The sequence below is a fragment of the Treponema pedis genome, assembly GCF_017161325.1.
In the GTDB taxonomy this organism is placed as follows: domain Bacteria; phylum Spirochaetota; class Spirochaetia; order Treponematales; family Treponemataceae; genus Treponema_B; species Treponema_B pedis.
The window spans coordinates 1,672,472-1,903,157 of the sequence record NZ_CP045670.1; the positions used below are offsets into that span (position 1 = coordinate 1,672,472).

Consider the following 230,686-nt stretch of genomic DNA (forward strand, 5'->3'; position numbering starts at 1 on the left):
ATTGGTAAAAAAAATACAGGCGGAACAAAACAGGCAGGAGTATGGATTGGGGTTAAACTTAAAAATGCGTGGAATAGTATTTTTGATAAATTATTTTTTTTATTATCTATTTTCGTTTTAGTGAGGTAATATGTAATAAAAGATATTTTTTTGATTATAAAGTCGATAAAAATATCGGAAAGCTATCTACATATATAGCCAATAAAAATATGAGCCTTGATGATTTTATTAATAAATATTTGATAAAAAATGATGATAACGGTTTTTCAAGCATTTTGACTGTAAGAAAGCATTGAGATTATTAAGGATAAGGTTCCTGTACCGCTCTTTAAAAATCACTATGCAAATAACTACAATGTTTCAGAGTATGATATTAAAAATATTTTAGGGGTATATATGGAAAAGAACCGAAAAGGATTTCTGTTTTGGGTAGAAACCGAATTTTCTTGGGGACCCGGTATTACAGATACATTTAGAATTCCTATTCAAATTGATGTTTATGATGACGAATATTTATATGTACTGGATATGATTGATAAGTACAAAGTATTTGAAATGGAACGGTAACGGTTTTTAAAAATAGATATGTCTGATGAAAGAAAAATTCTGCTACTACCACAGTGCCCATTTAGGAACTGCACGGTTCGCAGGTCTGATAGAAGAGACTGCACCGGGGATAGACAATCTACCGTTCAGGTTTACGGGGAAAGAGCTTGATGAAACAAACATGGTCGTGGATTGGAGAGAAAGTTAAAAATGCTTTGGATAATATTTTTAATATTAAAGCAAAAGATAGGAGACGAGAGCAATAAGATAAGTCTACGAAAGAAAAAGGTGCTCCTGATAGGACAAAGAAGGAATTAAATGAAAATTGAGAAGTCTGATAGTAGATTACTTGGGTGTAATCATGAACAAATTGAATTAATGCAAAAAGCTATTGATGCGGATGAGAATAATGACTTATCTAAAGCTATTATTCTATTAAAGAAAGTAATAGCTATTCGTCCTTCAGTCCCTTATGCTTTTGGATTATTAGCTTCGATATACATAGATGAAGCAAAACTTCTGGATAAAAAATTTAATTATGAAGAAAAAAATAAATGTTATATTAGGAGACGCCGTAAATTATATAGAACTGCTATATTTCTATTGGAAAAAGCATTAGATTTAAAACCGGATTGGATGGGCGCTGTCTTAGTGTCAGCACGTGCCTGTGAACAATTAGGGTTTTTAAATAGAGCGTTGCGGTATTATGGTTTATATTTAGCTGCTAATCCAAAAAGAGCCGATATATATTATGATGTTGGATTGATTTATGAATATAGAAAAAATTATCATACTGCTAAAGTTTTATATAAAAAAGCTTTATTGTTTGATAATGAAAATGAAGTTTACAGAAAACGATTAAAAAAAATGGAGGTTCTGTCAGAGCGTGACACATGTAAAAACCAAAAAAAATAACGAGGAGAAAAAGGTAAAGCACTACTACCGCCAATCAGCCCATTTAGGAAGCGCACAAATTAAAAACATTCGTAATTTTTATGATAGAAAAAGTATATACATAAGTTCAGAAATTAATTATGAGGAAATGTTTTTATTGCCGGGAGGAGCAAGTTCAAAATGAGATTAAATTCAGTATTCTTTTTAACCTGTTTTTTAATTTTATCATGTTCTGCTGAAAATCATAACAATGGTATTCCAGAAAAATGTTTTGATTTTTCAAATGAAAAAGATAGAACATACATTGAGGATGAAGGTAATTTTTGGGAATTATACAAAATAGAAAATTTAAAACAACATTCTGTTTATGTATTTGAAAATATCGTTAACTTTAATTTTTATTTTTCAAAAGATGTAAGTGTGAGCAGTATTAAAAATACACAAACATATTTTTCTCATGTTATAACTAAAACATCAAAGAAATATCCTTCCGCTTATGAAGATATTGATAAGTTTATTAAAAACGATACTATTGTTAAGCTGCGTATTTTTATAAATGACAAGCTCTTATTATATACTTCTTTTGACTTTAAAATAAATGAATTCGACTATTATGAAAATATTGATATTGATATAGATAGAACTATAGGAAATGTTGATGTAGAAAATTTTGTAAAAGATTTAAAATCTCTAAACAAGAATATTGAAAGTGTGAAAATATTTAAATCTTTGAAAGGGCCTGTTGTTTGTATTGTGATAGATACAAAATCTAAAATTGATAAAATTCAAGAAGCCGAAATTTGTAAATATGTGGAGAGTAAAATAGCTTCTGAGCTTGAAAAGATATCAAAGGATTTATATGGCATGAATATGGATGCCTTAGGGCTGTATTTGGAAATCAAATTCGGTAATATGAAAACTTTTAAGGGTATTTACCTTAACGGAGATAAAAAAATATGGACTGATATTGATTGGAATAATTTTGATTTTTTTAATTTAGAAGGTGAAATATGAAAAAAATTGGAATATGTATTGTAATATTTACTATAATATTTGTAGTTTTTGCTAAAACAGATAAGTATTATACCAGCGGAAAATTAATTTTTAATACAACAGATATTATTAATGGTAATTATTATTTAACTACTAAAAAAGATATGAAAGATGTTCAGGGACCAGCTTTACAGTGGTATTATACAAATTTTATAGTTTCTATTTTACTGATATTATGGATTTTAACGATGCTGTTGTTCTTATATGTGATGGGGAGCCATGTATTGCCTTATTTCTGGTATAAAAATATAATCATATATTTGATGAACTGTGATTTTTATTCGTTGTTAGAATAAATAGTTTGGAGTATGAAACCAAAACTTTACATTTATTCACATTCTAATTATCTCATTCGGACAGCGATTGAATTTGATAATCAGTTTTGCATACGCAAAATTTATACGTTTAAAACCGCCTCCATCTATGGCGGGGGAGAGAGAAAAATTACCCGCAGGCGTAGCGGGTATACGTCGAGGACGCTTTTTTGCCGTGCGACGCAAGGAAATGCCCGCCGTTTCAAAAGAGCTTGACGAAGAGACAGACCTGTACTATTATGGAGCTGGATACTCAGACTCGAAGTATTCAAGGTTACCATTATAAATATTGATAGGATTGATTATTTCAAATTTCAACCAAAGGGAATTCAAGAATGAAAAAAAATATTGTAAGTTTTTTCTTTATAATCATTACTGTTTTTTTTATACATTGTGAAGAATTATCATATAAAGAAAATGCTTCCTATTATAATGTATCGCAAGATGATATAAAAAAAATTTTAGGTGTATACATAAATTCTGAAATATATGATTATACTAAAAGCACTGGGGATATGATATGGAGTGAAGATACATTTTCATGGGGAAAAGGAATTAATAATAATTTTTCATTTACTGAAATAGATAATAAACCTATCGGGAAAAAATCAAGAAAAATTTATGTATGGTCGTATGATATTGGGATTATTTGTACAATAGAAAAAATAAAAAAAGAAAGCATTACCTCATATTATTTATATGGTTCTTATCGTATCGGACAAACTGATGAAGCCATAACTATTCAAATAGTATTTAAAGATGATAGCATGGTTGTAATGGAGTATAATAGCTCTCATATTAAAGAAAAATTCTTATTAATTAAAGTTGCAGGCATATTTATTCCTTATAAGCCCTTGCCCGGAAAGTATGTTGTAGGACGAAATCCGTATTCAAAGCAATCACGCGCTTATAATTCATGGGAAGAATTAGACCAAGGGGAAAAAACATTGAGAAAAAATATAAAACCTAAGGTAAAATAATAAAAAACATGAAAACAAAACTTTGCATTTATTCACCGCCTAACTATCTTCCATTATAGTAGTATTTATGACGGTAATTTTTTTGATTTATTGGTTTTAGAGAATAGTATAAATTTATTGGAGGTTTAATCTGCTCAATAAGTTTATTGCCGTTTCTCATTGCATTACGAAACGACGAAAATTCATCAATGCTTGATTTTTGATAAAATTTGCGCTTGATGAATTTATAGGGAGGCTTAAATTAAGCTCCTGAAATAGCGTCGCTTAATTTAAACTCGTGAGTTTGCTTTGCAAACTCCTTATTGTATGCCGTTTCTCATTTTATTGCGAAACTGCGAAAATTCATCAATGCTTGATTTTTGAAAATGTCTTGCGCTTGATGAATTTATAGGGAGGATTTTCAAACCGGGCCGGAAATGTCCCGACTTAAGTGAGTTTTTTATAGATGTACAAACAGATAAAAAAGATTTTCCGCTTCCGTGATATCTTTACCGACAATAATTTTCTCTAAATTTTCTTTTACTTCCTGTTTCGTTTCGGCGGCGGTAACCTCATCGTAGAATTCTTTTTCCGCTTTTAAATAAAGAGCGTCCGCATTATCGCCGATTATTGAGCTTTTGGTTAATACGGTATTGACATTTCCCGCATTTTCGCCGATAATATTACTGGAAGGGTTGAGCTTGGAGAATGCCCTTAAGGGGAATGATACCCCGGTAGTTGCGCTCCATTCATCAGCCCTTTTATCGTCTACATACAACAAGTTTCCGCTATCTATCCAACCTTGTAAAACATTCCAACCGCTTTTTGCCGTTATATCTCTTTCGTAAACACTGCGTATTGAATTAACTATTGCGTGGTCTGTTTCGTAATTCATTTCAAGAGCAGCAAGAACCGGCTTACCGTTTACAAAGTGTTCGGTAAATATTAAACGGCTGTTAGACTGCTCTTTATTTTGCGACTTAAATACCGCTACGGGGTTAAGCAATTGTTCAGGTAAGCTGCTTAATATATCCTGTGTTATATCCTTATGTTTATCGGTTATATGTTTAAGCGTTGCCCCGGATACGGTTATAGGTTTATCTTCAAAACCTGCCGCCCGCAATATTGTAGGAGTTGTTTTACAGACCGTTACCGTTTCATTGCTTTTCATTTCACCTGCAAAATAGCGGTTAATATCTTTGCGGTACTGTGCGGCAGCTTCTTTAAAGGCTTTTTCTTCTTCCGTAAGCGGTGCGGTTTGAAAAAGAATACTGTAATTATCGGGGTCGAAACTTCCCGTATTATCCGTTGCCGATTTTATTTGATTGCCGCCTTTTACTACGTATGTATGCCCTACGTCTATCATTCTTATACAGCCGTAGCTTATATTCGGTAATATATCGTTTTGGTACTTTTGATAAAGCTCATTTGTCCTGTATGTTTTATTGCTGCCTCGCCCGAAATCGAACCCGTAATCATTCATAAGTTCGCAAAACTCTTTTGAAGTGCAGCGGGCTCCTAGAGGCAATAAATCGATAATCTTATTTGTCTTTAAAAATACCGCTTTTACGTCTCCGTAATTGCCGGTTTCTCTGTTAAAAGCGTAATCACGTGCCGCAGTTTCAACGGTTGTAAACCAGTGCCCTAAATTTCCGCCGTAAAAACTGTGGCCCTGCTCAAACACGTCTCCTAAAATTTCAGGGGAGCCGTGATACACTACTAACGGCTCGCCGTTATCGTCCAATACTTTATTTTCACTGTCGCTTTCCCAATCTCCGAACCACTTTTTAAAACTGTCCGTTCTAACCTGTAGCCATTGTTTTTCATTTAAATTGCTGTTGCTTCCGTCCGGAGCTTTTAACCATTGTTCCGTCCCTTCATATTTTTTACGTACATCTTCAATTTCGTTTAATTCTTCTTTTGTAACTTCCGTTTGAAAAAGAATATCGCCGCTGTCTTTTTTATCCGCTTCCGCCTGTTTTATGCTTTCTTCATTCGCAAGGCGGGCGGCTTCGGCTGCCTTATCGTACGCCTCATCTATTTTGCTTTTTTGCTGTTTTTCGCTATTGACGGTTTCGGCATTTTCGGATATATTTGTATTAGAGCCGTGCAATAATGGAGCGTTCACTTCTTTTGAACTGGCGCGAGTCCTGAGTGCGGCTTCTTTTTTTATCCGGTCTATTAAAATATCTTCAAGTGTTACATCGTCTAAATAATAATGATATGCTTTGTTATCGGTATCTTGTACCTCCTTAACCGTAAGATGAGCCTTATATGTTTTATCGTTTACGTTTAAGCCCGTTTCAAAATATTTTATGCTTTCAATATAGGGTAAGTGTGCGTTACCGCATAAGGTAAGTGTGCGTTACCGCATAGGGTAAGTGTGCGTTACCGCATAAGGTAAGTGCACGTTACCGCATAAGGGCAGGAGGTCTATGCACATAATGATTGATTATACTTTGACGGACAAACCGGAACGATAAAGCGTTTTTTTGCCTTTTTTGAGTTTGAAACATTCATATCGAAATATGTAAAGTTCTCATATCCGTATTTGTTTAAGTATTTTTTAAGTGCAGCTTAAAATGAGCCGGCTGTAAAAAATTTCTTTACGGAATTGAAGAATTGAATGCGGTGCGGTAAGACACTGCTTAAATTTTTATTTTCGGTATTTTAAACTTTTAAATATAAAAACCGCTTAGTTAAAAGGCCGTTTTTGTAATTTCCGCCGCAAGCGTATTACCCCAAAAAAATCCCTTATCGGTAAATTTAAAATTACAGGAATTTTCGGCTTGGACTATTAGATTTTCTTTTTTAAGGTTTTCCAAAACGGGAAGAATTTTTTGAAGTTTTTTTTCTTTTAAAAGGGATAAATCTATGATTCCTTCTTGAAGCTGTCCGGAAAAATATTTTACGGGTTTATATGATTTTCTTAAATTCATTCCGATAACTTTGTGAAAGTTATTTACGTTTTTTGCATAACTTAATTTTTCGATAGGATTCATAAAGGCCGCGGAATTTACAAACCCGCCGGCTCCCGCTCCTACAGGAAAAATATCTCCGCCCGAATGAGAAGTCCTTATGTATTCATAATTATCGCGGCCGGGTTTTACAAGTTTTGTTATTTCCAAAAAGTCATAACCTGCATTTCGGGATTCGTTTAATACGGTAGTAAAAAAAAGAGCGTCCCGCTTTAGTGTTTTTTCTGTAAACTCTTTTTTGTCCATATTTTTACCGATTCCGGACTTACCCATTATTATCAGAGAATAAAATGAAAAGCCTGCGATATCTAAGGCAAAGGCCTTTTTTAAATCGCTTTTAAGTATTTCTTCAGTTTCTTCAGGGTAATTATAAATAATATCAATATTTACATTTTTAAAACCTGCGTTAAAGGCGGCCTGTATTCTTTCCTCCGCAGCTTCTCCCGTTCCTATTCTGCCTAATGTTTTTCTTCCTTCATTATTAAAAGTTTGAATACCTATACTCAAACGGTTCAGTCCGTTTTCAAAAAGAGTTTTCAGTTTTGAATCATCAAGTTCCGAAACTGTAGTTTCCATAGAAATTTCAGCATTTTTTGCAAGATGAAAATTTTTATTTATTGCCCGTAAAATTTCCGCAAGTTGATTTTCGGGCAGGGCGGTAGGTGTACCGCCGCCGAAATAAACCGAATTTATTTCCGAAGTATTAACGTATTCCGTTTTGCCGTAGTTTTTTATTTGCTCTATTACGATAGACGAATAATCTTCAGGTACGGGATTTATAGTGCGCCGCATATTGCAAAAACTGCAAATCTTTTTACAATACGGCACATGAATATAAACCGATTTTTTCCCGCTTTCGGTATTCGGAGAGGACAGGGCTTTTTCCATAGTGGTAATTCCCTTTGCATATTTTGCAAATGCCATTCCCGCCTCGTGATGCGATTTTTTTCTTTCTTTATATGAACAATTCAAAATTTCTTCAACTTGCATACTCATCTCCATATTTTTATTTTGGAGCTTTTAAAGATGTATTTTAAATTTTTATATGCAGCTAACCTTGCATACTTATTGCATAAATTCTTTAAAAGCGTCTTCAGCTTTTTTTAAATCTTCTTCGTCAGGATGTTTTGCAGCTTCTTCATGCCTCTTTCTTCTTTCTTCGTCCATGTAATGGGGGTGGCCTTTCGGAAACGACATAAACATTTGCGTAAGGGCAGGGTCTATTTTCCCTTGGCAGCAAAAACCTCGTAAAACCGTATTACCGTTTTCCGTTAACAGTTTTTCAATATTTTTATGACATTCTTTTGCATGCTCGGAATTCGTGTATGCTCCGAGGGTGAAAAAGTAGCCCGTTTTTTTATTGCGAATTGTTTTGATAAATTCCAAAGCTTCTTTATTCGGCAAGGCTTTATCAATCCAAAAACCTACTACTATCGAGTCGTAGATGTCTGCATTTTTAACTTGCGTAACTTCAAAAAAATCGGTTCCCTCAGGAAGAGATTTTAAAATCGCTTCCGCAACTTTTTTTGTGTTTCCCGTTTTGCTTGAATAAGCTAATAATGTTTTCATAATTTTTTTTCTCCTTAGACTGTTTTATAATTTATGCCGATTTCCTTTTGGGTAATATTATAGGAAACCCCATTTCTTCATCATATATTATTTTGCAATTTATGTCATATATTTCTTTAATTAAATTTTCGGTAAAAATTTCTTTAGGCGTACCTTTTTTAAAAAGCAATCCGTCTTTTAAAACCAAAACCGAATCGCTGTATTGCGCCGCTTGATTTAAGTCGTGCAGAACCATAATTATTGAAAGATTTATAGCTTTATTTAATCCGTAAATCAGTTCCAAAAGTTCAAACTGGTATCCTATATCCAAGTAAGTGGTAGGCTCGTCAAGGAGTAAGACTTTAGGTTGTTGTGCAAGGGCCATTGCAAGCCAAACTCTTTGTCTTTCTCCGCCTGAAAGTTCACACACCTTTTTTATCGGTAAGTTCGGTTAAACGGGTTTGAGTTAAAACTTCGTTTAATATTTTTTCATCATCTTTTTTTAAAGGTTCATACCATTTTTTATGCGGTGCTCTTCCGAAAAGCACAAGTCTTTTTACGGTTACGTCTTCCGGCGCAATATTATATTGCAGTAAGATGGAAAGGCGGCAGGCAAATTCTTTTTTTGAAAGCGAAGCTATATCCGTATCGAAAAGGGAAATCTTTCCGTTTGCAGTTTTTAAAAGACGGGCAAAACTTCTTAAAAGCGTCGATTTTCCCGAGCCGTTAGGCCCTATTATCGAAATAATTTTACCCGCTTCAAAGCTGCTTGAAAAATTTTTTATAATTTCTTTTTTGTCGTACCGCAAGTAAATATTTTTTGCGGATAATGCAGATATCATATTTACCTCTAATATTTTTTACTTGAGTTCCGTAATAAGTACAGGAAAAAAGGAGAGCCCAATACCGCCATTACAATTCCTACGGGTAATTCAATCGGAGCGGCTATTGTGCGTGCAAAGGTATCGGCGCCCAAAAGTAAAACCGCTCCTGCAAACATAGAAAACGGTAATAGACTTTTATAATCGGAGCCTACAAGCATTCTAAGTATGTGCGGAATTACAAGTCCTACAAACCCGATAATACCTACCGTCGATGTGGATACTCCGGCTAAAAAGGCCGCTATGACCGAAAGAAAAAATCTTGAACGGTTTACGTTCGAGCCGAGGCTTGCAGCTTTTTCATCTCCCAAAAGTAAAATATTTGCGGGACGTATGCAAAATAATGCGAGTATTAAAGCCGGAATGCTGTAAATTAAAAGCACCTTCAAATGCGGCCAGCTTTTTGAAGCAAGGCTTCCGTTAAGCCACATTAAGGCTCCTTGAAGTCTGTCGCTGAATAGTATAGAAATTAGACCTGCAAGGCTTCCCAAAAGGGCATTTACGGCTACGCCCGCCAAAATAATGCGAACGGGAGTAAATCCGTCCTTCCATGCCAATATGTAAATTAAAAAAGCTGCAAACATACTTCCGCAAAAAGCCGCGGGCGGTACTAAATAGGCGTAGCGGGGCAGGGCCAGCATAAGAACAATACCGCTCACGCTTGCGCCTGCGGAAACGCCTATAATTCCAGGGTCCGCAAGAGGATTTTGCATTACGGCCTGCAATAAGGCTCCTGAAACCGCAAGATTCATTCCTACGATTAAAGCTGTAAAAATACGAGGTAAACGTAAATCGAAAATAATATCGGTTACAAGACTTTCGCCTCTTCCTATTAAGGCTTCCGTTATTTGCCTAAAAGAAAATTTTATAGACCCGAAAGCAACGGACGAAAAGAATAAAAGCGCCAAAATCAATGTTAAAACCGTAAATACGAATATTTTTTTCATCCGTTATACTCTTTAAAAAGTTTTTAAGAAAAATTTATTTTCCGTAAATCATATTTTCCAACATATCTAAGGCTTCCTTTATATGAATATTTCCGGAAACTGCAAAATAGGTATTATCCAAATCGTAAACTTTTCCGTTTTTTACGGCAGCGAGTTTTGACCAAAATTCGTTTTCAAATTCTTTTTTAAACATTTTTGAAGACTCTTCAGGTTTTACATGAGTTAAGCGTAAAATAACATCGGGATTTTCAGCTTTTATAAGTTCCAAATTCATAGGAGCATACGGACCTTTTATCTTTGTATCGGTCCAAATATTTTTGCCTCCTATTACTTTTACCAAACTTCCGGTAAATGAATTTTCTCCGGCAATTGACATTGAGCTTGGCGTTCCGAATATAATTAAAACCTTGGGAGATTTTTTTTGATTTTTATTTAACACTTCATCGATTTTCTTTTTTATAGAATCAACATATTCCGAAGCCTTTTTTTCTTTACCGTAAACCTTTCCCAAGTATTCCATAGCCTTTAAATAATTTGAATAAGTATCGGTTTTTAAAAAAACCGTTTCAATTCCCGCCGTTTTTACTTGAGGTTCAAGACTTGTTTTTAAACTGTTTACCGTTATAAAAAAATCAGGCTTTGCGGCCTTTAATCTTTCCATATCGGGTGTCATAGGCATTCCTATGCGCTGTTTGCTTTCGTATTTAGGATTGATAGGATTATTCGTATTGGGAATCGCAACTACATCTACTTCCAAATAATCAAGCATATCCAAAACCGCAAGCGTACCTGCAACCGTTCTTTTCGGCATTGAAGACGGCATCATATATTCTTCAGTCATTGTAGAAGCGGCGGCCTTTTTTTTCTTTGAAGCGGAACCTTGCGCATCGGCAACCAAATTATCATCTTTTCCGCCTGAAGCGAATAATGCGGCAGTCGAAAAAACCAAAATAAAAAATAATAATAATTTATTTTTCATATAAGACTCCTGTTTTAAGCGGTAAAACCCGCCGATTTTAAAGTTTGCCAACTATGACATTTTTTTTACTTTATGTCAATAGGTGTTAATTTTAAGACCGAACCCGTATCTTTACTTAAATGGGAAAAGTTAGTATACTCTGCTATGTATAACTTAACGGGATTTTAAATTATCGGTTTTAAATTCCGTTATTATTTGGGAGCGATTATGAATGTACCAGAGAGAATTGCCGCTTTAAGGCAAAAAATGGAAGCGCTTTCGTTAAGCGCTTATTTGGTTCCTTCTTCCGACCCGCATCAAAGCGAGTACTTGCCGGAAAATTACAAAACCCGAGCCTTTATTTCAGGGTTTACAGGTTCTGCGGGAACTGTAGTTGTAACGAAGGATAAGGCTATTTTATGGACTGACGGACGCTATTTTTTACAGGCGGAAAAACAGCTTGAAGGTTCCGGTGTGGAACTTTATAAAATGGCTGAACCTAATGTTCCTACGGTAAATGAATTTTTACGCTCCGTTTTAAAAGACGGAGAAAAGCTCGGAATGGACGGAAAGGTTATTGCTCTTAGAACTTACGAAGCAATGCAGGCGGAACTTGCGGGAATAGAGTTTGTTACTACCGTTGATTTAATCGGAGATATTTGGAGCGACAGACCTTCTCAAATTTTAAGCAAGGCATTTATTCAAGATGTAAAATATGCAGGCAAAAGCCCTAAAGAAAAGCTTGAGCAGCTGCGTAAGGAGCTTTGTTCAAAGAATTGCAGCTCTACAGTAATAGGAGCCTTGGAAGATGTCTGTTACTTATTCAATATACGCGGAAGCGATATTACCTGTAATCCGGTGGTTACCGCTTATGCAATCGTAGAAACGGAAAAAGCAACTCTTTTTATTTCGGAAAAGCAGCTTACCTCCGAAGTAAAAGATTTTTTAAGCTCACAGGGTGTACAAATAAAAGATTATGAAGCCGTGTTCGAAGAAGCTTCAAAGCTTGGCGGTACCGTTTATTTGGACCCTTCAAGGACTAACGTATTTCTTTTCGAAAAAATTAAGGCTAAAATTGAAAAGGGACTTAACATAACCTCAACTATGAAGGCCGTTAAAAACGAGATTGAGCTTAAAAATTTCGATAAGGCTATGGAAAAAGACGGCGCTGCAATGATAAAAATTTTAAAATGGGTTGAAGAAAATGCAGATAAAGGCGTTACCGAATGGGACGTAAGCGAACAGCTTTTAAAATTCCGTGCCGAAGGAGAGGGTTTTATCGAAGCCAGTTTTGAAACAATTTCAGGATACGGCCCTAACGGAGCGGTAATTCATTATTCTCCCGAAAAAAAAGACCTGTGCAGCCTTACAACCTAAGAGCTTCCTCCTTTTGGACAGCGGCGGACATTATTTTGACGGCACAACCGATATTACAAGAACAATACCTTTAGGCCCACTTACGGAAGAAGAAAAAGAAAACTATACCTTGGTTTTAAAAGCTCATATAAATTTGGCGCGGGCAAAATTTAAGGCTGGAACTACAGGCTTTGCTCTCGATACCCTTGCACGGGCTCCTCTTTGGGCTTTCGGAAAAGATTATAAACACGGTACGGGTCATGGAGTAGGCTTTGTTTTAAGCGTTCACGAAGGTCCTCAATCTATTTCCGGTAAATACATAGATGTTCCTATGCAATTGGGAATGGTTACTTCCAATGAACCGGGCTTATACATTGCAGGAAGCCACGGCATAAGAATTGAAAGCCTTGTAGTAACCGTACCGTTTATGAAAACGGGCGACGGGGATTTTTATCGGTTTAAAACTATAACGCTTTGTCCTATTGATACACGTCCGATTATAAAAAATCTTCTGTCTTCTGAAGAAATTGAATGGCTTAACGAATACCACAAAGAAGTTTTTGAGCGCCTTTCTCCTTATGTGGACGGAGTATATAAAGAATTCTTAAAGAAAAAAACCGAAGCAATTTAAGATTAAGGATTTTAAAAAAACACCTTGTATAAGTTAAAAACGTACAAGGTGTTTTTTATTGGTATAAATTAAATACTATCGATATTTGCAAAGGATACGGATTAAAATCTTATGACTTTTCCTGTCTTTTAAGACCCTTTGCCGCAATATCGGTTCTATACTGTGCATTTTTAAAATGAATCGATTTTACTTTTTTATACGCCTTATCGATGGCTTTTTGTAAACCGTTTCGTATATCTTCATCATGTGCGGTAATACATAAAACTCTTCCGCCGTGTGTAAAAAGCTCTCCGTTTTTTATAACCGTTCCTGCATGAATGACATTTACGTCTTTTTCATTCTTTAATTCGTCTTTATTAAGTTTTTCATCGGAAGAAGAGTTTATAGGATAGCCGCCGCTTGCCATAACAATTGTAACGGCAAAGCCGCTCTTCCATTTAGGTAATGCTTCGTTAAGTCTGCCTTCGGCACAAGCAAGCATGGTTTCGGCTAAATCACCGTCGAAAAGCTGCATTAAAACTTGGGTTTCAGGGTCTCCGAAACGGCAATTATATTCTAAAACACGTATACCTTTTTTTGTAAGCATAAGCCCTGCATATAAAACACCGATATACGGTGTTCCGTTTTGAGCCATTTTTTTTATAACCGGCAAAATTGTTTTTTCGGCATATTCTTCCGCTTTTTCCGTATTGCAAACGGGAGCCGGTGAATATGCTCCCATTCCTCCCGTATTAGGTCCCTTATCCCCGTCCTTTAATCTTTTGTGGTCTTGAGAGGACGGCATTACTGCAATATTTTTTCCGTCCGAAAAAGCTAAAATCGAAACCTCTTCACCTTGAAGCCTTTCTTCTATAACAACCTTATTTCCGGAAGAGCCGAAGCGGTTTTCCCGCATTATGGCGTTCAGCTCCGTAAAGGCTTCTTCTTTTGTTTCGGGTAAAATTACACCCTTACCTGCGGCAAGTCCGTCCGCCTTAATGACAAAATCGTAATCCAAGGTCTTTATATATTCTTTTGCTTTTTTAAAGTCGGTAAAGGTTTTATATTCGGCCGTCGGAATATTTAAGTTCATCATAATTTGTTTGGAATAATCTTTTGAGCCTTCAAGCAAAGCGCAGGCTTTTGAAGGGCCGAAAAACGCAATATGTTTACCGCATTCTTTACTTTTTTTCAAAACCGAATCTGCAAAACCCATACAAAGCGGAACTTCAGGGCCTGCAACTATTAAATCTATTGAATTTGTAAAGGCGAACTCAGTAAGTCTCTCTATTTCTTCCGCCTTAATCGGTACGTTTTCTCCCAATAAGGCCGTGCCTCCGTTTCCTGGAGCTATAAAAAGTTTTTCGCAGGAAGGCGATTCTCTAAGTTTTATCGCAATCGCATGTTCTCTTCCTCCCGAACCTACAAGCAGGATATTCATTTTCTTCTCCTAAACTGATTTTAAACAGTTTATTCTATAGAATTATATCAAAACCTGACGGATAGGGCAAGAGTGTTGATTTTTTCCCGTAATACTGATAAAATAACTTTGCTATTCAAAGAAGGAGATGCTTATGAATATAGCAATTATTTACGGCGGCAAATCGAGCGAGCATGAAGTTTCACTTATTTCCGCCGCTTCAATAGTAAGAACGATTGATAAAAAACATAACCTTTATTTAATCGGAATTACGAAAAAAGGTGAATGGTTTTTTCACGGAAATGAAGAGAGAGAGCGTATTTTAAAAAATCCTAAAGCGGTTTTAAAAATAAAAAAAGATGAATCAAAACGGGTTTCAATAATTCCCGGGGGCGGAACGAAAAAGGGCATTAAGGCGGGGAGCGTTTTTTTACAAACAGATGCGGTTTTTGCAGTTTTGCACGGACGTTTCGGAGAAGACGGAACTATCCAAGGTCTGTTTGAAATGGCCGATATTCCCTATGTAGGCGGAGATGTTATGTCTACAAGTATTGCAATGGATAAAGAAAAAACTAAAATGATTTGGGATTATTCAGGTCTTCCCGTCGTTCCGTATATTGCAATAAAAAAACGGGAATGGGACAATTTTGAAATAAGGAATGTTATTTTAAATAAGGCTGAAAAGGATTTTGATTATCCGCTTTTTGTAAAACCGTGCAGGGCTGGAAGTTCCGTCGGAGCGGGCCTTGTACATAAACGTGAAGAGCTTATTGCACAGGCTGAAGAAGCCTTTTTATGGGATAATAAAATTTTAATTGAAAGCTGTATTGAAGCCAGAGAAGTGGAATGTTCCGTTACGGGAAATACTGAAACGACGGCTTATATCCCCGGTGAAATAATTCCGTCTCATAAATTTTATGATTACGATGCAAAGTATACGGACCCGGACGGTGCGGAATTAAAAATCCCCGCCGATATAGATGAAAACACCCGCAAAACAATCAGGGAGCTTGCAATAAAGGCTTATCAGGCCTTGGATTTATCCGGGCTTTCCCGTGTGGATTTTTTTATAGATAAGAGGAACAATAAAATTTATTTAAACGAAGTAAACACGATTCCGGGCTTTACTTCAATTTCGATGTTCCCGAAAATGTGCGCCGCTTCAGGTTTACCTTATGAAAAACTTATAATGTATTTAATTGATTTGGCAATAGAGCGGTTTAAAAGTGACCGTAAGTTAAAAACTTCACACAATAATTGATTTTTTAATCTTGAATTTTATGGCTGTATTAAATTTTAAAGGCAACGGAGAAAAATTACGCTGTTATATCTCGGTTAATTTATTTTTTCTTTTTTTATGTGCGGTTTCGACTTTGATAATACGTATTTTGCCTAAAAATATTTATGCAGCCGTAATATTTAAAATAACCGTCTTTACGTTTTTTCAATTATTCGAGTTTGTTCTTTGCTCGGCATTTTATAATGAAACTAAAAATCTTTATGGCCTGCTGAAAACTTTTTTTAAAAAGTTTTTTTTTAAAACATTGATATTTTCACAAATTAAACTTATTGTTTTTACTTGTTTGTTATTTTTATTGCGCATATTTTTACAAAAAGAGAGCATAACGGGAAATATTTTTGCTTTAATTATTTTAACGCTTTTCTTTTTTTTATTTTTTTCCTGCTTTTGGTTTTTTGCGGAAGCCCAAATTAAAGATAAAACTTTTTTTTGTAATTTAAAAAATTCTTTTTATTTATTTTTTAATAATCCTTTTTTTACATTTAGAGTTTTTTTTGTAAATCTGTTTTATGCAATTATTTCAGGACTTCTTTTTTTTATTTTCCCGGGCATTGCAGGTATGTGTTTTAATTATTGTAAATCTTATAAAAAAATAAAAGGAGCATAATATTTATGGAAAAAGTTTTTTATTCTTTACGAGTTCTTGACAGGCGTGCGGAAAAAGAATTTAAGGCGGGTAACGGAATTTTAATGGAAAATGCGGCGCGCGGTTCCGCCGAAAAATTAAAATCTCTTTTTTTACAAAATGAAAGATTAAATAAAGGTAAAAAGATTTTACAAATTGTCTGCGGGTCAGGCGACAACGGAGGAGACGGCTTGGCTCTGGCAAGAATGTGTGCGGATTTTTTTAATGTAATTGCGGTGTGCATAAAAGAACCCAAATCCGAATTATGCCGTCTTCAAAAAGAAAGACTTGAAGCCTTAGGCATAACCGTAAAAAAAACAATTGAAACGAAGTGCGATATTTTATTTGACGCATTTTTAGGAACGGGATTAAAAGGGGTTTTAAATAACGAAGATAAAAAAATTATCGAAAGGCTGAATAAATTAAACTGCATAAAAATTGCCTGCGATATTCCGAGCGGTCTTAATGCGGAAGGGATAGCTTCACCCGTTGCCGTAAACTGCGATTATACTTTTTCTATGGGAGCTTTAAAAACCGCTTTTTTTTCGGATTTTGCAAAAGACGTAACGGGTAAAATTGAAGTTATAGACTTGGGTATTCCCCGCTCAAAATACGAAACGGAAACGGAAGTCTTTTTGCTTAATAAAAGTGATATGATTTTACCTGTCCGTAAAAGGCAAAACACTCATAAACGAAGTTTCGGTCATGCGGCGGTTATCTTGGGAGAAAAACCCGGTGCTTGTATTTTGGCGGCTTCGGCGGCTTTAAAATTCGGGGCGGGACTTTTAACCGTTTCAGGCGGTTTTAAGGACGGCTGTCCGTCGGTTTCCTCATTTAAAAAACTTCAAGGCTTACCTGCCGATTTTATGTATAGTGAAAATTTTAACTGTAAAGAATTCAGCGCCGTTGCGATAGGCTGCGGTTTAGGTAAAAGCGAAAATAAAAATACTTGCGGCTTTTCCGTTTTGTTGGATAAAAAAACTCAAAAAATGCCCCTTGTATTGGACGCAGATATTTTTTATTATGAAAAGCTGAAAGATGTTTTACCTAATTTAAAGAAGGCTGTATTAACCCCTCATCCGAAAGAATTTTCTTTTTTACTTAAAATATGCGGTTTCGGAAATTATAGCGTAAATGAAATTCAGCAAAACCGTTTTAAACTTTTAAATGAATTTTGTAAACGGTATCCTGATCTTACGGTTTTGCTTAAGGGTGCAAATGTCCTAATCGGTTCAAACGGTAAAATTTTTATCAATTCTTTGGGGTCATCTTCGCTTTCAAAGGCCGGTACCGGCGACGTCCTTGCAGGAATTATTACCGCCTTGCTTGCACAAGGGTATAGCCCGGAAGAAGCGGCAATAAGCGGGAGCCTTGCACATACTCTTGCAGGCGGATATTCAAAAAGCAGTTACGGCTTAACTGCAAGCGGCTTGATTGCCGGTTTGGAAAAACTGGAATCTTTTTTTTAAAAAGCGGTCAATCCTCTTTATTTTAAATTTGCTTCGTATAGGTTTTTCTTTTTTAATTCTTCTATAATTATCTTTACAATTTTTTCAGGCGTATTTTTTTCTGTATCTATTATTAAATCGGCAAAACCGTAATCCGTATTATCGATATTATAAAGGCTCTTATACCTTCTTGTATCGTCCTTATCGCGCAGTTCTGTAATTCTTTTTACTTCGTTTATATCTCCGCCTTCCCGGTTGTGAATTCTGTTTACACGTACGTCAAATGAGGCGGTTAAATAAATTTTTAAATCCGCATCTTTTAAAAGCCAAATTGCCAAACGGGAACCTAAAACGCATGAAGATTTTGAGGCAAGTTCGACTTGTTTTGTGTCTACCGTTTTATCAAAACTGAAATCGGTTTTCGCCTTTTCTAAAAGTTCCGTAAACGGGATATTTAATTCCGCGGCAACATTTTTAAAAGTATAATTTATACAAGGTAAATTCAATTTTTGTGCAAGCAAGTTTGAAACGGTTGTATTTCCGCAGCCCGAAGACCCGGATATTGCAATTCTAAGCTGTTTTTTCATTTTCACTTCCTGTTTATTCTACATTGCGGCTTTGTTCGCGTATGTTTTCCAATGCGTCTTTTACTTCAATAATTGATTGAGACATTTCAAGCATTTGATTTTTTGAGCCTATCGTGTTTATTTCTCTGTTTATTTCCTGACAAATAAAATCAAGTTTTTTACCTATAGGGCATTTTTGTTTTAGCTCGTTGCTTAATGTATTACAGTGAGCTTCAAGTCTTACAATTTCTTCATTGATTGTATATTTAACAAGCATCACCGCAACTTCCTGCATTATGCGCTGTTCGTTTATTTCATTTCCTATAAGCTCTTTAAATCTGTCTTTTATGGTTTGACAAAATAATTCTTCCATTTGCGGAGCATATTTTTTTATGATTTTTATTGCGGAAAGAATTCTTTCCATATTTGCCGTAATGTCTTTTTTTAAAATTTCACCTTCCGCAATTTTTGTAAGTTCGTAATTTTGAAAAGTTTCTTCAAAAACCGGAAGAAGAAGCTCTTCCCATGAATGTAAATCTATGTTCCGCTCAACGGTTAAAACTCCTTCTTTTTCGGAAAAAGCATTTATATCAATTTCGGAAGAAATACAGGCCGCTTCGGCAATTTCCCGTAAAGCCTTTGCATAAGCTTTTGCAATAGATGTATTTGTAATTATGTTTATATCCAGATTTAAGTCTTTAACCCGTAAACAAACTTCTACCTTACCGCGTGCAATTCTGGAAGAAAAAAAACTTTTAAAAACAGGTTCCAATCCTGAAAGCCAAAAGGGCAGATTTAAATTTAATTCCAAATATCTTGAATTATAACTTTTAATTTCCAAACTTACCGAAGCATCTTTTATATGCTTTTCGGTTAGGGCATAACCGGTCATACTTTTCATAAGTTATTTTCCTTTTTTAAAATTTCTTTACTTAAAATATAATTTTCTCCCGCTCCTATTGTTATAAATAAATCTCCGTTGCGCAATTTTCCGAGCAAAAAATCTTTTGCGTCCAAAACTTCATTAAAGAAAAAAACGTTTTTATGATGTTTTTTCGTTTTATTAAAAAGAAGTTCCGCATCAACTTGTCCCGAATATTTTTCCCGTGCTGAAGAAAATATTTTATGTAAAATAACAATATCCGCATCGGTAAAGCATGAGGCAAACTCATCTATCAGGGCTTCGGTACGTGAATAAGTATGAGCCATAAAATCTGCAATTATTCTTCTGTCCGGATAAAATTCTTTTAAACCCTTTAATAAGGTTTTTATAGCTGTAGGGTGATGAGCATAATCGTCATAAACCAAAATATCTTTATTTTTTGCTTTACCTATAAATTCGGTACGGCGGCTCGCTCCTCGATAAGAAGAAACCGCCTTCCTTATTGCGGACATATCCGCAATTTTCAGCTCTCCGTGTTCTTCTTTTAGTAAAGAAATTGCAAGAGCAATTGCCGCAGCCGCATTAAGCACGTTATGTTTACCCGGTATTTGTAAAGAAAACTCGCCCGCAAAACCTGCAAGCGAAAAAGAAAGTTTTTCGTTTTTTACTCCGTGTACCGTAATTTTATAATCTCCGATTGCTTTTTCTCCGTACGGAATATAAGATAAATCGGGGCGGGAAGCGAACATAAGTTTTGCAGCTTCGCAGGCTCCTTCATCATCGGCACAATAAAATAATTCTCCGAATTGAGGCAGTTTATCCGCATATTGTAAAAAAGCCGTTAAGATGGATTCATAAGTAGGATAATAATCCTGATGGTCGGGTTCTACACTTGTTAAAATTATTTTACGCGGGTGAAAATTTAAAAAATGACGCTTATATTCACAAGTTTCGGCAACAAAATATTTTGAACCGTTTAGCATTGTACAGGAATTATTAAAATTTGCAATTACACTTCCCGCTAAAACCGACACGGGCAGTTTAAGTTCTTTTAAAATTGTTCCGGTCATTCCCGTAGTAGTGGTTTTCCCGTGGACGCCTGAAATCCCGGCGGAAAACGAATACTTCGATAAGGCTCCCAAGGCTTCGGGATAGGACAGCGCTGGAACATTTTTTTGCTGAACTGCATACATTTCCTCATTATTGTCGGGGGAGTAAGCTGCTGAAAAAATTATAAGCTGAGCATCTTGCGGGATATTTTCCTCATTAAACGGAGAAAAAATTTTTATATTCAATTTTTTTAAAGATTTTGCCGTATAAAAATCTTCGGGCACGTCGCTTCCTGAAACCTCTGCACCGCGGGAAACTAAAATTTCCGCAAGGGCTGCCATTCCCGTCCCCTTAATACCTATCATATAAATTTTAAACCCGTTTAAATTTTCAGGTAGAATAATTTTACTCATCTGAGTATAATATGCGATATTTTTAATTTTAGCAATAGGTGCTAATCGGGAGAAAAATGATAACTACTGACGAATTTACGGTTTGGCTTGAAGGTTTTATCGATTACGGCAGAAATGCAAATAAGAGTATCGACAATCTTAAAAAGATGGAAAAATTTGCAAGGTACTTCGGTAATCCGCAAAAAGAATTTAAGGCAATTCATATTGCAGGTTCTAAGGGAAAGGGCTCTGTTTCGATAATGATTGCTTCCATACTGGCGGAAGCGGCTGTTTTTGCAGGGCTTTATACTTCGCCTCATGTAATGGATTTTCGTGAGCGTATTTCCAATTCGGGTATTTTTTTCCAAGATAAAGAATATTCCGATGCTTACGAAAAAATTATTGCAGGCTTTAATGAAATAATAAAAAAAGAACCCCTGATAGACCCGGGCTGGTTTGAAATTGTTACAATGACCGCATTTTTACTTTTCGCTTTGCAAAAAACCGAATGGGCCGTAATTGAAACGGGTTTGGGCGGAAGACTGGATATGACTAATATTTTAAATCCTGAAATTTCAGTGTTAACCCCTATTGAACTTGAGCATTGTAATTATCTCGGAAACACAATCGAAGAAATCGCCTTTGAAAAAGCGGGGATTATAAAACATAAAACTCCGGTTTTTTGCTCCCGGCAGGAAGATGAGGCTTTAAAGGTTTTTAAAAAGAAGGCCTTTGAAACGGACTCCCCTTTTTTTTATTTGCCTGAAATAATTAAAACTCCGATAGCATTTTCGGTATCGGAGAAAAGTTTAAAAATTAATATTGAATTTAACAATGAAAATAAAATAGGGAAACTTTTTTCCCGTACCATAAATACGGAGTTAAAATTACTTGATGAGGTACAGGCTGAAAATGCGGCTCTTGCAGCATGTACCGTAAAATATCTTTTTCCTCAAATAAAAGAGGACATTATCGAGCGGGGATTATCCAAGGCGTGGCTTCCGGCACGTTTTGAAATTCTTTCAAAAATTCCTCCCGTTATAATTGACGGTGCTCATACAAAAAACAGCATTGCTCTTTGTATAAAAACTTATTCAAAATTAAAATTGATAGATAAACAAGGTGTTTTAATTTTTGCCTGTGCCGAAGATAAAGATGTAAAAAGCATGGCGGAAATTTTTAAAGATAAATTTAAAAAAATTATAATTACAATTCCGGGCGAATCCAAAAAAAGCAATATCGAAAAAACTTTTGCCGAATTTAAAGATATTTTTCAAAATAACGTTCAAAAAACGGTAATTGAAAAAAATGCGGATTATAAAAGCGTTATTAAAAATACCGTTGCTGAATGCCGTTTAAAAAATCTTCCCCTTTTGATTACGGGGTCGTTTTATTTGGCGGCGGAAGCAAAAACGATATATAATCATTTACACGATTAGCTTTAGGAAAGGAAGCGGAAGATTTTAATTTAGGAAAACAAATACCTGCCGCATAAAGCTGTAAGGGATATTCATGGTTTTCCGCTTCCTTTTCACCGCAATTATAATTTGAATTGTAAAGGGCGTCTCCGCAAATAGGTAAACCGCAATAAGATAAATGAGAGCGTACTTGATGGCGGAATCCTTGAGTAAGAGTACAGGTTATAAAAAATTTTCCGTTAAATTTTTTTGTAACGGAAGTTATTGTTGTAGTATACATTTTTCCTTTATCTTTAAACCGCCTGCTTTTTTCAAATACGGGAATAACTTTTTTACGCCTTGGACCGAATGGTGAAAATTGACTTGTAATTTTATAAGGAAGTTTTAAATTATCTATAAAATTTTTATCGCAATTTTTTTCAATATCGGAAAAAGTAAAATAAGTTTTTGTAATCAGGTTTTGTAGTTGCAATGTATTTAATTCATCGTATGTATCTTGAGTTTTTGCAAATAAAACCGAGCCGCAAGTTGCGGTATCGAGGCGGTGAATAAGCCCCGCTTCAATTTGTTTTTTGCCGATTATCTTTGCTCCTTCAGGATAATGATTTAAAAAAAAATTTACCAATGTGTTTTTATCTTCTTTTTTAATAGGTGCTGTAGGAACCCCTCGAGGCTTATATAAAACCGCAAGTTCGTTATTTTCAAAAAGTATTTTTATTTTATTTCCGTAAAAAAAATCTTTTTCCATAATTTTACTCGTTAAAAAAAAATTGCATTGCTTTTTTAAAATAGTACGGAAGAGGTGCTTTAAATTCTTTTTTTGAATTATTTAAGTTAAGAACCAATTTATAAGAGTGAAGAAATAATTTATCGCCGAAATCGGCCGTGTTTTTCTTACCGTATATTTTATCTCCCAATACGGGACAGCCTAAAAATTTTGAATGAAGTCTGATTTGATGCGTGCGGCCGGTAAAAATTCTAAATACTGCAAGAGAATACTCTCCGTTTGTTTTTAAAATTTTATATGCCGAAAGAGCGGGTTTACCGCAGGATAAATCAGCCGATGTTTTAAATTTTTTTCTGTCCGCTTTGGAGCGGAAAACGGAAGTTTTAACTTTTCCGGATTTGTTTTTAGGACAGCCTTTAATAATTGCAAGATAATATTTTTTTACAAGCCGTTTTTTAAAGCATTCTTTTAAAAACACTTCCGTTTTAAAATTGCGCGCTGTAATTATTATCCCTGACGTTTTTTTATCAAGCCTGTGCACAATTCCTATACGGTATAAATCTTTTTCGGAAACCGTATCATTGTAATTTATACCGAGAGATTTTTTTTCGCTTAAACGGTTTAATACGGTTTTAAACTCGTCGTTATAAGAAGAGTTAAAGGTGCGGTAGTAATTTAAGGCGTTTACAAGCGTACCTTTCCAATTGCCCCCGGCAGGATGCGTAACCATTCCTTCATTTTTATTTACGGCAATTATATTTTCATCTTCATAAATTATTTTTAGCGGAATATTTTCAGGTTCCGCATACATGGGAACGGGATTTTGCCAGTTAATTTCAATAAGGTCTCCGTTATTTACGGCTCGTGAAAGTTTTGCTTTTTGAGAATTTACCGATAAACTTTTTAATCCGCTTTTTAATTGTGAGCGCGTAAGCTCTGAAATCTTTTCCGCACAATAAATATCCAAACGTACAGGAGCGGAAAGATTTTCAACTTTTATTTTGCGGATAAATGATACGGGCAAAGAGTTATTGTTCTGGCGTTTCATTTTCTTTAGACGTTTTATCTTCGTTTGAAGATTTTTCTTGCGGTTTTTCGTCTTTTTCGTTAGAAGGACTTGCTCCGTCAATAATAGGAATAAGAATAATCGGTTCTTCCGAATTAAGTTTTTCCTCTTTTAATTTTTTCTTTTTTATTTCGCGTTTAATTGCACGGTAAGAAAAATCTATCAGAGCTATACCTACGGAAATTCCCACAGCTGCAAAAAATACTTTTTTTTGTTCATCATCGGTAAGAGGAACGGCAATTTCGGGATTTTTTAACGGCCAAGGTTTGTAAGCCGGGTCTCCTTTATGCTTTACCGAGCGGATAATATCATAGGTCCAAAACGACAGTAAAGAAACAAAGGGCAGGGCGCCGAAAGAAATAATTTCAAACCGGCGTAAATCTTTTTGCCATGTGTTAAATTCTTCTATTCCGTAAGGGTCGGGAGTCCTATCTATTTTTTCGTCTTCCGCATAAACTGGCATAACCGAAAAAAGAGAGACAAAAAAAATTAAACTTGCAATAATTTTATTTTTTTTCATTTTATGTTTTCTTAATACTCGGCTTTTGCAAAGCCTTCCGTCCGCGTTTTTGCTATTATATTCGATAACGATAAAAAATCATAGAGGGAAAGATTTTCCGCCCGCAGATTTTCGTTTAAACCGCAAGTTTTTAAAACCTCTTCGGCAGTACAGGTAAAACCGTTTGATTTAAGCCATGCGCTTAAATTATTTTTTACGGTTTTTCGTCTTGAAGAAAAAAGGGCTTTTACCGTTTTTACAAAAAAAATAAAATCCCTGCCTGCGGGAAATTCTTTTTTCGGAGTAAATAATACCGCCGCTGATTCGACATTGGGTTTAGGCCAAAAGGATGAGGCCGGAATCGTTTTTACTATTTTACATTCATAAAATATGCTGCATAAAACCGAAAGTACCGTATAATTTTTATTACCGGGTTTTGCAATAATTCTTTCGGCCGCTTCTTTTTGAACGGTAATCAGCATAGAATCAAAAATAACTTCTTGTTCTATTATTGATGAAATAAGGTCTAAGGCGATGTTATAAGGAAGATTACCGAAAAAAATTTCAGGTTTACCTTTTTCCTTAATTTCAAGTTTCCATGTTTTCTGTACATCGCCTTCTACAAGTCTGAATTTATTTTGCCCTGTAAAAAAAAATTTTAATAACTTTGAAAAGCCTTTATCTATTTCAAAGGCCGTAAGATTAGCTCCTCTTTGCAAAAGAAGCTCCGTCATCGCTCCCAGTCCGGCTCCGACTTCCCATACTCTCGTTCCTTCTTTAATTTTGAGGAAGGATAGAAGAGCGTTGCGAGTATTTCTGTCCGTTAAAAAATTTTGACCGAATTTTTTTTGCATTCCCAAACCGGAAAAATCCAAAAAACTTTTTAATTCGGACGGAGAATCATAATTAGGCAGCTTCGGTTTACGGCTTTCGCACATAAAGTTAACCGCTATTTACAAAGAAGCGAATAAATTTCCATCGTATCTTTGGAATTTATAACGGCATTCTTTATTTCTTCGTTTCTTAATTTATTGCTGAAATACGAAATAGTCTGCAAATAGTGGGCATGCTGACTGTTTGCCGCGGCAATCATAAATACTATACGGACGGGTTTGCCGTCTATTGCGTCAAAATCCAAAATGTCCTTTTGAGAAACTCCCACCGCCATAACCAAATCGGTAACGGAAGCAAGGCGTACGTGAGGGACCGCAATGCCTCGTCCTATTGCCGTGGACATAATCGCTTCGCGCTTTAAAATCGAATTTAATAAATCTTCCCGGTTCTTTACTTGCGGAGCGGAAGCAAGAACTTCCGACATTTTTACCAATACGTCATTTTTAGCGGAATAATCTAAAAGAACGACCCTATCGGGCGATAAAAAAGCTTCCGGTTTCAACTCCCTGTTTTTCGGAGCCGCTTTTTTTGACGAAGCAAGTCTTTCGTCCACCCAGTTTTCAATTTCGTCCCGTTTAAAACGCCAGACGGTGCCTATCTTTCCTGCCGGTATTTCGCCTTTTTGAGCCCATTCGTAAACCGTACGGTCCGAAACTCTCAAATATTTGGCTACTTCTTCAATGGTTAAAATTTCATCGGTCAAATCAATTTACCTCACAATAACTTGTAGAAGCATTTTGCACTAAATGTAAGAATATGTCAAGATATGGGGAAAAAGATATTTGTGTATAAAAACTTAGTATAAAACTGTAAAAGATACCGACAGTTCTTTTTTTGTATCCGTGAAAAAAAACGGCTTTTTATAATTTTTCAAGCGGTTTTTGAAAAGTTTTATATGAAGCATATAAAAGATTAAAAAGTGTTCCCAGTAAAAGGATAAACGCCCATGTTCTTGCGTGAATAAAAGGATTTTTTATAGGTAAAAACAAATCGGAAAGCACTTGCGATAAATTTGTAAGTAAGTCCCATGAATTCCAACGTAAAAATCTTCCAAGATAAATTCCGAAAGCCGAAAGATAAATAACAAGGGCTGAAACAATTTGAGGATATTTTATTTTAAACAGAATTTTAATTTTTGTTTCCATAAAATCCAAACTTACAAAACCGTAAAAAAGCCCTGCGAAGCTGTAAGAAAAAAGAAGAATTAAATCATACCATCTTACGGTAGGAGAAGCGGTTTTTAAGTGGATAATATCCGTTACGATATAAAGCGCATTAGGAAAAAAAATAAGCCAAATAAACGCCGCTGCGGCAAAGATTATTTTTTTTAAGGATTTGGAAAGATATAAAACGGAGGAAATACACCACGGAATAAATGCTAAAAATAAATTCCAAATTAAAAAAAGCAAAAATTTATTTTCCGCAATGAATATACGGCAAACCGATAAAAATAAACAAAATACGGAAAGGAAAAGTAAAATAAGAGTACTTTTTATTCGGAAAATATTTTTAAAATAATTGTGCATAAAATCCCTTATAAAGTTTAAAGTTCTACATTTAAAAATGCCTGTAAAATCTCCGGTCTTGTAAAGTGCGGACCGGAGATTTAAAATAATTATTTAAGATTTTCGTAAATTTTCTTTAAATTTAACGCCATTCTTTCAAGGTAAGACATATTATCTTCCGCAATTTCAATGGTATATATTTTTTCCACTTTTACGCCCAATTCTTTTGCAAGCGTTTTGGAAATTTCAGGACTTGCAGCTTCTTCGGAAAAAATTACTTTTACCTTATTTTTTTTGCAGTATTCTACAAGTTCGGCAAGCTCTTTTGCATTGGGCTCGCCTTCGGCAAATACGCCCATTACGGCATTTTGCTCCAATTTAAAGTCTCTGCACAAGTATGCGAAAGCGGCATGGCCGGTTACAAAGTGTTTGTTTGTAATAGACTCGAATTTTGCCGTGTAATCTTTTAAAAGCATATCCAATTCCGCAATATATTTATCCGCATTTTCTTTATAAAATTGCGCATTTTCCGGGTCTGCCTTGCTTAAGCCTTTTTCAATATTTTGTACCATGATTTTTGCTGAAGTAAGGCTGAGCCATGCGTGGGGGTCGAATTCTCCGTGGTGATGGTCATGTTCTTCACCTTCCTCATGGCCGTGAACTTTTCCGCAAATAGGACAAACTCCTTCCCCATGGTAATGATGTTCCGCCTTTATAGGGGTAATCCCTTCTACGGCTTCAATTTTTACAAGTTTATCGTTTTTTACGGCATCTAAGGCCTTTTCAAGCCAAAATTCCATATCAAGTCCGTTATAAACAAGTACATCGGCTTTTGACAAAAAAGCAAGGTCTTTTGCCTTGGGCTCAAAGCCGTGAGCCTCCATTCCCGGAGGAATTATAGGCATGATATTAACTTTATCCTTGGCTACCGCTCCGGTAAGTTCTTTGATTGCATCAAAGGTTACCGCAACGTTTTTCTTTCCGTTGTCGGGAACATCTTTAGCACCCATTGCGGTTAAATTTACTGCAAGAAGTGCAAAAATAACGGAAACCGACACTGTTTTTAACATAGATTTCATAAAAACTCCTTAAATCTGATTTAAAGTACGGTAGAATATAATAAGGCATATTTTATTAGTCAAGAGGGTGACGTTTTTTAAAAAACTCGTATAAATCTTATAAAAATTGTTAGATACGGTTATAGTCCTCCTTGTCTATTTAAAAAAAATATGTTATTTTGCTTGCACTAAAAAATACAAGGAAGCGCTTATGATTGCATTGATTGCAGCACGGTCAAAAAATAACGTTATCGGAAAAAACGGCCGTCTTCCGTGGAATATTCCTGAAGACTTAAAGCGGTTTAAAAAATTAACTGACGGGAATACCGTTATTATGGGGAGAAAAACCTTTGAAGATATAGGAGCGCCCCTAGTAAACCGCTTTAATATTGTTTTATCGCGTACAAAAAAAATAAAAACGGAAAACTGCATTACGGCGGAAAATTTCAGCGAAGCTTTGAAAAAAGCCGCAAGCTCCGATGTGTTCATTATAGGAGGCGAAGAGGTGTTCCGCGAAGCCCTCCCGATAGTCGATATAATGTATATTACGGAAATAGATGCGGAATATTCAGGCGATACTTATTTTCCGCAATTCGAGCTTACGGAATTTGAGCGTACGGAAGGACATAAAATAGATACCCCCGTTCCTTATCGCTATGTAACATATATTAAGAAAATAAAAATTTTATAAAATTAAAATATTCGGAGTAATTTATGGAAAACTTGAAGTTTAAATGTAAAAATAAAGAATTATTCGGTAACGGTGAAACGATTTTATGCGGAATTCTTAACGTAACGCCTGATTCTTTTTCGGACGGCGGAAAGTATTTTTCAAAAGAAACGGCTGTAAGCCATGCGAAAAAGCTAATTAAAGACGGGGCGGCTATTTTGGATATAGGCGGGGAATCTACAAGGCCCGGAAGTACTCCCGTTTCGGCGGAAGATGAAATTGCAAGAATAGTACCTGTAATTAAAGCAATTAAAAAAGAATCTGATATTATTATTTCGGTGGATACTTGGAAATCGGAGGTTGCAAGGGCTTCACTTGAAGCGGGTGCGGATATTATTAATGATATAACCGGGTTTGCGGGAGATAAAAAAATGCCCGAGGTGATAGGAGCCTCCGATGCCGGAGTAATTCTTATGTTTAATCCCGTTATTGCCCGTCCCGATAACGAAGGTTCCAAGATTTTTCCCGTATTCGGAAAAAACGAAATATTTACGGCGGAAGACTTGGAAGCATTAAATAAACTGCCTATTGAAAAAATGATGGCTGCATATTTTCAAAAAATACTTACGGTTGCGGAAAATAATCATATTCCCAAAGAAAGGATTATGCTTGACCTGGGAATAGGCTTCGGATTGACAAAACGGGAAAATTTAAAACTGATTTCATGTATAGAAGATATTCATAAAATGGGCTGCTTTTCTTTTTTGGGTGTTTCAAGAAAACGCTTTATAGTAAATATTTTACAGGAAAACGGAGTTGACGCGGATATAAAAAACTCCGGAAGGCTTGGAAAATATAGATTACGGCTCGGCCTTTTTAACCGCCGCAGCTTCTTATATAGGTGTAAACGTTCTTCGCGTTCATAATGTCCGAAAGCATTTACAGGCTAAAATTATCGGAGACGCAATCCGCCTTGCCGATAACAGTGAAGATATTCATTTTAAAGTATACGGAAAAAATTAAAACATAAGAGGCGGAAATGGAAAAAAATGTTTGGATAGCTCTGGGCGGAAATATCGGCGATAGGGAAGGGTATCTTAAAAAAGCCTTGGGGCTTATGGAAAAAAGAGGTATAAAACCGGTTTTAATTTCTTCATTTATAGAAACAAAGGCTTACGGTAAAACCGACCAGGCGGATTTTATTAACGCAGTATGTAAGGCAAAAACAAATTTATCCCCCTTAGAGCTTTTGCATACATTATTGGATATAGAAAAAACTCTTAAAAGAGTGAGGATAATTAAATGGGGCCCTCGCACTATAGATTTGGATATTCTTTTTTATGAAGATGAGGTATTAAAAACCGAAGAGTTAACCGTTCCTCATCCCGAAATGGAAAAACGAAGTTTTGTTTTAAAACCTCTTTCGGAAATAAGTCCCGAAAAACTTCACCCCGTATGTAAAAAAAACGTAAAAACCTTACTGGATAATCTTGAGCTGTCGGAAGAAACTGCTTGGCTTAATGCAAGAATGCAATTGGGCATTAAGCCCGGACTTGAAAATATAAGAGCTTTGTTATCCCGTTTGGGAAATCCTCATAAAGAATATCCCTGTCTTCATATCGCTGGAACAAACGGAAAAGGCTCTCTTTGCGCATATCTTTCATGTGTACTTGAAAATGCCGGTTATAAAACAGGTTTATTTACTTCTCCTGCAATTGAAACCCTTACGGAACAGTTCCGAATTAACCGTAAAAATATACCGGATTCGGAACTTTTATCGGTTTTAAAACACATACATTCCGTTGTTGACGATATGGAAAAGCATAATATGTTTCCGACATATTTTGAAATTATAACTGCAATAGGGTTTGAATATTTTAAACGCCGAAATGCGGATATCGCAGTTATAGAAACCGGAATGGGAGGCCTTTATGATTCTACAAATGTTATAGAAAAACCTCTTGCGTCCTTTATTACAACAATTGATTACGACCATACGGATTATTTGGGAGATACTTTAGAAAAAATAGCGGAACATAAGGCCGGAATTATAAAAAAAGATTCCTATGTTTTTTGCTATCCTAACGGAAGCAATATAACGGATATTTTTAAAAAAGCGGCAAAAAATGCGGGCTCGCAAATTTATGTTTTAAACGAAAGCGAAATAAACTCCTGTTCAGTGAGTTTAACTGAAACGGTCTTTTCTTACGGAAAATTTAAAGATATACATTTATCTATGCGCGGAAAACATCAGGTAAATAATGCCGCTTTGGCAATTTTGGGGCTTACCGTTTTACGGACGGAACAAAAATTGCATTTTACCGATGAACAGTTATACTGCGGTTTAAACGAGGCCTTTCTTACGGCGCGTATTGAAGTGCTTCAAAAAAAGCCCTTATTTATACTTGACGGTTCCCATAACACGGAAGGAATTAAAGCCTTAACCGAAACTCTTTTACACCTTAATTATAAGCGTTTGATTTTGGGTATAGGGATTTTAAAAGACAAAAATTACGGCGATATGCTTAAAATGCTAATACCCGAGGCTTCGGAAATTGTAGTTACGGAAGTTCCGGTTGCAAGGGCCTTAAAAGCGGAAGAATTGTTTAAAGAAGCCTCTTTATTGCACTCAAATGTATATTGTGAAAAAAATATCTTTGCCGCATTGAAAAAAACATTTTCGGCAGCCGAAGAAGAAGACTTGATATTGTGGTGCGGCTCATTATATTTGGCGGGAGAAATAAAAAAAGCATATTATTTTTTACGACAAGAACACGAAAAATAGGGAAACCGTATTCCCAATCGGGATACAATTTGCCGTGTTTCGGAAAAAAATATTTATTTAAAACTAAAGTGCCGTGAGCTTAAACCCGTCAGGTAATTCAAGCTGCAAGTTAAATATTAAAACTTGATTTTTCGGGTAAAACTAATTTCTTCACTTGATTTTTTTCTTTTATTTTTGTATAATACAAAATAACGGATTTATTATTTTATCATTTTTTGCCGATAAATATCTTAGGTTTAAACCGAACGGCTGCAATTAAATATTATTTTTGCTTGCAAGTTTTTATAAAATGAAAAAGTCTTATTGTCTTATAACAGCAGTTTTTGGTGTTCTCTTTTTGGCGGTTGTTGCCTCCGCGGTTTTTAACGGATTACAGTTAAAAGCTCCGGTTGTTTATCATTCGGAAACGGGAATGGGCGGGGGCGACTCGAGGCTTCCTACATTTAGACCGGATGAAGAAATTTCGGAAATTACCGTTCCGCCTTTAGACTATCGGGTTTATTCGGTAAAGCGCGGAGATATGGTAGGTGAAATAGCGGCAAAATACGGAGTAAGTCAAGATTCCATTATAAGCGTAAACAAACTTAAAAATACGCGTTCTCTTCAAATAGGACAGCTTTTAAAAATCCCTTCAATGGACGGAATAGTATATACGGTAAAAAAAGGCGATACGCCTGAAAAACTTGCAGATTCATATAAAATTTCTTTGGAAAAACTTGCCTTGGTTAATAATATTTCGGATAATAACATGCTTAAAGCCGGTGCCGTAGTCTTTTTACCAGATGCAAAATTGGATTGGATTACCTTACAGGAAATTAACGGCGACCTTTTTAAAATACCGATTCACGGAAGATATAGAATTTCTTCCCGTTACGGTTGGAGAAGAGACCCTTTTACGGGACTGCGCAGTTTTCATAACGGTATAGATTTGGCGACATATAAGGGAGCTCCCATTTATGCGGCTCTTGCCGGCACGGTAGTTGCTACCGGATACAGCAATATTTACGGAAATTATGTAATAGTAAGACATCATTCTGGGTACCAAACCCTTTACGGACACCTGAATACGATTTTAACGAAACGCGGTCAATATGTAACCAATCAAACGAGAATAGGTTCCGTAGGTACTACAGGAAGAAGTACCGGGCCGCATCTTCATTTTACGGTTTATAAAAACGGGGCAACAATTAATCCTGCGGCCGTATGGAATTAGTTTTTTAATTACCGTCTTTTAAATCGAATTTTTTAACGAAAAAATCCAAGTTCCTTCCTACAAAAAGAGCCGAAAAAATGCTTACAAACGAAGCGAATACCAGAGCAAAAGGAATTACGAATTTCAGCTGAAAATTTTCGGAAGCCCATCTGCCTATTTCCGTAAAAGGAACCGAACCCAGTCCTATTATCATTGTAATTCCGATTATAACCCATGGAAGAATATGGACATTAGGTGCGCTGCTTTCGGAGCGTAGGCTTACTAAATCGGGAAGCGTTTTATTGATTTTGTCCATGGTTTTTTGCACAAGTTTATCGTCTGAATCGGCGGTATCGGAAAGAGCTCTGGAATACATACAAGCTGCAGTAGTCATAGCACGTACAATGTTTCGGCATCGTTTACATCGTAAAAGATGCACGGTAACCGTAAAAGGTACGGGGTCGTGTTTGTCGAGAGCCATATATCTGTTAAGCGCTTCATTACATGTCATAAGCCAAATTTAATTTAAAAAGGACCGGATATGTATTTTTTTCCTGTGTTCCGCTGATTCCCATATTTTCCAGCTCTATTTTTAATATTTTCTTTGCTCTGAATATATGAGATTTTATCGTATTTATAGGGATTCCTGTAACAGACTCTATGTCCGAATAGGGCATATCGTAAAAAAAGTATAAATCCACACAAATTCTATACTTTTCAGGCAATTCGTTTACCGCTCTTCTAATTGAATTTTTTACACAATGTTGAATGTGGCTTTCTTCAGGTGTAAGCCCCGCGGAGCTTATTTCGAAATCTTCAAATGCGGACACGAATTCTTTTTTCCGGTTTACCGAATTTACGGCGGTATTATATCCTATTCTCATAAGCCATGTGGAAAATGAAGATTCTCCTCGAAATTTAGGCAGGGCCGAAAAGACCTTCATCATTACATCCTGAACAAAATCTTCGGCATCATCATGGTTTTTAAAAAAACTCATTCCAAGCGAATATATGCGCTTTTGGTACTTTGCAACGATTGCTCCGAAAGAATCCTTATTGCCTGAAAGTGCCGATTTGCATAAAAATTTGTCTTCAATTGCGGAAGGAGTTTCTTTTTTTAAAAAATTTTTCAGTTTAATCATAAACTCTGTTTTTCTTCCCGTTTTCGATTTTTGAAAAAACCGCATAGTAAATTAAAAGCCCCGTACCGCAGCTAAGCGGAACAAGCCCTCCCAGTAATATATAGCCTAAACCGTCGATTACGGCAAATAAAACGGTAAGAACGAAACCTATTATAGTTAACAATATGCCTAAAATAAGGCAAAAACTTAAAAGATTAAATTTTATGGGGATATATGTTTTTGTTTGAATTTGGCATATAATCTGCTTGTGCCGCCAAAGAAGATAGAAAAAAATTAAAACCCCTGCCATTATAATACCGACTATGGGTATTATCGAAATAATAATTTGAGCTGCGGGAACAGGATTGTTATTCATAATTATAAACTCCGTTATTCCAAAATTATAAATTCCTTAAAATATATCCGCTGTATTTTCGATAAATTCAATATCGAGTTGACCGCCTCAAGAAGTTCTTTTTTTACCGTTTGTTCAGGCATAGTATAAAGTTCAACCGCATCTTTTTGCGAAAACCAGTTTAATATTACGGTTCTAAGCTGTTCTTTTTTTTGTACAAGTTCTTCCCGAAACTGCGTATCTTCGGTATTATACTCCAAAACGGGAAAAATTACAACAGTTGCGGCTTGCTTTTCCGAAGTAACGGCGCGAAGCCTTCCTAAATCGGTGTAAAGAGACTTATTTCCTCTGATTAAAGAAGGCTCTTTATCTTGCTTTTCGGTTTTTTTTTCTTTTTTTAAAAACGAAAAAAGCGTCCCTGCCGCAATTACCGTAATTAAGATAAAAACTGTTTTTACCAAAACGGAATAAAGAACATATTTTCTTTTTTTTTGCATAATCGGCCGGTATTAAAATATTCTTGCACAGCCTGTAGGCCTTGCTTTGTACAATAACGGTTTAAAACCGAATATTCTTTCGTAATCGTCCAGTTTTTCCGTATAGGTAAGAGCGTCTTTTTCACTTATTATAGTATAAGTGCAGCCGCCGAAACCCTTTCCGGTCATTCTGGCGCATACTACATTTGTGGAAGAAGGCTCTATAAATTCAAGCGAACGTTTTACAATCCAATCCAATTCGGGACAGGAAATTTCAAATCTGTCGCGCAATCCTTCATGCGAGCGGTTTAATATTCTTGAAAGCATAACGTTATCGTTGCGTTTAAGAGAGTCTACCGCGTCATCTACACTAAGCGATTCGCGTATAATATATGTTACGCGCCGCCTTACCGATTCGGGGATATCCAGTTCTTCAAGCATTTTTTCGGTTAATTGAGACATATCCTTAGGCATATCCGGTTGTTTTTTTACAAGTTCATAAGCGTCTATACATTCGTCAAGCCTTGCTCCCAATTCTTCTCTTGCGATGATACGCGGAACCCTTGAATCCGTAAGAATAATTGAATGACCTTCAATAGGAAACGGATAAATTTCCGCAGTTTTTTTTCTGTGGTCCGTTCGTACGCAATGATTCGCCTTTGCAAATAAAGCGCATAGAATATCCGCTCTGTGAGGATATGTGTTTAAGTGTTGAGTGTTCGCATGTTCAAGGATATCTACAAGGTCGTTTTTTGAAAGTTTAGGTGCAAATAGTTTTCGTAAAATCAATGCAACGGCCGTTTTTAAAGCATTGGGAGTGCCTAAGCCCGCATCGGAAGGTATTTCGGAAAGGATTGTAAAGTTTAACCCCGAAATGGGGTAACCTGAATCTATAAAAGCCGCAATTACCGCCTTTACCGAATTGGCCCACCTGTCTTCCTTTTTGTACCTTAAGCCGGAAGAAGAAATCTTTTTCCGCTCATTTAACGAAATGGAAAACAATCTGAAATTGTTATCCGAACGCCTTGAAGCGCACACGTACAAATAATGGTTTATTGCCATAGAAAGTGTATTTCCCTGTGCAAACCATGTATGCTCACCTAATAAATGGAACCTGCCCGGCGCTGCGGCGCAGGCTTCAGGTTCGTCTCCGTACTCGTCAATATGAAAAGTTACTATTTTTTGCATACTTATATAATACTCGTTATCTTGATTTTTTTCAAGAAAAATGTTTAAATAGATTGAAAATTTATGCATTTTTTTTTGTTTTTTTCGGCAATTTTGTGCTCAAGTTTATTATTTTCCCTCGGAATTCCGAATGAATTCTTTAATTTCGGTTCGGCGGCGGCCGGATTTTCCGCATTGGCCTTAGTGTATTATGTTTTTTTAAATTGCGGTTCATATAAAAGGGCTGCAATATTATACGGAATTTTTGCCGCCTGCGTACAGCTTTTTGCAAGCTATTGGCTTGCTTTTTTTGAAGACTTTGCAATTTTTACTTTGGGAGCTTCTACGGCGGCTTACTTTTTTTTAGCGCTGCCGTTCGGTATTTCCTTGCATTATGTACTTAAACAAAATAAAATTACAAGAATGTTCGGGTTTGCCGCAGTTTGGCTTATGTGGGAGTATTTTAAATCAAACGATTTTTTAGCTTACCCCTGGGGGACTTCTCCGATGGTTTGTTTTAATTTAAAACATTTTATTCAATTTGCGGATACTACGGGAGTTTGGGGGCTTTCTTTTGCGGTACCCCTTATTTCGGCTTGCTTCGGAGAATTTATTAACGCATATTCTTTTTCCGTATGTAAAAAACAATTCTTTAAAAATCTTGCTGAATTCCGAAAACCCTTTTTCTTTGTTGCAGGTCTAGTTTTTCTTTTTAACATTTATGGAATTATAGTACTTAATAAGGACATCAGGCCTTTAAAAACTTTAAACACCGTAATAGTTCAGCAAAACGGAGACCCTTGGGATATGTCCAATTTTGAAGAATATCTTAGAACTTCGCAAAATCTTACAAAAGAAGCTGTAAGCAAAGCTCCTAAACAAACGAATTTGGTTATATGGAGTGAAAACTCTCTTGCAATACCGTATTCCGAGGGCTTTTATTATTATGATATGTCTCCCGAAAGCGACCCGTTTTCTTCTTTTTTAAAGAATTTAAATGTTCCGCTTTTTACGGGTTCTCCTTATGAAAATAACGGTAAATCTTATAATTCCGCCTGTTTGATTTCTCCTGACGGAAAAGTTTCCGATATTTATTCTAAAATTCAGCTTGTAGCCTTTGCGGAATATATTCCGTTTATAGATAATCCCCTTGTTGTCAAATTATTTGATAAACTTGTGGGCTTTTCATCGGGCTGGACTCCCGGTTCCGAGTTTAAACTTTTTTCGGTAAAAAATTCTGCGGGTGAAAATATAAAATTTGCGGCACCGATTTGTTTTGAAGACGCTTTTCCGAATGTTTGTGTCGGCTTGCATAATTTAGGAAGCGAGCTTTTGGTTAATATGAGTAATGATTCATGGTCGAAAACCGCGAGCGCCGAATATCAGCATTTTGTAGTTTCTTATTACAGGGCTATAGAACTTAGAACAACTCTTGTCCGCTCTACAAATTCGGGGTTTTCCGCTGTCGTTGACCCTTACGGACGGGTTTTATATACTATGCCTCTTTTTAAAGCTGTTTCAGGTTTTGTTGAAATCCCCATATACGGACATACAAAAACACCCTTTGCAATTTTTAAAGACTGGTTTCCGGCGCTTATTTTTACGATTTTAATGTTGTTAATGGCGGTTCAATGGATTACTTCCGTAAAAAAGAAAGTTTCTGCACCTCTTCCTTCCTCTCATTGGAAAGAACATAAAAAAAACATAAAATTTATACGCAGGTACAAACCTTTATTTTCGGTTAAACGTTATAAACGACAAAATAAATAAAGGCTTTTTCAAACGTTTTTTTAATATTCTTCAATTTTTCTTAAAAAACATATAAAAAAAATTTAAGTTTTTCGCAATATTGCCGATAATAATAATACATACCGAATAAAGACGGTGTGTCTTTTGACATCCGGACACCGTTTTAATATAGTCGGAAAAATTACGTTTTGAATTTATTTCAAGGACGGTAAAGTGCCTGTTAAAGGTTAGAGCCTTTTATACGGGTTTAGAGATTGGCAAAATATTGCCAATCTCTTTTTTTTGCTTTTGCTTTTTAAGCCGGATATTAAAAATAACCGGCTTAAAAAATTTAATTGGTTTCCCGTTTTTTTCGTATTGCAAAAATAAATACCGCTAAACAGATGATTGCAAAAGCTATTCCTATCGGATAAGAAATGTGTGTAGGCAGTCGGAAGCCTTCCGGAGCCATTAAAATATATGTCATTGAAACCGCACTCATAAATACGGCAGGGATTACAGCTATTATGTAAGATTTTTTATTTAAGAATAGGTACATAGCTCCCGCCCACAAAGCTATCATAGCCAGAGTTTGGTTGGACCATGCAAAATAACGCCAAATAATAGTAAAGTTTATTTGAGATAAAAAGCCTCCTATTCCCAAAAGCGGGACTGCAAGAATTAAACGTTTTTTTATATCTTTTTGTTCAATGTTAAGCCAATCGGATAAGGTTAAACGTGCACTTCTGAAAGCCGTATCTCCTGAAGTTATGGGGCATGCAACTACGCCTAAAAAGGCTAAAATACCTCCTATTATGCCTAAAAGTTCAAAGGAAATATTGTGAACTACTCCGGCAGGGCCTCCGAGTTTTCCGAGAGCTTCCGCAAGTCCGCCCGTACCGTTGTAAAATGCTACACCGGCAGCCGCCCAAATAAGAGCTATAATTCCTTCTCCTACCATAGCTCCGTAAAAAACTTTACGGCCGTCAGCTTCCGTTTTGATACATCTTGCCATTAGAGGTGATTGTGTTGCATGGAACCCTGAAATTGCGCCGCAGGCGATTGTAATGAATAAGAGAGGCCATCTCGGAAGGTCTTGCGGGTGTACGTTTGCAAAAGAGAATTCCTGCATTGTCATTTTACCGGAAAATACTCCCCAAAAGATACCTCCGCATATTCCCAATGCCATTATAATTAAAACAATGCCGAATACGGGATAAATCTTTGAAATAATCTTATCTATCGGAAGCATAGTTGCCAAAAAGTAATAGATAAGGATTATAATAAGCCAGAAATTCGAGGTAAGATGTTCGGGGGTGAGTTTTGCCAGTAAGTCCGCAGGTCCTTTCATAAAAACGGTTCCTACCAATACAAGCAGTACTACCGCAAAAATGCGCATAACGAATTTCATTATATTTCCGAGATAAATACCGGAAATTTCGGAAATACTCGTACCGTTATGCCTTTCGGAAATCATACCGCTTAAATAATCGTGTACGCCTCCCGCAAAAATAGTTCCCAAGGCAATCCATAAAAATGCCGAAGGTCCCCATAAGGCTCCCGAAATAGCACCGAATATGGGTCCCAAACCGGCTATGTTTAAAAGCTGAATTAAAAAGACCTTTCCCGTGCTTAAGGGTACATAGTCCACACCGTCTTCTTTACTGATTGCCGGTGTAGGATTTTGGGTAATACCGAATGAGTTTTCGACTATCTTGCCGTAAACAAAATATCCGACGATTAAAATTGTCAGACACAAAACAAATGTAATCATACGCTACTCCTATACTTTGAATTATACGTTCATCTTATAAAAAATGCAAGCCTCTTTTAACAAAGTTTTTCTTCTTTTTTTGCTTTTTGCCAAAATTCTTCCATTTTTTCCCAATTTTCTTTGCAAAGTTTTAACCCCGCCTTTTTCATTTCCTTTTCTATAAACCTGAAACGGTGTTCGAACTTGCTGTTTGCGTGTAAAAGAGCGATTTCCGGGTCCGTTTTTATAAACCTTGCTGCATTCATTAAAATAAAAAGCACGTCTCCCAATTCGTCTTCTATGCGCTCTGGTATTTTAGAATTAACCGCTTCATAAAACTCTTCTATTTCTTCTTCAAGTTTATTTTTTATTCCTTCAAAGCTGTCCCAATCAAAACCGCATTTTGATACTTTTTTTGTAATCTTTAAGGAGCGGAGTATGGGAGGAAAATTTTTCGGAATACCGTCCAATAATGAAGATGACGGTTTATTTTTTGAATTCTCTACGGTTTCCTTTATATTTTCCCACTGTTTTAAAACGGAATCGGGCGTCGATACTTTTTTTTCGCTTTCAGGTCCTTCATAGCCCTCGGTTTCACCGAATACGTGAGGGTGCCTTCTAATCAATTTTTCGGTAACGTCCGCGATTACCTCCGCCGTAGAAAATTTGCCTTCCTGCTCGTACATGTACGAAATCATAAGCGTATTTAATAATACATCTCCCAATTCTTCGCGTATGTGGGAAAAAGAAGTTTCTCCGTTTTTACATACCGTTTCTTCGATTGCGTCGGCGGCCTCGTAGGCTTCTTCCAAAAGAGGTCTGCGCATGGAGCTTGGAGTTTGTGCAATATCCCAAGGACAGCCGCCTTTTCCCCGTAATCTTTTTATTACCCCGAACAGTATGTCAAAATTATTTAATAAATTATTTGTTGTCATCATTTTACACCCTTATTTCTAAAAAGCCTATAAAAAAGTAAAAGAATATTGTACCAAAAGTATCTGAATATGTTAAAAATTTTAAAAGGATTTTTTAAAACTTGAATAAGATAGTCGTAGCCTTTTTCAAAAGGAATTTCGGACGGGCGGTTTTTAAATTTGGAAAAAATATCTATTACCGAGGCGTCGCGGATAAAAATGCCCGATTTAAATTTTTCTCTGTTTCTGTAAATCCATTTTCTTCCGCCGGGGATTCCCGAGCTTATTATTACTATGGAAGGCTCCGCCTTTGTCATTGCGGAAATGATTTGCGGCTCAAGGGATTTATGGTAATGCCCTGCAAAGCGTCCTACAATTCTTATATTGGGAAAGGTGCTTTTTACGTTTTTTTCCGCGGCGAGAAGGCTTTCTTTTCTTCCTCCGAATAAGTAAAGGCTTTTATAGTGGGCATCTATTACATTTAAAAATTTAATAATTACGGAAAACTGCTGACGTCTTACGGGAATTTCTTTTTTTAAAAATTTCGCTCCCCGTATTAAACTTTTTGAAAGAGGAAGACATAAGGCCGCATTTTGTACCATATTTCCGAATTCGTTGTTGCGTCTTGCTTTTAAAACGTCCCAAAGCGTCATAAATATAACCTGTTGCGGACCCGGTTTTTCCAATAAACTCATTACGGTTTCTTCAATATCTTCTTCGTTCAGAACATCGAGCGGAACGTTTAAAAAGTTAATTCTTGTTAGAGCCATAATTTATCCTTAAAAATTAATTTAAAATTGTTTGAACTGCCGCGGTTGCATAAATAGCTGCCGTTTCCGCACGCAGGACATTTGTTTTAAAATGCACTTGCTTAAATCCGTTTTGAATCAAAAATTCGGTTTCTTTCGGGCTTATTCCTCCCTCGCAGCCTATAGCTAAAATCACGGCTTCAGGGCTTTCTTTTAAGCAAGTTTGAAGGGAGTTTTCCTCTTCATCTTTTTCCGTCATCAAAAGCTTTGTCGTTTTTTTTCCGTTTAAGTATTCAAAAACGGAAGCCAAGCTCTTATTAAGAGTGGCCGCCTGAAAAATTTCCGTTTCTACGGGAGAGCCTGATTGTTGTCTTGCTTCGCGTATAATACGTTTGCGTCTTTCCGTTTGGTTTTTGTTTTCTTCCCGTATTACGGAAAATTCCCCCAAAATCGGAAAGACGGCCTTAACTCCCGCTTCGGTACATTGGCGGATTGCCGTATCCATTCTTTGTCCCTTTATAAGCCATTGCATTAAAACAATGGCGGGGCGGGGCTCCACGGTTTTTACGGCGGAATGTATTTTTTTTAGTTTAAGTTTTATATACCTTTTTTCGGTATTTATATTAAAAACTTCCGCTTCCGAAGGGGTGTTTCCGTTTACCGAAACCTTTAGGTCTTGCCCTTCTTTTATTCTTCTTACGGCTACAAGATAACGATAATCTTTCCCTGAAAGTTTTATTATTCCTTCGGAGTCAGGAATTTCGGAAACAATAAATTGTTTCATTTTATTCCTTTTTTTTATCTTTACCGTTTGCCGCAGTTTTTTCTTCATCGGCTTTTTGCATTTCCAAAAGAGTTTTGGAATTTTCGCAAAGAGCTTTTACATTTTCCGTATTTAAAACCTTTACGGCGGCTTTAAGCTGAATATCATCTTCGATGTCTATTACAGGAGCTTTATGAGAGCGGTGATATTCGGTTTTTATAAACGGTAAAATTAAATTTGAAGGTATGTTATATTTTTTTTCAAGTTTTTTTGCAAATTCGAGCATTTCATCGCGTGAAAGTTCTTTTTTGCTTCTTGTAAAATCCGCTATTTCGGAGGTGCTTAAAAGATTAATAGCGCTTTTTTCCTGCTCCGGTGTAAATTGAGGGCGGCTTACTTCCAAGTCGGGCAGGATTCCCAGCTTGTCGATATTGGCACCGCTCGGCGAATAATAGCGTGCAACGGTAATTTTTACCGATTCGTTTTGAGTAAGCGGAATGATATTTTGTACAAGTCCCTTACCGTAGGACCTGGTACCTATAAGGTAAGCGCGTTTATGGTCTTTTAAAGCTCCGGAAACTATTTCGGAAGCGCTTGCGGAACCCTTGTTAATAAGAATTACCACGGGCATTTCCTTCGGAGCCTTTGTGCCGAAGCGTTTTACGCTGTAAGTGGAACTTGTTCCGGCTGCACGTCCCTTTGTGGAAACTACCGTACCGGATTCCAAAAAAATACTTGAAACTTCTATGGAACTTGTAATAAGGCCTCCGGGGTTATCCCGCAAATCCAAAATCAGTTTCGTGCAGTCTTCTTCTTTAAGCTTATCCAAAGCTTCGATTATACGCTTTGCGGAGTTGGGATTAAATTCGATTAAGCGTATATATGCTATATCTTTTCCTATTTTTGTGAATTTGACGGTCGGCACTTCTATAACGGCTCTTTTTATTTTAACTTCAAATTCCATAGATTTTCCGCGTAGGATTTTTAAGGTTACTTCCGTTCCTTCTTTTCCCCGAAGCATATTTAAAACGCCTTCTTGAGTAATTTCTTCGGTGGGAGTGCCGTCTATTTCGGTTATATAATCTCCCGATTGCAGACCCGCTTTCCAGCCGGGGGTATCTTCTATAGGGCTTGCAATTTCAACATAGGCCGGACGCTCGGGGGTTGAAACAACCGCCTTTGTAATATGAACACCTATCCCGCAAAAAGAGCCGCTTGTGGTATCTTCCAAATCGTGACCGATGGTTGTATCTTTATAAATATATGAGGTGTACGGGTCTTTTAAAGAATTAAGCATTCCTTCCATAGCGCCTTGATAAAGGAGCTCGGTATCTACTTCATCTACATAATTTGCTTTTATCAACTCGTAAACCGACTCCAAAAACTTCATATTTACATCGGAGGAATTCTCCGTTTCGCTGTTCGGAGCTGCCGGAGCCTTTTGCGGCATAAAGAATACCGCAATCAGTAAAAGAGTTGAAAAGATAATTGTGTTTATCCAAGTGATTTTTTTGTTCATTCTTATATTTTGAACTATATTAAGAATTTGTCAATAGCCCCGCAAAATCCGAAAAAGCGATGGAGGTATATAATTTTAAAAAAAATATTTGCGGTTTTTCCCGTATCAAAGGGTTAAGTTTTTTACCCATCTTTCTTTTTTTAATTGAATACCGGCCAACACGGTCTTTATTATGCTTGTCAGTTTTGCGATGCCGTATATAGTAGGCGAGTCCAAATCGGTAAATTTATACATTATGAACATAAGGGGCGTAAATAAAAGCATGTTTACCGTAGTGTCAACCCATGCACCCATAACGGCATCGCCTCCCGCACGGGCAACGGCATATTGAGAATTTTGATATGTCCATACCGGCATATAAAGAGCTACAAAAAGTAAGAGCTTTTTTGTTACGATTTGAGAAGAAGGAGTAAGTCTTCCGAATACTATCGGAATTAAAAAAATCGCCGCCGCTTCGCAAAGCCCCGTTGCAAATCCTGCGGCTGCGGCTCCCGTTTTCATCCATCGGGCTTGTACTCTCGCTTCTTCTAAAGAATTGCGGCCGAGAGTTCCGCCTATTATGACGCCTATAGATGTATTTACCGCAGGAAAAACCAAAAAGAATAATTCCGCAATTGTCCAGCCTGCGGACATTCCGGAAACTACTTCGGCGCCGCCCCTGCTGTTGTAAATTGCCGTGGCAACGGTTTCGCTTATTACCCACGACATATCCGCAATAAAAATAAGAGCCGACTTTTTTAATATTTCGCGGAACAAATCTATACGTACTTTTAATATATGTTTTATTTTTACATAAAAGAGAGGCTTTATTTTTTTTATATACAAAATAAAAATAACAAGTTCGCAAAGTCTTGCAATTACGGTTGCATAGGCGGCTCCCGCAACCTCAAGACGCGGAGCACCCAAATTCCCGTAAATTAAAAGATAATTTCCTATCGTATTTATAAGTGTGGAAAACATTGCAATGTACATAGGAATTTTTACATTTCCCGTTTCTCGCAGCGAAGAAGAAATGCTTGAAGAAAATGCCATAGGTATAAACGTAAAAATAATTACGCTCATATAGATTTTTCCTTCAGCCGTTATTTCCGCTTTAGCGGTATTTCCTCTTACCAAAAGTCCCAATAAAAGTTCAGGAATCATAGCGGAAACCGTTAGAAAAAGAGCTGCAAATATACCGCAGGTAATCAGTTTAAAACGGTAAGACTGCCGCATTCCGCTTGCGTCCTTTGTACCGTTATACTGCGACATAAAAATTCCGCCGGCGCTGCAAATTATGTTTAACCCGGTTATATAAACAAAGATTAACTGATTGGAAACATTTACACCGCTCATTTTTAAGTCGCCCAGACCCGCAACCATAAAATTGTCTATTAGAGAAACTAAGGATTGAATAAAAAGCTGGACCATTATTGGCAAAGCAAGAGCAAATGCCTTTTTGTAAAAATTAAGAGGACCGAAATATCCGTATTGTGTTTTTATCATATTTTAAGTGTAGTGTTTAAATAAACGATATCCTTACCGTTACGGTAAGCATTTATAATACCTTTTTGGGAATATTTGTCAAGGTCATAAGTAAATTTTTGATAATTTTTTCAAGACCTTTCTTTTTACAATATCTTATTTATTGCCTTACCTTATATCCGTTTTCTTTTTGTAAATATTTGCATAATATTATCTATGACATAATTTTATTAATAAAAGCGGTATAAGCTAAAATCAATAAAGTATTTCCCGTAAGAATTACGGCAAGTATACACTTTTTTTTTGCGGAAACATTGGGGAAATCATATTGAAAATAATAGGGTATAATTGAAAATGAAGGAAAGATGAAAATTATCATTACTATATATACCGAAAAAGAGGAATGTAAAAAACGTGTATTTATAAGCCATTTTCCCCATTTAAAAAATAAAAATCGGCTGACTGTAAAAAATATACAGGCACAGTGTAAAAAAATAAGATACACGAGATATTTTATTTCCTTTATTTTCATCTTTGTTTTTCTATACTAATTGTAATAATATTTACATAAATTCCGATTTATCGATATAAATATTTGTAACAGGTAAATTCAAATACGGATAAAAAGCGGTATATTACCGGAATTAACTTAAACGGTTGCCGGCAGTTACTTTAGTGTACTGCCGGCTAAAATATTTTAAGCCTTAATAATCGTACCGGATTTTCCGTTAATGGCGTCCTTTGCTTTTTCCAAAAGAGTGATTAAAGCATAGCCGTCTTTTTTCGATTCGGCAAACTGTATTGCGGCTTGTACCTTAGGCAGCATTGAACCGGGAGCAAAGTGTCCTTCTTCAATGTATTTTTTTGCATCGGCAATCGAAATTTCGGAAAGCCATTTTTGGTCGGGTTTGTTAAAGTTAACGGCAACTTTTTCTACGGCCGTTAAAATAATAAGGCAGTCCGCATTCAGCAATTGAGCCAGTTTCGCGCTTGCAAAGTCCTTATCGATTACTGCGGGAACTCCTCGCATATAGTTTCCTTCTTTAACTACAGGTATTCCGCCGCCGCCGCAGGTAATAACTATTTGTCCCGCATTGCTTAAGGCTTTTACGCTTTCAATTTCGGCAATATCTACCGGTTTCGGAGAAGCCACAACCCTTCTGTATCCGCGTCCCGCATCTTCTACAACATTTTCACCGCGTGCAATTAAAACATCGGCTTCTTCTTTTGTCATAAAGCTGCCTATGGGTTTTGTCGGTTTTGAAAAAGCGGGGTCTTTAGAATCTACAACAACTTGAGTAATCAAAGTTGCAACCGGTTTATCGATACCGCGGTTTAAAAGCTCTTCACGCAAAGCAGCTTCCAAATCATTGCCGATATATCCCTGACTCATTGCAACCGAAACCGCCAGTTCAGGCTCGGAAGTTTTTTTGTCGATTTTGTGATACTCGGACATTGCCAAATGAATCATACCTACTTGAGGTCCGTTACCGTGCGAAACGATAACGGAATGTCCTTCCTGAACCAAATCGGCAATGGCTTTTGCGGTAATTTTAACCGCTTTACGCTGTTCTTCCAAATTGTTTCCCAATGCGTTTCCGCCCAAAGCTATAACAATTTTTTTTGCCATAAAATCTCCTATTATGTTAGAAAATATTATTATACGAAAATACCGTGATTGTTTCAAGTAGAATTATATCGAGTAAATTATAAATCATTGACGGGCTTAAATGCGACATTATTATAGATGAATTAAAGCCGTGTAATATTATACCGATACTAATAGTAAAGAATTTAGGTTTCGGTCAGGAGGCTTGTTATTTATGATTTCCAATAATTCATCGCTTCAAGCTGTTTCTTATATGGCTATGCCCAAAATATCGGCGGGCGGAAGAGCTTATTTTCCCGTTTCCCCGAACCAACTTTTATATTCTCATTTTAAATATGTTTCGGGCTTTGCCGAAAAGCGTAATAACGGCGGCGTAAGCATAGATAAACTCAGAATTTTAAATTCCATAATAGATCAGTTGGTATCTATGAAAACGAACGAAGCCGAAAAAGCGGCTATTGCAAAATCGGGTGCCGAAAAGCTGGAAATTAAAATGAACGATGCACAGCTTGATTCTTTGTTAAATTACTATCATAATGAAATAAAAAATGCCGTTGCCCAAACTGAAAATATAGGATATGGAGGAAATCCTTTACCCGCCGCAGTTTTGGACTTGACAGCATAAAGCTTTTTTTGCATACTGCTATTATTATGAAAATTAATTTTAGTAAACTGTTTTTTGCCGCCGCTTTTTCTGCGGCTGCCGCATCTGACGGCCAATTGCTTGTGCATAAAACCGAATACTTTGATATTATTTATGCAAAAAAGTCGGAATCGGCCGCCGCTTTGATTGCGGAGTATGCGGATTCTTATGCGGAAGAGATTTCTTCCCGTCTTAATCGTGAAAAACCTCCCAAGCGTATGCCCGTATATATAATTTCCGATAAAGAAGATTTAAACGGATATTTTACCTCTTCCCCGTACAGTAGGATTGTTCTTTACGATACCTTGCCCGGCGAGGGACAGCTGTCCAATTTTAATGACGTTATTCTTAAAGTCTTTTATCACGAGCTTACACATGCAATTTCTCTTAAATACCTCTTTCCTCTTTTACCTCTTTCGTTTAAAGAAGGCGTTGCGGTGCTTTTTGAAAGTTCGGACGGAACGCAGGGCAGATTGCACGACCCGTTAATTTATCACCACTTAATGCAGGGAAGGATTGACGGTGTAAGCCCTTCATGGCAGCAGGCCGCTGACAGAAGAGATATATATCCCGGAGCTTTTTGGGGTTACTTGTACGGGGCGGTCTTTGCGGATTATCTTCAGAAAATTTACGGAATGGAAACTTATGCAAAGTACTGGCACAGCTCTTTTAATCTTTTTCCTATGGATAAGACAAAAAAGATATTTAATAAAAAACTGACGGTTCTTTGGGATAATTTTATAGATTCCATTTATTTTCCTCAGGAAGTGCAAGTACCTATGCCGTCGATTAAAGGAAAAAATAAGTCCGGCTTTAATGTTACAGCGGCAAATAAAAACGGATTTGCCTGTTTTGACTTTGCTCAAAAGGAAGTTCTTTTTTATAATGCTGAAGATGTTTCGGGAAAACTTAAAAAACTTTTTAACGCCAATTCCTCTCTTTCAAATTTAAGTTTTTCTCAAGACGGGAACTATCTTTTAGTAACGGACCTTATCCGAACCGTAAAGGGAGAAAAACACAGAGCCGTAATTTTCGATATGAAAGCGGGAAAGTTTTTGGATAAAAAATATTTTTCTATTCGTGATGCGGCTTTTTGCGGAAACAATAAAATATGCGGAGTGGAAGTTGGAGGACAATTTTCGCAGCTGATTGTATTGGATTATTCTACCGGCAATAAAGATATTCTTTTTTCCGCAGGCCCCGGTAAATCTTATTCCGTAATTTGTAATCCGGTTTTTGCAGGAGAAAATAAAATCGCTTTTATAGCAGGAAACGGTCTTAAGCGCGATATTTTAATATTGGATACGGTTTCAGGAGAAATTAAAAAACTTGAATTTGAACAGCCTCTTCATGCAATCCGTTATTTGCAGACAAATAACTCTTCGGAAGAGCCCGTACTTACTTTTTCGTGGGCTGAGAAAAATATGCTTTACCGTTCGGCTTTTTATAATGTAAAAACGAACACTCTTAAAGTTTTGCAAAAAGATATTTCAGGAGGAACTTTTTTCCCCGTTGTGCTTTCAAAACCCGGCTTTGAAGAGATTTTTTATGTAGGTATGCATGCAAAATATAATTCTCTTTATAAAATAAAGGAAAAGGAATTTAAAGAAAGGGCTTCCGCTTTAAAGCCTTTTACTGCGGAAAATGCCGCTCCTTTGAGCAAGGCTCCCGATGTCGGAATATTGAAGCAAAAAAAATATAATTATTTTTCATGGCTTTGGAAGGTTTCTCCGAGTCCCGTAATAAAAATGCCTCCTAATTTTAAAAAACTCGGACAGTCGGGGCTCGGCATAAAGTTATCGGGTCTTGATGCTTCCGAACTTTTGAGTTTTTCATTTTCTTCCGTTTTTTATTTTAAACCGTTTTTTTATCAACCGGAATTTGAGTTTAAGGTAAATTCCAAACCTGCAAATTTTAAAGTTAATGTTTATGATATAAACAACGGGTTTAGATACAGAAGAACGGGAATTACTTTAGGAACGGAAGCGGTTATTCCTACCGAATCCGTTTACGGTAATTTTCTTTTAAATGCCGGAGCTTCTTTTGAAACTTTTGCATTTTATCCCGAAGATTTCGGAACTGAAAAAACGCTTTATAAATATAAATTGGGGCAGCCTGTCATATCCGAAGAATTTGCCGCAGGTTATTCATATAAAAAGATAAAACAAAGACTTGCAACGGATTTTTTTGCACAGGATATTTCCGCCGCCGAAGTTATTTTAGGTGTAAAACACGGTATTCATCTTAATTCAAAAACCAATGCTGTTGTCGTTCAAGCTCTTGCAAATTTTAACACGCCAGTTGTACCGCTAAATTTAAAGTTAAGTTCTTATGCGGGATTTAATGCATATTTAAATCCTAAACAAAACCGATATGCGTTTTTCGGAAACAGCGCTTTTGTAGGAATGAATTGTTTCCTGCCCGGAATGCCCGAATATGAAAAAGCCTCCAAAAAAGAGGGAAATAAAAACGGTAAAATTGCTTACGGTTTCGGCTTTGACGGAGAACTTACTCTTTTCAGTTATGAAATACAAACGGGAAGTTTTTGGCTTCCTATATTTTATAACCGTCTTAATTTAAGTGCCGGATACAGAAATGTCGTTAATTTTTTAAGCGCTTCTTCGAAGACAAAACCGGATTTTTATCAGTCTTTGTACGGAAGACTTACGCTTAGAATAAGCGGAGCGGCTACTATAGGAATTGAGTATGCCCATCCTATTGAAAAGGGTGTTAAATTCGGCAGATTCGATGCGGTATTTAATGTAAGGTTTTAAAATTTAAGGCAGGGTAGAGCCCTGCCTTTTTTATTTTGTCGATGAAATATTGTTTATTTTCCGCGCCATTTATCCAATTGTTCTTGAATTAAGGCTTTGCCCTCTTCAAGAATCTTAAGCTGTTCTTCTTTTGTTTTGGGGGCCTCATAGATTTTTAAAAGTTTTATTTTATATTCACCGTCTTTCAGATTTTGCGCAATACGCCTAATTGACGAGATTTTCCAGCCGCCGTCTAAGGCAAAAACAGCCACAGGCATGGGAGAGGCATTTAATAAACGCCTGAACCCGGCAGCGTGAAAAGTTCCCAAATTTCCGTCTTTGGAGCGGGAGCCTTCCGGGAATATGACTGGGATTAAGTTATTCTTTCTTACATGCTCTGCAAATTTATCTACGGCTTTCATCGCCTGCGTAGGGCTCCCCGTGCGTTGAACCAAACAATGTTTTCCGCTTTTTAACATTGCCGAAACCAAAGGAACATGATTTCCCAATTCTTTTTTTGCGACAAATCTAAGGCGCGGCCCGTTATAATAGCGCATATGAACTACGATATCTAAAAGACTTTGATGATTTGAAATTGCAAGATATTGTTCCGGAAGCTGCCCTGTTAAACCGTAGTCTCCTTTAAACCTAAAATTGACAAATTGTTTTAATACCGCAAATACTAATCTCGGAGCGGGTTTTACGATAACCTCGCTGTTTACCCAATCGCATGCCTTCCTATAAACGGAATAACAAAAGCCTATTACAACGGCCCTCCATGCGAGCATAACAAAACAGCACAAAATAGCAAGAATTGCCTTCATAAATTCTCCTAATAATTTTCTAAAATAAACAATGGCAGCAGACCTGCTTACCTTAAATCCTATAAAACCTTTTATTTATAATGAATAGGAATTATCCGTTATTATACAAAAAATCTTCTATTTTGTTCAATATGTCTTTTGTGGGAGCAAAGCATTGAATTGTTTTGGGGATACTTTTAATAAAAATTTCACCGTAACGTTTTACTAAAATCCGCTTGTCCAAAACGGTAACAATGCCTCTGTCGGTATTGGAACGCATTAAGCGCCCGAACCCCTGCCTGAATTGTACAACCGCTTCGGGCACGCTTAGCTGCATAAAGGAATTTCCGCCTGATTTTTCTATTAAGGCGGAACGTGCATGAAAAATAGGCTCCGTCGGAACGGAGAAGGGGAGTTTTACTAAAATGACATGCGAAAGAGATTCTCCCGGAACATCAACGCCCGCCCAAAAAGAAGTTGTTGCAAAAAGGCAGCTTGAAATATCTTCTTTAAATTTATTTAAAAGTCTCATTCTGTCATCTTCACCCTGTTGCAAAATACAAATATTGTCCGTAATGTTCATGCGGACATATTCGCAAGTTTTTTTTAAGGATTCGTAAGATGTAAACAGGACAAGGGTTTTTCCTTGCGTTATTTCCAAAAGAGATAAAACCTTTTTGTTTATGTTTTCCTGAAATTCCGCTTCATCGGGCATGGGCATATCTGCCGGAATATTAAAGACTACGTTGCTTTCATAAGGAAAGGGTGATTGAAAATAATCCGTAAAGACTTTTTTGTCGTGAAAGTCTTTTAAACCGTTTCTGCCGAGCCAAAAATCGAAGCTGTCGCCTATTTTTAATGTTGCCGAAACGCAAATAACCGAAGACATAGGCATAAATACCGAGCGTCTCATAATGGGTGCAAGAACAAGAGGGGTTTGAATAAAGCGTATTGCTTCGCCTTGACTAAGCTTTATTTTTTCAAACCAAAAGACCTCATTGGGAAAATTTTGGCGGTTTAAAAAGTGTTCCATTAAAGCCGCCATGCTTTTTAAACGGCGTAAAATAACGAAGGCATCGCGGCAGGCGGTGTCCAAGTCTTCGTCTTTTTTTTCTTCATCAATATTGCTTATAATTGCTTCAAGTTTGATATTTAAGGTGCATATATTTTTATAAAAAACTTCTATCGAATTTAAAAGTTCGGCAACTTCATCGGAAGTAATTTGCATTAAGCTTTTTGCAATTGATGATTGTAAAATATTTGCAGCTTTTTCTTCAAGCAGGTTAAAGGATACGGCCGTTTGTTCAAGTAAATTAATTATTTCGGTAAATAACTTCGCTTCATTTGAAACTGCTGCGATTGTGTTTAATAAGCCTGTCTGTTTTCCGCGCCGTGAGCGATATAAAATATTTATTTGTTTATGTAAATTAAAGCGCGACAAGTCTTCCGAAAAAAAACTTCCTGCGGCTTCTTCTATTGTATGAGCTTCATCTATAATAAGGTTTTCGAAAGCGGGGAGTACGGCGGTGCCGGTGTAGCCGAATCCGTCCGCCCTCACCGCAAGGTCTGCAAAAAGAATATGATGATTGGCAATTAAAATTGAAGAGCTTTCCGCTTCGCGTTTCATTTTCATTACAAAGCAGCCTGTAAAATAAGGGCATTTATTTGCAAGACAATTATCCGATTCGGAACACACTAAAGACCAAACCGAATCGCCGGGTAAAAATTCCAGTTCGGAACGGCTTCCTTCTTTTGCTTCCATTGCCCATTCTTTTATCTTTTCAAGTTCTTCCGTTCCCGAAGAAAATAAGTCGTTTTCCTGTAGACTTTGAGATAAACGCCGTAAACAAAGGAAGTTATGTCTTCCCTTGACTAAAATTGATTTTAAGTTTGTAAAATTTTCACCTAAAATTTTTTTTGCTGTAGGGACGTCCTTTTCTATCAATTGCTGTTGTAAATTTATTGTACCTGTAGAAATTACTACACGCTGTTTGTTTTGCTTTGCCCAAATCATTGCAGGTAAAAGATAGGCTAAACTTTTTCCTACACCGGTACCGGCTTCAAAAACTCCTACGGCATTTTCATTAAAACAATTGGAAATTGCCTTTGTTAATTTTAATTGAGGAATACGCGGTTCGTAATTTTTAAAAAAGGAAGCGAAAGTTCCGTTTTCGTCAAGGAAGCCTGCCGTTTTATCAGGGTCTAACGGAAGTAATTCGGTATCGGTAAAAGTTTCTTCAATAAAATCATTCATAATAATTACGCTTATCGTTCCGGAAGTTTTGCCGTATAAATTCTTAAACCTTATAGTTTATTGTCTTCCCGTTTTACAATTAAAATGAATTTTTAGAAAACGGAGAGCCTATCCAAACGCCTTCGCCTCCCAAATATTCTTTTTGCCTGCCTTCAATTAAAAATCTGACGTTTTCTACAGTTGAAAATTCACAGGCGGTAAACACGATTTGAGCCAGCTGTGCATAATAAGCTTCTATTCCGTATCTGTTAAACTGAAATTCTTCGCTTAAATTTATAAAAGCGGTTCCGTTTTTTACATAAGCGGAAAGAAGTTTTGTTTCAGGAGGAATAAAGGAGCGAAGACCGTTTTTCGCTTCTTCGTTTGACGTGCCCTTTAATAAAACTTTTAATGTTTCCGTCATAGGAGAATCGGTTTTCGGGATTTGCCGTATAACCTGTTTGCGTACTATTTTTCCGTCAGCCTCTACTTGAACGAAAAAAACGGAACGGCTTTCGGTTTGACGGCTTTTATCTTCGGTTTTAGGTTTAAAATTTTGCTCTTTGACGGGGCTTTCCTGTTTTGAGGTGCTTACAGGCTTTGTTTTCACATTTTTTTCTTGTGTTTTGGTTATATTTTCCGTTTTTTTTGCAGTTTCGGTTTTTAAAATATTCCCTTGAGGATTTTTTTCAGTCTTTTTAACTTTAGACTTATCGGTTGTGTCTGCATCTGTAGAAGTATTTGAAGTTTCCGCTGTTTCAGGCTCATCTTTGTAGGCGCTGCCGTCTCCCTGTGTTTCAGCGGTTATTTTTTCTATTTCATTTTGAATTTCCATTAAGTCGGCTTCCGTATTTAACTCTTCTTTTTCGGTTTTTTGAAAAATTTTTTTAGCGTTTGTTTTTTCCAATACGGAACGTATATTGTTTTTGTTAATAAAAAACAATAAAGCGACAAGTAAAATAAATGCAACCCAAAAGAACCAGCCTAAAGAAGCCCTTTTATTATTTTTATCGGACATAGCCTTATAATAATATATTTAAGAAAAAAATACTATAGCATTTTTTAAAAAATTAAGATAAAAATTTAAAACGGCTTTAAGATATCGATACTTATTTTTGCGGTATGTAAAGAGGAGGTACTTACAGGCGGTAACTACGATTAAATTTAAATAATTTTTTCGCTAAAGCGGAAAAAATGATAAACCGTAAAGATTGGTCTTGACAGCGGCGGAAAGATATGAGAGAATTGGAGAAAGAAGGCGAGGGAATAAGTTACGGCTATACCTTGTTTGGAAAGGGAAGGAGCGGAGGGAACTGCACCGGGAATAGATAAGTTACCGTTCAGATTTACGGGGAAAGAGCTTGACGAGGAAACGGGATTATACTATTATGGAGCTAGGTATCTTGATCCGAAATATTCGAGGTGGCTGAGTGGAGACCCTGCACTAGGTGAGTACATACCCAAAGCACCGATAGATGATGAAGCTAAAAAGCATAACGAAAACCTGCCGGGAATAGGTGGGGTGTTTAATACCGTCAATCTACATGTTTATCACTATGCGGGAAATAATCCGATTAAGTATGTGGATCCGGATGGAAGAAGCGATAGTAATATTTGGACTGTCAAATACAGCCGGAGCAAGTACAGGGGCATCAAATAATACCGGTATATTTATATCAATTCCTTTAAACGGGAAAGATATTTCTATATTTTTTAAAAAATAAAGATATTGATGGATTATTAAATTATCTTAAAGAGAAAAACTTATTATCGCTGGAGGTGTAAAAATGGAAGCAGTAAAAATTATAGAAGGTCTTGTAATTATGATGTTTATATTTCCGTCATTAGCCGTAATAGTAACTATATTTCTTATGGTTTTTACACATATCTCTTTTCATCGTACCGGACTTGCTTCTTCATTTTATGAAGCGGCTACAAAAGAGAAGGTATTTTTTGCAAAAAATGCGGTCTACAATGACGGGCTTATATCGTCTTCGTGGGCGAGGGGTAGGTTTATTATAAGATGGTGTTTAAATGAAGAATATGCAAAGGAAGATTCAATAGAAACACAAGAAATAAAACGAAAATTTTTTATTTTAAATATGATGCAGCTGCTTTGTTTTCCATTATCCTTATTATGGATTTTGTTATGCTTAGTTACAATAGTTTTAACTTTTTTTCTTGTTTAAAGCGTTATATAAACATTGTGAAATTTATAGTTACAGTTTAAAAAATATATATGAAGTATAATAAACAATGAAAACTAGGTGATCGTGTTGATTTTGTAATTGCCGGTAGTATTAATCTTATTCCGTAGTAAAGGATGTGAAAAATGAAAGATGAAATAGTAAAAATAATCAATGAATTTACACTAGGAAAACAAGAATATTTTCTTACAATACAATATTTAGATAATATTTGTATGATAGAATCATATATAAAAAAAATTTCACTAACGCTGAGTGATGATGATTATTGGACTGAACCATATTTATATGGTGATTATCGGATTATTGAAGATAACGGAACTTTAGCTTGGAATGTCCAATTTAATTCAGCAGTTATAGGAGAGAGAAATTTAAGCGATCTTTTGAAAGTAATGAATGATATTTTTTTAGGAAAAAAAATTATGAAACCGGAAAATATTCTAAGACCTATGCATCCTGATGGAAATTATGGAAGAAAATTATAATTTTTTATATAATTTGAAATAATAAAATAATGTTATATAAAAACTATGAAAGCAAAACTTAGCATTTATTTAAGCAGCCTAACTATCTCACATTTCGGACAGCGATTGAAAGGGAGCAAAAGCAATTTATAAAAATTGCTTTTGCTGTACATCTTTCCGCAGTAATTTCTGCGGAAAGATACCGAAGCGATAGCGAAGCCCTGAAAAGCGCGGTGCTCAATTTTGTTTTCTTCATAATATTGAAAAACAAAATTGAGCAGTCCGAAGCTCAAAGCTGCTTACGCCCCTTTGAGCTTCGAGTTTTGCCATTCGGCAAAACATCGGGGATTAAAGTTTTAAATTTTATGAATGCCCCCTTATCGGAGGTTTTTCCGCTTCTGGAAGGAAGCGGAAAAACAATGGCTTTTGAAAATAGACATGTTGGATGCAAGGAGCGAGAAAAAATTAACCGCAGGCGTACTTTATGTACGTTGAGGATTAATTTTTTTGAAGCGACGCCGCAGACGGCGTGTATATTTTCAAAAGATGACGAACACGCACAAAGGGTGTACATACGTTACGGAAACGGAGTGGAAACAAGATACAAGTACGATGAAAAGCGGCGTTGGCTTGATACAATAGAAACTGAAAACAAACAAAGTCAAGACGTTTTTCAAAAAATAAAGTACTCATTTGACCCTGTAGGAAACGTCCTCGGTTACACGAATGATGCAAGCACTTATGAGACAACTCAAGCGTACAAATACGATAACCTATATCAACTTATAAGTGTAGAAGGAGAGAGTAAACAATACAAGGGGAAAAAATACTTCGGAATGAGTCCTGTAAACATAGCAAAGTACAAACAGGAGTTTAACTTCGACATCATAGGAAATATGATGAATAAAATGAGCACGACTAATTTATCGGGAAGTAGGGGAAATGCATATAAGAAAGCCGACCTAGATTACAACCTAGATTATGAATATGACAGTAAATATGCGCACAGGTTAATAAGAGCGGGGAACAGGTATTATCGTTATGACGGTAACGGAAACATAACGGCGGAAAAAGACGGACCCTTTAGTGAAGAGGAAGAGTTTATATTTACCTATAACTATGATAAAGAAAGCGGAGTATACTCAACCGATTACGGCTTCGGTCTTGACGCCCCTAAAGAAACGGAACAGACGAACCCGCAAGATCTTTTTTCTTACAGGCGGAACTATATGTGGAATGAGCGTAACCTGTTAACCAAATCGAGCGATAAAAACTACACGGTACACTACCGCTACGGTGAAGACAGGCAGAGAGCGTTAAAGTATACTGAAGAAGGAAGAAGTGAAACGCTATACTTTAACAATTTCTTTACGATACATATTCCGATATATGATAAAGATAACCCGCAAGGGTTAAGGGTGCATAAACATATCTTTGTCGGTAACAGCCGCCTTGTAACAGCGATGACCCACACGGATAACAGTGGAGACAATGAAGAGCAAAAGGAAAAGAGATACTACTATCACAGCGACCACTTAGGAAGTGCACAATTCGTAACGGACTGGAAAGGCAGACAGTATGAGCATATAGAGTATACACCTTACGGAGAGCTATGGATAGAAGAAGTTGCTGCGGGAATTGATAAACTGCCGTTTAGGTTTACCGGCAAGGAGATGGATGAAGAAACGGGCCTGTACTATTACGGTGCGAGATACCTTGACCCGAAGTATTCGAGGTGGTTGAGTGGGGATCCGGCGCTGGGAGAGTATATACCGCAAGCTCCCATTGACGATGAAGCGAAGAAACACAACGAGAATTTACCCGGTATGGGTGGTGTGTTTAATGTTGTAAACTTGCATGTGTACCATTATGCAGGGAATAATCCGGTTAAGTATACCGATCCGGATGGAAGGGATATAATTTTATTGAATAGGTCATATGGTGCTTATAAAGAAGGTCATAATGCTGTGTTAATTGGAAATGATAAAACTGGCGGATGGTTGTATTTTTCTAAAGATGGTAAAAATTTAACTGGATCAATTAACAAGGCAGAATATTTTCCTACACTTGAAAGTTTTATTGAGCATAATAAAAAATTAGATACAGATGAACAATATGATAGGGCTTATCAAGTAAAAACAAGTGCAATGAATGACTCAAGAATGATAGCAGAAGGTCTTGACATTTACGATAAAAAATACTCACTTGATGAAAAAAGAAATGAAATAACCTTAGAAGTAATATCTCAAAACTGTGCAGATTTATGTGCAGACATTGGTAAGAAAGGAGGTGTTAATATATCAAAACCTAAACATTCTCGTTTCCCTGTTGGGACTTTTACAAAACCTAATTTCCAATATGAAGATTTTAAAAAAAATAATAAAGGAGAGGAAATTCAAATAAAATGATAAAAATTTCAATAACGAATTTTATATACAGTAAAATAGCTTTTATGCTTATTCTAATGATTTTTTATATTATCACCTCGGTTAAGGATAATAAATATTTTTTGCAAGTTGTATTTGTTCCAATAATAGTTGTTTTATTTATATTTTTAAATATACAAAAAATTGGATTGTACTTTTTTTTAACTTTATTAATAGTATTTTTTATATCGCATTTTTTAGGCTGTTTAATTGGTTTTTTTATTGAGATAGGATATTTTTTTATTGTTGAAATGTTAAGTGTTATTTTTTATTCTATTTTTCTATTCAATGGTATAATTATATTTATAATATCATATGCTGTTACTGTATTTATTTATAAGATAATACGGTGGGTAATTTAGATTTAATTTATGAAAGTAGTAGTTAGATGTTTATTAAAAGAACCCAACTATCTTTTTCGGACAGCGATTGCAAGGGAGCAAAAGCAATTTACAAAAATTGCTTTTGCTGTACATCTTTCCGCAGTAATTCCTGCGGAAAGATACCGAAGCGATAGCGGAGCCCTGAAAAGCGCGGTGCTCAATTTTATTTTCTTCATGATAATAATAAACAAAATGCAGCAGTCCGCCGCTCAAAGCTGCTTAGGCAAAAAGCTATCACTATCTGAAATCCTCACTGACAGGGCTTTTGAAAATAGGCGGAGCAGATACAAGGAGTTAGGCAAAAAAGTACCGCAGGCGTATCGGGTATACGTCGAGGACACTTTTTTGCCGTACGACGCAGTAATTGCCCGCATATTTTCAAAAGAGGAGACAGGACTGTATTACTACGGAGCTAGATACCTTGACCCGAAATATTCGAGGTGGCTGTCAGGTGATCCGGCTTTAAATGACTACATACCAAAAGCACCTATTGACGATGATGCTAAGAAACATAATGAGAATTTGCCGGGCATGGGAGGAGTATACAACACGATAAACTTACATGTATATCATTATGCGGGCAATAATCCGATTAAGTATACCGATCCTGATGGGAGGGATATACATATAACAATTACCAATAAAAAAGTCGGTACAGGATATTTAAGAACAACGGATGACAATGGAAAAAACATCATAGTAAAAGTTCCAACTTACAGAATGACAGTTTATGATGATGCAACAGGAAAAACATTAAATTATGAAGTTACTAGACATTCAGTATTAGACGCAAATGATAGTAATATTTCTGAACCAAAAGATTTTGCTACGTATGAACCTAAAGGAAAAAGCTCATTTTTCAAAGGTTTTATTTCGAGAAAGAATTATGGATTTGCTATTGAATTAAGAAACTATAAAAATCCAAGTTTAAGAGGTGATTTATTTCGATCTGATACTGGAGAAGCAAATGATAAAACAATAGAAATTCATGTTGGTGGAAATTACGTAGGTTTAGATGGTGTAGAATATAATGTAACGTCTTGGGGATGCTTTTCCTTACAAGGAGAATATGTAAATGGTGATGGATATGAAAAATTCATTAATGATATTTGCAATAAATTAGATTATAAACAAAACAAGCATATTATTATCGAGGTACAGAAAATTGAATAAATGTTTATTATTTTTTTTATTAATTATTGTACTATGTTGTCCTATTTTTGCAGATATAAATATCTCGAATTTCGAAAAATATTTTCGTACCGTCAACAACGATGAAAAACGGAGGATTTCTAGTACAAAAGTTTGTCTCCAAAAAACTAATTACGCATATCCTAAACCGATTTATTACAAAGGAACTCAAATACCGAATGTTTTTATTGATGAATCCATTGTAAAAGATCCTGAAATACGCTATAAGATTTCGTGCTATCTTATGAACAAATTGGATTTAGGAATTCACTTTGAATTTGCTGATTATGAATTCTTTGTTATTGAAAATAAAAAAATCATTGGTGAATGTGTTTATTATTTATGTCATAGAGAATATGGACGAATTCATAAACAACTTAATGATGGCTGTGACAGATTATTAAAGGATACACTGATTCAGGATGAATTGGACTTAATAAAAGAAAGATTAAAGTCTGAACATAGTTTGTTTTTGTACTGTGAACCGATTGGTTCTTAATAGACTTGTTGCAAATGGTAGTTTATACCATTGCGCAGGGTATAATTCGGTGAACTATACTGATCTGGATGGGAAAGATATAACTTGTACAGATTTGATAGCATGTTTTGCTGACAGCAAAACGTGCTTCTGAGTAGAACTACTGATATCCGAGTGGCGGTATTGAAAGGAAAATATTTTTTAAGGTGAAAACAAAACTTTGCATTTATTCGCAGCCTAACTATCTCACTTCTCGGACAGCGATTGGAAGGGAGCAAAAGCAATTTATCAAAATTGCTTTTGCTGTACATCTTTCCGCAGTAATTTCTGCGGAAAGATACCGAAGCGACAGCGAAGCCCTGAAAAGCGCGGTGCTCAATTTTGTTTTCTTTATAATGATAAAAAACAAAATTGAGCAGTCCGCCGCTCAAAGCTGCCTAGGCACCTTTGAGCTTCGAGTTTTGCCATTCGGCAAAACATCGGGGATTAAAGTTTTAAATTTACTAAACAAGCCTACTGACAGGACTTTTGAAAATAGACATGTTGGATGCAAGGAGCTAGGAAAAATTAACCGCAGGCGTACTTTATGTACGTTGAGGATTAATTTTTTTGAAGCGACGCCGCAGACGGCGTGTATATTTTCAAAAGAGAATTATCGCTATGACGCCAATGGAAACATAACGGCGGAAAAAGACGGACCCTTTAGTGAAGAGGAAGAGTTTATATTTACCTATAACTATGATAAAGAAAGCGGAGTATACTCAACCGATTACGGCTTCGGTCTTGACGCCCCTAAAGAAACGGAACAGACGAACCCGCAAGATCTCTTTGCTTATAGAAGAAACTACACATGGAATGAGCGTAACCTGTTAACCAAATCGAGCGATAAAAACTACACGGTACACTACCGCTACGGTGAAGACGGGCAGAGAGCGTTAAAGTATACTGAAGAAGGAAGAAGTGAAACGCTATACTTTAACAATTTCTTTACGATACATATTCCGATATACGATAAAGATAACCCGCAAGGGTTAAGGGTGCATAAACACATCTTTGTAGGAAACTCAAGATTAGTAACTGCAATGACGCATACGGATAACCACGGAGACAATGATGAGCAACGCGAGAAGAGGTATTACTACCATTCAGACCATTTAGGAAGTGCACAATTCGTAACGGACTGGAGAGGGAAGCAATACGAACATATAGAATACACACCTTACGGTGAGTTATGGGTAGAAGAGACTGCACCGGGGATAGATAAGTTACCGTTCAGGTTTACAGGGAAAGAGCTTGACGAAGAAACGGGTTTGTATTATTATGGAGCCAGATATCTTGACCCGAAGTATAGTAGGTGGTTAAGCGGTGATCCGGCGTTAAATGATTATATACCCAAAGCACCGATAGATGATGAAGCTAAAAAGCATAACGAGAACCTGCCGGGTATGGGTGGGGTATTTAATACCGTCAATCTTCACGTTTATCATTATGCGGGAAATAATCCGGTCAAGTATACCGATCCGGATGGGAGAAACATGGAGGATGACTTAGCTAAGTCGTTAGGGAATACTTCAAAAAAACAAGGTGTTGATTTAAATTTATTTACAGCTAATCCAAAACAAGATTTATATGATGCACATGAACCAGAATTTGGTAATATGAGACAAGCAGCTTCAAGGGCATATAAGTATGCTGCTTTCTTTTATGTAGCAGCTCATGGTAATAGAGTCAATGCTTCATCTTGTGGTGAAGATGGTTCTTTAAACTATGAAGATAGAGCTTTTTTAGATCCTAAAGATCTTGCTGAAATGATAAAGTCTAATCCAAATTATAATGGTCAGCCTGTTGTATTATGGATTTGTAATAGCGGGCAAGACCCTCAAAATATTGATAATTCTCAAGATTGTTTTGCAAAAAAAGTTGCTGATGCTTTAGGAGAAGGGGCTATTGTTATTGCATCGACAGGATTTGTCAATTTTAAATCCGGTATTTTCATACAATCAAATACATCTGGTAATAGAAAAACCCGTATTCCATATACTTCTGTTGATAGTGGAGAACAATATAAATTTATTGGAGGAAAATAAGAATGAAAAAAATATATTTCTTTTTTTGTTTATTAAATACGTGTTTACTTTTTTCTCAAAATACTGATGATGTTTTCAGATATTTAAAAGAAAAACTGGGAAATATTGATGATGATATTCTCAGATATTTAGCAGAAGAGGTAGGAAATATTGATGATGATGATATCATATATGTAGAAGAGATAGAGCGTAATTCCAGTTGTTTTGTTATAAAAGACGATGCGGAACTCTTTGAAAAAGAAATGCTTGCATTACAAGGAGACCCTCGTGCAGTAGATGAGTTAATTGATCATTATGCCTATATTCAGGATATCGATAATGAATTAAGAATATCAAAACTGAACTATTGGCTTGAAATTTTAATTGAAAATGATATAACACCTCGTTCGCAATATAATTACTATACTATTAAGGAATGCTATAATTTTGATAATCAAAAACGAAGACTATTTTGGTTGTATACAAGTGCGGCAAGGGGTTTTGAACTGGCACTTTCGAATGTAGAGCGTAGTAGAAAAAAACAGATAGTGTTTACTATGGCAAATAATAGTGATTATCCGATAGAAGAATTAAAAGAAAAACAGGTGTTCTTTTATGAAGACGGAGCATTGAGAGGTTCTGGAACAGCAGCCTATTCGCTTGGAAAATATTATGAACGGATAAATAAAAAAAATGCGGCTTCATATTGGTGTAGAATAGGTGCTCAAAATGGAAATAATGATTGTATGTTGAAATATGCAAAAATACTAAGCAACAGTGAAGTCGAATTTGATAAACTTCGCAGCAGTTTTTGGATAAGAAAGGCTATTCAAAACGGAAATACAGAAGCAAAAAAACTACTAAAAGAAATAGCAGAAAATGAAAACTAGCTATTTATTTAAACAATCCAACTATCTCATTCGGACAGCGATTGCAGGGGAGCAAAAGCAATTTATAAAAATTGCTTTTGCTGTACATCTTTCCGCAGTAATTTCTGCGGAAAGATACCGAAGCGATAGCGGAGCCCTGAAAAGAGCGGTGCTGACACTTGTGTACTTTTACATAATTATGATAGTGCACAAGTGTCAGCAGTCCGCCAAAAGAAAGTTATTATTAAATAAAAACAGCTTATTAGAGGTTTTTCCGCTTACGATAGGAAGCGGAAAAACGATGCCTTTTGGAAATAGGTGGAGCAGATACAAGGAGTTAGACAAAAAAGTACCGCAGACGTATCGGGTATACGTCGAGGAAACTTTTTTGTCGTGCGACGCAGGAGATGCCCGCATATTTTCAAAAGAAGTAATCTACGATGGCTTAGGACGCATAAGCTACACAGCAAAAGAAGGAGAAGTGTACATTGACGGAACGAATGATCAAACCCAAACAGGCTGGAACATCTCAAGTACAATACACTACGACAAGGCAGGACGCAAGAGTGAAGAAGGAATGCCATTCTTTTACAGAGGAAACTTAGAACAAGAACTGGTAAATAAAAATTCTTATGAAGCCCTTGAAGCGTTTTATGAGCTTAACGATTTTACAACGATAAGAAACGGAACAAAATATGAGTATGATGACATAGACCGAAACATATTAACGGTTTTACCAGACGGGCACACACAAAAAAACGAATACTCGATAGACACTTCGCTTCAAATAACAAAGTCAATAGACCCCTTAGGGAACATAAGCATAAGTAAAAAAGATGCAAGAGGAAACATAAGGGAAGTACGGAGGCTGGATAAAAACGGAAGTTTATTGACCAAAGCTAAATACGAATACTCCGTATTAGGAGAAATGCTTAGAGCGTATGATGCAAAAGAAAACATAGTATCTGTAGGATATGACTTACTTGGAAGAAGGATAAGTTTGGAAAGCCTTGATGCGGGAAGAAAAGAATGGATATATGATGATAAGGGAAGATTAAAGGCGGAAACGGATTCCGTATTAAGGAGTAAAGCATCTGAGATAAGATACGAATACGACGGATTTGACAGAATAACAAAAATAGATTACCCCTTCAGTGAAGACACCGAATATAAATACGGAGAGCCCGGAGAAAAAGGTGCAGGTCAAGTAACTTATAAAAAAGATGAATCGGGAGAAACGCATTATAGTTACGGGGAACTTAATGAAGTAATAAAAGAAAGCCGAACAATAAACCGCTATGAAGCCGGGAGCGGGAAACAGTCTGCAAGTTTTGAATATGAAGCGGATTACTTAGGACGAATGCAAAAGATGAAATACCCCGACGGAGAAACCGTAAGTTACACATACGATGCAGGCGGACAATTAAGAGGAGTGAGCGGAGAAAAAACTTCGTCAAAAGGAAAAGCCGAATACTCTTATGTAGATAAAATCCTTTATGACGAACACGCACAAAGGGTGTACATACGTTACGGAAACGGAGTGGAAACAAGATACAAGTACGATGAAAAGCGGCGTTGGCTTGATACAATAGAAACTGAAAACAAACAAAGTCAAGACGTTTTTCAAAAAATAAAGTACTCATTTGACCCTGTAGGAAACGTCCTCGGTTACACGAATGATGCAAGCACTTATGAGACAACTCAAGCGTACAAATACGATAACCTATATCAACTTATAAGTGTAGAAGGAGAGAGTAAACAATACAAGGGGAAAAAATACTTCGGAATGAGTCCTGTAAACATAGCAAAGTACAAACAGGAGTTTAACTTCGACATCATAGGAAATATGATGAATAAAATGAGCACGACTAATTTATCGGGAAGTAGGGGAAATGCATATAAGAAAGCCGACCTAGATTACAACCTAGATTATGAATATGACAGTAAATATGCGCACAGGTTAATAAGAGCGGGGAACAGGTATTATCGTTATGACGGTAACGGAAACATAACGGCGGAAAAAGACGGACCCTTTAGTGAAGAGGAAGAGTTTATATTTACCTATAACTATGATAAAGAAAGCGGAGTATACTCAACCGATTACGGCTTCGGTCTTGACGCCCCTAAAGAAACGGAACAGACGAACCCGCAAGATCTTTTTTCTTACAGGCGGAACTATATGTGGACTTACAAGTCAAAAACAGCGAAGCTGTTTTTGACGACGTATAATAATTTCCTTACTCAGCAAGCCCGTAAGGGCTTGAATGAAAAAAATTTACTCACCAAATCGAGCGATAAAAACTACACGGTACACTACCGCTACGGTGAAGACGGGCAGAGAGGGTTAAAGTATACTGAAGAAGGAAGAAGCGAAACGCTATACTTTAACAATTTCTTTACGATACATATTCCGATATACGACAAAGATAACCCGCAAGGGTTAAGGGTGCATAAACACATCTTTGTAGGAAACTCAAGATTAGTAACTGCAATGACACATACGGATAACCATGGAGACAATGATGAGCAAAAGGAAAAGAGATACTACTACCACAGTGACCACTTAGGAAGCGCACAGTTTGTAACGGACTGGAGAGGGAAGCAATATGAACACATTGAATATACACCGTATGGAGAACTCTGGGTAGAAGAGACTGCACCTGGAATAGATAAATTGCCCTTTAGGTTTACAGGTAAGGAACTTGACGAAGAGACGGGATTATACTATTATGGAGCTAGATACCTTGACCCGAAGTATAGTAGGTGGTTGTCGGGAGACCCTGCGTTAAATGATTATATACCAAAAGCACCCATTAATGACGAAGCAAAGAAGCATAATGAAAACCTGCCGGGTATGGGTGGGGTATTTAACATTGTAAACTTGCATGTGTACCACTATGCAGGGAATAATCCGATTAAGTATATTGACCCGGATGGAAGGACGACCAAAGTAACAGTTACAAATATTAAAGTGAGTGAACTATCTAAGGAATTCAGAAATGCACATGGATTGCTTGGTAAGGGTGAAATACGAATTGTCGGCTCCAATGGATTGAGAATGGTCGTTGATACATATTTAATGACAGTTACTGATGATAAGACAAATAAAAAATCGTATTATGAAGTGACACGTCATGCTCCGACTGTTTCTGATAATAAAAAATTGGCTTTTAATCCTGATGAATCTGTTGGAAAATATTACGGTATGTTACGTGATGGTGGAAAAGGCGTTGGTGAAGTTTTGGAACTTTGGAATAATAAATCGGGACGAGACAGAAATATACGTGCCGATATTACAGGTGATGGTAAGGCTGATTATATACAGATTCATGTCGGAGGTGTTTATACAAATTTAGCTGATGGTTTGGAATATATTGGTGGTTCTTTAGGATGTCTCGGCTTGAATGGTAAAGACAAAGGCAATTCAGGACGGGATAAATTTATGAAAGATATTCATAATCGATTAAACAACAGTGGAGGTAGAATTGAAATATATATTCAAAAATTGGAAAAATAGACCAATAAAGTTCTTAATACTTTTGTTAATTTTTATTTTTTCTTGTGCAAACACTGTAAGTTATGAAAATATAATGAAAAAGCAAATTGAAATGTTATCTCCCGATATAATAACTCAATTGGAAAAAGAAAAAGTAATTATAATTGATCCGGATTTTGTTTTTGTAGATACAACAAAAATCGAAGACATGTATGTTTCCAACGTTATTATTTCGGATTCAGTTGTTAATGATGCAGAAAAAAGATGCATTATTTCACATCTAATCAGAAATATTCTTATTCAAGATGCAGTGATTTACAATTATGATGAAAAAGGAAATAACTTTACCATGGAACCTCATATCGTAGTGGGTGATGATTTTATATACGAAAATAGTAATGCTATTTGTGATGTTATTTATTATATTGTTCATAAAGATTATTTTAATTTTTATGGAAAACCGGGAGGCGGTTTTGATAAATTTTTTTCATCATCTTTGTTGGAAGTAATTTCAGCTGATTTGAAACATTTAAAATTAAAACTTAAAAAAGAAAATGCTTTTAGTGAAGCTCCCTTTGCTGAAATAGATATTAAACAAGTTCTAGCTAGTCTAAATACTAAAAATAAAGAAAAATATTATGGGCATCTTAATTTTACAAATGAAGATTTGTTAACACTTAAAGTAAAAGGATTAAGTGGTGATGATGTCTGTGCATATAATATTTCTGCTTATTATAAATTTTTTAAATTTGATGCTAATAACGAATCCATTTGGTCTGAAATTGGTGCTGAAAATGATTTTGATATTGCACAAAATGATTATGCTCGTATACTTGAAGCCTCAAACGACATTATAACAGAAAAAAAAATTCGTAGTTTGTACTGGTTAATTAGTGCTTCAGAAAATGGAAATTATGATGCTCATTATAAAATAGAAACTGAAAACTTGAAACTTGAAAGTTCTTATCCTAGACTTAACGAAGATATTTACAAAAAGGGAAACAACTTGCTTTCAGATTATGAAATCAAAATTTTAATCGACTATGCCTTACGGGGCGGCAAAAAAGAAGCTTACCGCTTGTATGAATATTATCAAGACTATAAAAAAGATGAAACCGAGGCATCATATTGGCTCAGGATAGGAGCACAAAATAAGGATTCAGATTGTCAATATGAATACGGTAAGTATTTGCTTGGGAAAGATGATGAGTACAGCAAAATAAGAGGTGGTTTTTGGATAAGAAAGGCTATTCAAAACGGAAATACAGAAGCAAAAAAACTACTAAAAGAAATAGCAGAAAATGAAAACTAGCTATTTATTTAAACAATCCAACTATCTCATTCGGACAGCGATTGCAGGGGAGCAAAAGCAATTTATAAAAATTGCTTTTGCTGTACATCTTTCCGCAGTAATTTCTGCGGAAAGATACCGAAGCGATAGCGGAGCCCTGAAAAGAGCGGTGCTGACACTTGTGTACTTTTACATAATTATGATAGTGCACAAGTGTCAGCAGTCCGCCAAAAGAAAGTTATTATTAAATAAAAACAGCTTATTAGAGGTTTTTCCGCTTACGATAGGAAGCGGAAAAACGATGCCTTTTGGAAATAGGTGGAGCAGATACAAGGAGTTAGACAAAAAAGTACCGCAGACGTATCGGGTATACGTCGAGGAAACTTTTTTGTCGTGCGACGCAGGAGATGCCCGCATATTTTCAAAAGAAGGCAACATGACCAATAAGCTAAGCACCACAAACATACCCGGCTCCCAAGGGAACTCATACCCCAAAGCTGAACTTGACTATAACTTGAATTACGAATACGACCCGGCTTATGCTCATCGGCTAATCCATGCAGGTACCCGATACTACCGCTATGACGGTAACGGAAACATAACGGCGGAAAAAGACGGACCCTTTAGTGAAGAGGAAGAGTTTATATTTACCTATAACTATGATAAAGAAAGCGGAGTATACTCAACCGATTACGGCTTCGGTCTTGACGCCCCTAAAGAAACGGAACAGACGAACCCGCAAGATCTTTTTTCTTACAGGCGGAACTATATGTGGAATGAGCGTAACCTGTTAACCAAATCGAGCGATAAAAACTACACGGTACACTACCGCTACGGTGAAGACAGGCAGAGAGCGTTAAAGTATACTGAAGAAGGAAGAAGTGAAACGCTATACTTTAACAATTTCTTTACGATACATATTCCGATATATGATAAAGATAACCCGCAAGGGTTAAGGGTGCATAAACATATCTTTGTCGGTAACAGCCGCCTTGTAACAGCGATGACCCACACGGATAACAGTGGAGACAATGAAGAGCAAAAGGAAAAGAGATACTACTATCACAGCGACCACTTAGGAAGTGCACAATTCGTAACGGACTGGAAAGGCAGACAGTATGAGCATATAGAGTATACACCTTACGGAGAGCTATGGATAGAAGAAGTTGCTGCGGGAATTGATAAACTGCCGTTTAGGTTTACCGGCAAGGAGATGGATGAAGAAACGGGCCTGTACTATTACGGTGCGAGATACCTTGACCCGAAGTATTCGAGGTGGTTGAGTGGGGATCCGGCGCTGGGAGAGTATATACCGCAAGCTCCCATTGACGATGAAGCGAAGAAACACAACGAGAATTTACCCGGTATGGGTGGTGTGTTTAATGTTGTAAACTTGCATGTGTACCATTATGCAGGGAATAATCCGGTTAAGTATACCGATCCGGATGGGAAATCTAGTAAAGCGTATGGAATAGTTTATATATCATATGATATATATACAACGCAAGAATATAAAAAAATAAATCATGATCCAGGTTATATTGTTCAAAACAAATATACGGAAATAGAGACTACAGTTGCCTATTATGGAAATAACGAAAAAATATTAAATAATTTCCAAACAAAAAATAAGATGCCTAAGAGATTGGTATTTAATTGTGATATAGCAGATTTACCAGCGGATATTCAGGATATTTTAAGAGAAACTAATGACAATATCATTGTTGAAACAGAAAAAATTACAACGACTTCTTATTATATAGGACAAGAAAGCACAAAGAAACAAGAAAAGTCAGCTGAGACAATTAAAGCAATTTATGTTGTAAATAATAATGGAGAAATACAAAAGGTATATAAAAATGAAGATGAATAAAATAATGATTGTTTTATATTTTAGTATATTCTGTTTCAGTTGTCAAAATATCGGAATTGTGAGAATGAAAATTTTGCCGGAGTTAGATAATAACTTTATGTGTGATTTAATAAATCTTTATGCTAAAAGCTATGACAAAGAAACAGGGAATATAGTCATTTCAAAAGAAAAACTTATTAATCTTGAACTGCAAATGAAAACTTTTATCGAAACTAACTTAGCGAATATTAAAAATTATTATGTATGTAAAAAAGAAGGACGAAACTATTTATATACATATTTTGAAATTACGAATGGAGAGCTAAATTTGAAACAAGAAGAAAGGTATTATTTAATTTGGGAGCCTCAAAATCCTAATGCAATAAAAACCGGCCAACAAGTAGGTTATGTAAAAGAGCCTGCTTTAAATGTTGAACATGAATTAGCATTATTAGTAAATAATTATTCATTTTATAAAGAATTTGGAATGGCATTGATGCAAAAAGATAAAAGTTTTTTTATTGATGTGGATAAATATAGTTTTTTGATTAACTATTATTTAAAGGTTTTTAGAATGGAATCTGAAGTTTCCGATTATTATTCTATATCGTTCCCCAATTAATGATTAACGGAATCAAAAGAGAGTAGTGTGATGATTGATAATAAATAATATTAATTATTATTTAAGGCAGATGCATAGATTTAAAACTGCTGGTATATCTAACAATTATTAAGAGAAAATGAAGAATAGTTATTTATTTAAACAGTCTAACTATCTTATTCTGACAGCGATTGCAAGGGAGCAAAAGCAATTTATAAAAATTGCTTTTGCCGTACATCTTTCCGCAGTAATTTCTGCAGGTATATGCCGAAGCGAAAGCGGAGCCCTGAAAAGCGCGGTGCTCAATTTTGTTTTCTTCATAATACTAAAAAACAAAATTGAGCAGTCCGCCGCTCAAAGATGCTTACGCACCTTTGAACTTCGAGTATTCGATAAAACATCGAGGATTAAACCTTTAAATTTACTGAATGCCCTCACTGACAGGACTTTTGAAAATAGACATGTTGGATGCAAGGAGCGAGAAAAAATTAACCGCAGGCGTACTTTATGTACGTTGAGGATTAATTTTTTTGAAGCGACGCCGCAGACGGCGTGTATATTTTCAAAAGATGACGAACACGCACAAAGGGTGTACATACGTTACGGAAACGGAGTGGAAACAAGATACAAGTACGATGAAAAGCGGCGTTGGCTTGATACAATAGAAACTGAAAACAAACAAAGTCAAGACGTTTTTCAAAAAATAAAGTACTCATTTGACCCTGTAGGAAACGTCCTCGGTTACACGAATGATGCAAGCACTTATGAGACAACTCAAGCGTACAAATACGATAACCTATATCAACTTATAAGTGTAGAAGGAGAGAGTAAACAATACAAGGGGAAAAAATACTTCGGAATGAGTCCTGTAAACATAGCAAAGTACAAACAGGAGTTTAACTTCGACATCATAGGAAATATGATGAATAAAATGAGCACGACTAATTTATCGGGAAGTAGGGGAAATGCATATAAGAAAGCCGACCTAGATTACAACCTAGATTATGAATATGACAGTAAATATGCGCACAGGTTAATAAGAGCGGGGAACAGGTATTATCGTTATGACGGTAACGGAAACATAACGGCGGAAAAAGACGGACCCTTTAGTGAAGAGGAAGAGTTTATATTTACCTATAACTATGATAAAGAAAGCGGAGTATACTCAACCGATTACGGCTTCGGTCTTGACGCCCCTAAAGAAACGGAACAGACGAACCCGCAAGATCTTTTTTCTTACAGGCGGAACTATATGTGGACTTACAAGTCAAAAACTGCCATGCTGTTTTTGACGACGTATAATAATTTCCTTACTCAGCAAGCCCGTAAGGGCTTGAATGAAAAAAACTTACTCACTAAATCGAGCGATAAAAACTACACGGTACACTACCGCTACGGTGAAGACGGGCAGAGAGCGTTAAAGTATACTGAAGAAGGAAGAAGTGAAACATTATATTTTAACAATTTCTTTACGATACATATTCCGATATACGACAAAGATAACCCGCAAGGGTTAAGGGTGCATAAACACATCTTTGTAGGGAACTCAAGATTAGTAACCGCGATGACGCATACGGATAACCATGGGGACAATGATGAGCAAAAGGAAAAGAGATACTACTACCACAGTGACCACCTTGGAAGTGCACAATTCGTAACTGACTGGAAAGGCAGACAGTACGAACACATTGAATATACACCTTACGGTGAGTTATGGGTAGAGGAGACTGCACCGGGAATAGATAAGTTACCGTTCAGATTTACGGGGAAAGAGCTTGACGAGGAAACGGGATTATACTATTATGGAGCTAGGTATCTTGATCCGAAATATTCGAGGTGGCTGAGTGGAGACCCTGCACTAGGTGAGTACATACCAAGCACCTATTGACGATGATGCTAAGAAACATAATGAGAATTTGCCGGGCATGGGAGGAGTATACAACACGATAAACTTACATGTATATCATTATGCGGGCAATAATCCGATTAAGTATACCGATCCTGATGGGGAAACATTTATTGATGATGCCATAAATTTTTTAAAAGGCTGGATTAATTATGAAGTAGATAAGGGGCAAAGCCTTTTTACAAACAATACTTCATTTGTTCCAGATCCAACATATGAGGCTTTTAATGATATACTTAGAAGTATAGATAATTTTTCTAAGGCTGCTTTTCAAGATCATAAATTTATTGATGAAAGTATTGGAAAATCAGGTACTGATGACGAGTTTCTTAAAGCCATGTATGTTGCAAGCGGTGCAGACTTGAGAATTACTCAAGGTCAATTCAATTTGAATGCTGAAATGGGTGTAGTAAATGCTGAAGGTGTCCTCAATATCCGTGGTGGCACAAAATCAAATTTTGGAATTAGTTTGTCGGGAGGAGCTAGCTCTTTTACAGGAGAAACTGCCTTAGGATTAAAAGATTCATCTTTAACTGCATCTATTGGAGCATCAATGTTAGAATATAAAGGAGCAATAAATCTAAAAATAGGAGATATGAAAGTGCGATTAAAAGGATCCTTTTTTATTGGCGGACTTGGAGCAGGGGCTTCACTTGGACCAAGGATGGAATTTAAACTTGCTGCAGGAATTGGTGGAGGGATTGGACTTGAATTTAGAAAAATTGAGGAGTAATATATGAAAAAATTTGGAATATGCATTGTAATATTGACTATAATATTCACAGTTTTGGATAGAATGAATAAATATTGGGAGTGTGAGAATTTCATTTTTAATACTACAATGATTATGAATGGTAATTATTATTTAGTTACTAAGGAAGATATGAAAATTGTTGAGGTGTCTGCTTTACAGTGGTATTATACAAATTCTATAGCTTCTATTTTATTAGTGTTATGGATTTTAACAGGCTTATTGTTTTTATATGTGATGGGACGCCATGTCTTGCCTTATTTTTGGTATAAAAAATACGATCATATGTTTGATGAAACGTAATTTTTGTGTGCTATTAGAATAAACAGTTTGGCTATATATTATTGTAAATGATGGATGGAAAAGGGAATGCACAAGTTGAAGAGAATCTTAAAGATTTCCAGTAATACCAGTAAAATAGGTGGGGTGTATGCTTAAACTTGATATTGCAATTGTAGTAAGACATCCGATACTGCCTGCTCGTGATATAACACTTATTTTTGATATTAAAGCGGCTGCTGAACACTCTGTTAATGAAGCACGAGTTTCAGCCTCCGGTAAAAAATGCGGAATTTTCAGAGAATCTTATGCTCGCTATGATGTTGTTCCTGAAATACTAAAGGGGAGTAATCATGATATTATCATTCATTATTTGAATACATATTTTAAATCGAAAGTGAAAGATAGACAAAAACTTGAATCATTTTTGCAAAGCGGCGGGAATATAACCTATGAAGTTTATCTGGATAAAATACATGATGAAAATATATTTGAATTGTCTCCACGAATTTTAGATGAATGTGCTGATTTAGGTATACAATTATGTTTGAGTATGTTGATGGCGAGTGAAAATATAGTCTCTGAAAGTACAGATTATAAGGTTCTGGATTTTATAACCGTTTCCATTGAACAGCCAATACCATCCCCTATGGCTCATACCCATATGTATGACTTTAATAATGGAGTAGTTTATTATGCACATGAGTTCCCTTTAACTGAGGATACTTATTTAGAGAATGAAATTGATATGGCTATTAGTTTTTATAAAAGACATATTGTTGATATGTGTTCATCGATAAAAGAAAAGGTACGGTGTAAAATAACATTATGTTTAAAGACTTATTATCATTACGCTTTTGAACTTTCTTCCGAAATATGTAAGATATGTGCTGAGTTGAATATTGGAGTAATGGTATGTTTTTAATTAATTTATGCAACAGGGAAAGCGGTATTAACTATTATATGAAAAAATAAAAAATTTATTGGAGGTAAAATTAAAAACTAACTGATAACAGAAAATTATTATGAAACCAAAACCTTGCATTTATTCACAACCGAACTATCTCATTCGGACAGCGATTGCAAGGGAGCAAAAGCAATTTATAAAAATTGCTTTTGCTGTACATCTTTCCGCAGTAATTTCTGCGGAAAGATACCGAAGCGACAGCGAAGCCCTGAAAAGCGCGGTGCTCAATTTTGTTTTCTTCGTAATGCTAAAAAACAAAATTGAGCAGTCTGCCGCTCAAAGCTGCTTACGCAAAAAGCTATCACTATCTGAAATCCTCACTGACAGGGCTTTTGAAAATAGGCGGAGCAGATACAAGGAGTTAGGCAAAAAAGTACCGCAGGCGTATCGGGTATACGTCGAGGACACTTTTTTGCCGTACGACGCAGTAATTGCCCGCATATTTTCAAAAGAGGAGACGGGGCTGTATTATTATGGAGCGAGGTATCTTGATCCGAAGTATAGTAGGTGGTTATCGGGAGACCCGGCGTTAAGCGACTATATACCCAAAGCGCCTATTGACGATGATGCTAAAAAGCATAACGAAAACCTGCCGGGAATGGGCGGGGTATTTAACGTTGTAAACTTACATGTGTATCATTACGCAGGCAATAACCCTGTGAAGTATATTGATCCGGATGGGAGAGATATAATCAATTTTATTAAAGGATGGTTTAATTATAATCTAAATAAAGCAATTTATTCAATGAATCGATTAGATTATCCATTAAATCCTCAATTTGAAATGGCAAATGAGGTTTTAGCTAAAATTGATCAAATGGCAAAGAGTGGATATAACATATATATTAAAACATTGAACTTTACAAGTGACATAGCTGGAAGTGCTACATTGCTTTTTCTAGCGATTGGGCAGCCTGAACTGGCGGCAATTACGGGAACCATTGGTACTGCTGCTGATATACTTCTTGGCTTTGATAATCTTTCTAATGGTAATTATATTGAGGGTGCTAAAGGTTTTGCAGTAGTAATTTTATCTTCATTAGCTAGTAGTGGCATTAAGAAAGGGTGTGAAAAGTTAGGTAGTCTAATTAGTATTTCTGTGGGCAAAAACGGCTTGTATTATATGAAAGGGCGGCGGGGTGCATTAAACACAATTGATGGACTAAGAAAGCAATTATACAAAGATTTTGTAGAAGGATATTTTGGTGAAAAAATGGCTCCAGGAGCTGCTTCACAGATGGCTGATTATGTTATGAAAGAAATATTAAAATTTGAAAGAGAGGAAAATTTGAATGAATAGACATATCGCCCGAGTTTGTTTTTATATTGCTTTAATAGCATGTTTGATTTTAATCGTATTATGTATAATTGAATATAGAGGCTCGGCTATTTTATATTATTTATTGGGTACTATTATGGGAGGCTGTATGTTTCCTAGTTTCTATTTGGATTTTCAAGATGACCGTGATAATGATAAGATATTACCTTCTACTATTAAGGGATTAGTTGCAGCTATTCTTATTTTTTTGATTTGTTTTTTTATGTTAATTAAAACATTGTTTGGATAAACCATAAAAGAGTGTTGATATATTATTTATTTAAATGACAAATTGAAGTTTAAGAAATTATTTCAATACCTGTATATAAAATTAAAACTAGGTGATAAAAACTGTTGAGGTAAATAGAAAATCTTATGAAACAAAAACTTATCATTTATTCACAAACCAACTATCTCCTCCTCCGGACAGCGATTGAAGCAGTACATGCCGTGAGGCAAAGTCGAACTTCCATGCAAATCCTTTTTGCGGTTTGCATAATCGAAAAACAAGCTCTGACCGGAGGCAAAGTCTTGCCTATGAAGACAAGTGCAGCAAAAAGATTGGAGCGGTATTGGTGCAGCAAGCCTATAGGCGCAGCTTCGAAGCAAGCGCGGTGCCACATCAAAAACCGTACATCCTTGTACAGTTTTTGATAATAAGTTTTGCATACGCAAAACTTATACGCTCAAAATCACCGCCGTCCGTGTCGGAGAGAAATTGTAAAAACAAAATTGAGCAGTCCGCCGCTCAAAGCTGCCTAGGCACCTTTGAGCTTCGAGTATTCGATAAAACATCGAGGATTAAACCTTTAAATTTACTAAACAGCCCTACTGACAGGGCTTTTGAAAATAGACATGTTGGATGCAAGGAGCGAGAAAAAATTAACCGCAGGCGTATCGGGTATACGTCGAGCATTTATTTTTACGTAGCGACGCAGGAGATGCCTGCATATTTTCAAAAGAGATGACACATACGGATAACCATGGAGATAATGATGAGCAAAAGGAAAAGAGATACTACTATCACAGTGACCACCTTGGAAGTGCACAATTCGTAACTGACTGGAAAGGCAGACAGTACGAACACATTGAATACACACCTTACGGTGAGTTATGGGTAGAGGAAACTGCACCTGGAATAGATAAACTTCCCTTTAGGTTTACAGGTAAGGAACTTGACGAAGAGACGGGGCTTTACTACTATGGGGCGAGATACCTTGACCCAAAGTACAGTAGGTGGCTGTCAGGAGACCCGGCGCTAAACGATTACATGGCTGGTTCTTCTAATGGGATGTCTGGAGGTATTTTTAATACTACTAATTTTAATCTGTACCACTATGCTGGAAATAATCCGATTAGATATACGGACCCAACGGGGTTGGAGCTTGAGGATGGAGCTAATGTTTCGAAACAACTAGAATATTTAAAAGGAATTGTAAATACGAATTATAAAACAAAACAGGATAAAGCGGATGCTGCAAAAGCACTAAGAAATGAGATGCGGAATGAGCACCCTGAGAGATTCAATTTAGATGATCTATTTTTAGGAAAAGAGGGGAATGAAAAGTTTATGAATGAAGATTTGCGGGATTTTTTAAATACATCTGATACAGGTGAAGATTATACTTTAAAGGATATGAAGGCTTCTGATGGATGGGTTGAACGAACAGGATCTGCTCGTAGCGAACATCAATATGGAGTTGGAAAAGGCCAACTAGAAAATAGAAAGTTTGTTAATGAAAGGGATGGAAGAGAAGCTGTTTTCCAAGGTGATGGACGATTAAAAGGTTCATTAATTACAAGAGGTATTAATAAGGGAACTTATAATTATGCAAAAGATACTTCAAGTTGGCATAGTGGATGGACTGCTGGTGGTGATCATGGAAGATGGGATATGAATCCGTTTTTTAGACAATGGGGTATAACTCCGATCTATCGTCTAATTTTTGGTCATAGCTATTCTCAAGATCAGTATAACAAAAATGGGAGATAAGGAGATAATATGAAAAATATACCTATTTTTTTAATTGTATTTATATGTATTTCTAATATGGGATCTTGTGGATATTCATATCCTTGGGGTGTTTCAAAAGCATTTGAGATAACTAATGATGATTTTACATATTTTTTAAAATCAGATAAAGCATTAAAAGAATTAAATGAAAAAGGATATAGTATCGGAATAGTTTTCTCACAAGTAGGAAATGAAAAAAAGCATGGTATAGATTTTGAAATAAAATCAAAAACTGAGCTGGACTATTTTGAATTGATTTCAATAAAGTTTTCATGGAAAAATAAAGTTGTGGAAAAAAAAATTAATAAGGTTTTTAAGTTGGAAAAACAAGAAAATGATGAAGACATTTATTTCTATTCTGTCGATCGAAATATAGTTAAAGAGAAAATACCTTTTGCTTCTATGTTCAAAAAGATGAAATATAATTACGGAGATGAGTTTTCTCTTTTGATAGAGATTACCTTTGCTTTTGGAGATAGTGAATCTGTAAAAATCTCAAGAAACTATAATGTAAAATGCTATGAAAGGATTAATACTGCACCCAATTGGATGTATTCATTATTTCCGCATATGTAATTAATTACTTATAGGGACGCCTCTAAAAACCTTGTTTGATTTTTAAAGGTGCCTGACAAGCAATGCTATAAACCAATTTGAGAAAAATAATTCTGATTGATAAAAATAGTAAAAAATATGCAAAAATCATTTTTGAGATATGTTTAAGTGAATGCGGTTTTTGGAGTGAAAAGTGCGGTATTGATACTTGTTTATTTTCATATTTTGTGCAATAATAAAGGTTATAAGAAAACTTCGGGATTCTTAAGGGCGGAGGCTTTAAGCAGCTATTTTGAAGATAGGAAGGGGCATAGGAAGGAAAGAAACTTTTCTCTGCAAAAGTGTCTTTCCTTCCCTAACTATCGCACTGGTAAACTGAGTAATTGGTGAATATGAGTTGCAAGATAATTATTGAACGTGATGAAATAGTAAATGGTTACTCTAAACAGTTATTAAATATTGCAAAAATAAAACACATTAATTTAGATGTTTTTTTCAAGCCTATAAAGGTATTGAGGAGATTGTAGTGGATAGAGAAAGTATTTACTCTAACTGTATTTGTGTAGATCAAAACCATAATATAAATAATAAATGTTATGGATTTGATGTAGGAATTCTTGATATTGATTATTATTCCTTTTCTTCAATATACAATGAGATAATTTTTTCCTCATATGATTTTTTTTATAAATACAAAGAGAATCTTAATAATTTTTTTCTTTTTCCGACATATTATGAGGCTTCTCAATTTTTAAACTTCCATAGGCAAATATATGAAGAAGGAAATGATGTTGAACACACGGATTTACTTAGTATTTATAGGATATTAAAATAAATTGTATAAATAGTTGAAATATGGTATTATGTGAGAAAATAAAAAACTTGAAGGAAAGAGTAACAAGTAATTGATAAAACCGTTGAGAGGAAAATAGAAAAACTATGAAAACAAAGCTTTACTTTTATTCACAACCTACCTATCTCCCCTGGACAGCGATTGCAAGGGAGCAAAAGCAATTTATAAAAATTGCTTTTGCCGTACATCTTTCCGCAGTAATTTCTGCGGAAAGATACCGAAGCGATAGCGGAGCCCTGAAAAGCGCGGTGTTCAATTTTGTTTTCTTCGTAATGCTAAAAAACAAAATTGAGCAGTCCGCCAAAACAAAACTATTATTAAACAATCCTACTGACAGGACTTTTGGAAATAGGTGGAGCAGATACAAGGAGCCTAGTAAAAATAAAGCGGAGGCGTATCTGGTATACGTCGAGGACACTTTTTTGCCGTGCGACGCAGTAATTGTCCGCCGTTTCAAAAGATGACGTATACGGTGCAGACTACGGCTTCGGTCTTGACGCCCCTAAAGAAACGGAACAGACGAACCCGCAAGACCTCTTTGCCTACAGGCGGAACTATACGTGGACTTACAAGTCAAAAACTGCCATGCTGTTTTTGGCGATGTATAATAATTTCCTTACTCAGCAAGCCCGTAAGGGCTTGAACGAAAAAAATTTACTCACTAAATCGAGCGATAAAAACTACACGGTACACTATCGCTACGGTGAAGACGGGAAGAGAGCGTTAAAGTATACTGAAGAAGGAAGAAGTGAAACGCTATACTTTAACAATTTCTTTACGATACATATTCCGATATACGACAAAGATAACCCGCAAGGGTTAAGGGTGCATAAACATATCTTTGTCGGTAACAGCCGCCTTGTAACAGCGATGACCCACACGGATAACAGTGGAGACAATGAAGAGCAAAAGGAAAAGAGATACTACTATCACAGTGACCACTTAGGAAGTGCACAGTTCGTAACAGACTGGAAAGGCAGACAGTACGAGCATATAGAGTATACGCCGTACGGAGAACTCTGGATTGAAGAAGTTGCTGCGGGATTGGACAAACTGCCGTTCAGGTTTACGGGGAAAGAGCTGGATGAGGAAACTGCACCGGGAATAGATAAGTTACCGTTTAGATTTACGGGGAAAGAGCTTGACGAAGAAACGGGGCTGTACTACTATGGGGCGAGGTACTTAGACCCGAAATACAGTAGGTGGCTGTCGGGAGATCCGGCGCTAAACGATTACATACCTAAAGCACCGATAGACGATGAGGCAAAAAAACATAACGAGAATCTACCGGGTATGGGTGGGGTATTTAACATTGTAAACTTGCATGTGTATCACTACGCGGGGAATAATCCGGTGAAATATATTGATCCGGATGGGGAAGATATAGAAGAATCACCAATTATTTCTGGTTCTTTAGCTATTTTATTAGCAGCACGCGGCAGTATTGGATTTGCAAAAGATAGTAATAATCATATTGCTTTATATATTAAAGGTGAGTTAGGACTTGGTGCAGGCACAGATATTGACTTTAAACAACAACTTTCTAATGCACTTGGTACTGCAGGCAAACTTTTAAAGTTGCTTGATAAGGGGAATACGGCTCTTAATCTTATTGTAAATGCAATAAATGTACCGGAGGATACTGGAGAAGGAAACTTCAATGGTATATTACAGTTTGTACCAGATAATTATTCAAAATGGTCTGGAAATCTTCCAACTGAAGGTGCTTTTTTTATAGGGGTACAAACCGATAAAAAAGGTAGACTTTCTTTTACTGTTGGTATAAAAGCTATTGCTGCAGCATATTTTGGGTCAGGCACATTATATATTGATTTAACAGAATTAAAAAATCAAGGAATAGATGAATTAAATGAAATGATACAATCTATTGAATATAGTATAAGTAATTTTGCATATAAAATTCTAAGAAATTTTTTTGATAAGGAGTTACGTGAGTGAAATATGGGTATACAAGTTAATCCGTTTCTTGGGCTATTAATATTTATATATTTTATATCGGGTGGGATAATGAGGTTTTATTTGCAGATAAAAGGAGCCCGGTTAATCTCTAAAAAATTGAACTGTCTGCAAATTTTAGGTATAGATAAAATTTTATTGTTCATACCCGAATTCGTACCTCTGTCGGTATTAAAACCGATATATGAAGAGCTTTCAATTTTTGATACCGAAAAATATGAATTGGAAGATTATATAAAAATGTTAAAAGTATACCGCTGCATATATATTATACCATGTGTCATAGGTGGCAGTATTATTTTGTTGTGTATTTTTATAAATACATTATTGTAAGGAGCCCTTATGAATTATGAAAAAATTAATGCGAGGGCATGTCTTATTGCTTCTGTTTTTTTTGGAATAGTTTATGTGTTGTTTTTTTATCTTTTTCCGTATGCAAAAGAAAGCATGGAATATAAGAATATTGATATTTCAGAATTAGTTGATGCTTTAAAAATTCTTTGCGTAGGTTTATTCGGCTTGGGAGTTTCTTTTTATAAGTTCGGTTTTAAATCTTTAAGAACAAAAATTGCGAATATACCTCCTAAACTTATAAAGTTTTTACTTACAGTCTTTAAAATATTGCTTTATATAGCTTCTTTTCTTTTATCAAAAACATATATTCCTGTTTTTGAACCTAAACCGAAATTTATTTTTTTTGTTATTCATATTTTATTTTTAATTGTGGGTATTGTGCAAAATATTATAACGGAAGTTGTTTTTGAATTCCATTCAGATGACTACAATCATCCATATTTGCAGTTGGTTTTAGGAAAATTTGTTTTTATATTATGCGCTTTGCCGCTTTATGTTGATTTTCTTGGAGGTGTTTATTTATTATTATCTTTATTTTAAATTATTATGAATAGTTGGAGTGCTAAAGAAAAATTATGGTAGATTATAAATATAAACAGTTGTATATTTACCTCTTTCGGACAGCGATTGAAAGGGATAGCAGAGCCCTGAAAAGCGCGGTGTTGCATTTTGTTTTCTTCATGATAATAATAAACAAAATGCAACAGTCCGCCGTTCAAAGTTGCTTAAACAAACGCTTATTACTAAACAGCCCTACTGACAGGACTTTTGAAAATAGGCGAGGTAAGTACAAGGAGACAGGCAAAAAAGTACCGCAGGCGTATCGGGTATACGTCGAGGACACTTTTTTGCCGTGCGACGCAGTAATTGCCTGCATATTTTCAAAAGAGGAGACGGGGCTGTATTATTATGGAGCTAGGTATCTTGACCCAAAGTGCAGTAGGTGGCTGTCAGGCGCCCCTGCACTGAATGATTACATACCGCAAGCGCCTATTGATGACGAAGCGAAAAAACACAACGAGAACCTGCCGGGTATGGGCGGTATATACAACACGGTAAACTTGCATGTGTATCACTATGCGGGGAATAATCCGATTAAGTATATTGACCCGGATGGAAGGGAAACTAAGCAGTCTGGTAAAGGCACTATTGATGAGCCTTTTATTCAAATAACTGTCACTAATGTAGAGACTGATGCATATAAGTATACTTCTACTATAAATTATACAACTTATATGGACAATGGAAAAATTTTTGAACAGTATTCCATCAATTCTTCTTTTTTGATTAAGGATACTGAAGCTGGTACAAAATTGGCTAATGACATGAATGTAGAAATAGATATGGGGTATACTTTAATTTCATCTTTGTTAACTGCTGTTATAGTGAAACAAATTGGTAGCAATAATATAGCGAAAAGTATAAATGCTATTTTAGCCGGTATTGGTTCATATATAGGCTCTAAATATGTGTTTAAGTATGAATCAGGAATGAAAATAGAAACAAATACAAAGTTAGAAGTTGTAAGTGATAGTTCTGGTGTAAAAAATTCTGGAAATAGAACTACTAACGTATATAAACGTGAAAGAGAAGATAGCGATAGTAAGCCAGTGATTACATGCACGGAAAATTTAGATTATTAATGAGGTGTTTATGGACATATTGTTAGTTGTAATAAATTGCAGTTTATTGGTTTTTGCTTTTCTTTTTTTAGGTAGATGGTTAATGCGTCCGTTTAATAAAAAATACTTATATATATATGGTACTGATACAAATTTTAGAGAGCGGATATATAAAATTAAAGAAATTGTTGAATTTATTTTGAGATTTATAGCAGGTTATTTAATTTTTTCTTTAGGAACCAAATTAATAACATATGCTTGTATGATAGTTTTAGGATTTATTTCTGGGCTTTTGATTGAAGAAGATAGAGGAAAAAAGAAAAAAGATAGATTTTAGAATTATGAAATTTAATTACGATTGGAAATTATCCATTAACTTCTCTCCTCGGACAGCGATTGAAAGGGAGCAAAAGCAATTTATAAAAATTGCTTTTGCTGTACATCTTTCCGCAGTAATTTCTGCGGAAAGATACCGAAGCGATAGCGAAGCCCTGAAAAGCGCGGTGCTCAATTTTGTTTTCTTCATAATATTGAAAAACAAAATTGAGCAGTCCGAAGCTCAAAGCTGCTTACGCCCCTTTGAGCTTCGAGTTTTGCCATTCGGCAAAACATCGGGGATTAAAGTTTTAAATTTACTAAACAGCCCCACTGACAGGACTTTTGAAAATAGGCGAGGTAAGTACAAGGAGTTAGGCAAAAAAGTACCACAGGCGTATCGAGTATACGTCGAGGACACTTTTTTGCCGTGCGACGCAGGAGATGTCCGTATATTTTCAAAAGAGGAAGATGTATACGGAAAACCATGGAGATAATGATGAGCAAAAGGAAAAGAGATACTACTACCACAGTGACCATTTGGGAAGTGCACAATTCGTAACGGATTGGAGAGGGAAGCAATACGAGCATATAAAGTACATACCTTACGGGGAACTATGGACTTATAAGTCAAAAACAGCAAAGCTGTTTTTGACGATGTATAATAATTTCCTTGCAAAGCAGCCCGAAGGGCTGATAGAAGAGGCTACACCGGGAATGGATAAGTTACCGTTCAGGTTTACAGGTAAGGAGCTTGATGAAGATACGGGGCTGTATTATTATGGAGCTAGGTACCTTGACCCGAAGTATTCGAGATGGTTATCAGGTGGCCCTGCACTTAATGAGTATATACCGCAAGCGCCGGTAAATGACGAAGCGAAGAAGCACAATGAAAACTTACCCGGAATAGGATGCGTGTTTAATGTTGTAAACTTGCATGTTTATCATTATGCGGGGAATAATCCTATAAAGTATGCGGACCCGGGGAAGAAGTGAAACTATACATACAGATGAAGGAAGACAAATACATAAAGCTATTTTTGGAATTTATAGAGCTGCTAATGCCCCAGATACGGTTACTGGTAATACTACTTCGAACAGCCGCTGCAGGGGCTGTGTGTCCTCCTTTAGCAGCAGTGTCTGCCGTTGCACCATAAATAATAGGAGAATGTTAAAATGAAAATACCTAGCATATTATTCGGAACATATAATGAAGTTTTAAAAAGATTAAGGCCGTTGAAAAATCACAATATAGTTTTTATGAAGAATTTTATAAAAAAAATACAAACTCCCGAGAAAATGATGGACGTTACGGAAGATACACCAATTGTGATGGTTGACGGATATTCTACACGTGGAGTACCGAATGCTTTTTTCCCATCAGTTTTAAGTGATTATATTTTACATGATGAAGTGTATACATCTGATGTAGTGTCGTGGTATATGAAAAAAGCGGTATCAAATTCATGGTTAATGCTTACAGCCTTGACAGCAGATAGCTCTGTAAGTCTTTTATATCGTCATTTTCATAATAAATTTCAAATACGATTATTAAACGGACTTGAAAAATATTGGGATGAACTTGTAAGTGTAGGATGTTGCTATTATAATGATACATTGGATTTTTGTAATAATAAAAAACGGTTGTTTTTTGAAAAAAATTTTGCATTATTAAAAATATCAAGTATGGTTATGCATATTAGCGATATGGAGCATATAATAGAAAATTGGAAGAAATTTAAAAGGAATAAGCCGGTTATTCCGCTTACAGAGAGCTCACCTTTCGAAGAAGAACAAAAAGAAATAATTATTCGAATAATTAACTCAGGTGTATTAAAACAAATGTCGAAAGAGCAGTTAAAGGCCTTTAAAAAACTATACATGGATTATTTTAAAACTCCCTTTTCTAAAGATATGTTTATGTGAGGAAATTATAATGAAAACAAACTATCATTTGTATTCACCGCCTAACCTATCTCTTTCGGACGATGTAGGTAATTATGCCGCAGGTTATATAGCAGGTAAAAAAGGTCTTTCATGGGGAGAGGCGAGGTTTGGCTTTGATGCCTTACAATCAGCTGTAGACTCACTTAGAGCCCGTTCCATAACAAGATCTACTGAAGGACCTGAATCACGGGCAGCACAATATAAAGGCTTTATTGATGGAAAAGCTAATTTTAATAATGTGTGGAAAAATTTAGATGTTATGTTTTAAGTAGGAATAACTTATGAAAAAGAAAACAATTAAAATTATTCTATTATTGTTACTATTAATATTACCTTTCTCATGTACATTTTATTTTTTAGAATATAAAATCTATCATACTATTGGAAATATTACTTTTACATTTTGGAATGTACCGAACGGTTATTGCTATATTATGCCTTATAAATATAAAGGTTTATTATTACCTAAAAAAGATTATATTAGAGTGCACATGGGAGATGATATTCGTATATTTGTAGGTGATGGTATTGTTTATGTTTTCTCGCATCGTGTCAGTATATTCCCGCATAACTACTTTAGTTCAGATGAAAGCAAATATAAAGTATTCGGCAGTAAATTTTCCGATATCGGCAGGACTGAAGCATGGGAGCATTGTAAAAAAATGAACTATCCGAATGTTTTAATAAATACATATGGTATAAATACTTCCGATATGAACTCAACTGAAAATGATTTTTAGCAGTTATGGAGTGATAAATGAAAAAGAAGAAAGTTTTTAGAATTATTGTTTTATTATTACTTTTATTACCTGTGTCATGTACTTTTTATCTTTTGGAATATAAATTTTATTATACCGTTGGAAGTACTACTTTTACATTTTGGAATACATCTAATGGTTGTTACATTATGCCGTATAAATATAAAGGTTTATTATTGCCGAAAAATAATTATATGATAGTATCTCCAGTAGATTATGTTGATATATTTGTCGGAGATGATATTATCTATTTTTTTTCAAAAGAGCCGTATATAAGAACAGATTTGTGCTTTAGTTCAGATAAAAGTAAATATAGAGTGTTTTCTGGTAGCGGGGCTGATAGTGGTAGAACCTTAGCTTTGGAACATTGCAAAAAAATGGGATATCCTAATATTAGGATATATATATTTGGAATGCATATTGAAAATAATAAACCGGCTGAATTTGATTTTAATTTTTGCATAAGTTTTTTTCAACTGCTGCTACATTTTTTTATTATAGGTATGGAACATCCCAAAGCTTTGTTTGACTGGTTTGTATATCATATATTTTTTTTAGAAAAACCTCATTATTAGGTTGCAACTTGAGTAAATAAGCTGCGGACTTAACTATGAAAACAAAACTTTGCATTTATTCACAGTCCAACTATTTCTTATTTTGGACAGCAATTGAAGCAGTACATGCAGTGAGGCAAAGCCGAACTTCAAAATAAATCCTTTGTGCGGAGTGTTTAAACAAATACGGTTTTTGGAGCGGCAGCGTAAATGCTTGCATAAAAACACCGGCTGAAAAAACCCCGAGCAACAAAAAGATTGGCGCATTATTGGTGCAGTAAGCCGATAGACGCAGCTTCAAAGTACTGTACTTGATACTTGTGTATTTTTATATTTTATGCAATGATAAAAGCTATAAGAATATTTCGGGATTCTTAAGGGCTGATAGAAGAGACTGCATTCGGAATAGATAAGTTCCCGTTCAGGTTTACGGGAAAAGAATTGGACGAAGAGGCGGGGTCTGTACTACTATGGAGCTAGATACTTAGATACGAAATATTCGATGTTGGTTATCAGGCGACCCTGCATTAGGTGAGTATACGGCAGGTTCTTCTAATGTAATGTCCGGAGGTATTTTTAATACTATTAATTTTGAGTGTTTTTTATGAAAAGAATTATTATTTTTATATTATTTATGATAGGAATATTATTTATGTATGGTTTTTCAAGTATACGAGCAGAGTTTTTATATTTTAAATTTCATCAAGATGATGGATACGCCTCATATCCTCCTTTACATGAAAATTATATTAATAAACTTATAAATGAACGAATTGTTGTAAATGTAGATTTTGAAAATATCAGTAATGAGAGAAAAACAAACTTTTCTATTTATGTCAGAACATTAGATTTGTATGATACAATACGAATTGAGAAATTTAGATTTTTATTTGATGAAAAACAAGTAGATGTTGCTGTGAAACGGAGATTTAATTTATCTAAAGAAATTGATTCATTTGAGGGGTTGCCGCCGCACTATTACAGCTATTTTTTTGAAGAAAGAACAAAGCAAAAGATTAATTTTCAAAAAATATTTTCTTCGCATTTGAAAGAAAAAGAAAAATTTCCTTTAAAGGTTGTTATATTTTATTCAATTGATGGAGGAGAAATACGGGAAGTTATGTATAATTTTGAAGTAAGATGTTTTAGACATTTTTATATATCACCGTATTTGGCATTGTGATTGATTTACATGTTTTTTCTTCGGAATACTCGATTTGTACTTGCTGTGATATACGGAGATACGCAAGATTATAATGAATGGCAGTACTGGCACATTGAATACTCTCCCTACGGTGAGATGTGTATTGAGGAAGTCGCTGCAAGATTGTATAAGTTACCGTTCAGGTTTACAGGTAAATAGCTTGACGAAGAGACGGAACTTTACTATTATGGTGCTGGATACTTAGACTCGAAGTACAGGCGATGCATTTATTATGAACAAAGAAGACTATAATTTAAAGATGACATTAGATGATGCACGTAATAAAAATTTAGGAATTAATGGTTTGAATTGACAAGAAGCTTTAGATAAATTTAATGGGAGTTTTGCGAGTTTAAAAGATAGACCTGGTTGGGATGCAATATTAACACTTGAAGAAGCCAATGATTGGTATAAAAATGGAAACGGATAAGAATTATTTGTTGATATAAATCAAATAGATTTATCTATGCTTTATTCTTTGGGTGATAAATATATTGGAAAAAAATATGTATTTAATTTGTTTACACTAGGAAGCAAAGATGGTAAAGTTTACGGCTCTTTAACCTTTCTTCGTTATCCGAATGATACTTGTAGGGCTTTTGCTGATAAATATGATTTTGATATGAAATCATGGAAAAATCCTCTAAATTGGTTTGGAAATATTGCTACTATTGCAGGGAATATCTATTGCAGGGAAAGGTGTCCCTTATACTATAAGTATTTATGGTAGCGCACAGTTAAAAAGGAAAAAGTAAAATGCGCATTTTGATGTCTTCTTATTTTTTTGTTATTATACCTATGATTATTCTTATATTAATTATTGTGTATATTATAAGACAAAAAAAATTATATAGGAGTATAAAAATATTGATTTATGGTCTTCTTCTATGTTTTATATTTCTTTTATTTTTTACATTGTTTGATGATGGTTTGTACGAACTTGGAGATGGCTTTTGTTATTATGAAGATTTAGCGGCTATTATGAGTGATAACATAGATTTAGCTGATATTCCGCCTAAAATACTTTCATATCAGTATGATGATTATTTTATTACTGCAAAACAAAAACCGTGTCAGTATAGAGAGTTCACTTATAATTATAACGATAACTATAAATATTCTAATGGGGCGGATTCGGAATATTATTGGCTAATTTTAAAGAAAAAAAAAGAGGTATTTGGTCCTTTGGAATATAATCAATTTATTAAACTGTGTGAACGATTTTTGGTGCCTGAAAATTTGCGATTAAATTGAAAGTCTTAGGGTATGATAATAAGCTTTAAATGTTGTAAGATATAGATATAGGAGAAATTGCTAAGGATAATGTATAATAATTCCCTTGCAAAGAGCCCGAAGGGCTGATAGAGGAGACTGCACCCGGAATAGATAGTTACGGTAATTGGACAATAGGATATGGTCATAAAATTACGGCAAAAGAAGCTGAAGCAATGAAAAATGGCATTGATGTTGATACGGCAGAAAAATTTTTTCAACAGGATATTGAATGGATTGAAGATAGAATTAATAAAAATTTTGATGGAATTGTTCCCCTTTCGCAAAATGAATTTGGTGCTTTGGTAAGTCTTGGATTTAATGCGGGTAGAGGTGCTTTAGTTAATTCTAAAATTTTTTGTTATGCAGAAGTAACGGATCCTTCTTATTTTAAAAATAAACATGATAGTAGTGTATATGAAAAAGCCATCACAAATAAATTTAGAGAGTACAACAACGCTAATAAAAAATATTCATTAGGTTTAGACAAACGTAGAATAGATGAAGCTGAGATTTTTTTATGGTGATTATATTCGAGATAATAAGATTATAAAGGTGCTTGCGGAGTAAATATGAAATTAAGAGTTGCTGTCTTTATTAACTTAATTATGTTATTGTTCATAATATCTGCACAGGAAAGTGTTTTAAATAATACAGTTTGGGAAATTGCTGATTTTTTAGAACTAGATGGAATTGTAAATGTCGGATATGATATTGCTAAGACTAACATAGGAAAAACTATTATCTATAAAAATAATAAAATAAATATAGATAATTTGAGTTTTAATATTACTAAAGTATCGGTTGAAATAATAAATGAGGAACTATTATGGAAAGAAACTGCAGGTTCATCTTCAAGACCATTGACATTTAAAGATTTAGGTATTAAAGAAGATGAAGTTAAAGTTATTACTATTAAAACAGAGCCAACACCACGCCCAATAGGTTCTTTTTTGTTTGTTATTAGTGATAAGGCTATGGTTTCAATGAAAGGCGGCATATATTATATTTTGAAGCGCAAGGAATAGAAATGAATGCCGCTATATTATTTTAATTTTAAATATCTTTTGCATTAAGGAAGAAAGAAATGAAGATTAGTTATTTATTCAACCAACCCAACTATCTCACTTCCCGGACAGCGATTTAAAGGGAGCAAAAGCAATTTTTATAAATTGCTTTTGTCGTACATCTTTCCGCAGTAATTTCTGTAGGCATATATCAAAGCGACAGCGAAAGCCTGAAAAGCGCTCTTCCTGCACTTGTGTACTTTTATATTTTATGCAATAATAAAAGCTATAAGAATATTGCAGGATTCTTAAGGGCAAGGTGCTTGCACCGACCCTTAAGCAGCAGTTTTGAAGATAGGAGTTAGGAGGTAAAGAAGAACAACGAAAACTTACCGGGTATGGGTGTGCATCCGGAGGTTCAAGCTCTTAATAATTATTTTGACCAAGTTGCAAGAACCAACTTTGCCAAAATTAATTAAAGATGAATAAAATTATAAATATTTATGGGAGATATATGAAAAAAAATATTATAATGATTATATTGTTTATTTTAAATGCAGCTTTATTTGCTATTGACGTTTTACTACCTGATGGTTCAATTTATCATGGTAATTTAAAAGATGGCTTATTTTCAGGTAAAGCGGTTCAGATATGCTCAAATGGAGATAAGTATGAAGGCGAATATCAAAATGGATTGTTTCATGGCTATGGCGAAATGACAACAAATTCCTATGTTTACAAAGGAGATTATTTTAATGGATTGCAAATCGGTAAAGCTTTTATTTTGTATAGTGATGGATCTTCATATGAGGGGGAAGTTAATTCCGGTATATATGAAGGAAACGGTATATTAAAAACGTCAGTAGGAAATATTTTTGAAGGTGTCTTTAAAAATGGTTTTTTAAATGGGAAAGGTAAAATAATATATAATGACGGGGCTGTGTGTTCAGGTAATTTTATAAATACAAAACTTGAAGGTCAAGGTGTTTATAAATTTTCAAATGGAGATAGTTATATTGGTAATTTTGTGAATGGTAAATTTGACGGGTTTGGAACTTTGACAAAACAAAACGGTAAAATATATCAGGGGAAATTTTCAAATGGAGAATTGCCTTATAAATATATTTGGAAAAATAAAATGTCTTCCCTATTGTTGGATATAACAACGTTTGCGCTTTTGGGTTCATTTATTTTAAATATTGTGTTTATAATAAAAATTAAAAAGAGAAACAAATAATTAATTTAAAATGAAATCGAAAAGTATGGCAGTAAAAGATAGAAAATTTTTGGAGGTAGAATTAAAAATTATTTGATAAAATTGTTATGATATTAAAAAAGCTATGAAAACAAAACTTTACTTTTATTCACAGCCCAACTATCTCACCTTTAGGACAGCGATTGAAGCAGTATATGCAGTGAGGCAAAGCCGAACTTCCAGGCAAATCCTTTTTGCGGTTTGTATAAGCAAAAAGCAAGCTCTGACCGGAGGAAAGAGCCTTGCCTGTGAAGACAAATGCAGCAAAAAGATTGGAGCGGTATTGGTGCAGCAAGCCGATAGGCGCAGCTTCGAAGCAAGCGCGATGCCGATACTTGTTTACTTTTATATTATAATGATAAACAAGTATATGCAGTCCACTGCCCAAAACATGCTTACGCACCTTTGAACTTCGAGTTTTGCCATTCGGCAAAACATCGGGGACTAAACTTTTAAATTTACTAAACAACCCCACTGACAGGCTTTTTGAAAATAGGTCGATGAAAAAGGTTCCGTCCTTGACATACAACTTGAGTTCTTAAAAAAAAGAATATGATAAACATATCCAAACTTAAATGCAAAATTTGTTAATAAAAACAGGCGGGAAGAGGTAATAAATTCAATTGGCAGCATAAGCAAAAAAAGATGTTTGCAGAAACATAAATAAATTCGCAATTTTATTTATTCATACTTTTACGTATTTCATAAAACAGAATACCTGCCGCAACCGAAACATTTAAACTGTCCAATTTGCCTTGAGTGGGAATGGAAATAATTTTATCGCAAGACTCTTCCAAAAGGCGGCTTATTCCCGACCCTTCGCTTCCCATAACCAGTACCGTTTTTTTTGGGGAAGTCCTCTTTTGAAACCGGAATGCCGCCCGCATCGGCTCCGTAAATCCAAAAGCCGTCTTTTTTTAACCTTTCTGCCGCGCGTACAAGATTCGGTACGGTTATTATTGGAATCCAAGCGGAAGCTCCGGCACTTGTTTTTGCGATAGTTTCAAACCCGCCTGCACTTTTATTTTCGGGTACTATTATTCCGTCTATATCGAACTGATCGGCACTGCGTATAATTGAACCTATGTTATGGGGGTCGGTAATGGAATCAAGAATAACCGCAATTGCCGTTTCTTTTTGAAACATCCGTGCACTGAATTCCTCCAGTGTAAGATTCATACTTTCTTTTTCCGTTTCCAAAATTAAAATAATGCCTCTATGATTTTTAAGCTGTTCAGGAAGATGTTCGGTATAAGAATTAAGACATTTTTCATCTTCCTGTCTTATCGGCACCTTTAAATTTTTTGCAAGTTCCAAAATTTTTTTTACACGCGGTCCTGTTTTTGAATAAACAATTTCAAATGAAGAAAAAGTTTTTTCATTTTTTTCACGCACAAATTTTTCAGCTTTTAAAATTTCATCTATTGAGTGAAAACCTGTAATGATTTTTTTCATAATAAATTATATCCGTTTTATAGTTTTAAAATACGTTAAATTTAAAACTTTTACAAATCGTAAGTTTCCTTGTATTTTACAATTTGTACATCTTTAAACCCGTTATCTTTTAAATAAGTTCCGAAATATTTTTGCGCTTCCGGTTCTCCGTGAACCAAAAATATCTTTTTTAAACTTGAGGTATCCAAAGATTTAAGCCATTCCGTTGCTTCAAAATAATCGGCATGGGCGCTGAAAGCGTTTATCTGTAAAATTTCCGCTCTGACTTGCCTCCATTCTCCGAAAATCTTTACCTCCTGTTCACGGTTTTGAAGTCTTCTTCCTAACGTATTTTCAGCCATAAATCCTACAAGCATTATTTTTGTAGAAGGTTTTTCAATATTATTTGCCAGATGGTGCGTAATACGGCCGAATTCGCACATTCCGTCCGCACTTATAATAATCATAGGGCCGTCAACTTCATTTAACAGTTTGGATTCCGATACGCTTGTAATGAATTTAAGCGAGTTGAACCCGAAAGGGTTTTTATGATGACTTAAAAAAGCCTTATGAGTTTCCATGTCATAGCATTCAGGATGTACTTGAAAAATACTCGTTGCATTTACCGCCATAGGAGAATCGACATAAATCGGGATATCAGGAATGATTTTTTGGTCGGTTAGAAGATGAAAATAATAAACTATTTCCTGAGTCCTTTCTACGGCAAAGGCCGGAATAATCATTTTTCCCTTTTGTAATGCAAGCTCCTTTGTTTTTTCCGCAAGAATATTTAAAGCGTTATCCGTTTCTTCATGACGGCGGTTACCGTAAGTGCTTTCCAAAACTATATAATCGGCTTGCGGAATAATATCCGGGTCGCGGATTATGGGTTTCCCTGGTCTTCCCAAGTCTCCCGTAAATGCGATTTTTACTTCTTTCCCTGTTGAATCTTTTACTGTTATAAGGGCCATAGCGGAACCTAAAATATGCCCGGCGTCAAAAAATTCAAGTTTAACGTTTTCTCCTATCCATACGGGTCTATAATATGAAACTGTTATAAATTGATTTATGGTTTTTATAACATCAGTTTCGTCAAACAAAGGCTGCCATGTAAAGGTTTCTCCGCGTTTGGCGGCTTGTTTTGCAAGGAATTCTCTGTCGCGTGCCTGTATACGCGCAGAATCCATCATAACCAAGTTTGCAATGTCGCGGGTGGCGGGAGTAGAGTAGATGTTGCCCTTAAATCCGTGTATTCCTAAAAGCGGTAAAAGTCCGCAATGGTCATAATGACCGTGAGTTAATATTACAGCTTCCAATTCGTTTGCAGGAACATTAAAATCTCTATTTTTTTTGTCCGCTTCCGCACGCTTCCCCTGAAAGGCTCCGCAATCGATTAAATACTTACGTCCGTCCGCTTCTAAAATATGTTTTGAACCTGTTACTTCTTCGGCTGCTCCAAGTGAATAAATCTTTATTGCCATATATTTATAGAATACACTATAAATGCGGAAAAATCAACAGGAAAAGAAAAAATTATTCCCAAAGGTGGTAATTATGTATATTTTTTGTATAAAAAACGGTACCGGTTAAAAACAGGGCTGCCCCTATAATTAAATTTAAGAATGAAGAAGTGTAAAGTAAAAACCAGTGTCCTACGGTAATGACTGTAAGCATAATAGATGCTTTTAAGTATTCTTTTGAATTTTTTAATATGTATACGAAAAAGTAGTTAATGCAGGCAAGTATTGCTATGGCACATATAATAAATGTATAAGAATATGAATATTTTATATCTGCAATAAAGTATTTGTTAATGGCAAAATTATTTACGGGTATGGAAATAACAATTGAAAAAGCAATAAAGGCTCCGAAAAACATTACATAAAAAATCTGCCGTGTAATTATTTTTATTGCAAATATTCCGCTTATAAAAAGGGCTATTATACCCGCCAGTCTGAAAAAATAAACCAGCCGCGAGATAAAGGCTATATTTTCCAATGCTATACCGGAAAAGTTATAAGAAGGAAAAATAAGGCGTAAACTTTCAAAGCCTATTGAAAATATAAATACAAGAAAAAAGGAAATTTCTATTGCATGTGTTTTTTTAAATGTAAAATATATATAAATCAATAAGGTTAGGGAAAAGGTTGAGCAGGCGAAAATTCCGAAACATACTGCGGCAGGACTGTATTTTACAAATTGTAAATTATATAAAAATTCCGGCAGCATAGAAGCCGGTACGGTTTCGTTTTTTAATAACCGTATTTCATTTGAATCTAATTTTCCCGTTGTTAAAATGCTTAAAATCGCCGCCGCCGCTATAAGAAAAATAAATAATATGATAAAAATTGCGGCAAGTCTTGCCTTGTTTCTTCCTGCTATCGTCATATTAAAAGCAGTATACAATTAAAGAGGAAAATTGTAAAGAGGCGAATTTATGTTATATAATTACAATAAAAAAGACCTGCAAGAGCAGGCCTTTTTTATTTCAGTACAGTTTTTCTAAAATCTTATTTATACTGTCCTTTGCATCTCCTAAAAGAAGTATGATATTCTCATTAGGCTCGTACAGAGGGTTGGGAACTCCCGCATAACCGGGCTGTAAGTCGAAGTTACAGATAACCAGTTTTTTCGCCTTATCCGCAGCTAAACGGGCATTCCGTAAATGGGAGTGCCTTCCGCCGTGTTCGCCGCAGGGTTTACAACATCGCTTGCTCCGATAATAACGGCTAAATCGGCTTTTTCAAACTCTCCGTTAATAGCTTCCATTTCGTAAAGTTTGTCGTAGGGAATGTCCACTTCGCAAAGAAGTACGTTCATGTGCCCCGGCATTCTTCCCGCGACGGGGTGAATTGCAAAGCGTACCGTTTTTCCCATTCCTTCAAGTTTATCGCTAAGCTGTTTTACAAGGCCTTGAGCTTGAGATAAAGCCATTCCGTAGCCCGGAATAATTATAATATCCTTTGCTTCGCCGAACCAAGAGCCGATTTCATTTTCGGAACCCTTAGTCCGTGTTTCGTTTATAGGCTTTTCCGTTTCGGAAGGTTTTAGCTCTTCTTTACTTGAAGAAGATTTTCCGTAAAGGCTTTTAAGTATTTTGGCAATACTGTCCTTTGCATCTCCTAAAAGAAGTATGATATTCTCATTAGGCTCGTACAGAGGGTTGGGAACTCCCGCATAACCGGGCTGTAAGTCGAAGTTACAGATAACCAGTTTTTTCGCCTTATCCGCAGCTAAAACGGGCATTCCGTAAATGGGAGTGCCTTCCGCCGTGTTCGCCGCAGGGTTTACAACATCGCTTGCTCCGATAATAACGGCTAAATCGGCTTTTTCAAACTCTCCGTTAATAGCTTCCATTTCGTAAAGTTTGTCGTAGGGAATGTCCACTTCGCAAAGAAGTACGTTCATGTGCCCCGGCATTCTTCCCGCGACGGGGTGAATTGCAAAGCGTACCGTTTTTCCCATTCCTTCAAGTTTATCGCTAAGCTGTTTTACAAGGCCTTGAGCTTGAGATAAAGCCATTCCGTAGCCCGGAATAATTATAATATCCTTTGCTTCGCCGAACCAAGAGCCGATTTCATTTTCGGAACCGGGTTTTTCGTCTTCCGTTTTTTGAGCTTCCCGTTTTGTAAGGCTTTCTGAAGAAGTTTGGCCTTGTTTTATAGGCTTTGAAGGAGATGAGGCCTTACTGAAAAGGATAGCGGCAAGACTTCTGTTCATTGCCCTGCACATAATTTGAGTTAATAAAAGTCCCGAAGCTCCTACTATGCCTCCTACCGAAACCAAAAGAATATCTCCTATTGCCATACCTGCAATTGAGGCTGCTACACCCGAGGTTGAATTTAAAAGCGAAATTGTAATGGGCATATCCGCTCCGCCTACGCGTACGGCAAAGAAAACTCCGAATAAAAAACTTACGGCAAGTCCGATAAAGGAAAGCATAATTATCGATAATCTTTCAATCTTTAACGGTAAAAATACAATAAAGGCCGTCATGCCTAAAAAGGTTAAAACCGTAAGGGCCTGATGATACGGCAAGACTATGGGTTTTTGAGGCAGGAGTTTATGTAATTTTCCTGCGGCAATTAAACTGCCTGAAAAAGTTAATGCTCCGACAGCTAAGGCTATTCCGCCCGTAATGATTGCAAATACGGTGGTTTTTCCGTCTATTGCTGCAAGTGTAAGAAGCGCTGCAACTGCCGAAGCCGCTCCGCCCAGCCCGTTAAGGAGAGCTACGGTTTGGGGCATGGTAATCATTTCCGCTTTTATTGTAAGAATAATTCCTATCAGCGTACCTAAACCCAAGCCTATCCACATAAAAGCGGAAGAAAAAATATTGTACTTATAAAGCGTTACGCAAACGGCTATAAGCATACAAACAGCGCTGAAACGGTTTCCGCTTACCGCCGTTTTTACCTTACTCATCATATTTATTCCCAAAAGAACGCCTAAGCTGAGTACGGTACAAATTATGTAATAAAGAGTATCGCTCATTATTCCGCCTCTTTTCCGGTTTTAAACATTTTAAGCATTCTGTCGGTTAAACCGAACCCCGCTACAACGTTTACGGTTGCACAAACAATACCCAAAAGTCCGAATATTTTGCTTCCCGTTGCAACTGCGGCGGCGGTAGCCGTCATAGTTGCCAAAATAGTAATACCGGAAAGAGCGTTCATTCCGGACATCAGCGGGGTATGCAAGAGACTCGGTACGTTTTTTATAAGTTTGTAACCGATAAGGGTCGTTACGATGAAGACAAGAACAAGTATCAGTTCTAAACTCATATACCCATAGCCTCCCGAGCGCCTTTGTGAACGACTTCTCCGTCAATAGTAGTAAGAATTCCTTTAACGATATCGTCATTTCTGTCAAGCTCGATTTTTCCGTTTTTAATAAGATAGCGTGCAAGATTTGCAATATTTTGTGCGAACATCCATGTTGAACTTGAGGGAAGAAGACCGGGTATGTTTTTAATACCTACAAGGTGAATATCATGCTTTTTCTCTACGGTTCCTGCAGGAGTTAAAGCGCAGTTTCCGCCCTGGTCGATTGAAATATCCACTATAACCGACCCGGGTTTCATTGTTTTTACCATTTCTTCGGTAATAATAATAGGAGCCAATTTTCCGGGAACCAAAGCTGAAAGGAAAACAATATCCATATCTTTAAGATGAGGAGCCAGCATTTCTCTTTCCTTTGCAAGAGTTTCCGGTTTAAGATGCAGAGCATATCCGCCTTCTCCTATAGCTTCGTTTTCCGGAACACCTAAGTCGATAATTTTTGCTCCCAAGGATTGAGCCTGTTCACGGGCTGCGGGACGAATATCCGCGGCATAAGTTACGGCACCCAATCGTTTTGCGGTTGCAAGGGCTTGTAAGCCTCCTACGCCCGTTCCTACAATCAACACATTCATAGGTTTAATCATACCTACGGCACAGAAAATCTGCGGAATAAAGCGCGGCAGGAGATTTGCGGCAATTAAAATACCCTTATAGCCTGCACAGGTACTCATCGAAGTAAGAGCGTCCATATTTTGAGCACGTGAAATTCTTGGAACTCCGTCCAGGGTTAAAGAAATAACGCCTTGTTTTGCCATATTCTTTACCATTTCGTGGTTTACGGGCGCTGCAGGGTGGATAAAGGTAATCAGATATTGCCCTTTATGCATCATATCAATTTCGTGGCAGCCAAGAGTATCATTATGAAGAGGCTCTTTTACCTTTAAGATAAGCTCGGAATCGGCAAAAAGTTTTTTTACGTCCGAAATAATTTCGGCGCCGGCTTTTTCGTATTCGGCATCGTGAAAATAAGAGCCTAAACCTGCTCCCTTTTCTACAAAAACCTTGTGTCCGTCTTTAACTAAAGATGCACATGTTTCAGGGGTTGCTGCAACACGGTCTTCTCCATGCATGATTTCCTTAGGAATACCAATAATCATAAAAATCCTCCTAGGAGTACGGAATAAAAGTTTATTTATGCGTACTCGCAATAAAGGCATTATACAATAATAAGGGCTTACATTCAAGTGGAAAGACTTTAAGCCGTTTCGTTTTGCAAATGTTTTGACGGGTTATTGACAGTAAGAAAAAAATTAACTATACATTTAAAATGGCTTTGGGAGTTAATTATTTTTTATTGTTCGCCGTTTACGGAATTGTAAATACATATCTTCCTGTTTTGCTTAAAAGCATAGGATACGGGACGGGAGAGGTAGGAATTCTTTTAGGTATTTTTGAAACGGCAGGAGTTATTTTGCCTCTTTTTTTAAGTACGGCGGTAGATAAAAACGGAAAATACGGAGCGGTTATGATTGTTTTGGGCGTAATAATGAGCGTCGCTTTGCTGCCTTTTACTTTTTTCCCGTCTTTTTTTATTGCAGCCGCTTCGTTAAGTCTTTTTTCTTTGGGGATAAAGGGTCTTGTTCCCATAACGGATACTTTTACATCAAAACAATTGGGTCGGGATAAAAAAAACTACGGTAAGATTAGAGCTGTAGGCTCCTTCGGGTTTGTTTGTATAACGGTATTTTTACATTTCAGTACCGTTATAAACGGTGAAAATACCGATTCCATTATTTTAAGTGTTTTTATTTCGGGTATGCTTTATGTGTTTTCCCTTTTTATTATCCCGAATATTTTTGTCCCTGTTCATAATAGCGGTTTAAACAATGACGGTAAAAAAAAATTATTTCAAACTTTATTTTCTAAAGGAAACAATGAAGAGTCTTTTTCAAAGACTTTTTGGTTCGGCTTATTTTTAATTTCTTTCGGTTTTTTCGGATTGGTTCCTTCTCAAAAGTTTTTTTCACTTTATGCAAAAGAATATCTTCACTTGAAATCGTATGCGGGTCTGTGGGCTCTTTCGGCGATGGCGGAGATTCCCGTTATGTTTTTATCCGGAAAAATTATAGGGAAATTCGGAGTGGAAAAACTTATACCCGCGGCTTTATTCAGTATAGGTATAAGAAATCTGACATACGCCGTTTTTCCGTCTTTGGGCGGGGCTGTTGCGGCTCAGCTTATGCATTGTTTAAATTACGGGCTTTTTCATCCGACGGCGGTTATTTTTTGCGCTTCACATGCACCTAAAAAGGCCGCTTCACTGGGTATGACTATGTACAGCGTTGTTGCTGCTGGTCTTTCTTATATAATCGGAAGTATTGCAGGCGGTTATATTATTCAATTTGCAGGTTATAGAGCGCTTTTTATAATATTCAGCTTTTTCCCTTTTATCGGAATGATTTTGTACTTTTTTGCGGCAAAAAATATTTTTAAGTCAGTATAGAAAATTTTATAGCGATTTAATTCTTTATAAACCGGCTGTTATTAAAAACACCTCAAATTGTATTTTAAGTAGGCCTCTAAAGACTTACGTTTTTAGAGGCTCCTTTTTAAGAGTTTATCTTTCGAGTTTTCTGTAAACACCCCGGTGCGGAGTATCGGCATCTTTCCCGTATTTTTCTTTACGCCATTCGGCATATTCGGACCAATTGCCGTCATACCAAACGACTTCGCCGTCCGCTTCAAAGGCGAGAATATGAGAGCAAACCCTGTCTAAAAACCATCGGTCGTGGCTTATAACAAGGACGGAGCCAGCAAATGTTCCTAAGGCTTCTTCTAAGGCTCTAAGAGTCGTAACGTCCAAATCGTTTGTAGGTTCGTCAAGCATTAAAACGTTTCCGCCTTCTTTAAGCATCATAGCAAGGTTAAGTCTGTTTCGTTCTCCGCCCGAAAGTACACCGACCTTGCGTGATTGGTCTTGCCCCGAAAAATTAAACCACGAACAATAAGCTCTTGAATTTATTTCGCGTACTGCGGAAGAACCGTCTGCGGCTCCCAGTTTAATTATATCCTGTCCGTCCGAAAGCTGTTCCCATACGGTTTTATTTGAATCAAGCTTTTCCCGTGTTTGGTCTACATAGCAAAGTTTTACGGAATCTCCTATTTTTATTTCCCCCTCATCGGGTTTTACTATTTGCTTTTTCTGTTCGGCTCCTTCAGGAGTTTCAAAACCTGCCGCTCCTACAATCATTTTAAAAAGAGTGGTTTTTCCCGCTCCGTTAGGACCTATAATACCTACAATTGCTCCGGCGGGAATTGAAAAATTAACCTTATCGAATAAAAGCCTGTCGCCGTAATATTTTGCCGCATTCTTTACATCTATTACTAAATTACCCAAACGCGGGCCAGGCGGAATTGTAATTTGAGAATCTTTAATTTTTTCTTTTGAGCCTTGGGCTAAAAGTTTTTCGTATTCATTTATACGGGCCTTACTTTTTGCATGTCTTCCTTTAGGGCTCATTCCAATCCATTCAAGCTCCCTTTTTAAAATCTTTTGTCTTTCGCTTTCGCCTTTTTCTTCAAGGGCTAAGCGTTTTTGTTTTTGTTCGAGCCAGCTTGAATAATTTCCCTTCCAAGGAATACCTTCTCCGCGGTCAAGCTCTAAAATCCAGCCTGCAACATTATCCAAAAAGTATCTGTCGTGAGTAACGCAGATAATTGTTCCGGCATATTGATGAAGGTGTCTTTCAAGCCAAGCGACGGTTTCGGCATCAAGGTGGTTTGTAGGCTTCATCTAATAAAAGAATATCTGGCTTTTGAAGTAAAAGGCGGCAAAGGGCCACTCTTCGTTTTTCACCTCCGGAAAGGACGTCTATAACGGTATCGGCAGGCGGACAGCGTAGGGCTTCCATTGCCAAATCAAGTCGGCTGTCCAAATTCCAAACATCTTCGGCATCAAGTCTTTCCTGAATTTTAGCCTGCTTTTCCATAAGTTTATCCATATCCGCATCGGGGTCTCCGAAGGCTTCATTTATTTTATCGAATTCCGCAAGTAAATCTACAAGTTCCTGCACACCTTCCGAAACAACCTCTTTTACGGTTTTTCCGCTTTGCAGCTGCGGTTCCTGCTCAAGATAGCCTATAGTGTAACCCGGAGAAGAGGATACTTCGCCTGTATAATCGTTGTCGAGTCCGGCCATAATTTTGAGTAAGCTCGACTTTCCCGAACCGTTTGAACCTATAACTCCTATTTTTGCTCCGTAAAAATAAGAAAGGCTTATATCTTTTAAAACCTGTTTTGTTCCGTGCGTGCGCGAAACCCTATCCATTGTGTAAATTATTTTTTTATCGTCGATTGTTTTTGCCATAAAAACAATTTAGCAAAGAATAAGGAAAAAAGCAAGAGGTTTTATTTAGCGGGACATATTAAAGTATCTTATTCAAATTGAAGTACGGTTTTCAGTTGTCCGTTTAAATCGTAAATACATACTGTTTTTTTACCGTTATTGTCAGCATATTTTCCTATAACTTCTTTATCCGATTTTATTGCGGTTTTATATGTAATTCTCAATTTTTTAAATTTTTGCATTTCGTAAATACTGTCGGGAAGCGTTTCCGAAGCATAATTAAGATATATGAGATTATGAATATGATTATTAAAATCAAAATCGCTTTTCCGTACGGCTATTCTTTTTTCTATTTCAAATTTTTCAGGCAGCTCTATTTTTTTCAGTTTTTCTTCACCGAAGACGGTTTTATTTTCCGGATTATATTTATCAAGAAGAGTTTTTTCTATTTTGCAAAGACGTTCCTTTTTTAAATCCAGTAATACCCATCTTGAACTTCCCTTTATACATATTGAATCATTTTTATAAAGCAGAAAATCTCTTATTGCAATAAGAGGAGATTTCAGCTCTTCCGACCAAGTTTCCGCTCTTATTTTATCTTTGTACATAGGAAATGAATCGACCTCAATTTGCCATTCCGTAAGAACCCATGCCGTTGAGCTTCCGTCATTTTTAAAAACGCCGTCGCCTGCGGTATCGGAATGACTGTTTCCTATATTTTCAAATATTTTTAAAACTGCAAAAAGGCTAAGCTCTCCTTCTTTTGTAAAATCTTCAATAACCGGACGGTATGTTTCTTTAAAAATCATTTTTTTCTCCCATAAAATTTTTTATTTGTGTAACCCGTTAAAATACTATTTTAATGTCTTTAATATCGAAACTTTGATTATTTTTACTTTTCCCTGCGGAAATTATTAAAGCTTCGATATCCGCCCAACGGAATTCTCCATTTCCGTTATACCATTTTTTTATTATTATCGTCCCATGCGCCGTCGTCTTTCATTTCGGATAACTTAACCGAAATTAAGTGCCATAATCCGTCGGGTTTAACATTATCCTTTATTGAGGTAAATATATGCACGCCACGGCCGGCCGTTAAGCTCCGAATTTTTAAAAAATATTTCGGCTTTAAAATCCGGTTCTTTTGTCCTTATATAAAATTGCAATTCGGCATTTTTATTTTTAAGCGGAGTAAAATCGGTAATTTTTTTAAAAATAATATTTATATGAGAATATGCGGAAGCGTTTTTTAGAGAAAGATATGTTTCATTTGAATTATTATCTTTCGCGAAAATCTTGGAGCCGTATACTGCAGTTTCAGACCATGAAGAAAGAGCCAAGCCTTTTGCAAGGCCGTTTTTGTATATTGAATAATCGTAAGTTTTATTTGCATTATCAATCCACGAATACCGTTGATGTTGTTTATTCGGAATTTTATAACCCATAGCTTTTACTAAAGGAATATTTAAATCTTTCGGAAAGTCGATTTGCGTTGTTGAAATAAATAAACCGTTGGAGCCTGTATAATCCCAGCTTAATCTTGAAATATTTCTGTCGTCCATCCATTTAATTTTTAGTTTATACCAGTTAACCCGCTCTTGCGGATTCGCATATTTCATATATACACCGAATTCTCCGCATAATAAATATGCGTTTCTTTCGTTTGCAAATTCAACGGCTTTGTTAAGAGGTTCGCATAAAACATCTTCATCGGAATCCTCTTCGTAGCTTTCATAAATCCGTTTTTCATTTTTGGTAGGATTTAAAGGAAGCGGCGGCATTTTTTCTTTTACATAAGGGAAGGGAACGTTCTGTATGCGTTGAATATAAGTCCATTCCGCTCCCTGGTGTGTAAACATAAACGGGCTGTAATCATGGAAGGTATAAATTAAGTTGTCATCGTCATATTCGGGAAGTGTAAGCATTGATTCAATCGAATTATAATCTCCTCCTCCTACAACAATTGCATGTTTTGAATCGATTGAACGGATAATCTTGATAATATTGTTTTGAATTTTTCCCCATTTTTCAGTATCCATAGCCCAAGGCTCGGTTTTAGCTTTTGACGGGTCGGGTATATGCGGTTCATTCATTATTTCATAAATAATATGATTATCTTCATTTTTATATCGGGTTGCAATTTGTTCCCATACCCTTGTTAAAATTTTTTCAATATTTGCAGGGGTTTTACTTCCGTGTCCGCAGTCATTGTGAAAATCTATTATGAGATACATTTTTAATTCTTTTGTCCATATAACGGCCTTATCCAATAAATCAAGCATATAGGGTTCAAGAATGTAATCGGGCTCTCCGAAATTCCATTTTTCAAAATGAATAGGCAATCTTACAGCTTCGACTCCCAAACTTTTTATATTGATAAAGTCCTGTTTGTCGTAAAGAAAGGTTGCATAAATATCGTCCCAATGCTCAAGCCATAAGGTTAGGTTAATTCCTTTTGAAAACGGCAGAGTTTTGTTTACTTTAGGAATTTTCTTTACGGAAAGAGGTTCCTTTGCAAAAAGCGGAAATAAAAGGACCGCTACCATTAATACGGTTAATAAAGGTTTTAATGTTGTTTTTGTTTTCATGTTATGTCCGGCCTTTAAGGAAAAAGTTTAAAACTGAACTATTGTAAAAACTTTATTGCGCTCCGTTATTTAAATCGAATCAACTGCTTTTCGGTATCCACAATTGAATCGATACCGAAAGGAATAATACATTTCGGAGCCGCATGTCCTATATTTACATTATAAACAATAGGTAAATTTACATTGCCGATTGTTTCGACAAGCAGCCGCTTATATTCATCATAATATACTTCGTCCATAGGCTTTCCGACAAGTACGCCGCCGATAACTTCAAAAATTCCGGTTTCTTTTAATTTTATAAGCATTTTTTTGTAAAGCTCCGGTTTTGTAAATTCCTCGCTGGATTCCAAAAGAAGAATTTTCCCTTTCCAATCTTCGATTTCCGGAAAAAGTTTATATTTGCCGCATAATTCTACGGTATCATTATGGCGGGAATTATCAAAAATACAGTATATGCTTTCAATACAGCCGCCCAGTATTTTTCCTGAAAAAACCGGACTCCCTTGAAGAAGCTCAAATCCTTGATTTTTATGCCGAATTCTTTTTATACCGATTTGAGATTCGTCAAAATTTTTTCGTTCCGAGTACCATACATCACTGGGACGTATTTCCTTTATTGTTCCTGTTTTAAGAAGTTCTTCAAAATATTTTTTTGTGTAAGGAAGCATTTCATTTTCAAGCTCGCAGATATCGGGCAGGAACGCCTGACCGTAAAAGGTGTTGATTCCCGCCTTGTAAAGCATAAAGTGATTTATTGTTGTATCGGAATATCCGAGAAAAATTTTTGAATTGTTCGCGGCCGCGTTTTGCAGTTCATTGTTTTCAAAAAGATACGGAAGAAGTCTGTAAGTATCATCTCCTCCTATTGCACAAAGAATCATATCGATTGATTTGTCATTAAATGCATCAAGTAAATCCTGAGCCCTAGCCTTAGGATTTTTTTCAAGAAAATCCATACCTTTAAGTGCATTTTGAGTAATAATAACATTAAGTCCGTAATCTTTTAGTCTTTTCATTCCTATTTCAAGCTCATGCTTAATGAAAGATTCTCCGAGTAAGCCTCTGGAAAGGCTTATAATTGCAATTTTTTTTTACCATTTATTTTATCTCCGAATTTTTACCGTTAGGCGGCAGATTTCATTTATAAAGGCTTTCCCTTTGTTTTAACATATGGAAGCAGTTTAAACCTTGCCTTTTATTATCTCATATTTTTTCGGATTCTTCAAGTATTTATTACCTTATTTGATTTTGATTTTATATCTTAAAACAAGGTTATAAAAAGGCTTTTCGGCGGTAAATTTAATTTCGGCTTTTACGGAATGCTCGAACCGTTTTAATTCTTTTACCGCTTCAAAAAATAAACCTCCTTCCGCTTTAAGTTTTTGCCATTCGATAAAAGATTTTTTAACTTTTATTTTATGATTTATTTTATGAGTTTTAACTGCGGAAATATTTTTTTGGCTAAGTTCTCCTTCAATTCCGGCTTTTATATCCTTACCGAAATTTATTTTAAAAGAAGAATTTACGGAATAATTTCTTATTATAAAAGGATTTTTTTCTTTATTTTCAAATGTGAATTTCGTTCCCAAAATAAATACGTCTTGCCAAAATTTAAGTTTTCTTATTTCGAATTTTGCGGTAAAATCCCATTCCGTATTTTCATAAAACATACCGGTTTTAAAAATATAATTGGAATTCCCTATTTTTAAATCGAGTCCGCCTGAATGAAAATACTCAAGTTTATGTTGCATTTTTTTCTCGTATTGTTTTGAAAAATTATATACCGCTTCCAGTTTGAAAATATCGATTATTATTTTAGGCCGGAAAAAGCCTGCGATAACTTCTTTTTGTGTTTTACCTTTTACACCCGAAAAATCTTTTTGTTTTAAACTTATCCCTGCATCGAAACCCGCATAATCTTTAAAAAAATCGAATTCGATTCTGCCCGCAATGGAAGGTTTTATTTTATTTGCGGATAAACCCTGCTTTGAATTTTTACTCGGAACGGCTAAGCTGCCCAAGCCGAGTACCGAGTATTCTCCGTAATCCGTTTCTGCAGAAAAAATAATTTCTCCGGAATAAAGTCCGTTATAGCGTTTACTTTCGGAATAAAATTTTGAATAAGCGTCCGGAAAAAATGAAGAATAAAAAGCTAAACCTAAAGAAATATTACCGTCCGTTAAATCGTCGATTTTATAAGCGGCACATAAGTGAATATCCGCTTTTTCTATTTTCGCTTCCTTTTCCGCTAAAAGAAGAAGATTAAAATTTTTTAAACTCAGTTCCGCTGCGCAGCTTGTATCTTTTTTTGAAGTTGAACAGCTTACAAAATGTTTCGGAAAAAATTTTATTCCTCGGGAAGACGGTTTTTGTACGGTAAATACCGGTGCCGAAAATAAGTTTAAAAATGCCGCCTTGTTAAGAGAGCCGAAAAAAAAGGATAGGGCAGGGATGTTCTTTTTTCTTTCTCTATATAAAATGGGAGAAAATCTTGCCGAAAAACCGTCCAAGTTAAGCTGAAATTTAGGTAAAGGATTCTCCGTTTTTAAGTGTGCGTTAATTTCAAAAAATTCCGTTTCGGCTCCGGTTATAAGGTCATAGTTTCCGGGATATTTTACCGTTTGCTCAATAAAAAACTTCGTCATTCCGTCTGTATTTTCGGTATAAGTTTTTATTCGGAAGCAAAGAAAAATTGCCGCAGTTATTGCCCGAAAGATTTTTGTAAATTTTATTTTTTTCTTCATACTTATTATATATGGAATTTTTTGATATTTGTATAAAAATTCCGAAAAAAAAATATGTACATATTTAAAAAAAAAATGTTTTGTGGTACAATGTCGGTAAAGGATTGTAACATAGATTGAAGATTATAACTTAAATAAGGAGTTTGTTTTTATGAATTCAAAATTAAATGTTGTAGTTTTAGACGGATATACGTTAAATCCCGGAGATTTGTCTTGGGATAATCTTGAAAAAATATGCAATTTAAAAGTATATGATAAAACCCTGCCTGAAGAAGTTTCGGCCAGAGCAAAAGAAGCGGATGCGGTTCTTACAAATAAGGTCGTTTTTTCAAAAGAGGTTATAGCCTCCCTTCCTAAACTTAAATACATAGGAGTTTTGGCAACAGGTTATAATGTTGTGGATATAAGTGCCGCAAGCAGCCGCGGTATTTGTGTAACGAATATCCCGTCTTACAGCACGGAAAGTGTGGCACAAGCGGTATTTGCCTTTATTTTTAATTTTTATTGGCATATACAGGAACACAGCGATGAGGTTTTAAAAGGTAAATGGACGGCTTGTGAGCATTTTTGTTATCACAGTTTTCCGCTTCATGAGCTTTCATTTAAAACTGTAGGTATTATAGGTTTCGGCAATATAGGTCAGGCGGTTGCAAAAATAGCTCTTGCAATGAATATGAATGTTGTTTATGTAAATCGTTCGGAAAAAAAGATAAAGGGATTGGAAGGCGCAAGACAGGTAAATTTGACCGAGCTTTTGGAACTTTCCGATATTATCAGTTTAAATTGTCCCTTAACCGATGAAACGAAAAATATTTTAAACGGAGAAGCATTAAAAAAAGTAAAGCCCAATGTTTATATAGTAAATACGGGCCGCGGCCCCCTGGCGGATGAAAAAGCCGTTGCGCAGGCTTTAAAAGAAAAACGCATAGCCGGTTATGCCTCGGACGTTTTAAGTATTGAACCTCCTTCTAAAGATAACCCTCTTCTTTCGGCTCCGAATTGCACTATAACACCGCATATAGCATGGCAAACCCTTGAAGCGAGAAGCCGCTTAATGGAAATTGCCGTTAATAATTTAAGCGCTTTTATTGAAGGTAAACCGGTAAATAGGGTAAACACGGGGCTTTAAGCCGATTTTAAGGATTGATTTAAAATTTATGGCAAATAAATACAGTGAGCCGGATTATTGGTCGAAAAAAGCATTTTCGGAAAATTATCCGGCACGTTCCGTTTATAAACTTGAAGAAATAAATAAAAAATTTAATTTGTTTTCCGCTTCCGATTCCGTGTTGGATTTGGGGGCGGCTCCCGGCAGTTGGACGGTTTATGTTTTACGTTTTTTAAATTCCTCAGGTTCGGTTACTTCGGTAGATTTAAAACCTCTGGATTCTTCCGTTTATGATGAACGCCTTCATTTTTTTCAAGGCGATATGTTTAATAAAAATATAGTAAAGGCGGTAAAAGAACTGGGGCCTTATAATGCCGTAATTTGCGATGCCGCTCCTGCAACTACGGGAAATAAAACGGTAGATACGGCCCGCTCTTCCGGTCTTGTTGAGCTTGCAATTTACTATGCAAAAGAGCAATTGAAAAACGGCGGAAATTTTGTTGTAAAGATTTTTCAGGGAGGAGAGCAGCAAATTCATTTAAATGAATTGAAAAAACTTTTTAAAACCGCACGTTCCTTTAAGCCTGAAGCTTGCCGGAGTTCAAGTTTTGAAACTTATTTGATAGGTTTGGGCTTTAAAGGAAATTAAACATCTTTCAATTGAGTGTTTGTACGGCCGATATTTATTTTCACTCCGCTTTAGTCCACGGTAAGTTTTTTCAGCTTCCAAATTTCTTTGGCATATTCTTCTATAGTTCTGTCGGAGCTGAATTTACTTGAGCGGGCTATATTTAAAAGGGCTTTTTTTGCCCAAGCGTATTTATCGTAATATTCCGCAATAACTTTTTCATGAATTTTTTGATATTCGGTAAAATCGGCAAGAACATAATAAACGTCCGGTCTCTGTCCCTCAACTCCGTTTATAAGCGAATCATAAATTTCCCGGAAAGTTTGTTCTCCCGGAAGAGTGTATGTTCCGTCAATAAGAGAGTTTACGGCCTTTTCAAGCTCGGGATTTTCCTCTAAATACTTTTTAGGGTTATAGGAATTTTCAGTATCCATTTTATGAATTTCCGAGGCTTTAAGACCGAAGATAAATTCGTTTTCGATTCCGGCTTCTTCGGCAATTTCTATATTTGCTCCGTCCAAAGTACCCAGTGTTATAGCTCCGTTTATCATAAATTTCATATTTCCCGTGCCTGAAGCTTCTTTTCCTGCCGTAGAAATTTGCTCCGAGATGTCGGCAGCCGGAAAAAGTTTTTCGGCAACGGATACTCTGTAATTTTCTACGAAAACCACTCGTAATTTTCCAGTAACGCGGCGGTCGTTGTTTATTCTGTCCGCAACTGCGTTTATCAGTTTTATAATATCTTTTGCACGTTTATAACCTGCCGCCGCCTTTGCTCCGAAAATAAAGGTTCGGGGGAGGGGATTGTAAGACGGTTCGTTTAGAATGCGGTTATAAACTGATATAATATGCAAGATATTTAAAAGCTGTCTTTTATATTCATGAAGACGTTTAATTTGGATATCGTATATTGAATCGGGATTAATAAAAACGTTTTGAGTTTTTTCCAAATATTCTGCAAGACGGATTTTATTTTTTCGCTTTATTTCGATAAATTCGTCCAAGGTTTTTTTATCGTTTACGAACCGTTCAAGGTTTTTAAGTTCCGATAAATTTTTTATCCAGCCTGAACCTATGTGTTTTGTTATAAATTCCGCTAAAAGAGGATTAGCCGTTAAAAGCCAGCGTCTTTGAGTTACGCCGTTTGTCTTGTTATTGAATTTTTCAGGGAATAATTCGTAAAATTCGCGCAGTTCCTGTTGTCTTTAAGATTTCGGTATGAAGAGCCGCAACTCCGTTGACCGAAAAACAGGCCGCAATTGCCAAGCGCGCCATATATACTTTCCCGTTTGCTAAAATAGCCATGCGGTTGTGCCGTTCCCAATCGCCTTGATATTTTTCTTTAAGCATTGTTAAAAATCTGCGGTTAATTTCTTCAACAATTTGATAAATTCTCGGAAGCAGTTTTTGAAAAACTTCAATGTCCCATTTTTCCAGAGCTTCCGACAGTATTGTGTGATTGGTATAAGCGAAAACTTTACTTACCGTTTCCCAAGCCTCTTCCCATTCCGAATGGTAATCGTCCATTAAAATACGCATAAGCTCCGGAATTGCGACAACCGGGTGAGTATCGTTTAACTGAATAACAATTGAATCTTTTAATTTTGAAAAATCGGTTCCTTCTCGATGAATAAAGGAGCGGATTATATCCTGAAGGCTTGCAGAAGTAAAAAAGTATTGTTGTTTTAACCGTAAGGCCTTTCCGAGAGCACCGGAATCATTGGGATATAAAATACAGGAAATACTTTCGGCATCAATTTGTTTTTGAAAGGCTCTGTTATATTCCATACCGTTAAAAAGAGATAAGTCAAAACCGTTATCGGAAGAGGCTTCCCACAAACGCAGACGGTTTACTGTATTTGTTCCGTAACCTACAATCGGCATATCGTATGGAGTGGCGATTATTTCTTCCGCACCTTGTAAATCGTAATAGAGTTTTCCGCTTTCTGAAGTTCTCGAAACCGGTGTTCCGCCGAAATAAACTTTTACTTTTAAATCGTCTTTGCGGACTTCCCAAGGGTCGCGTGCTAAAAGCCAGCGGTCGGGATATTCAACTTGTTTTCCGTTTTCTATATGTTGTTCAAACATTCCGTACTTATACCGTATACCGTATCCGTGTCCGGGATAATCCAGAGTTGCAAGAGAATCCAAAAAGCAGGCGGCAAGCCTTCCCAAACCTCCGTTTCCCAAACCTGCATCAGGCTCTTCTTCTTCAATAACGGGAAGAGGCTCCGAAAGCTCTTTTAAAATCTCTTCCATTGTTGCGGTAAGTTTCATATTGTTCATATTATTTATTAGAGCTCTTCCCATTAAAAATTCGGCGGAAAAATAATACATTTGGCGTATACCTTTTTTTTCGTGAGCTTTTGAAGTTTTTATCCAATCCGATTGAATGATTTCCATGACGGTACTTGCCGCGGCATCGTAAATTTCTCGCCTTGAAGCCTGCTCCAAGTTTTTACTGAAATTTCTTTTTAGTCTGCGAACGATGGAGTCTTTTAACTCCTGTTTTGAAATAAACATAGCTCCCCCGAATTTAAAAAAATAAGGGACATGAAGTCATGCCCCTTATAGGAAAAATTGTGCTTTGAACCGCATCGCGGATACTCACATTTCCTTAATCTATAGTGTATCACATTTTACGGATTTGTCAAGCAAAAAATTAAAAAAAATACGGGTTTTTAAGAATTTTTCCTCAATTTATAAATAAAATTCGACTTGAAAATATTAAAGGGAACCTCTAAAAAGTGAAGTTTTTAGAGGTTTATCTTTTTACAAAGGTGGATTTACCCGCACCGTTTTCTCCGATGACGGCAATGCGCTCTAATACACCTTTGAACATAGATAAGACTCCTTAATACTATTAGTATGAAATAAAATATTATTTTACTTGTTATGAAAGTATGATTGTTTTTTTATATTCTCAGCGGTAAAATTTCCTTGTCCGTTAATTACATAACCCGTATTCAGTTTTAATCCTTTGGCTGTTCCGAAACCTTTTAAAACAGCCCCGCGTAAATCAGGGTCGGCAGATGCATACGAATTTCCGTCTTCAAGAAAACAATCTTGTACCGTTATACGGCCTATTATTTGGCAGCCGGTGCCGATATAGGTTTTACCGAAAACTTGAGCGCCTATTACAACTCTGCAATAGTTTTTAATCGTAATGTTTGAATCGGGAAAATTTGCTTTTATCACAATAGGACCGTCTCCAAAATAGTTATTGCTTCCGATTGAAAGATTGCCCTTATCGGCTACGAATAAGCCCCCGCCTGCAAAGGTATTGGCGTTACCTATTTTTATTTTGCCGCCGTTTACAGCAATAAAAACGGAAGCAGGATAAAATATGTTTTCCGCACCTATTTCGATATCGGATGAAATCAGCGTAGAAAAAGGGTCGAAGATTATATTTCCGTTTTCTTGCAATTTGATAAGTTCATCTAACGAAAGGAATCCTTTTTCCGCCCTTATTCGGTTTAATGCATCAAAAAAATCAGTATTCATATTTTCTCCCGTATTTTTTGTTTTAGTATTAATTATCCGTCAATAGTTTGATAGGAATCGACCGTATCTGTATATGATTTTTTTTAAAGGAATATTTAAATTGCCGTCAAGCCGTTTACACTTTGTAACCTGTTCATCGGTTGGATCTGGAATAATATTATAACACATACTAATCTCTTAGTTGAATTGTATAATATTCCCTGTTTTCTGTCAATCCTGATGTTAATTTTATCAATGCTTTATGTTAAAACTGATGTATATTTAAGATTATTAAAAAATAATCCTGTAGAATAAGAGTAAAAATAAAAACGGCGCATAAACCCTTGTTTTTACGCCGTTTTCAATATAAGTTTAAAAGTATCGGTAAATAAAAGCTTACTCTTTTTTTCTATCTTGCGAAACATAGCTTCCTTCAAAGCCCTTTATTTCGCGTACCCTTTTAAGCCAATAGTCGGCTTCGGTTTTATTTTTAAAAGGCCCTACACGTACCCGGTGTGTAATACCGGTAGCCGTCTCTTTAGTAAAAATTTCCGCATTCATATGTTTTGCGGTAAGAGTATCGCGGGCATTTTCCGCATTTATTCTGCTTGTAAGAGAGGCCGTTTGCACCCAATAAATTGTTTCTACCGTTTTTTTAGAAAGGGTGTTTTGCGTTTTTGAAGTTTTAGTAACGGATTTGGACGGCAATTTATTTTGCGTATTTTGTTTTACCGTTTGCTTTGTTTTATCGGCGGCTTTTTTTTCCGATATTGCAAGAGTTCCTTTTTTTGCCGTAACTCCGGTTGCAGCTTTTTTTACGGTTAAATCCGCTTCTTTTTTTTCTGCAGAAGCATTGCCGGCGGCCTGGTTGATTTCTTTTGCCAGACTTTCAGGCAGAGCTGCCGTTTCCCTTTCCGGTTTTTCCGTATCGGTTAAACTGCTTACGTTTACGGAGCCGTCTTCTTTGGACGACTGGGTTTCACCGTTTACATAAGTATAATTGTTGTTTATAATATTTACCGGAGGAGAGGTTTCCGTTTCTAAAGGCGGAATGGAAGATGGGTCTCTGCTCCATTGAACCGGATCTATATCGGTTTTTTCAGAGTCCGTTTGAATCCTTCCCAAATCGGCAATTTCCGATGCATTCATTGTGCTTTTATTTCTAAAAGGGGCATATAAATAAAGAGCTGCGCCGAAAATGATTAAAATAAAAGCCGATACGAAAACTACGACCCATAAAATTTTCTTTTGTTCCATAGACTACCTCAATAAGCCTTTTGTTTTCAGTTCCTGCAAAAGTTTTTGTTCAAACCTTGCAAAACTGCCTAAGTTCTTTACTATTACTATATCGGCATTTAAACAAAAGTATTGAGAAAAGAATTCTTTTTGTTTTGAAAATCTTGCAAAAATCTCCGTTAACGGAAGCCAGTCCCGCTTTTTCGCCCTCCATATTCTTACAATTTTCGGTGCCGTTATATAAAAAATAAATTTGCACTCTTTTGCCAAACTTGTTTTATGCAAGGTGGGAGCGTTTAAGACAATCGGACGGGAAGGGCAGGCTTTAAAGGCTGTGAGTATTTTTTCCCGTATTTCTTTTTCTATTTCCGGAAGAATAAAATCTTCCTGCCTTTTTAATAATGCGGAATCGGAAAAAACCAACAATGCGAATTTTTTTTTATCGAATTTCCCTTCTTCATTTTTTAAGCTAATTCCTTTTTTTTCAGCTTCGTTTTTAAATAGATGAAAAATTTTATCTTCATTTTTTCGGAAAATTTTAGCGGAAATTTTATCGGCATCAATACAAAAAAAGCCCTGTTTTTGTAAAATTAAAGCCGCTTCATTTTTTCCCGCGCAGGATTCTCCTGAAAGACCTATTAAAACAGGCTCTTTATTTTCCTTAAATGTTTCCATAAACGGCTAGTGAAAATCTCCCCACCTTTTTCCCGATTCTATGCTCACTCTTAAAGGTACGGACAGTTTTATTACGTTTTCCATTTTTTCTTTTACAAGCCGTTTAACGATTTCCGTTTCTTTTTCAGGACATTCTAAAATAAGTTCATCATGAACTTGCAGAAGAATTTTTGCCTCAAGTTTTTGTTCCGTTATAGCCTTATCAGCTTCAATCATCGCCTTTTTTACAATATCGGCAGCGGAACCTTGAATCGAAGTGTTTACCGCAATGCGTTCGGCAGAGGCTTTTTCCACCTTGTTTTTACTGTTAATTGTAGGTAAAAATCTCCTTCTGCCCATAATTGTTTGAACACTGCCGGTTTTTTCCGCTTCTTCACAAATGCTTTGCATAAATTCCGTAACGCCTGAATAAGTTTCAAAGTAAGCTTTAATAAATTCCGCCGCCTGTCTTCGAGGAATTCGTAAGGCATTTGAAAGTCTAAAAGCGCTCATTCCGTACATAACTCCGAAATTTATTGTTTTTGCAATACGCCTCATATCGGAGTCTACCCTGTCTATTTCGGTTCCGAAAATAAGACTTGCGGTTTTTGCATGAACGTCTATACCTGAATTAAAGGCTCCGGTAAGATTTTTATCTTTTGAAAGATGGGCTAAAAGCACAAGTTCTATTTGAGAGTAATCGGCGGAAATTAAATCGTTTCCTTTTTCGGCTTGAAAGGCTTCTCTGATTCTTCTTCCCTCGTTTCCGCGTATGGGAATATTTTGTAAATTAGGTTCCCGGCTTGAAAGTCTTCCGGTTGCGGTTCCGGTTTGTATAAAGCTGGTATGAATTCTATTATTTAAATCGGCAGCCTTGGGAAGAGCGTCCGTGTAAGTGGATTTTAATTTTGTAAGTGCCCGATAATCCAGTATTTTTGCAGGAATAGGGTCTTCGGCCGCCAATTCTTCTAAAACGGAAGTATCGGTAGAATATCCCGTTTTTGTTTTTTTACCCGGTTTTAGTTTTCTTTCGGTAAACAATACTTCCTGTAATTGTTTCGGAGAAGCAATATTAAATTCATGGCCTGCAAGACGGTAGATGTCTTTTTCAGCTTCTTCTATTTCGATTCCCAACTCTTTGGAGTAAATTTCAAGTTCTTCTTTTTTTATATGGATACCTTCGATTTCCATTTTTGCAAGAAGAAGGGTTATAGGCATTTCCAACTCATAAAAAAGTTTTTCAAAGTTATTCTTTTTTAAAAGAGGTGAAAATTTTTCGTAAAATTGTAAGGTTATGTCCGCATCTTCCGCCGCATAAAAGCCGGCCTTTTCCAACGGAACGGAGGAAAAATTTTCACCTTTTTTTACAAGGTCGTTAAAGTGAAGGGTTTTTACTTTTAAAACGCTTTCCGCGAGTTTATCCATTCCGTAAGAAGAGCGGGCCGGGTCTAAAAGCCATGCCGCCACCATTGTGTCAAAAAGGGTACAGTTAAAACCCGTGCTGAGCCGGGTACAAAAGGCGGCTTCAATATCGAATTTTCCGTTGTGCATTACCAGCATTATGTTTGAAGAAAATAATTTTGAAACGGCCTTTTTTGCATCTTGAAAAGAAATAAGTTCAGGCTGTTCTTCTCCAAGTTCCGGACTTGGAGCCTTTAAAGGGAAATAAAAAGCCTCTCCCGTTTTTAAAGCAATTGAAAAGCCGCAAATTTCGGTGTCAAGCGGATTAAGGCTCGTAGTTTCGCAATCGTAAGCGGCAATTTTTTGGGTAATTGCATTATCGATTATTTTAAAAAGCTCCTTCGAGTCGTTTATACATTTGTAATTTCCGCTGTTTTGCGGAAGGTCTACGGCTTCCGTTTCCGAAAGCTCCGCCGGTAAAAGTTCCGCTTCATTTATGAACTCTTTTTTAATCTCATCTTTGCCGCCCTGTTTTTTTTCTGTCGTACTTAAAAGGTCGGTATTTTTATTTTCCGAATAAATACGTGCAATATTCGGAAGTTCTTCGCTTATAAAAAGGCGGGCGGCTTCCGTATAATTTAAATTTTCGGCGGAATAAAAATCGAGAGGTTCGTCTATGGGAACTTCCGTATTAAGTTTAATCAATTCTTTCGAAAAATATGCGCTTTTTTTTCCTTCTTCCAGCTTTTTTTTAGCGGCGCCTTTTAATTTTTCTATATTGGCAAATATTCCGTCCAAATCCCCGTATTCTTCCAAAAGGGTCGCCGCCGTTTTAGGTCCTATTCCTTTTACACCGGGTACGTTATCGGAGGAATCTCCTATCAAAGAAAGAAAATCCAGCATCAGTTCGGGTTCGACTCCCCATTGCTCTTTTACTTCATCTTTGCCGCAAGGCTCCCAAGGTTTGACCTTGCCCGGTTTTATCATAGTTACGGTGCCGCCTATAAGCTGCATTAAATCCTTATCGCCTGAAATTATAACGCTTTTTCTGTTTTCGGTTTTTGCCTTTGCGCAAACCGAGGCTATAATATCATCCGCTTCAAATCCGTTACAACGTATTATCGGCAAATTCATAGCTTTTAATATTTCTTCTATTTTGTCGATTTGATTGTGTAAATCTTCCGGAGTTTTATCCCGCGTGGCCTTGTACTCCGAATATAGTTTATGCCTGAAAGTAGGGGTTTTCGAGTCGAGGGCTGCAATAAAAAGCTTCGGATTATATTCCTTTAAAATAACATGAAGGCTTTTAAAAAATCCGTAAAGTGCGGATACATTTTCGCCGCGGCTGTTTGTAAGCGGTCTTGAAAGAAATGCAAAATACGAGCGGTAAATAAGCCCGTAAGAGTCTAAGATATAAATGGGAGATTTTTCCGTTTTATTTGCCATGTTACAAAGTATAACACAAAAGGGATAAAAAAAATAGGGCTTCGGATTTAAACGGTTAAAGTATATTTTTTAAATACTCATTTTTGCAATATACTTTACAATTTATATGCAGCAGTGTATAATAACTGCTATACGATAAAATATTTTTAAATTCGTATATATAAAAAATTTATTTTTGCAGTTTTAAATGAAACCGTTTTTTCAATATTTAACTTTTATTTTAATAATACTTTTTTGTTTTTCCTGTAATAAAAATACGAATAAAAATAGTGAAGAAAATATTCCCGTTTTTTTTACATGGGAAGCTGAAGGAATTGTACCGAATAAAACAAACTTTGTAAAACCGGAAAAAGAGCTTCCTGAAGGAGTTTTTCCATGGGCCGGAACCGTAAGTCATCATCTTTTAGCGGATTCATTAATTGACGAATGGTTTTCCCGGCTGGCCTCGGCACGTGATATAAAAATTTTTTTATATTTTAAGTCCTTCTCATTGGAAACTTTCCGTTTATGACTGGGCTTTAACTGACGGTAAATGGAAAACAAAAAACGGTTTTGTCGAATCGTCAAAAGAACATACCGAAAGTTTATCAAAGGCTTTGGACGTTCCGTATGACCACAGGGTCTTTAAGTACGAACACGGAGTTTCCGTTTTAATTCCATATATAAAAAAATATTTTCCGGAAGCAAAGGTCGCAGCATTGGCTCTTTGGGGAGAGCCTCCTGTAAATACGGTTAAAACAAAAAAACTGGCTAAGGTAATTGCGGAGCATTTTAATATACAAGATAAAGATTCTTTTTTACTTATTTCTTCGGATTTTTCACATAAAAGTAATTTGAAAAAAACGGAAAAAAAAGATGCAAAGACAAGGTTCTTCTTTGAAAATATTACGTCTTTACATTGGACTTCCTGTATTTGCGATAACCGCCCTTCAATATATGTTCTTTCAACATTTATAACCGAAAAAACGCAGTGTACCGTCCAAAGAAAGGCAACCTCATACGATTTGGACGATACGGGAAATACTGAAGATATAACGAGTTATTTTTTTACTTTTTTTTGGGAAAAAGAATAAACATATATACCTTTTACTGCCCTTGATTTTTCTATCTTATAATGATAATATCGAAAAAACTTTTTTAAAAGGAGCGGCAGGAAAATGCGTGCTGTTGATATTATAATGAAAAAACGGGGGTTTAAGGGGGCCGACCTTTTACCTCTTACACGTGAAGAAATAGAGTTTATCGTATCGGGTTATGTAAAAGGCGAAATTCCCGATTATCAAATTTCAGCTTGGCTTATGGCGGTTTACTTTAACGGAATGACCTTTGAAGAAACCGCAGCTCTTACCGAAATAATGCTTCACTCAGGTGCCGTTATGGATTTATCAGGCATAACAGGCCCCTTTGTAGATAAACATTCGACGGGAGGCGTAGGAGATAAACTTTCTCTTCCGCTTGCTCCCATTGTTGCAGCTAACGGAATAAGGGTTCCTATGATGAGCGGAAGAGCCTTGGGGCATACGGGCGGAACCTTAGATAAACTTGAAGCCATTACGGGTTATAGAACCAATCTTAATATAGAAGAATTTAGAAATTTTATTTCTAAAACGGGCTTTGCAATGACGGGGCAAACTAAAGAAATCGTTCCCGCCGACAGACTGATGTATGCAATGCGCGATGTTACGGCAACAGTTGAATCCGTCCCGCTTATTACGGCAAGTATTTTATCGAAAAAAGTTGCGGAAGGCTCCGAAGCTCTGGTTTTCGATGTAAAGTGCGGCAGCGGAGCTTTTATGAAAACCCTTGAACAGGCGGAAGCCCTTGCAGTCAGTCTTACGGGAACCGCAAAGGCTATGGGAAAAAAGGCTACCGCATTTATTACAAATATGAATGAGCCCTTAGGAAATACCGTAGGTAATTTTTTGGAAATTGAAGAAACAATAGATATTTTACAAGGCAAAGGTCCTGAAGATACGACTTCTCTTACACTAAAACTCGCTTCGGAAATGCTTATTTTAGGCGGCAAGGCGAAAACGGAAGACGACGGCTTACGGCTTGCAAAAGAAGCCGTTTCTTCCGGCAAAGCTTACGAACTTTTTATGCAAAATGTGGAATTGCAGGGCGGAAATACAAAAGCTCTCTTAGAGGAAGTAAAAAAACGCAGAAGTCCGTTTGTTGAAAGCCTTATTGCGGAACAGGACGGCTATATTGAAAGTATAGATGCCTTTAAAACCGGGCTTGCCGGCGTAAACTTGGGCGTCGGAAGAAACAAAACAACCGATTCGGTATGTCCCGATGCAGGTATGGAAATTTTAAAGCATAAAGGAGATACGGTCAAAAAAGGGGACGTAATTATGAACGTCTACGGAAAAAATTCCGAGTGTTTGACAGGTGCAATAAAGATTTTAAAGGATTCCGTAAAATATTCTTCTTCCGCTCCTTCAAAGGAAGCCCTTATTTTTAAGGTGATTACACAAAGCTGAATTTGACTGAAAAAAAGCGGTAATAATTTTTAAGTTGGAATTTAAAATAATACTTAAAAAAAATTACCGCTTTCAAATTTTTTATTCTCTTTCGGTTAAAAGCCGTTTTTAATCGATTGCCTAATTTACTTAAGGGTTGTAATTCCGTATTGCATTTAAAAGGTTTTTATCTTTTAATTTCATTAAATCCGCAATACGGTATAAGTACTTCAGGAATTTTGATTGAGCCGTCGGCTTGTTGGTAGTTTTCCAAAATTGCAATCATGGCACGCGACATTGCAATTGCCGTTCCGTTTAAGGTATGAAGGAATTTATTTTTCCCGTCATCGTCTTTATAACGGATATTTAATCTTCTGGCTTGATAGTCCGTACAGTTGGAGGTTGAAGTTACTTCTCCCCATTCGCCGCCGTTTCTACCCGGCATCCACGCTTCCAAATCCCACTTGCGGTAAGCGGGTGCCCCCAAATCTCCCGTGCAGGTATCTACGACACGGAACGGAATTCCCAGGTTTTCAAATATTTCTTCCTCTATAAGACGAAGCTCTTCATGTATTTTGTCGGATTCTTCCGGTGTACAATAAACAAACATTTCCAATTTGGAAAACTGATGAACTCGGTATAGTCCTTTTGAAAATTGGCCCGCCGCTCCGGCCTCTCTTCTGAAGCAGTGAGAAATTCCGCAGTATTTTAACGGAAGTTTTTCTTTTTTGATAATTTCGTCCGCATGGTATCCGCCCAAAGTAATTTCCGCAGTAGCTACCAAACACGTGCCTTCATCTTCAATAGTATAAACATTCGATTCTTCGCCTCTCGGATTAAATCCTATACCATATAGGATTTCTTCTTTTGCAACATCAGGCGTTATAAAAGGAATAAATCCGTGTTTACGCAAAACGGAAAGCCCGTACATTGTAAGAGCTTGTTCCAAAAAGACGGTCTCTAATTTTTTTAAAATAATAAGTAAATTTTAAACCGCCTACGTAAAACCTTTTCGGTTCCGGCTTACAAAGTCTAATTAAGTACCAACGGTCCGCCTACCCAATTGAACGTGGTCTTTAGGTTCAAAGTTAAAAGAGGGCATGGCGGCCTTTGAGCGTTTTACTTCAAGGTTATCCGTATCTTCTTTTCCTACCGGAGCTTCAGGGTGTGCCATATTGGGAATTTTGCTTACGGCTTCATGCAAAGCTTTTTCGGCTTCAGTCAATTCGGCTTCCGTTTGAGCAATTTTTTCTTTTATGTCTTTTCCGGTATCGATTAACCTCTGTCTTTCTTCGGCGGAAAGTTTTTGCTTCATCGACAGAGAATTTTCGTTTCTATCCTTTTGCAAATTCTGCAAAGACGTAACCAAACGGGTACGTTTATCGTAAAGTTCTACAGCCTTATCGGCGTCCGCCGTCATATGGCGGTTTGCGATATTCCGTTTAACTGCATCTAAATTTTCTTTAATGAATTTATAATCTAACATTGAAATATTTTACTTCTTATTGTTATACTTGTCAAGCGGAAACTTAGGGCTTTATCATATCTTCTAAAATACCTGCTGCCGTCATAATTGCATTGGGGCATACTCTTTGAATTGTGCCGTCTTCAAAGGCTTTTTTTAATACGGTATCATCGGAAATATCTACACCGAGTAAGTCGATACATTTAAGCGAATTCATTTTTTTTTATAAATTCCCTGTTGAATTCGTTTACTCTTGATTTCATCATACTGCGGTGATTTTCCGCGTCGCTTCCGAATGCCAACCCTAATACCATATAAGCGCCCAAAGCGGCACCGCAAGTGTTGCCGGTAAAAAGACCGCTTTCAAAGGCCTCCGCGATGCGTTTTGCCTGAATTTCATTTAGCCGATACTTTTCGGCGAAATAAAGAAGAACCGCCTGACTGCAATTACATCCGTTACCTAAAAACGAAAAAAGTTTTTCTTTGTCCATACTCTTATCCTCTTTATAAAAATTTATATAAGAGCTTATAAAACTTAGATTTTTATAAGCCTTACTTATTTTGTGTGCCTTTTAAATTTATATTTAAGCACATTTTTTGCGTAATTTAAAGAAACCTCTTCATGAACTTCTAAAATTTCGGATAAAAAATTTTTGATATTTTTTAATCCGTAGGTTTTAAAAATACCCGAACATGAAGAGCAATAAGTATAAATATTTTTTTCCCATGCTTTATGAAGCATTTTCTTAGTTTCTTCGATTATATCTTCTTCATATTTTTTTGCGCCTCCGCCTAAACCGCAACAGTTTATTTTTTTATACGGCTCGTTGTATCCGTCAATATAATGTAAGATAAATTGAAAAATTTCCCTGCTATATCTGTCCGAACAGGGGAAAAAAATCGAAGGAGTATCTTTTATTTTTTTGCCTATACCGTTTTCATATAAAAATTGAAATACGCTTATTACATTTACATTTAATTTCCGTTTTAAAAGATGATAACAATTGGGACAGGCACAAATAAGCGTTTTTGTATTATTGTGTTCCAACATATTTTCTATATTTGAAAATTTTGCATTGCCTCCTTGTTCATATACGGGTTTTTTACAGCAGTCTACTGAAAAATCTATTCCCATTTTTTTACAAATATCTATTAACTTTTCGGAAGTTTTCGGATAAAACCCGGGATAATTGCAACCCAAAAATAAAAGAGTATCGGTTTTTCTTTTAGGAAGATTTTTAAACTTATAATCATTTTTTAAAAATTCCGTTTTAAGTGTATTTTCAGGTTGTGACTTACGCAATTCAAAAGCAATTTCAGTACCGGATAAATCTTTAGGGCATACGGATTTGCATTTACCGCACATAAAACAACGGTAGCGTAAATCGGTTTTGTATGTAAATTCTTTTAAATTCATATTATATTTTTGAAGAAAAAGGCAATTTTTTTTGCATAAATTACAGTCTATACATTCCAGTCTTGTTTTTTTAATCATTTATTTTTCTCCCGTTCGTATATTTTCATACGAGTTATAAATATCATAAATATTTTTTCCTTTTCTGAACTGATGCTGCAATATTTGCATTTTTATAACCGTTTTTATTATTCCGTTTTTTTTAAACCGTCTTGCCGAAGTGATTATAGGCAAATTTAAAACTTTTACATTTATATTTTCTTTTTTTAAATGTAAAGATAATTTATAATCTTCCATTATCGGAACTGACGGAAATCCTCCGAGTTTTATAAAAGTGCTTTTTCGTATAAAAAAGCCCTGGTCTCCGAATATGATTTTACGTATTTTAACACGTAATGTAGAAAGAAATGCCGTTATAATCATTATTATATTTTGGGAATCGAATTTTAATTTAAAACAGCCTGCTTCCGCATCGGAATTTTCTATTGCGTAAATACTGTTTTTTATGAAGGATACTGTCCGCATGAATAAACCATAGATATTCTCCTTGAGCATATTTTACGGCGGCATTCATTTGGTTCGACCTTAATTTTGTTTCCCGTATTTTTTTATATTCAATCAAATTATATGTGTTATCGGTGCTGAAACCGTCGGAAAAAATTACTTCATAATTGCCTTGCAATTTTTTTATATTGTTTTGAACGGCAACTACGGTTTTTTCTTCATTATAAACGGGAATTATTATCGTTACCATTTGCTCTTTCTTTATCTTTTTTTAAATGTATTTTTAATAAAATTCCTGAAATTGCGGTAAGCAGCAAAAACAGAATTACCGAAACGGTAAAGCCGATGCTTTTAATGTTTAAAAGCTTATCTCCCATATTTAAAAAAATTATTGTACCGGGGATAATACCTATTATGGTGGAAATTATATAATTTCTATAATGTATTCCCGTAAGTCCTGCAAGATAATTTATAAGATTATATGATACAAGCGGTACAAGACGCATAATAAAAAAAATATATGTTAAACCTTTTTGATTTTCATTAATCAGTTTTTTTTGTAAATCTTTTTTTGTTACTTTGTAAATAAAGTTTTCGAAAAAATCTTTTGCAGTATATCTTGCACAAAAAAACATAATAGTTGAATTGATAACGGCTCCTATAAGTGTATAAATTGTGCCGTGAAGCACTCCGAATAAAATTCCCGCTGCAAGTGCAAGAGGCGGTACGGGAAACAAAAAAGCCGGCAAAACGGAAAAGAGTATAACATATACAAATGGAGAGTATATGCCGAAACTTTCTATTTTGCTTCTTATTTCCGCAGGCGGAAAATATTTTAATACATAAAATGAAGTTAAAATTATTATAAAAATAAAAATGATTTTAACTATTTGCTTTTTTTTCATGTTTTTCGTTATACAGTTTTTTCCCTACATATATAATAATGCTTAATGCAAACAGGATTAATAAGCCTACCATAAGTTTTTGAGCTCCTCCTGAAAGAGTTCCTCCCACATAAGAATATACAACGGTTGCAGGTAATTGTCCTATGCCGGTAGCAATAAAAAAAGACCGAAAACTCATAGGTGTAAGTCCGGCCGCATAACTTATAGGGTCGAAGGGTACAAACGGCAAAAGGCGGGCAACAAGAATTGTCTGTTTTCCGTATCGGTTAAAAAATTCGTCTACCGATTTTAATGCACTTTTACTTACAAGTTTTTCAGTAATATCTCTTCCTAAGATACGCGCAAGATAAAAACAAAGCGCCGCTCCAGCCATAGCCGAGCTCCATGAAAGAATCGCTCCTTTTACCCAGCCGAATATTGCCGCGTTTGAAAGCGTAATCAAAAACGCCGGTATCGGAGCAAGGACGGCTTGAAGCATCATCAAGAAAAATGAGATAACGGCGGCATATGCTCCGTAGCTTCTTATGTATTCTATAACTCCGTCTATTCGGGCGCCCGCCGTTGATAACACTTTTATTGCCTTATTTATATTTGTGTTAACCGCAGGAACAAAAAAATAAACAGCAATAAAAGATAAAAGAGAGACAATTAAAATAAATTTTGCAATATGTTTTTTAAACATCGTATACCTCGTAAAAATTATTATATATATATTTTAAGAATTCAACACCGATAAATTTTTTGATTTTTTCGAATGTTTCGCTATTTGATAAGGTTCTGTTATTTTCATATTCCACGCGGGCCATACTGCACCATGTAATTCCGCGCAGACAATTAAAAATCATATATTTATCCAATTTTTTCCTGTTAATTTTTCCGTATCGCTCATACAAAGATAAAAAATCTTTTATTTCATCTTCGGATAATATCTTTTCCGTTTTCCAGTTCGTAGTGGTGGGTACTAAAAAATGAGCAATGTCCTGTTCGCGCTCTCCTATCAAAGGTTTTTCCCAATCAATAATATAGCTTTTTTCTTTTGAGTCGCCTATTATAAAATTACGGTTGTTTAATTCAGTGTTAATAATACATTCTTTTTCAAGATTGTCATCAAGTCCTAATTTTTTTGCAATATTAAAAAATTTTTCTATAAATTCTACCGCCCGCTCTTCCCTGTTTTCCCAATTTTTATAATAAGAATACATTTCACCGCATTCTTTAAACATTGCTTTAAACGGGTTTTTTACACAGATAAGATTTTTACATGTAAAAGCGTGATTATGAATTTTAGCCAATAAAAAAGCCGCCGTTTCCATATCGGTATCGTAATTAAGCGGTCTTCCTTCCAGGTACTCCATAATTAAGCTGCCGTATGGAAGATATTTACCGCATAATGTGTAACTGTATGCTTTAGGAGTTACTCCCGTTTTTTCAAGCTCTTTTAAAGCATTAAATTCATATTCTATCTGCTTATTTCCCAAGTGGAGCTGACTTGCAATATTAATTCGGAAGACATATTTTTCATTAAACAAATAATTTATATTGTATTCGCCTTGACCTATCAGTTTTACCGAGTCCGTTTTCAGTTCTTCGGTTATTAAATCTTCTTTTGTATCCAAATCTTTTACAACCGGCAATTCGGTATATGTTAATTTTTTTTGAGCAATTGATTTTAAGGTGTCGGCATATACGTTGGAGGTACTGAATGTTATTCCGCTAAAGATATTGTAAGCGGTTTTCATTCCGATTATGCCGTAACCTCCGTCTTTTGAAGGTGCTATGACAATATCCGTCTTATCTAAAGCTTTAAAAGCGTCTTGCAGATTTTCTTTTGTAATATTTACTAAGTCTGAACCGATTAAAATTACTTTTTCCGAATGTTCAAGTTCGGCTTTTAAGGCATTAAACATCTTATCGCCCAATCCGTTTCCTTCCTGTAATTTAAATTCGGTTTTTGCTCCTGTATTTAAAAATAAAAGATTTTCTTTTTTACCCGAATAATATATGCTTACAGTTATACCCGTATCGATTGCCGTATAAAAATTTTCTTTAATCAGTTTTACGGTTAAAGCGTATATTTGCTCTTGAGACATAAATCCTTTTAAACGGCTTTTACCGAAACCGGGTTCAGGCGCCTTGGTAAAAAATATAATCTTGTTTTGCATAAAAGTAAAGCCGTTTAAAATTAAACGGCTTATTGTTTTCGTTATTTTATAAGTTTAAATTCACCGTATTCTTTTGTACCGTCCAAACTGTTAATTGCCGTGTAACCGGCGGCTGCAAGTTTTTCCGCAACATCAAAGGAGCGGTTACCTGAATAACAATATGTTATAACCGCTTTATCCGAAGGAAGTTCGGCAAATTTTGATTCTACAGTATCGGCGGAGGCATGTATTGCGCCCTGTAAATGACCTGCGGTATAATCTTTTTCGTCGCGGGCATCTACGATAGAGTACAGTCCGGTATCCGCAAGCTCCTGCAATGTTTTACCGCGGATATTTGCAACCTTTGTCAGTGTCGTATAATTGTATTCGCTGACACCACGGGCGTTATAAATTTTATTAAATCCGTGTTTTTCCAAAATTTCCGCCGCCTTTTGACTTCTTTTGCCGCTTCTGCAAATTGTAACTACATTTTTATCTTTTAAGTCCTCAATTTCCGCAATGCGGTTTTCAATTTCGTTTACGCTGATATTGACTGCATATCTTACATGTCCTTCGGCATATTCATCAGGCTCTCTTACATCGATTACGAAATATTTTTCTTTTTCTTTTTTGTCGTTCATAATCTTATCGAGAGCTTCTCCCGTCATTTGGTTGATTTTAGATTTCGAGTTATCTTCGGTACATGAAGTAACGAGGACACAGCCGAGCAGCAATGCTAAACATAATTTGAACTTGTTCATAAATTCGGTTCTCCTTAAAATATTAAGTATAATGTAGCTTATTTTTCATTTTTAGTCAATATATTATAATAAATTTATAGTTTTTTTTAATAAACGGTATTTATGAAGTTAAATACATCAACAATTCGATTACGTTTAAGGAAAGATTTCCGTTTATATGCTTAACTGAAACTGTAATTTTTATTTTTAAGCTATCTCGGCGGCGGGGTTCCACACCTTGCCGCTTCCGTTATCTTTTTCAAGAGCGGCTGAACATTCACCGCGGACAAAGGCATATTCCGTTTCTTTATTTTCATACTCTATAATTTTGTTTTGCACGAGTTCAATCATTTTATTTTTGTTTTCGGGAAGAAAACCTCTTACCCTGAATTCCAAAAAATCGTGAAATCCGTCATAAAAAACCGAATAATTTTCTTTATTGCATAAAACTTCTAAAAGTCTTTTTTCTTCTTTAAGGTTTGAAAGTTCATCCGATGCCTTATAATTGCCGTTTTTAATATCTTTATATAAAGGGACTTCGTTATGAAGAAACATAGAAAAATTTATTATGCGGATAGGCTTTGTTTTGTTTAAAAATGCCGCCGTAGCTTCGGCATTTTCTATGCTTCTGCCGCTTCCTGCAATTCCCGTCATAATATGGGCGCCGAAGGTATAACCGGCCTTGTTTATTCGTCCGGCGGCCTCTTCGGCTTCGGCAGTACCGTGGTCTTTATTCATGAATTTTAAAACATCATCTAAACCGCTTTCTATTCCGATGTATAAGCATCGTATTCCTTCGGAATAAAGTTTTTTAAGTTCCGTATCGGTTTTTTGCAAAATACTTGTAACTGTAGCGTCGGTATTTATACAGTTACAATCTGGAAAATATTTGTGAATTAAATTTAATATTTTTAATAACCTGTCCGTTTTTAAGCCGAAAGCGTTCCCGTCGCCGAGAAAGATTTTAGCGGGATTTCCTTTTATGCTTTTTATACGTAAAAGTTCTTCTTCAATTTTTTCAAGCGGAAGTTCTCTATATTTTATATTGCGGAATAAGGCACAGAATTTACATTTGTTATACGAACAGCCTGTCATTATAGGAAGTTTAAAAGAAGCCCTTTCCATAGGGGGTGTACAAATTTTACCTTCATACTCCATATATTCCTCCTGCTTAATTTAAATTATACTCCCTTTTTTAAAATATATCTATATGGGAGCTTTTAAAAACGGAAATTTTTAGAAGCTTTCTTTTATTTTACATGCAGCGGACGGTTCTTGTATATTCTTTCTTTTTATTTTATACTGAAAAAATGGACAGTATAACACACGCTTCAAATGCCGAAGTTATTTCGGTAATAAAATCTTTTTTGATTAGCCATTTTACATTTTCAACTGTTGTAAGTTATGCGCTTTTTTTTCTGCTGATTGTATTTTTACTTGTTTTTTTTAAAACGATAAATAAATTGGCTTCTAAATTTACTGCAAAAAAATGCTCGGTACAAACTCAGCATCTTATAAAAAAAGTTATACACTATATAGGTATTATAGTTATAATTTCTACCGTTTTTAAAAGACTCGGCATTAATTTAACCGCTTTATTGGGTGCTGCCGGTATTGCAGGTATTGCAATAGGTTTTGCAGCTCAAACTTCCGTTGCAAATGTTATTTCGGGTCTTTTTGTTATGGGTGAAAAAGCTTTTGAAATAGGAAATATTATTCAGATAAATGATATAATGGGTACCGTAGAAGCCATAGACTTGTTGTCCGTTACTTTAAAAACTTTCGACCATCAGGCGGTACGTATTCCGAATGAAACCGTTATAAAAGCGAATTTAATTAATTACTCAAGATACCCCTATTGGCGCGTAAAAATGGATATTTCGGTGGCATACGGCACGGATTTAAAAAAAGCTGAAGAGGTTTTACTGTGTGCTGCAAAAACAATTGAATTTACTCTTACCGACCCGCCTCCCTTTGTGCGGTGGAACGGTTTTAAAGATTCCGCAATTACTTGTACGCTGCACGCATGGGCTTTAAATGAAAATTTCGGAAAATTGCAAAATGCTCTTTATCTTGCCGTAAATGAACGGTTTAAACAAGCAGGAATTACAATCCCGTTTCCGCAGTTGGATATACATATTGATAGGGAGGGGCAAAGTACGCCTGATGAAAATATGACGGTATAATTACGGAGTATTTTTATATTTGTCAATATATTTTAATAAATTTACATCTTTTTTAATAAAAATACTTGACTATTATTATACCGATATTTATACTCTTTATGTTTTAATTATCTTAAACTGAAGAGGTTGATTATGTTTAATGCGGGCCTTTTGTTTTGGGGCTTTTTAATCGTATACGGACTGGTAATGACGGTTTTTTCCCCTAAAGCTGTAAGTTTGGGCGGTTTTTTTAGAGGAGAGGATAAAAAAGGTCGGGAAAGTTCTCCTTTTATGTTGACGGCAAGTATTTTTATAAGCTGGATATTTGCAAAATCGGTTACCAATGCGGCAAATTTAGGTGCCGCATACGGCATTGTCGGAGGTATAGCATATGCGATATATTGGCTTTGTATTCCGTTGGCGGGTTTTGCAATATACAGATTGCGTAAAAAATATGCCGCTTCCGGTTTGGTAAGTTTTTTAACGGATAACTACGGTAAAGGAGCTGCCATAGCTTTTTCCGCAGCAATTTTAATACGTTTGTTTAATGAGGTATGGAGCAACACTTCAGTAGTAGGAGGGTATTACGGTAAAACGGGAAGCGGCGAATTTATTATAGCTGCAAGTCTGTTTACTTTTATAACTCTTGTATACTCAATGCGCGGAGGCCTTAGAAGCTCTATAGTAACCGATGCAATTCAAGCGGTTATTTTCGTATTCTTCGTTGCATGGATAATAGCTATTATTCTTCCAAATCATTCAATAGGCACTTTTATAAGTTCCGGTAATTGGAAATTAGATGCAGGCGTTGATATGCTTTTAGTTTCCGTTTTGCAAATTTTCAGCTATCCGTTTCATGACCCGGTACTAACCGACAGAGGTTTTATTTCTAATGAAAAAGATATGCTTAAATCGTTTATTATCGCAGGTGCTTTAGGATTTATTGCAATTTTAGTATTCAGCTTTATAGGCATTCACTCTTCTTTAAACGGCTTGCCTTTATCCGGCAATGTTCCTGCTGATTTGGGAAAATCTTTAGGTATAACCGCATATTTTGTAATGATTGCCGTAATGATATCCGCGGCGGGTTCTACTCTTGACTCCACGTTTTCCAGTTTGGCAAAATTAACCGCATATGATTTTCCGCGTATGAACGGAAAAGATTTAGGCGCTAACGCCAGAAAAATAGGAATGGCAGTTATGGTGATAATTGCAGTTTTGGGGAATCTTCCTATGATAATGGGTACGGATATTTTAAAAGCAACCACTATAAGCGGTACTATGATAATGGGTCTGGCTCCCGTGTTTTTACTTCATGGAATTGTAAAACCCACAAAACTCGGATTTCACTTAAGTTTTTGGTGCGGAATTATTTTGGGTTTTGCTTTGACGTTTAATATGCTGCCTGAGTTTTTAGTGATGGGCACGGGGAAATATGCTTTGCTTTTAGGGGCTAATTTTTACGGTCTTATTTTGTGTACGGCAGGATATATATTGCCCGGTATATTTTGCAAAAACGCAGTTAATTGAGGTTGAAAGAATTTGCTTGGATTTCAACTTTTTAATGAATTTTATAATAAAATACTATGAATATTCCCGGAAGAACCTGTCCTATGGATTACGGTATTGATATACAAACTTTTTCCGATACGGCTGCCGACATTAAAACCGATTCCTTATATGTAGCAGGCGGATTATACGGTAATTTACAGGCTTTGGAAAAAATTTTATCTATGGCATACGAAGAAAAAGTAAAACCTATAATAGTATTTAACGGAGATATTCATTGGTTTGATAAAAATATAAACGATTTTAAAAAAATTGAAAAAATAGTTTTACGGCATCTTCCGCTGCTGGGTAATGTGGAATCCGAACTTGTAAGAAACAATGATATAAATGCTGGTTGCGGCTGTGCTTATCCTTCCTGTGTAGATGACGATACCGTACGGCGCTCCAATTTAATACATTCGGATTTAAAAAAAATACTTTCCCTTTGCCCGTCTTTAATACAAACAATAAAAAGACGAAAAAAAGCCGTTGTTGCCGCCGTAAAAAACAAAAGAGTCGCAATTACGCATGGAGATGAAACATCTCTGGCCGGCTGGAAATGTTCTGCAGAGAGTTTAAAAGACGGTGAAAGACAAAGAGAAATATGTTTAAGACTTTTAAAAAGTAATATCGATATTTTTGCATGTACTCATACATGTTCTCCGGCAGCCTTTGCAAAAAACGGAAAATGTGTAATTAACAACGGTTCTTCAGGAATGCCCAATTTTAAAAAAGGTTTATACGGTTTATTAACTTCAATCTCGGAAAATCCTCATGTTGAAGCTGTATACAGAGTTGTTATAGACGATTTATATATAGAAGCCTTACCTATATTGTATGATACGGCAGCCTTTCTTTCATGGTTCGATAATATTTGGCCTATAGGTTCTCCCGCATCAATATCCTACAGAAATAGAATAGTAAACGGTACGGAACTCTCTGTTAAAGATGCTATTATTGAAGGGTTCGATATTGTTTAAACATTGCCGATGGGTATAAATAATTAAAAAATTTAGATATTTATTTATAAATTTATTGACAATAGTTTATATATTATGATATAATGTTTTTTAATAAATATATAAAAAAATTATGCATAGAGGAAGGTTTTATGATAAAATTAAACAAAGCCAAAAAAAGATTTCAATATGGGAAAATTTTTTACTCGGTAATACTGCTTAAAGCCGTTTTTATTTTTATAAGCTGTAATTATAAAATAGTTCCTTATAAAGAGGCCGGGAAAGAAAACTCTTCTGAAATAAAGGTTGTACATTCAGATGATTTTGTTGAAATAACACCGCCCGTATCGGGGATTATCGGCAAAGGAAATCAGGGGGTATTTGTTCAAGGCAGAACGGTTATGTTAAGTGACTATGCAATGGATAAATATGAGCTTTCATATAAATTATGGTATGAAGTAAAAGAATGGGCAAAGAACAACGGGTATGAATTTGCCAATGAGGGAAGGGAAGGTATGCAAGGTACTATAGGAGCTGTTCCTACTACCGGTGTAAATGTTCCCGTAACTAATATAAACTGGAGAGATGCAATTGTGTGGTGTAACGCTTATACCGAAAAAGTTTTAGGGCAGAATTTTTGCGTATATACATATCAAGGAAAAATATTGAAAAGTGCTGAAAAGTATGATGGGGCTGCTTCTGCAATTGGAGCCTTTTGGGCTGATAAAGCGGAATGTAATTTAGAAAAAAAAAGGATATAGACTTCCTACCGAAGCCGAATGGGAATTTGCCGCACGGGGAGGTTGGCAAAATAAACCGGATTGGGATTTTAAATATGCAGGAAGCGATAGCCCCGACGATGTTGCATGGTACAAAGAAAATTCCGAATATAAGACACATGAGAGCGGTAAAAAACAGGCGAATACCTTAGGTATTTTCGATATGAGCGGAAATGTATATGAATGGTGTTTCAATAGATTGGGAGTACCTAAGGCGGAAACGGTAATAAATCCTATAGGGGATAAAACCGTAACATATAGAGCCTTTCGCGGAGGCAGCAGTAATTATGTAAAGGAACATTGTACGGTATATTGCAGACCTAATGCTTTAAGTCAAGAAACTAATCCTCAGTCTTTAAACCCGGATAAAAAAAAGCCGACTTTAGGTTTTCGACTTGTAAGGACAAAATAATAGGCAAAAAGATTGGGGCTTGGAGCGGAATAAATGAAAGTATGTATCTGTAAAAATGAAATAAAAACCGTTTATATTTGTATAATATTTTTTACATCGGCATCATTTGTTTTGTTTACCGCACTTTCTCTTATTTTTTTTAATGTTCCTGATTACATATATTTAAACATAATAGGTATTTTTATTTTTACTGTATATTTCGGCTTTTTACCGGCTGTTTTATATTTACTGTTTATACAATATTTAATGATGAAATTCGGTTTGATATCTTCATTCTGTAATTATAGTTTAACGCTCGGATTTATAAATGTACTTATTATATCTTTATGCACAAAGAAGAAAAAAATTGACTATATCGGAATTCTTGTTGCAAGCGTTATCATGGCTGTATGTTCAAACGTATTTTCGATAAAGATATACGGCAGCATATCGAATACCGAAACGATTGATTTTGCGGCAATAATGTCTTTTGGAAAGATAATACGTCAATTTAGAATATATATATTTTCGGGGTTATGTACCGCAGTATTTTTTTATATATTCAATATAAGCTGTAGGAGATTAAAATGAAAAAAAATATTATTATTCGTATCGGTTTTTTATCGGCAATGTGTTTTATATTATCATGTACACGTGAGCAGGAAAAAAATATTTTGTACAAAGAAAATAAAATTGCGGAAGTTAAATATATTTCTTCTCCGGAACTTGATAAAACCGTACAAATCATTGATACAAGAACTTCGGATTTGTATTTAGGCTGGAAAAATAATAAAGGTATAAGCGGTCATATAAAAAATGCAATAGATTTTCCTGAAAGTTGGTTTGAGTATGAAACGGATAAAACTAAAATAGATATTGAACTTAAAAGAAGGGGAATAGAAAAAGAAAAGAAAACGATAATTTACGGAGATGAAGATTTGGATGAATCTGTATACCGTAAATTTGCTGCACAAGGATTTTCCGATTTATATATACTTCAAGGCGGATTAAATGAATATTATACACATAATACGGACTTGGAACGACTTAAAGGTTATCAAAGATATGTTTCTCCTCAATGGCTTCAAGATTTAATTGACGGGAAACCAGTTGAGGCATATAACGGAGAAAAGTATGTTATTATTGAAGTTTCTGTGCCGGGAGAGCAAAACGAATATAAAAAAGGACATATAAGAGGGGCGGTAAATTTGTTTACTGACGATATTAACCATATTGCAGGTCCTCGTATGATACAGGAATATGAAAATATTCCGCTTAAAAAACAATTGACATTTTGGGCATTGCCGCCTGATGAGCAGATTAAAAATGTATTGGAAAATACAGGTATAGACAAAGATACTATGGTAATATTTTATGCAACAGCCAAGGGAACTACAGGAGCGAACCGAACAGCTCTTGTTATGGATTATGCAGGAGTAAAAAATATTAAGTTTTTAAACGGCGGTAAAACCTTGTGGAATTTGGAAAAGCGGCCGCTTTCTACCGAATCGGTAAAAATGGAAAAAATAAATTTCGGCACAGCAATTCCTCAAAATCCAGATATCATAATTGATTACGAAAAAGAGAGACGTCTTATTGATGATAAAAATGCGGTTATAGCATCGGTTAGAAGTTTTGAAGAATATTTGGGTAAAAAAAGCGGATATACATATATAGATAAAGCGGGTGATATTAAAAATGCACGTTTTGCATATGCAGGCTCCAATCCGTATGCAATGGAAGATTTCAGAAATTTGGATAACACAATGTTTAATTACAAAATCGTAGAAAAAAGGTGGAAATTGTGGGGTATAACTCCGGAAAAAACCGTCTCATTTCATTGCGGTACCGGTTGGAGAGCTTCCGAAACTTATTATATTGCTAAAGCATTGGGGTGGAAAGATGTGGGAGTCTATGTAGGCGGCTGGTATGAATGGAGTAAAAGAGATAATAGTCCTGTTATGGAAAAAGGGCTCCCTGAAGACGCTCCGGAGAAAGAGCCGCAAGAATTTTTTAACTGTGAATAAATAACTTAACATACTAAAAAATCTATCGGAGGTAAACACTTATGGATTCTTATTTCAGTAAAGAAGATTTGGCTAAATTCGGTTCAGGTATACTCGGAGAAGATGCGGGTGAATTATGGGAAAAATTTATGGGCTATTACGGAGCTGTTTTTAAGGACGGAGCTCTTACGGCCCGTGAAAAAGCTTTGATTGCACTGGCTGTAGCTCATTCCGTTAAATGCCCTTATTGTATTGACGCGTATACCAATACATGTTTAAATCAGGGCTGCGACCAGGACCAAATTATGGAAGCTATTCATGTTGCAGCTGCAATTAACGGCGGAGCGACATTGGCTTACGGGGTGCAAAGTAAAAAAATAAGCAATAAAATTACCGGAAGATAGTTTTTATTTTTTTTGGAGAAAAAATTGAATATTGAAGAATTAGAGTCGGTAAAATCCGTGCCCCGTTTTAAAGACTCCGTTACCGAATCTGAATGGCTTACTACATATAAAAACCTTCAGGTTATGCAAATAAATGTCGGAAGGCTGTGCAATCTTACGTGCAAGCATTGTCATCTTAACGCCGGTCCCGACCGTAAAGAAGTAATGTCTAAAGAGGTTTTTAATGCCTGTCTTCAAACTTTTAAAAAGCATAAATTTTCGGTAATCGATATAACAGGAGGCGCTCCCGAAATGAATCCTCATTTTGAATGGTTTATCGGAGAAGCTTCAAAAATTGCGGATAAATTGATTATTAGAACAAACCTTGTAATTTTGCTTACTGAAAAATATAAACATTTACCTGAATTTTATAAAACACATAAGGTAAACATTGTCTGCTCTCTTCCTTTTTATTCGGGTAAAAATACCGACTTGCAGCGCGGAAGCGGAACCTTTGAAAAATCCGTACGGGTAATACAATTTTTAAATGAACTCGGATACGGAAGTAACCCCGAGCTTATTTTGGATATCGTATATAATCCTCTCGGAGCATCTTTACCGCCCGCACAAAAATCTATGGAAACCTTATACAAAGATAGACTGTATTCCAATTACAAAATAGTTTTTAATAATTTATATACGATAACAAATAATCCGATAGGAAGGTTCGGTGATTTTTTAAAAGCTACGGATAATTTGGATACTTATCTTAAAACATTATACAATAGTTTTAATTTAAACACGGTAAAAAACATGATGTGCCGCAATCAAATTTCAGTTTCGTGGGACGGATATATTTACGATTGCGATTTTAATCAGGCTGCCGATATTAAAGCTGAAGGACAAGTTACAATTTTCGATTTGGCTGACGGAGAATTACGGATGAGGAATATAAAAACCGGAAAGCATTGTTATGCCTGCACGGCGGGAGCGGGCTCAAGCTGCGGAGGAACGACAGCTTGAAACCCGTTATTTATAAAAATCGGTTTATTTTAAATTGCACAAAAATACGATGTTTGAAATATATTTAAAATTATTCTTTCAGTTGAAACACCGCTTCCACTTCTGCGGTAATTTGAACTTGTCCGACAGGAGAAAATCCTTGTAAATTTTCTTCCTTATTCATCAGAACGGCGGAATTTTGCGAAGCATAACCGTAAGCTCCTGAAAATCTTTGAGGAATTTCGGAAATGCTTATAACTTTTCCGATTTTTAAACCTTTGTTTTTTCCCGTAAATGCGGAACACAATAAGGCCGCCTTTTCTTCGGCAGCTTTTACCGCAGCGATTCTGGCTTCGTCTTTATATTTTCTAATATCTTTGACGGTAAAAGAAATATTGTTAATCCGCTCTACATTTGCATTTAATATATCCGTTAAAAAAGGTTCATAATTATCGATATTTGTTATAACAACCGAAATATTTTGAACAATTTCATAATATAAAAAATTTTGTATACCGCTTTCGTTATATGAATAGCGCGGATGAATCGTAATATGCTCAATGGTAATATCTTTTTGCTCTACCTTATATTTTTCAAATAAGCCGTTTACTTTTTTTACTGTCTCATCGTTTTTTGCCTTTGCCGAAGACAGCTCTTTGTTTTTGGATACTATCGAAAAAGAAATTAAGGCTTGATTCGGCATTGCATAAACCGTAGAACTGCCTAAAACGGATACCTTGCGTTCCGCCTGCTCTATACTTATAGAGCGGGGAACATTTCCCGTACATGAAACCGTAAGCAAAAAAAAGACGGAGATTGCCGTGCTTAAAAATAAACTGCCTGATTTCCGAATCGAATTTTTCATAACTTAAAACTCCTATATTTAAAAATTGTGCAATAAATAAATTACAGCAAAATATTAAATCGTTACATAAAACTTGTTTTATTCAACCGTAACGGATTTAGCCAAGTTTCTTGGTTTATCCACATCCGTACCGCATTCCAATGCAGTGTGGTATGCCAAAAGTTGAATAGGAACTGCAAATACGGCGGGAGATAAAAACGAACATTTATTGTCAATTTTAATAACCGTGAAATTTTCTGCCGTTTCCAACCGAGCTTTTGTATCCGTAAAGACTATCAGCCTTCCTTTTCTGGCTACCGCTTCCTGCATATTCGATTTTACTTTTTCAAAAAGTTTATCCGATGGCGCTATTACGCATATAGGTATGTTTTCATCTACAAGTGCAAGCGGTCCGTGTTTTAATTCTCCTGCGGGATATCCTTCCGCATGAATGTAACTTATCTCTTTTAACTTTAAGGCCGCTTCCAAGGCAAGCGGGTATTCTACACCTCGTCCCAAGTATAAAACATTTTTAAATTTTGAAAGCATTTTTGCAATAGGTTTAATTTGGACTTCCAAATTAAGAGCGAGTGCCAAAGACGAAGGAAGGTTTTTTAATTCATCTTCAAATATTTTTAAATTTGAACTTTCTATAACGCCGCGGGTTAGACCTATGCTTACCGCTAAAGAAAAAAGAGCGGCAAGCTGTGCCGTAAAGGCCTTAGTGGAAGCAACGCCTACTTCCGTTCCCGCTTTTGTGTAAAAAACAAGGTCGCTTTCCCGCGCTAAACTGCTTTCATGTACATTACAAACTGAAAGGCTGTATTTTGCTCCTTGATTTCTTGCATGTTTTAAGGCTTCCATTGTATCGAGAGTTTCACCCGATTGAGAAACGGTTATAATAAGAGTATCTTCTTTTGTAACCGATTCCCTATAGCGGTATTCACCTGAGGTTTCCGTACTGCAATGAATTTTTGCAATTTCTTCAAACCAATATTTTGCAATAAGACCTGCATGAAAAGAAGTTCCGCATGCAAGTATTTTTATTCCCGTAATTGTTTTAAATACGGAAGCCGCAGTTTCGCCGAAAACATCGGCACTGAATTTTTTTTGTAAAATCTCATCCGTTGTGTTTTTTGCCGCGGCAGGCTGCTCATAAATTTCTTTTTGCATAAAATGATTAAATCCGTTTAATTCAAAAGAATCGGCTTTAACACCGGAAATATAAATTTTCCGCTCTACGGTATTACCGTCTTTGCCTGTTATCGTAATCAGTTTTCCGTCTTTTAAAAGTGCCGCATCTCCGTCTTCCAAAAAGATTATATTTTGTGTAAGCCCTGCAAGAGCCGATGCATCGGAAGCGATAAAGGCCTCTTCGTTTCCTATTCCTATTAAAAGAGGGCAGCCCATTCTTACCGCAATAAGTTCTCCCGGTTTACCGGAGGCTATTACACCTATGGCATAGCTGCCTCTAAAACCGGAACATGCCGTTTTTACCGCTTCAAAAAGATTCGAATTTTTTTTGTATTCAATGTATATTGATTGGGCAATAACTTCCGTATCGGTTTCCGATTCAAAAATACAGCCTAAATTTTTTAAGCGCTTTTTTTCTTCTTCGTAATTTTCGATTATTCCGTTATGTACTACAGCAATTAAATTACCGGCAATGTGAGGGTGAGCGTTTTTTTCCGTTACACCTCCGTGGGTTGCCCATCGTGTGTGTCCTATGCCCGTGCGTCCGGTTATCTTTTCGGCTTCCGCTGCGGATTTCATATTTGAAACCCGTCCTATGCGTCTTATACGTTTTAAGATATTTTCATTATCAATTACGGCTATCCCGGAAGAGTCGTATCCCCTGTATTCCAAACGTTCCAACCCTTGAGTTAAAAATTCGGTTATATTATCGGTTTTGCGTATACCGCCTACAATTCCGCACATAATTACCCTCCTAATAGAGTAAATTAGAATTTCAAAACAAATTAAATAATAATTATCAAACCGTTAAAAATAAGAAGAACTCTTCATAGATTCTTAAGTTTCCTGCCAAGTATGTAGGCAATTTTAATATATAAATAATTTTGAAACTGTCTTAATTATAATAAAAATAATCATAAATGACAAGCGGTATATTTAATAATCATTTGTTTGGTTTTAAAAGAAAAACGTTTGAATTATTATTTTAGCGGTCGGATATTTTAAGTTTTTTTTAATTGATTTATGATTAAAATAATAAAACTTAAAATAAAGAGTGAAAAACTATTGACACAATTAAAAAAAAACATTATAATAGCTTCATTGTTGCCGTTGTAGCTCAGTCGGTAGAGCAAAGGACTGAAAATCCTTGTGTCGACAGTTCGATTCTGTCCGACGGCATTTTTATAAATTGTATCTCAATATAAACTTACGAAATTCTTATTGATAAATATAAGAGCTTATTCCTTATAATAAAATAATTCTTACATTTAAGACGGTTGCAGTCGATTTAAATTTTTTCAGATAATTTGTGTGTAAATTATTGTTAATGTTTTAAAGTTGATTTAACTTAATTGACAGGGTATAATCTAAAATTTATAATACCTTTATGAAAAAAATAAACTGCACAAAAAACGTTTTAGAAGCATGGTACGGCAATCATCTTGTTTTAATTTTGGAAAGCTTAATTGTAGGTCTTTTAACGGGTATTGTAATTACCGCATTTAGAAAATCGATAGACATTGTTTCTTTATTAAGAGAAACCATATACGGCTCAATAAATTATAAAAATATTTTTACCGTTTTAATTCCTATAACGGCCGTTATTATTTTAGGTTTATTTATGGGATTCCTTATAAAAAAAATATCCTATGATAAAAGGGAGCGGAGTTTCTCAAATAAAGGGGAACTTTATGAAAAAACTTGTTTTATCCGTTTGGCCTGAATTACCTCTCAAATTTATAGGGGGTGTTTTAAGTATAAGTACGGGGCTTTCCGTAGGAAGGGAGGGGCCTTCGGTTCAAATAGGCGCATACGTGGGAAGCGCTTTTGAAAAACTCGGAAAGCGTTCGCATATTGAAAAAGTATGTCTTATAACCGGAGGAGCGGCGGCAGGACTTGCCGCAACTTTCGGAGCGCCGTTTGCAGGAGTTGTTTTTGCAATGGAAGACTTACATCAATATTTAAGCCCCCTTCTTTTAACTTGCGTAATGATAGGCTCGGCTGCGGGAGACTTTGTATCTTCGGTGTTTTTTAAACAGGGAGCGATTTTTGACTTTGAAGGAATAAAATTATTTCCGCTTAAATATTCGGGCTATCTTATATTGTTGGGAATACTTACTGCAATTATAGGAGATATTTTTAAAAAAGCGATTTATACTTCGCAAAAAATTTACGGCAAGCTGAATATTCCGCAGACTTTGCGCCCGTTAATTCCTTTTTTGCTTTCCGTTCCTGTATGTATTTTTTTGCCTCTTTCCGCAAGCGGAGGAGATAATTTAATTGAAGCTGTTGTTGAAGAAAATTTTCAAATAAAATTCATTTTAATTCTTCTTGTCGTAAAAATAATTTTTACGGGTATTTCTGCCGGTTCAGGTGCGATAGGAGGGATATTCGTTCCGCTTTTATCTTGCGGAGCATTAACGGGAATTCTCTTTTCAAAATTTTTAACGGGAGTTAATTTAATTGAACAGGAATATGCCGTTAATTTAATGATATTTTCAATGGCCGCTTTTTTTACAACGGTAATAAAAGCTCCGTTAACGGCAATCGTTTTACTGACCGAAACAAGCGGCCGTTTTTTTCATTTAGGCGGAATACTTTTAACCGTACTTTCAGCGTACATAACTGCAAACCTTATACGCTCTCCTGCAAATGATGAAGTTTTATTAAAGCAATTGCTTGCGGATAAAACCGAAAAAGAAAGCCGGAGGAAAACAGCATGTGAGGAAGGTAAACAAATGTTTGAAGTTTTTGTTTCGCATGAATCGCAGTTGGACGGAAAACTGATAAGTCAGGTGAAGTGGCCTGCGAATTGTTTAATTGTAAGTTTGGTTCACGGAGAAGATGAGTTTATTCCTGACGGAAATACAAAAATTTCTGCAGGCGACAGATTGATTGTACTTACCGATTCCGAAAAAATTCATGAATATGTTACATTACTTGGGGAAATGGGCGGTTTGAATTAAACTGCCTAAAAAAATGAATTTTAAAATATAAGAGTTTAACTTAAAAGAAGAAATCCGTTCGGTTTAACTGTTGTGAAAAACTTTTAAAGTACTAAATTGTAAACCCTGTAGTTTTTGATTTAAGCCCGTGATATTTACACGGGCTTAAAAAAGAAATTTCAGTTTTTTATCTTAGGCTTGTTTACCGTATCGTAATCTCCCATCGGAGGTTTTGTAATATCCTTCCAATATGTGGTGCTGTCATCGTAACTTATGCGGCTATCTCCTTTTATTGCCTGACCTGAGGGTTTATCCGTTACGGTAATGTTTTCGGTATAGGGCAACCCCGGCCTTGAATTTGAATTTCCGCCTCGGAGATAGGCTTCTTTTACGTCGACGGTTCCCTTACCCGTAACGGCATTACCTCCCTCTCCGGAAAAGCCGCCCTGACCCGCAACGGCTATCAGCTTACCTTCGCCCTGTATTGTACCGTTATCTAAAATAAGCGAGTTTCCGCCGTTAGTAGTCGTTATATTACGGCCTCCGCCGAATAAGCCCAGCTCGGCGTTTTCTCGAATTGTAACACTGCCGTTTGTAACGCTCATCGCAGGTTGTCCCGGATATTCTTTTCCGGTTTTAGGAGAATTTCCGGTAGGAGATTCATCGCCTCTTACATATACCTTTCCGATAATATCCGCATTTCCCGTTACCGCTATAACTGGCTCTTCGTTTCTTCTTGCAACATTTCCGTTTGCCAAATTATTTGTGTTTGAATAAATTAAAGAGTTGTCTACTTTTGCTCCGTTTTTTAATATTAACTGCCCGTTTATTTGCGCTCCGGTAGTGTATTTGTTGCCGTAATTATCGTAATTCATTTGGAAAGTTCCGCCGTCTTCCACTGTAATTGTTCCGTGTATGGAAGAGTCCTGTAAGTTAAGTTTGGCTCCGTTTTTTACGACGATATTTACGCTGCTTAAAACAATCATATTTATAAGTTTTAAATCACTTCCGCTTTCAATTATTAAAGTTTGTGTAGTTTGAGCGTCATTTGCAACGGCATATCCTAAAGAGCCGTACGTTCCGCTTGTATGAGAACCGAACCAGCGTTTTAAGTTTCCGGGTACGGTAATGCTTTCACCGTTTCCTCCGAACTTGATAATGTTCCACGGTTCCATATCCCAAGCCTCACCCGAAACCTTCGTTAAAATTTCTTCAAGGGTTGTTTTGCTCGTATCATAAATATTAAACGGTAAGGTATTGGAAACGGCAGTTCTTCCCGACTCGTCATGCAGCTCTACACTGATATTGAAATTTCCCGCCCGTTCCGGAATACCCGACAAAATCAGTGTGCTGTCCAACCTGATAAACACACCTTCCATTCCGCTGTCGGAAGGTTCGATTTTTACGGTGCTCCGTTTAAAGGAAAGTCTTGAAGTATTTATAGGGTGCCAATCGCTTTCTTCGGGATTTTCTTTTTCCGTAATTTGGACTTTAACATTGCTGTTTTTATTAAAAGAAATTGCCCCCGAAGCTCCCGCTACGGCATCGTACTTTTTTTGTCCCAGTATTGCGGATTCAAAAGAGCCCTTTAATCTTACCTTAAGCTGTCCGCGTTTATGGGAAGCGGGTTTCTTTATCTTGGATTTCTTTTTCTTATTATTTTGCTTTCCTTCTTCAACGGGATTGATTTCTTTTAGAGTCGATTTTTTTGTATTATTATCCGCATTCGGAAGTTCGTCAGTTTTTAAATTCGCATTTTGGCAGGCTGAACAAAGGAAAACCGTTATTATTGCCGCCAAAGAGATTGCTCTTATTTTTTTCATTAAAATTTCCTTAAAACCTTTATTTTTTTATTTTTTCAAATTTATATGTTGTACCTTTTCCCGTTCTTTCTTCTCTATATTTAAAAGTTCCCATGTCTTTTCCGTCTTTACTTTTAAAACCTACTTCAACGCCATCTCTCTGTCTTCTTATACGTATATTATCCTTATCTATAAAAAAGTCCGAATCCTCAACTATAAGTAATGGTAGGCTAACCTTTTTACCGTCTTTACCGTCAAAGGTCAGCATGTCGATTTCGGGGAATGTTTCAGGCGGGGTGAATGTTAATTTCAGTTCTGTACGGTCGGATTCAGCCGTTATACTTGTAATTGTATTAAGCGTATCCGTATCCGGTAAATCCTGTTCTTTATCATCTTGTTCTTCGTCCGGAGCAGCAGGGGGGGGGGGGCGGAAGAATCGGAATCCTGTTGTTTTTCTGCGGCATTTGAAGGCCTCTGATAAAATTTATCCGCGGCGTTTCGGTTTTTACATCCTGAGCAAAAAAGCAATACCGCAAATACCGTAAAAATATTAAATATTATTTTTTTCATAATAATACCTCCATGAAAATTGTTAGTAAGGGATAAACCTATCAGATATAATAAAAATTGTCAATATAGATTGACAAAATTTTTATAAAAATTTTAAAATATTTTAAGATACGTACATTTTTACTTTTTATAAAACCGTTTAAGATAACTTTCGTTATAATTTTCCGCCTCTTGACTTTTCCTTATCATACCGCTAATATTAACTTCTAAAACAATGGAGAATCACATGTATAAACCCGATATAATTAAAGCTTTAACCTTACTCTTGTTACACAAAACTTACGGAAATCTAAAATGAATTGGCAAAAGAAAGAAATAGGGCGTGAGCTTGTAAACGGAATTATAAAAAAATATGCTTGCGATTCTTTAACGGCTGCAATTTTAGTAAGGCGCGGCATCATTGAGGGAAAGGATATTTTATTTTATCTTGAAGATGATATGCGTTATTTATACAGTCCCTTTCTTTTTAAAAAATATGGAAGATGCCGTAGATAGAATCTTGGACGCAAAAGAAGAAGGCGAAAAAGTTTTGATTTTCGGCGACCGTGATGTGGACGGGATAACCAGTACAACTCTTTTATACGAAGCCTTAAAAGAATGGGGAATGGAAGTTTCTTGGCAAATTCCTACCGGAGATGAAAGCTACGGCCTTTCCGTCGAAGCCGTGGAAAAACACGCTGCAAATGACGGAACCCTTATAATTACGGTAGACTGCGGTATTTCCAATTTTAAAGAAATTGAAGCCGCCAATAAACTGGGGGTTGACGTAATAGTGGTAGACCATCACCAGCCGCAGGAAAAACTTCCCGAAGCTGCGGTTATAATAAATGCGCGGGTGGAAGGTTCGGGATATCCTCACGGTAATCTTTCAGGCTGTGCGACTGCGTGGAAACTTATTACAGCCGTCCGTTTCGGAATGCAGCCCTTTTATAAACAGCAAATTTGTTTTTTAAATGTAGTTCCCGTAAACGAGGCTTATACAATTGAGTGTATAAAACTTGTAAATACGGTTCAAACCGATAAAATAACCGAAACGGTAATTCCCGGAATGCTTTCGTTTTCCGAAACGCGTCTCGGCTCTTTTTTATCCGGACAGCAAATTTTCGTTTGGGACGCACCCTTACAAAAAAATCAACTGAAAAAAATATTCGGAAACGGAATAGAATTTAATTTTTTCGATTTCCGTACGGAAGCGGCAAAACAATTCCCTCAAACGGCGGAGCTAAGTCTTTTACGCTTAAAAGAATTTTCTACAATAGGAAAATATTCCGATGAGCCTCAGACCGAAATGGACGCTTTTATAAATATTTTTATTACCGTTCTTCAACATAAAAATAATTTTTACGGAAGCCGCTCTTCTTCCGAAATTCAGCTTGTAGCGCTTTCTACCCTTGCAGACCTTATGGAATTGACGGGTGAAAACAGAATTATCGTAAGACAGGGCTTAAAGGAAATGAATAAGGCTCCTCGTTTCGGCCTTTCGGATTTGTTTGCAAGCCAAAAACTCTTAGGGGCTCCCATAGGTACAGAGGGCATAGCGTGGAATATTTCGCCCTTAGTAAATGCAACTGGAAGAATGGGACGCCCGGAAACGGCAATTGAACTTTTTCTTGCACAAACGCCTCAAGAGCGTACGCAAAAAATTCAGGATATTTTAAAGATGAACGAAGAGCGTAAAAATCTTGTTGCCTCCGCTTGGGAGCAGGCTCTTCCTATTGCCCGCGAAAGTTTAAAAGACTATAACGAGAAACTTGCAGTAGCCGTAAGCGATAAATTTTACCGCGGTATAACAGGTATTCTTTCCGGAAAATTGGCCGAGTATTTTAACGTGCCTGCGATTGCAATGTGTTTAATGCCTGACGGAAGTGCGGTCGCTTCCATGCGTTCGGCACGCGGCATTCATCTTTTGGATATCCTTGAGCCGTACAGCGAATTTTTTTTTGGATTACGGGGGACACGATTTTGCTGCAGGTTTCGGGATAGAGCAAAAAAAACTGCCTCAATTTTTGGAAGCTCTTAAAAAGTTTTCCTGTGCTATGCAGTTTGAAAATGAAGGAGAAGAAGAAAGTATAAATATTGATGCGGAGCTTCCTCATGAATATTTAACTCCGGATATTCTTAAACTTATAGATAAATTTGAGCCTTACGGTTCGGGCTTTCCGCAGCTTACATTTAGCGCAAAAAAACTGAAACTTATAAGCGCGGTTGTAATAGGTAAAACGGAACCTCTTCATTTAAGATTGACCTTAGATTGCGGAAGATATAAATGGACGGCTCTTTATTGGAAGGCGGAACCGAAACTTAATAAAGAATTTAAAACGGGAGATTATGTAGATGCCGTATTCCGTATTTCACGGAATGTTTTTAACGGAGCCGTAACTCCTCAAATTACTCTTATTGATTTAAAACAAAGCGGTTAAGACCTTTACTCGGGTATTCGGATTGTTTAATTTGCAGGCGGCGTTCTTGACTAATTTTTATCTTTAAGTCATTATTATGTATATGGAAACACGAGCTATTTTTAAAAATATTTCTCCTATTGACCATCGTTACTCAATGGGCGGTTTGTATGAAGACCTTATTCCTTTTTTATCCGAAGAGGCCGGAATCGTTTATTGTGCAAAAGCCGAAATCGCTCTTGTAAAAGCGCATCTTAAAATTGAGGAAAAAAAGGAAAACGGCTCGTTGCCTGTACTTACCCCCGAACTTGAAAAAATCCTGGATAAAATTGCCTTAGATATAAATCCTTCGGAGGTTTACGAAGAAGAGCAAAAAACTCAGCATAACATTAGAGCCCTTGTAAATGTACTGAAGAAAAAGGTTCCTAAAGAGACTGCTCCTTTTGTTCACTTGGGAGCTACAAGCGCAGATATTTTAGACACCGCCTTTTCTATGAGAATACGCGATGCGGTTATTAATGTTCTTATTCCGCTTTTAAAAAAAACCGAAATTCTTCTTTGCGGTATTGCGGAGCGGGAAGCTGAAACCCCGCAAGTGGGAAGAACACACGGACAACATGCCGTACCCATCACCTTCGGTTATGCGGTTTCGGAATATGTAGCTCGTTTGGGAAAATCAATTTTAAAAATTGAAGAACTTGTAAAGGACTTGCGCGGTAAGTTTGCAGGTGCGACCGGTTCATATAACGCGGCGTCCTTAATAGTAAAAGACCCTCTTTCTTTTGAAAAAAAATATTTGGAATATCTTAACTTATTGCCTTCCGAATATTCTCACCAATTGGTAGAGCCTGAATATATGCTTCGTCTTTTACTTGAAATAAATATTTCTTTCGGCATTATTGCAAACCTTGCGGACGATTTACGCAATTTGCAGCGTACAGAAATAGGAGAAGTGTTTGAATATTTCGGGGAGGCTCAGGTCGGTTCTTCTACAATGCCTCAAAAAAGAAACCCGTGGAATTCGGAGCATGTAAAAAGTTTATGGAAAACATTTTCACCGCGTATAATCAGTTTTTATATGGACCAAATTTCGGAGCATCAGCGGGACCTTTCAAATTCGGCAAGCCAAAGATTTATTGCCGATTATCTTACGGGATTCGGTTTGGCCTTTACAAGAATGAATTCGATTTTATCGGGCTTGCAAGCCGACCGCTCCAATATGCTTAAAAACCTTACAGAAGGCGGCGGCAAGGTAAGGGGTGGCGTTCTTGCGGAGCCGGCTTATATTCTTTTGGCTCAATGCGGGGTTTCGGACGCTCATGAAATTATCCGTAAAATTACTCTTTCGGCGGAAACAAAAAAAATACCGTTTTACGAAGCTGTGAAAGAAAATACCGAAGTTTTTAAAATGATTACCGAAAAACTTCGTGAATTGAAATTCGATAAGCCCGAAGAATTCTTTGCAAAACCGGAACGGTACTGCGGACTTGCGGATAAAAAAGCCAAACTGCTTGCCGAAAAATATAAAAATTTAATGTAATTGTATTAAATACATTACGAATTTAAAAGATTTTAAACAGGCTTAAACATTAAGGAGCAAAAGTGCCTAAAATCAGTGCAAAAACAATTGAAGCCGTAACTGAAAACACCGATATCGTTTCTCTTGTGGAAAATTATACCCGTCTTGAAAGACGAGGTTCCAATTGGTGGGGCTGTTGTCCTTTTCATAATGAAAAAACACCGTCATTTAACGTTGTTCCGGATAAAAAAATGTATTATTGCTTCGGCTGTCATAAGGGCGGCGGGCTTATTAATTTTTTAATGGAAATGGAAAATATCGGGTTTACCGAAGCTGTGGAGCGTCTTGCAAAGCAGGCGGGGATAGAAGTAATTTATGAAGGCGGCCCTTATGTACCGAATAAAGAAGATAAAACAAAAGAAGAAATTCTTAATCTTTACGAAAAAGTTACAGGCAGCTTTCACTATCTTTTAAAGGAAAGTCCTTTAGGAGAGGCTGCCCGTGTATATTTAAAATCGAGAAACGTTTCGAAGGAGATAATCGAAAGATTTAAGCTCGGCTATGCCCCGAAAGACAGAAACTGGCTTTATAAGTTTTTACGCTCGAAAAACTATTCTCCTGAATTTTTGGAGAAAACGGGCCTTTTTTCAAAAAACTATAAACAATTTTCTTTTTTTTCCGATAGAATTATATTTCCCATATGCGACAGGCACGGAAAAACGATTGCTTTCGGAGGCCGTATCTTACAAGGGGAGGGTGCCAAATACTTAAATTCCTCCGATATGCCCCAATATAAAAAGGGCGAAACCGTTTATGCCTTTCATGAAGCCCTGCCTGAAATCCGAAAAACAAAATCCGTAATTTTGTGTGAAGGCTATATGGATACACTGGCTTTTTTTCAAGCGGGAATTTGTAATGCTGTCGCACCCTTAGGTACGGCTCTTACCGGAGAACAGGTAAAGCTTTTAAAATCTTTTGCGGAAACTTTTTATCTTTCCTTCGACTCCGATTTTGCAGGGCAAACCGCTTCTTTTAAAGCCATTCAGTTATGCCGCAGTATGGGTGTTAATGTTCGTATTTTAAAAATGAACGAGGAAAAGGACCCCGCAGAAATTTTGCAAAAAAAAGGAAGTGAAGGCTTGAAAATTCTTTTGGATTGTGCTATATTAGACGATGATTATCTTATACAAATTGCGTCCATGAGATTTGATATAAGCAGTCCTGAAGGCAAGGCGAGGGCTGTAGCCTTTTTGTTTCCGTATATCGAGGTTTTGGAATCCGATATTCAAAGGGAATCAGCAATAGCGAAATTTTCACAGGCTTTCGGAGTAAGTCAGCAATCGATTTTCGGTGATTATGCAACATGCAAAGAAAGTGCCGTAAAATCCGCCAAGCGGCAATTAACTGATACTGCGAACGTTATGCCTGTCAGTATTAAAAAGAATGCGGAATTAAGATTAACGTTAGCCGTCGCGGCTAATCCGGTCTTGTTTCCTAAAATGCGTTCCGAGCTTGTTCCCGATGACTTTGAAGATTTATATGCCAGAGATTTGTTCATTGTTTTAGAAGAATGTTATAGAGAAGATGCTTGTTCTTATGAAAATTTAATGACTAAATTCCGTAATGAAAATTTGCGTGAGATTGTTTCGGAGGCAATCTTAAACGGTGAATTTGAAAACAATGCGGATAAAATAGTAAATGACGGCATAAATTTTATAAAACAAAACATTTTACAAAAACAACGGGACAATATTATAGGCAGACTTAGATTATTACATGGAGAAAATGATGTCGATACCGTAAAATTAACCTATGAGTTAATGGAAGAAAAGAAAAATATCGACATTCAATTAAAAAATTTAAAGGGAAAGGTATATGACTGATCTCGAAAAAAATCCTGCGATTATTAAGCTTTTGGAATATGCCAAAAGAAAACGCATAATAGGGTTGGACGATTTAAGCGATTTATTGCCCGAAGATTTAACATCGCCTGAAATCATTCCGGATATTTTAGATATACTTGAAGCGGCGGGAATTCAGGTTAAAGCAGATGAAATTGAAGAGAGTATTAAAGACGATGATGATGATACCGAGCCTGCGGCGGATTATGAAACCGATGACGATGATGAATTGGTAGATGATGAGTATGATGAAGCGGAAGAGCATGAATACTTATCCGATTCCGAACCTCAGTTTGAAGAAGTAAAAGAACCTGAAAAAGAAGATACCTCAAAAAAACTTGTAAAAACTTCCCGTGAAGCCGGAGTTGACGACCCTATAAAACTGTACCTTCAGGAAATAGGTAAGGAGATTCTTTTAACCGCTGAAGAAGAAGTCGTTCTTTCTAAAAGTATGGAAGACGGGGAAACCATTATAAAAAAAGTTATCAAAAATTCAGGTATTTTAATTCCCGAATTTTTCGGAATAGGGCAAAAGGCTTTTGCAAAACTTGACCCTGCGGAATCGAATAAACCGCGTAAAGAGCTGAGCGAAGAAATGGCTGAAAAAAAACGGCTTCGTCAAGTTTACGGGGATAGCTTAAGGCATATTTATCCTGAGATTAAGCAATATATTTCGTTAAAAAAACACTATTACGATAGGGAAACTCTTGAAAGTTTTTTTGAAAACACCGACTTGCAGGCGTCGCGAAAAAAGATTTTTAACAGTTTAAAGCGTATTTCAATAGAATCGGAAGAAATCGAAAAAATTTCCGACAGGTTTTTACAGGCTACCGAAAAGGTTCAGGATTATCAAACTAAAAAAGAACGCCGTGAAAAACAGCTGGGAATAAAAAACTATTCCGACTTGCGTAAACTTGGGAAAAGACTTGCCGTTCCGCGAGAACGGGAAAAACTCGAAAAAGAGCTTTCAATGTCAGTAAACGAAGTAAAGGATATTTACAGCCAAATTCAAATTTTAGCCAGAAAAATCCGCAGGATAGAATATGATTTTGAAGCTCCTGTAGATGATGTTATCGAAATGACTTCGGAGATTCGTAAAGGGCAGACCATGCTTAAAAATGCAAAAGATAAACTTATAAATGCCAACTTAAGGCTTGTAGTTTCAATTGCAAAAAAGTATATAAACAGGGGTTTGCAGTTTTTCGACCTTGTACAGGAAGGAAACATCGGGCTTATAAAGGCCGTAGAAAAATTTGAATATAGAAAAGGTTATAAATTTTCAACTTATGCGACATGGTGGATACGCCAAGCTATTACGCGCTCCATTTCTGACCAGGCAAGGACAATCCGTGTTCCCGTTCACATGATAGAACAAATAAACAAGGTAAACAGGGAATCAAGGCAGCTTATGCAAAAACTCGGCAGAGAGCCTAATGACGATGAAATAGCTATGCAGCTGGGCTGGTCCGTTGAAAAGGTTAAGCAGGTTAAAAATGTTGCCCGCGAGCCTATTTCTCTTGAAACGCCTATAGGAGAAGAAGAGGATACTCTTTTGGGAGACCTCATAGAAGACAAGGGTGTGGAAAATCCGTCCAACAGAACGGAGCTTACCTTGCTGCAAGAACAGCTGGGCAGCGTTCTTGCAAGTTTGCCGGATAGAGAGCAGGAAGTATTAAAAATGCGTTTCGGCATAGACGGCGGGTATCCGCTTACCCTTGAAGAAGTCGGTTTGTATTTTGACGTAACGCGCGAGCGTATCCGCCAAATTGAAGCAAAGGGGTTAAGGCGTTTACGCCATCCGAAACGAAGCAGAAAATTAAAAGATTATCTGGATAATTAAAGGGGTTTAAATATGGATAATGATGTATTCGAAAAATTAAGGGCTTTGCAGGATATTCTCGCAAAAAAGAATGAACTTGAAGCGGAAATTAAAGACGCTCCCAAATCTTTGGTTACGCGGGAAGAACTTTTGGAAAGGTTGAAGTCGTGTTATATCGATAAGAACAGCGAATATGAAGAGCTGCGTAAGGCTATTGCCGTTTTAAAAGCGGACCTTTTTGAAGCTGAAGATAAGCGTGAAAAGTCCGAAAAAGCAATGGATAATATAGAAACTCAACGCGAATATGAAGTCCTTCAAAAAGAAATCGATGATGCTACGGCCAAGGCTGAGGGAGTGCGCAAAGAACTTCAACGGCTTGAACATAATTTTAGAATTTTGGATACTTCAATTAAACAGGAAGAGGCCTTAATTGCACAAAATGAAGCGGAACTTAAGGAAAGCCGGCAAAAACTGGATTCGGAAGTTGCGGAAAAAAATGCAAAACTTGAGGCTCTTAAAAAAGAAGAAGAAAAACTTTCTCCGTGTTTGAGCGATGAAACCATGTTTAAATTCGATAGAATTATTAAAAATAAACACGGCGTAGGAATTGTTCCTGTAAAAGGAACGGTCTGTATGGGCTGTCATATGATTTTACCTGCACAGTTCGTAAATGAGGTTAGGGCGGATAATGAAATTAAATTTTGCCCTTATTGCAGCAGAATTCTTTTTTATGAAGATTCCGACGGTTCTACCGAACAGGACGCTTTTTTTGACGATTCCGATATGGGCGGTTTGGCAGACCTTGAGGACTTGTCGGGAAGTGAAATCCTTTCGGGTTTTGAAAACGATAGTGAATAATTTTAGGGATTAACGGAATCGCTGTATTTTACAGAGGAAAGTCCGGACTCCGTCGGACACGATGCCGGCTAACGGCCGGGAAACGGGAAAGACCTTAATAGGTTTTTCCCGTTTACGGATAGTGCAACAGAAAATATACCGCCTTACAAACTCCGTTTGTAAGGTAAGGGTGAAAAGGCGGGGTAAGAGCCCGCCGCGCAAGATAGGTAACTATTGCGGCAGTGTAAACCCCATCGGGAGCAAGGTTAAGCAGTAAAGAATGTCCGATTCTTAATTTACGGGTTAACCGCACTGAATTTCCGCCGCAAGACGGAAATAAGAAAGATGATTCCGCCGTTTTTACGGAACAGAATCCGGCTTATTAATCCCTTTTTTTAGGAAAGTGAATAAAAATGAAGTTTAAACGTAATGCGCAAAATATGGGGTTCTCAAGAGAAAAAAAAGGTTTTAAGTCTTTTTTTATTATAACAGGAATACTCCTATGTGTAAGTTTAAGCTCATTTTTATTTTTTAAATATAAAAAAAACTTTATAAACACTCCTTCAATGAATTCCGTTTATGCCGATTGGAAAAACAAAGACTATGAGAAGGTGTACAAAAAAACGGAAGCCGTTTTAAAAAAACGTCCGCTTGACGGAGAAGCATTGGCAATGCACGGGTTTGCCTCATATTATCTTTTTGCCGAGCAAAACGACTTTTCCGTAAGTTATCCGTACTTAAATGAAGCTATTTTATCTTTACGTCAGGCTATGTACAGGGTTAAATCTTCGGAAAAACCGAAAATTTCTTATATGCTGGGAAAAGCTTATTATCAAAAAGGCTATTATTATGCCGATTTGGCAATTAAGTATTTGGATTATGCTTACGCTTCGGATTTTACTTTTAAAGATTTGGCCGAATTTAGAGGAATGGCGGCTTCTCTTTTAGGAGATACCGAAAAGGCTATTTCCGCTTTTACCGAGGCGCTGGCACAAGAACCGTCGGATTTGCTTCTTTTTGCTCTTGCGGAAAACTATATTAAAATTTACGATGAGAAAAATGCAAAACTTTATTTATTTGAAACAATAGAAAAAACAAAAGATACATTATTGGAGCTGAAATGCCGATACTTATTAGGTAGCTTATTTCTTGATGAAGGCAAAGTAAACGATGCCGAAAAAGAATTTAACATAATCCTCGAAAAAGACGGAACTTATGCCGATGCTCATTACGGGCTTGGCGTTGTTTCCGAAATTCGGGGAGATTTAATAAAAGCCCGTGCGGAATGGAGAAAGGCTATAAAACTTAATCCGTTGCATGAAAAAACTCGGGTAAAACTTAATTTAAAATAAACGGAGGGTTTATTAATGGGATTTTTTAAAAGATTTTCTGCAGATATCGGTATTGATTTGGGCACGTGTAATACCCTTATTTATATAAACGGGAAGGGTATAGTTATAAACGAGCCTTCCGTAGTTGCCGTTGAACGGGGTACGAAACGGGTTGTCGCCGTAGGTTCCGATGCAAAACGTATGCTTTGGAAAACACCGGGAGATATTATTGCAATACGGCCTTTAAAAGACGGTGTTATTGCCGACATGGATACGACCGAAAAAATGATACGTTATTTTGTTTCTAAAATTTTACCGCGTCATCGTTTTATTAAGCCGAGAATGGTTATAGGAATCCCCAGCTGTATAACCGATGTTGAAAGCCGTGCCGTACATGAAAGTGCCGTTAAGGCCGGAGCAAGCTATGTTAAGGTTGTAGAAGAATCTTTAGCGGCGGCAATAGGGGCGAAAATTCCTATTCATGAACCTGCAGGAAGTATGGTTTGCGATATAGGCGGCGGTACGACGGAAGTTTCCGTTATTTCACTTTGCGGAATGGTTGTTACAAATGCAATTCGTGTAGGAGGAGACGAATTCGATCAAGCTATTATAAAACATGTCCGCTCGGTGGACAATCTTATTATAGGCGAACAGACGGCGGAACGGGTTAAAATAAGTATCGGTAACGCTTCTCCTGAAAAAACAATAGAAAAGGTGGAAATAAAGGGAACGGACGCCATTACTGGTCTTCCGCGCCGGTTGGAAATAGATTCCGTAGAAGTTAGAGAAGCCTTAAAAGAACCGGTTACACAAATAGTGGAAGAAATAAAGAGGACTCTTGCACAAACGCCTCCTGAGCTTACAGCGGATATTGTAGAGCGCGGTATCGTTATGACGGGAGGAGGCTCTCTTTTAAAAGGATTACCTAAGCTGATTTCAAAAGAAGCCAGGGTTCCCGTTATATTGGCGGAAAATCCTATGGACTGTGTTGCAATCGGTGCCGGACTTTACTATGATGTAATAAGCGATATGGCTTTCGACAGAAACCTTTATAACAGCTTAAACGACTAGCAAATAAGTCAAAATGAAAAAAAAGCGCAGCTTTAAGTTAAATATAGAAGCCTTTGTTCTTATTGTTTTACTATCGGTTTCCTCCGTATTTTTGGCATTTTCGGGCGGTTCGTTTATTCTTAATTTTAAACAAATCGGATTTTCCGTAAGCTCCGGTACCGAAAAAGCCGTATATAATATTTCATCGTTTATAGGTGAAAGCGTTGCAGCCGTGCGCGAGCTTTGGGAATTAAAAAGTAAATATGCCGAACTTACCAAGCAGCTTGAAAAATATGAGCTTTTGGAAAGGTCAAATGCCGATATCAGGCGTGAAAATGAACAGTTGCGCTCTCTTTTAAAATTTGCGGATTCCATACGTATTACTAATATTCCCTCAGAAATTATAGGATACGACCCTAATGCTCTTTATTCAAGCATGATAATAAATAGAGGCGCAAAACACGGAATACGCAAAGATATGCCTGTAATCGCTTTTCAAAACGGAAATATGGCTTTGGTCGGAAAAATAGTTCAAGTAGGCAGAGCTTCCTCAATGATTATTCCGGTCTATGATTATAGATGTTTTGTTGCCGCAAAAACCGATTCCGCAAAACATAGGGGAATTGTAAACGGGCAGGGAAGTGCAGACTCCCCTCTTATAATGAAGTATATAAAAAAACGTGCCGCCGATGATATAAAGGTGGGAGATAAAATCGTAACTTCAGGTTTTGATGAATCCTCGTTATTTCCGAAAAATATTCCGATAGGATTTGTTTCAAAAATAAAAATTCAGGATTATGACACATTCTTGGAACTGTCGGTCGAGCCGATTATAGATTTTTCATGCTTGGAATATGTATTTGTTATAGATTCCGAAAAGAGAGAAAAGGAGTTTTAGATGAAAAAAGTGATTTTATGGACTTCATTAACGGCTTTTTTTATAAGTTTACTTCAAACTGCGGTTTTTTCTCATATTTCTTTTTTCCCGATAATGCCCGAATTTATCCTTTTACTTATTTTATATACGGGTATTTCAAACGGTTCCATGACGGGCCTTGTATGCGGTTTTATTTCAGGCCTTTTTCTTGATTTTTTATCAGCAGCTCCGATAGGGCTGCATTCTTTTATTTTTACACTTTTAGGCTTTATATCGGGAAAAATTTACGGACTTTATAATTTAAATAAAATAATTTTTACTTGTTTATTGGGAACGGCTGTTTTCTTATTTTATGCCGTTATTTTATTTGTTTTAAGGTTTTTATTCGGACAAAATATTCATATATTTAATCTTATTACTTTGGATTTTTTAATCCGTATTGCGGTAAATGCCGTTTTTGCACCGATTATGTTTTTATTATTAAATCTTTTTCCTGCGGCTTTTAAAGTTAAGGAGTACTCCGTATTATGAAAGATAATTCGGATATTTATTTTGAAAAAAGACTGCGTTTTTTTGCGGGTTTTGTTTTTTTTATTTTAGCCGTTTATTTGTACAAACTTTTTTCCATGCAAATTATTAACGGGGAGCAATTTAAAAAAAAATCGGAAAATATTTCACAAAGAAGCACCCTTATTCCTTCTCAACGCGGGGAAATATTTGACCGTAATGCAAATACTCCTCTGGTTTTAAATATAGGTTCTTTTGCAGTAGATATTACACCGGGACAGGTTCCTGCGTCCGAATTTTCTACCGTAATTACACGCCTCAGCTCCATTTTAAAAATTTCCGCTTCTCAAATTGAAAAAAAACTTCCCGTTTCCGTAAGAAAAGATTTTAGAAAAATCGAAATAAAATCCAATGTGGAGTACGAGGAAATTATTCAAATTGCGGAAACTCTTGATTCTCTTCCCGGTGTCTCATGGCGCTCGAAACCGGTACGTAATTATGTGGAAACCCGCTCTTTTTCTCATATTATAGGTTATGTAGGAGATATTACTTCCGAAGAACATACGCGCTTTTATAATAAGGGGTATACTTCAACCAGTATTATCGGTAAGGCGGGAATAGAAAAACAATATGATGAAATTTTGAGAGGCACGGACGGGGTTGAATACAGGACGGTTGATGCAAAGGGCAAGTATATAGAGAATACTACCGTTGTTTATCCTCCTAAAATGGGGCATAACTTGGTTTTAACCATAGACGGAAAAATTCAAAAATTGGCGGAAGATGCTTTAGGCCCCAGAATCGGAGCCGCCGTAGTTTTAAAGCCTTCCACGGGAGAAGTGCTTGCAATGGTTTCCTATCCTTATTTTGATCAAAATATTTTCGGAAAAGAAGATTCGGGAGCTGCCGTAAAAAAATTATTTGCCGATTCCGATAATCCTCTTTTAAATAGGGCAATCGATGCCGCTTATCCTCCCGCTTCTACGTTTAAAATTATAATGAATACGGCAATATTAAATGAAAAAGCCTTTCCTCAAGATAAAACGGTTCAGTGTTTGGGTGAAATAGAATACGGCGACAGGCTTTTCAGATGCCATATTCGAAAGCCGGGGCACGGTAAACTTGCTTTAAATGAGGCCTTGGCAAAATCCTGTGATATTTATTATTGGACGGTTTGCCGGGATTATTTGGGTGCGGATAAAATAGTGGATTATGCGGAAAGGTTCGGTTTGGGAAAATCGGCAAAAATAGATTTACCGAGTCAAGCGCAAGGCTTTGTTCCTTCTCCTAAGTGGAAAGAACGCCGTTTCCATGAAAAGTGGCTTAACGGAGATACTATGAATATGTCGATAGGGCAGGGTTTTACAAGCGCTTCTCCTTTACAGGTTGCAAATATGACTTGTATGGTTATAAACGGAGGCACTATTTATAAACCCCATCTTCTTAAAGAGGTTAGAGACCCCGCTACAGGTGAAGTAATAAGCGAGATTGAACCTGAGGTACTTTATAAAGAAAATATTCCTTCTGAAATTTTTAGGCAGGTGCGTTCGGCTATGCATCTTGTAACGGTTCAAGGAGAAGCCCGCTTTCCTATGAAAAATCCGCGCTATCGTTTTGCAGGGAAAACCGGAACTGCCGAAGTAGGTTTGCAGGACAGATGGCATTCTTGGATGACCGCTTACGGTCCTTATGATGCTCCGAAAGATGATATTATTGCGGTAACGGTTATAGTAGAAGCTAAAAACGAATGGGAATGGTGGGCGCCTTATGCTGCAAATATTATTTTACACGGGGCACTTTCAAATCAAAGTTATGAAGAAACTATAGAAGTTTTAGGCTTTAAAGATTTACCCGCCGTTAAAAGGAGGAACGAATGAATTTACGTAAAATTACAAACTTTGATTACCTGCTTTTATTGACGGTTTTATCTTTGTCGTTTATAGGAATTTTATTTATTTATTCTTCAGGTGTAAATTCGGCAGGCGTGTTGGTTTCGGAAGAATATAAAAAACAAATACTTTGGGTTTGTACCGGAATAATTTTAATTATTCTATCAAGTCTTTACGATTACAGAAAAATAAGGGATAGAACTTCTTTAATCTATATAGCGGGAATTCTTATTTTAATATATACGGTTATTTTCGGAGCTTCCAGGAATCATGCAAAAAGCTGGCTGGGCTCAAAAGAAATAGGGGTTCAGCCTTCCGAATTTATGAAAATAGTATTTATTATTTTTTTAAGCTATTATTTGGATAAGTCGAAAAATGAAAAACCGTTAAAACGTTTTATAAAAGCTATTGCTATTATGTTTGCGCCTATGCTTCTTATTTTGGCACAGCCCGATTTAGGGACTGCAAGCGTTTATATCCCCATATTTTTGGTTATGTGTTTTATTGCCGGTATTCCTTTAAGGTTTTTAACTTATTTTTTCTGTTTCGGCATACTTACCATTATTTTTACGCTGATGCCTCTGTGGGAAGAAGTTATTTTAAAACAGCCGTTAGTTATGTCCAAGATATTAAAGAATTCTCAAATTTCGCTTATCATATTTTTTTCACTCGGGGCTTGCGTAATTATAGCTATGATAGGAAACGTTGTTTTAAGACGCAGATATTATTATTGGATTGCCTATATTTTTTCCATTGTTACATTTTCTTTTGCCGGGTCTATTTTAGGAATGCGAGCCTTAAAACCTTATCAAATGATGCGCTTAATTATTTTTTTAAATCCGGAAGTGGACCCTTATGACAGCGGCTGGAATATAATTCAATCGATTACGGCAATAGGCTCGGGAGGTTTATCAGGCAGAGGTTTTTTAATGGGGCCTCAAAGTCATTACAGATATTTGCCCGTACAAAGTACCGATTTTATTTTCAGTATTCTTTCTGAAGAATGGGGTTTTTTCGGCGGAGTTTTAGTATTTGCTCTTTACGGTATTCTTTTTTTAAGGCTTTTTATTTCAATTAAACGGTGCGAAGATTTTTTCGGTAAACTTATTATTTCAGGTATTTTAACTATGTTCTTTTTTCATTTTATGGTTAATGTAGGAATGGTAATGGGAATTATGCCTATTACGGGAATCCCCCTGCTTTTTTTATCTTACGGAGGTTCTTCTTTATGGACTGCCATGATTGCAGCGGGAATTGTTGCCGGAATCAATTTAAGACAATTATAAAGTATAAAAAGATAAAAGCTCTTATCTTATTGTATAAAAAAACCAAAAGATGTATAATTACTTTGATATCAATAGGAGAAGTTGATGAATAAAAAATTCTTTTTTGTTTTATGCCTGTTTGCATTCTGTTCTACCGGTCTTCTTTTTGCCGCAGGCGAGGTAACCACGGACGCTCAAGCAAAAGTAGCTTCAATCCGCTATATTTCCGCCGCTCTGGCAGTAGGAATAGCCTGTATAGCCGGAGGTATGGCGGTAGGGAAAATAGGAGCTGCTGCGATGGGTGCTTTAAGCGAAAACCCAGAAGTTTCCGGTAAGGCAATTCCCTTTGTAGGGCTTGCTGAAGGTATTTGTCTTTGGGGCTTTATAGTTGCTTTTTTTAATTATATTTTTTATAGGCAATTTAAGTGTCGTATTGCATTATAGGCGAGCGCGAATTAGTGGTAGGCTTTTCTTTAGTAGGTGTAGAAGGGTTTACCGCTAATTCGCGGGAAGAAGCCTTACTCGCCTTTAATAAGGTTACGGGAAAAGGTAATTCGCTTGCAGGAAATGTTCCCGATGAAGGTTGTAAACCTAAAATTTTAATTATAACGGAACAGGTGTCCGAATTTTTAAGCGAGGAACTTAAAGAATGGCAGCTAAAAGGCGATTACCCTCTGGTTGTAGAAATTCCATGCTTACAGGGAAAAATGGAAGGTAAAAAAACTCTCACGGATTCTATTAGAGAAGCCGTAGGTATTCACGTTTAAATGAACAGCTAGGAGTACTTATGGAAGAACTTCGTTCAACTGAAATTCTTGATAAAGAAATAAAAGAAGATGCCCGTAAAAAAGCGGAGCGTATTTTAAAAAATGCCGATGCTGAAGCTCAAAATATTTTAAATGCCGTGCCTTTACGGATTAAAAATATAAAAAAAGAAAAAGCCTCTTTTTATGCTAAAAAAGCGGAGCTTTATAAAATCGATGCCGAAGCCGCAGTGCCGCTTGAAAAACTGCGTAAAAAAATTTCATATATTGATACGGAAATTCAAAAAGCTTTGGAAAATTATTTTGAAAAAATAGGCGAAGAGGCAAGGCTTAAAATTATCTTATCTTTTGTAAATAATTTTAAAAAATTTTATCAAAGATTTTCCCGTAAAAGTAAAATTTTCAAATTATTCAAAAGAAAAAATACAAAATTTAATCGAAGAAAATTTTAAAGATTTTAAAGTTAAAGAATATCAAGAGCTTTCTCCGGCAGAAGCGGAGTTAACCGGTCTTAAAGACGGAATTTTTATAGAAGATTGTAATAACACCTTTGTTTGCAAGGCTTCAATCGATGAGGCAAAAAGCCGTTTGTTAAACGAAAAACGGGCGGAATTAAAAGAAGCCTTATTCGGAGGTGAACGAATTGAGCGATAAAATTACGGGGAATATTACACGTATTTCAGGGCCTATTGTTTATGCTGAAGGGCTTTCTTTATGCGGATTATACGATGTTGTTGAAGTGGGTGAAAAAGCCGTTACGGGAGAAATTATAAGACTGAATAACGGAAAAGCCGTTATTCAAGTATATGAAGACGATACGGGAATGAAAATAGGGGAAAAAGCCGTTTGTCATAAAAGACCTCTTTCCGTCAGATTGGGACCGGGTCTTATAGGTACGATTTATGACGGAATTCAGCGTCCCCTTAAAACCTTGTACGAAAAAACCGGCAGCTTTTTAAAACCCGGTGCAAAAACATCTCCTATCGATGAAGAAAAAAGATGGCATTTTATGCCTGTAAAATTCGAAGACGGTTCTTTTGTAAAAAGCGGAGCCGCCATTGCACCCGGAAAGGTTATAGGAACCGTACGGGAAACTCCTTCCGTTGAGCATAAGATAATGATTCCACCTTTTATAAGAGGCAGGGTGTTACAGGAGTTTAACGGCGAAGGAGATTATACCGTAAACGAGGTAATTGCGAAAACGGAGCTTGATGAGCCTATTTATCTTTCGCATTATTGGCCTGTACGTAAAGCCCGTCCCTATTCTCAAAAGCTTACCGTTTCTGAGCCTCTTATTACAGGGCAAAGAGTTATAGATGTTTTTTTTCCCCTTTCTAAAGGAGGAACCGCTGCAATACCCGGAGGATTCGGCACGGGAAAAACAATGACACAGCATGCGGTTGCAAAGTGGTGCGATGCCGATATTATCGTTTACATAGGCTGCGGAGAGCGCGGAAACGAAATGACCGATGTTCTTACCGAATTCCCGCAGTTAATAGACCCCAGAACAAACCGCTCTCTTATGGAAAGAACAATTCTTATAGCAAATACTTCGAATATGCCGGTTGCGGCCAGAGAAGTTTCTCTTTATTCCGGTATTACTCTTGCGGAATATTATCGGGATATGGGAATGGACGTTGCAATAATGGCGGATTCCACCAGCCGCTGGGCGGAAGCATTACGCGAGCTTTCAGGGCGTATGGAAGAAATGCCCGCCGAAGAAGGTTTCCCTGCGTATTTACCGACAAGGCTTGCAGAATTTTACGAAAGGGCGGGGCGGATTCAAACCTTAAACAAGGGGCACGGTTCCGTTTCGGTTATAGGAGCCGTTTCTCCTCCCGGAGGGGACTTTTCGGAACCGGTAACCCAGCATACAAAACGTTTTATAAGATGTTTTTGGGCTTTGGATAGGGAGTTGGCAAATGCAAGACATTATCCCGCTATAGGTTGGATAGAATCTTATTCGGAATATGCCGAAGAAATTAGAGGCTGGTGGGACAAACTGGACCCCAGATGGAGCGGTATACGTGAAGAAGCTTTAGCTCTTTTAAAACATGAACAGCGTCTTGAACAAATTGTTCGCCTTATAGGTCCCGATGCCTTACCCGATACGGAACGCATTGTTTTGGTAACCGCCGAAATGATAAAAAACGGCTTTTTACAACAAAATGCCTTTGATAAAATCGATATGTTTTCCGTTCCGGAAAAGCAGCTTATAATCTTAGTTACTATGATGGAATTTTATAAACGTGCAGTCCGGGTAATAAAAAAAGGCTGCCCCTTAGTAAAGATTACGGCTTTACCGTGCCGTGAGGAAATAATACGTATAAAAACTACATTTGAAAATACGGATATAAAAGGAATTTTATCCGTTTCGGATAAAATGAATAAGCAATTCGACGATTTGGACAGAAATTATAGAACTGTAGATTAAAAAAACGCCGCCTCTATAAAAAGAGGTCGGCGTTTTAAGGCTTACGTATAAGGCGTTATCCCATAATTATACTTTAAATTTTCTTACTTCTTTGGCTAAGTTTTCAATACTGTTTTTATTTCTTTGTGTTATTTCGTTTACTTCCTGTATTGCGTTGCTTATTTGTATTGCTCCTGCCGCCATTTCGTTCATACTGTCGGTAATAATACGGGTTAATCCGTCCAGCTTTTGCATTTCTCCAGCAACATTTTCTCCTCCGTGCAGCATTTCCGTAGAACCGTCGCTTACTTGCGATGTAACGGCATTTATGTCCTTAATTGCAATTAATACTTCACGGCTGCCGTTTTCCTGTTCTTGCATAGCTTCCATCAGACGGTTACTCATCGTTTTTACCTGGTCGGATAAACCGAAAATTACATTGAATTTTTCTTCCGCCGTTTTTGCGGAAGCTGAAAGTCCGTCTATTTCTCCCGAAAGCGATTTTAAAGTTGCCGTTATGGTTTTTCCTTGGGCGCTTGATTCTTCGGCAAGTTTACGTATTTCGTCCGCTACAACGGCAAAGCCCTTACCCGCATCTCCTGCATGAGCGGCTTCTATAGCTGCATTCATTGCTAAAAGATTGGTTTGGCTTGCAATATGCTGAATAACGCTTGAAGCTTCCAAAAGGCTGCCTGATTCTTCGGCTATTTTTTGTGTAACGCTATTTGAAGCCGCAACGGTTTCTTTTCCGTCTGCGGTAGCGGAAGCAAGAGTTTTTATTACATCATCGGTTTTTTCCAAGGTTTCCGTAATTGAAGCGATGTTTGCAACCATTTCTTCCACCGCTGAAGAAGATTCCGCTACGCTTGCAGATTGTTGTTCTATACTGGTGTTAAGAGATTTTATTGTGCGTATAATTTCTTCTACCGTGGCTGCGGTTTCAGTAACGCTTGCCGCCTGTGTCAGAGCTTGCTGTTTTACACCTTCAATATTTGAACTTATTTGATGAATTGAGCTTGCCGTCTCCGTCATATTGCTTGCAAGCTCTTCCCCGATTGATTCCATAGCATTTGCATTTTCATCGACGGTTCTTATTGAAGAAGCTATTTTACTTATCGTCTGGTTAAAATATTCGGATAATTCCGTAACCTCGTCATTGCCGATAAGCGGTAAGCGTACCGTTAAATCACCGTCTCCCTGTGCAATATTTTTTAATGCGGATACTACTACGGAAACGGGTTTTACAATTGCGCTTGCGGTAAAAAACATAATAACCAAGGTTGAAATTAAAATTATTGCTCCTACACTGTACATATATCTTCTAAGAGATGCAATGGTTCCCATAAATTCATCTAACGGAGCATTTAAAATTATAGTCCAGTTTGTTGTTTTTATTTTAGCATGTGATGCGATAGTTTCTATACCTCTAAATTGATAATAACCTATATCCGTTTCTTTAGAGTTTAGCGCCTTACTTAAAAAGGCTGCAATGGAGGTAAGCGTTTCATTATATTGGGCCGTTTCCAATATGTTTTCCTGAGAGCTGACTCTCTCGCTATCCTTATGAGCAATCGTAGTGCCCGTCAAACCCAAAATGCCGCAATAGCCGGATTTTCCTACAACTATATCCGCAATATTTTCGGAAAGCCATGAGCCTTCGACATTTGCAGCCAATACAGCGATAACATTTCTGTCCTTGTCCAAAACGGGAACGGCAAATACCGCTATTATTTTACCCTTATGTATACGCGAAACGAGGGGTTCGGAAAAAAAGTCTCTGCCTTTTGAGGCCGCCTTAAACCAATCTCTGTCGCTTACGGCTATAACGCTGCCGTCACTTATATGTCTGTTTCCCTTTAAATCGGCTATGTCCAATTCCAATATTTCACTGTGAAAGGCCGACTCGGCTTTAAGAAGTTTCATTTTTTCAAGGTATGAAACGGAGGGGTCAGTGAGTACGGGTGCGCGCGCTATACCTTCCAAAAATTGAAAAAAAGAATTGATTCTTGCATCAATAAGTTCCGCAATATCGTCAGCTTTTTCGGATAACTGCGTTTCGACTTTTTCTGTAACGGCTTTTTTTGCCGTGCCGAAAGCCAGTAAACCGAGCAATAAAATTGCGGATACAACCAATAAACCGAAAATAATTAAAAGTTTTTTCCTAATTGAAAAACGTTTTTTTCTGTTTATTTTTTTTGTTTTGGAAGTGGGTTTATCCGATTCCGGTGCAGCTATAATTTTATTTTCACTTTTCATATATGACTCCTTTTTAATAACACGGATACACCAATAAAGAGGTACACTACAGAAAAATTTATCGGTTGTATTTTTTAGATTGTTATTTACGTTTTAAATCTTGTTGTTATTTAAAAATACCGATATATAAGTATATATCGGTATTTTAATTTTATTTACATCATTGCCATGCCGAAGCCCATAACGAAAAGAGCAACGGTTTCACAAAGACCTACAATCATTAGATATTGGGCAAATCCCTTGCCTGTTTCTCCGAAAGAATCGGCGGCCGCTGCCGAAGCCTTTCCTTGAGCAATTGCGGAACCTGCAATACCGCAACCGCATACTACGCCCAAACCGAACAAAAACCACGGGTCCAATGTTTCAACCTTTCCTTTCATGGCCAACATTAAGATGAATCCGTAAATTGTCTGTGTTAACGGTGCACCGGCATAGGTGAGCATAAGAAAGGGCGCCGGCTTATTATTCATGTAACATCGTTTCCATGCCCCGATTGTTCCCATTCCTGCGATTGCCAAACCAATTGCAGAACCTACAGCAGAAATACCTAAAACCGCCGCAATTCCAAACATACCAAAATTCATATATAACTCCTATTTTTAAGCCGTTTCCGATTCGGAAAAAGGCATATATTTAAAGCCTGACCAAGTCAAGCCGACATGGGTTGAAAATTCCATTGTATTTAAACGGACTCCGTGTACTATTACCGAAAGAAGGTTCATAACACAGTTTAAGCCGTGTCCGAATACCAAAAGGATAATTCCTATAAAAATAATAAAACTGCCCAGCATGGGTCCTGCCATTGTGTTAACCGTCATACTTATAGCGGCTCCTGCAAGACCTACAGCCCAAAGTCTTATATAACTCATGATATCGGCAAAAACGTTTACGACTCCTAAAACCATACTTATCATATTTCCAAAAGCTTGCAAAATCGATTCTCCGATACTGCCGTTATAATTTGCAAAGATAAAGTTAAGAACAAAACCTATTGCAATGCACCATACTACAGCCGAAGTAATCGGATATTTTTCGGAACTTATTATTATGCTTAATATGGCAAAATACATTCCTATCAGCATTCCGAGAGAACCTACCTCGGCAAGTAATTTTAAAGATTTTCTGTTTCTTACTATTCCGATAAGGTGAGCAATGGATAAATGTATTACTCCTATCGTAAAGGAAATATGCATGATATTTTTATTACGTATTCCGTCTTCTTCCATTGAAGAAATGCCGTATACGGCAATATCCTTTAAAAATGAAGGTAATAATTTAGGAGGCGCTCCGAACCACGAACAGGTAAGTACTCCCCAAATTACGGTCATTATGCCTAAATACATCATCATAGCTAAGGAAACATCAACTTTCTTTTTTGCAAATTTGGCTTTTAATATCATAAATGACGACATAATTACAACTAAAAGACCGTATCCTCCGTCGCCGAAAATCATTGCAAAGAAAATACCGAAAAAGAGTAAAAACCAAAGCGAAATATCCGGCTCATTATAGCCCGGAACAGTTCCCAAAAAGTCGGTAAGAGGTGAAATCAAGCCCACTATTTTATTGTGTTTAAGTTTTGTAGGAACGGGGTCATCTTCTTCAGGCTCCTGCAAAATATAAGCCCACGATTTATTTTTAGCAAGCTCCGTAACCTGCTTTTCCTGCTCCTTCGGAACATAACCTGTAAGCCAAACGAGGCTTAAAGGTTTATCGCTTGAGTTTTCGGAATCTTCATTAAGAGGAATAACGGACATTCCGTCATAAACCGTTTCAAATTCGAGTTTTTTGGTTACGATTTTATCCAAAGCTTCTACCGAATTTAAGTAAGCGGACATCTTGGTCATTTCAGCCTTATAAGCCTCAATTTTAGTTATAAGGGTTGCGGCTTTTTCCTTAAGTTCTCTTGTAGAACTTTCAGGCATTTTTAACGGAAGAACATCTTTCGGTAAGTCCTCCGGTATTTCCCCGGTTTCCGCCCAAATTAAAAACTGCACCGTCTTTTTTATATTGCTTAAAAAAATCGTACGGATTGTTTTAGGCATTGCCATATATGATTTTTCCGAAACGGAAGCGGGGAAAAGATAAATACCTTTTTCCGAAAGTTCTTTAAATTCGTTTGCGGAAAAATCCCCCCAAGTTTTATATAAGGCAAGTTCCGATTTTAATCTTCCCAATTCTTCCACATTGTTTTTATATGAAGAAGTCAAATCCAATACGGAGTAGACAAATTTTAAAGCGTCTTCTTCATTTAAAAGAGAAGGCTCCGTAAAGTCTTTTTCCCTTTTTTTGGGCAAGTATTCGGTTAAAAGGCTTTTTGCAATGGTTAAATCGTTTTTTTCACTCTTAAGTTCGTTTATAAGGGTTCCGTTTGCAGGTTTTTCTTCAACATGAACGAGCCCGAGTTTCCGTAAATCTTTTAATGCTTTACGCTGTTCGGTTTTTAAAACCAAAAGCGTTATTTTTTTCATCGGTACTATCATATTTTAAACCTCTTCCGTTTTATGCCCTTTTTCAAGGTTCTTTTTAGAAATTTTACCGCGTACTACAGCCGCTACCTGCTGGTCGCCTAGATAAACGGTAATTTTTTTAATATTTGTCCTTGTTTCCGGGATTTTTACCTTTTCAAACAGGTTTACCCGCTGAGTTGTAGTTCTCAGTTCGTGGTGTAAAAGGCGTACCTGCTCGTCCAAGACTTTCGCTTCCAAATCAAGCGAAAGAACGTCCTGCATTTTTTCGCAAGAGGTATCTACCCAAAGCGGTTTGGAATATAGGTCGTATTTTGTTCTTTCAAACTCCGCACCGGAAAAAACTGGAATGCTTACACCTGCAATGTTTCCTGTGGAGGTTTTTACTTCTTTTATTTTAACCATAGAAGAGTCGAAAACTCCCGTTTCACCGAAAACGGCAAGCCATTCTTCAAATTCCTTATTTAAGGCATCGCGGTGGAGTCTTACTTCCTTTGCTCTTGCCTCAATAGTGCGTATTTCGGTTTGAAGCTGCTGCTTTTTAAGCTGTAAAGTCGGCAAGTATCTTCTGTACATTTTAAGAGATTCTTTTTGATTTTTCAGCTCGTTTTTAGTAAGTTTTATAGCCATAAAAGCGTCCTTTAATTTTCAGGCCAGTATTTATTTACCAAATCCGATTTAATACCGGTTTCTTCGCGTCTGAAACAATCGGCAAGAATTTTCCAGCCTAAGTTTAAGGCTTCTTCCAAAGGAATGTTTACCGATAAATCCATCATTCCGGCTTCGAATTTTTTGCCGTATTTTAAAAGTTTTTCGTCCCATTCGCTCATCATAAAGCCCATGGATTTTTTCTCCAGAGTGTCTTTATAAGAAGCGTATAATTTAATCATATTATCCATTAAAGCGCGGTGGTCGTCGCGGGTTTTTCCGTTTACGTTTTGCTTTAAACGCGAAAGGCTTCCGAAAGGCTCGATTCTTCCGTTTTTAAGATAAAATTGTCCTTCGGTAATGTAGCCCGTGTTGTCGGGAACAGGGTGCGTTACATCGTCGCCCGGCATTGTAGTAACCGCCAAAATCGTAACCGAGCCCGCATCGTCAAAGTCTACCGCTTTTTCATATCTGGCGGCAAGCTGACTGTAAAGGTCTCCGGGATATCCTCGGTTTGACGGAACCTGTTCCTGCGTAATGGCGATTTCTTTCATTGCGTCGGCAAAGTTCGTCATATCGGTTAAAAGTACCAAAACGTTTTTACCCGCAATTGCAAATTTTTCAGCCGCCGCAAGGCACATATCAGGAATCATTAAGCATTCAACCGTCGGGTCCGCCGCCGTGTGAACGAACATAGCGGTGCGGCTTAAAGCGCCCGCTTCTTCAAGCGTGTCTTTAAAATAAAGGTAGTCATCATATTTTAAGCCCATTCCGCCTAAGATGATAACATCTACTTCCGCCTGCATAGCAATACGGGCTAAAAGTTCGTTGTAAGGTTCTCCCGAGCTCGAAAAAATAGGCAGCTTTTGCGAAACGACCAGAGTATTAAAAACGTCAATCATAGGAATACCGGTTCTAATCATACGCTGTGCCAAAATACGTTTTGAGGGGTTTACGGAGGGACCTCCTATCGGAATCATATTTTCTTTAAGTGCAGGCCCCGAATCCCGCGGATTACCCGAACCTGTAAAAATACGACCCAAAATATCGTCCGAAAAGCTGATTTGCATTTCTTTTCCCAAAAAGCGCACCTCATCGCCTGTGGAAACACCGCGTCCGCCTGCAAAAACCTGCAAGGAAACCAAGCCTCCGTCAAGTTTATTTACTTCGGCAAGAGAGGTACCGAAACGGGTTTGAACTTCCGCCAATTCTCCGTATGTAACGTCTTCGGCTTTTACCGTAATAACGGAGCCGTTAATGGATTCAATTTTACTGTATACCTTTTTCATCTTACACCGCCTGCCTGCAATAATTTTTTAGCCTGTTCGTCCAAGCCTTCAGCTTTTTCCGCAATGAGATTTTTAAGATTCGTTTCATTTGTTTTAAATTCGGAAGAATCCCACGGCGAGTAGTTATAGTCGATAAATAAAAGTCTTAGCTTACTGAAATAAGAGCGTGCTTCGTCTTTTGAAATAAATTTAAACGAAGAACCTAAAATTTCCATTAAGATATTGTAGATATGCTGTTGCCGTTCTACCGAAACCGCATCGTCTACCTTATCGAAGGAGTTTTGCTGTAAATAAACGGAATCAAGTAAGTCTCCTTTTAAGTAAATGATAAAATCTTCTATACTTGTTCCTTCTTCACCTACAACCTTCATCATCTGCTCGACTTCAGTACCGCGTCTTAAAAAGCTTCTTCCGTAGCTTACCTGTTCTTTGGGTAAAACGCTCGGGTACTTCGACCATGAATCGAGCGGGTGAATTGCAGGGTATTTTCTTGCATCGGAGCGCTCTCTTGAAAGCCCATGGAAGGCTCCTACAACCTTGAGCGTTGCCTGAGTTACAGGCTCTTCAAAGTTACCTCCCGCAGGAGATACCGTGCCGCCTATAGTAACCGAGCCTTTTGAGCCGTCCTTTAGGCGGACAATACCCGCTCTTTCGTAAAAGGCTGCAATGTAGGATTCCAAATATGCGGGGAAGGCTTCTTCACCGGGTATTTCTTCCAAGCGTCCCGACATTTCGCGCAAGGCTTGAGCCCAGCGGCTTGTAGAATCCGCAAGAAGAAGAACGTCCAAGCCCATTTGTCTGTAATATTCGGCTAAGGTTACGCCCGTATAAACCGACGCTTCTCTCGCCGCAACGGGCATGGAAGAGGTGTTACAGATAATAACGGTACGCTCCATAAGGGTTCTTCCGGTTTTTGGGTCTTTAAGCTCGGGGAATTCTTTAAGTGTTTCTACAACTTCGCCTGCACGCTCTCCGCAAGCGGCTATTATAACAATGTCAACATCGGCGTTTCGGCTGGTCGCATGCTGTAAAACCGTTTTACCCGCTCCGAAAGGCCCCGGAATACAATAGGTTCCGCCCTTTGCCACGGGGAAAAAGGTGTCCATAGTGCGCATTTTTGTAACGAGTGTTTCGGTAGGCTTTAATCTCTCCGCATAACAGTCGATTGCGCGTTTTACCGGCCATCGGAAACTCATTGTTAAGGGCTTTACGTTTCCGCGCTCGTCGGCAACTTCCGCAATTGTTTCATCTACGGAATATTCCCCTTCATTTTTTATCGATTTTAGAGTATAGTTTCCGTACATATCAAAGGGGAGCATAATGCGGTGGGTAAAACTTCCTTCGGGAACGGTTCCTAAAATATCGCCTCTTACCAGTTTATCGCCCGCTTTTGCAAGCGGTGTAAACTTCCATTTTTTTCCTCGTGAAAGAGCATTTAAGTAAATACCTCTTTCCAAAAAATAACCTGCCTGTTCTGCAAGTTCCGGAAGCGGGTTTTGTAAACCGTCATATACCTGACCTAAAAGACCCGGTCCCAACTCTACTGAGAGGAGGTCGCCGGTAAATTCTACTTCATCGCCTACGCGAATACCTTTTGTAATTTCAAAAACCTGAAGCTGTGCAATGTCTCCTCTGATTCGGATAACCTCGCTTTTCAGTTTTTTTGAACCTACTTCTACATAGCCTACTTCATTAAGGGTAACCAAGCCTTCAAATTTAACGCTTATCATGTTACCGTTAATTCCGACTACTTTTCCTTTTGTTTTAGTCATACTATAACTCCAAATGATATTGAGGTATTAAAAATACTCTCAAGAAATATTCTATACACTTAATACCGCTATTTTATCATATAAATCAAAAATCTGCAAGAGTAAGACGGCGGAATAATCAATATTTAAAACCTTTATTTATAGATTTTATTCGCTGTCGTACTCGATAAGGGTTTTGACAGGCGTGTTTCCCAAAACTTGACTGTAATTTAAAAACGGAAGACCTACCACACCTAAAAAACCTGCAACCTTTGCGCCTCCTTCTTCCAAAATTGTGCGGGCAGCATTTAAGGTTCCGCCCGTTGCAATTAAGTCGTCGAGTAAAAGAATATTTTGCCCCTTAATTACATCGCTTTTATGTACTTCCACGGCGGCTTCGCCGTATTCAAGTTTATAGGAGCATGAATAAGTTTCTCCCGGCAGTTTTCCTTTTTTACGTATGAGAATTAACGGGATTCCCATTCTGTCCGCAAAGGGTGCCGCAAAGATAAACCCGCGAGCTTCAATTGCCGCAACGGCATCTATTTTTTCATTTTTGTACATTTCGGTCATTTTATCCAAACAATAACCGAAAACCTTAGGATTAACCAAAATGCCTGTTATATCATAAAACAGTATTCCTTTTTTTGGGAAATCAGGAATACGCCTAATGGCGGCATCAATAATTTTGTCTTTCATATTACGATATTTTAATCTTTATTTTTATAATGGTCAAGAATGTATAAAGCATTTTATGTCAAATTGTCTGTAATTTTACCGTATGAATGAATAAGGCCTTGGGAATTTTTAAAAAATAAAAATTTTTATGGAAAATTGCAGGTCAATAGCTTTCAGCTTCTCGGTTGACAAATTATTGTTTATCATGTATAAAGATATATATAATAATTGTTTGGATTTGCGGCGGAATGTTTTTTTATGATATAAACGATAAGAGTATTCAAGTTTCTTTTAAAAGGGCTGTTATTGAAGGGTTTAATGCCGATACGGGCGGCGTATTTATGCCTTCACAAATTGATAAATTAAGCCCTTCTATGATTTACCGTAACCCGCCTCCGTCTTTTCGAGATATAGTTTTTGAAGTTGCAAAGATGTTTTGCGGAAGTGAAATACCTGATAATGATTTAATGTCCGTTATAGCCCAATTTTATCCGTATAAAATTCCTATAACGCCTATTGCACAGACTACATATATCCTCGAGCTTTTCCACGGAGCCACCTGTAATTATAAGGATATAAGTGCCGGTTTTTCGGCTTATCTTTTGGAGTATTTTAATGCGGCTGAAAAGACTCCCGTTAATTTGCTTGCCGCAGCCTCCGGCGAAAGAGCTTGTGCAATAAGTGCCGCAGTTTCAAAAGTTAAAGGCGTAAATGCTGTAATTTTATACCCTAAAAATTCCCTTACCGAAATTCAGGAAAGGCAGCTTGCTTGCAGTCCTAAAAATGTATATTGTTTTTCAGTGGAAGGCCGTCTTGAAGATTGCGAAGCTATTGTTAATAAAGCTCTTTGTGATATCAAAGTTAAAAAGCGGTTTAAGCTTATCCCCTCCGGAGCTTTAAATTCCGCCTCTTTAATTCCGAAAATAGCGTTTTTTATTTATTCTTCTCTTGCAGTCTTATATAGGTGCGGTTATGACAACAAAATAGAAAAACCCGAAATTATCGCCTCCGTTCCTTCAGGCAGTTTTTCGGCTCTTACGGCAGGTCTTATTGCAAAGAAAATGGGAGCGCCGATTTCCGGTTTTATTTGTGCGGAAAATATCAACCATTGTTTGACGGATTTACTTATTTCAGGCGGTTTTAATTCAAAAGCGAAAATAGAAACAAATACTCCGGAGCTTGATGAGTCCAATTTAATCAATTTTAAACGTATGACGGCATTATACGATATTGAAGATTTAAAAAAACTTATTATTCCGTATTGTTTTGATGATGAAACTACTATTGAAGCCGTAACGCACTGTAACGATAAAACCGGTTATATAATAGACCCTTACGGAGGTATGGCATGGAAGGCTTGGATAGATATTTATCACGGAGCCTTAAACTCGGCTCGTTTAAAGTCAGTCGATGATGATTTTCAGGCAGGAGTACCGGCACAATACGGAAGCGTTTTTACAGGCGGCATAAAAACATGGTTTCATTCTTCATCAAAGACCAATTTAATAGGACTGATTCTTCAAACTTCTCACCCTGCAAAATTCACCGAAATTATGAAAACCGCCGTAGGAAGGCCTCCTTCGCTGCCCGATAGACTTGAAAGTCTTCCGTTTACGGAAAGCAAGGCTGTAAATATAAAAGCTTCTTATTCCGATTTTAAAAAACACCTTTTTGATATTATTGAAGAATAAGCGGATGAGGGGAGTCGAACCCCCGTCTCCAGCTTGGGAAGCTGGGGTAATAGCCGTTATACGACATCCGCAATAACAGTTAAAGTTTATTTATAATACTTAAATTTAAAGAAAAAAGCAAGGCCCGGTAAATTATTATATACCGGTAGTAATAAATAGCGTTTTTATATATAATAACTATTATGGAGATTTATAATGAGTGATTTTATTTCATGGGACGCAAATTACGATGTCGGAATTCAGCATGTCGATAAACAGCATAAGCATTTGGTAGATTTGATGAATGAGTTATACAAGGCCTGTACAAGCAGCGGAAAAGAAGAGGTTGATGAGAAATTTAAAGATGTAATGAAAGAAATGGTTGAGTACGTCTTAGTTCATTTTAAAGATGAAGAAAAAATAATGGAATCAATTAATTATCCTAAATTGAAAGAGCATAAACAAAAGCATGAGTTTTTTATAAAAGAAGTCTTGGCGTCAGTAAGCGCTTATACAAAGGGTAAACAGTTTGTTCCCAACACTTTCGTGCGTTTTTTGCGCGACTGGCTGTTTAATCATATATTGATAGATGACAAGGAAATGTCCCGTTATTATTTTTCGGTAAAAGGATAAATTTTTAAACAAAAATTCCCATAGTATAAAACGAAGCGAAATTTTTGTTTCAGCTTAATTGACATACAGTAAAATTTTAGATAATATCAATTTATCATATAAGAACAGGAGTTATTTTATGAAGATTGCTATTAACGGATTCGGAAGAATCGGAAGACTTGTTTTTCAAGCCTTGGTAAATCAGAATTTGCTGGGAAAAGACAAATTCGATGTTGTTGCAGTTGTCGACCTTTCCACCGATGCGGAATATTTTGCATATCAGTTAAAATATGATTCCGTACAGGGTAAGATGAATGCAAATATCGGTACTGACGGTGCCGATGTCCTTGTCGTAAACGGACATAAGATTAAATGTATTTCAGGGAAGGGTTTAACGCCCGCTCAACTTCCGTGGAAGGATTTAGGTGTGGAAGCCGTAATTGAAAGTACGGGTATTTATACAAATGAAAATGCTTATCAGCACATAGAAGCCGGTGCAAAAAAAGTTATTATTACCGCACCGGGAAAAAGCAAGGACCCGGCAAAGCCCATTAAAACCTTTGTTATGGGTGTAAACGAAAACGAGTACAAAGCAAACGAACATCATGTAGTTTCAAATGCAAGCTGTACTACCAACTGTTTGGCTCCTGTAGTTCATGTTTTATTAAAAGAAGGCTTCGGAATAGAAACGGGATTGATGACTACAATTCACTCTTATACGGCAACTCAAAAAACGGTTGACGGTGTTTCCCTAAAGGATTGGAGGGGAGGAAGAGCTGCTGCAATAAATATTATTCCGTCTACCACAGGTGCCGCAAAGGCTGTAGGCGAGGTTCTCCCTTCAACTAAAGGAAAACTTACAGGCATGTCTTTTAGGGTTCCAACTCCTACCGGCTCCGTAGTTGATCTTACAATCAGAACGGAAAAAGATACTTCCATAGAAGAAATAGATGCTGCAATGAAAAAGGCTTCCGAATCTTATATGAAAGGTATTTTTAGGATATTGCACCGAAGAAATCGTTTCAACCGATATTATTCACGATGAACGCTCTTCAATTTATGACAGCAAAGCAACCTTGCAAAACAACTTGCCGGGCGAAAAAAGGTTTTTTAAATTGGTTTCCTGGTACGATAACGAATGGGGTTATTCAAACAGGGTAATCGACTTACTTAAATTTATTACAAAATAAGTAAAAGCCGCTTGTCGCTTAACTTGTGTTTTAAACCGGCAGTACGGCTTGACGTATTGCCGGTTACGAAAACCGTGTACATGTTCAGCATATTATCGGATTGAGGGGCTTAAACGACTTTATTTAACATTACTTCAACGGCTTTTTCGGCATGAATTTTAGTTGAATCGAATAGCGGAAGTGAGTATTGATTTACCAATAAACCGATTTCCGTACATCCGAGGATTATTCCTTGGATATGTTCGTTTTTCATTGTATCCATTATTCTAAGATACTTTTCTTTTGATGACTCATTAATGATTCCTTTTACCAACTCTTTATAAATGATGTCGTTAATTATGTGCCGATTATCTTTATTAGGAATCACAACTTCCAAATTATATTTATTGATAAGTTTTTCTTTATAGAAGTCCTGTTCCATGGTAAAAATAGTACCCAATAAACCAATCTTTTTTATCCCCATTTTTGTAATAGTTTCACCGATTGCATCGGCAATATGAATTAACGGCAAACCTACAGCGGATTCGAAATTATCTACAACTTTATGCATTGTATTTGTACATAATACAATAAAATCGGCACCGGCCGCTTTCAAAGATAATCCGGCTTTTATAATTATTTTATTTAATTGTTCCCAATCGCCGGAATATTGTAATTCCTCAATTTCCTGAAAATCAACAGAATAAACAATACATTTAGCAGAGTGATTCTTTCCGAGTGTTTTGTTTATTCCTTTATTAATTATTTCGTAATATGGAACCGTTGATTCCCAACTCATACCGCCAATCAGCCCAATTGTTTTCATAGCAGCCTCCCGATAATTTTGATTTATATGTTTTTTCTTTTTCACAATATGTTACATCAAAATTATCGACAAAAATTTTTCATTAATAAACCAAATAACAGTTTTTCTTCATACTTTTTACTCCCGTGCACAGGCGGGGCGTCGATATAACATTCGCTTAACTTGCATTTGCTTAAGATTACTTTAAAAAAAGCGTAAATAGCCTTTTCTCTTTGCGCTTTTTATGCAGAGATTAAATACAACAATTCCGCAGATTAAATACAATGCAGCGTTTGCCCATAAGAGTAAATGTTTTTCAGGAGATATCCGTATGACGGAAATACCTTGCTCAAAAACAATTTTAAGCATTTCATTTGCTTGGATAAAAGGTAAAAGCAAACGTGCAACAAAATTTGCCGGGATAAAAAGAACCGCTAAAAATATGAACTGAAAAATTGATAAAATTGCACTTGCTTTTTTGAATATGATTGTAATCCCCGCAATAAATAGGCTTATGCCAAGCACTGAAATTAAGCCGACAATAAGTACATACGTAGTTGAAAAAATTCTGAAATAAATATGGCTGCCTGAAATTAACGAAAATACAAAAATATTAACCCAAGAAAAAATACAATATAAAAGCGTACTGACCATACTTTCAATGATAAGCAAAAATGTAAAATTATTGCTATTTATAATCATGTTTTCTAATATGCCTGTGTCACGATTCTTTGCAATTATATAGCCGACAGAGGTGTATACTGAAAGAATCATTGTCCAAGAATAATACCCAATGAGTATGCCTATCCTATCAGCGCCAAATGCCAAAACCGAACCGGATGCAATTTTGATACCATTCCATAACAAGAAGAAAATCGCATAAAACAAAATCATTGAAATGATAGTATTCACAAGCGTTCGCTTGTAATAAATCATTTCTTTATAAATCGACGCATAAATGTTTTTTAGAATTCTCATCTCAGTTTTCCTCCTATTTATTATTATTTATTAATTGCATAATTGATGCACGTAATGTATTTTCCGAATTTAACATTTTTACCTTTATGCCAAAGCCGTTTAGTTTTGAAAACATTTCATTAAGCTCATTATTGTTGTTCCAGAAAATACTAAAACTTGTGTCATTCATTTCAGTAATGTTAAAGTTATTGTATAACTCTTTTTTTACATCATCAGTAAGAGGTTCGTATAACATAACTTCATAACGGCTCGTTTCAAACAACGATATAAACTCTTGCATTGAGCCCTGCTTTAATGTTTGCCCTTCATGAATTAAAATACAGTCGGTACAAGTCCTTTTTACAAATTCCATATCGTGCGAACTTAATAAAATGCTAACACCGAATTCTTTATTGATATCTACTATTAAGTGCTCTAACTCTGCCTGAAACTTAATATCTAAGCCTGTTGTCGGTTCATCAAAAATTAATAGCTGTGCCGGCGACATAAGCGCAACAGCGATATTTGCACGTTGTTTCATACCGAATGACAGTTGATGTAATTGTTTTTTTAGTATAGTGCCTAATTCTAAATATTCTGCAATTTTTGCAAAACGAATTTTATCAAATTTATTCGAGTTTTTTAACAGTGAAAAATATTTTTATATTTTTCCTCAACTGTCATATACCAAAATAAATTTCTGCCGCCGTCAAGCAATACGGAAATATTATTTGTTACAATCTCCGTTTTTTTTAACGGATTCTCGTTTTCAAAATAAATATTACCGCTACATGGAATTAGAAGGTTGGCAACACATTTTATTAGTGTAGTTTTGCCGGCTCCGTTCATACCTAAAAGTCCTGTAATACTGTTTTTTGAAACATTAAGAGAACAGTTCTTTAACGCTTGCACTTTTCCATGTAAAAAGGTTTTGTTCAGTTTTTCAATCGAAAGAATTGGTGTGCTCATTTATGTATCTCCTTTTGTCTATTTTTTTTCTACACCATTGTGTATAGATATCATTTAAATTTTTATTATAGATTGGCATTTTCCACTCATATTACAATCATATTCGGATATGACGGATATACAAAATTAAATTGTGATTTTTTCATATATATGTATTTCTCCTCCTTATAAAATAATATACCGCACAAAAATTTAGCTGTCAAGTTTTATACATCAAAAAAAATAAAATTTCAATGAAGCAATCTAAGCAAGATTGACTCCATACCTGCATGCCTTAGGCATGTTAATCCAACATACGCTTAACCTGTAACTCCTGCCAAAAGGAATTATCAGGTTGAAGCGGGTGTTAGTTTGCTAACCTCCTATAATCTTTACGAATAAACGGCTCATGTTTTTCTTCGGAAACTAAGATTCCATATTTATTCGGTTGTCTATATGCATTACCATGAACTTCTCTTTCTCTATAATTCCTTAATTCATCTATATCAAATACAGCTGGATATATTCCTTCTTCTTCACCGGCTTCGATAATTAATGTATCTCTAGAACATGGTTCAGTAGGCTTATATGCTATTCCGTCAAATGCGGTAGAATGACCATTGCAATCAGGCTTTCCTTTCGGATAATTAACTGTTGCAATACCTACCATATTTTCAAATGCTCTTGCCCGAAGTTGTGAAATTCGATTAATTTCCATCGGACATGCATTTGGAACAAGTATTATTTCAGCCCCTTTAAGCATTAAGATTCTTGCACTTTCCGGAAATTCTCTATCATAACAAATCATAGAACCTATCTTGATAATGCCGTTTAAGGTATCTAATTCAGATACATAGAAATCATTACCTGCCTGTAAAACTTTTTCTTCTCCAAAATCGCAAGTATGTACTTTTGCATAGGTATATACTTCCTTTCCGAACCTATCAAACATACAGATACTATTTCTAGGCAAATGTTCATACTTTTCAAGAAATGTAATGCCTATTGCTATTTGTAATTCTTTCGCTAAATCAGAAAATGAGCGAATAAATTTATCATTCTTATCAATTGCTTTGCTTTTTACTTCACTAATAGATTCGGTTAATTCATAACCGATACTCCACATTTCCGGAAACAATGCAATATCGGCACCGAATATTTTTGCCTTGCGACAAGCTTCCATACCGATATGCGTATTTTCTTGAAGAGATTTTCCCGGCATTAATTGCAGTAAAGCAATTTTAATTTTAGACATTTGTTTTTCCTTGTTGTATCAAATCTTGTCAAACCAACTTCTCGCTTAACCTGCATTTGCAGGCTCCTCCGCAATGTCAGGTTGAAGCGGGGGTAGAACCGATTATTTTTTATTTATAAAACAAAACAATGAATTGAAAAGTAAATAATTATATATTCTATATCTTTCAGAATAAAACATATTAATCTTTGAAAAATTCATTGATGTACTCATCAAATATAATCTTTTTTCTTTTTCATCATAAAGATATGCATTAAAGGTTGCCGAATTACTTTCCGGGTCACTGCCGAAAGCAATAATATATTTATCGGCTCCACAATTCCATAAAATTCCTTCACGCTCCAACTCTATTGACTGCCAATTATTTGGATGTCTATTTTTATAATATCCTTGGTTCATCGCAATATCCAAATCTTCTCTCTTTACTCCATTTTTCTCATAGAAATTAATTGTTATTGAGTTTGTACCGCCGCCGTAAATCAGAAAAAATTTATCTTCGGAAGTCTTTTCTTTTTTACTAAAAGAAATTTGATTCCAGTCATTATCGAAGAGCAGTATACCGAGTTTATTATTAAACACACCCGCTTCTCTAAAATTGAATAAATTTATATTCTCATCAAATTCTTTATCATCATAATTATATCTCCATACTTCTTTTTCTGATGTCTTTTGTTTTTCTAATTTTGAATCAATTTTCTTTACCATTGCTTTTGAAAATGATGAGTCAATTTTATTTGATTTTATATATTGTTTTAATTGCTGTTGTATCTTGGCATTTCGTGTATTTCTAAAAAAACTTTCAAGTAGTAGACTATTGATCGTTTCTTTTCCAATATTATTTCGATATATTTTATCGAAAGTTAAATCATCTACTACACGTTTGCCGGCATCCCATTGTGAAAGGTAATTCTTCATATTAAAATAACCCTGCATTTCTTCAGTTGACGGAATATAAAAAAAATATTTGTTCTCTTCAGAAAACAGGCAATTAACTGAAAAAAATAAAACAATCACCAATGCTACTTTTCTCATTCTTTTCTCCTCGCTCCGTTAGGTGTCGTCATAACATTCGCTTAAGCTGCATTTCCGTGCCGTAGGCTTGGCGTGAAAATTGCATCCAAATTATAAGCAATTTTCATGACAAAGGAAATGTCAGCTTGAAACGGTTGTTATACCTTTTGCCGTATAGCCGCTTTTCTTGCGGTTACTATTTTATTTTACATGAAAAAATATAAAATTTCAAGTCAGCAAAATATTATCAAATATTGAAACTCATCTTAAAAATTTTAATTTTTTCAGCGTCTAATTTAATATTTTTGCATAACCACTATTTTTACATTTTGTCTTTCCATACATAAAACCATTACCAAGCCTAACATTTAGTTAGACTTGGTAACTTCAAACCTACACTACAACTTCTTTTTTAGCTTTATGATATACGTTATTTTTGATTCTTTCGGTTCTGATGATATGACATAGTTTTCCCCTAAAGGTTTCATCGTAAACACTTCATAACCAATCGATGTACCATCAATCATAAACCAAAACTCATTCATCTTTTTTTTCCAAGAATTTTCTATTTCCTTTATCTTCCGCATAGAACGAGCATAGCCTAACTCATATTGTATTCGAAAACCACCATCTTTGTATATCGGCATATTATTTTCATCACACTTATCGGTATATATGCTGCCATTTGAATTCAATGTGAGTAAACTAACTTCATTTTCTGTAAATCTAGTACCATCCTCTTTTTCGATGTAAACACTTATAACGAAAGGTACATTCACTATCCCGCCAGCACACGAAAATATACTAAAACAAATCAAAGCCCCAAAAAGTAATGCTAATTTTTTTTTTCATAAACTTATCCTCCTCATATGAATAAACTTGCGGATATTAAATTATCCTACGGTAAAATTGTACCATGCTTTTTCTTATTTGTCAAGTGTCATTTTATATTTTGTCTCTTATCTATGTGTCATTTTATATTTTTTTATTCTTTTCAAGGAAAAATATTAAAAATTCAAACTACATGTTTTTTTTAACCAAGCAAAATGAATGGTTCCAACACAAAAATAAAACTTAAAAAATTGATTTTTACTTTACGAACCTTAACGCCATTTCTGAAAACAGTTTTAAATTTAACACTACTGCCCAGCAATTCTTTTCATTAGCGTGAAACACTAAAACAGACGTTTCTATTTCACTCCTTAAAAAAACTAAAAATCAATTTTTTACTTTAAACAAAGCACTAGAAATACGCAAAAGTAAAGACCATAATAAAACACAAGAGCTTTCATTTTCAAAAACCATTTAAATTTTTCTGTGACGAGTTCAAGTAAAATATTTCCGTTCATGAAAAGAAAATTTGTTCCTACAAATAAGAAACGAGCCTGATTCAGTTGAACACTTTCTGAAAACATTTAGAAAAAAGCACATTAAATTTTTTTATATTTTTTAAAATATTTAATATGTTCGCCCGAAGGGTCGGTATAACACCTTTTCGAGCTTTCCCATTATACCCTACAAACCGATATTCCGTCAACCTAATCTGCCGGAAAAATTGTGCAATACAATTTTCTACATATCATATCGGACTTTAAATGCCGAAAACTCTTCGGTTTAGAATGCGGGGTGTACATATCGCGATGTTTATGTCGCCGTATCAGAGCGTTTTTGAATGGGTTTTGTTGTGCAGCTTGCTTTCAAAAGATGTGTTGAAAAAGAACGGTTGTCCATTTATTTCTGTACGTCGGTAAGTATTTTTATAAACGTAAAGTCCGACTTTTTAAAGAATACGCACGGTAAAGCCGTGCGCTTCTTTAAGTGTATAGTTTTATTGGATTTAAAAGATTTTCCTGTAAAATCGTAAACGGTTTATTCCGGCATTTCAAAACCGTCAGGGATATCGATATTTGTAGAAACGGTTTGAACATCTTCATCTTCTTCAAGTTTATCAATCATTTTTAAGGCTTTTTGTGTCGTTTCATTATCAAGGGTAACGTAGGTATCGGGAACCATTGAAACGGCTGCGGAAATGGATTCAAATCCCTTCCCCTGCAAGGCTTCGAGAACGGAAGCGAATTCGTTGGGGTCGGTAGTAACCGTAATAACTCCGTCTTCAGTTGCAATGTCTTCAGCTCCCGCTTCCAAAGCGGTTTCCATAACGGCTTCTTCGCTTACTTTTTCGGCATCGTATTCTATAATGCCCTTTCTGTTAAACATATAGGCTACGGAACCTGTAGCTCCCAGATTTCCTCCGCTTTTTGTAAAAATATTTCGCACACTGGCAGCGGACCTGTTTTTATTGTCGGTTAAAACTTCAACTAAAACTGCAACTCCGCCCGGACCGTAACCTTCATATAAAAGCTCTTCATAGCTTACGGCACCGAGTTCACCCGTTCCCTTTTTTATTGCTCTTTCGATATTATCTTTAGGCATATTAGCGGCACGCGCTTTTAAAACGGCTGTTCTAAGCCTCGGATTGGTAGCGGGATCTCCTCCGCCCATTTTTGCGGCAATAGATATTTCCTTAATAAATTTAGTAAAAAGCTGACCTCTTTTTGCGTCAGCCGCACCTTTAGCGTGTTTAATTGTCGCCCATTTACTATGTCCTGACATGAAAACTCCTTAGTTTATAACAAAATAGGGTATAATTTTACAAAAAAAAACAAAATATGTCAATGGGAGAAAAATGTTTACAAAGGGCAGCCGTGCCGCAAAAATCGGTAAAAAAGAAAGTCGGGATTTATATCGTATAGTAAGAATGGGGTAAAACAATTCCGATATAAGCAGTTCCGGAAATTGACAATAGATTATATATAGATATAATATCGACATAGTTTTATCCGGTGAAGTTTTTCAAAAATATCAAAGCCTTAAACCGAAACTTGCCGTAAGAAATTCCTCGGGTGAAGTGATTACATTACTTAATAATGATGTAAATGCTTTTTTCATATATTTTATGTTTCGCATAATGCAGAAGAAAAAGAATATGCTAAAAAGTGCGGAGCGGTTTTAACGGAAATAACTGAAAAGCCGTATAATGATTATTGATGTCTTATAAAAATTTGAGCAATTTATCTTACTTGACCTAAAATATAATAATATGATAGTTTGAAGTTTAATAACATAAAAGGGGTTTTATAATGAGTTTGGCATTGGTTTCGGTTTCGGATAAAACAGGTTTAAAAGAATTTGCCGAGCGGCTTAAAAAAGCGGGGTTTGAATTTTTAGCTTCAGGCGGAACTGCAAAGTTTTTACGCAGTATAAATATAAAGGTAACGGAAGTTTCGGAATATACTTCTTTTCCTGAAATTTTGGGAGGAAGGGTAAAAACGCTTCACCCTGTAATTCACGGAGGAATTCTTGCGCGAAATACCGAAGAGGATTTAAACTCTCTTAAAGAGTTAAAAATTGAAGCTATAGATATGGTTATAGCAAACCTTTATCCGTTTGAAAAAACAATAGCGGATTTTTCTTCTACGGAAACGGATTGTATTGAAAATATAGACATAGGCGGGGTTACTCTTTTACGTGCCGCTGCAAAAAATTACGGAAGGGTTTCGGTAATTTGCGATTTTAACGATTATGATGAGATTGCGGGAGAAATAGAAAAAACGGGTTCGGTTTCCATTAAGGAGCGCAAACTGCTTGCTCTTAAAGCCTTTGACGTTTGTACACGCTACGATGCCGCAATCGGTTTATGGCTGAAAAATAAAATTGCAGAAGATTCTTGCATGAATTCCGAGGTTAATTCTTTAGATAAATATAAGGCATTGGAGGGAAGATGTGCCTATATTGCAGGGTTTGAAGGACAGTCTTTACGCTACGGAGAAAATCCGCACCAAAGGGCTTGGCTTTACAATACATCGGTAAAAGGCGGCGTTTTGGGCGGTACGGTTCTTCAAGGTAAAGAATTGTCGTATAATAATATTCTTGATGTCGATGCTGCTTGGCGGGCGGTTTCCGTATTTTTAAACCCCGCCGCCGTTGTGGTAAAACACTTGACACCATGCGGTATTGCGGAAGCGGGAGGAGAAGGAAACGGGTTACATATCGCCTTGGAAGCGGCTGTTGCCTGCGATTCCGTTTCCGCTTATGGAAGTATAATAGCGGTAAATCGGATATTCGATAAAAATTGTTTCGACGTTATAGAAAAACTTTTTGCGGAGTGTATCATAGCTCCGGTGTTTTCCGAAGATGTAAAACCCCTATTAGCTTTAAAGAAAAATTTACGGATTATAGAAGCCCCGGCTTTATCTTTAAGCGAAAAATATGAATATAAATCGATATTAAACGGATTTTTACTTCAAGAAAAAGATTTCGGCGATTCTGAAAATACAGAGTATAAAAATGCCGCAAAACGGAAAGCTTCCGCAAACGAAGAAAAGCTTTTACGCTTTGCAATGAAGGCTTGTATAGCTGTAAAGTCGAATGCTGTTTTACTTGCAGCTCCCATTGACGGCAGTTGTCCTGAAAATGGGATTTGTACCGTAGGCATAGGCTGCGGGCAGCCGAACAGGGTAGACGCCGCAAAACAGGCAATAGAGCGGGCAGGGGAAAAAGCCGAAAATTCGGTACTGGCCTCCGATGCTTTTTTTCCGTTTGCCGACACAATTAAAATCGCCGCAGAGGCGGGAATTTCGGCGGTAGTGCAGCCCGGAGGTTCCATACGTGATGAATTAAGTATAGCGGAATGCGATAAAAACGGTATGGCAATGCTGGTTACCGGTGTAAGACATTTTAAGCATTAAAAACGCTTCGATTTTTAAGCGGAGTTAAAACGGTTTAATTGTATACGGCGTTTACGCTTTTTCCGTAAGCCATTCTCCTATTGTTTTTTCTTCCGCATTAAAACTTACGCCTATTAAAACTATTTCTTTGTTTTCAGCCCTGTACGCTTCCGCATAATTTTTTTCTTTTATTTGCTTTAAGGCTTCCTCCGCACTTCCTTTTAATTTAAACTCGAAAATATAAATCGTATTTTCGGTTTCCACCGTACAATCGCTCCTCCCGCCTGCACAATGCGTTTCGGTTTTTACAAACTGTCCCATAAGGGCAAACACCAAATAAACGCATATTTGAAAATTATGCTCCCTTAATGCAAGACTTTCTCCGCTTTCCTTCTTTACATTATCGTAGGGAATACTCGCCATTATGGACTTTAACCTTTGCATAAACTCTTCCACCCTGCCTGAAGTAATGTCGCGGTAAAATTGTGCAACGGAAAATGCCGCATTGGAGTAAAGCACATTTGAATAACCGGGTAAAAGGTTGTATAAAAAGCCGTATCTTACCTCATCATTGGGAAAGCCTAGCCTATACAGTTTTACTACAGTATCGTAGCCCTTTATAGTTAAGTATCCCGCTTGAAATAAAATAGGTATTGCAGAATCGCTTTCCGCCCTGTAATCCGATAATCCCGATGCGTTCACTTCCACATTTCCGTCCAAATCGGGTATATTATACTTATAATCTTTTAAATATCTTACCAAAAATGTAGGTGTTCCGGTCTCAAACCAATAATCTCCCAATTCTTTTTTTGCAAAGGCGTTTATTAAACTGAAAGGGTTATACACCGCCTCGCAATTTTGATAAAAACGGTAACCGTCATATTTTTGTTTTAAGTTTTTTATGCACTGCTCATAGCTTAACCTGTTTCTTTCCGCCAAGACTTCTATTTCGGGTTTAAAAGTATTTTCAAGTTCGTTTTGAGTAATTCCGCAAATTGCCGTAAACTCTTCTTCCATACTGATATCACGTAAATTGTTTAAATCGCTGAAAATACTTACCTTACTGAACTTGGTAACTCCCGTTAAAAAGGCAAAGCGTATAACGCTGTCCGAGCTTTTTAATACCGAATAAAAGGCTTTTAAAATTGCCCTGTATTCTTCATTTAATTTTTCGTTTACATTCATTGTCTGCAAAAGAGGCTTATCGTATTCGTCTACCAAAAATACTATTTGTTTACCGGTTTTTTCATATACAGTTTTTAAAAGTACTGCAAATCTTTTTGCGTAGGAAAGAGTATTTTGAACGGGTAAATTGTATTTTTCTTCTTTTTCTTTTAAAAATAAATCTAAGTTTTCCGTTAAGGCTTCTACACAGTCGTATTTACCTACATTAAAGTCCAAGTAAAAAACGGGATACTCCTTCCAAGGCTCACTTTGTGAATTTTCCAAATTTTCAATTGCCAGATTTTTAAAAAGCTCCTTTTGTCCAGAAAAATAGGCTTTAAGCGTTGAAAGAAAGAGGCTTTTACCGAAACGGCGCGGACGGCTTAAAAAATATACCCTGCTTGAATTAACGAGACGGTAAATGAATTCCGTTTTATCGACATAGAGAAATTTATCGTTACGCATAACTTCAAAACTTTGTACGCCTATAGGCAATCTTCTGCTGAAATCCATAATACGCTATTAGTTTATCATAAGGATTGAGAGCTTGTCAATTATTGATACTCGATATTAAAATCCGGCTATTTTTACATCTATTATGTAAACCGCAATAATTTTCATCATCCGAATAAGCCCTTGCTTCGATTTATAAAATGGTGTATATTTATAACAAGTTAGTGTACCGTGGAAATTTTATGAGGGATTTTACAAACGGAAACTTTCTGTAAATGCCTTACGGTAAATAATAAAGAGAGGTTTAATTATGGAATTAACTTACAAAGCAAAATCGGCTTGGGAAGAGTTAACTAAAAGCGAGTTCTCCGAAATGGAAAAACTTTCGGACGGCTACTTGGATTTTTTGAATAACGGTAAAACCGAGCGGGAATGTACAACTCAAATTATAAAGGAAGCAAAATCGCACGGCTTTAAACCGCTTGATGAAGTTATTAAAAGCGGTTCTGTAAAGCGCGGTACAAAGGTTTATTTAAATAATAAAGAAAAATCTGTCGTGCTTATGGTTTTGGGAAAAGACATAACGGAAGGCATGAATATAATAGGAGCACATATAGACAGCCCGCGTTTGGATTTAAAACAAATGCCTCTTTATGAAGAATCGGGCTTAGCTTTTTTAAAAACACACTATTACGGAGGTGTAAAAAAATATCAGTGGACTACAATTCCTCTTGCAATTCACGGTGTAATTTTTACAAAAGAAGGAAAAAAAATTGACGTTTGTATAGGCGAAGATGAAAAAGACCCCGTTCTTTTTATAAACGACCTTTTAATTCATCTTTCAAAAAAACAATTGCAGGAAACTTTAGCTGAAGGTATTACCGGAGAACAGCTTAATGTTCTTGTAGGCAATATAAAACCTAAGGCCGAAAAAGACGAAAACGGTAAAGAAAAAGAAGTTAAAAATCCCGTAAAAGAAAATATTTTAAAAATCTTAAATAAAAAATACGGAATTATTGAAGAAGATTTCAGGGTTGCGGAATTGGAAGTTGTTCCTGCGGGAAAGGCAAGAAATGTCGGCTTGGATAATTCAATGATTGCGGGGCACGGACATGATGACAGGGTTTGCGCTTATACAACATTAAAAGGAATTCTAGAAATTGAAAATCCTGAAAGAACGGCGGTTGCCCTTTTTGCCGATAAAGAAGAGATAGGTTCTGTCGGAAATACGGGTATGCAGGCATATTATTTTGAAAATATGGTTGCGGAAATTGCCGCTCTTAAAACCGGTTATACGGATATAGATGTAAGAAGAGCTTTTGCAAATTCCTATATGCTTTCTGCGGACGTTTCGGCAGGTTACGACCCGGCTTTTCCTTCCGTATTTGAAAAAATGAATGCGGCCTATATAGGCAACGGAATTTGTATCAATAAATATACAGGCTCAGGCGGAAAAGGCGGTTCAAATGATGCCAATGCCGAATTCCTGCAAAAAATAAGAAAGAATTTTACGGACAATAAAGTTGTATGGCAAACTGCCGAACTCGGTATGATTGATGCGGGAGGCGGCGGTACAATAGCTTATATTATTGCCAAATACGGAACTGAAGTTGTAGACTGCGGCGTTCCGGTTCTTTCAATGCATGCACCCGTTGAAATTATAAGTAAGGCTGACCTTTTAATGGCATATAGAGCTTATAAAGGCTTTTACGGATGTAAATAACGTAATTTATTTACCCATAAATGGGGTTTATCCGGCACTTTTTTATCCGTAAAATTATAAACCCCTTTTTATATGGTATTGACATCAAGCTGTCTTACATGATAGCATTTATACAAGAGGTATTGATTATGAAAAATAAATTCTTTTTTATTCTTTTATTTTTTATTACAGGCACATTCTGCCTTTTTTCGGACCCTGTCGAAGGTCTTTGGAAAAGTATAGATGAAAAAACAAACAAGGTTACGGGTGTTTGGAAAATTTACGAAAAAGACGGAATGCTTTTCGGCGAAATGCTTATGACGAACGGGCATCACCCTCAAGCCGCAGTTACGGCCTGTAAAGAATCTTATAAAGATTTTCCTAAACCGGGTAGAGTAAATAAAATGCCGCTTGTAGGTACTCCGTTTATTTACAATTTGATTAAAAAATCGGAAGGCTATTGGCATAAAGGTTATATAATTGATCCGGCAAGCGGAAAACATTATTATTGTAAAATTATATTTCATAAAGCCGACGATAAAAAATACAAAAAAGATACTTTGGAAATGCGAGGCGAGATAGGACTCGGAATAGGCAGAAGCCAATATTGGGAAAAGACCGACCAAGCGGAAACCGATGAACTTATTAAAAACAATACCGTAGAACATAAATATGAACTAGCGACGGAATAGATGTTAGTCGGGAATTTGCAAACTATCGGTTTTACGGTTTGTAAATTCCCGTAATTTTTAAACGTTTTTTTAAATTTTATACAAACCGTGCATATCCTTTAGGCAAGATTTTAATGCTTTGTAAAAATTAAAATAATAGTCTTGTATTATCTTAATTCCGAATCGGGGATAATATTTTTAGCGGTTTTTACCAATTCGGCGGCTTCCGCTATTGTATACGGGTTTATCGAATTCCATTCAGGATTAAGACACGAGCCTGCAACGAATTGTGCAAACCTCCAAACCGCATTTTTCGGCAAAAGAGCCGCAATCTCACTTATTTCCTTTTTTGAAACGAGTTTCGGAACAAGAACCGTCCTGTATTCAATTTCCGTTTTATTTTCTTCAGCTTTGAGTATTTCTATTGTTTTCAGCAAAGCTTTTTGCCGTTTTTCGCTTACCTCTTCATCTGTTTTTGAAAAAAGTTCATCGTAACGGCTTGGAGAAGTTTTTATATCCAGTGCAATCATATCGGGTTTAAGTTCGGCAGTATTAAGCACCTCTAAAAGCTTTTGCGGAAATAAACCGTTTGTATCTATTTTTATTTCAAGAGAAAGTTCCTTTGCTTTACGTATAATATCAAACAAAATAGGGGAGATAAAAGGCTCTCCTCCAGAAATAACCAAGGCGGAAATAAGAGATTTCCGTTTTTGTAAAAAGGCATAAACTTCTTCAATTTTGCAGTAAATATTTCCGCAAAAGGATTGCTCCGGAGAGAAAGCGGAAGGCGAGGCGAGGGCAAGCTCCGCATTATGGCAATACGGACACCTCATATTACACCCCGGCAAAAAAACCGCCGCTGCAACGCGGCGGGGAAAATTCACTAAGGTGGTTTTTTGTAAACCTACATACATCTAGGCAATCTTTTCGATTCTTTCATTTTCCGAAGAAAACATTAGCCTGTGATTATACTCTTCGCGTTTTCCTTTATTCCAGTTTCTGACAGAACGATAATAGCCTACGATTCTGGCATAAACTTCCGTAGTTCTTCCGTGAACGTCTTCAAGTTCTTTTTTTACTTGAGCAATCTCGGAATCGATTTGTTCGACGGTTCTCATAAACTCCTCCCGATAATTTTTAAAGATAACACATATAGTGTTTATATCTTTATTTTTAATAATAATAACACTATATATAGTGTTTGTCAATACGGTTTTACATTTATTATACGGAATTTTTAATAAAAACGGTCAAAATATAGCGGATTTTACAGTTAATCTGTCTTTGATGACGGTTTTAATGCGATACCCGTTATAAAAGGATTTTTATATTATCCTTCTTTTCCTACAAGACACATCCATTCGGCTTCGGCGGCTAAAACCTCTCCTACATAAATTTTACCGGCTTGTTTTACCATTTTCGGAGATACCCTTAAATTGGTAATTTCTATTTTTACCTTGTCGTCGGGTCTTACCTGTGAGCGGAATTTTACCTTATCTACAGTTGCCAAAAAAAATAAAGAATTTTCTTCAAATATTTTTTGAAAACTCAGTGCCGCTCCTCCCGCCTGAGCCATAGTTTCGATTAAAATTACGCCGGGAACAACGGGATATTCCGGAAAATGTCCTTTAAAAAAGAATTCGTCTTTAGTAAAGGTGTGCTCGCTGATGCTGCCTTTTTCATCGGCACTTATTATTTCATCAACGAATAAAAAAGGTTTCCTGTGAGGAAGTAAGATTTCTATATTATTTGTAAGACTCATTATAACTCCTTAATTAAAGCGCAGTATACATATAATTTAAATCTTTAGCAAGGGCTTATTTTTTATGGAAGAACTTCTCAAGAAAATCCGCCTTTTTTTTCTTGATTTTTTTATTTTATTATGTTACAATCCGCCTTATTTTATAATTTAAGTTTAAGGAAGTGTTATGTTGGAAATTTTAATTGTTGCCGTGATATCGGCAGTATGCTCACTGTTTAACTTATCTGTGGGTTTAACCGGATTAAGGATTACTTTAGGTATTATCGTTTTAGCCGCAGCGCTTCAGAGAAATGCAAAGCTGAACGTTATTATTGCCTCGGCTTTTGCGGGAATCGGCGTATGTATTGTTCGCATTCTCGTTTCAGGCGTTTCAAGCGGTTTTTCAATTTATGAGGTATTTAACCACTCGCTTGAAATTTTATTTTATCTCGGATACGGTATTTTTTATTATGTGCTTGTCAGAAGCGAAAAATCGGTTTATAAAACACATTTAATTTTACTTTTAATGTTATGCGATTTCGGAGCAAATACAATAGAATATGCCGCACGGCACTTTCTTCTTTCTTCAAGTTCGGCTACTTCCGCTATGGAAACCGCCGCATTCCAGACAATTTTTTTGGCGGCATTTATACGCTCAAGTTTAATATGGATAATTGCAAAGTTCGCCTTTAATGCAGGTGAACCGGCCCGAAAAATTGAAAATTCGGAAAACGGAAAGAATACAAAGGGAGAAAATTAATGGAAGTAATCGTAAAAGGCATACAATTTTTAAATTCAATCTTATGGGATTATGTTTTATTATTTGTTTTAGTAGGCGTCGGAGTTTTTCTTTCCATTAAGTTAAGATTCCCGCAAATAAGCAGAATGTTTCCTGCAATGGGCAAAATGTTTTCGGATATAAAAAACAAGACGGAAGTGCCTGAAGGCAGAATGACGCCCTTTCAATCCCTTACAACTGCCGTTGCGGCACAGGTAGGGACCGGGAATGTTGTAGGTGTTTCTACCGCAATTGCTGCAGGAGGTCCCGGTGCCGCATTTTGGATGTTATTTTCCGCCTTTTTCGGAATGTCCACAATTTTCGTTGAAGCTGTATTGGCGCAAATTTTCCGTGAAACAAAAAACGGAGAATTGGTAGGCGGTCCCGCTTATTATATAAAAAACGGATTAAAATCCGAATGGCTTTCGGTAATATTTGCGGTTTTTGCAATAGCCGCTTTAGGATTTGCAGGTATTATGGTTCAATCCAATTCCGTGGCGGTTTCCGTTAAAACCGCATTCGGTTTTTCAAACACATGGATTGCGGCAGGCCTTTTGGCTGTAGTCGGAATGATATTGACAGGAGGTATGGGACGTATTGCAAGTTTTACCGAAAAGGTTGTTCCCGTTATGGCAATTCTTTATATTTTAGGCTCTCTTGCTATTATTATAATAAACGCTTCCCAATTTTTGCCCGCTATTAAGGCGATTTTTTTAGGAGCTTTTTCGCCTGAAGCTATTTCAGGAGGAGTGTTGGGTATTACAGTACAACACGCCGTACGGTACGGAGTAGCCCGCGGGCTTTTTTCCAATGAAGCAGGTATGGGCTCTACTCCTCACTCCCATGCCGTCGCAAGCTCGGAACACCCTGCCGAACAGGGTTTTACTGCAATGATAGGTGTTTTTATCTGTACTTTTTTAATTTGTTTAAGTACTATTATTATAAATCTCGTTTCAGGTTCTTATGATATGACCGTTCCTGCCGAACTGATGAAAGAAACGGGTTCCACTATGACGTTAAAAGGCTTTACACTGGTTTTCGGACGTTTCGGTGAAATTTTTCTTCCCGTTGCATTAACTTTTTTTGCACTTACTACAATTATAGGCTGGTATTTCGTCGCCGAATCAAATGTTAAGCTGTTGGCCGGGAAAAATAAGATTATAATTGCAGGTTTTAAATTTATTGTTTTAACATTTATGGTGCTGGGTATCTATTTAGACCCTTCCTTTGTTTGGCAGCTTACAGACCTGTTTACAGGTTTAATGGCTCTTCCCAATATCGCCGCCTTACTTTTAAGCAAAAGATGTTCTTTCTCATTACGATAGATGTAAGAAAGAGGGTAAACTGTCTTGGAAGTATGAATTCGAGTAGCAGTTTTGTTATGGATACAAAAGAGCTTATTATTATCTTACCGGTCGGTGAAAAAAAATAAAAACGGTACAATGGAATTGTGCTATGAACTTTCCTGGAAAGCTCAATAAAGTTTTTTTTATTTTATCACCTTAAATTATTTAAAAATTAAGCATAAATAACATTTTAAATCAATAAACCTCTTATCAAAAAAAACGGTCTTAAAGTATACGCTTTAAGACCGAACCGTTTGTTATGGAACAATTTTTAGGTTTTATTTTAGAGGAATAGAACTTTAATGAAAAGAATCAAATATTATTTATGGGTATCTTGTATACTTATAACACATCTTAAGATTTTTGTCAAGAATAATTTAATAAATATTTATTTTTTTTAATAATTATAATATAAAAATACTATTTTATAAATTTTAAACCGACGGCAAAAAAACAATTTAAATGTGTCCGATTGAATAAATGCGATAAATGCTGTATACTCGCTCCCATGCCTGAACTATCTTTAAAAAATTTAACCGCACTGATAAATTCTTATGCAAAGACAAATTTAACCGAATCCAGGTATGCTCATTCGGTGCGGGTTGCGGAATATTCATCTTATCTTGCAAGTTTATACAAAGAAGAAAATGTTATGCCGGAGCTTGCATATTTTACCGGTCTTTCACATGATATATGTAAAAAATGCGACGATGAAACTCTTTTAAAAATTGTAAAAGAAGACGGTTTGGGAATAGATGAGGTTGAAAAGACAAGATTAAATCTTTTACACGGAAGGGCCGCAGCGGTTATTTTAAAAACCGAATTCGGAGTTACTGATAACTCAATTTTAAAAGCGGTTGCTTTTCATACCTTCGGATATGAGGGAATTGACGCTCTGGGAAAAATAGTTTATATTGCAGATAAGATTGAACCGGGTCGGCCGGATACCGAATGTTTCCGTGAATTTGCCGAAACGGCATCACTTAATACTCTTATGCTTAAAGTCTTGGATTGGAATATTTCTTATATTGAAAAAAAAGGCGGCAACCTTCATACTCTTACACAAAAAATGTACGACGGATTATTAAAAGAAGCCGCTTTAATCGGGCAGCACAGCCGATTCTAAAGGAATAAATAAATGAAAATTAAACTTATGGATACCGGAAAAAATGCCATTTTCCTCTTAATGATTCTTGTAGTATTTATAACTTCGGGCATTGCAGTTTTAATAAAAATGAGAACCGATGTTTTTGAAACTTATCTTTCCGACGATAAAATTTTAAAGGTGCTTGTCGTTATTGAAGATAACGGGAATCCTATTTCATCTAATGTAATTGCTTATTATCCTGAAACCAAAAGAAGTGCTATGTTTGATATTCCTTCAAACACGGGCTTAATTATTCAATCCTTAAACAGAACCGACGGTATAGGAGCCGTTTATACCGAAAAAGGAATAGAAAGTTTTAAAAAAGAAATTGAAAAACTTACAGGCATTTCCATACCGATTTATATGACTTGCACTTTGGAAAATTTTGCCGAATTAACCGATATGCTTGGAGGTCTTTCCGTTTTTATTCCGACTCCGGTGGATATAGATAATGAAGCTATGCGTATTCTTCTTCCCTCCGGTTCGGTTGCTTTGGACGGAGATAAGATGCGGGACTATCTTATTTACGAAGATGAACTTGACGGAGACGGAGAAGCCGCGTTAAGAAAACAAAAAGCCTTTCTTGCAATGCTGCGGGCCGTTAACGATAATTCTCCCGATATTTTTTCGGAGGAAAAATTTCAAGTCGTCCAAAACAATTTCAGCTCGAATATAAAAGGCGAGGACTTTAAAAAGTTAATTGAATATTTGTGTAAAATGGATTCCGAAAGACTTGTTCCGCAGCGTCTTACGGGAACCGTAAGATATGTAGAAGAAAAAAAACTTTTATTTCCTTTTAGAGACGGACAGCAGCTGAAAGAAATTATAAGGCAGGCAATTGCAGTTTTAGCTTCCGAAGACTCTTCCGCTCTGGAACGTATTTATGCACTTGAAATATTAAACGGAACAAATGTTCAAGGGTTGGCAAAAAACACTTCCGAAGTTTATCAGAGTTTCGGTTACGATGTAATTCAGGTGGGAAATACGGAAGAACCGGCGGCTGAAACAGTCTTAATAGACAGAATAGGAAATTCTACCGTAGCAAAAATCGTTGCGCAAGTTATCCGTTGCAAAAATATCCGCACTACACAGCTTCCCTCCGATGCCGAATACGGAAGCGAAACCAATGTGGATTTTACTATAATTTTAGGTTCCGATTTTAACGGATATTATGTCGTTCCTAAAAAATAAGAGAGAGGTTATATGATTGAAAATTTCGATTTTTATAAGCCGGCTTTAGAGCTCGGGAAACTTTTAAAAGACTTTAAAGCGGAAGAAACCGTTGTTTTGGATTTACGCGATAAAAATATTTGGACCGATTTTTTTATCATTTGTACGGTAACAAGTGCGGCTCATGCAGGCGGTTTGGAAAAACGTATTTATGAGGCTGTTCCGCAATACGGCTTGGAAGAGTACCATACAAAACGTAAAAGTCCCGACGGTGATGAATGGAAACTGATTGATTTGGGCGGAATAGTAATTCACTTAATGAGTAAAACCGCACGGAATTTTTATACACTGGAAAAAATTTGGTATGATTCTAAAAATATTTTAGAAGAATAAACGGAAAAAATTTTAATGTTTTTTTTGTAAATTTTATAAAATGAATAAAACAGCCGCTCTTGAAAAATTAAAAATTTTATTTTCTCTTTTTTTTACTTTTTTTAAAATAGGAGCCGTTACCTTCGGAGGAGGACTTGCAATGCTTCCTATTTTAAAACGCGACTTGGCGGATTCAAAAAAATGGATTACGGAAGAAGAAATAATAGATTATTTTGCAATAGGGCAGTGCACTCCGGGAATTATTGCGGTAAATGTTGCGACCTTTGTAGGTTATAAAAAATGCGGAATAATCGGTGCCGCTATTGCAACATTCGGAATTGTTCTTCCTTCTTTAATTACGATTACCGTAATTGCGGGCTTTATTGAAAGTTTCAGTGAAATATTTTGGGTAAAAAAAGCTTTAAAAGGAATTAATATTGCCGTTTCCGTTTTGCTTTTACGTGCCGTTTTCGATTTCGGAAAAAAAACCGTATTTGATGTATTTACGCTTTTAATTGCCGTTTTTTCTTTCAGTGCAATGTTTATTTTTAAAGTTCAAGGTATATGGATTGTTGCATTTTCAGCATTTTCAGGCTGGCTTATACAAACTTTAAAAGCCGTTTATAAAGGGGATAAGAAATAATGGGTTTAATAGGCTTATTTTTTTTGTTTATGTATATAGGAGCCTGTACAATAGGAGGCGGTTTGGTTGCAGTCAGTTTAATGCAGCAAGAACTTATTCCGCGCGGTCTTATAACAAGTGAGGACTTTTTTGCAATGGTCGCTATTTCCGAATCCACCCCGGGCCCTATAGGTATAAATATGGCAACTTATATAGGATATAAACTTTACGGAGTTACAGGCGGAATTGTACTTACGGCAGGAATTGTTTTGCCCTCGCTTATAGTAATTGTTTTGATAGCCCGCTTTGCGGCTTCTTTTCAGGAAAAGCCTTTAGTAAAAAAAAGTTTTTACGGCCTTCGTGCGGGAGCCGTCGGTATGATTGCGGTAGCTTTTTGGCAGGTTTTAAATATTTCCGTTTTTACTTTAAATAATTTTAAGGCTACAGGCAAATTAATCGATTTGCTTAATTTAAAACAAGCCTTATTTTTTTGTGTTTTATTCGCTTTAACTTTATGTTTAAAAAAATTACATCCTGTAATTTTAGTTATTTTAAGCGCCTTATTCGGTATTTTATTTTTGTAAATTTCGGTGTTTTTTTTTAATAATTCTATTGACATAATTTAATAAATGCTATATAATACTTTCTGTTATTGCGGATGTCGTATAACGGCTATTACCCCAGCCTTCCAAGCTGGAGACGTGGGTTCGACTCCCATCATCCGCTTGATTTTATTCCTTTACATCTTAAAACCGGCTTTACCGTTCATAAAATGTCTAAATTCTTGTAGAAGTTAAAATTTTTCAACTTATTTTGTTATTACCCCCTTATCTATTGCCGACAACAAAGCTGCAGGATAAAAAGTTTGAAATTCTTTTTTAGAGACCGATTGTGTTTATTTAAGATAAAAAAACTACGGCACACTTGAACTATCTTTAAAAAATAAGTATACTATTATAATGTAAATACTTCTAAAAATATCGGTTTTTAGAAGTAAGCGGATTTTTTACAAATCCTGCTTAACTTTTGTTATTTATGAGGATTACTGTTTGGAAAAAACATATACAATTGTTTTAAAAGATAAGACCGTTTTATCTGCATTATGCGGAGCAAATGATAAAAACTTAGGCAGCCTTGAAAGTTATTTGGGGGCGCAAGTTGTATGCCGAGGTAATGAATTAAGCGTGCTAAGCTCCGATGATGAGGTATGTAAACGCTTTCAACATGTAGTGGATAAGGCCGTCAATTCCTCCGAAATTACATCGGACAATTCCGCGGATTATTTACAATCGCTTATTTCAACTATGGACGGTAAAACGGATAATGATGAGTTTGAGCTAAGCTGTATTCATATCCCGCGGGGAATCCGCTCCGTATATCCTAAAAACAGACATCAGCTTGAGTTTATAAACTCCATAAAAAATAACGATATAAGTTTCGGCCTCGGAGCTGCGGGAACGGGAAAAACCTACATTGCGGTAGCTTGTGCATTACAAATGCTTATGAGCCGTCAAGTGCGTAAAATTGTTTTAACCCGTCCTGTAGTTGAAGCGGGAGAAAGTTTAGGCTTTTTGCCCGGCGACCTTGTCCAAAAAATAACCCCTTATTTGAGACCTCTTTACGATACGATTGAGCTTTTACTCCCCTTTGAATTTATCCGCCAAATGGAAGAATCGAATATGTTTGAAGTAGCTCCCTTGGCCTATATGCGCGGGCGTACTCTTCACAATTCGGTAGTTATTTTGGACGAAGCCCAAAATACCACGAGGGAGCAAATGAAAATGTTTTTAACCCGTATGGGTGAAGGCTCAAAGCTGATTATAACGGGAGACCCGTCTCAATCCGATATTACTTCAGGAAAAAATTCGGGACTTGCTCATGCGGTAAGTCTTTTAAATAAAATAAAGGGAATAGGAATTATCCGATTTTCGGCGGCCGATGTAGTGCGCCATTCTCTTGTTCAAAAAATAATAACAGCTTACGAAAGGAGCGATGAAAACCTTTCCGGATAAGCGGGAGCAAAAATCTTATGGCAAAAAAATAAAAAAGAAAGTATTATAAAAACTAAAATTGCAAGTTTAATACAAAAACTTAAACGAAATAAAGGGCTTACTTTTGCGGTTTTAATCAGTTTTTGTATTTTATCGGTTTTAATTTATATCAATTCGTTTGAAAATTCGGGAGTTTCAAAACTGAATATAAACGAAATTGAAATAGGAATGGTTGCAAGCAGCGATATAATTTCCAACAGAACAATAGAGTATGTGGACGAAAAAGCGACTAAAATACGCAAGATTACCGCAAAAAATTCCGTTTTACCGGTTTTTTATAGAGATAGCGCAGTTTCTTCAGGAATTTTAAAAACTTATTCCGAATTTTTAAATTTTTTGATAGAGGCTAAAACAAATGCAAAGGCCTTTTCCGCCTTTAAATCCGCCGTTTTGGACCAATATCCCACAATTATAAATGAAAAAAATTTGGAGCGGCTTTATAATTCTCCTGATTTTTATGAAATAACTACAGTTGCTACAAGTATATTGCGGCAAATAGTGGATACCGGACTTATAGAATTTCCTGCAAAGGGAATTGAAGATTTAAATGAAACGGAATTAACTATAGTAACAAAACAATTCGATAAACAATCTTATGAAAATGTTTCGGTTAAAAAACCGGTACTTATTGAAAACCTTTCCGCAGCGGTAAATACAATCCTTGTATCAATTAAAAAATCCGAATTTAATATATATGTTGTAAGTCTTTTGGAGCCGTTTGTAAAACCTAATATTATTTTTGCTTCCGAAGAAACTGAAATGCGTATAAATGAAGCTTTAAAGCAAGTGCAGCCTGTAAAGGTTACGATTGCAAAAGGACAAAGAATTATAAAGCGCGGATTTGCAATAACGGATGAAGCCGTAGAACAGTTAAAAATTTATGCTGAAGATGGAGAACATATAGATTTTATACAGCTTGCAGGAGCGATTATTTTTTTAGCTTTCAGTTTAATTACTTCTTTATTTTTATTTTCAAAAAAAGTTATAGGGAACTCGCTTGATTTTGAATTTAATTTATTGATTTTAATTTTATTTGATATTATTTATGTTTTACTTTTATTTACATCAAAACTCGGTATTTCTTCTTACCCTTTAAATATCAGTGCCGTCTTACCTGTAGCCTTTTTCGGAATGCTTATTGCAGCTCTAATTTCTCAAAAGATTGCCGCTTTGACGGTTATAGTTTTAACTCTTGCCGTTTTCGGCGCCTCAGGGTATAAAATTCAGCCCGCACTGTTTGCTCTTTTTTCAGGTCTTGCAGGGACCGGGTTAATAAATATAACGGGAAAACGCATGGATTTAATAAAAACTTCCTGTATTTTAACCTTTGTTCAACCTGTAATTATATCGGCCCTTATGATAATATTTCCCGGCAGTGCATCCGATAAAACGTTTTTGGTTTTGGAAACCGGTTTAAACGGTTTTATAAGCGGAATTTTAGTTTTGGGTTTTTTACCTATTTTGGAAACACTTTTAAATACACCTACAAGTTTCCGCCTTATAGAACTTTCAGACCTTAATTCTCCGATAATGAAAAAAATGCTTTTAACCGTTGCGGGCACTTACAACCATTCGATGATGGTGGCAAATCTTGCCGAAAGTGCATGCCGTGAAATAGGAGCAAATCCTCTTTTGGCACGTGTAGGCGGTTATTATCACGATATAGGAAAAATGGATCAGGGGGAATACTTTGCCGAAAATCAAAGCACTTACAATAAGCATTTGGACTTAAACCCTCGTCTTTCGGCTACAATCCTTAGAAGTCATGTAAAATTGGGTGTCGAAAAAGCCCGTCAATTGCATTTTCCGCAAGCTGTTATCGATATAATTGCGGAACATCACGGAAACAGCTTAATAACTTATTTTTATGCAAAGGCAAAAGAAGCCGACCCTAATGTAAACCCCGAAGACTTTTCGTATCCCGGAACCCCTCCGCGCTCGAAAGAATCGGCTGTAGTTATGCTTGCCGATACCGTAGAAGCCGCTTGCCGTTCTTTGGACAACTACAGCGCTACGAGGCTTAAAAAATTTATAGATGAACTTATTTCAAATAAAATAAAAATGGGAATGCTTGACAATTCAAATCTCACCTTTAGCGAAATAAAAATAATTAAAGAATCCTTTTTGAATATTTTGATAGGTTATTACCATTCAAGAATGAAATATCCCAATCAAAAAGACGGCGATGATGATGAAGCTGAGGATTCAAATAAAAAAATGTCGCAAAAAGCCGAAGTTGAAATTATAGGGCAAGTCTCTAAAGGAAATAATAATGTCTAATTCTGTTTGTGTATCTTTTACGGGTGATGAACCGCCGGGGTTTATCCCTGTAAAAAAGATTGAAAAATTCGTTTTAACCGTTTTAAAAGACTTAAAACACGAAAATTGGGATATCTCGATTTTGTTTTGTGATGACGGGTTTATCCGAAATCTAAATAAACAATACAGAAATATCGACTCTCCTACCGACGTTCTTTCATTTGAACAGGGCGATGAGTATTTTGATGAAAGAAACGAAAAACGTTTTAATGCGGGCGATATAATAATAAGTCTTGAAACCTTGGATTTTCATTCAAAAGAATTTGATGTCGGAAAAAACGAAGAATTAAAACGCCTTCTTATTCACGGAATACTTCATTTAAGCGGAATGAATCATTCCGACAATTCTCCCGAGCAGGAAATGCTGGTACTTCAGGAAAATTTACTGAAAAATTATAATAATACAATTGTATATTTGGAATAAATATGGGACTATTTGACAAATTTAAAAAGAAACCTAATGTTTCTCAAATTTTAAAAAACGGATTAAACGACGAAAAACGCGATATGATACGCGGTATAGTCGATTTATCGGATACGGCGGTTAAAGAGGTTATGATACCCAGAATCGACGTGGATTTCCTTTCTCTTGATACACCCGGCAATGAAATTTTGGATAAAATTTCAGAAAGCGGCCATTCCAGATTTCCGGTTTACGAGGATTCAATCGATAATGTAATAGGAATTCTTTACGTAAAAGATATTTTAAAACTTTTACCGAAAAATGAAAAAATCGATTTAAAAAAAGTCGTACGCAAGGCTTTTTTTGTTCCGGAATCGAAACGAATCGACGACCTTTTACGCGAATTTAAAAGACGGCATTTGCATATTGCAATAGCGGTGGATGAATACGGCGGAACCTCGGGAATAGTTTGTATGGAAGATATCATTGAGGAAATTGTCGGAGATATTCAAGATGAATTCGATAATGAAGGTGAAGATATAACAAAGATAGGGGAGGGTGTTTGGCTTTGTGATGCCAGAATAGACTTGGACGATTTAAAAGAAGCAATCGATGCCGAGGATTTACCCGCAGACGAGTTTGAAACCTTAGGCGGTTTTGTATTTGATTTATTCGGCAAAATACCGGTAAAATACGAAAAAGCCGTTTGGCAAAATTATGATTTTATCGTACAGGATATGGACGGACATAAGGTTAAAACGGTAAAAATAATATTAAACAAAGAAGCTTTAAAGCCCGAAGCGGAATAGCCGTACTGCCTTAAAATAATATTAACTTTTCTTAAAAAAGGAGTATTGAATGAAAAAGAAATTGGGCTGCTTAATTCTTTTGAATATCGGTCTTCTTATTTTTGCACAAACCGAAAAATCACAAAACAGAATAACGGTTACGGAGCGGGCGGATTATTCCGTTTATGTAAACGGAAAATATATAGGGCTCGGTTACCGTGAAGCTAAATTTTATCTTCTTGAAACGGAACAACGATATGAAAATTATTCTGTTTTTAAGTATGAGGGTGAAGCCTTTGTTACCGGTAAAACAAGAAAAAATATGAAAGGTACAGCCCTTCCTGTGGATTCGATTTTACCGATTGAATTTACCGTAAATACCGAACCCGAACGTGAAATAGATAATCCTTATCAGCTTGAAGAATTTACAAAGGATTACGGCTATCCCGTATTACGAAGTTTTCCCGTTTTACCTTTAAAAGATTTTGATTTAATTACTGTAGGAGAAAAATGGACAGGAAAGAGTACAATCGCTGTAAGTCCTAAAGCGGATAAAAAACCTGTAAGAATCCCCGTATATTCCGAATTTGAATATAAAGGGAAAACCGTTTATAACGGAGAAAACGTATACTATGTTCAAGCCGTTTTCGGAATGCGCTATATGCAAACCGATGAACTTGGGGATAGCGGAATGATAAGGTCGGAAGGAGGGCGTAAGGCCGATATTTATTACGATGAAAACAACCGCTTAATTTTTATAAGGGAAAAAATAGATGAAGAATTTTTTTATTCCGATAACACAAGCATAAAACATAAGGGCTTTTTATTGCACTTTTATCGGCATTCGGGAAAAATTAAAGGCGGGGCCGCTTTACAAAAAGCTGAAGCTTTTCCTGAAAAATCTCTTCCTAAAAACGAAAATTTTGATGTAGCGAAAACAAAACGGGGGACGGTCTTAAATTTAAAAAATTTAAATTTTATTGCGGATAAGGCCGAGCTTATTTCGGGGGAAGAAAAAAAACTTATGGAAATAGCGGAGATTTTAAAAAATTCCGAAGCGGACTTCTTTTTTGTTGAAGGTCATACGGCGGATATCGGAAAAAGCGAAGATGAAAAAAAGCTTTCTTTGGAGCGTGCAAAAACAATAACGGAAATTCTTATTAAATCGGGAGTTAGTCCCGAAAAACTGATTTACGGAGGTGCGGGAGGAACAAAACCAATCGCATCAAACGATACGGAAGAGGGAAGGGCAAAAAACAGACGCGTGGAAATTACAATTATGGAATAAAATATTCTGATTTAAATCGGATTTTAAAAAAAAAGCGGTTATTTTCTTTGTATCAAAAACAAAGCAATAGCCGCCTTTAAAAATTTTATAATAAACTAACCGTTTACACGTTCTTGGTATTCGTTTGTTTCGGTATTTACTAAAATTTTTTCGCCCTGTTTAATAAATAAGGGTACCCTTACAACAAGTCCGGTTTCCGTAACAATAGGTTTCGTTGCACCGGAAACCGTATCGCCTTTTATATAGTTTTCGCTTTGTTCTACAATAAAAATCATTTTTGCGGGAATCCTGACGTCAATGGGTTCATTTTCCCAAATTAAAATATCATATTCATCACCTTCGCGCAAATAATATTCTTTTTCGCCTATAGTGTCGGAAGGAACTGAAATCGAATCGAAGGTTTCCGTGTCCATAAACATAAAATTATCACCGTCTTTATATTGGTACTGGCATTTATGCGTATCCACAGTTGCATCTTCAACCGTATCGGCAGTTTTAATTGTCTGCATAAGAACCGAACCGTCGCGAAGGTTTTTCATTTTAACCCGTGCAAAAGCCGCTCCTTTACCGGGATTTACGAATTCCCTTTCGACAACCAAATAAGGCGTACCCTTATTTAATAAAACGGTACCTTTAGCTATATCTCCGCCTCTAATCATTTTTCACCTCATAAATTACAAATTAAGGTAATTATAATATCATTTTTTTATTTTTTTTTCAAGCAAGACGGCATTTAAAAAAAATTGAAAATCTCGTAAATTTATGTTTGACAAATTATATTTTATATGTTATCTGTACTATACACTATCTAAGAGATAAATATTATGGAGGATAAATATGAGAAATAAAGATTCGAATGTTGATGATAGTATCTTTTCGATTGATAATCCGATCGAAGGAATTAGCGATAGTTTAAGAGATGAAAATACTTGGAATGCAGGTGATGCATCTGTGTATAGTGAGAGAGCTCCATGGAATGATCCTCCTTGGGGAATTCGTCCCATTGGAGGTGAGCCTGGATGCTGTAGTGGCGGTGGTTCTGGTTCCATTATTGAAGAATCGGAGATAGTTTTATAATATAAAAAAATCTCAGGTAGTGTATTTTGCTAAAGGAGATTGTTTTATGGATAAAAAAAATATAAAACCTATTTTTGAGATCGTAAGTTTATATGCTGTATTTGTGTTTTTTGTATATTTTGTAGGTAAATATGTTTCTTATATTGCTTATTATGTTTTTGCGGATCCTTCAAACCGTAGTGAAACATATAAATCTTATGCATACTTTATTATGAGCATATCTTTATGTCTTATTTTACTTTTTATTTTGTGTCTTTGTAAATTAAAATTAAAAGATGTTATAAAATTTTCTAAATTTAATATGAGGCTTATAATAAAATTATTGATTTTTCAATATGCATTTATGTTTATAACAGCTTTTATTTCATGGAATAATCTTGTATCTATTTTTAATGCAGTTAAATTTTGGTTTGAAGCATTGCAGGGTAAAAGAATTGTGATATATCAAACGATATTTAAATCACAAATTAATATTGATCTTGGAGTTTTTTTTATTTTATACACAATAATAGTAGGCCCTATAGTTGAAGAGTTATTTTATAGAGAAATTATTTATAATAAATTAAAAAAAATATTGCCGATTAAATTTTCTATCGGTATAACGGCTGTCCTATATGCATCTTTGCATATTAGAGATTTTACAATTAATATTGATATTGTTTATCTTTTATTTCTCGGTATTTTACTTACGTATTGTTATGAGAAAACCGAAAATGTTTGGGCATCTATAAGTTTACATGTTATATATAATGGCTTTAATACTATTATTAAATGTTTAAAACAGAATTCTGCAATATTGTTGTATCTTGTCATTTTTACTATAGCCCTCATAATCCTGACAATTGATATTATCAAATATCTAAAAAGGAGAAAACAAAATGAAGTACAAACTGATACCTTACCTCATGTACAAGAATGATGAGGTTACCGTTTATCCGGATTAAATATTCCGTATGATATTATCACCTTCGATATCAATACGGTAAGTGCCGAATTATTTTTTAATCTTGTTTAATACCGAAGCTATTCTTGATAATTTTAAAATGATACGCCTCATAAATGAAATTATCGAAGACATTACCGCTTTAAATGATTATACGGTAAAACTGATAAAACAATTAAATATGAAAACCGGCAAAACCGATTATGATATTGCAATTCCGTGGGAGGTTTGCCCCTGCCATGAATAAAGATTTTATATTAAATTCCATATTAAAATTTCATCAATTAAGTAATCCTTTAAACCCCTTATCAATTGATGAGGAAATTGATATAAATTTATTAAAAAACAATTCCGAAAATTATTCTAAAATTAATTTAAAAGAGTATTCCATTGAAAAATTACCTAAAATAATTATTGAATTGGATAGTCTTATAAATAATATGCAAAATAAAGATTCTTCATATTTCCCCGTTATTTCTTTTTATAATACCGATTTTGTAGAAGTATGTACGCCTTTTCATTTAATATTGGTGCAACGGTTTTTAAAACCGATTTAAAAAATATAACTTGTTATAAAAATCTTGATTATGGCAAAGTTTTATTTTTTTGGTATTTATCAAAAGGTAAAAGTTATAAAATAGATAAAAGTATTTTGCATAAATATGATAACTATAATATTTATTTTAATAATTTTGAATGTTATGAAATAAGTTTATCGGAATCATATTATGTTGTTTTTTTATCAGGGAATTAAACGACAAAATAGCGTTTTCTTTAAGTTCAGGTAAAAATCTAAATACGGCGATTATTTCAACCTTAAATGAATTACATCAAATGTATTTAAGTCTCCTCAACGGCATAATAATAGATGATAGTAAGCCCAAGGATTATTCCGAAACCTATTTATCAATATCGACAGAGCGGATAAAAGATGCCTTTAACTTTGTAAAAAAGAATTCCGTAAATTATGCCGACCGTATCGAAAAGCGATATATTTCTATAAGTAACGAGGTAAAAATATTAAATCAAAAATATAAAATGAATCCTCTTGTATCTTTTTTGCCTCTTAAAGAAACAAAAATAAACAATATTAAGGTGTGTAAATTTTTTGATTTAAACCGGTTTCCGTCTCTTTTACCTAAGACCTTCGATAAAAAAACTTATGATTTTGTAGAATCGGTTACAGGTAAAACTTTGAATAGACGATGCACCTATATTCCTTTTCCCTTGATACACAATTGGGCGGAAAAGAACATATCCTTTCGCAGGGACAAATTCAGCGTCTAGCCTTGAGCCGCTGTCTCTTGCAAACCGGCGAGGTTATCTTATTTGATGAGGTGGAAAACGCCCTCGATTCGGAAACAAGCCTTGCATTAAACTCTCTTTTATCCGAACTTAAAACGCATAAACTTATTTTAATGATAACGCACCGCTCATCCTATGACAACATAGCCGACGGAGTGTTTAAAATAGATAAAGCGACACCGAGTTAAAACTGCCGCCAAAGCGGTAAAGTGGAGATTATAGATATGGGACACTCTAAAAACTTTAGGTTTTGGGCTTCCAAATAAAAAAGGCACGTTTTTTATCACAGCTTACGTATGAATGCTTTAGCTAAATAATACGTTTAACCTAAAGGAATCACCGTCTCACCCGACGGTTATCATTTAAGTTCGCTAAAAAATTTCTTTTAATGTTTTCATACTTTAATCTCGGCTCTTTTTTTCATACGTAAACCGTGAGCTAAAATAAAACTTGAATGTTTTAGACAAGTTTTTATAAATTTTGCAAAAATCGTAAAAATATGTATATTATCGGTACGTATGGATTTTAAACGATAAATGTATAAAAAAAGCATTTTATTTAACAATCTATACTTGTAAATTTTTTAATCTTATGTTATCATAAGTTTATAAATGCGGTATTAAAAATCTTAAAATTAAGAGCTTAATATTGCGAAATAAGGAGCAGAAAATGAAAAGAACACCTTACTATGAAACTTTACTTGCCAAAGGCGGAAAGTTTGTCGAATTCGGCGGATATGAAATGCCCATTCAATTTGCCGGAATAATAAAGGAACATCTTGCCGTACGGAATAATGTAGGACTTTTTGATGTTTCGCATATGGGCGAGTTTTACATTGAAGGCGATAATGCCGAAGTCGCCATTAATCACCTTATTGCCAACGATATACGCGGAATGGCTGATGGAGACGTACGGTATACATTGATGTGTAACGAAAAGGGCGGAATCGTAGATGACCTTTTGGTTTACCGCTATAATCAAAAGAAATTTTTGCTTGTCGTAAATGCGGGAAACCACGATAAGGATTACGATTGGGTAAAAAATCATCTTGATAAAAGCGTTAAATTTACAGACCGCTCGCCCGAAATTGCTCAGCTTGCAATTCAGGGGCCGAATGCCGAAAAAGTTGTAAAAAAGTTCATTGATGCAAAAAATATACCCGAAAAGTACTATACCTTTAAAACCTTTGAATGCCCTAAAGGCGAGGTAGTAGTTTCCCAGACGGGATATACGGGTGAAGCAGGTTATGAAATTTACTGTCCCAAAGACTGGGCGGTAGAGCTTTTTAATCAAGTTATGAAAGCCGGGGAAGAATTCGATATTGAGCTTTGCGGTTTAGGCTGTCGCGACACGCTCCGTCTTGAAGCCGGAATGCCCTTATACGGACATGAAATGAACGAAGAAACTCTTGCAACGGAGTTAACCTTAAAACCCTTTATCAAACTTGAAAAAGAAGAGTTTATCGGTAAAGCAGCCTTGGAAGCGAACGAGGCTAAAAAAATCCGAAAAGGTTTTAAAATGATTGACAGAGGTATTGCCCGCGACCATGACAAAGTTTTCTTAGGCGATAAGGAAATAGGCGTCGTTACTACGGGAACCTCTTCGCCATGCTTAAAGGTCGGTATCGGTCATATCCGAATCGACAGGGGCATAAAAGACGAAGAAATCCTTATTGAAGTACGCGGTAAAAAACTTAAAGCGAAAATCGTTCCGACAAGTTTTTTAAAAGAAATTAAAAAATAATGGTGAGCGGCAAGGTTAGGGTTTGGAATTATACTATACGGCTTTAATTAAGATTTGTGCTCAAAGCTGCAGCACCTCTTTTACTTTACGCCTTTCCCTTGCATTACCCGCTCGCAAAAGTGTACCCTCAAACCTTTTGGATAGACGGGGTTCTTAGGGGCGGAGTCCCTAAGCAGCGTTGAAAGGAGAGAGGGGGTATAAGGGGGAGAGAGAAAACACTTGCTCTGAACAAGTTGTCCTCTTTCCCCCTTGGAAAGTCGGTTTTTTCAAAGTTTTTAATAAAAAACTTACAACATAAAATAATAGGAGTTGTTTATGGAAATTAGAGAAGATTTTGTAAAAAAAATTATGAGAAAAACATCTTTGATAATTAAAGTAGTATTTATAGGTTTTATGATGTTATTTTCCATTTCTTGTAACCAAGGAATAAATGTTGATTTAGCTGATGATGAAAGCATGTCATTAGTTACTCCGTACTCTGATATGGATGATTTGAGTATGAGCCGTTCCATAGTTTTTGAAAATTCAGATGTTGTGGATTGGAAAGTTGCACGCTTTTTTGCTCTCATTCAAAAAATAGACTTTGAATCAGAATATCCATGGCATGGTGCCGTTATTTCAAAATATCCCGTTATAATCTATCATCCCGATAGTAATAGAGTTCGTTATTATGAATTCAGAGTTATCAAAAACGGTATTGAATTAGGCTCGATAACTTGTAATGCTTTGAAATCTGCAGGTACTCCTGTAGCGTATGTAAGTACAATGACGCATAAAGTACCCATTGAAATGGCGAGACGATTGGCAAATTTTGCAGGTGATATGAAGCTTACTTCTGTAAATTATCCGAATCAATTTATTGTGCGTGAAACGGAAGTTAATAGCCGAAGTATTGAGCTGGGAGAAACTCAATTTAAGGATGCACTTACAGGAAAGGCAGTGGAGCGCAGTGCAGTTTTCATTGAACGGAGTATTGTTGAGTGTTTACATGAAGCTGATGAAGAAACTCTTAAACAGTTGGAAATAACACCGGAGGCTAAGATACAAATGCTTACTGAAGCAGAAGAACATACTTCCGCAATGAGTGATTTGTGGAAACATATTGATGAAATCACACCTAAAATTCTAACTACTACCGATGAAGAAGTTGAGAGGGAATATAAAAATCCTTATGCCATTACCGTTGAAGCAGAAAGACATATATATAATACTGAAACCACAGCGGTACAGAAAACAATTCTTGATGATTGGTATAATAAACGTGATTGGGGAAACCCATATTGTTATTGCGGACCTGCAGCTGTAGCTTTTGTTGTAATAGGACTAGGTGAAAAATCAGGATATAAAAATACTCCTTTATCCATATTTGAACGTGAAAAAATAAACAATATTTATAAGTTTTTTGAAAACACAATAGGTACCGGTCCTAAAGTAATTTCTTCATTAAGCAACGGTTTAGGTAAACATACCAATTACAAGATTGAACAAAAGCTGTGTCATAAATGGAATGATGTAAATTCTCATTTAAGTAATTATAATCTCCCTGTTATTTCTCTTAGATCAGGTTGGTATGGTGATTGGGGATTTCATTATCGTGTTATTATTGGAACCGAAACGGATCGTTTACGGGAATATCATAAAATATCATGGTGGTGGTTCGGTTGGAAATCAAAATACTGGACAAAAGATAAGTATAGCCACTGGTATTATATGCATGACAATGGAAGTGACGGGGGGAATTTCTGGGAACGCTCAGGGCAAGTCTTCCAATCAACACTTGGACTTGTAAAACATAAGTAAATTTTTCTATATCATATATTTGGAGGATTCAATTATGAGAAAATTGATATATATATTTTCGGTAACGAGTCTCGGTTTCATCTTATTTTCTTGTCCCGCCGGGCTTGCTGTAGTTTATCTTGATGTTCAGATAGAGCCGCAAAAAGAAGACGGTACAAATTTTACTGTGGAAGAATTAAAATATTTTAAGCTTCAAAGTTACGGCAGTTCATCTTGCGGATACGGTAAAATTTTGGGTGAGGACGGATATATTTTAACTAATGAGCCTAAAAATCCCATTAACAAAAACGGTAAAGGCATTTTTATAACGAAATATTATTTAGGCAAAGGTCATTTTAACCTGACGGTAGAAAAACTGAAAAATTCATATAAAGATAAAATTGCAAAGCATATTTTTTCTTTTAGTATAGAAGACCCTGACGGAGTATACGAAACTTTTACAATGAATCTTGCCGATGATAAATATACCGTTGTAAATCAGTCAATTCCGTGCATAAAATATACCGTAAAATTAAAAAAGGTAAATTGAAAGCGGAGCCCTTAAGCAATATGGGGGAGCGGTAAAACGCATATCCTTAGGATAAGGTAATCCTCCCCCTTAAAAAATCGGTTTTTTCAAAGTTTTTAATAAAAAACTTACAACATAAAATAATAGGAGTTGTTTATGGAAATTAGAGAAGATTTAAAGTACTTGGAAAGTCATGAATGGTACAAAAAAGAAGGTTCTACGGGAATTATCGGAATCAGCGACTATGCTCAAGGTGAAATGGGCGACGTTGTTTTCGTTGAGCTTCCGGAAGTGGGAGATGAGGTTACAGCCGATACCTCCTGCGCTACAGTCGAATCGGTAAAGGCTGTTTTTGAAATTATCAGCCCCGTATCCGGTAAGGTTGTCGCAATTAACGAAGAACTTTTGGATTCACCTGAAAAAATCAATGCCGATGCCTTCGGTTCTTGGTTTATTAAAGTTGAAGTAAGTTCGGAATCTTCCAAGTTGATGGATGCAGCTGCCTACAAAGGCTTTTGCAAATAGTTATTTTCGAAGTACAAATTAACCGTTTTTAAGGCGGCTTTTGCCTTTTGCAAGACCGCCGTAAAAGGGATAAGCCTTAAACAAGGCAGGCCCTGAAAATCTTTTTTTTAACGGAAAGAAACGGGGCAACCCCTAAACGGTTTCCTATTTTGGAGGGTAGTATGTCTAATTACATTCCTCACTCGGCTGAGGAAACAAAAGAAATGTTGGATTACATCGGCGTAAAGTCGATAGATAATCTTTACGGTTTTGAATCAAAGAGCGTAAATATAGGTGAAGGTAAAACCCAAGCCGAAGTTGAAAAGCTCTTTCAATGTATAAGCTCTGGAAACAAGATTTTCAAATCGGTTTTAAGAGGCGCGGGAGCATATAACCATTATGTACCTGCCGCCGTGCGCCACATGGCAAGCCGCGAAGAATTTCTTACCGCTTACACGCCTTATCAGCCTGAAATGAATCAGGGCGAATTACAGGCGGGGTTTGAATACCAATCTATGATTTGCGAGCTTACGGGAATGGATATTTCCAATGCAAGCGTTTACGACGGAGGCACCGCCGTAGCCGATGCAATCGTTATGTCTTTAGGACGAAAACAAACCAAGGTTTTAATTTCGGAATGTATTGAACCGAGCTCTATAGAAATTGCCAAAACTTATTTAAGGCATTCGGGAGTGGAATTCGTTACGATTCCGAAAGACGGATATAAAACCGATATTTCCAAAATTGCAAGCCTTATGGACGATGGCGTTGCCGCCGTTATTATGCAGCAGCCCAACCGTTACGGCACAATTGAAGACTGCGAATCCGTCGGAAAAATTGTTGAAGGAACAAAGGCTCAATTTATAATGAGCTGTAACCCCACATCCCTTGCAATTTTAAAAACACCGAGAGAATGCGGAGCTACAATCGCACTCGGTGAAGGGCAAGCCTTAGGGCTTCCTTTGGGAGCCGGAGGGCCGTATCTCGGCTATCTTGCAACGATTGAAGCCAATATGCGTAAAATACCCGGCCGTATTATAGGGCAATCCGTAGACCATGCAGGGCGCAGAGCCTTTGTATTAACGCTTCAAGCCCGCGAACAGCACATACGCCGCGAAAAAGCCAGCTCAAGTATATGCTCAAACCAGGCACTTTGCGCTCTCAGAGCTTCTATGTATATGGCCGCTTACGGAAAAGAGGGCTTAAAAACGGTTGCAAAAGCCTGTTTAAGCAATGCTCACTATTTTGCAAATGAGCTTAAAAAAAATCGGACTTACCGTAAAAAATAACGGAGAATTTTTCCACGAATTTATAACCGGTACGAACGGAAAAGCCGACCGAATTCTTTCGGCTCTTGAAAAAAACAATATCTTAGGCGGATTAAAACTTTGCGAAGACGGAATTCTTTGGTGTACCACCGATGTACTTTCCAAATGCGAACTTGATGAAGCCGTTAAAATAATTAAGGAGGTATTATAATGAGTAATTTGATTTTCGAAAAATCCGTAAAAGGCCATAAATTTGCCGAAGCGAAAATTACCGTTCCGGAATACACCCTTGATTCAAAATATTTGCGCAAAGAAGACGCAAAATTGCCTGAAGTTTCGGAACTTGAATTTATAAGGCACTATATGGAATTAAGCCACAACACCCACGGTGTCGATAACGGTTTTTATCCTCTCGGTTCCTGTACAATGAAGTACAACCCCAAACTGAACGAAGAAATCGCCTCTCTTCCGAGTTTTACAAACATTCACCCCTTACAGCCTGAAGAAACAATGAAAGGCTGTATTCAAGTTATGGGAGATTTAGGTCATAAACTCGGAGAAATTACCGGAATGGACGCCTTTTCGCTGCAACCCTCGGCAGGAGCGCACGGAGAATTTACCGCCCTTTTAGTAATACGCGCATACCATGAAAAAAACGGTCAACACGGAAGAAACAAAATTTTAGTGCCCGATTCGGCTCACGGAACAAACCCCGCAAGCGCCGCAATGGTAGGCTGTGAAATTATCAACATTCCTTCCGACAAAGACGGAAACGTAGATATTGAAGCTTTAAAGAAAACCGTAGGAGAAGACACGGCAGCTTTAATGCTTACAAACCCGAACACGCTCGGGCTTTTTGAAACCCACATAAAAGAAATTGCCGAAATTGTTCACAATGCGGGCGGTCTTTTATACTATGACGGAGCGAACCTTAACGCAATTATGGGACGCTTGCGCCCGGGCGATATGGGCTACGATATAGTTCACCTTAACCTGCACAAAACCTTTTCCACACCGCACGGAGGAGGAGGCCCCGGAAGCGGCCCCATAGGCTGTAAAAAAATTCTTGAACCGTTTTTACCCTCTCCAGTTGTAGTCGGTTCGGACGGAAATTATAAACTCGATTTTAACCGTCCCGACAGTATAGGAAGGGTTAGAAACTTTTACGGCAATTTCCTTGTCTTCCTCAGAGCCTATGCCTATATTCTTACACTCGGAAGCGAAGGAATTAGAGAAAGCTCAGGCTATGCGGTTTTAAATGCGAACTATTTAAAGAAAAAACTTCAGGCTTCAGGTTACGAAGTTGCTTTTGACAGAACCTGTATGCACGAGTTTGTTCTTACCCTTGATAAAATTAAGGCGGAAACAGGCGTAAGCGCCTTGGATATTGCAAAGGGCTTAATCGACGACGGAATTCACCCGCCGACGATGTATTTCCCGCTCATTGTTCACGAAGCCTTAATGTTCGAGCCTACCGAAACCGAAAGTAAAGCCACCTTGGACTTTACCGCCGAGGTTATGGAAAAACTCAAAAAAGAAGCGTATTCGGACGCGGCAAAAGTCCATGAGTATCCGTATACAAAACCGATTAACAGGGTTGACGAAACAAAGGCTGCAAGGGAACCCGTTTTAAGGTATAAACCCTGCTGCTGCTGTAAATAAAATGAAAAACATTTTATAGACCGCACTTTAAGCCCGCCGGTTTTATTTTAACCTGCGGGCTTTTTATTATGCAGCCGATTTTCGATATAACTTTAAAATATGTAAAGACGGAACGGTTGGAGTGTCCCGATATCTCGGAAAGAGTAAGAGGTTTAATTATTTTTCGCCTTCTCTTGACCTTAAAAGAAAAAACGGTTAGTATCTTTTATATATGAAAAAATTTGAAGATAGACTTGAGCGGCTTGAAGAAATAACCGAAAAAATCCGCGATGCGGAAGTTCCTTTGGAAAAAGCCTTATCTCTTTTTGAAGAGGGCATACGCCTTGCAAAGGGGCTTGAAAAAGATATAGAAAAAATCGAGGGTAAAATCGAAGTACTTCTTAATCAGCCCGTTCTTCCCGAAGAAAAACCGGAGCTTGATTTATTTGCTTCCGCCGAAAAAGATTAAAAAGGTTTTAAATTATGGGTACTCATCAATATAAACCGATAAAAATATTATCAAAAGAAACCGCAGGTAAAATTGCCGCAGGAGAAGTTATTGAAAGACCTTCTTCGGTTGTAAGAGAGCTTTTGGATAATTCTATTGATGCGGGAGCTTCTAAAATAATTTTGGAAATAACCGAAGGCGGTACGGATTCAATAAGAGTTTGCGATAACGGCTGCGGTATGACAAGGGAAGATTTGGAAATTTGTACCCATACCCACACTACAAGTAAGATTCAAAATGCGGAAGACCTTCTCAGTTTAAAAAGTTTAGGCTTCCGCGGAGAAGCTCTTGCTTCAATACAGGCTGTAAGCAGCCTTGAAATTACAACTACGCGCGAAGGGCCTGCCGCATGGAAATTATCGCTGGGTAAGATTTTTCCTGACAGATTAAATTCGGGTACCGTAATTGAGGTAAAATCCCTCTTTGCAAATTTTCCGGCTCGTAAAAAATTTTTAAAAAGGGTTCAGTATGAAGCTGCTCAATGTAAGCAGATTTTTATTGAAAAAGCCCTTCCTCATTATAATATCGAAATGCACTATGTTGTAGACGGGGCAAATAAAATTCTTTTACCTTCTCATAATTCTCTTAAAGAACGCTGTCTTGCGGCAATGGCTTTAAAGGAACCTGAAGAGCTTTTTTATGAAATAAATCAAACCGGCGACGGTTTTTCATTTACAGCGGTTTTGGGAAGCCCTGCCGTCGTCCGCTCCGATAAAAGACATATCTATGTTTTTGTAAACGGAAGGCGTATAACGGAATACGGACTTGTACAGGCCGTAATTTACGGAGCGGAAGGATATTTTCCCAACGGAGGGTTCCCTGTAGCCTTTTTATTTTTAACCGTAAACCCCGAGAGAGTGGATTTTAATATTCACCCTGCAAAAAAAGAAGCGCGCTTTGAAGATTATAAAGAAATTCATCATGCTGTAAGTTCTTCAATAAATAATTTTTATAAGCAAAAAACGGTTTCGGAACTTTTAAAGAATAAAGAATATTCTCCGGAATTTACAAAGCCTTTAAATTTCAGCGAAGAAGAATTAAAAGCTAAGCCTTATTACGGTTGGAGCGAAAAAAGTGCAGGATACGCCGCACATTCCGCCTATCAGTACCGCTCAGGCTATACGGGCATAAACTTGAGGCATGATGATGTAAAAGGTTCTTTTTATGCCGAAAGAGAAAAAAACTTTATAAACGGCGAACCGAACGGTGAGGAAAAAAATAACTGCGAATATGAGTTTTTTGAAAAAGCCGGTGAAGCGGTACGCTATTATACACCCGATGAAACTTTAAAAAACGTAAATAATCAAGCCTCTTTTCCTGCCGATATGCCTAAATCGGACTTTAAATTTTTAGGGCAATTTTGCGGCACCTTTATTGCCGTAGAAAAAAACGATGCTCTTTACATAATAGATCAGCATGCCGCACACGAGCGTATTTTATTTGAAGAGTTAAAAAAACACTTAGGCTCCTCGCAAGAGCTTTTAATTCCGTACAAAATAGAAACGGAATCCGAAAAAGACGATGAAATTATACGGCTTAATCTCGAAGAATTAAAAAAGGCCGGTTTTAATATTACGGAAGAAAAAAGAGGCGTTTGGCTTATTACCGCAGTTCCAATTAGATGGCACGGTACGGAAAAAAATCTTCAAGAAGATTTAGCCGAAGCGGGGAAGGCCGGCGGAGGTATAATGCACCATATTCTTGCTTCTTCCGCCTGTAGAGCTGCCTGTAAAGACGGAGATATAATAGATGCTGTTTCGGCATATAATATAGCGGTAAAAACCTTTTCTCTTTCCGAACCTCTTTGCCCGCACGGACGCCCGCTTTATTTTATCATTGACAGGGAAGAACTTTTTAAAAGAATAAAAAGAACTTAACGTAAAAACATTTAAATAACTTATATATTATTTTACATTACGTTTATTGACAAAATCTATGAAATGCTGTACGTTATATTCGGAGGCAATTATATGATGGTAATGACGGCAACACAAGCTCGCAGTAATTTACATACGTTAATTGATAAGACAAAAAATTTTCATGAACCGATTATTATTTCAGGAAAACGGCATAATGCCGTACTAATTTCGGAAGAAGACTGGAATTCAATTCAGGAAACTCTGTATTTATATTCCGTTCCCGGACTTAGAGAATCTATTATAGAGGCAAGTAAAGAACCTTTGGAAAACAGTATTGAGGATATCGGCTGGTAATGTGGATAATAAAATATGCAAAGGAAGCTGTAAGGGACAGTAAAAAAATCGAGCGGTCAAACTTAAAACAAACTGTTATAAATTTAATTGAAATATTAAAAATAAATCCTTTCCAAAATCCTCCGCCTTATGAAAAATTACTAGGAGATTTGACCGGAAAATATTCCAGAAGAATAAATATTCAACATCGTTTAGTTTATGAAGTTTTTGAAAATAAAAATACTGTTCGTATTCTTAGAATGTGGACACATTATGAATAATTATTTAAGGTTAAAATAATTATATTTATCAACATTTTAACGATTGCCGAAATCGAAAAGGTAATAAATGTATAATAAAATACATTCGATTTTTGTAAACTTGCAAATACGGTTAAAAATATTAAAACCGTTAAGTTTATAATCAATAAAATGCAATCGAATATCTCTTTTTTTTGCTTTAATCTTTTAATAAACAGATAAAGCGAAAAAATAAGGCATACGGTTATTATCGATAATATAAGTACAAAATTATAACCTTTCATATAAGTATTTATAAATTTTAAACTTTTAAATATTACATGATGATTCACTCCGGCTTTTTTATTTGACAGAATATTTAATATATATAATCCGATAATAAAAACAATATCAGTAAGGTATATAATTTTGTACTTCTTTTTCAATTGTTATTCTCCTTTTATTGAAGGTAAGCCCCTGTTGCTCCAGCCTATCCAGCCGTCGCTATATAAAGAAACATTTTCAAATCCCATAACCCTCATATACCAAAGGACTTCAGCAGCACGCCAACCGGAACCGCACATAAAACTCATTTTATTTTTCGTATCAATACCGCAAGTTTTTAACATATTAAGAATTTCATATCCGTTACGCATAGTTTTATCTATATTTCTATAATACGACATTGATGATGAACTCTTTTTACCTGCATATCCGAATACGGCACCTTTTATTCTTCCCGCCTTGTCATGATAAGAGTATCCTGAAATTTTTCCTGAGTATTCTTCGGGAGTTCTGTTATCTATAAGCACATATCCTTTTTCTTTTTTTAAATTAGCTTGAGTTTCTTCGATAGTGTCTATAATGTTTTCTCTTACGGGAACCCTTGCGCCGAAACTTGAAATAGCCTTAGGAAGAATATTTTCTTTTGAAAGTACATAACCTGCCTGTACCCAATCTATAAGAGCTCCGTTTAACACACGGACGTCTTTTACTCCCAAATAGGTAAGTATAACCGCAAACCTTGCAGCCGCCATAGGTTCGGGCCCTGTTATAATAGCGCCGTCGGAAGAGGATATACCGAGTTTTAACATAAGCTTTTCAAGATGAGCATCGTCTGCCAACATCCAGCCTATTTCTTTAGGCTCAAACCAATCGGTATTTACATGCATGGCTCCGGGGATATGGCCTTCCAAATATCCCGATTGCTCTATTTCTCCCCATGCCACATTAAATATTTTATAGTTTATATTTTTATCAAGTGTTTCACCGGTACCGGTTTGTATATAATTATATACAACTTCAGGAGGTAAAAGAAGTTTATAGTTAGGGTATTGTTTTACTTCATTTTTTGCATTTATCCATTCCGCCGCATTAAAAATTTTTATATTTTTATATCCTATAGAGTATAAAAATTCTGCAACTTTTTGGGCGTCTTTTCCGTTTGTATCGTAAACGATTAAATTTTTAGTTTTTAATATATTTTTATTTTTCAATGCTTGATTAATAACCTCTTCTCTTGTTTCTTTTTCCAAATTTTTATTATTATCATAAGGAGAAACCGGCCATGTATAAGAAAAATCGACGGCACCGGGTATATGCCCTCTCAATTTATCTCCGTTTATTGACCAGCCCATATAAGAGTCGGAAGAGCGGGCATCTATAACGGTAAAAGCTTGGTCTGTCAATGCTTTTTTTACTTCATCAATACCGCAAAGCTCAAATTTAATGCCGGATTGCATATTTTGAACTTTTTCAGGCTCCCTGCTGCCGGCCGCAAACGCACTTACAGCAATAATTACAGCACAAATAAATGTAATAACATTTTTTTTCATAAAATCACCTCATGTTTTATTATAATATTTTTAAATATATTACTTTATTTATGAATTAGTCAATAGGTCTTTTAAGTACGAAGGGAAGTTTTTTGTTTTATCCGAAATAAGATTTATCAGTTTTTAAACCACTTAACTTTTTTTATTACATCTTTTGCGGAAACGATTTCATCGCCTGAATATTCTATATTTATATCGGTTTTTTCACCGGATAAAATTTTATTGTTTGTTGAAATTAAAAATTTCCAAGCAGGCGTTTTACCGAGCTCTACCGCCTTTTTTGCAACAGTATCGGGTAAATTGCCGAACTGTCTAAGGTTCGGAGTTCCGGATTGGGTGATAATAAGATATCCGTCGGATATTTTAAGCTGCAAAAAAATTGAAGTACCTGCCGATAAAACCGCAACCGCCCTGCCTCCGCGCATAATTTCTATGCGTTCAATACCTTCTTCTCCCTGCCAAGAACCTGAAAGTATATCAATATTTTTAATTTCTTCAAATTCATTTTCAGTTGAGGAAAGCTCCTTTTTTTCGGGAAGAGAACCTGTTTTATAAGAACTTAAATTTACCGACAAATCAAAAAGGTCAGAAACCAAAATTCTAGAGTCCAAAAGGATTAAATTTGCATTTTGATAAACTTTTGAAATAGTTCTTTTTGTATCGTCTGAAGTACTTTGTAAAATAAGTTCAAGTTTTATTCCGTTATCGCTTCCGGTTATGCTTCCTGTAAAAATATAATGGAAATCTCCTGAAGACTCATTTACTTTTTGCGGCCGCAAATCGAAGATTTTATATTTTTTTTGTTCTTTTACAAAATTAAAAATAGCATTTGTTATCGCAGCATTTACCTGTTCGGAAACATTTTTTACTTCAAGTGCATAGGAACCCACTGAAAAGGCACCTTGAGAAGGTTCCGAATGAACGGATATACTTATACAAAGCAATATTGCCGTAAAAAAAAGAAATTTGGAATTTATTTTAAGCCTGAAGCCGTTTTTTTTCATTACTCCTTATTCCTTGCTCTCAGCTCCCTCTGTACATCACGTTTTACATCTTGCTCTTTTATAGAGGCGCGTTTATCGAAAGCCTTTTTACCTTTACAAACACCTAAAAGCACCTTAACGATACCGTTTTTAAAATAAAATTCAAGCGGAACAAGCGTATAGCCTTTTTCATCAACCTTACGTTTTAAGCGTTTAATTTCTTCTTTTTTTAACAAAAGCTTTTTCGGCCTTGCCGGATTGTGATTAAAAATTGAAGAGTAAATATACTCCGAAATATGAAAATTTTTCACCCATACCTCATTTTCTTTTATTTCGGCAAATGCGTCCGGAAAAGATATACGTCCTTCTCTAAGCGACTTTACTTCAGTTCCCTTTAAAACAAGCCCGCATTCTATTTTTTCTTCTACCGTGTAATTAAAAAAAGCTTTTTATTTTTTGCAATAATTTTTACAGCTCCGCTTTCCATAACCTTATTATATTCATAGAAGGAATACTTGTCAACGGCGGGACAAAATGATGTAGGGACACAAGCCTTCTAAATGTAGGTAAAGAATTTTTTTGGGGAGGGAAAAATTTACCCTTAAAACTGTTGCTATAACTTTCCACTTATAACCTTAATCCATAGATTTATTTGAGTATGCTTAATAAGCGGATTTTAATTTATATAATTAATCCAAATCTAAAGCCTTAAAATCTTCCATTTCTTCTTTAAACATTAAAAGCATTTTTTGTACGCATACTGAATGCATAAATTTTTTGCCGTATTCCGCATAAGCACAGCCTTGTTTAAATAGCTCATTAGGATTATCAAGCCAATAATCTATTTTTTTTGAAAGCTCAATATAATTCCCTGACGTAAAAAGACTTCTCTCATCAAGGGCAAATTGAGATGTTGCCGATTGCACTGAATTTGCAATAATCGGAACAAGTCCGCAAGAAAAAGCTTCAATACACGAAATAGCTTCTATTTCAACATCGGCTGTATGTACATATAAATCTGAATACGAAATTACATGTATCAATTCTTTTTGACTGTAAAAACCGAAAATAGGAGCATATTTTAAATTTTTACTTAGTTTTTTATATTTATTTTTTAAAGGCCCATTACCTGCAAAAATCAGTTGAATTTTATTCGTACATTTTGATTTATATACGGCGTTTATTAAAACATCTTGCCGTTTTTCCTTTGAAAGCCTTCCTATCATTAAAATAACTATCTTTTCTTTTAACTCATCAGGTTTTTTATTTTTAATATAAGTAAAATTATTGTCTACTCCGTTTGAAATGATATGTAGCTTTGCATCGTATTTATGTTGTTTAAGTTGATTTGCGATAAATTGGCTTGGGCAATGAATATGCCTAAAATATTTATAAAAATAATTTTTCATTACTGAATATAGTATTTCGTTAGGCCATTTTGCCCTGCCGCAGCCTATAGAATAAGTAATATTTTGAGGCTGTACATGAAAGGCTGCCGTATGAGGCTTTTTTAACTCTTTTGCAATTTTTACGCCTTCTATGGAAAGCCAAAAAGGCATAATAAAATGAACAAAGTCTGCCCAGTTTATTGCTCTATATAAAACATCTTTATCGGCAGCGGCAAATTGCATTCCTTGACTGCGTATAATGTTTTCGATTATGGGTGGAAAATTCAAGGATTTACGATAAATTTGTTATCCTGTTCCTTACCTGTACTTACAATTTCTTACATCACATCCGACTTTTTTTAATCCTTCAGCCAAACGTCTTGCTGTAATGGTGGTTCCGTTATTTTCGTTATCGTATTGGTCTAAAACAAGCAAAACCTTTAATTGTTGTTGTTGGGGGGGGGGGATAGTATTTATTTGTCATGTTTATGTCAATAACTCCTTTGCTATTTTATAAATGAGGATTATATATAAATATTAAAAAAAAGTCAAGAATGAAATTTTTAATTTATAATTACTTTAACGGTGTTTATATAAACCTGCTTGTCAACGGCGGGATAAAATGATAATATCTAAAGGATATATAAATACTGTAAAAAACGGAAGTTTTTCCGTTAACGGGCAGTTAAAAATTGGAGAAATAAATGGGTGCAAGATATAGAGATTATTCTTATACGGCAAAACTGGAACACCGCAGAAAGGTTTTATTTATATGTTTTATATTTATCTTTATTTTTTCGGTGTATACGGTAATAACATCTTTTTTAATCAGACCATATAGAATTCAATCGGATTCTATGAAACCTGAAATTGCTTTAAACGATATTGTTTTGACAACCCCTATTTATAATCCGTTTTCGACGGCGAAAAGAGGCAGTCTCGTTGTAATAACGCCTTCTTTTAACGATAAACGCTCATTTTTTCAAAAAACGGCGGACGGCATTATAAGTTTTTTTACCTTTCAACTGTTTAAACCCTTTGAAATGCGGCAAAGACAAGGTCAGTCAGCTTCAATCAGACGAATTATAGGAATGCCCGGAGATACAATTTATATGGAAAATTTCATTTTACATATAAAAACGGCGGAAGCGGAACATTTTTTAACCGAATTTGAATTAACCGAAACGGATTACAATTTGGAAATAAGCAAACTTCCTTTAAACTGGAATGCAGCTTTACCTTTTTCAGGCAGTTATCCTAAAATAACGTTAAAAGAAAACGAATATTTTGTTTTATGCGATAACAGACTTATTTCGGACGATTCCCGTATGTGGGGACCGCTTGACGGAAAATTGCGTATTTATGGAAGTCTTCTTTTAAAATATTGGCCCTTAAAAAAAATTAAGCTCTATAAAGGGCAATAAAGGTGAATAAAGAAGCCGGTTTATATATTCATATTCCGTTTTGCACGCAAAAATGTTCTTATTGTGATTTTTTTTCGGTAGGGGCGGGGCGGTTTAACGAAATTCTTATAGGTAAAAACGGAAGCGTTTTTGCAAAGCGTCTTATAAATGATTTGGATTTTGTAAAAGAAAAATACGGTATAAAAGAATTTAAAAGCGTTTATGTAGGGGGAGGAACACCATCTCTTCTTTCGCCTGAAGATTTTTATTTTATATTTTCAAACATTTTAAAGCGGCAAAAAGAACCTCCGTCGGAATTTACCGTAGAAATAAATCCCGAAGACCTTACAATGGAGCATTTAAAAGCAGCTTTTTTATCCGGGGTAAATAGAATTTCTTTAGGTATTCAAAGTTTTTCCGATGAAGTTTTACAAGGTGTAAAAAGGCGCGGCTCAAAAGAAACAACTCTTTTTGCCCTTGACTTAATTAAAAAATTTAATAAAACAAGCCTTTCTTGCGACTTAATTGCAGGGTTAAAAAACCAAACTTACGAAATTTTAAGTAACGATTTAAAAACTCTTTTAAAGTTTGCTCCAGAGCATATTTCTCTTTACTCGCTATGCACGGATAAAACTTTGCCGCTTGAAGAAGAGGATAATATTGCAAATTTATGGAAATACGGAAAAGAGTTTTTAGAAAACAATGCTTATATACGTTATGAAGTGTCTAATTTTTCATACAAAAATTCATATAAAAGTATACATAATGAGAAGTATTGGAAACTTCAAAACTATCTTGGAATAGGGCCCGGTGCATTCGGCTCCGTTTTTTTCGATTATTCACCTCAAAATCCGGCTTATGCAATAAGATTTTCGGCTTGTAAAAATATAAATAAATGGCTTTACGAAAAAGAGCGCAGTTCGGTTTACGACTATGAAAAAATTAACCGAACCGAGTGTATGGAAGAGTTTATTATGATGGGTTTACGCTTGATTGATGGTATTGAATTTAAGAATTTTTTTACCCGTTTCGGCCTTGATATAAGAGATGTAATAGGAAATACTATAGAAAAATGGAAGGCTTCAGACAATCTTGTTTTAACCGACAGCGGAATAAGGCTTACCGAAGAGGGGCTTAATTTTTTAAATAAATTTTTACTGGACGCTTTTGAGGAAATAAATAAACGGTTTTTGTAAAAGAATTAATGTTACAGCATTAATTGCTTTTTAACTTCAGCTTTTGATACTCCGAAAAGACGGGGGATTTGTTCTTTTTTATAATGAGAACCTGAAAGACTGTTGTACGCATCGGCTACTGCCTGTAAATCTTCATCGGAGCCCGTATAAACGGCATAAGAAGCTGCGGAGCGGAAAGCTCCTATTTTAATTAAATCGAAAATGGATTTTCCTTTATTTTTAGAAAAACGGGCTTTATCGATTATAGCGGAATTTCCGTCATAACCTATTGTGCTTATAAATTTATCAAGTTCCATATTACAAACTCCGAACCTCTATATACGGCACCTCTTTTATATTTAAAGAGGTGCTCTGCATCAGACTTCAACTTTTTCGAAAGCTTCTTTCCCTGCACCGCATAGAGGGCATACCCAATCGCTTGGAATGTCTTCAAAGGCTGTCCCTGCCGCAATTCCCGTATCGGCGTCCCCTGTTGCAGGGTCATAAACGTATCCGCATAAATCGCATACATACTTAATAGCCATATTATACTCCTAAAATGTTATTTTATGAATAATACATTATTTTCGATTATTCTGCAAGTAATCTGTTTAGGTTTTCAGCCAAATCCGTATTTTTTTTATTTGACGGGTCCAATGCAATTACTTGTCCCAAATAGTATTTTGCCTTGCGGTAATCTTTATTTTTAAAGTACCATTCATACATTGCAAAAAGAGAATCCTTGTTACGTGGATTCGCTAAAAGACTTGACCTAAGGGAGGATAAATAGGCTTCCGAGTTGTTTTCCGATAGCTTTGCATTGTAGTAATGTAAAATGGACTTTAATTCCGAATCGGCCGTTTGCAGTTTTTCTTTAATTATCTGTGAAACCGCTTGCATATTTTTTGAACGGTAAAGAGCTTCAATATACAAACCAACAAAACGGTTTGAAGGATTTTTTGAAGATGTATAAAGCTGTTTTGACAATGCAAGAGCTTTTTCGGTTTTTCCCGCACCCAAATATGCGGTTACTAAAAGCTCCTTGTTTACATTGCCTGAAACTTTACCGTTCAGTTTTTCACCTAGAAAAACGGCCTGTTCCCAATCGCCCAAGTTTATATTATTTTTAACCAAAAGATACATTGCCGCCGTATTTTCAGGGTCTTTTTGTAAAACTTTTTCTATAAAAAATCCCGCCTGACGGTTTTCTATTTTTTGAGAAGTTTCAAAACATATTTCCGCACAAGCTAAAAGAATATTAAAATCTTCAGGGTAAAGCCGATAAGCTTCGCTTAAAAATTCTATGGCGCTTATTGTATTTTTATTCCATTCTTTGACTATTCTTGCTCTAAAAAGAAGGTAGTCCTTTGATGTTCTGTTTTTAGTGGAGTATGCGTCAAGTAAAGAGTTTGCTTTAAGATATTCTTTTTGTTCAATTAAAATACGTATTCGTAAAAGAAGGGCGGAAATATTTTCGGGTTCTTTTTTTAAAACCGTAATAATATTTTCGCTTGCTTTAGTTAAATCCGAGGAAGCTATATAACCTCTGGCATATAACAGTTTTACGGCAACATTTTCTTCCAAATTTTTTGAAAGAAAATTTGCTATTTTTACGGCAACGGTTCCGTCTCCCGCTTCCGCAGCCAATTCTCCGTACTTTAAACCCGCAGGATAACAGGAATTATCGGCATTCCATGCGGTTTTATAAAAATTCATTGCCGCCGTATTATCGTTTTCCAGTTCGCTTAAAATACCTAAAAGATAAGGCGGCAATACGGATTCGGGGTACTTATTTTTTGCGGTTGTAAGTCTTTCAAGAATATCGGTTTTATAACTGTTTATTTCGGACTGAGAAGCCTTTTCGGAAACAAGAATAAGAGGCGGTATTATAAGAGAAAGAAAATCATCTTTTTTCATGGAATACGGATATACTCCGTTATTTACATTTTTCAGACCGTAAAGGTACGGTTCTTCATCATGCGAAAAAGACGGTTTTGTTTCTTCGGTTTTTAGAGGATAAACCAAATACATAAGAGCCGATATTACTTTCAGATAAAGCTGGTTTTCAGGTGTTAAACCCTTGCTGTCATTTTGAATAAATAGAAGTGCATTTTTTAGAGATTCGGGAGAAGCCTTTGTTATATTTGATGAAAGTTTTGCATCAAGTCTTTTTTCTGCAAGCTTATCTTTTGCCGGAATGGATAATATTGTACCTTCTCCTATGGGATATACCGCAAGGTTTGTTTTTTCGGAAGAGACGGAATTATCTTGCTTTTGTGAGCTTTGCACGGTTTTACACGAAAAAAACGGCATAAGCAAAACAAAAAGTGAAAAAATAAAAAAATATGTTTTAAAAAGCAATTTTTTCCGTTTATAATCATATATTCTATTATAATATATTTTTTTACTCTTGCCAAGAAGTTATATAGCAATAATAATTAAAGAATTTTGTTTTTAATCCTGTCTTATATCTACCAAATCGGTTCGGTTTATCATAGTGTCGGTAAATCTTCCCATATTCTTGTTTATAAAGATTGCCGCTTCCAAGATATTAAAAAAGAGAGGACAGCCGCTGCCTTCTCCCAAGCGCATTTTCATATTTAAACATGGAGAAAGGCCGAGTTTTTCGGCACATATTTTTGCACCCTGTTCTTGAGAGCTGTGTGAAGGAAATAAATAGTCTTTTATTTTATGGTTTAAACTGCAAGCGCATAAAGCCGCAAGACTTGAAATATAACCGTCCATAACGGCAGGAATACCTAAAGAGGCTAAGCCGATATAACAGCCGCACATTGCCGCAATATCAAAGCCTCCCACCTTTGAGATACAGTCTATTACATCTCCTTGAGAAGGTTGATTAACCTGTAAGGCTTTTTTTACGGTTTTTAATTTAAGCTCATACATAGCTTCCGTAGTGGACGCTCCGCGACCTACGGTTTTTTCAGGCGGTATACCGTAAAGAGCCGAAAGGACTGCTGCCGTTGTCGTTGTGTTGCAAATTCCCAATTCGCCTATACCTGCAATATCGTAACCTTCTTTTGCAATTCTTTCGGCGGCCCTAATACCTGTTTCTATGGTATGTATACATTCTTCCGCAGTCATTGCAGGTCCTGCCGCAATATTGCCGGTTCCTTCCCTCAGTTTTTCCGTTATTATATCCGTCCTTTTACTTGTTTTAATCATTCCCACATCGTATACTAAAATATCGCTTTTGGCCCATTTTGAAACGGCTCCCAGTCCCGTTTGTCCGGTATGCATAATTTCCGAAAGAAAAAATGTCGTAATTTGAGGTTGAGAGGTTATTTTCTCAGCATAAACTCCGTTATCGGCACAAAATACTATCGTAACTTTTTTGTCAATGTGCAAATCCAAGGTTTTTTGAATTTTTGCAAGCCTTACGGTTATTTCTTCAAGTTCGCCTAAAGAGCCCGGAGGATGTGCAAGACTGTCCCAAAACAGCTTCGCTTTTTTTTCATAAGACCGTTCAACCGAGGTAATTGAAGCTAAAGTTTTTTGAAGCAACATTTTATTTACCGTCCTCAATTTCCAAAAACATTTTATCGCCTAAAACGGTTTTTATTGAAAAAGCGCTCAGAGCGCCTAAGAAAAGGCCTAAAAATACGCCCAAAATTAAAGAGCCTTCCGTTTAAAAACAGCACGTAAAATAATTGCACAGCATAAGGAAAAAATAAGCGGTATAAAAACAGAGCAAAATGCTTGAAGACCGGTCTTTTTTTTATCCGCTTTTACGGTTACGGTATCGCCTAAGCGAAAATTCTTTCCCGTTTTGTTTAAAACCGTTATTCTATCACCTGAAACGGCAAAAAGACCGGTTCGTTTTTTTTCTTCGCCGCCGTTACAGGAAAAACTGCAACCCTTGCAGCCGCAGCCGCAAAGTCCCGAATTTTCTCCGTTTGCGGAATAGGGGGCTGAAATTGAACATAAATTTTCCGTTTCGGAATTATCCAAAATTATTTCAAGTTTATTTTTACCGGCAAGCACCGAAATGACTTTTCCTTTTTTCAGCAAGCTGCACACTCCTCGAATATACGGTTAATTTTTGAAGCCCTGCCCGTTTTGTCAAGCTCCAAGTAAACGCCTTGGATAACAGGTCTTTCCCAAGTATCTTTTCCGAAATCGGGAAGACAGGTTTTATATTCTCTGATTCTGTCTTCGGCAGCATATCCGCCTACGGAATTAAGGCTGCCTGTTCTTCCCGTGTCTGTAATATAAGCGGTACCGTTTTGAAGAATTTTTTCATCGGCGGTTTGAACCTTGCTTCCGGAACCGATTACGGCGGAAACTTTTCCGTCCAGCATAAACCCGAAAGCCTGTTTTTCGGCGGTTGCAAATGAAGAAAAATCTATAAAAATAAACCCCGTTTCGTTTTTTAATTTTTCTATAAGTTTTTCCGTTTCAATGTACGGGTTTTCGCTCATTATTTTATGATGGCCTATTCTTCCTAAAACGGAAACTACAGCGAGTTTTTCTTTTTTTTCGTTGTAAAAAAATTTAAAACCGCGTCCGGGTGAAACGGAGGGCAGATTTGCAGGGCGCAAAACATAAGAAATATTTTCGATGGAGTCCACCAAATCTTTTTTTTGAAAAGCGGAATCGCTTACCGTTATGCAGTCAATTCCGAGTTTTTTTAAATAACCCGCATGCTGCTTGCCCAGACCGCTTGAACCCGTTGCCGAGTTTGCATTTGCAATAGTAAAATCGGGTTTAAATTTTTCCTTTAAGGTTTTCAGCATTGTTTTTACTACCCAAACTCCGGCCTTTCCCGTAATTTCCGCAACATATAATATATTCATTTTATTCTTTATAATTGATATCCTTTAAAATTATATTGCACTTTTCGGCGAGGTCCTTTTTGCCCAATTCCATATAAGTATCGCGTAAATTAAAAACCGCATCTCCGAATTCGGGCTCCAAGGTAACCGCCGTTTCAAAAGCTTTTCTGGCGTCTATATAGTTTTCTTCATTAAACAATAAGGTTCCGTAATTATTCCAAATTCTTCCGTTGGAAGGTTCAAGTTTAATAGCGCTTTCAAAAGCTTTTTCGGCATATTCCATATCTCCCGCTTTATAAAATAAAAGACCGAGAGAATCCCATGCGTCCGCTTGATAAGGGTCGTACTTTAACGATTGAAGCAGGGCCTTTTTTGAATCGGTTTGCATATCCGCCGCATAGTATGTAAGACCTAAGTTAAGCCACAAAAGGCTGTTTTTAGGGTCAAGCGATAAACCCTTTTTCAGACAGGCAATAGCCTCATTGTGAAAGCCTTGCATAGACATACTTACACCCGCATCATTAAAAAATTGAGGAGATTCTTTCATTTTACACCCCGCAAATTGAGCTGAATAATTCGGCGGTTAAATCCGACGCCTTATTCTTGCCGTAATTTTTTTGAAGCTTAATTAATGAAGCCCACACAATATCCTCGGCATATTTTTCAGCTTGTTTTGCAGCTCCCGATTCTATTATAAGTGAAATACATTCTTCCACTGCAGGACTGTTAATACCTTCCTCCGCAGCTCGGGTAAACAAACCGCATATCTTTTCTTTTAAAGAAGGCTTTTTTTCTATGCAAAGTATTACCGGTAAACTCTTTTTTCCTTCGACAATATCGTCTCCGCGGTTTTTGCCCTTATTTCCCTTCGTTATGTTTTTTACATCGTCTAAAATCTGAAAGGCAAGACCCGTTTCAAGGGCATCAAGTCCGAAACTTGCAATTTCTTTTTCGGATTTACGAGCTGCGGCAAACCCGAGTTCGGCAGCGAATTTTGCTAAGGAACCTGTTTTTAAGCCTATCATTGTAAGATATTCTTCCCGTGAAGGAATATAGTCGGTTTTGGAATGCCAAGCTATGTCCATTGCCTGTCCTAAATGGAGTCTGCGTAAATTAAGCGAGTAAAGTTTGTATAAAAGGTTTTTAAGTTCCGCATTTCCTTCATAAGAATCGATACAATTTGAAGCGTGAAAATAAAGCCAGCTTCCGGCATTCAATGCCGTATCCAAGCCGTATTTTATATGAATTGCGACACCGCCCCTGCGTTCCTCCGAGTTATCTTCAATATCATCATGAATTAAACTTGCCGTATGGCAAAACTCTACAAGCGGTGTAAGAGGGTAGATATCGGAAGTATTCCCTCCCGCAAGTTCGCAAGATAAAACCGCCAAAAGAGGACGCCATCTTTTTCCGCCCCGCTGCATAAGGTCTTTACATGGCGTTATAAGTTTAAAAATGTTTCCGCTCATATTTTCGGGCAATTGTCCGAAAAAGGCGTTTTCAGCGTTTTTATCTATGTTTTCGGGTAAGCCGGAATAAAGAACTTTTTCTATTTCGGCAAGCCTTGCTTCCAATTCATCATTCATACACTTTAAATATACCACAAAATACGATAAATTCCAAGTATCTTTATTATTTTGCTTTATAATATTCTTTTGTCAAAGACTCTTGACATTTTTTTATATTAAATGTATTTTTATCTTAATATATTAACAAGGGGCTTATCTTAGTTTATAATTTTATCTATACCCATTAAAACAATTGATGGACTTGTTGCAAATATAATATGTTATTTTTCTTTTATAAAAATAACATTTCTCAGAGATATTCAATTGTAAATAGGTAAGACTGTCGAAGTAGTAGATATTTATGAAAAAAAACGTTTTTTTTGTTAAAGACACTTGACAGCTGTTTTTATTTTGGTATACAACGTAAACATTCATTGAATTAGTAGGTGTAAATTGTTAAGAAGGGAAGTAGTATTAAACATGTAATCAAGAGTATACTTCATGCATTAATTGAAATGCCGTAGTAGATAAATATAATAGGAGGTTTGACGAAATGAAATTGCTTCCATTGATACAATTTCAAGCGTGTATAAAATATAATTTCAAATTCTTTTTGCGTCAAAAAACAACAAATAAAAAAACATCGCTTCTTTTTAGGGTTGCGTTGCTTATTTTATTAAATATAGCGGCGTGGATTATAATGTGTTTTTCATTAAAACATGATTGTACTCATTTTTCATTTTTTCAAAAAGTAATTTTCTTGCATTTTTTATCGCTTATTTGGTTTATTACATCAACTTTCCCTATAAACATTTTTATTGTAGATAATCAACAACATAAACGTTTTTTTATAATTAGACCCATACATAATATAACAAGAAGTCTTTCATATTTTTGTTTAAGTTTTTTAATTTACAGTATACCGTTATCTATTTTTTCATTTACCGTTGCAATTTTTTTTGCAATACAAAATAATTTTTTAATTGGAATTATTACTTTTTTCTCGTTAATTATAACCGGTATAAATTCCGTTATAATCTCAGGTTTATTATTTCTGTTTTTTAAATTTTTACTTCCTCAAAATATATTTTTTACAATAGTTATTATAAGCGAATCCATCGGGCTTTTTGCTATAAGGTTTTTAAGAACATTCGGAATAAAAACACCGTATATATTTAATGAAAAATTTCTTTTTGTACAGGGAGTAAATCATATATGGGGATTTTATAAAAACGACAATGCAAATTTTCAGTCGGAAAAATTAGCATGGATTTCGGGCATTATTATATTGGGTCTTTTATATTCTTTTATTTTAAATGCTTATTTAATTAAAAAGCCTGTTCAAAATATGCTAAAAAATTCATACGGTAAAAAATTTTTATCATTAAAAATAAATAAAATTTCCGAATCATCATTAATTAGGACATTATATAAAAAAATAACAAAATATGATACTTTGTATAAAAAATATTTTTATTACCAAGTATCGAAAATATTTTCTCTACCTATTTTAATTCTATTCATCTCTTTACGAAAAGGTACACATGGAGCACTTAATATCGAAGACCACTTATTAATGTTGCTTTTCTTCACATTAAGTTTATCCGATTTGATTGTTCCCGGCTACTTCTCGATAAATCCAAAGGCTATGTGGCATTTAAAGATATTCTGCTCTAATAATAATTATGTTAAATTAAAAAAAATATATTACGGCTTTATGCTAAAAAGGCTGTTATTAACTTTGTGCTGCTTTTTATGTATTATATGTTTGCTGTCATCTAACTATTCCTATATATATATATATGAGCTTTGTAATTATAACATATTTTTTTATTACATATTTCACAATGGTAAAACTTTATTCAAATATGCTGCCTTTTTCTTACGGTGAAAATGATAGCGACGTTTACGGCAGTTTAATATCATTAAGCTCTTGGATTTTTATTCCGCTCATTTATATAGGTTTTAAAAAAACTTTTCAAAATTATTTAGGTATGATAATTTTTTCAATTGCGTTAATTTTATTTGCGGTGTTTCAATACCGCAGAGCTTATTGCAAATTAAAAAATACAAATAGTAAAGGAGATACTGACAATAAATGAATACGATTGAAGTAAATGATTTTAGCGTAAATTACGGAGAATTTAAAGC

Annotated in this window: 206 protein-coding genes, 3 tRNA genes, 1 other RNA gene and 20 pseudogenes (1 of these 230 only partly in view); 132 read left to right on the forward strand and 98 right to left on the reverse strand. The window is 36.2% G+C overall.

From position 1 onward, the window contains the following. The first annotated feature begins 396 nt into the window (after positions 1 to 396). The 6 genes from DYQ05_RS07660 (at position 397) to DYQ05_RS07685 (ending at position 3,787) form a co-directional block, all read left to right on the forward strand. Complete coding sequence (locus tag DYQ05_RS07660) at positions 397 to 567, forward strand: hypothetical protein (protein WP_225969098.1); 171 nt, start codon at positions 397 to 399, stop codon at positions 565 to 567. A gap of 297 nt (positions 568 to 864) precedes the next feature. After that, entirely contained in the window at positions 865 to 1,461 is a 597-nt protein-coding gene (locus DYQ05_RS07665; RefSeq protein WP_024468218.1) for a hypothetical protein, read from the forward strand. 159 nt (positions 1,462 to 1,620) lie between these two features. Next, positions 1,621 to 2,454: a hypothetical protein gene (locus DYQ05_RS07670; RefSeq protein ID WP_206183202.1), complete on the forward strand. Its 834-nt coding sequence runs from the start codon at positions 1,621 to 1,623 to the stop codon at positions 2,452 to 2,454. Beyond that, a complete protein-coding gene (locus DYQ05_RS07675) occupies positions 2,451 to 2,789 on the forward strand; it encodes a hypothetical protein (protein WP_252723296.1) in 339 nt (112 codons plus the stop codon). Before DYQ05_RS07670 ends, DYQ05_RS07675 begins: the two co-directional genes overlap by 4 nt. A 67-nt stretch (positions 2,790 to 2,856) precedes the next feature. After that, positions 2,857 to 3,093 carry a hypothetical protein gene (locus DYQ05_RS07680; protein ID WP_152513845.1) on the forward strand — a complete coding sequence of 79 codons (237 nt, stop codon included), beginning with the start codon at positions 2,857 to 2,859 and terminating at the stop codon, positions 3,091 to 3,093. A 49-nt stretch (positions 3,094 to 3,142) separates the two neighbouring features. Next, positions 3,143 to 3,787, forward strand: coding sequence for a hypothetical protein (locus DYQ05_RS07685; protein WP_020965425.1), 645 nt, complete (start codon positions 3,143 to 3,145; stop codon positions 3,785 to 3,787). 439 nt (positions 3,788 to 4,226) lie between these two features. Here DYQ05_RS07685 and DYQ05_RS13890 read toward each other — a convergent pair whose 3' ends face one another. The 6 genes and pseudogenes from DYQ05_RS13890 to DYQ05_RS07715 all read right to left on the reverse strand — a co-directional run bounded on the left by DYQ05_RS13890 (position 4,227) and on the right by DYQ05_RS07715 (position 11,099). Continuing rightward, on the reverse strand, positions 4,227 to 5,894 hold the full coding sequence (locus DYQ05_RS13890) for an ADP-ribosyltransferase-containing protein (protein WP_252723297.1): 1,668 nt from the start codon (positions 5,892 to 5,894) through the stop codon (positions 4,227 to 4,229). Positions 5,895 to 6,465: 571 nt separating this feature from the next. Further along, the gene (locus tag DYQ05_RS07695) at positions 6,466 to 7,734 is read right to left on the reverse strand and encodes a coproporphyrinogen-III oxidase family protein (RefSeq protein ID WP_206183203.1); all 1,269 of its coding nucleotides are present in this window, start codon (positions 7,732 to 7,734) and stop codon (positions 6,466 to 6,468) included. A gap of 75 nt (positions 7,735 to 7,809) precedes the next feature. Further along, positions 7,810 to 8,313, reverse strand: a complete 504-nt coding sequence (locus DYQ05_RS07700; RefSeq protein ID WP_020965428.1) for a flavodoxin family protein — start codon at positions 8,311 to 8,313, stop codon at positions 7,810 to 7,812. A 31-nt stretch (positions 8,314 to 8,344) separates the two neighbouring features. Further along, positions 8,345 to 9,134, reverse strand: a pseudogene (locus tag DYQ05_RS14500) (ABC transporter ATP-binding protein). 8 nt (positions 9,135 to 9,142) lie between these two features. Then, on the reverse strand, positions 9,143 to 10,120 hold the full coding sequence (locus tag DYQ05_RS07710) for a FecCD family ABC transporter permease (RefSeq protein WP_020965430.1): 978 nt from the start codon (positions 10,118 to 10,120) through the stop codon (positions 9,143 to 9,145). Positions 10,121 to 10,154: 34 nt separating this feature from the next. Further along, positions 10,155 to 11,099, reverse strand: coding sequence for an ABC transporter substrate-binding protein (locus DYQ05_RS07715; RefSeq protein ID WP_024469234.1), 945 nt, complete (start codon positions 11,097 to 11,099; stop codon positions 10,155 to 10,157). 207 nt (positions 11,100 to 11,306) lie between these two features. Here DYQ05_RS07715 and DYQ05_RS07720 point away from each other — a divergent pair, with 207 nt between their 5' ends. Continuing rightward, a complete protein-coding gene (locus DYQ05_RS07720) occupies positions 11,307 to 12,455 on the forward strand; it encodes an aminopeptidase P family N-terminal domain-containing protein (protein ID WP_252723300.1) in 1,149 nt (382 codons plus the stop codon). A 13-nt stretch (positions 12,456 to 12,468) separates the two neighbouring features. Beyond that, on the forward strand, positions 12,469 to 13,065 hold the full coding sequence (locus DYQ05_RS13905; protein ID WP_252723301.1) for a M24 family metallopeptidase: 597 nt from the start codon (positions 12,469 to 12,471) through the stop codon (positions 13,063 to 13,065). 109 nt (positions 13,066 to 13,174) lie between these two features. Here DYQ05_RS13905 and purD read toward each other — a convergent pair whose 3' ends face one another. Next, complete coding sequence (purD, locus tag DYQ05_RS07725) at positions 13,175 to 14,485, reverse strand: phosphoribosylamine--glycine ligase (protein ID WP_194077440.1); 1,311 nt, start codon at positions 14,483 to 14,485, stop codon at positions 13,175 to 13,177. 133 nt (positions 14,486 to 14,618) lie between these two features. Between purD and DYQ05_RS07730 the strand changes: the two genes are divergently transcribed. Both DYQ05_RS07730 and DYQ05_RS07735 read left to right on the forward strand, forming a co-directional pair. Further along, a complete protein-coding gene (locus DYQ05_RS07730; protein WP_029409896.1) occupies positions 14,619 to 15,725 on the forward strand; it encodes a D-alanine--D-alanine ligase family protein in 1,107 nt (368 codons plus the stop codon). Positions 15,726 to 16,376: 651 nt separating this feature from the next. Then, the gene (locus tag DYQ05_RS07735) at positions 16,377 to 17,858 is read left to right on the forward strand and encodes an NAD(P)H-hydrate dehydratase (RefSeq protein WP_206183204.1); all 1,482 of its coding nucleotides are present in this window, start codon (positions 16,377 to 16,379) and stop codon (positions 17,856 to 17,858) included. A gap of 17 nt (positions 17,859 to 17,875) precedes the next feature. Here DYQ05_RS07735 and cmk read toward each other — a convergent pair whose 3' ends face one another. Genes cmk through murC form a run of 3 tightly spaced genes read right to left on the reverse strand, consistent with a single transcriptional unit; the run spans position 17,876 to position 20,749 of the window. Further along, entirely contained in the window at positions 17,876 to 18,424 is a 549-nt protein-coding gene (gene cmk / locus DYQ05_RS07740; RefSeq protein ID WP_029410758.1) for a (d)CMP kinase, read from the reverse strand. A gap of 13 nt (positions 18,425 to 18,437) precedes the next feature. Beyond that, complete coding sequence (locus DYQ05_RS07745) at positions 18,438 to 19,304, reverse strand: YicC/YloC family endoribonuclease (protein ID WP_206183205.1); 867 nt, start codon at positions 19,302 to 19,304, stop codon at positions 18,438 to 18,440. Then, positions 19,301 to 20,749: a UDP-N-acetylmuramate--L-alanine ligase gene (gene murC, locus DYQ05_RS07750; RefSeq protein ID WP_206183206.1), complete on the reverse strand. Its 1,449-nt coding sequence runs from the start codon at positions 20,747 to 20,749 to the stop codon at positions 19,301 to 19,303. The genes DYQ05_RS07745 and murC overlap by 4 nt, the downstream gene beginning before the upstream one ends. Positions 20,750 to 20,805: 56 nt before the next feature. On the opposite strand from murC, the gene DYQ05_RS07755 reads away from it, so the two are divergent. Continuing rightward, complete coding sequence (locus tag DYQ05_RS07755; RefSeq protein ID WP_252723302.1) at positions 20,806 to 22,167, forward strand: bifunctional folylpolyglutamate synthase/dihydrofolate synthase; 1,362 nt, start codon at positions 20,806 to 20,808, stop codon at positions 22,165 to 22,167. Here DYQ05_RS07755 and DYQ05_RS07760 read toward each other — a convergent pair. The 7 genes from DYQ05_RS07760 to DYQ05_RS07790 all read right to left on the reverse strand — a co-directional run bounded on the left by DYQ05_RS07760 (position 22,106) and on the right by DYQ05_RS07790 (position 27,916). Then, positions 22,106 to 22,894, reverse strand: coding sequence for a pseudouridine synthase (locus DYQ05_RS07760; protein ID WP_206183207.1), 789 nt, complete (start codon positions 22,892 to 22,894; stop codon positions 22,106 to 22,108). The two genes, DYQ05_RS07755 and DYQ05_RS07760, sit on opposite strands and share 62 nt — an antisense overlap. Before the next feature lie 4 nt (positions 22,895 to 22,898). Then, positions 22,899 to 23,921: an RluA family pseudouridine synthase gene (locus DYQ05_RS07765; protein WP_024467292.1), complete on the reverse strand. Its 1,023-nt coding sequence runs from the start codon at positions 23,919 to 23,921 to the stop codon at positions 22,899 to 22,901. Continuing rightward, on the reverse strand, positions 23,902 to 24,459 hold the full coding sequence (locus tag DYQ05_RS07770; RefSeq protein WP_024467291.1) for a DUF8521 domain-containing protein: 558 nt from the start codon (positions 24,457 to 24,459) through the stop codon (positions 23,902 to 23,904). The genes DYQ05_RS07765 and DYQ05_RS07770 overlap by 20 nt, the downstream gene beginning before the upstream one ends. Before the next feature lie 11 nt (positions 24,460 to 24,470). Then, positions 24,471 to 25,376: a 16S rRNA (adenine(1518)-N(6)/adenine(1519)-N(6))-dimethyltransferase RsmA gene (gene rsmA / locus DYQ05_RS07775; RefSeq protein ID WP_206183208.1), complete on the reverse strand. Its 906-nt coding sequence runs from the start codon at positions 25,374 to 25,376 to the stop codon at positions 24,471 to 24,473. An 11-nt stretch (positions 25,377 to 25,387) separates the two neighbouring features. Then, positions 25,388 to 26,035 carry a PTS sugar transporter subunit IIA gene (locus tag DYQ05_RS07780; protein WP_024470075.1) on the reverse strand — a complete coding sequence of 216 codons (648 nt, stop codon included), beginning with the start codon at positions 26,033 to 26,035 and terminating at the stop codon, positions 25,388 to 25,390. 157 nt (positions 26,036 to 26,192) lie between these two features. Beyond that, the gene (locus DYQ05_RS07785) at positions 26,193 to 26,858 is read right to left on the reverse strand and encodes a DUF1361 domain-containing protein (RefSeq protein ID WP_024467288.1); all 666 of its coding nucleotides are present in this window, start codon (positions 26,856 to 26,858) and stop codon (positions 26,193 to 26,195) included. A gap of 89 nt (positions 26,859 to 26,947) precedes the next feature. After that, entirely contained in the window at positions 26,948 to 27,916 is a 969-nt protein-coding gene (locus DYQ05_RS07790; RefSeq protein ID WP_206183209.1) for a metal ABC transporter solute-binding protein, Zn/Mn family, read from the reverse strand. A gap of 190 nt (positions 27,917 to 28,106) precedes the next feature. Between DYQ05_RS07790 and DYQ05_RS07795 the strand changes: the two genes are divergently transcribed. From DYQ05_RS07795 to DYQ05_RS07810, 4 genes are all read left to right on the forward strand, one after another. Further along, the gene (locus tag DYQ05_RS07795; RefSeq protein WP_206183210.1) at positions 28,107 to 28,586 is read left to right on the forward strand and encodes a dihydrofolate reductase; all 480 of its coding nucleotides are present in this window, start codon (positions 28,107 to 28,109) and stop codon (positions 28,584 to 28,586) included. A gap of 23 nt (positions 28,587 to 28,609) precedes the next feature. After that, positions 28,610 to 29,491, forward strand: coding sequence for a dihydropteroate synthase (gene folP / locus DYQ05_RS07800; protein WP_206183211.1), 882 nt, complete (start codon positions 28,610 to 28,612; stop codon positions 29,489 to 29,491). Positions 29,492 to 29,604: 113 nt separating this feature from the next. Next, positions 29,605 to 31,350, forward strand: a complete 1,746-nt coding sequence (folK, locus tag DYQ05_RS07805; protein WP_206183212.1) for a 2-amino-4-hydroxy-6-hydroxymethyldihydropteridine diphosphokinase — start codon at positions 29,605 to 29,607, stop codon at positions 31,348 to 31,350. A gap of 289 nt (positions 31,351 to 31,639) precedes the next feature. Then, entirely contained in the window at positions 31,640 to 32,563 is a 924-nt protein-coding gene (locus tag DYQ05_RS07810) for a M23 family metallopeptidase (RefSeq protein WP_024467283.1), read from the forward strand. A gap of 4 nt (positions 32,564 to 32,567) precedes the next feature. On the opposite strand, the gene DYQ05_RS07815 is transcribed toward DYQ05_RS07810, so the two are convergent. The 5 genes from DYQ05_RS07815 to DYQ05_RS07835 are packed head-to-tail and all read right to left on the reverse strand — an operon-like array spanning position 32,568 to position 35,682. Continuing rightward, entirely contained in the window at positions 32,568 to 33,053 is a 486-nt protein-coding gene (locus DYQ05_RS07815; RefSeq protein ID WP_029408936.1) for a hypothetical protein, read from the reverse strand. Further along, positions 33,043 to 33,684, reverse strand: coding sequence for an RNA polymerase sigma factor (locus tag DYQ05_RS07820; RefSeq protein WP_020965452.1), 642 nt, complete (start codon positions 33,682 to 33,684; stop codon positions 33,043 to 33,045). Before DYQ05_RS07820 ends, DYQ05_RS07815 begins: the two co-directional genes overlap by 11 nt. Next, entirely contained in the window at positions 33,677 to 34,039 is a 363-nt protein-coding gene (locus DYQ05_RS07825; protein ID WP_020965453.1) for a hypothetical protein, read from the reverse strand. The genes DYQ05_RS07820 and DYQ05_RS07825 overlap by 8 nt, the downstream gene beginning before the upstream one ends. Positions 34,040 to 34,053: 14 nt before the next feature. Further along, positions 34,054 to 34,515, reverse strand: a complete 462-nt coding sequence (locus tag DYQ05_RS07830; RefSeq protein WP_020965454.1) for a flagellar basal body-associated FliL family protein — start codon at positions 34,513 to 34,515, stop codon at positions 34,054 to 34,056. 12 nt (positions 34,516 to 34,527) lie between these two features. Beyond that, on the reverse strand, positions 34,528 to 35,682 hold the full coding sequence (locus DYQ05_RS07835; RefSeq protein WP_024467278.1) for a galactokinase: 1,155 nt from the start codon (positions 35,680 to 35,682) through the stop codon (positions 34,528 to 34,530). A 63-nt stretch (positions 35,683 to 35,745) separates the two neighbouring features. Between DYQ05_RS07835 and lnt the strand changes: the two genes are divergently transcribed. Then, positions 35,746 to 37,431 carry an apolipoprotein N-acyltransferase gene (lnt, locus tag DYQ05_RS07840; RefSeq protein ID WP_206183213.1) on the forward strand — a complete coding sequence of 562 codons (1,686 nt, stop codon included), beginning with the start codon at positions 35,746 to 35,748 and terminating at the stop codon, positions 37,429 to 37,431. A 310-nt stretch (positions 37,432 to 37,741) separates the two neighbouring features. Here lnt and DYQ05_RS07845 read toward each other — a convergent pair whose 3' ends face one another. The 8 genes from DYQ05_RS07845 to arcC all read right to left on the reverse strand — a co-directional run bounded on the left by DYQ05_RS07845 (position 37,742) and on the right by arcC (position 46,181). Further along, entirely contained in the window at positions 37,742 to 39,163 is a 1,422-nt protein-coding gene (locus DYQ05_RS07845; protein ID WP_206183214.1) for a carbon starvation CstA family protein, read from the reverse strand. Positions 39,164 to 39,219: 56 nt separating this feature from the next. Continuing rightward, complete coding sequence (gene mazG, locus DYQ05_RS07850; protein WP_206184120.1) at positions 39,220 to 40,077, reverse strand: nucleoside triphosphate pyrophosphohydrolase; 858 nt, start codon at positions 40,075 to 40,077, stop codon at positions 39,220 to 39,222. Then, entirely contained in the window at positions 40,077 to 40,826 is a 750-nt protein-coding gene (locus DYQ05_RS07855; RefSeq protein ID WP_206183215.1) for a WecB/TagA/CpsF family glycosyltransferase, read from the reverse strand. Before DYQ05_RS07855 ends, mazG begins: the two co-directional genes overlap by 1 nt. Positions 40,827 to 40,842: 16 nt before the next feature. Continuing rightward, positions 40,843 to 41,589 carry an RsmE family RNA methyltransferase gene (locus DYQ05_RS07860; protein WP_206183216.1) on the reverse strand — a complete coding sequence of 249 codons (747 nt, stop codon included), beginning with the start codon at positions 41,587 to 41,589 and terminating at the stop codon, positions 40,843 to 40,845. A gap of 1 nt (position 41,590) precedes the next feature. Further along, a complete protein-coding gene (locus DYQ05_RS07865) occupies positions 41,591 to 43,087 on the reverse strand; it encodes a S41 family peptidase (RefSeq protein WP_206183217.1) in 1,497 nt (498 codons plus the stop codon). 105 nt (positions 43,088 to 43,192) lie between these two features. After that, on the reverse strand, positions 43,193 to 44,572 hold the full coding sequence (locus DYQ05_RS07870; RefSeq protein WP_206183218.1) for an MATE family efflux transporter: 1,380 nt from the start codon (positions 44,570 to 44,572) through the stop codon (positions 43,193 to 43,195). A 193-nt stretch (positions 44,573 to 44,765) separates the two neighbouring features. Beyond that, on the reverse strand, positions 44,766 to 45,083 hold the full coding sequence (locus tag DYQ05_RS07875; protein WP_024469490.1) for a hypothetical protein: 318 nt from the start codon (positions 45,081 to 45,083) through the stop codon (positions 44,766 to 44,768). A gap of 165 nt (positions 45,084 to 45,248) precedes the next feature. Further along, positions 45,249 to 46,181 carry a carbamate kinase gene (gene arcC / locus DYQ05_RS07880; protein ID WP_020965467.1) on the reverse strand — a complete coding sequence of 311 codons (933 nt, stop codon included), beginning with the start codon at positions 46,179 to 46,181 and terminating at the stop codon, positions 45,249 to 45,251. A gap of 193 nt (positions 46,182 to 46,374) precedes the next feature. On the opposite strand from arcC, the gene DYQ05_RS07885 reads away from it, so the two are divergent. Together DYQ05_RS07885 and DYQ05_RS07890 are read left to right on the forward strand one after the other, a co-directional pair. Continuing rightward, positions 46,375 to 46,785, forward strand: coding sequence for a hypothetical protein (locus DYQ05_RS07885; protein ID WP_020965468.1), 411 nt, complete (start codon positions 46,375 to 46,377; stop codon positions 46,783 to 46,785). A gap of 26 nt (positions 46,786 to 46,811) precedes the next feature. Next, positions 46,812 to 49,577 carry a hypothetical protein gene (locus tag DYQ05_RS07890; protein ID WP_206183219.1) on the forward strand — a complete coding sequence of 922 codons (2,766 nt, stop codon included), beginning with the start codon at positions 46,812 to 46,814 and terminating at the stop codon, positions 49,575 to 49,577. A gap of 53 nt (positions 49,578 to 49,630) precedes the next feature. Here the strand turns inward: DYQ05_RS07890 and DYQ05_RS07895 are convergent, their stop codons facing one another. The 3 genes from DYQ05_RS07895 to DYQ05_RS07905 all read right to left on the reverse strand — a co-directional run bounded on the left by DYQ05_RS07895 (position 49,631) and on the right by DYQ05_RS07905 (position 53,610). Continuing rightward, the gene (locus DYQ05_RS07895) at positions 49,631 to 50,380 is read right to left on the reverse strand and encodes a lysophospholipid acyltransferase family protein (RefSeq protein ID WP_020965470.1); all 750 of its coding nucleotides are present in this window, start codon (positions 50,378 to 50,380) and stop codon (positions 49,631 to 49,633) included. A gap of 91 nt (positions 50,381 to 50,471) precedes the next feature. Further along, on the reverse strand, positions 50,472 to 52,613 hold the full coding sequence (locus tag DYQ05_RS07900) for an ATP-dependent DNA helicase (protein ID WP_206183220.1): 2,142 nt from the start codon (positions 52,611 to 52,613) through the stop codon (positions 50,472 to 50,474). Positions 52,614 to 52,692: 79 nt separating this feature from the next. Next, positions 52,693 to 53,610 (reverse strand): GerMN domain-containing protein, encoded by a 918-nt coding sequence (locus DYQ05_RS07905; RefSeq protein ID WP_194077456.1) that lies wholly within the window; start codon positions 53,608 to 53,610, stop codon positions 52,693 to 52,695. A gap of 288 nt (positions 53,611 to 53,898) precedes the next feature. Between DYQ05_RS07905 and DYQ05_RS07910 the strand changes: the two are divergent. The 41 genes and pseudogenes from DYQ05_RS07910 to DYQ05_RS08105 all read left to right on the forward strand — a co-directional run. Continuing rightward, a pseudogene (locus DYQ05_RS07910) lies at positions 53,899 to 54,195 on the forward strand (RHS repeat-associated core domain-containing protein); the annotation flags it as partial. 184 nt (positions 54,196 to 54,379) lie between these two features. Then, positions 54,380 to 54,781 (forward strand): hypothetical protein, encoded by a 402-nt coding sequence (locus tag DYQ05_RS07915; protein ID WP_020965474.1) that lies wholly within the window; start codon positions 54,380 to 54,382, stop codon positions 54,779 to 54,781. Between the two features lie 143 nt (positions 54,782 to 54,924). Then, on the forward strand, positions 54,925 to 55,284 hold the full coding sequence (locus DYQ05_RS07920; protein ID WP_024465828.1) for a hypothetical protein: 360 nt from the start codon (positions 54,925 to 54,927) through the stop codon (positions 55,282 to 55,284). A gap of 239 nt (positions 55,285 to 55,523) precedes the next feature. Continuing rightward, entirely contained in the window at positions 55,524 to 57,671 is a 2,148-nt protein-coding gene (locus tag DYQ05_RS14360; RefSeq protein ID WP_290121743.1) for an RHS repeat domain-containing protein, read from the forward strand. A 785-nt stretch (positions 57,672 to 58,456) separates the two neighbouring features. After that, a pseudogene (locus DYQ05_RS14650) lies at positions 58,457 to 58,696 on the forward strand (RHS repeat-associated core domain-containing protein); the annotation flags it as partial. 541 nt (positions 58,697 to 59,237) lie between these two features. Next, entirely contained in the window at positions 59,238 to 59,762 is a 525-nt protein-coding gene (locus DYQ05_RS07935; RefSeq protein WP_020965477.1) for a hypothetical protein, read from the forward strand. Positions 59,763 to 59,947: 185 nt separating this feature from the next. Further along, positions 59,948 to 61,828: an RHS repeat domain-containing protein gene (locus DYQ05_RS07940; protein ID WP_252723305.1), complete on the forward strand. Its 1,881-nt coding sequence runs from the start codon at positions 59,948 to 59,950 to the stop codon at positions 61,826 to 61,828. 2 nt (positions 61,829 to 61,830) lie between these two features. Further along, positions 61,831 to 62,697, forward strand: a complete 867-nt coding sequence (locus DYQ05_RS07950; RefSeq protein WP_206183221.1) for an SEL1-like repeat protein — start codon at positions 61,831 to 61,833, stop codon at positions 62,695 to 62,697. Then, positions 62,687 to 66,193 (forward strand): RHS repeat-associated core domain-containing protein, encoded by a 3,507-nt coding sequence (locus DYQ05_RS13920; RefSeq protein ID WP_252723306.1) that lies wholly within the window; start codon positions 62,687 to 62,689, stop codon positions 66,191 to 66,193. Before DYQ05_RS07950 ends, DYQ05_RS13920 begins: the two co-directional genes overlap by 11 nt. 73 nt (positions 66,194 to 66,266) lie before the next feature. Continuing rightward, entirely contained in the window at positions 66,267 to 67,484 is a 1,218-nt protein-coding gene (locus tag DYQ05_RS07965) for a sel1 repeat family protein (protein ID WP_206183222.1), read from the forward strand. Continuing rightward, positions 67,474 to 69,336, forward strand: a complete 1,863-nt coding sequence (locus DYQ05_RS13925; protein WP_252723307.1) for an RHS repeat domain-containing protein — start codon at positions 67,474 to 67,476, stop codon at positions 69,334 to 69,336. The genes DYQ05_RS07965 and DYQ05_RS13925 overlap by 11 nt, the downstream gene beginning before the upstream one ends. Positions 69,337 to 69,400: 64 nt before the next feature. Next, positions 69,401 to 69,937 carry a hypothetical protein gene (locus DYQ05_RS07980; RefSeq protein WP_144299196.1) on the forward strand — a complete coding sequence of 179 codons (537 nt, stop codon included), beginning with the start codon at positions 69,401 to 69,403 and terminating at the stop codon, positions 69,935 to 69,937. A gap of 118 nt (positions 69,938 to 70,055) precedes the next feature. Then, positions 70,056 to 72,555: pseudogene (locus tag DYQ05_RS07985) on the forward strand (RHS repeat domain-containing protein). Positions 72,556 to 72,558: 3 nt separating this feature from the next. After that, positions 72,559 to 72,876: a hypothetical protein gene (locus DYQ05_RS07990; RefSeq protein WP_002679232.1), complete on the forward strand. Its 318-nt coding sequence runs from the start codon at positions 72,559 to 72,561 to the stop codon at positions 72,874 to 72,876. A gap of 127 nt (positions 72,877 to 73,003) precedes the next feature. After that, positions 73,004 to 73,777 (forward strand): hypothetical protein, encoded by a 774-nt coding sequence (locus DYQ05_RS07995; RefSeq protein WP_020965483.1) that lies wholly within the window; start codon positions 73,004 to 73,006, stop codon positions 73,775 to 73,777. A 100-nt stretch (positions 73,778 to 73,877) separates the two neighbouring features. Then, positions 73,878 to 74,513 (forward strand): annotated as a pseudogene (locus DYQ05_RS14655) (RHS repeat domain-containing protein); the annotation flags it as partial. Positions 74,514 to 75,111: 598 nt separating this feature from the next. Next, positions 75,112 to 75,387, forward strand: coding sequence for a hypothetical protein (locus DYQ05_RS08005; RefSeq protein WP_024466058.1), 276 nt, complete (start codon positions 75,112 to 75,114; stop codon positions 75,385 to 75,387). A gap of 241 nt (positions 75,388 to 75,628) precedes the next feature. Beyond that, the gene (locus DYQ05_RS13935; RefSeq protein ID WP_252723309.1) at positions 75,629 to 76,105 is read left to right on the forward strand and encodes a hypothetical protein; all 477 of its coding nucleotides are present in this window, start codon (positions 75,629 to 75,631) and stop codon (positions 76,103 to 76,105) included. Beyond that, a pseudogene (locus DYQ05_RS08015) lies at positions 76,024 to 76,530 on the forward strand (RHS repeat-associated core domain-containing protein); the annotation flags it as partial. The gene DYQ05_RS13935 and the pseudogene DYQ05_RS08015, both read left to right, overlap by 82 nt. Before the next feature lie 609 nt (positions 76,531 to 77,139). Next, complete coding sequence (locus tag DYQ05_RS08020; RefSeq protein WP_020965486.1) at positions 77,140 to 77,727, forward strand: hypothetical protein; 588 nt, start codon at positions 77,140 to 77,142, stop codon at positions 77,725 to 77,727. Positions 77,728 to 78,232: 505 nt separating this feature from the next. Further along, positions 78,233 to 78,541 carry a hypothetical protein gene (locus DYQ05_RS08025; protein ID WP_020965487.1) on the forward strand — a complete coding sequence of 103 codons (309 nt, stop codon included), beginning with the start codon at positions 78,233 to 78,235 and terminating at the stop codon, positions 78,539 to 78,541. A 104-nt stretch (positions 78,542 to 78,645) separates the two neighbouring features. Continuing rightward, complete coding sequence (locus tag DYQ05_RS14660) at positions 78,646 to 79,023, forward strand: hypothetical protein (RefSeq protein WP_435372819.1); 378 nt, start codon at positions 78,646 to 78,648, stop codon at positions 79,021 to 79,023. After that, positions 79,004 to 80,518, forward strand: a pseudogene (locus tag DYQ05_RS14665) (RHS repeat domain-containing protein); the annotation flags it as partial. The gene DYQ05_RS14660 and the pseudogene DYQ05_RS14665, both read left to right, overlap by 20 nt. A 69-nt stretch (positions 80,519 to 80,587) precedes the next feature. Next, positions 80,588 to 80,869, forward strand: a complete 282-nt coding sequence (locus tag DYQ05_RS08035) for a hypothetical protein (protein ID WP_225969085.1) — start codon at positions 80,588 to 80,590, stop codon at positions 80,867 to 80,869. A 9-nt stretch (positions 80,870 to 80,878) separates the two neighbouring features. Then, complete coding sequence (locus DYQ05_RS08040; RefSeq protein WP_020965490.1) at positions 80,879 to 81,430, forward strand: hypothetical protein; 552 nt, start codon at positions 80,879 to 80,881, stop codon at positions 81,428 to 81,430. A 347-nt stretch (positions 81,431 to 81,777) separates the two neighbouring features. After that, positions 81,778 to 82,014: pseudogene (locus tag DYQ05_RS14670) on the forward strand (RHS repeat-associated core domain-containing protein); the annotation flags it as partial. 529 nt (positions 82,015 to 82,543) lie between these two features. After that, a complete protein-coding gene (locus DYQ05_RS08050; RefSeq protein ID WP_041610129.1) occupies positions 82,544 to 82,849 on the forward strand; it encodes a hypothetical protein in 306 nt (101 codons plus the stop codon). After that, positions 82,809 to 83,324 carry a hypothetical protein gene (locus tag DYQ05_RS13945; protein WP_252723311.1) on the forward strand — a complete coding sequence of 172 codons (516 nt, stop codon included), beginning with the start codon at positions 82,809 to 82,811 and terminating at the stop codon, positions 83,322 to 83,324. The genes DYQ05_RS08050 and DYQ05_RS13945 overlap by 41 nt, the downstream gene beginning before the upstream one ends. Next, positions 83,299 to 83,823 carry an RHS repeat domain-containing protein gene (locus tag DYQ05_RS13950; protein ID WP_252723312.1) on the forward strand — a complete coding sequence of 175 codons (525 nt, stop codon included), beginning with the start codon at positions 83,299 to 83,301 and terminating at the stop codon, positions 83,821 to 83,823. The genes DYQ05_RS13945 and DYQ05_RS13950 overlap by 26 nt, the downstream gene beginning before the upstream one ends. Before the next feature lie 180 nt (positions 83,824 to 84,003). Next, positions 84,004 to 84,753 (forward strand): hypothetical protein, encoded by a 750-nt coding sequence (locus tag DYQ05_RS08060; RefSeq protein WP_206183223.1) that lies wholly within the window; start codon positions 84,004 to 84,006, stop codon positions 84,751 to 84,753. A gap of 10 nt (positions 84,754 to 84,763) precedes the next feature. Next, entirely contained in the window at positions 84,764 to 85,042 is a 279-nt protein-coding gene (locus DYQ05_RS08065) for a hypothetical protein (protein ID WP_252723313.1), read from the forward strand. Between the two features lie 13 nt (positions 85,043 to 85,055). Further along, positions 85,056 to 85,514 (forward strand): hypothetical protein, encoded by a 459-nt coding sequence (locus DYQ05_RS08070; RefSeq protein WP_024470091.1) that lies wholly within the window; start codon positions 85,056 to 85,058, stop codon positions 85,512 to 85,514. 17 nt (positions 85,515 to 85,531) lie between these two features. Further along, entirely contained in the window at positions 85,532 to 86,107 is a 576-nt protein-coding gene (locus tag DYQ05_RS08075; protein WP_206183224.1) for a hypothetical protein, read from the forward strand. A gap of 363 nt (positions 86,108 to 86,470) precedes the next feature. After that, positions 86,471 to 86,688 (forward strand): annotated as a pseudogene (locus tag DYQ05_RS14675) (RHS repeat-associated core domain-containing protein); the annotation flags it as partial. A gap of 2 nt (positions 86,689 to 86,690) precedes the next feature. Then, complete coding sequence (locus DYQ05_RS08080) at positions 86,691 to 87,269, forward strand: hypothetical protein (RefSeq protein WP_024468087.1); 579 nt, start codon at positions 86,691 to 86,693, stop codon at positions 87,267 to 87,269. 81 nt (positions 87,270 to 87,350) lie between these two features. After that, positions 87,351 to 87,512: pseudogene (locus DYQ05_RS14680) on the forward strand (RHS repeat domain-containing protein); the annotation flags it as partial. A gap of 645 nt (positions 87,513 to 88,157) precedes the next feature. Then, entirely contained in the window at positions 88,158 to 88,544 is a 387-nt protein-coding gene (locus DYQ05_RS08085; protein WP_192815168.1) for a DUF3997 domain-containing protein, read from the forward strand. Positions 88,545 to 88,672: 128 nt separating this feature from the next. Beyond that, on the forward strand, positions 88,673 to 89,089 hold the full coding sequence (locus tag DYQ05_RS08090; RefSeq protein ID WP_435372829.1) for a lysozyme: 417 nt from the start codon (positions 88,673 to 88,675) through the stop codon (positions 89,087 to 89,089). A 45-nt stretch (positions 89,090 to 89,134) separates the two neighbouring features. Continuing rightward, complete coding sequence (locus DYQ05_RS08095) at positions 89,135 to 89,590, forward strand: hypothetical protein (RefSeq protein ID WP_024465762.1); 456 nt, start codon at positions 89,135 to 89,137, stop codon at positions 89,588 to 89,590. Between the two features lie 493 nt (positions 89,591 to 90,083). Continuing rightward, the gene (locus DYQ05_RS08100; RefSeq protein WP_206183225.1) at positions 90,084 to 90,806 is read left to right on the forward strand and encodes an MORN repeat-containing protein; all 723 of its coding nucleotides are present in this window, start codon (positions 90,084 to 90,086) and stop codon (positions 90,804 to 90,806) included. Between the two features lie 103 nt (positions 90,807 to 90,909). Further along, positions 90,910 to 91,233, forward strand: coding sequence for a hypothetical protein (locus DYQ05_RS08105; protein ID WP_206183226.1), 324 nt, complete (start codon positions 90,910 to 90,912; stop codon positions 91,231 to 91,233). A gap of 268 nt (positions 91,234 to 91,501) precedes the next feature. Here DYQ05_RS08105 and rlmB read toward each other — a convergent pair. The 6 genes and pseudogenes from rlmB to DYQ05_RS08135 form a co-directional block, all read right to left on the reverse strand. After that, a pseudogene (rlmB, locus tag DYQ05_RS08110) lies at positions 91,502 to 92,279 on the reverse strand (23S rRNA (guanosine(2251)-2'-O)-methyltransferase RlmB). A gap of 50 nt (positions 92,280 to 92,329) precedes the next feature. Then, complete coding sequence (locus tag DYQ05_RS08115; RefSeq protein ID WP_020965506.1) at positions 92,330 to 93,739, reverse strand: MBL fold metallo-hydrolase RNA specificity domain-containing protein; 1,410 nt, start codon at positions 93,737 to 93,739, stop codon at positions 92,330 to 92,332. Positions 93,740 to 93,791: 52 nt separating this feature from the next. After that, positions 93,792 to 94,646, reverse strand: coding sequence for a hypothetical protein (locus DYQ05_RS08120; RefSeq protein WP_206183227.1), 855 nt, complete (start codon positions 94,644 to 94,646; stop codon positions 93,792 to 93,794). A 100-nt stretch (positions 94,647 to 94,746) separates the two neighbouring features. Next, a pseudogene (locus DYQ05_RS08125) lies at positions 94,747 to 96,752 on the reverse strand (NAD(P)(+) transhydrogenase (Re/Si-specific) subunit beta). Then, positions 96,752 to 97,042 (reverse strand): NAD(P) transhydrogenase subunit alpha part 2, encoded by a 291-nt coding sequence (locus tag DYQ05_RS08130; protein ID WP_024467688.1) that lies wholly within the window; start codon positions 97,040 to 97,042, stop codon positions 96,752 to 96,754. The pseudogene DYQ05_RS08125 and the gene DYQ05_RS08130 overlap by 1 nt, the downstream one beginning before the upstream one ends. Further along, a complete protein-coding gene (locus tag DYQ05_RS08135; RefSeq protein WP_024465737.1) occupies positions 97,039 to 98,196 on the reverse strand; it encodes an NAD(P) transhydrogenase subunit alpha in 1,158 nt (385 codons plus the stop codon). Before DYQ05_RS08135 ends, DYQ05_RS08130 begins: the two co-directional genes overlap by 4 nt. Positions 98,197 to 98,366: 170 nt before the next feature. On the opposite strand from DYQ05_RS08135, the gene DYQ05_RS08140 reads away from it, so the two are divergent. Then, entirely contained in the window at positions 98,367 to 99,542 is a 1,176-nt protein-coding gene (locus tag DYQ05_RS08140; RefSeq protein ID WP_024467690.1) for an MFS transporter, read from the forward strand. Positions 99,543 to 99,656: 114 nt separating this feature from the next. Here DYQ05_RS08140 and ettA read toward each other — a convergent pair. The 5 genes and pseudogenes from ettA to DYQ05_RS08165 form a co-directional block, all read right to left on the reverse strand. Continuing rightward, positions 99,657 to 101,406, reverse strand: a pseudogene (gene ettA, locus DYQ05_RS08145) (energy-dependent translational throttle protein EttA). Between the two features lie 68 nt (positions 101,407 to 101,474). Continuing rightward, positions 101,475 to 102,194, reverse strand: a complete 720-nt coding sequence (locus DYQ05_RS08150; protein WP_194077472.1) for an acyl-[acyl-carrier-protein] thioesterase — start codon at positions 102,192 to 102,194, stop codon at positions 101,475 to 101,477. 243 nt (positions 102,195 to 102,437) lie between these two features. Continuing rightward, positions 102,438 to 103,973 carry a glycoside hydrolase family 5 protein gene (locus tag DYQ05_RS08155; RefSeq protein WP_206183228.1) on the reverse strand — a complete coding sequence of 512 codons (1,536 nt, stop codon included), beginning with the start codon at positions 103,971 to 103,973 and terminating at the stop codon, positions 102,438 to 102,440. Positions 103,974 to 104,038: 65 nt separating this feature from the next. Next, positions 104,039 to 105,058 (reverse strand): S66 family peptidase, encoded by a 1,020-nt coding sequence (locus DYQ05_RS08160; RefSeq protein WP_252723554.1) that lies wholly within the window; start codon positions 105,056 to 105,058, stop codon positions 104,039 to 104,041. 153 nt (positions 105,059 to 105,211) lie between these two features. Then, on the reverse strand, positions 105,212 to 106,717 hold the full coding sequence (locus DYQ05_RS08165; RefSeq protein WP_206183229.1) for a hypothetical protein: 1,506 nt from the start codon (positions 106,715 to 106,717) through the stop codon (positions 105,212 to 105,214). 151 nt (positions 106,718 to 106,868) lie between these two features. Between DYQ05_RS08165 and DYQ05_RS08170 the strand changes: the two genes are divergently transcribed. Together DYQ05_RS08170 and DYQ05_RS08175 are read left to right on the forward strand one after the other, a co-directional pair. Beyond that, positions 106,869 to 107,846, forward strand: a complete 978-nt coding sequence (locus DYQ05_RS08170; protein WP_206183230.1) for a D-2-hydroxyacid dehydrogenase — start codon at positions 106,869 to 106,871, stop codon at positions 107,844 to 107,846. Positions 107,847 to 107,874: 28 nt separating this feature from the next. Continuing rightward, positions 107,875 to 108,474 (forward strand): SAM-dependent methyltransferase, encoded by a 600-nt coding sequence (locus DYQ05_RS08175; RefSeq protein WP_024469710.1) that lies wholly within the window; start codon positions 107,875 to 107,877, stop codon positions 108,472 to 108,474. A gap of 50 nt (positions 108,475 to 108,524) precedes the next feature. Here the strand turns inward: DYQ05_RS08175 and DYQ05_RS08180 are convergent. The 5 genes and pseudogenes from DYQ05_RS08180 to polA all read right to left on the reverse strand — a co-directional run bounded on the left by DYQ05_RS08180 (position 108,525) and on the right by polA (position 116,673). Next, positions 108,525 to 110,976: pseudogene (locus DYQ05_RS08180) on the reverse strand (glycogen/starch/alpha-glucan phosphorylase). Between the two features lie 363 nt (positions 110,977 to 111,339). Further along, positions 111,340 to 111,957, reverse strand: a complete 618-nt coding sequence (locus DYQ05_RS08185; protein WP_020965521.1) for a hypothetical protein — start codon at positions 111,955 to 111,957, stop codon at positions 111,340 to 111,342. Between the two features lie 375 nt (positions 111,958 to 112,332). After that, positions 112,333 to 113,193 carry an SPOR domain-containing protein gene (locus DYQ05_RS08190; RefSeq protein ID WP_020965522.1) on the reverse strand — a complete coding sequence of 287 codons (861 nt, stop codon included), beginning with the start codon at positions 113,191 to 113,193 and terminating at the stop codon, positions 112,333 to 112,335. A 3-nt stretch (positions 113,194 to 113,196) separates the two neighbouring features. Continuing rightward, positions 113,197 to 113,847, reverse strand: coding sequence for a dephospho-CoA kinase (locus DYQ05_RS08195; RefSeq protein WP_206183231.1), 651 nt, complete (start codon positions 113,845 to 113,847; stop codon positions 113,197 to 113,199). Positions 113,848 to 113,853: 6 nt separating this feature from the next. Further along, a complete protein-coding gene (gene polA, locus DYQ05_RS08200; RefSeq protein ID WP_206183232.1) occupies positions 113,854 to 116,673 on the reverse strand; it encodes a DNA polymerase I in 2,820 nt (939 codons plus the stop codon). Between the two features lie 187 nt (positions 116,674 to 116,860). On the opposite strand from polA, the gene DYQ05_RS08205 reads away from it, so the two are divergent. From DYQ05_RS08205 to DYQ05_RS08215, 3 genes are all read left to right on the forward strand, one after another. Beyond that, positions 116,861 to 117,184, forward strand: a complete 324-nt coding sequence (locus DYQ05_RS08205) for a hypothetical protein (protein ID WP_206183233.1) — start codon at positions 116,861 to 116,863, stop codon at positions 117,182 to 117,184. Further along, positions 117,147 to 117,746: an AmmeMemoRadiSam system protein B gene (amrB, locus tag DYQ05_RS08210; RefSeq protein WP_206184123.1), complete on the forward strand. Its 600-nt coding sequence runs from the start codon at positions 117,147 to 117,149 to the stop codon at positions 117,744 to 117,746. Before DYQ05_RS08205 ends, amrB begins: the two co-directional genes overlap by 38 nt. 84 nt (positions 117,747 to 117,830) lie before the next feature. Then, on the forward strand, positions 117,831 to 119,156 hold the full coding sequence (locus DYQ05_RS08215; protein WP_206183234.1) for a thymidine phosphorylase: 1,326 nt from the start codon (positions 117,831 to 117,833) through the stop codon (positions 119,154 to 119,156). A gap of 166 nt (positions 119,157 to 119,322) precedes the next feature. Here the strand turns inward: DYQ05_RS08215 and serS are convergent. The 11 genes and pseudogenes from serS to DYQ05_RS08270 form a co-directional block, all read right to left on the reverse strand. Next, positions 119,323 to 120,621 (reverse strand): annotated as a pseudogene (serS, locus tag DYQ05_RS08220) (serine--tRNA ligase). A 43-nt stretch (positions 120,622 to 120,664) separates the two neighbouring features. Then, a complete protein-coding gene (locus DYQ05_RS08225; protein ID WP_206183235.1) occupies positions 120,665 to 120,817 on the reverse strand; it encodes a hypothetical protein in 153 nt (50 codons plus the stop codon). Next, the gene (locus DYQ05_RS08230; RefSeq protein WP_206183236.1) at positions 120,804 to 121,091 is read right to left on the reverse strand and encodes a C-GCAxxG-C-C family protein; all 288 of its coding nucleotides are present in this window, start codon (positions 121,089 to 121,091) and stop codon (positions 120,804 to 120,806) included. Before DYQ05_RS08230 ends, DYQ05_RS08225 begins: the two co-directional genes overlap by 14 nt. 65 nt (positions 121,092 to 121,156) lie before the next feature. Continuing rightward, complete coding sequence (locus tag DYQ05_RS08235) at positions 121,157 to 122,095, reverse strand: heterodisulfide reductase-related iron-sulfur binding cluster (protein WP_206183237.1); 939 nt, start codon at positions 122,093 to 122,095, stop codon at positions 121,157 to 121,159. Further along, on the reverse strand, positions 122,096 to 122,539 hold the full coding sequence (locus DYQ05_RS08240) for a hypothetical protein (protein ID WP_206183238.1): 444 nt from the start codon (positions 122,537 to 122,539) through the stop codon (positions 122,096 to 122,098). Beyond that, positions 122,466 to 122,768, reverse strand: a complete 303-nt coding sequence (locus tag DYQ05_RS08245; RefSeq protein ID WP_206183239.1) for a glycosyltransferase — start codon at positions 122,766 to 122,768, stop codon at positions 122,466 to 122,468. Before DYQ05_RS08245 ends, DYQ05_RS08240 begins: the two co-directional genes overlap by 74 nt. Next, positions 122,740 to 123,423, reverse strand: coding sequence for a TVP38/TMEM64 family protein (locus tag DYQ05_RS08250; protein WP_206183240.1), 684 nt, complete (start codon positions 123,421 to 123,423; stop codon positions 122,740 to 122,742). Before DYQ05_RS08250 ends, DYQ05_RS08245 begins: the two co-directional genes overlap by 29 nt. Beyond that, positions 123,401 to 124,105: a TVP38/TMEM64 family protein gene (locus DYQ05_RS08255; protein WP_206183241.1), complete on the reverse strand. Its 705-nt coding sequence runs from the start codon at positions 124,103 to 124,105 to the stop codon at positions 123,401 to 123,403. Before DYQ05_RS08255 ends, DYQ05_RS08250 begins: the two co-directional genes overlap by 23 nt. Beyond that, positions 124,098 to 125,585 carry a TIGR04282 family arsenosugar biosynthesis glycosyltransferase gene (locus DYQ05_RS08260; RefSeq protein ID WP_206183242.1) on the reverse strand — a complete coding sequence of 496 codons (1,488 nt, stop codon included), beginning with the start codon at positions 125,583 to 125,585 and terminating at the stop codon, positions 124,098 to 124,100. The genes DYQ05_RS08255 and DYQ05_RS08260 overlap by 8 nt, the downstream gene beginning before the upstream one ends. Before the next feature lie 41 nt (positions 125,586 to 125,626). Then, positions 125,627 to 126,325, reverse strand: coding sequence for a rhodanese-like domain-containing protein (locus tag DYQ05_RS08265; RefSeq protein ID WP_024465495.1), 699 nt, complete (start codon positions 126,323 to 126,325; stop codon positions 125,627 to 125,629). A 186-nt stretch (positions 126,326 to 126,511) separates the two neighbouring features. Continuing rightward, the gene (locus tag DYQ05_RS08270; protein WP_024466488.1) at positions 126,512 to 127,462 is read right to left on the reverse strand and encodes a radical SAM protein; all 951 of its coding nucleotides are present in this window, start codon (positions 127,460 to 127,462) and stop codon (positions 126,512 to 126,514) included. A 152-nt stretch (positions 127,463 to 127,614) separates the two neighbouring features. On the opposite strand from DYQ05_RS08270, the gene DYQ05_RS08275 reads away from it, so the two are divergent. The 9 genes and pseudogenes from DYQ05_RS08275 to arsS all read left to right on the forward strand — a co-directional run bounded on the left by DYQ05_RS08275 (position 127,615) and on the right by arsS (position 135,558). Beyond that, positions 127,615 to 128,490, forward strand: a complete 876-nt coding sequence (locus DYQ05_RS08275) for a mechanosensitive ion channel family protein (protein ID WP_051296852.1) — start codon at positions 127,615 to 127,617, stop codon at positions 128,488 to 128,490. 132 nt (positions 128,491 to 128,622) lie between these two features. Continuing rightward, positions 128,623 to 129,999, forward strand: coding sequence for a sodium:solute symporter family transporter (locus DYQ05_RS08280; RefSeq protein WP_206183243.1), 1,377 nt, complete (start codon positions 128,623 to 128,625; stop codon positions 129,997 to 129,999). Positions 130,000 to 130,055: 56 nt separating this feature from the next. Next, complete coding sequence (locus DYQ05_RS08285; protein ID WP_206183244.1) at positions 130,056 to 130,997, forward strand: hypothetical protein; 942 nt, start codon at positions 130,056 to 130,058, stop codon at positions 130,995 to 130,997. 131 nt (positions 130,998 to 131,128) lie between these two features. Next, positions 131,129 to 131,737, forward strand: coding sequence for an SUMF1/EgtB/PvdO family nonheme iron enzyme (locus DYQ05_RS08290; protein ID WP_206183245.1), 609 nt, complete (start codon positions 131,129 to 131,131; stop codon positions 131,735 to 131,737). 55 nt (positions 131,738 to 131,792) lie between these two features. Next, positions 131,793 to 132,167 (forward strand): annotated as a pseudogene (locus DYQ05_RS08295) (formylglycine-generating enzyme family protein); the annotation flags it as partial. A 33-nt stretch (positions 132,168 to 132,200) separates the two neighbouring features. Then, positions 132,201 to 132,737 carry a hypothetical protein gene (locus DYQ05_RS08300; RefSeq protein ID WP_024466493.1) on the forward strand — a complete coding sequence of 179 codons (537 nt, stop codon included), beginning with the start codon at positions 132,201 to 132,203 and terminating at the stop codon, positions 132,735 to 132,737. Beyond that, positions 132,734 to 134,173 (forward strand): sulfurtransferase, encoded by a 1,440-nt coding sequence (locus tag DYQ05_RS08305; RefSeq protein ID WP_206183246.1) that lies wholly within the window; start codon positions 132,734 to 132,736, stop codon positions 134,171 to 134,173. Before DYQ05_RS08300 ends, DYQ05_RS08305 begins: the two co-directional genes overlap by 4 nt. Before the next feature lie 41 nt (positions 134,174 to 134,214). Then, positions 134,215 to 134,556, forward strand: coding sequence for an arsenosugar biosynthesis-associated peroxidase-like protein (locus DYQ05_RS08310; protein ID WP_020965542.1), 342 nt, complete (start codon positions 134,215 to 134,217; stop codon positions 134,554 to 134,556). A 24-nt stretch (positions 134,557 to 134,580) separates the two neighbouring features. Then, complete coding sequence (gene arsS, locus DYQ05_RS08315; protein WP_194077514.1) at positions 134,581 to 135,558, forward strand: arsenosugar biosynthesis radical SAM (seleno)protein ArsS; 978 nt, start codon at positions 134,581 to 134,583, stop codon at positions 135,556 to 135,558. Between the two features lie 70 nt (positions 135,559 to 135,628). Here arsS and DYQ05_RS08320 read toward each other — a convergent pair whose 3' ends face one another. Both DYQ05_RS08320 and glmS read right to left on the reverse strand, forming a co-directional pair. Then, positions 135,629 to 136,402, reverse strand: coding sequence for an SIMPL domain-containing protein (locus DYQ05_RS08320; protein WP_020965544.1), 774 nt, complete (start codon positions 136,400 to 136,402; stop codon positions 135,629 to 135,631). A 78-nt stretch (positions 136,403 to 136,480) separates the two neighbouring features. Further along, the gene (gene glmS, locus DYQ05_RS08325) at positions 136,481 to 138,319 is read right to left on the reverse strand and encodes a glutamine--fructose-6-phosphate transaminase (isomerizing) (RefSeq protein ID WP_206183247.1); all 1,839 of its coding nucleotides are present in this window, start codon (positions 138,317 to 138,319) and stop codon (positions 136,481 to 136,483) included. A gap of 362 nt (positions 138,320 to 138,681) precedes the next feature. Here glmS and DYQ05_RS08330 point away from each other — a divergent pair. Then, positions 138,682 to 138,754, forward strand: a tRNA-Phe gene (locus DYQ05_RS08330). Positions 138,755 to 138,962: 208 nt separating this feature from the next. Next, a pseudogene (locus DYQ05_RS08335) lies at positions 138,963 to 140,541 on the forward strand (ClC family H(+)/Cl(-) exchange transporter). A 158-nt stretch (positions 140,542 to 140,699) separates the two neighbouring features. Here DYQ05_RS08335 and DYQ05_RS08340 read toward each other — a convergent pair. After that, positions 140,700 to 142,343 carry a hypothetical protein gene (locus DYQ05_RS08340; RefSeq protein ID WP_206183248.1) on the reverse strand — a complete coding sequence of 548 codons (1,644 nt, stop codon included), beginning with the start codon at positions 142,341 to 142,343 and terminating at the stop codon, positions 140,700 to 140,702. Between the two features lie 19 nt (positions 142,344 to 142,362). Beyond that, positions 142,363 to 142,590 (reverse strand): hypothetical protein, encoded by a 228-nt coding sequence (locus DYQ05_RS08345; RefSeq protein WP_206183249.1) that lies wholly within the window; start codon positions 142,588 to 142,590, stop codon positions 142,363 to 142,365. Positions 142,591 to 143,186: 596 nt separating this feature from the next. On the opposite strand from DYQ05_RS08345, the pseudogene recJ reads away from it, so the two are divergent. From recJ to DYQ05_RS08425, 16 genes and pseudogenes are all read left to right on the forward strand, one after another. Next, positions 143,187 to 145,312 (forward strand): annotated as a pseudogene (recJ, locus tag DYQ05_RS08350) (single-stranded-DNA-specific exonuclease RecJ). A gap of 82 nt (positions 145,313 to 145,394) precedes the next feature. After that, positions 145,395 to 146,831: a lyase family protein gene (locus DYQ05_RS08355; protein ID WP_206183250.1), complete on the forward strand. Its 1,437-nt coding sequence runs from the start codon at positions 145,395 to 145,397 to the stop codon at positions 146,829 to 146,831. A gap of 62 nt (positions 146,832 to 146,893) precedes the next feature. Next, positions 146,894 to 148,693: a DNA primase gene (gene dnaG / locus DYQ05_RS08360; protein WP_206183251.1), complete on the forward strand. Its 1,800-nt coding sequence runs from the start codon at positions 146,894 to 146,896 to the stop codon at positions 148,691 to 148,693. Beyond that, positions 148,686 to 150,551, forward strand: a complete 1,866-nt coding sequence (rpoD, locus tag DYQ05_RS08365; RefSeq protein ID WP_024466502.1) for an RNA polymerase sigma factor RpoD — start codon at positions 148,686 to 148,688, stop codon at positions 150,549 to 150,551. The genes dnaG and rpoD overlap by 8 nt, the downstream gene beginning before the upstream one ends. Positions 150,552 to 150,563: 12 nt before the next feature. Beyond that, positions 150,564 to 151,388: a zinc ribbon domain-containing protein gene (locus DYQ05_RS08370; RefSeq protein ID WP_206183252.1), complete on the forward strand. Its 825-nt coding sequence runs from the start codon at positions 150,564 to 150,566 to the stop codon at positions 151,386 to 151,388. 2 nt (positions 151,389 to 151,390) lie between these two features. Further along, an RNA gene (rnpB, locus tag DYQ05_RS08375) (RNase P RNA component class A) lies at positions 151,391 to 151,764 on the forward strand. Positions 151,765 to 151,780: 16 nt separating this feature from the next. Beyond that, positions 151,781 to 152,719 (forward strand): tetratricopeptide repeat protein, encoded by a 939-nt coding sequence (locus DYQ05_RS08380; protein WP_024466503.1) that lies wholly within the window; start codon positions 151,781 to 151,783, stop codon positions 152,717 to 152,719. A gap of 15 nt (positions 152,720 to 152,734) precedes the next feature. Continuing rightward, positions 152,735 to 153,769, forward strand: coding sequence for a rod shape-determining protein (locus tag DYQ05_RS08385; protein WP_020965557.1), 1,035 nt, complete (start codon positions 152,735 to 152,737; stop codon positions 153,767 to 153,769). A gap of 13 nt (positions 153,770 to 153,782) precedes the next feature. Further along, complete coding sequence (gene mreC / locus DYQ05_RS08390; protein WP_020965558.1) at positions 153,783 to 154,646, forward strand: rod shape-determining protein MreC; 864 nt, start codon at positions 153,783 to 153,785, stop codon at positions 154,644 to 154,646. Further along, positions 154,647 to 155,156 carry a rod shape-determining protein MreD gene (gene mreD / locus DYQ05_RS08395; RefSeq protein WP_020965559.1) on the forward strand — a complete coding sequence of 170 codons (510 nt, stop codon included), beginning with the start codon at positions 154,647 to 154,649 and terminating at the stop codon, positions 155,154 to 155,156. Beyond that, complete coding sequence (mrdA, locus tag DYQ05_RS08400; RefSeq protein WP_024468712.1) at positions 155,153 to 157,009, forward strand: penicillin-binding protein 2; 1,857 nt, start codon at positions 155,153 to 155,155, stop codon at positions 157,007 to 157,009. The genes mreD and mrdA overlap by 4 nt, the downstream gene beginning before the upstream one ends. Next, on the forward strand, positions 157,006 to 158,307 hold the full coding sequence (gene rodA / locus DYQ05_RS08405) for a rod shape-determining protein RodA (protein ID WP_024468711.1): 1,302 nt from the start codon (positions 157,006 to 157,008) through the stop codon (positions 158,305 to 158,307). Before mrdA ends, rodA begins: the two co-directional genes overlap by 4 nt. An 84-nt stretch (positions 158,308 to 158,391) precedes the next feature. Next, positions 158,392 to 158,730: an ATP synthase subunit C gene (locus DYQ05_RS08410; RefSeq protein ID WP_206183253.1), complete on the forward strand. Its 339-nt coding sequence runs from the start codon at positions 158,392 to 158,394 to the stop codon at positions 158,728 to 158,730. Then, positions 158,712 to 159,053 carry a V-type ATP synthase subunit F gene (locus DYQ05_RS08415; RefSeq protein WP_194077528.1) on the forward strand — a complete coding sequence of 114 codons (342 nt, stop codon included), beginning with the start codon at positions 158,712 to 158,714 and terminating at the stop codon, positions 159,051 to 159,053. Before DYQ05_RS08410 ends, DYQ05_RS08415 begins: the two co-directional genes overlap by 19 nt. A 20-nt stretch (positions 159,054 to 159,073) precedes the next feature. Then, positions 159,074 to 159,502: a hypothetical protein gene (locus DYQ05_RS08420; RefSeq protein ID WP_206183254.1), complete on the forward strand. Its 429-nt coding sequence runs from the start codon at positions 159,074 to 159,076 to the stop codon at positions 159,500 to 159,502. Positions 159,503 to 159,693: 191 nt separating this feature from the next. Then, positions 159,694 to 161,484 (forward strand): V-type ATP synthase subunit A, encoded by a 1,791-nt coding sequence (locus DYQ05_RS08425; RefSeq protein WP_024468709.1) that lies wholly within the window; start codon positions 159,694 to 159,696, stop codon positions 161,482 to 161,484. Positions 161,485 to 161,550: 66 nt separating this feature from the next. Here the strand turns inward: DYQ05_RS08425 and DYQ05_RS08430 are convergent, their stop codons facing one another. From DYQ05_RS08430 to DYQ05_RS08460, 7 genes are all read right to left on the reverse strand, one after another. Continuing rightward, positions 161,551 to 163,719, reverse strand: coding sequence for a methyl-accepting chemotaxis protein (locus tag DYQ05_RS08430; protein WP_206183255.1), 2,169 nt, complete (start codon positions 163,717 to 163,719; stop codon positions 161,551 to 161,553). A 155-nt stretch (positions 163,720 to 163,874) separates the two neighbouring features. Continuing rightward, complete coding sequence (locus tag DYQ05_RS08435) at positions 163,875 to 164,303, reverse strand: ATP synthase subunit K (RefSeq protein ID WP_024465489.1); 429 nt, start codon at positions 164,301 to 164,303, stop codon at positions 163,875 to 163,877. 15 nt (positions 164,304 to 164,318) lie between these two features. After that, positions 164,319 to 166,202: a V-type ATP synthase subunit I gene (locus DYQ05_RS08440; protein WP_206183256.1), complete on the reverse strand. Its 1,884-nt coding sequence runs from the start codon at positions 166,200 to 166,202 to the stop codon at positions 164,319 to 164,321. A gap of 3 nt (positions 166,203 to 166,205) precedes the next feature. Next, on the reverse strand, positions 166,206 to 166,817 hold the full coding sequence (locus DYQ05_RS08445; protein WP_020965569.1) for a V-type ATP synthase subunit D: 612 nt from the start codon (positions 166,815 to 166,817) through the stop codon (positions 166,206 to 166,208). 11 nt (positions 166,818 to 166,828) lie between these two features. Beyond that, on the reverse strand, positions 166,829 to 168,124 hold the full coding sequence (locus DYQ05_RS08450) for a V-type ATP synthase subunit B (protein WP_020965570.1): 1,296 nt from the start codon (positions 168,122 to 168,124) through the stop codon (positions 166,829 to 166,831). After that, positions 168,121 to 169,896: a V-type ATP synthase subunit A gene (locus DYQ05_RS08455; protein WP_020965571.1), complete on the reverse strand. Its 1,776-nt coding sequence runs from the start codon at positions 169,894 to 169,896 to the stop codon at positions 168,121 to 168,123. The genes DYQ05_RS08450 and DYQ05_RS08455 overlap by 4 nt, the downstream gene beginning before the upstream one ends. A 147-nt stretch (positions 169,897 to 170,043) precedes the next feature. Next, entirely contained in the window at positions 170,044 to 170,574 is a 531-nt protein-coding gene (locus DYQ05_RS08460; protein WP_020965572.1) for an adenine phosphoribosyltransferase, read from the reverse strand. A gap of 227 nt (positions 170,575 to 170,801) precedes the next feature. Here DYQ05_RS08460 and DYQ05_RS08465 point away from each other — a divergent pair, with 227 nt between their 5' ends. Beyond that, entirely contained in the window at positions 170,802 to 172,244 is a 1,443-nt protein-coding gene (locus tag DYQ05_RS08465; RefSeq protein ID WP_206183257.1) for a PALP domain-containing protein, read from the forward strand. On the opposite strand, the gene DYQ05_RS08470 is transcribed toward DYQ05_RS08465, so the two are convergent. Next, positions 172,244 to 172,315, reverse strand: a tRNA-Gly gene (locus tag DYQ05_RS08470). The two genes, DYQ05_RS08465 and DYQ05_RS08470, sit on opposite strands and share 1 nt — an antisense overlap. A gap of 124 nt (positions 172,316 to 172,439) precedes the next feature. Between DYQ05_RS08470 and DYQ05_RS08475 the strand changes: the two genes are divergently transcribed. After that, positions 172,440 to 172,856 (forward strand): bacteriohemerythrin, encoded by a 417-nt coding sequence (locus DYQ05_RS08475; RefSeq protein WP_020965574.1) that lies wholly within the window; start codon positions 172,440 to 172,442, stop codon positions 172,854 to 172,856. A gap of 118 nt (positions 172,857 to 172,974) precedes the next feature. Then, positions 172,975 to 174,025, forward strand: a pseudogene (gene gap / locus DYQ05_RS08480) (type I glyceraldehyde-3-phosphate dehydrogenase). A gap of 109 nt (positions 174,026 to 174,134) precedes the next feature. On the opposite strand, the gene DYQ05_RS08485 reads toward gap, so the two are convergent. From DYQ05_RS08485 to DYQ05_RS08515, 8 genes are all read right to left on the reverse strand, one after another. Next, entirely contained in the window at positions 174,135 to 174,830 is a 696-nt protein-coding gene (locus tag DYQ05_RS08485) for an aspartate/glutamate racemase family protein (RefSeq protein WP_024467636.1), read from the reverse strand. 183 nt (positions 174,831 to 175,013) lie between these two features. Then, positions 175,014 to 175,787: a hypothetical protein gene (locus tag DYQ05_RS08490; protein WP_020965577.1), complete on the reverse strand. Its 774-nt coding sequence runs from the start codon at positions 175,785 to 175,787 to the stop codon at positions 175,014 to 175,016. A gap of 13 nt (positions 175,788 to 175,800) precedes the next feature. Next, positions 175,801 to 176,415 (reverse strand): ATP-binding cassette domain-containing protein, encoded by a 615-nt coding sequence (locus DYQ05_RS13960; protein ID WP_353934596.1) that lies wholly within the window; start codon positions 176,413 to 176,415, stop codon positions 175,801 to 175,803. Continuing rightward, positions 176,409 to 176,735 carry an ATP-binding cassette domain-containing protein gene (locus DYQ05_RS13965; protein WP_252723317.1) on the reverse strand — a complete coding sequence of 109 codons (327 nt, stop codon included), beginning with the start codon at positions 176,733 to 176,735 and terminating at the stop codon, positions 176,409 to 176,411. The genes DYQ05_RS13960 and DYQ05_RS13965 overlap by 7 nt, the downstream gene beginning before the upstream one ends. Positions 176,736 to 177,081: 346 nt before the next feature. Further along, complete coding sequence (locus DYQ05_RS08500) at positions 177,082 to 177,969, reverse strand: carbon-nitrogen hydrolase family protein (protein ID WP_206183258.1); 888 nt, start codon at positions 177,967 to 177,969, stop codon at positions 177,082 to 177,084. 102 nt (positions 177,970 to 178,071) lie between these two features. Continuing rightward, on the reverse strand, positions 178,072 to 179,001 hold the full coding sequence (locus tag DYQ05_RS08505) for a hypothetical protein (protein ID WP_206183259.1): 930 nt from the start codon (positions 178,999 to 179,001) through the stop codon (positions 178,072 to 178,074). A gap of 377 nt (positions 179,002 to 179,378) precedes the next feature. After that, positions 179,379 to 179,759, reverse strand: a complete 381-nt coding sequence (locus DYQ05_RS08510; RefSeq protein ID WP_024465503.1) for a hypothetical protein — start codon at positions 179,757 to 179,759, stop codon at positions 179,379 to 179,381. 1,090 nt (positions 179,760 to 180,849) lie between these two features. Continuing rightward, positions 180,850 to 181,593, reverse strand: coding sequence for a YebC/PmpR family DNA-binding transcriptional regulator (locus tag DYQ05_RS08515; RefSeq protein WP_020965583.1), 744 nt, complete (start codon positions 181,591 to 181,593; stop codon positions 180,850 to 180,852). Between the two features lie 527 nt (positions 181,594 to 182,120). Between DYQ05_RS08515 and purH the strand changes: the two genes are divergently transcribed. Beyond that, complete coding sequence (gene purH / locus DYQ05_RS08520) at positions 182,121 to 183,728, forward strand: bifunctional phosphoribosylaminoimidazolecarboxamide formyltransferase/IMP cyclohydrolase (RefSeq protein WP_206183260.1); 1,608 nt, start codon at positions 182,121 to 182,123, stop codon at positions 183,726 to 183,728. A 51-nt stretch (positions 183,729 to 183,779) separates the two neighbouring features. On the opposite strand, the gene DYQ05_RS08525 is transcribed toward purH, so the two are convergent. Further along, positions 183,780 to 185,384, reverse strand: a complete 1,605-nt coding sequence (locus tag DYQ05_RS08525) for an ATP-binding protein (RefSeq protein ID WP_206183261.1) — start codon at positions 185,382 to 185,384, stop codon at positions 183,780 to 183,782. 250 nt (positions 185,385 to 185,634) lie between these two features. Between DYQ05_RS08525 and DYQ05_RS08530 the strand changes: the two genes are divergently transcribed. Next, positions 185,635 to 187,047 (forward strand): aminopeptidase, encoded by a 1,413-nt coding sequence (locus DYQ05_RS08530; protein ID WP_020965587.1) that lies wholly within the window; start codon positions 185,635 to 185,637, stop codon positions 187,045 to 187,047. 128 nt (positions 187,048 to 187,175) lie between these two features. Next, positions 187,176 to 187,718 (forward strand): DUF2147 domain-containing protein, encoded by a 543-nt coding sequence (locus tag DYQ05_RS08535; protein WP_024465579.1) that lies wholly within the window; start codon positions 187,176 to 187,178, stop codon positions 187,716 to 187,718. Between the two features lie 146 nt (positions 187,719 to 187,864). Here the strand turns inward: DYQ05_RS08535 and DYQ05_RS08540 are convergent, their stop codons facing one another. From DYQ05_RS08540 to fabZ, 3 genes are all read right to left on the reverse strand, one after another. Further along, positions 187,865 to 188,611, reverse strand: a complete 747-nt coding sequence (locus DYQ05_RS08540) for an anaerobic ribonucleoside-triphosphate reductase activating protein (RefSeq protein WP_206183262.1) — start codon at positions 188,609 to 188,611, stop codon at positions 187,865 to 187,867. Next, on the reverse strand, positions 188,612 to 188,815 hold the full coding sequence (nrdD, locus tag DYQ05_RS08545) for an anaerobic ribonucleoside-triphosphate reductase (protein WP_020965590.1): 204 nt from the start codon (positions 188,813 to 188,815) through the stop codon (positions 188,612 to 188,614). A 212-nt stretch (positions 188,816 to 189,027) separates the two neighbouring features. Beyond that, entirely contained in the window at positions 189,028 to 189,459 is a 432-nt protein-coding gene (gene fabZ / locus DYQ05_RS08550) for a 3-hydroxyacyl-ACP dehydratase FabZ (protein WP_024468493.1), read from the reverse strand. A gap of 166 nt (positions 189,460 to 189,625) precedes the next feature. Between fabZ and DYQ05_RS08555 the strand changes: the two genes are divergently transcribed. From DYQ05_RS08555 to DYQ05_RS08615, 13 genes are all read left to right on the forward strand, one after another. After that, complete coding sequence (locus DYQ05_RS08555) at positions 189,626 to 190,198, forward strand: hypothetical protein (protein WP_020965593.1); 573 nt, start codon at positions 189,626 to 189,628, stop codon at positions 190,196 to 190,198. Next, entirely contained in the window at positions 190,198 to 191,541 is a 1,344-nt protein-coding gene (locus DYQ05_RS08560) for an alanine/glycine:cation symporter family protein (RefSeq protein ID WP_206183263.1), read from the forward strand. The genes DYQ05_RS08555 and DYQ05_RS08560 overlap by 1 nt, the downstream gene beginning before the upstream one ends. Positions 191,542 to 192,034: 493 nt before the next feature. Next, on the forward strand, positions 192,035 to 192,688 hold the full coding sequence (gene yqeK / locus DYQ05_RS08565) for a bis(5'-nucleosyl)-tetraphosphatase (symmetrical) YqeK (protein ID WP_225969353.1): 654 nt from the start codon (positions 192,035 to 192,037) through the stop codon (positions 192,686 to 192,688). 12 nt (positions 192,689 to 192,700) lie between these two features. Next, entirely contained in the window at positions 192,701 to 193,900 is a 1,200-nt protein-coding gene (locus tag DYQ05_RS08570) for an LCP family protein (protein ID WP_024468489.1), read from the forward strand. A gap of 12 nt (positions 193,901 to 193,912) precedes the next feature. Further along, positions 193,913 to 194,272, forward strand: a complete 360-nt coding sequence (gene rsfS, locus DYQ05_RS08575) for a ribosome silencing factor (RefSeq protein ID WP_206183264.1) — start codon at positions 193,913 to 193,915, stop codon at positions 194,270 to 194,272. A 40-nt stretch (positions 194,273 to 194,312) separates the two neighbouring features. Continuing rightward, complete coding sequence (locus DYQ05_RS08580) at positions 194,313 to 194,894, forward strand: chromate transporter (protein ID WP_020965599.1); 582 nt, start codon at positions 194,313 to 194,315, stop codon at positions 194,892 to 194,894. Continuing rightward, entirely contained in the window at positions 194,894 to 195,457 is a 564-nt protein-coding gene (locus DYQ05_RS08585; protein ID WP_020965600.1) for a chromate transporter, read from the forward strand. Before DYQ05_RS08580 ends, DYQ05_RS08585 begins: the two co-directional genes overlap by 1 nt. 70 nt (positions 195,458 to 195,527) lie before the next feature. Then, positions 195,528 to 195,599, forward strand: a tRNA-Gly gene (locus tag DYQ05_RS08590). A gap of 323 nt (positions 195,600 to 195,922) precedes the next feature. Then, the gene (locus tag DYQ05_RS08595) at positions 195,923 to 196,885 is read left to right on the forward strand and encodes a PhoH family protein (RefSeq protein ID WP_206183265.1); all 963 of its coding nucleotides are present in this window, start codon (positions 195,923 to 195,925) and stop codon (positions 196,883 to 196,885) included. A 207-nt stretch (positions 196,886 to 197,092) separates the two neighbouring features. Next, complete coding sequence (locus DYQ05_RS08600) at positions 197,093 to 199,204, forward strand: HD family phosphohydrolase (RefSeq protein ID WP_252723318.1); 2,112 nt, start codon at positions 197,093 to 197,095, stop codon at positions 199,202 to 199,204. Next, positions 199,197 to 199,667, forward strand: a complete 471-nt coding sequence (ybeY, locus tag DYQ05_RS08605) for an rRNA maturation RNase YbeY (RefSeq protein ID WP_020965603.1) — start codon at positions 199,197 to 199,199, stop codon at positions 199,665 to 199,667. Before DYQ05_RS08600 ends, ybeY begins: the two co-directional genes overlap by 8 nt. A gap of 2 nt (positions 199,668 to 199,669) precedes the next feature. Next, entirely contained in the window at positions 199,670 to 200,455 is a 786-nt protein-coding gene (locus tag DYQ05_RS08610; RefSeq protein ID WP_024469998.1) for a hemolysin family protein, read from the forward strand. 49 nt (positions 200,456 to 200,504) lie between these two features. After that, positions 200,505 to 201,722, forward strand: a complete 1,218-nt coding sequence (locus tag DYQ05_RS08615) for an OmpA family protein (protein WP_206183266.1) — start codon at positions 200,505 to 200,507, stop codon at positions 201,720 to 201,722. 95 nt (positions 201,723 to 201,817) lie between these two features. Here the strand turns inward: DYQ05_RS08615 and efp are convergent, their stop codons facing one another. Beyond that, positions 201,818 to 202,381, reverse strand: coding sequence for an elongation factor P (efp, locus tag DYQ05_RS08620; RefSeq protein WP_020965606.1), 564 nt, complete (start codon positions 202,379 to 202,381; stop codon positions 201,818 to 201,820). A gap of 178 nt (positions 202,382 to 202,559) precedes the next feature. On the opposite strand from efp, the gene DYQ05_RS08625 reads away from it, so the two are divergent. The 17 genes from DYQ05_RS08625 to DYQ05_RS08700 all read left to right on the forward strand — a co-directional run bounded on the left by DYQ05_RS08625 (position 202,560) and on the right by DYQ05_RS08700 (position 215,492). Beyond that, entirely contained in the window at positions 202,560 to 202,799 is a 240-nt protein-coding gene (locus DYQ05_RS08625; RefSeq protein ID WP_024468231.1) for a hypothetical protein, read from the forward strand. A 46-nt stretch (positions 202,800 to 202,845) separates the two neighbouring features. Beyond that, a complete protein-coding gene (locus tag DYQ05_RS08630) occupies positions 202,846 to 203,718 on the forward strand; it encodes a CPBP family intramembrane glutamic endopeptidase (protein WP_206183267.1) in 873 nt (290 codons plus the stop codon). 124 nt (positions 203,719 to 203,842) lie between these two features. Next, entirely contained in the window at positions 203,843 to 203,989 is a 147-nt protein-coding gene (locus DYQ05_RS13970) for a hypothetical protein (protein WP_252723319.1), read from the forward strand. Then, a complete protein-coding gene (locus tag DYQ05_RS08640; RefSeq protein ID WP_252723320.1) occupies positions 203,982 to 204,299 on the forward strand; it encodes a hypothetical protein in 318 nt (105 codons plus the stop codon). Before DYQ05_RS13970 ends, DYQ05_RS08640 begins: the two co-directional genes overlap by 8 nt. A gap of 250 nt (positions 204,300 to 204,549) precedes the next feature. Beyond that, positions 204,550 to 205,029 carry a hypothetical protein gene (locus DYQ05_RS13975; RefSeq protein WP_252723556.1) on the forward strand — a complete coding sequence of 160 codons (480 nt, stop codon included), beginning with the start codon at positions 204,550 to 204,552 and terminating at the stop codon, positions 205,027 to 205,029. Positions 205,030 to 205,046: 17 nt separating this feature from the next. Then, the gene (locus tag DYQ05_RS08650) at positions 205,047 to 205,235 is read left to right on the forward strand and encodes a P-loop NTPase family protein (protein WP_020965611.1); all 189 of its coding nucleotides are present in this window, start codon (positions 205,047 to 205,049) and stop codon (positions 205,233 to 205,235) included. A 481-nt stretch (positions 205,236 to 205,716) separates the two neighbouring features. Further along, positions 205,717 to 206,790: a glycine cleavage system aminomethyltransferase GcvT gene (gcvT, locus tag DYQ05_RS08655; RefSeq protein WP_206183268.1), complete on the forward strand. Its 1,074-nt coding sequence runs from the start codon at positions 205,717 to 205,719 to the stop codon at positions 206,788 to 206,790. Between the two features lie 315 nt (positions 206,791 to 207,105). Then, the gene (locus DYQ05_RS08660) at positions 207,106 to 208,590 is read left to right on the forward strand and encodes a hypothetical protein (protein ID WP_020965615.1); all 1,485 of its coding nucleotides are present in this window, start codon (positions 207,106 to 207,108) and stop codon (positions 208,588 to 208,590) included. 34 nt (positions 208,591 to 208,624) lie between these two features. After that, complete coding sequence (locus DYQ05_RS08665; RefSeq protein ID WP_206183269.1) at positions 208,625 to 209,119, forward strand: hypothetical protein; 495 nt, start codon at positions 208,625 to 208,627, stop codon at positions 209,117 to 209,119. Positions 209,120 to 209,254: 135 nt separating this feature from the next. Continuing rightward, positions 209,255 to 209,623 (forward strand): glycine cleavage system protein GcvH, encoded by a 369-nt coding sequence (gene gcvH / locus DYQ05_RS08670; protein ID WP_020965617.1) that lies wholly within the window; start codon positions 209,255 to 209,257, stop codon positions 209,621 to 209,623. A gap of 161 nt (positions 209,624 to 209,784) precedes the next feature. Next, positions 209,785 to 210,891 carry an aminomethyl-transferring glycine dehydrogenase subunit GcvPA gene (gene gcvPA / locus DYQ05_RS08675; RefSeq protein ID WP_252723321.1) on the forward strand — a complete coding sequence of 369 codons (1,107 nt, stop codon included), beginning with the start codon at positions 209,785 to 209,787 and terminating at the stop codon, positions 210,889 to 210,891. After that, positions 210,854 to 211,081: a hypothetical protein gene (locus DYQ05_RS13980; RefSeq protein ID WP_252723322.1), complete on the forward strand. Its 228-nt coding sequence runs from the start codon at positions 210,854 to 210,856 to the stop codon at positions 211,079 to 211,081. The genes gcvPA and DYQ05_RS13980 overlap by 38 nt, the downstream gene beginning before the upstream one ends. Beyond that, positions 211,081 to 212,532 carry an aminomethyl-transferring glycine dehydrogenase subunit GcvPB gene (gene gcvPB, locus DYQ05_RS08680; protein WP_206183270.1) on the forward strand — a complete coding sequence of 484 codons (1,452 nt, stop codon included), beginning with the start codon at positions 211,081 to 211,083 and terminating at the stop codon, positions 212,530 to 212,532. The genes DYQ05_RS13980 and gcvPB overlap by 1 nt, the downstream gene beginning before the upstream one ends. A gap of 211 nt (positions 212,533 to 212,743) precedes the next feature. Beyond that, entirely contained in the window at positions 212,744 to 212,980 is a 237-nt protein-coding gene (xseB, locus tag DYQ05_RS08685) for an exodeoxyribonuclease VII small subunit (protein ID WP_020965621.1), read from the forward strand. A 14-nt stretch (positions 212,981 to 212,994) separates the two neighbouring features. Next, positions 212,995 to 214,896: a DNA mismatch repair endonuclease MutL gene (gene mutL, locus DYQ05_RS08690; RefSeq protein ID WP_206183271.1), complete on the forward strand. Its 1,902-nt coding sequence runs from the start codon at positions 212,995 to 212,997 to the stop codon at positions 214,894 to 214,896. Between the two features lie 93 nt (positions 214,897 to 214,989). After that, on the forward strand, positions 214,990 to 215,232 hold the full coding sequence (locus DYQ05_RS08695) for a type II toxin-antitoxin system Phd/YefM family antitoxin (RefSeq protein ID WP_024465572.1): 243 nt from the start codon (positions 214,990 to 214,992) through the stop codon (positions 215,230 to 215,232). Continuing rightward, complete coding sequence (locus tag DYQ05_RS08700; protein ID WP_020965624.1) at positions 215,232 to 215,492, forward strand: Txe/YoeB family addiction module toxin; 261 nt, start codon at positions 215,232 to 215,234, stop codon at positions 215,490 to 215,492. Before DYQ05_RS08695 ends, DYQ05_RS08700 begins: the two co-directional genes overlap by 1 nt. On the opposite strand, the gene DYQ05_RS08705 is transcribed toward DYQ05_RS08700, so the two are convergent. The 5 genes and pseudogenes from DYQ05_RS08705 to DYQ05_RS08725 all read right to left on the reverse strand — a co-directional run bounded on the left by DYQ05_RS08705 (position 215,483) and on the right by DYQ05_RS08725 (position 219,899). Next, entirely contained in the window at positions 215,483 to 215,896 is a 414-nt protein-coding gene (locus DYQ05_RS08705) for a hypothetical protein (protein WP_020965625.1), read from the reverse strand. The two genes, DYQ05_RS08700 and DYQ05_RS08705, sit on opposite strands and share 10 nt — an antisense overlap. A gap of 3 nt (positions 215,897 to 215,899) precedes the next feature. After that, a complete protein-coding gene (locus tag DYQ05_RS08710; RefSeq protein ID WP_206183272.1) occupies positions 215,900 to 217,285 on the reverse strand; it encodes a rhodanese-like domain-containing protein in 1,386 nt (461 codons plus the stop codon). A 116-nt stretch (positions 217,286 to 217,401) separates the two neighbouring features. Beyond that, positions 217,402 to 218,289: a TP0183 family DNA metabolism protein gene (locus tag DYQ05_RS08715; RefSeq protein WP_020965627.1), complete on the reverse strand. Its 888-nt coding sequence runs from the start codon at positions 218,287 to 218,289 to the stop codon at positions 217,402 to 217,404. Next, positions 218,289 to 218,755, reverse strand: a pseudogene (smpB, locus tag DYQ05_RS08720) (SsrA-binding protein SmpB). The gene DYQ05_RS08715 and the pseudogene smpB overlap by 1 nt, the downstream one beginning before the upstream one ends. 202 nt (positions 218,756 to 218,957) lie before the next feature. After that, entirely contained in the window at positions 218,958 to 219,899 is a 942-nt protein-coding gene (locus DYQ05_RS08725; protein ID WP_206183273.1) for a glycosyltransferase, read from the reverse strand. Positions 219,900 to 220,360: 461 nt separating this feature from the next. Here DYQ05_RS08725 and lepB point away from each other — a divergent pair, with 461 nt between their 5' ends. Together lepB and hemW are read left to right on the forward strand one after the other, a co-directional pair. Continuing rightward, on the forward strand, positions 220,361 to 221,080 hold the full coding sequence (gene lepB, locus DYQ05_RS08730; RefSeq protein WP_020965629.1) for a signal peptidase I: 720 nt from the start codon (positions 220,361 to 220,363) through the stop codon (positions 221,078 to 221,080). A 2-nt stretch (positions 221,081 to 221,082) separates the two neighbouring features. Beyond that, complete coding sequence (hemW, locus tag DYQ05_RS08735; protein ID WP_206183274.1) at positions 221,083 to 222,255, forward strand: radical SAM family heme chaperone HemW; 1,173 nt, start codon at positions 221,083 to 221,085, stop codon at positions 222,253 to 222,255. 11 nt (positions 222,256 to 222,266) lie between these two features. Here the strand turns inward: hemW and DYQ05_RS08740 are convergent, their stop codons facing one another. From DYQ05_RS08740 to DYQ05_RS08775, 8 genes are all read right to left on the reverse strand, one after another. Then, positions 222,267 to 222,551, reverse strand: coding sequence for a hypothetical protein (locus tag DYQ05_RS08740; RefSeq protein ID WP_024467437.1), 285 nt, complete (start codon positions 222,549 to 222,551; stop codon positions 222,267 to 222,269). Positions 222,552 to 222,611: 60 nt separating this feature from the next. Beyond that, positions 222,612 to 222,779 (reverse strand): rubredoxin, encoded by a 168-nt coding sequence (gene rd, locus DYQ05_RS08745; protein ID WP_020965632.1) that lies wholly within the window; start codon positions 222,777 to 222,779, stop codon positions 222,612 to 222,614. Positions 222,780 to 222,825: 46 nt separating this feature from the next. Next, complete coding sequence (locus DYQ05_RS08750) at positions 222,826 to 224,595, reverse strand: tetratricopeptide repeat protein (RefSeq protein ID WP_038176418.1); 1,770 nt, start codon at positions 224,593 to 224,595, stop codon at positions 222,826 to 222,828. Between the two features lie 93 nt (positions 224,596 to 224,688). Then, positions 224,689 to 225,759 carry a nicotinate-nucleotide--dimethylbenzimidazole phosphoribosyltransferase gene (cobT, locus tag DYQ05_RS08755; RefSeq protein ID WP_206183275.1) on the reverse strand — a complete coding sequence of 357 codons (1,071 nt, stop codon included), beginning with the start codon at positions 225,757 to 225,759 and terminating at the stop codon, positions 224,689 to 224,691. Positions 225,760 to 225,864: 105 nt separating this feature from the next. Continuing rightward, entirely contained in the window at positions 225,865 to 226,263 is a 399-nt protein-coding gene (locus DYQ05_RS08760) for a hypothetical protein (protein ID WP_206183276.1), read from the reverse strand. Then, entirely contained in the window at positions 226,257 to 227,048 is a 792-nt protein-coding gene (locus tag DYQ05_RS08765) for a TIGR00282 family metallophosphoesterase (RefSeq protein WP_024467433.1), read from the reverse strand. The genes DYQ05_RS08760 and DYQ05_RS08765 overlap by 7 nt, the downstream gene beginning before the upstream one ends. A gap of 1 nt (position 227,049) precedes the next feature. After that, positions 227,050 to 227,574 (reverse strand): tetratricopeptide repeat protein, encoded by a 525-nt coding sequence (locus DYQ05_RS08770; protein ID WP_020965637.1) that lies wholly within the window; start codon positions 227,572 to 227,574, stop codon positions 227,050 to 227,052. Between the two features lies 1 nt (position 227,575). After that, the gene (locus tag DYQ05_RS08775) at positions 227,576 to 228,613 is read right to left on the reverse strand and encodes a polyprenyl synthetase family protein (RefSeq protein ID WP_206183277.1); all 1,038 of its coding nucleotides are present in this window, start codon (positions 228,611 to 228,613) and stop codon (positions 227,576 to 227,578) included. 1,769 nt (positions 228,614 to 230,382) lie between these two features. On the opposite strand from DYQ05_RS08775, the gene DYQ05_RS08780 reads away from it, so the two are divergent. Together DYQ05_RS08780 and DYQ05_RS08785 are read left to right on the forward strand one after the other, a co-directional pair. Further along, entirely contained in the window at positions 230,383 to 230,637 is a 255-nt protein-coding gene (locus DYQ05_RS08780) for a hypothetical protein (protein ID WP_152513091.1), read from the forward strand. Further along, positions 230,634 to 230,686, forward strand: partial view of an ABC transporter ATP-binding protein gene (locus DYQ05_RS08785; protein ID WP_020965641.1) — the 5' portion only. Its footprint extends 727 nt past the window's final position; 53 of the gene's 780 nt are visible here — the first part of the coding sequence; its start codon is at positions 230,634 to 230,636; its stop codon lies beyond the right edge, outside the window. The genes DYQ05_RS08780 and DYQ05_RS08785 overlap by 4 nt, the downstream gene beginning before the upstream one ends.

Coding starts and splice junctions, on each gene's coding strand:
- DYQ05_RS08515 (WP_020965583.1), bottom strand. CDS start 181,593: ATGTCAGGACATAGTAAATGGGCGACAATTAAACACGCTAAAGGTGCG.
- DYQ05_RS08155 (WP_206183228.1), bottom strand. CDS start 103,973: ATGAAAACAAAAACAACATTAAAACCTTTATTAACCGTATTAATGGTA.
- DYQ05_RS08105 (WP_206183226.1), top strand. CDS start 90,910: ATGAAAACAAAACTTTACTTTTATTCACAGCCCAACTATCTCACCTTT.
- DYQ05_RS08435 (WP_024465489.1), bottom strand. CDS start 164,303: ATGAATTTTGGTATGTTTGGAATTGCGGCGGTTTTAGGTATTTCTGCT.
- DYQ05_RS08075 (WP_206183224.1), top strand. CDS start 85,532: ATGAAAAAGAAGAAAGTTTTTAGAATTATTGTTTTATTATTACTTTTA.
- DYQ05_RS07815 (WP_029408936.1), bottom strand. CDS start 33,053: ATGACATGTAATGAAGCGCTTAACAGATATATGGCTCTCGACAAACAC.
- DYQ05_RS08265 (WP_024465495.1), bottom strand. CDS start 126,325: ATGAACAAGTTCAAATTATGTTTAGCATTGCTGCTCGGCTGTGTCCTC.
- DYQ05_RS07865 (WP_206183217.1), bottom strand. CDS start 43,087: ATGAACAAAAAAATCACTTGGATAAACACAATTATCTTTTCAACTCTT.
- DYQ05_RS08175 (WP_024469710.1), top strand. CDS start 107,875: ATGGCAAATAAATACAGTGAGCCGGATTATTGGTCGAAAAAAGCATTT.
- DYQ05_RS08100 (WP_206183225.1), top strand. CDS start 90,084: ATGAAAAAAAATATTATAATGATTATATTGTTTATTTTAAATGCAGCT.
- polA (WP_206183232.1), bottom strand. CDS start 116,673: ATGGCAAATAAAACGGAAAAATCTCCCATTTATATCTTAGACTCTTAC.
- DYQ05_RS07710 (WP_020965430.1), bottom strand. CDS start 10,120: ATGAAAAAAATATTCGTATTTACGGTTTTAACATTGATTTTGGCGCTT.
- DYQ05_RS08775 (WP_206183277.1), bottom strand. CDS start 228,613: ATGAATGATGAATTGGAAGCAAGGCTTGCCGAAATAGAAAAAGTTCTT.
- DYQ05_RS08040 (WP_020965490.1), top strand. CDS start 80,879: ATGAATTATGAAAAAATTAATGCGAGGGCATGTCTTATTGCTTCTGTT.
- DYQ05_RS08115 (WP_020965506.1), bottom strand. CDS start 93,739: ATGGCAATAAAGATTTATTCACTTGGAGCAGCCGAAGAAGTAACAGGT.
- DYQ05_RS13925 (WP_252723307.1), top strand. CDS start 67,474: ATGAAAACTAGCTATTTATTTAAACAATCCAACTATCTCATTCGGACA.
- purD (WP_194077440.1), bottom strand. CDS start 14,485: ATGAATATCCTGCTTGTAGGTTCGGGAGGAAGAGAACATGCGATTGCG.
- DYQ05_RS08640 (WP_252723320.1), top strand. CDS start 203,982: ATGAATAAAGATTTTATATTAAATTCCATATTAAAATTTCATCAATTA.
- DYQ05_RS07895 (WP_020965470.1), bottom strand. CDS start 50,380: ATGAAGGCAATTCTTGCTATTTTGTGCTGTTTTGTTATGCTCGCATGG.
- nrdD (WP_020965590.1), bottom strand. CDS start 188,815: ATGAGAACCGTCGAACAAATCGATTCCGAGATTGCTCAAGTAAAAAAA.
- xseB (WP_020965621.1), top strand. CDS start 212,744: ATGAAAAAATTTGAAGATAGACTTGAGCGGCTTGAAGAAATAACCGAA.
- DYQ05_RS08060 (WP_206183223.1), top strand. CDS start 84,004: ATGAAAATACCTAGCATATTATTCGGAACATATAATGAAGTTTTAAAA.
- DYQ05_RS08305 (WP_206183246.1), top strand. CDS start 132,734: ATGAAAAAAAATATTATTATTCGTATCGGTTTTTTATCGGCAATGTGT.
- DYQ05_RS08355 (WP_206183250.1), top strand. CDS start 145,395: ATGGAAACACGAGCTATTTTTAAAAATATTTCTCCTATTGACCATCGT.
- DYQ05_RS08065 (WP_252723313.1), top strand. CDS start 84,764: ATGAAAACAAACTATCATTTGTATTCACCGCCTAACCTATCTCTTTCG.
- DYQ05_RS08230 (WP_206183236.1), bottom strand. CDS start 121,091: ATGGACAAAGAAAAACTTTTTTCGTTTTTAGGTAACGGATGTAATTGC.
- DYQ05_RS08150 (WP_194077472.1), bottom strand. CDS start 102,194: ATGATTTTTAAAGAAACATACCGTCCGGTTATTGAAGATTTTACAAAA.
- DYQ05_RS08165 (WP_206183229.1), bottom strand. CDS start 106,717: ATGAAGAAAAAAATAAAATTTACAAAAATCTTTCGGGCAATAACTGCG.
- DYQ05_RS07785 (WP_024467288.1), bottom strand. CDS start 26,858: ATGCACAATTATTTTAAAAATATTTTCCGAATAAAAAGTACTCTTATT.
- DYQ05_RS07795 (WP_206183210.1), top strand. CDS start 28,107: ATGATTGCATTGATTGCAGCACGGTCAAAAAATAACGTTATCGGAAAA.
- fabZ (WP_024468493.1), bottom strand. CDS start 189,459: ATGAGTCTTACAAATAATATAGAAATCTTACTTCCTCACAGGAAACCT.
- DYQ05_RS07980 (WP_144299196.1), top strand. CDS start 69,401: ATGAAAATTTTGCCGGAGTTAGATAATAACTTTATGTGTGATTTAATA.
- arcC (WP_020965467.1), bottom strand. CDS start 46,181: ATGGCAAAAAAAATTGTTATAGCTTTGGGCGGAAACGCATTGGGAAAC.
- DYQ05_RS08410 (WP_206183253.1), top strand. CDS start 158,392: ATGAATAAAAAATTCTTTTTTGTTTTATGCCTGTTTGCATTCTGTTCT.
- rodA (WP_024468711.1), top strand. CDS start 157,006: ATGAATTTACGTAAAATTACAAACTTTGATTACCTGCTTTTATTGACG.
- gcvPA (WP_252723321.1), top strand. CDS start 209,785: ATGTCTAATTACATTCCTCACTCGGCTGAGGAAACAAAAGAAATGTTG.
- DYQ05_RS08665 (WP_206183269.1), top strand. CDS start 208,625: ATGAGAAAATTGATATATATATTTTCGGTAACGAGTCTCGGTTTCATC.
- cobT (WP_206183275.1), bottom strand. CDS start 225,759: ATGTTGCTTCAAAAAACTTTAGCTTCAATTACCTCGGTTGAACGGTCT.
- DYQ05_RS07700 (WP_020965428.1), bottom strand. CDS start 8,313: ATGAAAACATTATTAGCTTATTCAAGCAAAACGGGAAACACAAAAAAA.
- DYQ05_RS08525 (WP_206183261.1), bottom strand. CDS start 185,384: ATGGATTTCAGCAGAAGATTGCCTATAGGCGTACAAAGTTTTGAAGTT.
- DYQ05_RS08275 (WP_051296852.1), top strand. CDS start 127,615: ATGGACAGTATAACACACGCTTCAAATGCCGAAGTTATTTCGGTAATA.
- DYQ05_RS07915 (WP_020965474.1), top strand. CDS start 54,380: ATGGAAGCAGTAAAAATTATAGAAGGTCTTGTAATTATGATGTTTATA.
- DYQ05_RS08560 (WP_206183263.1), top strand. CDS start 190,198: ATGGAAGTAATCGTAAAAGGCATACAATTTTTAAATTCAATCTTATGG.
- DYQ05_RS08270 (WP_024466488.1), bottom strand. CDS start 127,462: ATGGAGTATGAAGGTAAAATTTGTACACCCCCTATGGAAAGGGCTTCT.
- DYQ05_RS08455 (WP_020965571.1), bottom strand. CDS start 169,896: ATGACTAAAACAAAAGGAAAAGTAGTCGGAATTAACGGTAACATGATA.
- lnt (WP_206183213.1), top strand. CDS start 35,746: ATGCATTTTTTTTTGTTTTTTTCGGCAATTTTGTGCTCAAGTTTATTA.
- cmk (WP_029410758.1), bottom strand. CDS start 18,424: ATGAAAAAACAGCTTAGAATTGCAATATCCGGGTCTTCGGGCTGCGGA.
- DYQ05_RS07730 (WP_029409896.1), top strand. CDS start 14,619: ATGAATATAGCAATTATTTACGGCGGCAAATCGAGCGAGCATGAAGTT.
- DYQ05_RS07715 (WP_024469234.1), bottom strand. CDS start 11,099: ATGAAAAATAAATTATTATTATTTTTTATTTTGGTTTTTTCGACTGCC.
- DYQ05_RS07845 (WP_206183214.1), bottom strand. CDS start 39,163: ATGATTACATTTGTTTTGTGTCTGACAATTTTAATCGTCGGATATTTT.
- DYQ05_RS08170 (WP_206183230.1), top strand. CDS start 106,869: ATGAATTCAAAATTAAATGTTGTAGTTTTAGACGGATATACGTTAAAT.
- DYQ05_RS08715 (WP_020965627.1), bottom strand. CDS start 218,289: ATGAAAAAAAACGGCTTCAGGCTTAAAATAAATTCCAAATTTCTTTTT.
- DYQ05_RS07950 (WP_206183221.1), top strand. CDS start 61,831: ATGAAAAAAATATATTTCTTTTTTTGTTTATTAAATACGTGTTTACTT.
- DYQ05_RS08035 (WP_225969085.1), top strand. CDS start 80,588: ATGAGGTTTTATTTGCAGATAAAAGGAGCCCGGTTAATCTCTAAAAAA.
- DYQ05_RS07810 (WP_024467283.1), top strand. CDS start 31,640: ATGAAAAAGTCTTATTGTCTTATAACAGCAGTTTTTGGTGTTCTCTTT.
- DYQ05_RS07835 (WP_024467278.1), bottom strand. CDS start 35,682: ATGCAAAAAATAGTAACTTTTCATATTGACGAGTACGGAGACGAACCT.
- rpoD (WP_024466502.1), top strand. CDS start 148,686: ATGACTGATCTCGAAAAAAATCCTGCGATTATTAAGCTTTTGGAATAT.
- DYQ05_RS14660 (WP_435372819.1), top strand. CDS start 78,646: ATGAAAACAAAGCTTTACTTTTATTCACAACCTACCTATCTCCCCTGG.
- DYQ05_RS08585 (WP_020965600.1), top strand. CDS start 194,894: ATGGGTTTAATAGGCTTATTTTTTTTGTTTATGTATATAGGAGCCTGT.
- DYQ05_RS07890 (WP_206183219.1), top strand. CDS start 46,812: ATGAAAATTAATTTTAGTAAACTGTTTTTTGCCGCCGCTTTTTCTGCG.
- DYQ05_RS07990 (WP_002679232.1), top strand. CDS start 72,559: ATGAAAAAATTTGGAATATGCATTGTAATATTGACTATAATATTCACA.
- DYQ05_RS07765 (WP_024467292.1), bottom strand. CDS start 23,921: ATGAAACGCCAGAACAATAACTCTTTGCCCGTATCATTTATCCGCAAA.
- DYQ05_RS07770 (WP_024467291.1), bottom strand. CDS start 24,459: ATGAAAAAAAATAAAATTATTGCAAGTTTAATTTTTTTTGTCTCTCTT.
- DYQ05_RS07860 (WP_206183216.1), bottom strand. CDS start 41,589: ATGAAACAATTTATTGTTTCCGAAATTCCTGACTCCGAAGGAATAATA.
- DYQ05_RS08300 (WP_024466493.1), top strand. CDS start 132,201: ATGAAAGTATGTATCTGTAAAAATGAAATAAAAACCGTTTATATTTGT.
- DYQ05_RS08445 (WP_020965569.1), bottom strand. CDS start 166,817: ATGGCTATAAAACTTACTAAAAACGAGCTGAAAAATCAAAAAGAATCT.
- ybeY (WP_020965603.1), top strand. CDS start 199,197: ATGTCTAATTCTGTTTGTGTATCTTTTACGGGTGATGAACCGCCGGGG.
- DYQ05_RS08225 (WP_206183235.1), bottom strand. CDS start 120,817: ATGAATTCGCTTAAATGTATCGACTTACTCGGTGTAGATATTTCCGAT.
- DYQ05_RS08695 (WP_024465572.1), top strand. CDS start 214,990: ATGATGGTAATGACGGCAACACAAGCTCGCAGTAATTTACATACGTTA.
- DYQ05_RS08240 (WP_206183238.1), bottom strand. CDS start 122,539: ATGCGGACAGTATCCTTCATAAAAAACAGTATTTACGCAATAGAAAAT.
- DYQ05_RS08765 (WP_024467433.1), bottom strand. CDS start 227,048: ATGAATATATTATATGTTGCGGAAATTACGGGAAAGGCCGGAGTTTGG.
- DYQ05_RS08380 (WP_024466503.1), top strand. CDS start 151,781: ATGAAGTTTAAACGTAATGCGCAAAATATGGGGTTCTCAAGAGAAAAA.
- DYQ05_RS08770 (WP_020965637.1), bottom strand. CDS start 227,574: ATGAAAGAATCTCCTCAATTTTTTAATGATGCGGGTGTAAGTATGTCT.
- DYQ05_RS07870 (WP_206183218.1), bottom strand. CDS start 44,572: ATGATAAAAACACAATACGGATATTTCGGTCCTCTTAATTTTTACAAA.
- DYQ05_RS08070 (WP_024470091.1), top strand. CDS start 85,056: ATGAAAAAGAAAACAATTAAAATTATTCTATTATTGTTACTATTAATA.
- DYQ05_RS08660 (WP_020965615.1), top strand. CDS start 207,106: ATGGAAATTAGAGAAGATTTTGTAAAAAAAATTATGAGAAAAACATCT.
- DYQ05_RS08215 (WP_206183234.1), top strand. CDS start 117,831: ATGCGTGCTGTTGATATTATAATGAAAAAACGGGGGTTTAAGGGGGCC.
- DYQ05_RS07820 (WP_020965452.1), bottom strand. CDS start 33,684: ATGATTAAACTGAAAAATTTTTTAAAAAAAGAAACTCCTTCCGCAATT.
- DYQ05_RS08310 (WP_020965542.1), top strand. CDS start 134,215: ATGGATTCTTATTTCAGTAAAGAAGATTTGGCTAAATTCGGTTCAGGT.
- DYQ05_RS08460 (WP_020965572.1), bottom strand. CDS start 170,574: ATGAAAGACAAAATTATTGATGCCGCCATTAGGCGTATTCCTGATTTC.
- gcvH (WP_020965617.1), top strand. CDS start 209,255: ATGGAAATTAGAGAAGATTTAAAGTACTTGGAAAGTCATGAATGGTAC.
- DYQ05_RS08450 (WP_020965570.1), bottom strand. CDS start 168,124: ATGAAAAAGGTATACAGTAAAATTGAATCCATTAACGGCTCCGTTATT.
- glmS (WP_206183247.1), bottom strand. CDS start 138,319: ATGTGCGGAATTGTAGGCGGTATACGCAAAACCGATAATATAACCGAA.
- mreD (WP_020965559.1), top strand. CDS start 154,647: ATGAAAAAAGTGATTTTATGGACTTCATTAACGGCTTTTTTTATAAGT.
- folP (WP_206183211.1), top strand. CDS start 28,610: ATGGAAAACTTGAAGTTTAAATGTAAAAATAAAGAATTATTCGGTAAC.
- mrdA (WP_024468712.1), top strand. CDS start 155,153: ATGAAAGATAATTCGGATATTTATTTTGAAAAAAGACTGCGTTTTTTT.
- DYQ05_RS08185 (WP_020965521.1), bottom strand. CDS start 111,957: ATGAATACTGATTTTTTTGATGCATTAAACCGAATAAGGGCGGAAAAA.
- DYQ05_RS07885 (WP_020965468.1), top strand. CDS start 46,375: ATGATTTCCAATAATTCATCGCTTCAAGCTGTTTCTTATATGGCTATG.
- DYQ05_RS07665 (WP_024468218.1), top strand. CDS start 865: ATGAAAATTGAGAAGTCTGATAGTAGATTACTTGGGTGTAATCATGAA.
- DYQ05_RS07685 (WP_020965425.1), top strand. CDS start 3,143: ATGAAAAAAAATATTGTAAGTTTTTTCTTTATAATCATTACTGTTTTT.
- DYQ05_RS08610 (WP_024469998.1), top strand. CDS start 199,670: ATGGGACTATTTGACAAATTTAAAAAGAAACCTAATGTTTCTCAAATT.
- DYQ05_RS07720 (WP_252723300.1), top strand. CDS start 11,307: ATGAATGTACCAGAGAGAATTGCCGCTTTAAGGCAAAAAATGGAAGCG.
- DYQ05_RS08420 (WP_206183254.1), top strand. CDS start 159,074: ATGGAAGAACTTCGTTCAACTGAAATTCTTGATAAAGAAATAAAAGAA.
- gcvT (WP_206183268.1), top strand. CDS start 205,717: ATGAAAAGAACACCTTACTATGAAACTTTACTTGCCAAAGGCGGAAAG.
- DYQ05_RS08490 (WP_020965577.1), bottom strand. CDS start 175,787: ATGAGAATTCTAAAAAACATTTATGCGTCGATTTATAAAGAAATGATT.
- DYQ05_RS08095 (WP_024465762.1), top strand. CDS start 89,135: ATGAAATTAAGAGTTGCTGTCTTTATTAACTTAATTATGTTATTGTTC.
- DYQ05_RS08320 (WP_020965544.1), bottom strand. CDS start 136,402: ATGAAAAATTCGATTCGGAAATCAGGCAGTTTATTTTTAAGCACGGCA.
- DYQ05_RS08615 (WP_206183266.1), top strand. CDS start 200,505: ATGAAAAAGAAATTGGGCTGCTTAATTCTTTTGAATATCGGTCTTCTT.
- DYQ05_RS08020 (WP_020965486.1), top strand. CDS start 77,140: ATGAAAAATATACCTATTTTTTTAATTGTATTTATATGTATTTCTAAT.
- DYQ05_RS08050 (WP_041610129.1), top strand. CDS start 82,544: ATGGACATATTGTTAGTTGTAATAAATTGCAGTTTATTGGTTTTTGCT.
- DYQ05_RS08555 (WP_020965593.1), top strand. CDS start 189,626: ATGTTGGAAATTTTAATTGTTGCCGTGATATCGGCAGTATGCTCACTG.
- rsmA (WP_206183208.1), bottom strand. CDS start 25,376: ATGTGCGAAAGCCGTAAACCGAAGCTGCCTAATTATGATTCTCCGTCC.
- mutL (WP_206183271.1), top strand. CDS start 212,995: ATGGGTACTCATCAATATAAACCGATAAAAATATTATCAAAAGAAACC.
- DYQ05_RS07825 (WP_020965453.1), bottom strand. CDS start 34,039: ATGAATAACAATCCTGTTCCCGCAGCTCAAATTATTATTTCGATAATA.
- DYQ05_RS13965 (WP_252723317.1), bottom strand. CDS start 176,735: ATGAGCACACCAATTCTTTCGATTGAAAAACTGAACAAAACCTTTTTA.
- DYQ05_RS07755 (WP_252723302.1), top strand. CDS start 20,806: ATGATAACTACTGACGAATTTACGGTTTGGCTTGAAGGTTTTATCGAT.
- DYQ05_RS08120 (WP_206183227.1), bottom strand. CDS start 94,646: ATGACGATAGCAGGAAGAAACAAGGCAAGACTTGCCGCAATTTTTATC.
- lepB (WP_020965629.1), top strand. CDS start 220,361: ATGGGTGCAAGATATAGAGATTATTCTTATACGGCAAAACTGGAACAC.
- DYQ05_RS08235 (WP_206183237.1), bottom strand. CDS start 122,095: ATGATTAAAAAAACAAGACTGGAATGTATAGACTGTAATTTATGCAAA.
- DYQ05_RS07855 (WP_206183215.1), bottom strand. CDS start 40,826: ATGGCTCTAACAAGAATTAACTTTTTAAACGTTCCGCTCGATGTTCTG.
- folK (WP_206183212.1), top strand. CDS start 29,605: ATGGAAAAAAATGTTTGGATAGCTCTGGGCGGAAATATCGGCGATAGG.
- DYQ05_RS08250 (WP_206183240.1), bottom strand. CDS start 123,423: ATGAAAAAAAAGCAAATAGTTAAAATCATTTTTATTTTTATAATAATT.
- DYQ05_RS07670 (WP_206183202.1), top strand. CDS start 1,621: ATGAGATTAAATTCAGTATTCTTTTTAACCTGTTTTTTAATTTTATCA.
- murC (WP_206183206.1), bottom strand. CDS start 20,749: ATGAGTAAAATTATTCTACCTGAAAATTTAAACGGGTTTAAAATTTAT.
- DYQ05_RS07900 (WP_206183220.1), bottom strand. CDS start 52,613: ATGAATGATTTTATTGAAGAAACTTTTACCGATACCGAATTACTTCCG.
- gcvPB (WP_206183270.1), top strand. CDS start 211,081: ATGAGTAATTTGATTTTCGAAAAATCCGTAAAAGGCCATAAATTTGCC.
- DYQ05_RS07905 (WP_194077456.1), bottom strand. CDS start 53,610: ATGTCCGATAAAAATAATAAAAGGGCTTCTTTAGGCTGGTTCTTTTGG.
- DYQ05_RS08370 (WP_206183252.1), top strand. CDS start 150,564: ATGGATAATGATGTATTCGAAAAATTAAGGGCTTTGCAGGATATTCTC.
- DYQ05_RS08260 (WP_206183242.1), bottom strand. CDS start 125,585: ATGCAAAACAAGATTATATTTTTTACCAAGGCGCCTGAACCCGGTTTC.
- DYQ05_RS07745 (WP_206183205.1), bottom strand. CDS start 19,304: ATGAAAAGTATGACCGGTTATGCCCTAACCGAAAAGCATATAAAAGAT.
- DYQ05_RS07735 (WP_206183204.1), top strand. CDS start 16,377: ATGGAAAAAGTTTTTTATTCTTTACGAGTTCTTGACAGGCGTGCGGAA.
- DYQ05_RS08700 (WP_020965624.1), top strand. CDS start 215,232: ATGTGGATAATAAAATATGCAAAGGAAGCTGTAAGGGACAGTAAAAAA.
- DYQ05_RS08340 (WP_206183248.1), bottom strand. CDS start 142,343: ATGAAAAAAATAAGAGCAATCTCTTTGGCGGCAATAATAACGGTTTTC.
- DYQ05_RS07790 (WP_206183209.1), bottom strand. CDS start 27,916: ATGAAATCTATGTTAAAAACAGTGTCGGTTTCCGTTATTTTTGCACTT.
- DYQ05_RS07875 (WP_024469490.1), bottom strand. CDS start 45,083: ATGAAAATAAAGGAAATAAAATATCTCGTGTATCTTATTTTTTTACAC.
- DYQ05_RS08245 (WP_206183239.1), bottom strand. CDS start 122,768: ATGGTAACGATAATAATTCCCGTTTATAATGAAGAAAAAACCGTAGTT.
- DYQ05_RS08285 (WP_206183244.1), top strand. CDS start 130,056: ATGAATATTCCCGGAAGAACCTGTCCTATGGATTACGGTATTGATATA.
- DYQ05_RS08625 (WP_024468231.1), top strand. CDS start 202,560: ATGAGAAATAAAGATTCGAATGTTGATGATAGTATCTTTTCGATTGAT.
- DYQ05_RS08080 (WP_024468087.1), top strand. CDS start 86,691: ATGAAAAGAATTATTATTTTTATATTATTTATGATAGGAATATTATTT.
- DYQ05_RS08710 (WP_206183272.1), bottom strand. CDS start 217,285: ATGAAAAAAAATGTTATTACATTTATTTGTGCTGTAATTATTGCTGTA.
- DYQ05_RS08465 (WP_206183257.1), top strand. CDS start 170,802: ATGTTTTTTTATGATATAAACGATAAGAGTATTCAAGTTTCTTTTAAA.
- DYQ05_RS08195 (WP_206183231.1), bottom strand. CDS start 113,847: ATGGAAACATTTAAGGAAAATAAAGAGCCTGTTTTAATAGGTCTTTCA.
- DYQ05_RS08485 (WP_024467636.1), bottom strand. CDS start 174,830: ATGAAAACAATTGGGCTGATTGGCGGTATGAGTTGGGAATCAACGGTT.
- DYQ05_RS13980 (WP_252723322.1), top strand. CDS start 210,854: ATGAGCTTAAAAAAAATCGGACTTACCGTAAAAAATAACGGAGAATTT.
- DYQ05_RS07695 (WP_206183203.1), bottom strand. CDS start 7,734: ATGCAAGTTGAAGAAATTTTGAATTGTTCATATAAAGAAAGAAAAAAA.
- mreC (WP_020965558.1), top strand. CDS start 153,783: ATGAAAAAAAAGCGCAGCTTTAAGTTAAATATAGAAGCCTTTGTTCTT.
- DYQ05_RS08280 (WP_206183243.1), top strand. CDS start 128,623: ATGTTTAATGCGGGCCTTTTGTTTTGGGGCTTTTTAATCGTATACGGA.
- DYQ05_RS08130 (WP_024467688.1), bottom strand. CDS start 97,042: ATGAGTTTAGAACTGATACTTGTTCTTGTCTTCATCGTAACGACCCTT.
- rsfS (WP_206183264.1), top strand. CDS start 193,913: ATGATTGAAAATTTCGATTTTTATAAGCCGGCTTTAGAGCTCGGGAAA.
- DYQ05_RS08430 (WP_206183255.1), bottom strand. CDS start 163,719: ATGAAAAGTGAAAATAAAATTATAGCTGCACCGGAATCGGATAAACCC.
- DYQ05_RS07675 (WP_252723296.1), top strand. CDS start 2,451: ATGAAAAAAATTGGAATATGTATTGTAATATTTACTATAATATTTGTA.
- DYQ05_RS07965 (WP_206183222.1), top strand. CDS start 66,267: ATGAAAAAGCAAATTGAAATGTTATCTCCCGATATAATAACTCAATTG.
- DYQ05_RS08600 (WP_252723318.1), top strand. CDS start 197,093: ATGGTTGCAAGCAGCGATATAATTTCCAACAGAACAATAGAGTATGTG.
- DYQ05_RS08140 (WP_024467690.1), top strand. CDS start 98,367: ATGGCTTTGGGAGTTAATTATTTTTTATTGTTCGCCGTTTACGGAATT.
- DYQ05_RS07660 (WP_225969098.1), top strand. CDS start 397: ATGGAAAAGAACCGAAAAGGATTTCTGTTTTGGGTAGAAACCGAATTT.
- mazG (WP_206184120.1), bottom strand. CDS start 40,077: ATGACAACAAATAATTTATTAAATAATTTTGACATACTGTTCGGGGTA.
- DYQ05_RS08255 (WP_206183241.1), bottom strand. CDS start 124,105: ATGTTTAAAAAACATATTGCAAAATTTATTTTAATTGTCTCTCTTTTA.
- DYQ05_RS08530 (WP_020965587.1), top strand. CDS start 185,635: ATGGAATTAACTTACAAAGCAAAATCGGCTTGGGAAGAGTTAACTAAA.
- DYQ05_RS08005 (WP_024466058.1), top strand. CDS start 75,112: ATGAATAGACATATCGCCCGAGTTTGTTTTTATATTGCTTTAATAGCA.
- DYQ05_RS08135 (WP_024465737.1), bottom strand. CDS start 98,196: ATGATTATTGGTATTCCTAAGGAAATCATGCATGGAGAAGACCGTGTT.
- DYQ05_RS13970 (WP_252723319.1), top strand. CDS start 203,843: ATGATACGCCTCATAAATGAAATTATCGAAGACATTACCGCTTTAAAT.
- DYQ05_RS08440 (WP_206183256.1), bottom strand. CDS start 166,202: ATGATAGTACCGATGAAAAAAATAACGCTTTTGGTTTTAAAAACCGAA.
- DYQ05_RS08780 (WP_152513091.1), top strand. CDS start 230,383: ATGGTAAAACTTTATTCAAATATGCTGCCTTTTTCTTACGGTGAAAAT.
- efp (WP_020965606.1), bottom strand. CDS start 202,381: ATGATTAGAGGCGGAGATATAGCTAAAGGTACCGTTTTATTAAATAAG.
- DYQ05_RS08725 (WP_206183273.1), bottom strand. CDS start 219,899: ATGCAATTTGCCGCTGCCGATAAAGATGTTTTATATAGAGCAATAAAC.
- DYQ05_RS08505 (WP_206183259.1), bottom strand. CDS start 179,001: ATGAGAAAAGTAGCATTGGTGATTGTTTTATTTTTTTCAGTTAATTGC.
- DYQ05_RS08580 (WP_020965599.1), top strand. CDS start 194,313: ATGAATAAAACAGCCGCTCTTGAAAAATTAAAAATTTTATTTTCTCTT.
- DYQ05_RS08385 (WP_020965557.1), top strand. CDS start 152,735: ATGGGATTTTTTAAAAGATTTTCTGCAGATATCGGTATTGATTTGGGC.
- DYQ05_RS08345 (WP_206183249.1), bottom strand. CDS start 142,590: ATGCTGACCTTTGACGGTAAAGACGGTAAAAAGGTTAGCCTACCATTA.
- DYQ05_RS08290 (WP_206183245.1), top strand. CDS start 131,129: ATGATAAAATTAAACAAAGCCAAAAAAAGATTTCAATATGGGAAAATT.
- DYQ05_RS08205 (WP_206183233.1), top strand. CDS start 116,861: ATGAAACCGTTTTTTCAATATTTAACTTTTATTTTAATAATACTTTTT.
- DYQ05_RS08540 (WP_206183262.1), bottom strand. CDS start 188,611: ATGTATGTAGGTTTACAAAAAACCACCTTAGTGAATTTTCCCCGCCGC.
- DYQ05_RS13920 (WP_252723306.1), top strand. CDS start 62,687: ATGAAAACTAGCTATTTATTTAAACAATCCAACTATCTCATTCGGACA.
- DYQ05_RS08570 (WP_024468489.1), top strand. CDS start 192,701: ATGAAAATTAAACTTATGGATACCGGAAAAAATGCCATTTTCCTCTTA.
- DYQ05_RS13950 (WP_252723312.1), top strand. CDS start 83,299: ATGTATACGGAAAACCATGGAGATAATGATGAGCAAAAGGAAAAGAGA.
- DYQ05_RS07830 (WP_020965454.1), bottom strand. CDS start 34,515: ATGCAAAAAAAAAGAAAATATGTTCTTTATTCCGTTTTGGTAAAAACA.
- DYQ05_RS07920 (WP_024465828.1), top strand. CDS start 54,925: ATGAAAGATGAAATAGTAAAAATAATCAATGAATTTACACTAGGAAAA.
- DYQ05_RS08190 (WP_020965522.1), bottom strand. CDS start 113,193: ATGGAACAAAAGAAAATTTTATGGGTCGTAGTTTTCGTATCGGCTTTT.
- DYQ05_RS07760 (WP_206183207.1), bottom strand. CDS start 22,894: ATGGAAAAAGATTTTTTTTACGGAAATAAAATAAAAATACTTTTTGAA.
- DYQ05_RS08500 (WP_206183258.1), bottom strand. CDS start 177,969: ATGTCTAAAATTAAAATTGCTTTACTGCAATTAATGCCGGGAAAATCT.
- purH (WP_206183260.1), top strand. CDS start 182,121: ATGAGTTTGGCATTGGTTTCGGTTTCGGATAAAACAGGTTTAAAAGAA.
- DYQ05_RS08475 (WP_020965574.1), top strand. CDS start 172,440: ATGAGTGATTTTATTTCATGGGACGCAAATTACGATGTCGGAATTCAG.
- DYQ05_RS08740 (WP_024467437.1), bottom strand. CDS start 222,551: ATGGAACTTGATAAATTTATAAGCACAATAGGTTATGACGGAAATTCC.
- DYQ05_RS07995 (WP_020965483.1), top strand. CDS start 73,004: ATGCTTAAACTTGATATTGCAATTGTAGTAAGACATCCGATACTGCCT.
- DYQ05_RS08630 (WP_206183267.1), top strand. CDS start 202,846: ATGGATAAAAAAAATATAAAACCTATTTTTGAGATCGTAAGTTTATAT.
- rd (WP_020965632.1), bottom strand. CDS start 222,779: ATGGCTATTAAGTATGTATGCGATTTATGCGGATACGTTTATGACCCT.
- DYQ05_RS08535 (WP_024465579.1), top strand. CDS start 187,176: ATGAAAAATAAATTCTTTTTTATTCTTTTATTTTTTATTACAGGCACA.